Raw genomic sequence first — 224,928 nt, 5'->3', positions numbered from 1 at the left:
GTTCCGCTACATCGCTGCGGTGGCCGTGGCGGCCGATACCCCGGTGCCGGACGGTATGGTCGCGCTGGACGTGCCCGAGCAAGACTACGCCATCGTCGAACACCGTGGCCCGGTACGCGGCCTGCCGGACACCTTCCGCGCCGCCTACACCGAATGGCTGCCGGAAGCAGGCCTGGCCGCCGTGGCCGGCATCGAGTTCGAATACATGGACGCCCGCTTCCTGGGGCCGGAGCACGCCGACAGCGTGGTCGAGCTGTATATCCCGGTGAGTGCCGACGACAGCGACGAAGGCTAAGCCCGACAGCCCAAGTCATGAAAAAAGCCTGCAGCACATGCTGCAGGCTTTTTTCATGGTCAACCGGCGCGGCGCAACGTTGGTGCTACACCAGCTCCTCCACGCGCAACTCGGCCGGCATGCCCAGATGAAAACCCTGGTACAGCTCCAGCCCCAGGCCCTGCATCGCCGCCAGCTGCTCGGCGGTCTCGACCCCCTCGATCAGCATGCGGCTACCGATCTGCCAGCCCTGCTCCAACACCCGCTGCAGGCGCCCGCTATCGCCCTGCATGTAATCCAGCAACAGGCTGCGGTCGATCTTGATGATGTCAGGGCACAGCGCTTTCACCCGCCCCTGGCTGGACGACACCGCGCCGAAATCGTCCAGTGCCACGCCGAAACCGGCCGACTTGGCCTCGCGCAGGCTGCCGGCCAGTTGCAACGGGCTTTGCTCGATTTCGTATTCCAGTACTTCCAGAATCACCTGTGACGTTTCCAGCCCCAGCTCGCCACAACGGCGAGTCATCAGCTCGAAATTGTTGCCGTAGCCCTTGTCGTGCAGCAGCGTGTTGGGAATGAGGTTCAGGTTCAGACAGCCCGCTACCCGCGCCTGGGCAAAATTGCGGAAGTGCAACACCCGCGACAGCCGGTCGGCGTCGATCTGGTCGTCGGTATCCAGGCTATGGAAAAAAAGATCCGGTCGCAAGGCACGACCCTGCTGGTCGTAGACACGCAACAGCGCCTCGTAGCCAAAAATGCTGCCACTACGGTAAAACAAAGGCTGGAACACACTCTGCAGACGGTAATCGGCGAAACGGGCGCAATAGCGGCCGTCGGCATCGCGGAACAGCAAACGCTCGAAAGCTTGCTGGGTAGTAAGCTGAACCATCATCCATCCTGCAGGTACGGGTTTAGCAGCATAACAATGCTTGTCGGACAATCGTAAAAAATGCTGATCTTGATAAGCAAAACTTACACATGACCGCATTAATTTGCGTAATGGCACTATAGAATCTTGCGGAGCTTATGCCACAATCGGCTTATCGATGTCAGGAGCATGCCATGCCTTTCCAATTGGTGATTCCCGATGACTACCAGCACGCCAGCCATGCCTGCAGCGGCTTGTTCCGGCATCCGGGTATCCAGACCACGGTGCTGGGGGACCTGCAACGCGACCCGGCAGCACCGGCTGCACTGGCGAAGGCCGACGGCCTGCTGCTGATCCGCGAACGCACGCAGATCGACGCCGCCTTCCTCGCCCGCTACCCGCAACTGAAGCTGATCAGCCAAACCGGCAAGCTGGCGCGTAACGTGGACGTGGCCGCCTGCCGGCAAGCCGGTGTAGTGCTGATGGAAGGCAGCGGCAGCCCGATCGCGCCAGCCGAGCTGGCCTGGCTGCTGATGATGGCCGCGCGGCGGCAGCTGCTGCCATCGGTGCAGGGGCTGTACGCCGGGCAGTGGCAACGCACGATTGGCCGCGCCATGCACGGCGACACGCTGGGCATTCTGGGCTTTGGCAAGATCGGCCAGCGCGTGGCCGGCTTTGCGCGGGCCTTTGGCATGCAGGTGGTGGTGTGGGGTAGCGAGCGTGCCCGCCAGGAAGCGGTAGCCCTCGGCTACCAGGCCGCCGCCAGCCGCGCCGACTTCTTTGCCGGCTGCGACATCGTCAGCGTGCACCAGCGCCTGGTACCGACCACTGCGGCCAACATCAGCGCCGACGACCTGGCCCGGATGAAGCCGGACGCGCTGTTCGTCAACATCAGCCGTGCCGAACTGGTGGCAGATGGCGCCCTGCTGGCCGCACTGCAAGCCGGCCGGCCCGGTTTTGCCGCGCTGGACGTGTTCGAGCAAGAACCGGTATACGACCCCACCCACCCGCTGCTACAGCTGCCGAACGTGTTGTGCACGCCGCATCTGGGCTACGTCGAGCAGCGCAGCTACGCCCAGTACCTGGGCCAGGCTTTCGACAATGTGGTGCGCTACCTGGACGGCGAGCGCGGCCATTTGCTGGCCGCCAGCGCATGACACGCCCGCTGCTGCTACTGGCGCTGCTCAGCCTGCCGCTGCAGGCGGCCACGCTGCGCTTTGTCGGTACCGACTTCCCCGGCGTACTGCAAGCCGGCTCGCCACGCCCTTACGGCCTGGCGGTAGACGTGATCAACGCCGTGTGCCAGCGCGAACAGCTGGATTGCAGCATTGCGCTGCTGCCGTGGCCCCGCGCGCAATCGGCCGTGCAGTACGGCCAGGCCGACGTGCTGATCGGGCCGTACCGCAACCGCGAGCGCGCCCGCTTCCTGCAGTTTTCACGTTACCCGCTCTACGTCGATACGCTGTACTGGTACCGGCTGGATAGCCGTCCGCTCGCCTGGAATGGCGACTTTGCCAGCCTGGCCGACCTGCGTCTTGGCATTACCCGTGGCTGGACGCTGGGGCAAGGCTACGAAAGCGCCAAACAGCAGCTGGATGTCGACATCGCCGACACGCTGGAGCAAGGCATGGCCAAGCTGCAACGGCACCGGCTGGACCTGATCGCCAGCAATGAACGTACCGCACGCGCCGTGCTGGCCCGCCTGGGCCAGAACAATGTGGTGCCCTTGCTGCCGGCCATCAGCCAGCAAGGCGGCTTCTTCGGCTACGGTCTGCATACGCAGGGCCGGGACGAGCCGGCCCGTTTCGAACAGGCGCTGTCGCGGCTGGCGGAAAGCGGCGAGCTGGCCCGCCTGAGCCTGCGCCACGGCCTGGTCTACCCTGGCAAAAATACCAACTGGCCAGACTACCTGCGCCAGCTGCCGTAAACTGGCGGGCGTCTGCCGCGCTGCGGCCAACCCCTGTGGAGCCCGAGATGTCCGCCACCGCCCTGCTCGTCATCGATTTCCAGTACGGCCTGATCGACCTGCCACCGCAAGCCACCCGCGGCCCGCAAACGCTGGCCCGCCTCAACCAGCTGATCGCCCACGCCCGCCAACAAGGGCACGAAGTGATCTTCATCCAGCACTACGCCGACGACCTGCCGCGTGGCAGCGAAGCGTGGCAACTACACCCTGGCCTCGCGCGACGCGACAGCGATGTGATCATCGAAAAAACCGCCTGCGACAGCTTTCTGGACACCAGCCTGCGCCAGTACCTGGATAGCCGCGGCATCGAAAACCTGTGGGTAGGCGGCTACGCCAGCGACTTCTGCGTCGATACCACCGTGCGCCGCGCGGCGTCGATGGGCTACGCCGTCACCGTGGTGGCCGACGCCCACACCTGCAAGGACCGCCCGCACGTCAGCGGCGAAGCGCTGGTGGCGCACCTGAACTGGCTGTGGGGCAATATGGACGTGCCGGGCAACATGATCCGCGTGCTGCCGCTGGACGAGCTGGCCGCCGATGCGGGCTGACTGGCGCACGCTGCTGCCCGACCTGGCGGCCAACCTGTTGCTGCCGTGGTGGGTGTACGACGCCTGCCTGCCGGCCTGGGGCGAGCGCGGCGCGCTGTTGTGGTCCGGCCTGCCGCCGCTGCTGTGGAGCCTGTGGGAGCTGTACCGCTATCGCCGGCTGGACGCGCTGAGCATCGTGGTGCTGGCCGGCATCGGCCTGTCGCTGCTGGCGGCGTGGGGCGACAGCGACGCGCGCTGGTTGCTGGTGCGCGAGTCGATGGTAGGCGGCGCCACCGGGCTGGCGATGCTGGCCAGCGTGGTGTGGCGCAAGCCCTTGCTGGCCGTGCTGGTGGCGGCCGCGGCCAGACGGCAGCCGGACAGCCCGGCAGCAGCGCTGCTGGCTAGCCCCACGCCACGGCTGACGCGGCTATGGCGCGACCTCACCGTGCTGTGGGGCGGCGGCCTGATCGGTGAATGCGGGCTGCGCAGCTGGCTGGCCTTCCACTGGCCGGTGGCGCGCAATGTGGCGCTGGGCCCGTGGCTCAGCTACGGCCTGCTAGCCTTGCTGATGCTGGCCGGTCTGTTATGGGGGCGCCGCCTAGCGCGGCAACCGCTAGCGGCCTGAAACCGGCGCAAAAAAGCCTGCCGATGGTAACGGGCAGGCTGTGGTGGACGGCGCAGACGGTTCAGCCCGGCTGCTCCAGCTGCGGCTCGCCCATGATGGTGGAAGCGTCCACGATACGGCCGTGCTGCACGCGGTAGATCATGGTCATCGCCACCTTGCCGCGGCCGGCCGGGAAGTTTCGGGTCACCATTTCCTCGTCGATCACCACCTCGCCGATCACCACCCGGCGCAGCAACTGCGCGTACAGGTCCGGCTCGGCAAAGCGCAGCTTCATGCGCTGGCGGATCTCGTCATGACCCTGCGCCACCAGCGTGGCCGGGTACAGGTACATGCTGGCGTCGCTGGCGTAGCAGCCCAGCAGCGCGTCGAGGTCTTTGGCGTTGTAGGCATCCAGCTGTGCCTGAATCACGTGTTCGGGGCTCATCTTTCCTCCAGGTGCAAGGCCGCACGCGCGCGGATGTCGGCCAGGGTTTCGTCTACCAGCAAGCGGCCGTTTTCCCACACCACCCGCATTTGCAGGTCGATGTCGGACACGCGCTCCAGCGTGTTCACGCCCCAGGCGGCACGGCTGTCGCGCGCGGCCACCACGCGGCCGCCCAGCGAGCGTTTGCCGGGGTCGGTGACCGGGTCTTTGAACACGTCGCGCCACTCGCCGTTGATGCAGATGGCCGAGCACTTCAGCGCCATCTTGTGGGTATCGCGGTCCAGCTTCTGCAGCAGCTCGGCGCCCATGCCGAAGGCCACGTTGTCGGCGCTGTAGCCCAGCTTGGCCAGCCGCGACAGGATGGCGTCGATGCTGGCCAGGTTGACGCCGTCGCCCTGGATCACCCGTACGTGGTTCAGCACGCGGTACCCCTTGCTGTTGACGGTGGTACCAAACGCTGCGGCCAACCTTTCCACCACTTCGGCCACCACTTGTACCGGCTCGCCGGAATCGGGGCGGATCACCACGGTGGCACCGCTATCGATCACCTGCTGGCGGAGCTGTTCGCCCCACAGCTCGCTGACGGCGTGGAACACGTCGTAGCTGTCGCTCACCACCGCCAGCAGCGCGCCGGGCTTGGCAAAGCGCGCCAGCATGTTGGCAAAGGCCTCGCCCTCTTGCGGGCGGCCCCAGGCGGTGATGGTGGAGTGCTCGGCGGCCGGAATGGAAAACGCGGCGCACGGTTCGTGGTAATGGCGGCGGGCGGCCACCAGCGCGGCCAGCGTATCGCTGCCCTGGAAGTTCACCAAATGTGCCAGGCCGCCGATTTCCGAGCTTTCGTAGCTGGACACGCCGCGGGCGCCGAAATCGTGCAGCTTGAACGGCAGGCCGGACAGGTCGTCGGCGGTCTGCTGCAGGTAGCGGCGGATGATCTCCTTGGCGCGGAAGCTGCGGGTGGCCACGCTGATCGGGTACCACACGCGCAGCAGTGCCGTTTCCAGGAACGACACCACCCAGAACAGCTCGGGGTCGGTGGATTCGATGGTGATCATCGGAATGCCGGTCGGTACCAGCTCGCCTTCCGGCACCGCGCGGATGCGCACCGGCCAGTAGCCGTCGTGCAGGCGCACGATGCGCTCGAAACCGGCGCGGTTAAACGGCAGGCCATGCTGGGTCACCACGGCCTCGGCCTCGTCGATATGCGCCAGCGTCAGGCGCTGGCTCAGGTAATCCTTCAGCAGGGCCTGCAGGCCAAAAAACAACACATGCGACGCGGTGCCGCCACGGGCCGCCACGTAGGAATACATACCCTGGGTACCGGGCGGATATTGCGCCCAATGGCTGAGTTTGTACGAATCGCTATTGAGGATGGGATTGATGGTCATGATGTCGGCACAGCCAGGAAAACCTCCCTAGCATACGCCGCCGTCACGGAGCTGTCATAGCCGCTGGTTTGTAATGCAGCGGCTGCATGGCATACCATCGCCGCATTGTGCATTGCACTTGCGAAAGAGACGCCCCATGGCGCACCACCCCAACCAGTTCGACCTGTTCCGCACGCGGCGTTTCCTGCCGCTGTTCGTCACCCAGTTTTTCGGTGCCTTCAACGACAACTTGCTGAAGAACGCCGTGGTGGTGCTGATCAACTTCCACGGCATGCGCATGCTGGGCCTGGCGCCGGAGCTGATGATCCAGTTGGCCGCCGCACTGTTCATCCTGCCGTTCTTCCTGTTTTCCGCCACCGCCGGCCAGCTGTGCGAAAAGTACGACAAGGCCGTCATCGCCCGGCTGGTGAAGCAGATGGAGATCGCCATCATGCTGGTAGCGGCACTGGGCTTCTGGCTGCACAACGGCGTGATCCTGATGAGCACCATCCTGCTGATGGGCATCCACTCCACGCTGTTCGGGCCGCTGAAGTTCAGCGTGCTGCCGCAGTACCTGAAACCGCAGGAGCTGGTAGGCGGCAACGGCCTGATCGAGATGGGCACCTTTGTGTCCATCATTCTGGGCCAGGTGGCCGGCACCGTGCTGGTGGCCGCCGACGACAGCCGCATCACGCTGATCGCAGCACTGCTGGCCTGCGCGCTGGCCGGTTACGCGTCGGCCCGCGCCATGCCGCCGGCACCACCGGCGGCGGCCGACCTGCCGATCGACTGGCACTTCGGCCGCCAGACCTGGGCCATCATCCGCGAAGCCAAACAGAACCGCGCCGTGTGGCTGTCGCTGCTGGGCATTTCGTGGTTCTGGTTCCTGGGCGCCATTTACCTGTCCAAGCTGCCTACCTACGCCAGCGCGGTGCTGGGCGGCGACGCCAGCGTCTATACGCTGCTGATGACGCTGTTTTCGCTGGGCGTGGGCGTGGGCTCGATGCTGTGCGAGCGGCTGTCCGGCAGCAAGGTGGAGCTGGGCCTGGTGCCGTTCGGCTCGCTGGGCCTGTGCCTGTTCGGCATCGATTTGTACTTTGCTACCCCGGCCCTGCCAGCGCAGACGCTGGACTGGCTGGCCTTCGTGCACGACGCCAGCCACTGGCGCCTGATGCTGGACTTCACGCTGATCGGCATCTTCGGCGGCTTCTACATCGTGCCGCTGTACGCGCTGATCCAGAGCCGCGCCGCGCCGGCGTTCCGCTCGCGCGCCATTGCGGCCAACAACATCCTGAACTCGCTGTTCATGGTGGCCAGCGCCGTGTTCGCCGCCGTGCTGGCGGCACTCGAAGTGAGCATTCCCAAGGTGCTGCTGATCGCCGCCCTGCTCAACCTGGTGGTAGCAGCGTACATCTACAGCCTGCTGCCGGAATTCCTGATGCGCTTCCTGGTGTGGATCGCCACCAACACCCTGTACCGCATCCGCGAAGAAGACCTGCAACACATCCCCGAGGAAGGCCCGTGCGTGCTGGTCTGCAACCACGTCAGCTTCATGGACGCGCTGATCCTGGCCGGTGCCGTACGCCGCCCGGTGCGCTTCGTGATGGACCACAACATCTTCAAGGTACCGCTGCTGAACTTCGTGTTCCGCACCGCCCGCGCCATTCCGATTGCGCCGGCCAAGGAAGACCCGCACGCCAAAGCGCGCGCGTTTGACGCGGTGGCCGCCGCGCTGGCCGAGGGCGAGGTGGTGTGCATCTTCCCCGAAGGCAAGATCACCTATGATGGCAATATCAATGTGTTCAAGCCGGGCATCGAAGAGATCGTGACCCGCACCCCGGTGCCGGTGGTACCACTGGCGCTGTGCGGCATGTGGGGCAGTTTCTTCTCGCGCCGTTACGGCCCGGCCATGTTGAGCTGGCCGCGCCGCATCCGGTCGCGCATTGCGCTGAAGGCCGGCGCCCCCGTTTCGGCCGAGGCCGTAACAGCAGCCGGGCTGCAGGACGATGTGGCCCGTTTACGCGGTGACTGGCGCTGACAACAGTGCAGGCCAGCCCTTGCGGCCAACCTTGGGCTGTGCCACAGTGTCGAACATAATCAACGATTTGTATAAAGATATCAGTACAAAGGAGTAGCGCCGTGACTAGCGCCAATGAGATTGTTCTATTCCACCAGCAGGAGATCACCCCGGACACCTTCGCCGCACCGCAGGAACGTCGCCTCAGCGGTGACTGCGAGCAAAGCGTGGAAATGCACTACAGCGACCCCACCGGCCAGTTCCATGCCGGCCTGTGGTCCGGTGGTGTCGGTGCCTGGCGCGTGAAGTACACCGAATGCGAGTTCTGTACCCTGCTGGAAGGCCACGTACGCCTGCTGGGCGACGACGGCAGCGTGGCCGATATCCGCGCTGGCCAGCACTTCGTGATTCCGGCCGGCTTCGAAGGCGTGTGGGAGGTGCTGGAACCGGCCAAGAAAACCTTTGCCGTGTTCGAAGAAGACCGCCTGGCGCGCAAGGAAGACTGACGCCTGCCGGCGTGCCACCCAACGCAAAAGGCGCCCTACCGGGCGCCTTTTGCTTGCCGGGTCATCTGCCAGGCCGGGCTTACTTCGGTACCTCGCCCACCACGCCTTGTAGGTAGAAGTTCATCTTGCCGAGCTCCGCGTCGCTATAGCGTTTGCCGCTGGCCAGCACTTCCTTGCCGGCCTGGTCTTTCAGCGGGCCGCTAAACGGGTGCAGGCTGCCGGTTTTCAATGCGTCACGCCGTGCCAGTGCCAGCGTTTTCACGTCGGCCGGTACCTTGGGGCTGAACGACGTGATATCCACCGCGCCTTCCTTCACCCCCCACCATTTGCCGGCCGGCTTCCACTTGCCCGTTTGCAGCTCGTTCACCGTGGCCTTGTACAGCACGCCCCAGTTCAGTACCGACGCCGCCAGCTGCGCATCGCCACCGAACTTGCTCATGTCGGAATCCCAGCCGAAGGCCATGGCGCCTTTCTCCTTGGCGGCCTGCACCACCGCCGGCGAGTCGGTATTCTGCATCAGCACGTCGGCGCCCTGCGACAGCAGGCTCAGCGCCGCCTCGCGCTCCTTGCCCGGGTCGAACCAGCTGTTCACCCATACCACGCGGGTGCTAGCTGCCGGGTTCACGCTACGCGCGCCCAGCGTGAAGGCGTTGATGTTGCGGATGACTTCCGGGATGGGAATGGACCCCACCACGCCCAGCTTGCCGCTCTTGCTCATCTTGCCGGCCACCACGCCCAGCAGGTAGGCGCCTTCGTAAGTACGGGCATCGTAAATGCCCAGGTTGGCCGCCGTCTTGTAGCCGGTAGCGTGCATGAACACGGTGTTGGGGAAGGCGCGCGCCACCTTTTGCATCTGGTTCATGTAGCCGAACGAGGTACCGAAGATCACCTTGTAGCCCTTTTGCGCCAGGTCGCGGAACACGCGCTCGGCATCGGCGGTTTCCGGCACGTTCTCGACAAAGGTGGTCTGGATCTTGGCGTCGGCCTCCAGCGCCTTGCGGCCCTGATCGTGCGAATAGGTCCAGCCGTGGTCGCCGGTGGGGCCGATGTAGACAAAGGCCGCCTTCAGCGGGTCGGCAGCGTAGGCACCGGCAGACAGCGCCGACGCGATCAGACAAGACAGCAGAGTGCTACGGATGGCAGACATGGGGTTCTCCTGACAGCTGGCAAAGTGAGCAAAGGTGAAACCCAGTCTAGCAGTGCACTGCAGCATGACCCATCGCGCGGCAGTTATGTTGCTTATACGGTTTTTGATAGGGGGCAGAGCGCTGCCGGGGGCCAATAATGGGGCCTTCCGCCCCCTTGGAGACTGCCCCATGAGCACCCTGTCCGCCCACGACCAGCGCTACCTGCAACAAACCATCGCCCTGTCGCGCGAAGCACGGCGCCAGGGCCGCCACCCGTTTGCCGCGCTGGTGGTGGCTGCCGATGGCCGCATCCTGGCGCAAGCCATCAACGATTCGATGCCGCCGGGCAACCCCACCCGCCACGCCGAGCTGGTGGCCGCAGCCGAAGCCAGCCGTGTGGCCGACGCTGCCACGCTGGCCGGCGCCACGCTGTACAGCAGTGCCGAGCCGTGCGCGATGTGCGCCGGCGCCGTGTACTGGTGCGGTATCGGCCGCGTGGTGTACGCGCTGTCGGAAACGCGGCTGCTGGCGCTGACCGGCAACCACCCGGAAAACCCCACACTGGCGCTGCCCTGCCGCCGCGTGCTGGCTTGCGGCCAACGTGATACAGAAGTGCTGGGGCCGGTGCTGGAAGATGAAGCCGCCGACGCCCACCACGGCTTCTGGCAAGGCTGACGGCGGCGCCCTCCGTCACGTGTCAGCTCAGCCGCAATCGGCAGGAATCCACCACGGCTGCGCCAGCGTCGCCTCGTCGCAATTGGGGCCGGGGCCGGCGTAATCGATCACCAGAAAATCGCTGACCGCCTGCAAGGCCAGCAACGGGTGGTGCCACACGCCGCGCGCGTAGTTGACGCCCTGGTCGCCGCGCGCCACAAACAGCTGCAGCGCCTGCTCGTCCGGCACCGGGCCTGGCGGCGCCACCACCACCAGATAGGGCCGCCCGTGCAGCGGCACGAAAGCCTGACTGCCCAGCGGGTGCCGCTCCAGCATGGCAATGCGGAACGGCAGCACCCGGGGTTGGCCGCGAAACACGCTGACGATGGGGTGGCCACCGTCGGCCACGTCGATGCGCATCAGGTCGTGGTAGCGCGTGGTATTGCCACCATTGATGGCAAACTGGCGCACCTGCGGCCCAGCCTCCACCACGTCGCCAAACGGGGCGAAGGCGGCGGCAGTCAGCGGCTGCGGCTGCAGCAAGCGCGGCGCCATTACAGCGCCCTGCCCCACAAGCGCAAGCGCGACACGCCGCCGTCAGGGTGGATGTTCAGGCGCACGTGCGTTACCGGCCCCAGGGCGGCCAGGTTTTCAAAGACATGGATGCTGTCCATCGCCAGCGGCTGCTCCGGCAACAGCAGCGGCCAGAACATGCTTTGCGTGATGAGCGATTGGTCGGTGCCGCCTTCTACCCACGCCGCCTGCAGCGAGCAGCGGTCGGGGAAGTTGCCCTTGAAGTGGGCGGTATCCACCTCGATGCGCGTCAGGGTGCCGGGGTGACCCAGCGCGATCAGGCACCAGTCGTTGCCCGGCTCGCGGCGGCGGCGGGTTTCCCAGCCGTCGCCCATATTGATGCCGCGCCCCGGCAGCAGCAGGTTGGCCGGCACGCCGTAGTGGGCGTCGTTCCACGCCACCGCGCGGCCGCCGTTTTCCAGCGCCGCCAGGTCGTACAGCTCGCCGCTCACGCAGCTGCCCACCGGCTGGCCGTACACGCGCAGCCGCGCCACGCCGCCGTCGGGGTAGATGTGCAGGCGCAGGTGGGTCCACTCGCCATCCCGGCACGCCGGCAGCAGGTGGTGGCGGTTGCCGCCCAGACTGGTGGCCGGCAGCAGCTCGGTCCAGCTGGCGGCCTGCAGGGCGGCCACGTCGTCGCTGTCGCACACGGTGGCCTCAATCATCGCCGCCGGCGCGTAGTTGCCGGTGAAGTGGCTGGTATCGACGTCAAAGCCGGCAATGCGGCCGCGGCGGCCCAGGCGCACGATGGCCCAGTCGTGGCCGGTGGTGCGCTTGCGCCGTGTTTCCCAGCCGTCCATCCATTTGCCGTTGTCGTCGTACTTGCCGGGAATGAACTGCGCCGGCTGCGGGTCCAGCATGCGCGACAGCGGCGCAAAAAAGTCGTCGCTGCAAGCCAGGCCGGCGGCGCCCAGGCGCGGGTCGGCCAGGTTGATGCTGCGGGCGGCCCAGTCCGGCAGCTCGGCGGCCGGGGCGATGATAGGTACGTACATGGCAAATCTCCGGTAACAGGGCGGTATTCAAGCGGGTTGATACGGGTGGCGCTGGCGCCAGTGGCGGGCGATGTCGACGCGGCGGCACACCCATACCGCCGGGTGCTGCGCCACGTAATCCAGAAAGCGCTGCAGCGCGCGCAGGCGGCCGGGGCGGCCCAGCAGCCGGCAGTGCATGCCCACGCTCATCATGCGCGGCGTGTGCGCGCCTTCGGCGTACAGCACGTCGAAGCTGTCTTTCAGGTAGGTGTAGAAATCGTCGCCCTGCGCGTAGCCCTGCGGCAGCGCAAAGCGCATGTCGTTGACGTCCAGCGTGTACGGCACGATCAGCTGCGGCACGGTGTGGCCGGCGCTGGTTTGTACTGGCAGCCAGAACGGCAGGTCGTCGCCGTAGTGGTCGGCGTCGTACAGAAAGCCGCCGTCGTCGGCCACCAGCCGCCGCGTTTGCGGGCTGTCGCGCCCGATGTAGCAGCCCAGCGGCCGGCTGCCGGTCAGCTGGGTCAGCACCGCGACGGCCTGCTGCAAGTGGGCGCGCTCGGTGGCCTCGTCCACCTGCTGGTAGTGAATCCAGCGCCAGCCGTGGCAGGCAATCTCGTGGCCGGCTTCCACCAGCGCGGCGGCCAGCTCGGGGTGGCGTTGCAGCGCCATGCCGACGGCGAACACGGTCAGCGGCCAACCGCGCTGCTCGAACTCGCGCAGGATGCGCCACACGCCGACGCGTGCGCCGTATTCGTAAATGGTTTCCATGCTCTGGTGCCGCGCCGGGTAGCTGGCGGGGCTGAACAGCTCGGACAGGAACTGCTCGGAGCCGGCGTCGCCGTGCAGCACGCAGTTTTCGCCGCCCTCTTCGTAATTGAGCACGAACTGCAGCGCCAGGCGGGCGCCGCCCGGCCAGTCGGCCTGCGGCGGGTTGCGGCCGTAGCCGATCAGATCGCGCGGGTAATCAGGCGTCAGCATCGGTCAGCTCCAGGTGCGGGGTGGAAACCGGGCGGCCCGCCACGTAGGTGGCCGCCACATGGCGTTCGTCGGCCAGCGTGGACAGCGCAAACAGGCGCTCGGCCAGCGTGCCGCCGTGTTGCAGGCGGAAAGCCAGCTCCGGCGTGGCCGCCGGGTCCAGCACGATGCAGTCGGCCTCCTTGCCGGGCAGGAAGTTGCCCAGGCAGCCGTCCAGCCGCAGCGCCCGGGCGCCGCCCAGCGTGGCCAGGTACCAGCCGCGCAGCGGCGACAGCGGCGTTTTCAGCCACTGCGACACCTTGTAGGCCTCGCCCAGCGTGCGGATCAGGCTGTAGGAGGTGCCGCCGCCGATATCGGTAGCCAGCCCCACCGCTACACCGGCGTCCAGCATGGCGGCGTAGTCGAAGAAACCGCTGCCCAGAAACAGGTTGGAGGTAGGGCAAAACGCCACCGAGGCGCCGCCTGCGGCCAACCTGGCGCGCTGGCCGTCGTCCAGGTGGATGCCGTGGCCGTACACGCAGCGCGGGCCGACCAGCCCGTAGTGCTCGTACACGTGCAGGTAGTCGCGGTGGCCGGGAAACAGCTCGCCTACCCAGGCGATCTCGGCCAGGTTCTCGGCCAGGTGCGACTGCACGTACAGGCCCGGCTGGCTGGCGTACAGCTCGCCGGCCAGTTGCAGCTGCAAGGCGCTGCTGGTGGGGGCAAAGCGTGGCGTCACCGCGTAATGCAGGCGGCCACGGCCGTGCCAGCGCGCGGCCAGCGCGGCGCTGTCGGCTACGCCCTGCTCGGCGCTGTCGCGCAGATTGTCCGGCGCGTGGCGGTCCATCAGCACCTTGCCGCAGATCAGCCGCATATTGCGGTGCTCGGCCTCGGCCATCAGCGCGTCCACCGACACCGGGTGCACGGTGGCAAAGATGGCGGCGGTGGTGGTGCCGTGCGCCAGCAGGCGGTCCAGCACGAAGGCGGCGGTACGCCGCGCCAGTTGCGGGTCGCTGAACGCCGCTTCCGCCGGGAAGGTGTAGTCGCTCAGCCAGTCCAGCAGCTGGCGGCCAAACGAGCCGATCACCCCGGCCTGGGCGTAATGCAGGTGGCAGTCGATCAGGCCGGGCAAAATCAGCTTGCCGCGATGGTCGTGCACCGGCACGCCGGCCAGCGCCGCCGCGTCGCGGGCTGACCAGTCGCCGCAGGCAGCCACGCGGCCGTGCTGCAGGTAGAGGTAGCCGTCAGCCCAGTGCTGCCAGCTGGCGTCGTGGTCGGCGGCGCCGGGGTCATCCAGAAAGTGCAGCACTTCGCCGCGCAGGATCAGGGCGTCCATCGGGTCATCCTTGTAACAGCGTGCGCGCCAGCGCGTTGTGGCGGGCCAGCAGCGGCGGCAGCTCGAGGTCGGTGAAATGGCCGTCGGCGATGCGTACGCGGCCGTTAATGATGCTCCACGCCGCCGGGCCGGGCTGGCCGAACAGCAGCGCGGCCACCGGGTCGTGCACGGCGGCGCCGGCCAGGCCCAGGGTGTCGAGGCGGAAGGCCACGATGTCGGCGCTCATGCCCGGCGCCAGCGCGCCGATGTCGTCGCGGCCCAGCACGCGGGCGCCGCCCAGCGTGGCCAGGTCCAGCGCCTGACGGGCCGACATCGCCGCCGGGCCGTGGCCGACGCGCGCCAGCAGCATCGCCTGCCGCGTTTCGGCCAGCAGGTTGGCCGCATCGTTGGACGCGCTGCCATCCACCCCCAGCCCCACCGCCACGCCGGCCTCGCGCAGCGCCGGGGTGGGTGCAATGCCGGACGCCAGCCGCATATTGGAGCACGGGCAGTGCGCAATGCCGGTGCCGGTGGCGGCGAACAGGCCGATGGCGGCGCTGTCCAGCTTCACGCAGTGCGCGTGCCACACGTCGTCGCCCACCCAGCCCAGCTCGGCCACGTACTCGCCCGGCGTCATGCCGAAACGGGCGCGGCTGTAGGCCACGTCGTTGTCGTTTTCGGCCAGATGGGTATGCAGCCGCACGCCGTAGCTGCGCGCCAGCGCCGCCGACTCGCGCATCAGGTCGGTACTGACCGAAAACGGCGAGCACGGCGCCACGCCGACGCGCAACATGGCGTGGCGCGCCGGGTCGTGCCAGCGCTCGATCACGCGGCGGGTATCAGCCAGAATGGCGTCCTCGCGCTCTACCAGGCTGTCCGGCGGCAGGCCGCCGGCGCTCTCGCCCACGCTCATCGCGCCCCGGCACGGGTGAAAGCGCATGCCCACCCGCTGCGCCGCCTCGATGGTGTCGTCCAGCCGCGCGCCGTTGGGGTACAGGTAGAGGTGGTCGGACGACGTGGTACAGCCGGACTGCATCAGCTCCAGCATCGCCACCTCGGCCGACACGCGCACCATCTCCGGCGTCAGCCGCGCCCACACCGGGTACAGGCGGCGCAGCCAGCCGAACAGCTCGGCGTCCTGCGCACCCGGCACCGCCCGCGTCAGGCTCTGGTACATGTGGTGATGGGTGTTGATCAGGCCGGGCAAGGCCACGCAGCCGCGCAGGCTGATCACGCGGTCGGCGTCGGCCGGCAGCGCGTCGCTGCGGCCCACCTGCTCGATCACGCCATCACGGATGAACACCGCGCCGTCGGCGATCTCGCGCCGCGCCGCGTCCTGGGTCAGCAGCACGTCGGCGTGCTGTAGCAACAGGGTGGCCATGGCTCAACCCGGCAGGAACGGTTTGCCCAGCGAAGCGGGCAGGTTTTTCTGCAGCAGCTTGCGGTCGCGCGAGATCAGCACCAGCACCACGATGGTGGCCAGGTACGGCAGCGCCGCCAGCAGTTGCACCGGCACCTTCACGCCCAGAATCTGCGCGTTGAACTGCAGGATGGTGACAAAACCGAACAGCAGCGCGCCCAGCAGCAGGCGGCCCGGCTGCCAGGTGGCAAACACCACCAGTGCCACCGCAATCCAGCCGCGGCCGGCGGTCATGTTCTGCACCCACAGCGGCGTGTACACGGTGGACAGGTAGGCCCCGGCCAGGCCGGCCATGGCGCCGCCGAACAGCACCGCCGCATAGCGCACCGCCAGCACCGGGTAACCGATGGCGTGCGCCGCGTCCGGCGACTCGCCCACCGCACGCAGCACCAGCCCCCAGCGCGTACGCGCCAGCACCCACCAGGTGGCAGCAAACAGCAGCAAGGCCAGGTAGACCGCCGGCGTCTGGTGGAACAGCACCGGCCCCAGCAACGGCAGCTCGCCAAGCAAAGGCAGCGCCAGCGGTGCCATGCCCGGCAGGCTGTAGCTGACGTAAGCCTGCCCGATGAAGGCCGACAGGCCCACGCCCAGAATGGTGAGCGCCAGGCCGCAGGCCGCCTGGTTGGCCGCCAGCGACAGCGCCGGCACCGCAAACAGCAGCGACGACGCCATGCCGGCCACGCTGCCGGCCAGCAGGCCGCTCCACACGTCACCGTGCACCGCGCCGGCAAAACCGGCGATGGCGCCGATCAGCATCATGCCTTCCACGCCCAGGTTCAGTACCCCGGCGCGCTCGGCCACCAGCTCGCCCAGCCCCGCCAGCAACAACGGCGTGGCCGCGCCCAGCATGGCCGCCAGCACCGGTATCAGATGTTCCCACATGGTTTGCTTCCTCCATTGCTGCCCGCCGCCTGCCGGCAGCCGGCGCGGTTTCAGGCCGGCACCGCCACCCGGCGGCGCAGACGGTTATCGACAAAGGCATCGGCCCCCAGCAGGAACAGCAGCAACATGCCCTGGAACAGCCCGGTGATGGCCGCCGGCAGCTGCAGCGACACCTGCGCCGCCTCGCCGCCCAGGTACACCAGCGCCATCAACAGGCCGGACAGCACCATGCCCAGCGGCGACAGCCGGCCCAGGTAGGCCACGATGATGGCGGCGAAGCCATAGCCCGGCGAAATATTGAGATTGAGCTGCCCCACCGGCCCGGCCACTTCGGCCACGCCGGCCACGCCGGCGGTCATGCCCGACAGCAACAGGCTGAGCCACACCCCGCCACGGGCGGAAAACCCGGCAAAGCGCGCCGCCGCCGGCGCCTGGCCGGCCACCTCCAGCTGGTAGGCGAGGAAGCTGCGGCGGAAGTACAGCGCGAAGAACAGCACCACCACCAGCGTGATCAGCACCGCGGCGGTCACGCGGTAGCCATCGAACAGCGGCGCAAACAGCGCCGGGTCGGCAAACATCACCGACTGCGGAAAGTTCATGCCGTCCGGGTCGCGCCACGGGCCGTTGACCAGCCAGGCCAGCACAAAGCCGGCCACGTAGGTCAGCATCAGCGTGGTCAGCGTTTCTTCGGCGCGGAACTGCGTCTTCAGCCAGGCCGCCAGGCCGCCCCACAGCGCGCCACCCGCCGCGCCGGCCAGCAGCATGGCCGGCAGTATCCAGCCGCCTTGCAGGTCGTGGCAGGCGATGGCCACGCCGCCGCCGCAAATGGCGCCCATGATCAGCTGCCCTTCGGCGCCGATGTTGTAGATACGGGCGCGAAAGCCCACCGCCAGGCCCTGCGCGATCAGGATCAGCGGCGACGCCTTCACCAGCAGCTCGCTCCAGCCGTTGGCGCTGCTGAGCGGTTCTATGAAAAACACGTGGAACGACTGCCACGGTGATTTGCCCAGCGCCCAGAACAGCAGCGAGCCGGCCAGCAGGGTAAGGCCGACCGCAATCAGCGGCGCCAGCCAGCGCATGGTGCGCGACGGCTGCGGACGGGGTTCAAGCAGGTACATGGTGGGCTCCTTCTACCGGCGCCTGCGCGAGGCCGGCCATTTGCAAGCCGATGCGCTCGGCGTGGGTGTCGGCGGTGGGCACCGCCTCGGACAGCCGGCCCTGGGCCAGCACCGCGATGCGGTCGCACATCTCGAACAGCTCGTCCAGCTCCTCGGACACCACCAGCACCGCCACGCCGCGCCGCGACAGGTCGATCAGCGTCTGGCGCAGGAACGCCGCCGCGCCCACGTCCACGCCCCAGGTAGGCTGCGCCACGATCATCACCCGGGGCGCCAGCTCGATCTCGCGGCCAACGATGAACTTCTGCAGGTTGCCGCCGGACAGCGAGCGCGCCGCCGAGCCGGCGCCACGACAGCGCACGTCGTAGCGTTCGATGATGGTGTCGGCCAGCTGCCGCGCTGCGGCCAACCTCAGCAAACCGTAACGGCGCAGGCCCAGACGGTGGGCGGTGAGCACGGTGTTGTCGGCCAGGCTCATTGCCGGCACCGCGCTGCGCCCCAGCCGCTCTTCGGCCACAAACACCAGGCCACGGTCGCGGCGGGCGCCGGCGCCCAGCTGGCCGATGGCGGCGCCGTCCAGCAGCACGGCGCCGGGCCGGCTGCGGCTTTCGCCGGACAGCGCCGCCAGCAGCTCGGCCTGGCCGTTGCCGGAAATGCCGGCAATGCCGACGATCTCGCCGGCGTGCAGTGTCAGCGAGACATCGTGCAGCGCCACGCCGAAGGCGTCGTCGGCTGCTTGCGACAGCCCGGCCAGCTGCAGCACCGGCTGCCGCTCGCCGTGGTAGGCCGGCATGCTGCAGTGGGGCAGCTCGCGGCCTATCATCATGCGCGCCAGGCTGGCGTCGGTTTCCTCGGCCGGCAGTGCCGTGCCGGTGACGCGGCCGCCGCGCATCACGGTGGCGCGGTGGCACAGTGCGCGGATTTCGTGCAGCTTGTGGCTGATGTACAGGATGGACACCCCCTCTGCCGCCAGGCTGCGCAGCGTGTCGAACAGCGCCAGCACCGCCTGCGGTGTCAGCACCGAGGTGGGCTCGTCCAGGATCAGCAGCTGCGGGTTCTGCAGCAGGCAGCGCACGATTTCCACCCGCTGCCGCTCGCCCACCGACAGGCTGTACACCGGCCGCCACGGGTCCAGCGCCAGGCCGTAGCGCTGCGACACCTCGCTGACGCGCAGCGCCAGCGCGCGCAGGTCGAATTTTTCTTCCAGCACCAGCGCGATGTTTTCCACCACACTCAGCGTTTCGAACAGCGAAAAGTGCTGGAACACCATGCCGATGCCCAGCCGCCGCGCCTCGGACGGGCTGCCGATGCGCACCTGGCGCCCGTTCCAGCAGATTTCGCCGCTGTCGGCCTGCACCGCACCGTACACGATCTTCATCAGCGTGCTCTTGCCGGCACCGTTCTCGCCCAGCACGGCGTGGATTTCGCCGGGGGCCACGCTGAGGCTTACGTCCTGGTTGGCCACCACGCCGGGGTAGGCCTTGGTGATGTGGGTCAGCTCCAGTCTTGGCGGCGGGTTCATGGCGTCTCCTGCAAACAAAGAAGGGGGGATGGCGTGGGCTGCCAGGCTTCGCGCTGTTGCAGCAGCTGCGCCGCCACCGCGATGGCGATGGCCGCCGGCGCCTTGTCGCGGATGCCGTCCACGCCGATGGGGCAGGTCATGGCCGCCGCGTCCAGGCCACGCGCCGCCAGGCGCTGGCTGAAGGCGGCGCGCTTGCTGCGCGAGCCGATCATGCCGAAGAAGGCGGCGTCGCCACGGCGCAGGATGCGGCTGGCCAGCGTCAGGTCGAGGTCGTGGCGATGCGTCATCACCAGGTAAAAGGCGCCGGCCGGCGCGGTATCGACCTCGTCTTCCGGCGCGTCGCTGGCCACGCAATGCACCTGCGGCGCCCAGGCACGGGCAAAGCCGGGCGCGTTGTCGCGGCTGTCTACCCAGTGCAGCGGCCAGCAGGTGGGCTGCAACACTTGCACCAGCGCCTCGCCAACGTGGCCACCGCCAAACAGCCACAGCGGCGGCCAGTGGCTGGCCGGCTGCTCGCGGTAGTGCCAGCCGGCGCCGTCCGTGACCAGTTGCGGCGGCGCCGGGTTGGCCGCAGCGGGCAGCCAGCGGCTGCCGCCGGCGTCGCAATGGCGCAGCAGCGGCTGGCCTGCCAGCAACGCCGGCAAGGCGGCCAGCCAGGCGCTGTCGCCGGCGGTAATGCGCTCCAGCAGCAGCCACACCACGCCGCCGCAGCATTGCCCCAGCTGCGCCGCCAAGCTCAGGCGCAGCAAGCGGGTGCGGCCGCCGGACAGCAATAGCGCACGCGCCAGGTCGCAGGCTTCCCATTCCAGATGGCCGCCGCCGATGGTGCCGTGGGCGCCGCTACGGCCCAGCAGCATGCTGGTGCCGGCTGCGCGCGGGGCCGAGCCCTGCACCCGCGCCACGGTGATCAGCACCGCGTCGTCGCCGCAGCCCAGCGTGGCGGCCAAGCTTGGCCACAGCGCGCTCATAGCCGGCCCAGTGCGCGCAGCACTGCCTCCGGGGTAGCGGGTGCGCTCAGCGCCGGACGGCTGCCGGGCGGCAAGGCCGCGGCAATGGCGTCGCGCAGTGCAAAGAACACCGACATCGCCAGCATGAACGGCGGCTCGCCCACCGCCTTGGAACGGTGCACGGTGTCCTCGGCGTTGGCGTTATCGAACAGGCGCACCGAAAAATGCGCCGGAATGTCGTGCACCGCCGGAATCTTGTAGGTAGACGGCGCGTGGCTGAGCAGCTTGCCGGCGTGGGCGCCGTGCGGTTGCCACACCAGCTCCTCGCTGGTGAGCCAGCCCATGCCCTGCACGAAGCCGCCTTCGATCTGGCCGATATCGATGGCCGGGTTCAGCGAGCGGCCCACGTCGTGCAGGATGTCCACCGCCAGTACCCGGCTTTCACCGGTAAGGGTATCCACCGCCACCTCGCTGACCGCCGCGCCGTAGGCAAAGTAGTAAAACGGCCGCCCGACGCGCTGCGCGCCGTCCCACGACAGCTTGGGCGTGCGGTAGAAGCCGTCGCTCCACAGCTGGATGCGGGCAAAGTAGGCCTGGCGCACCGCCTCGTGAAAGGGAATGTCCAGCCCGGCACCGGCAATGCGGCCGTCGGCAAACACCAGCGCGGCGGCGTCCACGCCGTGCTGCGCGGCCAGCCAGTCGGCCAGCCGCCGGCGCACGGTCAACGCTGCGTCCTGCGCGGCCTTGCCGTTGAGGTCGGCACCGCTGGACGCGGCAGTGGCCGAGGTATTGGGTACGCGGCTGGTTTCGGTGGGCGCCAGCCGGATGCGCTCCGGCGCCAGGCCGAACACTTCAGCCACGATCTGGCGGATCTTGGTGTACAGGCCCTGCCCCATCTCGTTGCCGCCGTGGGTCACCAGCACGCTGCCGTCGGTGTACAAGTGCACCAGCGCGCCGGCCTGGTTGTAGTGCACGGCGTTGAACGAAATGCCGAACTTCACCGGCGTCAGCGCGATGCCCTTTTTCAGCACCGGGCTGGCGGCGTTGAAATCGGCAATCGCCTGCCGCCGCGCGTGGTAGCGACTGTCGGCGGCCAACTGCGCCACCAGCTGCGGCAGGATGTTGTCGCTGACCGGCATCTGGTAATGCGTGAGGCTGCGCGGGCCGCCCGGCGTGGTGCCGTAGAAATTGCGGCAACGCACCGCCAGCGGGTCTTGCCCCAGTTCGCGGGCGATGTCATCCAGCACCGACTCGATGGCCATCATGCCCTGCGGGCCGCCAAAGCCGCGAAAGGCGGTGTGCGACACGGTGTGGGTCTTGCAGCGCAGGCTGAGGATACTGACCGCGTCCAGGTAATAGGCGTTGTCCACGTGGCAGATGGCACGGTCGTTCACCGGGCCGGACAGGTCGGCGCTGAAGCCGCAGTCGGACGCCAGCTCGTACTTCACCCCCAGCAGCAGGCCGTCGTCGTCGAAACCGGCCTCCCAGCGGATGCGGAACGGGTGGCGTTTGCCGGTGAGCATCATGTCGTCGTCACGGTCCAGCCGCAGCTTTACCGGGCGGCCGGTGTGCACCGCCAGCAGGCCGGCCAGGCAGGCCCACTGCGCAGACTGCGATTCCTTGCCGCCGAAACCGCCGCCCATGCGGCGGCAGCTCACATTGATCTGGCTGGCTTCCCAACCCAGCACCTCGGCCAGCAGCGTCTGCATCTCGGTGGGGTGCTGGGTGGAGCACCACAACTGCAGCGTGCGGTTTTCGCCGGGCTGGGCGTAGCTGATCTGCCCTTCCAGATAGAAGTGTTCCTGTCCGCCCAGCACCGTCTCGCCGGCCAGGCGGCGCGGTGCGGCGGCCAGCGCGGCGTCGGCGTCGCCGCGTTGCAGCGTGGCCGGTGGCAGCACCCACGATTGCGCGGCGATGGCTTGCTCGATGCCCAATACCGGCGGCAGCGCGTCCACCTCGATGCGGGCCAGGCGGGCGGCGCGGCGGGCGGCGTCGTGGCTGCTGGCGGCCACCACGAACAGCGGCTGGCCGTGGAACTGGATCAGCTCGTCGGCCAGCAGCGGTTCGTCGTGCACGATGGGGCCGCAGTTGTTGGCGCCGGGGATATCGGCGGCGGTCAGCACCGCCACCACGCCGGGGGCGGCGCGTACCGCAGTCAGATCGAGCCGGCGCAGGCGGCCGTGCGCGCACGGCGCCATGCCGACCGCAGCGTGCAGGGTGCCGGCCAGCTCCGGCAGGTCGTCGATGTACAGCGCCTGGCCCAGCACGTGCAGGCGGGCGCTGTCGTGCGGCAGGCTGCGGCCAACCACGCGGGTGGCGGCGGCGTCGGTAAAGGCGTTCATGCGCTGGCCTCCAGTCGGGCAAGGTCGGTGGCGGCGTGGCCGGAAAACTGCAGCCAGGCGCGTTGCAGCAGGCCGGCGGCCACCTGCAGGCGGTAGGCGGCGCTGCCGCGCACGTCGGACAGCGGGCTGAAGTCCTGCGCCAGCGCGGCACCGGCGGCGGCAAAGCTGGCCGCGTCGAACGCCGCCCCTTGCAATGCTGCCTCGGCGTGCGGCGCCCGCGCCGGCGTGGCGTCCATGCCGCCAAACGCCAGCCGTACCGCCGCGATGCGGCCATCGGCCACCTGCAGTTGCACGGCGGCAAACACGGCCGAGATGTCCTGGTCGAAACGCTTGCTCACCTTGTACAGCGCCAGCTGGCTGCCCGCCGCCAGCGGCGGCACGCACAGGCCCAGCACGATCTCGTCGGCCGCCAGCGCGGTGCGCTGGTAGCCCAGGTAGAAGTCTTCCAACGCCAGCTCGCGCCGGCCGCGCAGCGACTGCAACACCACGCGCGCGCCGGTGGCGATCAACGCCGGCATGCTGTCGCCGATGGGTGAGCCATTGGCTACATTGCCGCCCAGGGTGCCGGCGTTGCGCACCGGGCGCGAAGCAAAGCGCAGCCGCAGCGCGTCCCAGGCCGGGTGGCTGGCAGCAAGCTGCTGCAGCGCGTCTTCCACGCTGACGGCGGCGCCGATCCACACGCCGTCAGCCTGCCGCTGCAGCTGGCGCAGCTCGGGCACGCGACCGACAAAGATCACGTCGCCCAGCGTGCGCAGCTGCTTGGTCACCCACAGGCCGACGTCGGTACTGCCGGCCACCAGCCGCGCCTGCGGCCAGTCGCGGCGCAGCGCAAGCAGCTCGGCCAGCGTGGCCGGCACCGCGTAACGGGCGCCGCCGGCTTCGCCTTGCAGCGACGGGCGCGCTGCCAGCTGCTGCAAGGCCGCCAGCACCGGCTCGCGCTGCAGCGGCATGGCCGGCAAGCTGGCCGCCTGTTGCGCCGCGTCCAGAATGGGGCGGTAGCCGGTGCAACGGCACAGGTTGCCGGACAGCGCATCCTGCAGCTGGCTGCGGCTGGGGCAGCCGGGCTGGCTTTCCTGCTGCGCCCACAGCGACATCACGATGCCCGGCGTACAGAAACCGCACTGCGAGCCGTGGCAGTCCACCAACGCCTGCTGCAGCGGGTGCAGCTGCTCGCCGCGAGCCAGGTCTTCCACCGTGAACAGCGCCTTGCCGTCCAGCGCCGGCAGAAACTGGATACAGGCGTTGACCGCCGACAGCTGCAGCGCGTCGCCGTGCATGTCGCCCACCACCACGGTGCAGGCGCCGCAATCGCCCTCGCCGCAGCCTTCCTTGCTGCCGCACGCGCCCTGCTGCCGGCGCAGGTAATGCAGCACGGTCTGGGTGGGGCTGTCCGGCAGCACGCTGTGCACGCTGCCGCGAAAGTAAAACTGGATCTGGTTTCGGCTCATGACTGGGGTCGCTTGTGAAGGTTGGCCGCACCGCATGCACAACATTGCGGCACGGTGGCAGCAGACGGTGCAGGCATCGGGCATATCGATGCGGCAGTGCACCATGACGGGTTGGCCGCAGGCCGTCGCTGACAGGCTAGTTGCAAATGCCATTCCCGCTGCCGGGTCTGCCAAGCAATCTAGCGCAGCCCCCCGGCAGCGACAGCCGGGCAGGCGTGATAAACATTATTCGTGCCGCATGGGTGGCATGCCGCTTGCTGCACTGCGGGATAACACCAAAGGGAGCACCGCCATGAAACTGTCCACCTCATGGGAGTCGATCGACGTCCACCTGCTGCAGATCCTGCGCGCGCTGCTGAGCGAGTGCAGCGTATCCAGCGCCGCGCGCAAGCTGAACCTGTCGCAGCCGGCGGTCAGCACCGCGCTGCGCCGCCTGCGCGACATCACCGGCGACCCGCTGCTGGTGCGCAGCCGTAACGGCATGACGCCCACCGAGCGCGGCATGGCCTTGCTGGAGCCGGTGAAGATTGCCTTGCAGCAGATCGAGACGCTGGCGGTGCAGCAGGTGCGCTTCAACCCGGCGCAGACGCGGCGGGTGTTCAATATCGCCACCCCCGATTACCTGAATGCCTCGCTGGTCAGCCAGCTGGTGGGGCAGCTGCGGCGTACGGCACCGCAGTCGCAGATTGCCATCCACTCGCTGGGGCCCAATTTCGATGTGGTCAGCGCGCTGGAACACGGCGACCTGGACGTGGTGATCGGCAACTGGCCGCAGCCGCCGGAGCAGCTGCGCATGCTGCCGCTATTCGATGATGACGTGGTGTGCCTGATGCGCGAAGGCCACCCGCTGGCGGCGCAAACGATGGACACCGCCACCTATCTGGCGGCCGAGCACCTGCTGCCCAGCCCCTACTCGGTGGGGCAGCGCGGGGTGATCGACCTGTACCTGGCACGCGAACGGCTGAAGCGCAACGTCAGCGCCTACGTGCCCTATTTCAACATGGTGCCCTACCTGCTGTTGCAGAGCGACATGGTGTTTTCCGGCCCGCGCCACTTTGCCGAGTACTTCTGCCGCCACCTGCCGCTGGTGGTGCGCGAGGTGCCGGTGGCCTTCCCGCCGATGAACTTCTACCTGCTGTGGCACGACCGCACCCACCACGCCGACGAGTGCCGCTGGCTGCGCGAGCAGATCGTGTCGGTATCACGCAGCGCCAGCTGGCAGCAGCTGCCGGCCGCCACGGTAGCCGCCGCCTGAGCCACGGCCGCCTGCGCTGCTAGCCGGCCACGCGGTCGGCCAGCCGCCAGCCGGCAATGCGCGCGATCTGCTGCAAGGCGGTGCGTTGTTCAGCAGCCGGCGTGGCCTGCAAACGGGTGGCCAGCTGTTCGATAATGGCCTGCCGGCTCAAGCCGCGCACCGCCACTACAAACGGAAAACCAAAGCGCTGGCGGTAGGCCGCGTTCAGCGCCTGTAGCCGGGCAAACTCTGCGGGAGAGCACTGCAACAGGCCGGCACCCTGCTGTTCGCTGCTGGACGCCGCGGTCAGCTCGCCGGCGATGGCGGCGCGGCCGGCCAGCTCCGGGTGGGCGCGGATCAGCGCCAGCTGCTGCGCCGGTTCGGCAGCCAGCATCACCGCCTCCAGCGCGGCGGCCAAGGCCGGCAACGAGGCAAACGGCCGTGCCGCCCAGGCGCCGGCGGCCACCCATGGCGAGTGTTCGTAGATGCCGTCCAGCGCAGCCACGAAGGCCGGCTGGTCCATGGCGGACAAATCGGCCAAGGTAAGGAGTGCGGTCATGGTGCCTCGCGAAGGGGAAGTGGCGGGAGTTGCAGCATAGAAAGCCGCCATCGCCGCCAGCAAGACGCGTTTGCTTATACCGCCCATTCGTCAAGCGCAAGGTTGGCCGCCGCCACGGGGCAGCAGGCCGCCGGGCATATATGGCGCCAGCTATAAGGCTTATCAGTACAAGCGCAGCGGCGCCTCCCTATACTTTTTTGCGTTGCCTTCACACCACGAGCACCGTCATGAGCCAGCTTTCCCTGCACGTTCTCGATACCGCCCACGGCTGCCCGGCTGCCGCGCTGGCCTTCCGCCTGTACCGTGACGGCCAGCTGCTATGCAGCGGCCACACCAACGCCGACGGCCGCGGCGACGGCCCGCTGCTGGCCGGTGCCGACTTCTGCCGCGGCGTGTACGAGCTGCATTTCGAGGTGGCCGCGTACTTTCGCCAGCGCGGCGTGCAACTGCCGGAGCCACCGTTTCTGGACGTGGTGACGCTGCGCTTCGGCGTGGCCGACCCGGCCAGCCGCTACCACGTGCCCTTGCTGGTCTCGCCGTGGAGTTACAGCACCTACCGCGGGAGCTGACATGGACAGTGCCTACCTGCTGGAATGCGCCAGCCTGCTATTGCGCTGGCTGCACCTGATCGTCGGCATCGCCTGGATCGGCGCCTCGTTCTACTTCATCTGGCTGGACAACAGCCTGAAGCCGCCAACCGACCCGGCGCTGCGCGCCAAAGGCGTGGGTGGCGAGCTGTGGGCGGTGCACGGCGGCGGCTTCTACAACCCGCAAAAATACCTGGGCGCGCCGCCGGCACTGCCGGACGAGCTGCACTGGTTCAAGTGGGAGGCGTACAGCACCTGGCTCACCGGCTTTCTGCTGCTGAGCACGCTGTACTACCTGCAAGCCGGCAGCTACATGCTGGACGCCGGAAAACTGCTGCAAAGCCCGCAGGCCGCGGTGCTGACCGGGCTGGCCACGCTGGGCGGCGGCTGGCTGGTTTACGACCTGCTGTGCCGCTGGCTGTTCGGCCGCAGCCAGCTGCTGTTTGCCGTGATCTACGGCGGCTTCGTGCTGGCGGTGGCGTGGGGGCTGGACCAACTGCTGGCCGGGCGGGCGATGTTCCTGCACATCGGCGCCATGCTGGGCACCACCATGGCGGCCAACGTGTTTTTCTGGATCATTCCCGGCCAGAAGCAGATGGTGGCAGCCATGCAGCGCGGTGAAGCGCCGGATCCCGTCCACGGCCTGCGCGGCAAGCAGCGCAGCGTGCACAACAACTACCTGACGCTGCCGGTGCTGTTTGCCATGATCAGCAACCACTACGCGTTTACCTACCACGCGCCGCACGCCTGGCTGGTGCTGGGCGGCATCCTGCTGGCCGCGGTGCTGATCCGCCACTTTTTCAACCTGCGCCACAAGGGCCAGCTGGCGTGGCGATACCCGCTGGCCGGCGGCGCACTGCTGCTGGCGGTGCTGTGGTGGATCGCCCCTGCGGCCCCGCAGACATCCGCCAACACCACGGTGCCCGTCGCAGTACAGGCACCGACACTGGCGCAGGTGCAGGCCGTGCTGCAAGCGCGCTGTACTGCCTGCCACAGCGCCGCGCCCACGCTGATGCCGTCGGCACCCGCCGGCCTGCTGCTGGACAACGACGCCGCCATCCGCGCCGCTGCACCACGCATCTACCAACAGGTGGTGCAATTGAAGGCGATGCCACTGGGCAACGTCACCCACATCAGCGACGCCGAGCGGGCGCTGATCGCGCAGTGGTACCAGGCCGGGGCGCGCTAGGTTTGTGACGTCGCGGCGCATGAAAAAACCCTGCCCGCGCGGCGGGCAGGGTTCTGCTTAAACGGGCACAGCCCGGCTTAGAACTTTTCGTTTTCCAGCAAGTAGCGCCACTGGCCTTGCGCCAGCTCGCCCAGCCGCACGCGGCCGATGCGGATGCGGTGCAGGCGTTCGATCTGCACGCCAACCGCTGCGCACATGCGCTGGATGTGGCGGCGCTGCTGCTGGCGCAGCACGAAGCACAGCTGGCGGTCGCTCTGGCGGCTGACGCGTACCGCAGACAGCGTTTCGTCGTCCACTTGCACGCCCTTGCCCAGCGCCGCCAGTTGCTCGGCGCTGGCCGGTGCGGCCAACCATACCAGGTATTCCTGCTCCACTTCGCCAGCCATCAGCTTGCGCGCGATGCGGCCATCCTGCGTCAACACCAGCAGGCCGGAGGCGTCCACGTCCAGGCGGCCAGCCGGTGCCAGCTTCTGCTGGTGCTTTTTCAGGAACACCACGCCGGAGCGGTCGCTGGCGCTGCGGGTGTCGGGCTTCACCAGCAGCCAGGCCGGCTGCTCGCCCGGGCGCTCGGCCGGGCCGCTGACAAAACCCAGCGGCTTGTGCAGCAGCAGCGTCACGCGCTCGGCCTGCTCGCGGGCAGCGGCGGCAGTGAGCTCGATCTGCTGCTCGGGGCGCACACGGCTGCCCAGCACATTGACCACCACGCCATCCACCTTCACCAGCCCCTGCTCGATGAACTCGTCAGCCTCGCGGCGCGAGCACAGGCCCAGTTCGGTCATGCGTTTGGACAGGCGCACGCTGTTGTCTTCGCTCATCGCGTTTTCCTTTTCTGTTTCAGGCACGGATTATCGCTGCTTTTGGCGCACGCCGTACGGCGGAATGCAACAGGCCCGCCGAAGCGGGCCGCCTTGCAAAGACTGCGCGGCTTAGAACGCTACCGACACGCCCGCGTACGGGCCATCGGCCAGCTTGATATCGCGGCGGCGGTCTTCGCGCTTCACCTGTACGGTACGGTAGCCCACTTCCACGCCCACCATTTTCAGCGGGCTCCAGCGTACGCCACCCATGGTGTCGCTGACGCGCTTGACGGTGCCGCTGGCGGCAGCAGAGCCGGCGTAAAAGCCGTGGACGAAGGCTTCGGCATTCAGCGGCAGGTCAACGGTCAGGCGGGCGCCCACCAGTGCAGCGGTGGCGGTACCTTCTGCCTCGACGTAAGCGGCCTTGGCACCGGCATCCAGACGCAGCAGCGTGGGTACCGGCAGGCCGAACATCACGCCCGCCGCGCTAAAGCTGGGCTTTTCGCCACGGCTGTCCTTGTCGTCGGCCTTTACGTGGTCCAGCGCCAGGCCAGGGCCGAGGCCGGTAGGCATACGGGTAATAAAATTGTAGGTATTACCGCGCGCCAGCGTGGTATCGCCGGCTTGGGCCAGCAGCGGCGCGGCCAGCAGCGCGGCCAACAGGGTGTAACGGATCATGTTGTTATCTTTCAGGGTCATCAGCGTGACCGCGATATTACGCCTCGCCGCGCCCCTGCTCCAGTGCTTCGACGCGCTGCAGCAATTGCGCCAGCTGTTGCTCCAGCTGGCTGACGCGTGCCTGCAGCTCGCTATCGACTGCCGGTTCTGCTGCAGTAGCAGCAACGGCCAGGTTCGCCGCCGGCGGGTGCAGCAGATGTACCCAGCGCGCCTCGCGCTCGCCCGGTTGGCGCGGCAGTTTTTCTACCAGCGGCGGGTATTTGTCGGCCAGCGCGGCCAGCGCGGTTTCCACTTCGTCCACGCTGCTGAAGCTGTAAACGCGGCCGGCGCGGGTGCGCAGCTCGGCGCTGGTCTGCGCGCCGCGCAGCAACAACAGGCCCAGTGCGGCCAACCTGGCGCCGTCGATGTTCCACGCGTAGTTCAGGCGATGCTCGTACTTGGCCACACGGCTGCCGGCCGGAATGCGCTCGGCCACCAGCTTTTGCGCCATCAGTTCGTCCAGGGCGCTGCTGATGTCGGCATCGCTCAGGCTCAGCACCGGCTCGCGGCTGGTGAGCTGGTTGCAGGCAGACTGCAGGGCGTTGAGGGTGAGCGGGTAGGTGTCGGGGGTCAGCGCCTGCTTTTCGATCAGGGCGCCGAGTACGCGTACGGCGTGCGGGTGCAGCGAGAGTGTGTCCATGCCGGTGTGCCTGGGTGGATAACAATAAGTGCACACATCATCGCACCGGCAGCGGCGGCGGCCAAGCCCGCCTTGACAGTACTGGCCCGATTGCGCACCCTTGCGCGGTTTTGACGGCAGCAACGGAGCCAGGCGCATGAAACGGGTGGATCTTCTTCTGGTGGAACAGGGGCTGGCAGCCTCGCGTACCGCGGCACAGCAATTGATCGAGGCTGGCCGCGTCAGCGTGCGCGACGGCAGCCAGACGCGACCGGTGGCCAAAGCCAGCCAGAAGCTGGCCGACGACACCGTGTTCGACGTGGTACCGGACGAGGCCGACCGCTACGTGTCGCGCGGCGGCCTGAAAATGGCCGGCGCACTGGCTGCTGCCGGGCTGGACGATATCCGTGGCTGGCGGGCGCTGGACGTGGGGCAATCCACCGGCGGTTTTACCGACTGCCTGCTGCAGGCTGGCGCAGCGCGCGTGGTGGGGGTGGACGTGGGTCACGGCCAGTTGGCCGCACGGCTGATGGCCGACCCGCGGGTACGCTTTTTTGAAGGCGTAAACGCGCGGGCGCTGGAGCACGACGCACTGCTGGCGGCCAACGAGCAGCACGCCTTCGACTTGATGGTGTGCGACGTGTCGTTCATTTCGGTCACGCTGATTTACCCGTCAGCGCTACCGCTGATCCGGCCAGGCGGCTACTTGCTGAGCCTGGTAAAACCGCAGTTCGAGGTGGGCCGTGAAGGGCTGGGCCACGGCGGCATCGTGCGCGACAGCAGCTTGTACGCCGGGGTGGAAGCCAAGGTCAGCCAGTGTGTGGCCGAGCTGGGCTTCGATAAGCTGGGCTGGTTCGATAGCCCGATCAAGGGCGGCGACGGCAACCACGAGTTCTTCATCCTGGCACGCCGCCGCTAGACGGCCATCCGGCCCGCGGCAACGACAAAAAAGCCCGGTCTGCGTCACAGACTGGGCTTTTGCATGACGCTGCCGGCGCGGGTTTAGCCCAGCGCGGCCGGCGCGCTGTCGTCGTCTACCGGGTTACGCACCACCAGCAGCGGCAGCGTGGTACGGCGCAGCACCGACTCGGCAAAGCTGCCCAGCAACAGGTGACGCCAGCCACGATGGCCGTGGGTGCCGATGACCAGCAGGTCGGCGGCGGCCTGGGTGGCGAAATCCACCAGCTGTGCGGTGGCCGCATCGCCACCTTGCGGGGCTTCCAGTAAATGCAGGGTGATATCTTTCACGCCCTGAGCACGCGCATAGGCCTGCGCTTCGTCCAGTACCGACTGGCCTTGCTTGCGCGCTTCGTCGTACAGGCCTTGGGTATCGAGCAGGCCAACGCTGTCGACGGCAAAATCATGCAGGCAGATGACGTGCACCAGCGACAGGTGACTGTTGGCCGCAGCCGCAATACGGACGGCTTCTACCAGGGCAGGTTGGGCATTGTGGCTGCCATCCAGCGCCACGGTAAGGTGCTTGTACATGAAACTCTCCTTGCAGCGGGGTGTCTGTTATGGAAGATTGTGCGTCGGTCGGCGTGACGGCTCCAGCATTACTGGCGCCTTGCTTGATCTGGTGCAAACCTATCGAATTAAGTAGTTCTACTACTCATCCATTCGGTATAAATCCATTACCATTGTTGTGAGGCCAATTTTGGAGATCGAAGTGTTGGGGACGTTCATTCTGGTGGTGTGCCTGCTGTGCGCCGGTTTGCTGTGGGTCTTTTTCCGCCCGCAGCACAAGCCGCGCAAGGACCCGCCAAGCCGGACGGTTTACGCAGCCCATACCCAACGCCGCGTGCTTACCCCGACCACCCACATGACCGGCGAAGCGTACGGCAAGCTGCTGCGGGCCGCGCAAGGCGACCGCCAGCAGGTAGAGCTGTGGATCGTGGAAGCGCAGTGCAATATGCCGGGCTATACCCGCACCGAAATCATCGAGCTGCTGGCCAAAGAACGCTGAACACGCTCCGTGCCAGACAATACGGCCCCGTTACCGGGGCCGTATGCATTTCAGGCCAGCACCCCCAGATAGCGGCGCTCCCAGGCGGTGATCTCGCCGTGGAAGCTGGCCAGCTCTACTTCTTTGACCGCCGCATAGGCACGGGTGAACTCGGCGCCAAACAAGTTGGCCGCTGCACTGCCCTGCTGCATGCGCGCCAGCGCGGCATCCAGCGTGCGCGGCAGGCTGTCGCCGCCGTCGTCTTCTTGCAGGAACACGTTGCCGGTGACGGCAGGTGCCGGCTGCAGGCCTTGCTCCATACCGAGCAGGCCGGCGCCCAGGCTGGCCGCCAGCGCCAGGTACGGGTTGGCATCGCAGCCCGGCAGGCGGTTTTCCACACGCCGCGCCTGCGGTACCGACAGTGGCACGCGCAGCCCGACCGAGCGGTTATCCACCCCCCAACTGAGGTTGACCGGCGCCGCCAGGTTCTTGACGAAGCGGCGGTAGGAGTTGGGGCTGGGGCAGTACAGCGGCATCAGCTCGGCCAGATACTGCTGCATGCCGGCGATAAAGCCGTGGAACAGCCGGCTTTCGCTGCCGTCGGGCTGGCTGAACACATTGCAGCCTTCGCTATCCACCACGCTCTGGTGCAGGTGCATGGAGCTGCCCGGCTCGCCAGCCAGCGGCTTGGCCATGCACACCACGTTCAGGCCGTGACGGTTGCCGGTTTCTTTCAGCAGGGTCTTGAACAGGAAGGTCTGGTCGGCCAGCGCCAGCGCGTCGCCGTGCTTGAGGTTGATCTCGAACTGGCTGGGGCCCATCTCGTGCACCCAGGTATCGGTGGCGATACCCAGCATGTCGCAGCCGCGGTACACATCGTCGAAAAAGGCTTCCAGGTCGTTGAGCGTGGTAAAGCTGAAGGCATCGAAACCACGCTCGCGGCGGCCGGTACGCAAGGCTGGCGGCTGGAACGGCGCGTCGCTGTCGGGGTTGGCCGCAAACAGGTAGAACTCCAGCTCCGGTGCCACCACCGGCGTCCAGCCATGCGCTGCGTAGCGTTGTAATACATTTTTCAACACTGTTCGCGGCGCCAGCGGCGACAGCTGACCGTCGTGATCGACACAATCACACAGTACCAGCGCACGCGGCGTAGTGGCCCACGGCAGCTGGCGCAGCGTGGCCATGTCGGGCAGCAGCGTCACGTCCGGGTCGTGCTCGCCATAAAACCGGTAGTCGGGAAACTCGCCGATGCAGCTCTGGATCGGCACGGCGCGGGCAATTCGCAGCTGCTGGCCACCAATGAAGGCCTCGCGCGGCAAGGTTTTGCCGCGGGCAAAACCGGTGACGTCGGCAAAGGCCAGCTCGACATCCCTGACGCCAAGCTGTTGCAGCCATTGCGCCTGGTCGGCATGGGGAACGGGGTGCGGCATACGGCATCTCTCCTGATGTGTGGCCTGCCAGCGGCGTTGGCCGGCAGGCTGATGAGGGGAGTATGCGCGCAATGATTCCGCAATCAAGCACATCATTCCGCAAGGCGGAACTGTTTAAAAAATTAAGCCATTCGGTCAGCTTGGCCGCAGCCTGCCCGCCACACTTTGCCGCTTACTGCTGCGCGGTGCACTGGTTACGGCCCATACGTTTGGACTTGTACATGGCCTGGTCGGCGCGGCGCAGCCAGTCGTGCAGGGTATCGCCCTGCCGCAGCTGGGTAATGCCGAACGAGGCGGTCACCGGCAGCTGCACCGGCTGCTGCAACAAGGGGGCGGCGGCCAACTGTTCACACAGGCGGCGGGCCAGCTGCGCGGCGTCGTCCAGCCGCATGCCAGGCAGCAGGATGATGAACTCTTCGCCACCAAAGCGCGCCAGCAGGTCGTAAGGGCGCAGTTGCTGCTGCAACCGCTGCGCCAGCGCCACCAACACCGCGTCGCCAACATCGTGGCCATGGCTGTCGTTGATGGTCTTGAAATGGTCGATATCCAGCATGATCAGGCTGCTGGGCTCTTGCCGGTTTTCCCAGATCAGCAGCCGCTCGTTCAGCGCCGCAATGGCGGCACGGCGGTTGGGCAGCTGGGTCAGTTCGTCCTGGTGCGCCATGCTGCGGATGGTTTGCAGCGCTTGCTGCAGGCGCCGATGCTCGTCCTGCAGGGCGTTCAGCGATAGCTCGGCCCGCACGTTGGCGTCCAGCAGCTCTTCAGTCAGCATCTGCGCCTGTTGCGCAGCACGCAGGCCGTTGACCAGCTGGCGATTGACCACGCCGCTGTAGATGATGAGCAGGCTGGCGTACAAGGCACCGGCAATCGCTACGTAGATGTCCAGTGGCTGCGGATACAACATGGCGTACAACAGCACCGGCAGGTAGATGCCGGACAGAAAAGCCACCACCGAAGTCCAGAACATCGAGTGCACCAGTACTACCATGGCGCAGATGCCGCTGAGTACGATGTACAGCATCATGCCGTATAGCGGGGTCGCCACCGGCATCAGGAACCACACGCTGCTACCCCAGGCCAGGCCGAACAACAGCTTGGTAGCCAGATAGATGCCGACCCAGCGTCGCTTGCTGGCAGGTGGCTCGCCGCGCAGGGCCTGCGGCAGAATGGTAACCAGGCTGATCAACACCACCAGGTTCACCAGCAAAAACCACTGGTACAGCGGCTGCGGCTGCCGCAGGTGTTCCGCATGGCCGATGTAGAGCAGCAGGGTGGCAGCAACCGGGGTGGACAGGCTGGCCACGAAACTGCGCCGCGCCACCAGGCGGATGCGTTCGGCCAATACCAGCTCGTCCAGATGACCGGCATCCATGCGCGCATCAGGCTGCATGTCTGTCCCCTTCCCTGCAAAAAAATGGGCTGGCAAAGCGCCAGCCCGTTTTGCTTGCGGCATCCCGCATGCAGCGGCCGGCTAGCTGCGTACCTGGCCGTCGCCCAGTACCACCCATTTCTGGCTGGTCAGCCCGTGCAGGCCGACCGGGCCACGGGCGTGGATCTTGTCGGTGGAAATGCCGATCTCGGCGCCCAGGCCATACTCGAAACCGTCGGCAAAGCGCGTACTGGCGTTGGCCATCACGCTGGACGAGTCCACCTCGCGCAAGAACTGGCGGCAACGGCCGTAATCGTCGCTGACGATGGCGTCGGTATGGTGGCTACCGTAGTGGTTGATGTGCTCGATGGCGTCGTCGATGCCTTTCACCACCTTGATGGCCAGTACCGGGGCCAGATATTCAGTATACCAATCGTCTTCGCTGGCGGCTACCACTTTATCGCCAAGAATGCCGCGCGTGCGCTCGCAACCGCGCAGCTCGACACCCTTTTCCCAAAAGGCCGCCGCCAGACGCGGCAGGATGAATTCGGCGTAGGCGGTATGCACCAGCAGGGTTTCCATGGTGTTGCAGGTGCCGTAACGGTGAGTCTTGGCGTTCAGCGCGATATTGAAAGCTTTTTCCGGGTTGGCGGTATCGTCGATGTAAACGTGGCAGTTGCCGTCCAGGTGCTTGATCACCGGCACCCGCGCCTCGCGGCTGATGCGCTCGATCAGGCCCTTGCCGCCACGCGGTACGATCACGTCGACAAATTCGGTGAGGGTGATCAGCTCGCCCACCGCCGCGCGGTCGGTGGTTTCCAGCACCTGCACCACGTGCGGCGGCAGGTCGGCCACGCGCAGGCCTTCGTGCACGCAGGCGGCAATGGCCTGATTGCTGTGGAAGGCTTCTGAACCGCCACGCAGGATCACCGCGTTGCCCGACTTCAGGCACAGGCCGGCAGCGTCGGCGGTGACGTTGGGGCGGGCTTCGTAAATGATGCCGACCACGCCCAGCGGCACGCGCATCTTGCCCAGCTGGATACCGGACGGGCGGTAGCTGAACTCGCCCATTTCGCCCACCGGGTCCGGCAGGCTGGCGATCTGGCGCAGGCCTTCTGCCATGCCGTGTACGGCTTTTTCCGACAACGTCAGGCGGTCGATCATCGCCTCGGCCAGGCCGTCCTTACGCGCGGCTTCCAGGTCCAGCATGTTGGCCGCCAGCAGGCGGTCGAGGTCGCGCTCGATGGCGTCGGCGATAGCGTGCAGCGCCTTGTTCTTCTGGTTGGTGTCGGCACGGGCAATGGCGCGGCTGGCCTTGCGGGCAGCCTGGCCCACCACGTTCATATAGTGTTTCACATCCATGGTCTTGTCCTGAAATGCTTGGTGGTCCCTACCTTTCAGAGTAATGCAAAGTACCGCGCTTCGGCCAGTGTTCATATCGAACCTGCTGCCGGTAGCGGGTGCCACCACGGCCGCCAAGTGGCGGTTTTATCGGTATTTCCGCAACGATGGCAGGGTCAAACCGCGCCGATGCTGCACTGCACGATTGACCGCACCCCCTGTCGCTCCTTACTTTGTCCGACAAGCAACCGCTTGACAGACTTGTACCCAGGAGACCGGCATGACCCCGTACCAGGCGTTTTACCAGCAGTCCATCGATGACCCCGACACGTTCTGGGGGCGGGAAGCCTCACGCATCCACTGGCACAAGCCGTTCGACAAGGTGCTGGCCTACGACCAGCCACCGTTCCGCGACTGGTTTGCGGGCGGCCTCACCAACCTCTGTTACAACGCGGTAGACCGCCACCTGGCCGAGCGCGCCGAGCAGACCGCGCTGGCCTACGTGTCTACCGAAACCGGCATCGAAACCGGCTACACCTTCCGCGAGCTGTACGAGGAAGTCGCCCGCTTTGCCGCCATCCTGCAGGCGCAAGGCGTGGCCAAGGGTGACCGTGTGCTGATCTACATGCCGATGATCCCCGAGGCCATTTTCGCCATGCTGGCCACCGTGCGGCTGGGCGCCATCCACTCCGTCGTGTTCGGCGGCTTCGCACCGGCCAGCCTGGCCACCCGCATCGAGGACGCCAGCCCCACAGTGATGATCACCGCCGACGCCGGCATGCGCGGCGGCAAGGTTATCCCCTACAAGCCGCTGGTGGACGAGGCGCTGGGCTACGCCGGCGCCAGCGCACCGGCCAAAGTGATCGTGGTGAACCGTGGCCTGGCCGAAGCGCCAATGATGAAACCGGGCCGCGACCTGGACTACGACACGCTGCGCGACGCGCACCTGCACGACCGCGCCGACGTGGAATGGGTTGAGTCCAGCCACCCCAGCTACATCCTGTACACCTCCGGTACCACCGGCAAGCCCAAAGGCGTGCAGCGCGACACCGGCGGCTACGCCGTGGCGCTGGCCGCCAGCATGGACTACATCTACGGCGGCAAGCCGGGCGAGTGCTACTTCTCTACCTCCGACATCGGCTGGGTGGTGGGCCATTCCTACATCGTGTACGGGCCGCTGATCAACGGCATGACCACGCTGGTTTACGAAGGCCTGCCGGTGCGCCCCGACGCCGGCATCTGGTGGCAGCTGGTGGAAAAATACCGCGTCAGCGTGATGTTCTCCGCCCCTACTGCCATCCGCGTGCTGAAAAAGCAGGACCCGGCCTGGCTACACAAATACGACCTGTCCAGCCTGCGCGCGCTGTTCCTAGCCGGCGAACCACTGGACGAACCTACCGCCACCTGGATTGCCGGCGAGCTGGGCATTCCGGTGCTGGACAACTACTGGCAAACCGAAACCGGCTGGCCGATGCTGACGCTGTGCAACGGTGTAGAGAAGAAAGCCGTGAAATTCGGCAGCCCCGGCCTGCCGGTATACGGCTTCAACGTGAAACTGTTCAACGAGAGCACAGGCCAGGAAGTCGGCCCCGGCGAGAAAGGCGTGATCGGCGTCATTCCGCCGCTGCCGCCAGGCTGTATGAGCACGGTGTGGGGCCAGGACCAGCGCTTTGTCGATACCTACTTCAGCCTGTTCAAGGACAAACTGGTGTACTCCAGCTTTGACTGGGGCATCAAGGACGACGACGGCTACTACACCATCCTTGGCCGTACCGACGACGTAATCAACGTCGCCGGCCACCGCCTGGGCACCCGCGAGATCGAAGAAGCCGTCAGCAGCCACAGCGCCATTGCCGAAGTGGCGGTGGTGGGCGTGGAAGACAGCCTGAAAGGCCAGGTTCCCAAGGCGTTTGCCGTGGTGAAGGACCCGTCGCTGCTGGACGACCCGACACAGCGTGCCGCGCTGGAAAAAGACGTCATCGCCCGCGTGGCGGCGCAGCTGGGCGCCATCGCCAACCCGGCACGGGTGTACTTTGTGAACCAGCTGCCCAAGACCCGCTCCGGCAAGGTGCTGCGCCGCTCCATCCAGGCGCTGGCCGAAGGCCGCGACCCGGGCGACCTCACCACCCTGGACGACCCGGCCGGTATCGAGCAGATTCGCCAGATCATCCAGCAGTAATAGCAAGCGCGGCTGCGGCCGCCGGCTCCCTTTGGCTCCCCCTGTGTCGAGGCAGGGGGAGCCTTTTTTGCGGCCAACGTGGCGCTGGCGACAGGCGTAAAAAAGCCCGTCACGAAGGACGGGCCGCGTTGTCTGCCGCGACAGCTTACTGCTTGAAGTGGGATACCGCCGCGCCAAGATCCTGCGCATGCGCACCCAGCTGGTCGGCAGCGGCGGCGGTCTGGTCCACCGCAGCCTGGTTGGACTCGGTCATGCTGGAAATCACCTCGGCGCGCTGGGCGATATCGCGCACGGCCTGCTGCTGCTCCCCCAGCGCCAGTGCTACCGATTCGATGTGCTGGCGGATGTTGGCCGCATTGTCGCGAATGCCCTGGATGGCCTCGCTGGCTTGCTGGCTCTGCACCACCCCGTGCTGGGTAGCGGTCACGCTGCTCTGCATGGTGTGCACTACGCCACGCATGCCGGTGCTGAGGTTATCGATCTGGCGGCTGATGTCCACGGTGGCCTGGCTGGTGCGCTCGGCCAGCTTGCGCACTTCGTCGGCCACCACGGCAAAACCACGGCCGCTTTCGCCGGCACGGGCGGCTTCGATGGCCGCGTTCAGCGCCAGCAGGTTGGTCTGGTCAGCAATATCGTGAATGGTTTGCGTGATGCTGGCGATGGTCTGCGTCTGCACGTTCAGGCTGTCCAGCGCGGTAGCGGCGCCGCCGATATGGTCGGCGATGCCGCGGATATCGTCGGCCGACTGGTTGATCAGGCCGGCACAGTGGTGCACGGCGCCGTCGGCGTCGCGCGCTTCCTGCTCGACGAATCGCAATTGCTGCGCCAGCTGGTCGATGCTCTGCAGCACTTCTTCCACCGCCACCGCAATGGCACGCGACGCTTCGCTCTGCGCATGCGAAGCCTGCTGTACGCCGTGGGCAGACGCGTTCAGCTGGGTGGCACTGCCTTGCACCTGGCCGGCCAGATCGCGGATACGGCCGGTGATGTCGCGCAGCTTGTCCTGCATGTCAGACAGCGCACCCATCAGGCTATTTTCGCGGCCGGCCGGTACCCGCAGCGTATGGCTGAGGTCCCCGGCGGCAATGGCACGAGTCTGGCGCATGGCCTCCACCGGCTCGCCGCCCAGGCTGCGGAATACACGACGGTACTGCAATACCCCGCCAGACAGCACCAGCACGATCATCAGGCCACCACTGAGCAACAGGCTGGTCTGCGCGCTGCCGATCTGGCCTTCGCTATCGCTGACCACCTGGGCCATGTTCTGCTCGACACGCTGCTGCAGGCCTTCCAGTTTCTTGGTCAAGGCCTCGGCGCGTTCGTCAAAACCGGTACCCGGCGCCTTCATCAAGGCGTTGCCGGCGTCACGGCCCTGGTTGATGTACGCATCGGCCATCTGTTGGCCTACCTGATAGAAAGTATCCAGCAACTGACGGGTAGCCTGCGCCTCGTCTGCGTAGGCGACATCCAGTTGTTTCAACTCGTCCAGCAGCTTCACCGCGGCCTGGTAGTGCTCTTTGGCGTCGCCAAAACCATCACGGTCGCCGGTTGCACTGGCATCGGTCAGGAACTGCTGGATCTGCACGACATGAAAGCGCAAGTCAGCCATGCGGTCTACCAGACCGTCGGCTACCTGGTGTTCGTAGCGGCTATTGGCCATGATCTTGTTCAGACCGATGGTCACGATGACAGTCTGGGCAATAGCCAGCAGGACGGTAATAGCCACAAAGCTGATCAGCAGCGGGCGCAACTTGCGGGAAGTAGAAAGGGACATCGGCAACTCTGGCGGGTGAATTAACCCCGCTATTTTGATGGTTTTGGCCGCAGGGCGCTTCATCTATCCGTTGCCTGTTTGATCTGCCCCGTATTTCTATAAATAAAACTAACCACAAGCACTATGCATTCACTATGTACGCAATCTGACAATGCCAAAAGCATTGGCAGCAATTGCCAAGCAGACGTCGCCACCAGGCAAAAGCTGCCACGCTTGGCGCTGGCAACGGCGGCGCTGCGCCGCCGCATGCCATTTCAATGCCACGAACCGCCTAGGCGTGGTGCAATGTCTGCTTTACGCGACGCATACCCAGCCACACCAGTAGCGCTACCAGCGGGATGGCCAGCCCGGTCAGCAGCTCCACCTCCAGATGCAGACCCGCCGCCTTGCCGGCCTTGAACAGGTAGCCCAGCAGACCCACGGCGTAATAGGTGAGGACAGCCACGGACAGGCCTTCTACGGTTTCCTGCAACCGTAGCTGCAAGCCGGCACGACGGTCCATGCTGGCCAGCAAGGCACGGTTCTGTTCCTCGTGCATGACCTCTACCCGGGTGCGCAGCAAGGCGGTGCTGCGCTGCAGTCGTGCCATCAGCCGCTCCTGGCGCTGCGCGGCGGTATCACAGGTCTCCATGGCCGGCGCCAGACGGCGTTCCATGAACTCGTGAAACGGCTGCAAGCCGGGCAAACGCCGCTCGCGCAGTTCGGCAATGCGGCGGCCAACCAGCTTGTAGTAGGCCCGCGCCGCAGCAAAGCGGTACTGGCTTTGCGCGATCAGCTGTTCACCCTGGGCGGCCAGGTCGGTCAGTTCCTCCAGCATGCTGGCATCGTGGGCGCTGTGCTCGGCCATGCGCAGGTTGACGCTGCGCAGGCGGGTGCCCAGCGCGTCCAGCTCGCGCATCTGGCGCTTGGCTTCCGGTAGCGCCAGCAAAGCCAGCAGACGGTAGGTTTCCATTTCGAACAGGCGCTGCATCATGCGGCCGGACTGCGATGGCCCCATGCTGCGGTCGATCACCACATAGCGGCTGAAGCCCTCGGCCAACCGCGGGTCGGGGTGCAGGCGCAGGTCGGTGTAAGCCACGCCGTTACCGTCGCCAATTTCGGCACCGATCAGCTCCTGGCCACCAAACCAGCGGCGGGCAATTTCGGGTGCCGGCGCTTCCTGCGACGCCGGCAGCAGCACCGCGTGCATGGCCACCATCACCGCGCCGGGCAAGGCGGCCAACCATTCGGCCGGCAAGCGGTCCAGCGCGGTGCGCTCGAACGGTTCGACAAAGTCGCCGCCCAGCACGAAGGTGTAGCGGGCAAATTCGGTATGCAGTGCCCAGCGGATGGTGAGGTCGCCGGCCACGCCGGTGTAGTGCATCTGGCCGGGGTCGGCCGGCGGCAGGCCGATGCGCTGTAATAGGTCTTGCAGCGCGGTGCGCTGGGCGCCGTCGTCCTCGTCGAAGAACAGCGTAAGGGTGGAAAGCCGTGCCGGCGACGGTATCGCGATCGGCGGGCGGGCGTGCGCCTCGTCATTGAGGCTGCGGCGTAGAGGATGCGTCTTGAGCGTAATCATTGGTTTATCCCTGATGGCGAAGCTCTGCGGCTTCTGCCCGGCAGCTTACCTGCCGCGCGGCAGGCGGGCTAGCTTGAGGCTTTGCGGTCAGGGATACCATGCAAGGATCACGCCAGCATGACAGTGCGGTGCGTCACCAGACCGCCAGACGGCGGCCGGCCACTACTCAGGACTTGGCGCGATGGTGACGCAGCAGCGAATTCAGCGCGTCCTTCACTACCGGGTTACGCACCGTGTCAGCAGCTTGGGCAAAGGCTTGCAGGCCGGCATCGGACAGCTGGAACGACTTGCTGCGGACGGGCTTGGGCGGCGTGGGCAGCACCTTCACCCGCAGGCTGCGCAGCGGGTAGCCTTGGCGGGTCAGCGGGGCGATAACGCTATTGCCCAGCAGCCGCAGGCGGGCAGCCACGGTACTGTTGTGCGCATACACCACCAGCTCGCCGTCGCGCACGCAGGCCACCTGGCAATGCTGGCCCAGCTGGCCCGGCAGCAGGCGCTTGAAGGCCTTGTCCAGCGTCAGGATGGCCTGGGCAGCAGTAGTAAGGTCGGCCAGGCGCGCATCGCGCTGGCTGAACTGACGTAGCGGTTGTGAGGACATGGCGGGCACCAAAAAACACAGGCAGCAGAGTGTAGCCGATCTGCTGCCTGTGCGGCGCTGCAAGCCATGCGGCCAAGCTGCCACGCAAGTTGGCCGCAGGCTTTCCGGTACTTATGCCAGCACCGTGACTGTCGGGCTGCCGGCGGCCACTTCCAGCCGCGTAATGCTGCGCGTGGCGGGCAAAGCCGGCGCTGCACCGGCGGCCAGCGGCTTCAGCGTATGGAAGCTGCAGCTGAGCTTGGCCGGCGTCAGGGTGACGATGGCGTAGCCCTGAGCGTCGGTATTGGCCACCTTCAGCCACGGGTTGAACGTCGTCAGCGTGCTGTTGAAAGTATTGGTCCGCACCCCGCCCTGCTCGGTGTAGATCAGTGGCTTGGTCTTGGCGAAGGCGGCGTTGCCGTCCACCACGCTTTCGAAGTAGCTGTAGAACGAGTTGCTGGAAATGCCGGCGGTGACCAGATCCACCATCACCGGCACCGGGCTGGCGGCGTCGAAGTCATCCATCACGCTGCCGGCGAAGAAGGCGTGGATGTCGCCGGTGAGCGCCACCACATTGCCGATGGCGTTGTCTTTCAGGTGCTGCAGCAGCGCCTTGCGCTCGGCGTTATAGCCGTCCCACTGGTCAGCATTCAGCAGGAAGGTGTCGAAGAACTGTGCCGGTGGCAGCGCGGCGTCCAGCTGCGGCTTGATGCCGGCGTCGAACACGGTGCCGCTGACGCCGGCCAGCGCCAGCACGGCTTTGGTCTGGGTGTAGGCCGGCGCCGGCGCCTGGGTGGCTTTGCTGGCGCTGGGTACGGCGGCTGCCGCGGTGGTGAGGTCGCTCACCAGTGCGGTGGTGAGCTGGCTTTGCAAAGCTGCCAGGCCCGCGTTGGCCGCGATCAGGCTTTGTACCATCATGCCGGCCACCGCCTGCGTGCCGTTCACCTGCATGCGCAACAGCGACACCTCGTTGCCCCACAGCTTCCAGGTGGTATTGGCCGCGCTCATGCGGTCTTTCCACCACTGGCGCTGGGTGCTGCCCAGAATGGACACCGGGTCCAGGCTGCCGCCGGCGGCGGTCATCTTCTGGCTTTCCACCGCGGCCAGCGTGGACTTGGGCACGAAGTAACGGCTACCCACTTCGCTGCCGGCACCAACTTCGGGAATGACGTGGTCGGCACGGAACAGGCGCTGGTCGGTCATCACCAGGGTGGCCAGATTGCCGAAACTGAAGGCACGGTAGATACGGATGTTCTGGAACGAAGGGTTGGCCGCGTCAAAGCTGACGTCGGCCGGCATGTACTCGAACCACGCCTGGTTGGCGTCACGGCGGCGGCTGGTGGCCTTGCTGGCGTCGTCGCCAGTGCTGTAGGTCTGGCGGTCTTGCCAGGCGTCGTCGCTGAATTCGTGATCGTCCCATACCGCAATCACCGGGAAGGCTGCGTGCAAGGCCTGCAGGCGGCTGTCGCTACGGTAGGTTTTGTACAGCGTACGGTAGTCGGCCAGCGTGGTGGCGTAGCTGGCACCATCGCTACGCTTGGTGCCGTTGGGCAGCGTGATCTGGCTGTGGCGGCTTTCTACCTTGCCGGTCTGGAACGCCGCACCGACGGTTTCGTAGATGTAATCGCCCAGGTGCACCACGAAGTCCAGGTCTTGCTGCAGCAGCTCGTCAAACGCGGCCCAGTGGTTGACGCTCCAGTCCTGGCACGACACGAAGGCGAACTTCAGCTGCGACAGCGGGGTGCCGGCGGCCGGCGCCGTCTTGCTGCGGCCAACCTGGCTGACGCTGCTGCCGGCGCGGAAGCGGTAGTAGTAAACGGTGCCCGGCTGCAGCGCGGTCACCTTGTGGCGCACGGTGTAATCCCATTGCGCCTGGGCGGTAACGGTAACGCTGTGCAGCACGCTGGCAAAGCCGGCGCTGGTAGACAGCTCCAGCGTGACGGCGGTGTCGGCGCTGGCGTCGCCCAGCCGCGTCCACAGCACCAGGCTGTCCGGTTGCGGGTCGCCGGAGGCCACCCCCTGCGGGAAGGTATAACTGCGCGGGCTATCGCCTCCGCCACCGCTACCAAAACAGCCGCTCAGGCCCAGCGTGGCGGCGGAAACGGTCAGAAAGCCCCCGCTTTTCAGGAATTGTCTGCGATCCATTGCTTCTCCTCGTGTCGTTGTTATCTGTCGTTACAGTCAGCACTGGCCAATAAGGCTAAGCTGCCTGCATGACAGGGCGTTTACGCTCATACGTTTGTTTAGAGCATGGCATGGCATTTCCATAAACAGACACTGGTCCATCGCACAGGCACTTGATACCGGTCAGCAATGCCCCCATTAAAAGAAGGTTTGCCTGTGCTACACTTTTAGCCATTTTTATCGGCCCGCTGGCCGCTGGATGTCCACACGATGATTTCGACGCTTCTCAAGAAAGTATTCGGCAGCCGCAACGAACGACTGCTCAAGCAATATCGCCAGGTCGCCAACCGCATCAACGGTATGGAAGACGCCATGAAGGCACTGTCGGACGAACAGCTGGCGGCCAAGACCACCGAATTCAAAGAGCGTCATGCCAAGGGTGAATCGCTGGATGCCCTGCTGCCGGAAGCGTTTGCCGTCTGCCGCGAAGCCTCGCGCCGCGTGCTGAACATGCGCCACTTCGACGTACAGCTGATCGGCGGCATGGTGCTGCACCACGGCAAGATCGCCGAAATGCGTACCGGCGAGGGCAAAACCCTGGTGGGCACGCTGCCGGTGTACCTGAACGCCATTGCCGGCAAGGGCGTGCACGTCATTACCGTCAACGACTACCTGGCCAGCCGCGACGCCGGCATCATGGGCAAGCTGTACAACTTCCTTGGCCTGTCGGTTGGCGTGAACCTGTCGCAAATGCCGCACGAGCACAAGAAAGTGGCGTACGCCTGCGATATCACCTACGGCACCAACAACGAGTTCGGCTTCGATTACCTGCGCGACAACATGGTGTTCAGCCTGGGCGAGAAAGTGCAGCGCGAGCTGAACTTCGCCGTGGTGGACGAAGTGGACTCCATCCTGATCGACGAAGCGCGTACCCCGCTGATCATCTCCGGCCCGGCCGAAGACAACGTGGAGATGTACCGCGCCATGAACGCGGTACCGCCGCTGCTGAAAAAGCAGGAAACCGAAGACGGCGAAGGCGATTACTGGGTGGATGAAAAAGCGCACAGCGTGCTGCTGTCCGAATCCGGCCACGAACACGCCGAAGCCATCCTCACCCAGATGGGCCTGCTGGCCGAAGGCGACAGCCTGTACTCGGCGGCCAACATCACGCTGATGCACCATCTGAATGCCGCGCTGAAAGCCCACGCCCTGTTCCATCTGGACCAGCACTACGTGGTGCAGGACGGCGAAGTGGTAATCGTGGACGAATTCACCGGCCGTCTGATGGCCGGCCGCCGCTGGTCCGATGGCCTGCACCAGGCCGTAGAAGCCAAGGAAGGCGTGCAGATCAACCGCGAAAACCAGACCCTGGCGTCGATCACCTTCCAGAACTACTTCCGCCTGTACAACAAGCTGGCCGGCATGACCGGTACCGCCGACACCGAGGCCTACGAGTTCCAGAACATCTACGCGCTGGAAACCGTGGTGATCCCGACCAACCGCCCGATGATCCGCAAGGACCACCAGGACAAGATCTACCGCTCGGCACGCGAGAAGTACAACGCCATCATCAGCGACATCAAAGACTGCGTCAGCCGCGGCCAACCTGTGCTGGTGGGTACCACCAGCATCGAAAACTCCGAGCTGATGTCGCAGCTGCTGAGCCAGGCCGGCATTGCCCACAACGTGCTGAACGCCAAGGAACACGCCCGCGAAGCGGACATCGTGATCCAGGCCGGCCGCCCGGGCATCGTGACCGTGGCCACCAATATGGCCGGTCGCGGTACCGACATCGTGCTGGGTGGCAACCCGGAACCGGAAATCAAGGCCGTGCAGGCCGATGACAGCCTGTCCGACGCCGACAAGGCCGCCCGCATCGACGCCATCCGTGCAGAATGGAAACAGCGCCACGACGCGGTACTGGCCGCCGGCGGCCTGTACATCATCGGTACCGAACGCCACGAGTCGCGCCGTATCGACAACCAGCTGCGCGGCCGTGCCGGCCGTCAGGGTGACGCTGGCGCCAGCCGCTTCTACCTGTCGCTGGAAGACCCGCTGCTGCGCATCTTCGCCGGCGACCGCGTGGCCATGATCATGGACAAGCTGAAGATGCCGGACGGCGAAGCCATCGAGCACCCGTGGGTATCGCGCTCCATCGAAAACGCGCAGCGCAAGGTGGAAGGCCGCAACTTCGACATCCGCAAACAGCTGCTGGAATACGACGATGTGGCCAACGACCAGCGCAAGGTGATTTACCAGCAGCGTAACGAAATCCTGGAAGACCAGGATGTAGCCGCCATCATCACCCACATGCGTGAAGGCGTGCTGGGCGACGTGGTCGACCTGCACATGCCGCCGGACTCGATGGAAGAGCAGTGGGACCTGGCCGGCCTGGAGCGCACGCTGGAAGCCGAATTCCAGCTACAGGCACCGGTGGCCGAGTGGATCAAGGCCGAACAGACACTGGACATCCCCGACATCAAGCAGCGCATCCTGGACATGGCTGCGGCCAGCTACCAGACCAAAGTCGACCTGGCAGGCGAAGAAGCCATGCGCCAGTTCGAGCACGGCCTGGTTCTGCAGATGCTGGACAACCACTGGCGCGAACACCTGGCGGCGATGGACCACCTGCGCCAAGGCATCCACCTGCGTGGCTACGCCCAGAAAAACCCGAAGCAGGAGTACAAGCGCGAAGCCTTCGAGCTGTTCTCCGACATGCTGGACCGTGTAAAACGCGGCGTGGTCAGCGTGCTGATGACCGTACAGGTACGCAGCGAGGAAGACGTGGAAGCGGTGGCCCCGCACGAAGTGGCCGGCATGGAAATGCACCATGACGCAGCACCGAGCGCGACTGAGGGCAACCCGTTCTCGCCGGAAGCCCTGGCCTCGCAAGGCCTGCGTGTTGGCCGCAACGACCCCTGCCCGTGCGGTAGCGGCCAACGTTACAAGCAGTGCCACGGCAAGCTGGCCTGATCGCCACCCTGCCCTGCAAAAACCGGCGCCCCGTGCGCCGGTTTTTTCATGCCAGGCGGCTGGCGCACCCAGAGGCTAGCGTGATAGCCGGGTGGTAAAACCGCGGCAAGCGCCCGGCCGGCCTGCTGCCAGCCCTTGTAGAGGCGCCGGTGTGAGCCTTGCACCGACGGCATGGCCGGCAAGTATAAGCAGCTGGCAACCTAGGCCTTGCCGGCGGACGCAAAGCCGACAAGCACGGCGGTGATCGCGCGCGGCAGAATAAGCAGGCCCGATGCGGCATGGCCATCCGCCGGACAAAAAAATACCACCCACTGAAATCAGTGGGTGGCATGGTCGTCGGTGCCCCAGCAGCTTGGCCGCATGCGGCCAACCCTGGCCTTAAGCCAGCAAGCAGGAGGTCTGCGTTTGCGGCGTTACCGGGTGCAGCTTGATCGCTTCCTTGCCGCAACGCTCCTGCGCGCTCGGGCAGCGGGTACGGAACACGCAGCCGGACGGCGGGTTGAGCGGGCTGGGCAGGTCGCCCTGCAGGATCTGGATGGTCTTGCTGCGCTCCAGCTTCGGGTCAGGGATCGGAATGGCAGACAGCAGCGCCTTGGTGTACGGGTGTACTGGCTTGTCGTACAGCGCGTGCTTCTCGGCCAGCTCCATCTCGCGGCCCAGGTACATCACCAGGATGCGGTCGGAGATGTGCTTCACTACCGCCAGATCGTGCGCAATGAAGATCAGCGCCAGGCCCATCTCGCGTTGCAGTTCTTTCAGCAGGTTGATGATCTGGGCCTGAATGGACACGTCCAGCGCCGACACCGGCTCGTCACAGATGATGAGCTTGGGTTCCAGAATCAGTGCGCGGGCAATACCGATACGCTGGCACTGGCCGCCGGAAAACTCGTGCGGGTAACGGTTGATCATCTGCTCGCGCAGACCCACTTTCACCATCATCGCGCGCACGCGCTTCATCACTTCATCGTTGGACAGCTCCGGGCGGTGTACACGCAGCGGTTCGCCGATGATCTGGGCGATGGTCATGCGCGGGTTCAGCGACGCCAGCGGATCCTGGAAGATCATCTGGATGTCCTTGCGCACGTTCAGCCAGTCTTTGGCGCTGCCCTTGCGCAGGTCTTTGCCCATCCACACGATTTCGCCATCGGTGGCCGGAATCAGGTTCAGGATGGCGCGGCTCAGCGTGGACTTGCCACAACCGGACTCGCCCACGACACCCAGCGTTTCGCCTGCGTACAGGTCGAAGCTGACGCCGTCCACGGCTTTCAGGGTTTTCTTCGGGGTCCACGGCCAGTCTTTGCCACCGGCGACCTTGAAGTGCACCTTGACGTTGCGTACCGACAGAATGGGTTGACGGTTATCAGCCATTGGCCACCTCCGCATTGCTATTGACGATCATCTCGGCGGCCGGCTTGTGGCAGGCACGCTGTACGCGGCTGTTCAGCGGCGAGGCTACCAGCTGCGGCAGGGTATCCACACACTGCTGGCTGGCGTGTTCGCAACGCTCGGCGAACGGACAGCCTTTGGGCATGTTGGCCATATTGGGCGGGTTGCCCGGGATGCTCATCAGTTCGGCGCCATCGTGGTCCAGACGCGGCAGCGCGCCCAGCAGGCCCACGGTGTACGGGTGGCTTGGCTGGTAGAAGATGTCGTTGGCGGTGCCGTATTCCATCACGCGGCCACCGTACATCACCATCACGTTGTCGCACAGGCCGGCCACCACGCCCAGGTCGTGGGTGATCATGATGATGGCGGTGCCAAAGTCACGCTGCAGGTCTTTCAGCAGGGTGAGGATCTGCGCCTGCACGGTTACGTCCAGCGCGGTGGTGGGTTCGTCGGCGATCAGCACTTCCGGCTCGCACAGCAGGGCCATGGCGATCATCACGCGCTGGCGCATGCCGCCGGAAAACTCGTGCGGGTACATGTCGACACGGCGGGCTGCCTCGGGAATGCGTACCGCTTCCAGCAGCTCGATGGCGCGCTTCTTGGCCTGCTTGCGGGTCATGCCCTTGTGCAGTTCCAGTACTTCGGTCATCTGGCGCTCTACCGTCAGGTAGGGGTTCAGCGAGGTCATCGGGTCCTGGAAGATCATCGACAGACGATCACCGCGGATGCCGTTGAGCTGGCTGGCGCTCATGGTCAGCAGGTTCTGGCCCTTGTACAGCGCCTCACCGCTGGGGCGGCCGTTCTTGGCCAGCAAGCCCATCATGGCCAGTACCGACTGGCTCTTGCCGGAGCCGGACTCGCCCACGATACCGAGGGTCTGGCCGCGATCCAGTTCGAAATTGACGCCGTTTACGGCATTCACTACACCATCGTGCGTGGCAAAGCTCACACCGAGGTTTTTTACTTGAAGCAAAGACATGTCGTCCTCCCCGGGTTAGCGATCTTTCGGGTCCAGCGCATCGCGCAGGCCGTCACCGACATAGTTGGCACAGTACAGGGTCACCGACAGGAAAATGCCCGGCACCAGCAGCATCCACGGCTGGCTTTCCATGACTTTCTGGCCTTCCTGTACCAGTACACCCCAGCTGGTATTGGGCTCTTGCACGCCCAGACCCAGGAACGACAGTACCGATTCGGTCATGATCACACCCGGAATGGTGATGGTGGCGTACACCACCACGATGCCCAGCAGGTTGGGCACGATGTGACGGAAAATGATGGAGAACTGCGACACACCGATGGCGTGCGCTGCCTCGACGAACTCCTTGGACTTCAGCGACAGGGTCTGGCCACGCACGATACGCGCCATGTCCAGCCAAGAGATCGCCCCCAATGCCACGAACATCAGGTACAGGTCACGGCCAAAGAAGGTCATCAGCAGGATGGCGAACAGCATGAACGGCAGCGCGTACAGTACATCGACGATACGCATCATCAGCGCGTCGACCTTGCCGCCGAAGAAGCCGGCGATAGCGCCCCAGGACACACCGATGATCACCGACACCAGGGTGCCGACAATACCCACCTGGAAGGTGATGCCACCGCCCTGCAGGGTACGCGCCAATAGGTCGCGACCCAGTTCGTCGGTACCCAGGTAGTGGCCGTTTTCCATGGTCGGCGCCAGGCTCAGCGCATTCCAGTCGGTAGCATCGTGCGTGTGCTGCAGCAGATGCGGGCCGATGATGATGGTCAGCGCGATCAGGATCAGGATAACCAGCGAGGCCACGGCGGCCTTGTTCTTCATGAAGCGGCGGCGCGCGTCAGCCCACGGGCTGCGGCCTTCCACCACTTCGCTGATATTGGACAGCGTGCTGACCAGCTGCTCGTTTTTGGTTTTGGTATTCATGTAAAGCTCCCGATCAGTAACGGATACGCGGGTCGAGCATCGCGTAGACGATATCGACAATCAGGTTGAACACCACGGTAAACACCGCTACCAGCACAACCAGACCCAGTACCAGCGTGTAGTCGCGGTTGACCGCGCCAGTGACCAGCAGACGGCCGAGGCCGGGGATGGAGAAGATGGACTCGGTTACCACCGCTTGCGCGATGGCAGATACCGCCATCGGGCCCAGCAAGGTCACCACCGGCAGCAGCGCGGGGCGCAACGCATGGCGCATCACAATGACGCGCATCGGCAGGCCTTTGGCCTTGGCAGTACGGATGAAGTTGGAATTCATCACTTCAATCAGGCTACCGCGCATCACACGACCCAGCGTCGCCACGTTGACGATGGTGAGCAGGGCCACCGGCAGGATGGCAAAGTGGAAGATGCTCCAGTTCGGGTCGTCGTACGACCAGCCACCGGCCGGCACCACTTTCATCCACAGCGCGAAGAACAGGATCAGGATCGGGCCGGTCACGAACGACGGCACAGCATGACCGAAGTTACCCAGGAACATCACGAAGTAGTCGGCGATGCTGTTCTGGCGCAGGGCAGCGATGACCCCCAGCGTGATACCCAGCACCACGGCGATCAGCAGTGCCGAACCGCCGATGGCGGCCGACTTCGGCAGCGCCTGGGCCACCAGCTGGTTGACCGACCAGTCTGCATAGCGGAAGGACGCGCCCAGGTCGCCATGCAGCAAGTTATTGATGTAATAGCCGAACTGCACGTGCAGCGGCTCATTCAGGTGATATTTGGCTTCCAGGTTGGCCAGCACCTCGGGGGCGATTTTCTTTTCGCCGTCAAAAGGGCCGCCGGGGGCGAGCTGGAGCATGATGAAACAGAGCGTCACCACGGCAAACACCGTCGGGATGGCGCCAAAAACACGCTTGATTACGTAAGACCACATCGGAAAAACTCCATGTACCTAGAACATGCGCATGCTCTATGACGAGGTAGGCGCTACATAAAGCAATCCGGGCAGTGGATAACTGCCCGGAGGCTGCCGTAGGCACGGTAAAGCGCCAAGTGCATAGTGAAAACCCGCCCGGCCACCGGAGTGGACCACGGCGGGCTGTCGACTAATTACTTCTTGATAATGTAGAAGTCGCTGGTACGGAAGCGGTCAAAGCTGTTGGTAGTGAAGTAGCCACCAACGTACGGCTTCACGGTACGAGCTTGCACGTACTGGTACAGCGGGATCAGCGGGTAGTCGTCCATGGCCAGCTTGGAAGCCTGGGTCATCAGGGCTTTGCGCTTGGCCTGGTCGGTTTGCTGGTTGCCCTGGGCAATCAGCTCGTCCACTTTCTTGTTGCAGTATTGCTGGTCATTCTGGTCGCTATCGCAACGCACCAGGTCCAGGAAGGTAGTGGCGTCGTTGTAATCGGCATTCCAGCCGTTACGTGCAACCTGGTACTGGCCAGAGTGACGGGTTTTCAGGAAGACTTTGAATTCCTGGTTTTCCATCGAGGTGTTCAGACCCAGTTTGGTCTTCCACTCGGAGGAAATGAACAGACCAACGCGTTTGTGCGACTCGGAGGTGTTGTACATCAGCTTCAGCTGGGTACCCGGAGCCACGCCTGCAGCAGCCAGCAGTTTCTTGGCTTCGGCAACGCGTTTGTCCATCGGCCACTTGGACCAGTCGTACGGGGTCACGTCGGCACCGGCAGTACCCGGTACCATCAGGCTGTAAGCCGGCACCTGGCCTTCGCCCAGGATTTTCTGGGTCAGGATGTCACGATCCACCACCATGGACAGCGCCTGACGTACGCGCTTGTCCTTCATCAGCGGATCTTTGTTGTTCAGACCGTAGTAGTACAGCGCGATGTTTTTCAGCGCGCTCAGTTCTTTCGGCATTTCAGCCTTCAGTGCCTGGAAAGTACCTGCCGGAATGCGCAGGGTCATGTCTACCTGACCGGCCTTGTACATCTTCAGGGCTGCGTCTTCGCTCTCGGTCGGGTCGAAGGTCACCTTGGTGATGACGGTGTTTTTGGCATCCCAGTACTTGGCGTTCTTTTCCAGTACGATGCGGCTGTTCGGGATCCAGTCTTTCAGCACGTAGGCGCCGTTGGACACCAGGTTACCCGGCTTGGTGAAATCTTTGCCGAACTTCTCGAAGGAAGCCTTGTGCAGCGGGGCCATGGTGGAGTTGGCCAGCATGTCGGGCAGGAACGCTACCGGGATCTCGGTTTTGATTTCCAGGGTGTTCTTGTCGATGGCCTTGATGCCCAGCTCGGACGGCTGTTTTTTGCCAGCCATGATGTCTTTGCCGTTGGCGATGAATTCGTGGAACAGACCGTACTTGGTAGCGGTCTTCGGATCCACGGTACGACGCCAGGAGTATACGAAATCGTCAGCGGTCACCGGGTCGCCGTTGGACCACTTGGCATCTTTGCGCAGGTTGAAGATCCAGGTAGTCGGATCTTTCTGCTTCCAGCTAACCGCCACGCCCGGCACGATCTTGCCGGTGTTTTCTACAGCGGTCAGGCCTTCGAACAGGTCACGGGCGATGTTGTTGGCGGTGGTGGTCTCGATCTGGGAGATGTCCAGGGACTCCGGCTCGGAACCGTTGCTGCGTACCAGCTCCTGTTTCGGGTCCAGTTTCACGCCAGCCGGTACTTTGGCGGCAAATGCGGCGCCGGAAGCACCAAAGGCGAAGGCAACGGAAGCTGCTACGACGCTGAAAGAAATCGATTTTTTCATATTCTCCTGCTCTCCTTGAACAGAGAAGGCCCGTCTTGATGCGGGCCTCCCGAGAAAAACAAACTGTGTGTATACAGTACGCAAAGGCGAGGCAATTATGCACAGCACACATGGCTACTACAAGCCCCGATTCCTCACTTCGCGGTTACATTGCTGAGCGAGCGTAGCATTTCCTGCACTTATTCCTTCCAGATAAGCAATTTTGGACTAGCCACATGAGCATTACTCATGGCACGCATCGCCATTGCACATACTCCTCCGCCCGCAGTGGGATCAGTTCGTCGTTACCGTAGGTCAGCGAGGCCGGTACCTGCCATGGCTCGCGTACCAAGCTTAGGGTATCGGTGTTGCGCGGCAGTTGATAAAAGTCAGGCCCGTTGAAACTGGCAAACGCTTCCAGCTTGTCCAGCGCACCAGCAGCGTCAAATGCCTCGGCGTACAACTCGATAGCGGCATTGGCGGTGTACATGCCGGCACAGCCGCAGGCGTTTTCCTTGGTATGGCGCGCATGCGGCGCACTGTCGGTGCCGAGGAAGAATTTCTTGCTACCGCTGGTAGCAGCGGCCAACAAGGCTTCGCGGTGGCTTTCACGCTTGAGCACCGGCAGGCAGTAATGGTGCGGGCGGATACCGCCGGTAAACAGAGCATTGCGGTTCATCAGCAGGTGATGGGCGGTGATGGTGGCGGCAATATTGTCACCGGCGCTGGCCACGTACTCGGCGGCCTGGCGGGTTGTGATGTGTTCGAACACCACGCGCAAGCCGGGCAAGCGTTTCAGCAGCGGCTCGAATACGGTATCGATGAACACCGCTTCGCGGTCGAATACATCCACGGCCGGGTCGGTGACTTCTCCATGCACCAGCAGCGGCATGCCCACCTCGGCCATGGCTTCAAGCGCCACCATGGCATTGTTCACATCACGCACACCAGCGTCGGAGTTGGTGGTAGCGCCGGCCGGGTACAACTTGATACCGTGCACGAAGCCGCTGGCCTTGGCCTTGCGTACTTCATCAGCAGTGGTGGCCTCGGTCAGGTACAGCGTCATCAGCGGCTCAAAGGTACTGCCCGCCGGGCGGGCGGCCAGAATGCGCTCGCGGTAGGCGGCCGCCATCTCTACGGTCGTGACCGGCGGTTTCAGGTTGGGCATGATGATGGCGCGGCCCATCTGGCGGCAGGTATCGGGCAGTACGGCAGCCAGCGCAGCGCCGTCGCGTACGTGCAAGTGCCAGTCGTCGGGGCGGGTAATGGTAAGTTTCATTGTTCGACCTTATGCAATCATCAAGATAAAGAAAAGGCGCCGTCAACGGCGCCTGCAGTTCATTTGCGACGGATCAGCAGCGCAAAGCGCCCATCGTCGCGCACGCTGGATTCCAGCAGTGCATTGCCGGTCTGGCGGCAGAAGGCTTCGAAATCTTTGGGCGCGCCCGGGTCAGTGGCCAGCACCGACAATACGGTGCCGCTTTCCATGGTAGCCAGGGCTTTCTTGGCGCGCAGGATAGGCAGGGGGCAATTCAAACCGGACAGATCCAGCGCGATATCTGGCTGCATACACTCATCCTCCAGGCGTAGAGCGGTTACAATCAAACCGTTATTTTAAGGGCCTTGGGCCAAATGCCCAAGAACAGCACATGTGCATCATCGCTTTTGCCTACAAGACGCCCGCGCTGGGTCCGCTGTGCCTGCTGGCCAACCGCGACGAATACTACGCCCGCCCTGCCCTGGCGCTAGACTTCTGGCCAGACTATCCGCAGGTGCTGGGCGGCCGCGACCTGCAAGCCGGCGGCAGCTGGCTGGCCATCGATACCCGTGGCCGCTTTGCCGCCATTACCCATATTCGCGAAGGCCGTGCCACCCCCGCAGCGCGCTCGCGCGGCGAGCTGGTACAGCGTTTTGTCAGCGGCGACGAAGACCCGCTGGCCTTCGCCGCCTGGCTGAAAGACAACGCGGCCAACTATGGCCCGTTCAACCTGATATTCGGACCGGTGGGTGACCTGCTGCACTTCAACAGCCGCACGCGGGCGTTAAACCGCATCGCACCGGGCATTCACGTGCTGTCCAACGCCGACATGGATACCCGCTGGTACAAAAGCGAGCAACTGCGCAGCAAGCTGGGCACCCTCAAACGCCCGCCCGTCGAAGCCGAAGTACTGCCCTGGCTGATGAACCCGGAACAGGCGCCACCGGAACAGCTGCCCAATACCGGCGTTGGCTCGGCGCTAGAGAAAATGCTGTCGCCGGTCTTCATTGTTGGCCGCGACTACGGCACTCGCTGCAGCAGCGTGGTGAACGTTTCCGCCCGTGGCGATGTCAGTTTTACCGAAGTGAGCTATGGCATTGGCGGCCGCGAGAGTGGCCGTCGCCGTCATCTGCTCCGTATTGGACAACTCAGGAATCCATCGTGAAAACCCGTTTCATACTTCTGGGGCTGCTGTGTGCGGCCAACCTGGCGCATGCCGATCTCTCTGGTAAAGGCCGAGAGCGCAAGCACAACTACATCGATGAAGGGCCATGGAAAGAACAAGAGCTGGCACTTCCGGCCTTTGGTGCGTGGGACTGGGTAGAGCTGGACAAGCCAGTGACCATAAAAGGTCAACTCTTCATCGACCGCCAGACCTTGCGCCTGGCCGATGACCGCACCGTGCGCTTCAGTCTGCTGCAACTCAGCAGCAGCGGTATCGAAAACATCAGCCATGAAGGTGTGCATTGCGCCGAGCGTACCCAGCGCAGCTATGCCTATGGCGACAGTGTCAACAAGCGCTGGATCGAGTCCAAGCGTACCGAGTGGCGCAAGCTGGACCGCAACCATCTGGCCATGAAAACCGTGGTACAGGCACTGTGCCCCGATAATACGCCGCCATTGACTGCCGAAGAGCTGCAAGCCAATCTGGCCAAGGCCAGCCGCGCAGCCCCGCCTGCCAAAATAGAGCCGATTCGCAAGTAAGCGGATGATAAAAAAAACGTGCATCCGCACGGTTTTAAGGCTGCTGACAACGTACCGACCAATATCTGGCCGGCCCCGGTAAAGTCGAGCCACACCACAGCAGTACTTGAATCCGCAGCCTTCCTGTTTGACAAAACAAACCCTGTTTGCATAGCAAATAGGGTTTATCTGCAATCTCAAAACCGTGCATCCGCACGGTTTTTTTCATGATTCGCGTCAGGCCAGCTCGGGTAAGCGATGAAAACTGCTGGGTGCATCCTCGGGGTTATCGAAGGTGACAAATTCCCAGCTGTCAGGGTTGTCCAGCATCACCCGCAACAGCTTGTTGTTCATCGCGTGGCCGGACTTATGACCGCTGAACGCGGCGATCAGCGGGTGGCCCACGATGTACAGATCGCCAATGGCATCCAGAATCTTGTGCCGCACGAACTCGTCCGGAAAACGCAGACCCTCCGGGTTCAGTACGTACTCGTCGTCGATCACGATGGCGTTGTTGAGGTTACCGCCGCGGCCCAGGCCGTGGCTGCGCATGTACTCCACTTCGTGCATGAAGCCGAAAGTACGCGCCCGGCTGATTTCCTCGATATAGGAATGACGGGCAAAGTCGACACTCACCGTCTGCGGGGCACGGTTGAACGCCGGGTGGTTGAATTCGATCGACAGCTGCACGCTAAAGCCTTCGTGCGGGTCCAGCCGTACCCACTTGTCGCCTTCGATCACTTCCACCGGCTGCTTGACCCGGATGAATTTCTTGGCAGCGGTCTGTTCCTCGATGCCCGCCGTCTGCAGCAGGAAGATGAACGGTGCCGACGAGCCATCCATGATGGGCATTTCGGCACCGGTCACATCCACAATCACGTTATCGATGCCCAGCCCTGCAAAAGCGGACATCAGGTGTTCGATCGTGCCGACACGCACACCGGTCTCGGTGACCAGTGTCGAGGAGAGGCGCGTGTCGTTCACGAGCGCAGGCCGTACCGCCACCTCGTCCTGCGCGGGCAGGTCGGTGCGGCGGAACACAATGCCGGTATCCGGTGCAGCCGGGTGCAGGGTCAGCTTGACCCGCTCACCTGAATGCAAACCGACACCGGTGGCGCTGATGGCCTGTTTCAGCGTGCGTTGCAAGATCATGATGCGCTTCCGGACAAATTGACTGTGCACAGTTTAGCATAGGCTCACCATGCAGCCGATTGATTAAGCAACCGCAGTCAATTGCCCTCCGCTATCAATCTGCCTGTTTACGCAGGAACGCCGGAATGTCGTACGACTCGCTTACTTCCGGATCCGAAAAATCGGTGGAAACCGGCGCACGACGGCCACGGTTACGCATCACGGCTGGCGTGTTCAGGTCGTTGAAGTCCACCTCCATACCGATGTTGTCGGTACCGGTTTTCACGATCTTGATGTAGTCCGGACGCTCGTCGCGGCTGCTGGTCGGCTTCTGGCCCAGGCCGGTAGCAATCAGCGTCACGCGGATGGTGTCTTCCGGAATGTCTTCCACCTCGGCAGTACCGAATTTCACCTGCGCATCTTCGTCCGCGTACTGACGGATGATGCTCATGATTTCGCGGTATTCGCTCATCTTCAGGCAGCCCGGCGCGGTGGAGATGTTCACCAGCACACCACGCGCACCTTCCAGCGTGATGTTGTCCAGCAGCGGGCTGGCCACGGCCTGCTCGGCGGCCACACGGGCACGGTCGATACCGGAGGCAAAAGCGGAACCCATCATCGCCAGGCCCATTTCGCTCATCACTGCGCGCACGTCGGCAAAGTCGACGTTGATCAGGCCAGGACAAGTGATCACTTCGGAAATACCGGCTACTGCGCCTTTCAGCACATCGTCGGCCGCACGGAAGGCTTCGCGCATGGTGACGTCTTCACCCAGCACCGCCATCAGCTTTTCGTTGGGGATCACGATCAACGAATCCACGTGCTTTTTCAGCAGCTCGATACCATCACCGGCCACACGCAGGCGCTTGCCTTCGTGTTCGAACGGACGGGTCACCACGCCCACGGTCAGGATGCCCAGTTCCTTGGCCACTTCAGCCACCACCGGGGCGGCACCGGTACCGGTACCGCCACCCATGCCGGCAGTCACGAACACCATGTTGGCGCCGCGCAGCATCTCGGCGATGCGTTCGCGGTCTTCCAGCGCGGCATTGCGACCGGTGTCCGGGTTGGCACCCGCGCCCAGGCCCTTGGTCAGGTTGGTACCCAGCTGCAGCTTTTGCGGCGCACGGTTGCGCTTCAGCGCCTGCGCGTCGGTATTGGCGCAGATGAATTCCACGCCTTGCACCTGGCTGCTGATCATGTTGTCGATGGCGTTGCAGCCGCCACCGCCGACACCGATCACCTTGATGACCGCCTCACTGGCGGTCTCCTGCATTACCTCAAATACCATGCCGCTCATTTTTCCTCTCCTGTAAAAAGATGAGCTGTTGTCGGAATATCCGCCCTTGCCTTAGAAATTACCGGCAAACCAAGCCTTCATACGTTGAAACATCTGACCTACGCCTGCGGTCTCGACCTTCTGGCCAACGCCAGGCGTCATCTGGTCTTTGCCGTACAGCAGCAGACCCACCCCGGTCGAGAACCGCGGATTCTTCACTACCTCTGCCAGGCCGCCGACGTACTTGGGTACGCCGATACGCACCGGCAGGTGGAACACTTCTTCAGCCAGCTCCACCATGCCCGGCATCAGGCTGGCACCACCGGTAATCACGATGCCAGTGGACATTTCTTCAAAACCGCTGCGGCGCAGCTCCTGCTGCACCAACTGGAACAGCTCTTCCACGCGCGGCTCGATCACCTCGGCCAGCGTGGCACGCGACATCTGGCGCGGGCCGCGCTCGCCTACGCCCGGCACCTCGATCATCTGCGCCGGGTCGGCCATGCCCACCAGCGCCACACCATGCTGAATCTTGATGTCTTCGGCTTCCTTGGTCGGGGTGCGCAGCGCCATGGCGATATCGTTGGTGATCTGGTCACCGGCAATCGGAATCACCGCCGTGTGGCGGATGGCGCCGTTGACGTACACCGCGATATCGGTGGTGCCACCACCGATATCGATCAGGCACACGCCCAGTTCTTTCTCATCCTCGGACAGCACTGCAGTGGCGCTGGCCATCGGCTGCAACACCAGGTCGGACACTTCCAGGCCGCAGCGACGTACACACTTGGCCACGTTCTGCGCGGCCGAAATGGCGCCGGTCACGATGTGCACCTTGGCTTCCAGCCGTACGCCACTCATGCCCAGCGGCTCGCGCACGCCCTCCTGACCGTCAATGCTGAATTCCTGGGTCAGGATGTGCAGTACCTGGTGATCAGGCGGGATCGACACCGCACGCGCCGTCTCGATCACGCGGTCGATATCGGCCTGGGTCACCTCACGGTCCTTGATCGCCACCATGCCGTGTGAATTCACGCCCTTGATGTGGCTGCCCGCGATGCCGGTGTACACCTCGTTGATCTTGCAGTCGGCCATCAGCTGCGCTTCTTCCAGCGCACGCTGGATGGCCTGCACGGTAGATTCGATATTCACCACCATGCCGCGCTTCAGACCACGCGAGGGCACCTGGCCCATACCGATGATGTTCAGGCGGCCTTCTTCCAGCACTTCGGCGACGATCGCGACGATCTTCGAGGTGCCGATATCCAGGCCCACCAGCATGTTTTTGCTTTCCTTAGGTTTGCTCACCTGTCGCTCCAACGCTTAAAGCTTGTTTGCTGCCGTAGGCGGTGCCTTGTAATCGGGCATCCGCACAGCGAATCCATTGGGGTAGCGCAAATCCACATACGTGATGCGGTATGGCAAGGTTGCCAGGCTGCGTGGCCAGTGTTCGACAAAGCGCGACAAGCGCTCGCCTACCGGGCCGCGACCCAACTCCAGCACTACCCCGTTATCCAGTTCCATCTTCCAGGCCCGCCGCTCGGTCAGCCACAGCCGTATCGGCTGCAATCTGGCGGGCTGCAGACGCTGCCGGAAGTCCTGCAGTGCCTGCGTCATCTCCTTCTCGCTTGCCGCCGGCCCGAACAGCACCGGCAGCGGCTGGTCGCTAGCGGCATCGAACCAACGCGCCCGGGTGCTGATCAGCCCCTGATCCCCCCAGCGTGCCAGCGCCACGTGTTCGCTGACCGTGATATCCAGCCGGTCCGGCCAGGCACGCCGCACCTGTACCTCATCCACCCACGGCAGCTTCTCGAAAGCCTGTCGCGTCTTGTTGATATCCAGCGTGAAGAACGTGCCGCTCAACTCGTTCTGCGCGATGTACTTCAACTGCACCGGCGTCACCTTGGCTACCTGGCCACTGAGGTGAATGCGCTTCACCGGAAACAGTGGCGAATGCGTCACCCAATACCCGCCGGCGTACAACAACATCAGCAGCGAGGCCGTCAGCAACAAGTTGGCGATGGCCCGCAATACAGCATGGTTATCCCACATGAGCGGCAGCCAGCACCTTCACGCACAGGTCCTCATAGCTCAAACCTTCTGCCCGTGCCGCCATCGGTACCAGGCTGTGGCTGGTCATGCCGGGGTTGGTATTGGCTTCCAGCAGGTAGATACCGCCCTGCTCGTCCATCAGGAAGTCGATACGTGCCCAGCCCTGGCAACCAAGTACCTTGAACGCCTGCAGCGCCAGGCTACGCGCGCGCGCTTCCAGCACATCGCTCAGGCCGGACGGGCAGCGGTAAACCGTGTCATCGCGGAAGTACTTGGCCTGATAGTCGTAGTACTCGGTTGCTGGCTCGATCTTGATGGTGGGGTAGGCCTGGCCGTCGATCACGGCACAGGTGTACTCGCCCCCTCCGATAAACTGCTCGGCGATCACGATGCTGTCGTATTGGCGCGCTTCTTCGTACGCGGCCTTCAGGCCACCGTGCGTTTTTACCTTGGTCACACCGATGCTGGAGCCTTCGGTGGACGGCTTCACGAAAATCGGCAGCCCAAGTTGTTGTTCGATGGCGTCGAAATCGCTGTCGTCGCTCAACAGCTCGAACGCCGGAATCGGCAGCCCGGCACCCTTCCACAGCAGCTTGGTACGCCATTTATCCATGCAGATGGCCGATGCCATCACGCCACAACCGGTGTACGGCATGCCCAGTGCTTCCAGCGCGCCTTGCAGCGTGCCGTCTTCACCGAACGGGCCATGCAGGATGTTGAACACACGGGCAAAGCCCTCGTCTTTCAGCGCGCCAAGCGGCTTTTCCGCCGGGTCGAACGGATGGGCGTCCACGCCCTTGCTGCGCAGTGCGGCCAACACGCCGTTACCGCTCATCAGCGACACTTCGCGCTCGGCGGAGCTGCCACCCATCATTACTGCTACTTTGCCAAACTGCTTCATGCTGTCCTCACTGCCGCCCCGGCGGGACGGCGACACGTTGTGTCAGGCCTTGGCGGCCGCTACCAGCTTGGCGGGAATACCACCAATCGAACCGGCACCCATGGTGATTACCACGTCGCCGTCCCTGGCCATATCGGTAATGGCTTGCTGCATGTCGGTAATCTGCTCGACAAACAGCGGTTCCACCTTGCCGCCTACGCGCACGGCGCGGGTCAGCGCGCGGCCGTCGGCCGCCACGATCGGCGCCTCGCCGGCGGCGTATACCTCGGCCAGCAGCAGCGCATCGACACGGCCCAGCACTTTGACGAAGTCTTCAAACAGGTCACGGGTACGGCTGTAGCGGTGCGGCTGGAACGCCAATACCAGGCGCTTGTCCGGGAAGGCGCCGCGCACGGCGGCCAACGTGGCCGCCATTTCTACCGGGTGGTGGCCGTAGTCGTCGATCAGTGTGTAGCTGCCGCCGTCCTTGGCCGGCAGCTCGCCGTAGCGCTGGAAGCGGCGGCCCACGCCGGCAAACTCGGCCAGGCCTTTCTGGATGGCGTTGATGTCGGCACCGCACTCCAGGCCGATGGCGGTGGCGGCCAGCGCATTCAGCACGTTGTGGCGGCCTGGCATGTTGAGGGTGACCGGGAAGCGCAGGCCGTCGGCCTTCACCACCACGTCGAAATGCATACGGCCGGCGTCGGCTACCACGTTGGCCGCATGTACATCGGCGCTATCGTCCAGACCGTAGGTAGTCACCGGCTTTTTCAGCTGCGGCACGATGCTGCGCACGTGCTCGTCGTCCACGCACAGCACGGCACGGCCGTAGAACGGCAGGTGGTGGATGAAGTCCACGAACGCCTGCTTCAGCTTGTCGAAGCTGTGGTCGTAGGTGTCCATGTGGTCGGCGTCGATATTGGTCACCACCGCCATCACCGGCTGCAGGTACAGGAAAGACGCGTCCGATTCGTCGGCCTCGGCCACCAGGTACTCGCCACTACCCAGACGGGCGTTGGTGCCGGCTGCGGTCAGCTTGCCGCCAATCACGAAGGTCGGGTCCAGGCCGGCCGCGCCCAGCACCGACGCCGTCAGGCTGGTGGTGGTGGTCTTGCCGTGGGTACCGGCAATGGCAATGCCCTGTTTGAAGCGCATCAGCTCGGCCAGCATCATCGCGCGCGGGATGACCGGGATGTGGTTCTGCTGGGCTTCGCGTACTTCCGGGTTGTCCGCCTTCACCGCGGTGGAGGTGACTACCACGTCGGCACCCTTGATATAGGTCGCGTCGTGGCCAAAGTAGATGTGCGCGCCCTGCTCGGCCAGGCGCTTGGTGGCCGCGTTGTCGGCCATATCGGAACCGGACACGGTGTAGCCCAGATTCAGCAGCACCTCGGCAATGCCGCACATGCCGACGCCGCCGATCCCGACAAAGTGAATGTGTTTGACTCTATGTTTCATCGTCTTTTCCTACCGGCTGCCCGTCACAGGCAGCGTCTCAGTCCTGGTCGGCCAGGCCCTGGCACAGGTCGGCAACTGCCGCTGCGGCACCGGGTTTGGCCAGTGTTCTTGCCGTGGTAGCCAACTGCTGCAGTTGGCCGCGGTCCAGCCCGGCCAGCAGCTTGGCCAGCTGCGTCGGGTTCATGTCTTGTTGCGGCAGGTGGATGGCGGCGCCAGCGGCGGCCATCCACGCTGCGTTGTCACGCTGGTGCGACGTGGTGGAAACCACCAGCGGTACCAGCACGCTGGCGACGCCGGCGGCGCACAGCTCGCTGACGGTGATGGCGCCGGCACGGCACACGATCACGTCGCAAGCCGCCAGACGCGCCGGCATGTCATCGATAAACGGCAGCAAGGTTACGTCGCGGCCAACCTCCAGGCCGGCGGCCTGATAAGCAGCCTGCACCGCAGCAAAATTCTTCTCGCCGGTCTGGTGTACCAGCTGCGGGCGTTGTTCGACCGGCAACAAAGCCAGCGCCGCCGGCAAGGTGTCGTTCAGTACCTTGGCGCCCAGGCTGCCACCCACTACCAGCACTTGCAGCGGCCCGCTGCGACCGGCAAAACGCGCTGCCGGTTCCGGCAAGGCCTCGATCTCGCGGCGTACCGGGTTGCCGGTCACCACCGACTGCTTCACGCTGCGCGCGGCTTCGCCATCGAAACCGCAAGCCAGATGATCGCAGAACGGCAGTAGCGCCTTGTTGCTCAGCAACAAACCGGCGTCAGCATTCACCATTACCAGCGGCTTCCACAGCAGCGCGGCGGCCAGGCCGGTAGGCAGGCAGACGTAGCCGCCCATACCCAGCACCACGTCCGGGCGGTACTGGAACATCAGCACCAGGCTGCGCAGGAAGGCGGTAAGCAGTTGGAACACGCCCTTGACCGAGCCCAGCGCGCCCTTGCCACGAATGCCGTGGAAGGCCAGACGGATCAGCTCGAAACCGGTCGGCGGGACCAGGCGGTTTTCCATGCCGCGCTGGGTACCCACCCACACTACCTGCCAGCCGCGGCTTTCCAGTTCACGTGCGACGGCAATGCCGGGGACGATGTGTCCACCCGTGCCTGCTGCCATCACCATGACCGTACGCTTTGCCATCACTTCACTTCTCTTGTTTAACGAGCACACTGCCCGTCTTGTCCGGTATTGCCTTGCGGCCAACCGCTGGCCACAACGCTACTTGTTCGTCTACACCTTGAACCCGCGCATCACGCGCCGGTTTTCGTAATCCACCCGCAACAGCACCGCCAGCGAGGCCAGATTGCACAGCATGGCCGAGCCCCCGAACGACATCAGCGGCAAAGTCAGGCCCTTGGTTGGCAACAGCCCCATGTTCACACCGATGTTGAAGAAGGTCTGGATGCCCAGCCAGATGCCGATGCCCTGCGCCACCAGCGCCTGGTAATAGCGTTCCAGCTGCTTGGACTCGGTGCCGATGTGAAAGGCCCGCCGTACAATCCAGGCGTACAAGCCCAGCACCGCACAGATGCCGACAAAGCCGAACTCCTCCGAAATCACCGCCATGATGAAGTCGGTATGCGCTTCCGGCAGATAGAACAGCTTCTCCACACTGCTGCCCAGGCCAACGCCGAACCACTCGCCGCGCCCGATGGCAATCAGCGAATGACTGAGCTGGTAACCCTTGCCGTACGGGTCATCCCATGGGTCCAGAAAGCCCAGTACCCGCTTCAGCCGGTATGGCGAAGCAACAATCAGCACCACAATGGCACATACGGCCATCACGGCCAGGCCTGCGAAGATGCGCAGATTGATGCCGCCCAGAAACACGATGCCCATGGTGATGCACATCACCACCATCAACGCGCCAAAGTCCGGCTCCAGCAGCAGCAACAAGCCCACCACCACGATGGCAATCAGGATCGGCAAAAAACCTTCGCGGAAGCTGTGCAACTTGGCGGCCTTGCGCACCGTATAGTCGGCGGCGTAGATCACGGCGGCCAGCTTCATCACTTCGGAAGGCTGCAGGTTGAGCACAAACAGGTTGATCCAGCGTCGCGAGCCGTTCACTACCTTGCCGATGCCGGGTATCAGCACCAGCACCAGCAGGAAACCGGCAAACAGGAAAAACTTGCCCGCATACTTCTGCCAGATGCTGGTGGGCACCTGGAAGGTAATCGCCGCACCGGCCAGGCCGATGGTCATGAAGATCATGTGGCGGAACAAATAGAAGTAGCGGTTGTTGGTGGCCGCATCGGCCTCGGCATAGGCAATCGACGCCGAATACACCATCACCAGGCTGATGGACAGCAAAAGCGCAATGGCCCACATCAGTGCTTCGTCCAGCACCGTGATGGGGGCAACATTATAACGCCGGCTGACGCTGCTCATCAGGCCTTGTCTCCGGTTTTGACCGCGGCCACGGTGTCGATGAACACCTGGGCGCGATGCGCATAGTTACGGAACATGTCCAGGCTGGCGCACGCCGGCGACAGCAGCACCACGTCGCCGGCCTGCGCGAGGCGGGCAGCCAGACGGGTGGCGTCCTCCAGCGTGGCGCAGTCGTGCAGCGGCACCGCGCTATCCGCCAGCGCGGCGCGGATGACCGGGGCGTCGCGACCGATCAGTACCACGGCACGGGCGATACGCTGGCAGGCTGGTGCCAACGGCGTAAAGTCCTGCCCTTTGCCGTCACCGCCGGCAATCAGTACTACCGGGCGGGTCATGCCGTTCAGCGCCGCTTCGGTGGCGCCGACGTTGGTGCCCTTGGAATCATCGATGAACATCACGCCGCCGAACTCGTCGACGAACTCGACACGGTGCGCCAGGCCACGGAAGCTGCGCAGCGCCGCCAGCAGCGCCGCGCGCGGCAGACCGATAGCTTCGGTCAGCGCCAGCGCCGCCAGCGCGTTGGCCGCATTGTGCAAGCCTTGCAGCTGCATGTCGGCGCTATCGAACACCGGCTGGCCGGCAATGGCCAGCAAGTAGCGGCCGTCTTGTTGCTGTAGCGCGTAATCGGTGGCCTCACGCAGTGAGAACCAGCGCAGCGGACGGCCGGCACGCACCATGGCGCGGCAGAACACGTCGTCGCGGTTCAGCACCTGCACGCCGTCACCAGCAAAAATGGCGGTCTTGCTGTGCGCGTAGTCCAGCAGATCGTGGTAGCGATCCAGATGGTCTTCGGAAATATTCAGTACCGTGGCGGCGTCGGCACGCAGGCTGCTGGTGGTTTCCAGCTGGAAGCTGGACAGCTCCACCACCCACACGTCGGGCTGTTTGCCGGCAGCTTCGCGCTCGGCCAGCGCGGTCAGTACCGGCAAGCCGATGTTGCCGCACACCATGGTATCCAGACCTGCAGCCTCGCACAGGTGGCCCACCAGGCTGGTGACCGTGCTTTTGCCGTTGGAACCGGTAATGGCGATGACCTTGGCGCCACTACCGGCGATGGCCCGCGCCCACAGTTCTACGTCGCCCACCACCTCGCCGCCACGGCGGGCGAAATCGGCGATGGCCGGGGTACGGATGCTGACGCCGGGGCTGACCATCAGCATGTCGGCGTCGGCAAAGGTGTTGGCGTCGAAAGCGCCCAGACGCAGCGCCACGCCCAGCTCGGCGGCCACGTTGGCCGCATTGGCGGGGTTGTCGCGGCTGTCGGCGATGGTGACGCGCGCGCCATACGCCAGCAGCCAGCGCGCGGCGGAAACGCCGGTGTCGCCTAGGCCGATGACGATGATGTGGCGATTGTCAAAACGCATCACGTGGTTTCCTTAACGCAGTTTCAGGGTGGCCAGACCGGCCAGCACCAGCATCATGGTGACGATCCAGAAGCGGACCACCACCTGGGTTTCTTTCCAGCCCTTCAGCTCGTAGTGATGGTGCAGCGGCGCCATGCGGAACACGCGCTTACCGGTGAGCTTGAACGAGGTCACCTGGATCATCACCGACAGCGCTTCCATCACGAACAGGCCGCCCATGATCAGCAGCACGATTTCCTGGCGTACGATCACCGCCACGGTACCCAGTGCCGCACCCAGCGCCAACGCGCCAACGTCACCCATGAACACCTGTGCCGGGTAGGCGTTGAACCACAGGAAGCCGAGGCAGGCGCCGCAGATGGCGGCGCAGAACACCACCACCTCGTGTGCGCCCGGCACAAACGGCATGCCCAGGTATTTGGAGAACACGGCATGGCCGGCCACGTAGGCAAAAATCGACAGGCCGGCGGCCACCAGCACTACCGGCAGCGCCGCCAGACCGTCCAGACCGTCGGTGAGGTTCACCGAGTTGGAGGTGCCGACGATCACGAAGTACGTCAGCACGCAGAAACCGATACCGCCCAGCGGGTACACGATGTTCTTGAAGAACGGCACGATGAACTCGGTAGACGCCGGCAGCTTGGCAGTGGTGATCAGGAAAATGCCGGCCGCGATGGCGATGGTGGATTGCCATACCATCTTGAAGCGGGCGGACACGCCTTTCGGGTCTTTGAACACCACCTTGCGCCAGTCGTCGTAAAAACCGAGCGCGCCGGTACCCAGCGTCACGGCCAGCAGCAGCCACACGTACTGGTTGGACAGGTCGGCCCACAGCAGCATGGTGACGGTCATCGCCAGCAGGATCAGCGTGCCGCCCATGGTGGGGGTGCCGGTTTTCACCAGGTGGGTTTGCGGGCCGTCCTTGCGTACGGCCTGGCCCACTTTCAGCTCGGTGAGCTTGCTGATCACCCACGGGCCCATCCATAGCGAGATGGCCAGCGACGTCAGCGCCGCCATCACCGCACGCAGGGTGACGTAGTTCAGTACATTGAAGGCGCGGATGTGTTCGCGCAGCAGATCAGCCAGTAACAGCAGCACCGGTCAGTCCTTTCCTTGTTCTTGTTGTTGAGGCGTTACCAGAGCGGCAACCACACGCTCCATCTGCATGAAGCGCGACCCTTTCACCAGCACGGTGCTGGCCGGCGTTACCCGTGCGGCAACGCGCGCCAGCAGCGCGGTGAAATCGTCGTCATACTCGCCACCGTCGCCAAAGGCGTCAGCAGCATGGCGTGCCAGCTCGCCGTGGCACAGCAGGTGCTCGATGCCACGGGCACGGGCGTGGGCACCCACTTCAGCGTGCAGCTGCGGCGCGGTATCGCCCAGCTCGCCGATCTGGCCCATCACGAACACGCGTGGCGCCGGGTAGGCGGCCAGCACGTCAATGCCGGCTTTCATCGAGTCCGGGTTGGCGTTGTAGGTATCGTCAATCACGGTGGCGCCGCAGGCGGCCTGCTTCAGCTGCAGGCGGCCTTTCACACCGGCAAAAGCGGCCAGGCCGGCGGCAATGGCGGCCAACGGTACGTCCAGCGCCAACGCCACCGCTGCAGCGGCCAGCGCATTGCGCACATTGTGTTCGCCGGCTGCCGGCAGCTGGATAGCCTGCTCGCCCTGCGGGCAAACCAGTACGAAGCGGCACTCGCCTACCCCCAGCTGGATGTCGCGGGCTGTCACGTTGGCCGCAGCCCCCAGGCCGAAGCGCAGCTGCGCGTGCCCTTGGGCGGCAGCGTCGAACACAGCCAGCTGCGCGTCGTCGGCGTTCAGTACCGCCACGCCGTCTGCGGCCAACCCTTCGAAAATTTCGCTTTTGGCACGGGCGATGTCGTCGGTACCGCTGAAGTGGCCGGCGTGGGCACGCAGGGCATTGTTGACCAGCGCCACCTGCGGCTTGGCCAGCCCGGTGAGGTAGCGGATCTCGCCGTGATGGTTCATGCCCATTTCGATCACCGCGTAGCGATGTGCGGCGGTGAGGCCCAGCAGCGTCAGCGGCAGGCCGATATCGTTGTTGAAGTTGCCCGCGGTGGCGTGCACGGCGGCGGCGCCGGCGTGGGCGCGCAGGATGGCCGCCACCATTTCCTTGACGGTGGTCTTGCCGTTGGAGCCGGTAATGCCGATGCGCTTCACGTCGAGGCGGGCGCACCAGTCGGCGGCCAACACACCCAGCGCCAGGCGGGTATCAGCGACACGGATCATGCTGCCCTGCCCTGCCACCTCGCGGCTGACCAGCGCGCACGCGCCTTTGGCCAGCACCTCGGGCACGAAGTCGTGGGCGTCGAATTTCTCGCCTACCAGCGCTACGAACAGGTCACCGGCTTGCACGGTGCGGCTATCGGTCACCACGCGCTGGAAACGGACATCACCGCCCAGCAGTTGGCCGCCAAGCACGCGGGCAGCGTCAGAGAGCATCAGCATGCGCGGCCCCCCACAACGTCAGCGCTTCTTCCGCCACGCGGAAGTCGGAGAACGGCTGCTTCACACCGCCGATGTCCTGGTATTCCTCGTGGCCTTTACCGGCGATCAGCACCACGTCGCCAACGCGGGCTTGCAGTACCGCCCAGTGGATGGCCGCTTCGCGGCTGATTTCCACATGGCCCGGTTGCTGCATGCCGGCCAGGATGTCGTCCAGAATGGCTTGCGGCGCTTCCAGGCGCGGGTTATCGCTGGTCACCACTGCCACGTCGGCGATCTTCTCGGCAATGCCGCCCATCAGCGGGCGCTTACCCTTGTCGCGGTTGCCACCGCAGCCGAACACGCAGAACAGCTTGCTGCCCTGCGGGCGGATCTCGGCCAGCGTGGCCAAGGCTTTTTCCAGCGCGTCCGGGGTGTGGGCGTAGTCCACCACCACCAGCGGCTCCAGGCCGTTACCGATGCGCTGCATGCGGCCGCGTGCCGGCTGGATTTTGCCCAGTACGCGCACGGCGTCGGCCAGCGAGACGCCACCGGCGCACATCACCGCCAGGCACGCCAGCATGTTGGCGGCGTTGAAACGGCCCAGCAGCGGGCTCTTGATGTCGGCGTCGCCCCACGGTGTGGTCACGCGCAATTGCAGGCCGTCCAGGTTGGCCGCAAGGCTTAGCGGGCGTACGTCGCCCTGCTCCAGGCCGTAGGTAATGACGCGGGTGCGGCTGGCGTCGATACCGGCAGCCAGCTGGCGGCCAAAAGCGTCGTCAGCATTGATGACCGCGTGCTTCAACCCATCCCAGTGGAACAGTTTGGCTTTGGATGCCCCGTACTCTTCCATGCTGCCGTGGTAATCCAGGTGGTCACGGGTGAGGTTGGTGAATACTGCAGTGGTGAACTCCACGCCGTTGACGCGGAACTGGTCCAGACCATGGCTGGATACTTCCATGCTCACCACGCTGGCGCCCTGGCGACGGTACTCGGCCAGCTTTTGCTGTACGGTGATCGGGTCGGGCGTGGTGTGGGTGGTTTCGGTCAGGTGACCGTAAAAGCCGTTGCCGACGGTACCGATCAGCGCCGCTTTTTCGCCCAGCAGCGCGTAGGCCTGCGCCAGCCAGTGCGAAATGGAGGTTTTGCCGTTGGTGCCGGTAATGCCGACCACCTGCATGTCGCGGCTGGGGTAATCGTACACGTGGGCCGCCACAATGCCGGCACGCTCGCGCAGGCGGGCGATGGGCAGGTTCGGCACCTGCCATTCCGGGCGCCACTGGAAAGCGTCGTCCTGGTCCCACAACACGGCAGCCGCGCCTTTTTCCAGCGCAGCCGCGATGAAGTCGCGACCATCGGTGTATTCGCCACGACATGCCAGAAACACGTCTCCGGGAAACACGCGGCGGCTATCGCTCTCCACGCGTGCGACGGAAACGCCAAGACCCGCCAAGGCGGCAGGGTCCCAATCCGGCAGATCGATCAAATTGGTCTTCATGTTTCTTCCCGCACATCCGAAATCTTCTGTTCCGGAATCAAAGTGTTATTGGAGGGAGCGTCTGGCTCTACCCCCATGATTCTCAAACTGCCGGCCATGATGTTGGAAAAGGCCGGGCCGGCCACGGTGCCGCCGTAGTAGAAGCCGGCACCCGGTTCATCAATCATCACCGCCACAATCAGGCGCGGTCGCGTGGCCGGGGCAAACCCGACAAACAGGCCGATGTGCTTGTCGGCTGCGTACCGCCCGCCAACCAGCTTGCGCGCGGTACCCGACTTGCCACCTACGTGGTAACCCAGCACCTGGGCCCGGGTAGCGGTACCGCCCTGCTCGGTGACGGTAATCATCATGTCGCGCATTTTTTTCGCCGTATCCGGGCGAATCACCGGCCGCCCCGGGTTAGGCGCGGCCAGCTTGGTAAACGACAGCGGCAGCAACGCGCCGTCGTGGGTAAAAATGGTGTAAGCCCGCGCCAACTGCAGCAGGCTCACGGTCACGCCGTAACCGAAAGACATGGTGGCCTGCTCGATCGGCCGCCAGGTCTGCCAGTCACGCAGCCGGCCCGGGCTTTCGCCAGGAAAGCCAGACTGCGGACTCTGGCCAAAGCCGGACTTGCGGTAGAACGTCCACATGTCTTCCGGCGGGAACATCGCCGCAATTTTCGACGAGCCCACGTTGGACGATTTCTGGATGATGCCGGTCACCGTCAGCGTCGGGTTCGGGTGCGTATCGCGCACCGTAGCCGGGCCAATCGTGTAGGGCCGAGTATCAAAAAGCGTATTCGGCGTGATCTTGCCTGCATCCAGCACCATCGATACCGGGAACGGTTTCATGGTCGAACCCGGTTCAAACATGTCTACTACGGCACGGTTGCGGCGCATTTCCGGTTCCAGCACCGCACGGTTGTTCGGGTTGTACGACGGTGTGTTGGCCAGGGCCAGCACTTCGCCGGTTTGCGCGTCCAGCACCACCACACCGCCGGCCTTGGCTTTGTTCGTCACCATGGCAGCGGTAAGCTCGCGATAGGCCAGGTACTGGATACGCTTGTCGATGGACAGCGTCAGTGTCTGGCCGTCACGCGGCGGCTCGATCACGGCCAGGTCTTCCACGATGTGGCCGCGGCGGTCTTTCAGTACCGTGCGGCTACCGTGCTTGCCGGCCAGCATTTTTTCACGCGTCAGTTCCAGGCCTTCCTGGCCCTTGCCATCAACACCGGTAAAACCGATCACATGCGACAGCATTTCACCCGCCGGGTAATAGCGGCGGTACTCCTGTTGCTTGGCAATGCCCGGAATTTCCAGCGCCATCACCTGCTGTGCCAGTTGCGGGCTGACTTGCCGCTTGAGATAGACAAACTCGCGCGTCTTGTCGGCAAACTTGGCATTCAGTTCTGCAACCGGCATGTCCAGCAACTTGCCCAGGGCTGCCAGCTTGTCGGCCGGCACCGGGCTCATGTCTTCCGGGCTGGCCCAGATCGACTGTACCGGCGTGCTGATCGCCAACGGCTCGCCGTTACGATCGGCAATCAGGCCACGGTTAGCCTCCAGTACCAGCGCGCGGCGGAAACGTGCCTCGCCTTGGTTCTGCAAGAAATCCTGCTGCACTACCTGCAGATAAATCGCCCGGCTCAACAGGGCGAGCAGCAGCAAACCCATCAACCCCAGCACCACCGTAACGCGGCCTGGCGCCAGGCGCATCGGCTGTTTCAGATGCTGTTTCATCGGCGGGGTATAGACGCGGCTCATCGCACCCCCTCCGGTGTAATCACATGCACCTGACGCTGTGTCGGCGTCAGCATGCCCAAACGGGCTACTGCCGATTTTTCAATCAGCGCGTGGGCACCCCATGTACTCTGCTCCAGCAACAACTGGCCGTATTCCACGCCCAGCTGGCGTTGCAGCTTTTGCTCTTTCTCCAGCTCGTTGTACAGGCGACGCGATACGTGCTGCGACGTCACCACCGACATCGCACAGCCGATCACTGCCAGCAACAACACGGCATTGAGCTTGTTAAGGCTCACGCTGCCCCCTGCCACTGGCCAGCCGTACGTTCCGCAATGCGCATGATGGCGCTACGCGAACGCGGGTTGGCCGCCACCTCTTCCTCGGAAGGCCGGACGGCCTTGCCTACCGGCTTGACCGCCGCTTCGGCGATATCACAGGCGCGCACCGGCACCCAGGACGGCAAGGTATCGGTGGTGCTGGCATCGCGGATGAAGTTCTTCACGATGCGGTCTTCCAGCGAATGGAAGCTGATCACCGCCATGCGGCCACCGATAGCCAGCCGGCCGATCACCTGCGGCAGCACAGCTTTCAGCTCGTCCAGCTCGCGGTTGATGAAAATCCTTATCGCCTGGAAGGTTCGCGTCGCGGGGTCCTGACCTTGTTCGCGAGTGCGGACGTTTTTCCCAACGAGCACGGCGAGCTCACGCGTCGTTTCGATGGCGTGTTCAGCCCTGTGCGCAACAATGGCTGCTGCAATCTTGCGAGCAAACCGCTCTTCACCATAAGTCTTGATAACCTCTGCTATGTCCGCCTCGTCTGCACTGGCCAGCCACTGTGCCGCGGTCTGACCGCGGGTGGTGTCCATGCGCATATCCAGCGGTGCGTCAAAACGGAAGCTGAAACCGCGGCGACCGTCATCAATCTGCGGGGACGAAATCCCCAGATCCATCAGTACACCGTCCACTTGGCTAACGCCCAAAGCTGCCAGCTCGGCTTCAAAATGGGCAAAACCGTTGTGCACGATGCAAAAACGCGGGTCTTCGGCGGCCAGCGCCGTGGCAACGGCAATGGCTTCCGGGTCTTTGTCGAACGCAATCAGCCGGCCCTGCGGGCCCAGCTGCTGCAGAATCAACCGGCTGTGGCCGCCGCGCCCGAAGGTGCAATCGACATACACGCCATCCGGACGAATGGCGAGGGCCTGCACGGCCTCGTCGAGTAACACCGTGCGGTGAACAAAAACTGCGTCGGTCAAAGCGTGAAATCTCCAAGGTGCTGAGCCAGCTCAGCAGGATCAATGTCCAGTGCGGACTGTGTCTGGGCGTCCCATTCGCGGGCGTCCCACAATTCAAAGCGGTTACCGATGCCAACCAGGGCTACGTCCTTGTCCAGCCCCACCAGCTCGCGCAAGCGGGCAGGCAGCAGGATGCGGCCAGCGCTATCCATGTCCAGGGTTTCGGCGTGGCCGAGCACCAGGCGCTGGTAGCGTTTCAAAGCGGGGTTACCGGTAGGCAGAGCCATCAGGCGCTGCTCAACGGGCTTCCAGTTGGGTTCGGGGTAGATCAGCAGGTGATCGGAGGAGTCGAGGGTTACCACCAGGCGTTGGCCAAACGCAGACAACAGTGTCTCCCGGTGCCTGGCCGGAATGGCCAGACGCCCTTTGGCATCGAGAGAAACGTGACTTACGCCGCCAAACATTTTGGATTTTTCACCGCGTCCGGTTAGGGGCCGTCGCCCCACAATTACCCACTTCACCCCACTTTTCGCCACTATAGGGAATCGGCTCTACCCGGTCAACATCACTTCGGCGCAATTCGCCTTTGCCGACAAAGACTTACCGGAATGCAACAGACGAGAAAGCAAGGGAAATCAGCGGCTTACAAAATGATCTGCAGAAAGGCTATGAAATGACCTTGTTACAAGGCTTTACACAACAGAAAAACGGCGGCACACCCTGCGGTGTGCCGCCGTTTAAAGTGAATGGCAATCAGGCCAGCTTCTGCTTCAGAATCTCCTGCACCTGCGCCGGATTGGCCTTGCCCTTGGACGCCTTCATCACTTGGCCAGCCAGTGCATTGAGCGCTTTTTCCTTGCCGGCACGGAATTCTTCCACTGCCTTGGGGTTGGCCGCGATGGCTTCTTCCACCATTTTTTCGATGGCACCCACGTCGGACACCTGCTTCAGGCCATCGCGCTCGATGACAGCATCGGCCGTCAGATCGGACTCCCACAGCGCATCGAACACCTGCTTGGCCAGCTTGTTGGACAGCGTACCGTCGGCAATGCGCACGATCAGGCTGGCCAGACGCTCGGCGCTGATCGGGCAGGCGGCGATGTCCAGACCGTCGCGGTTCAGGCGGGCGGCGATGTCGCCGTTGATCCAGTTGGCCGCCAGCTTGCCTTGTGCCGAGGCCTGCGCCACGGCTTCAAAGTAGCGCGCCTGCGCCAGGCTGCTGGTCAGCAGCGCCGCGTCGTAGGCGGACACGCCGAAGGCCTCGACGAAGCGGGCCTTCATCTGCCCCGGCAGCTCCGGCATGTCGGCGCGGGTAGCGTCGATCTGGGCCTGGCTGATGCGCACCGGCAGCAGGTCCGGATCGGGGAAGTAGCGATAATCGTGCGCGTCTTCCTTGCTGCGCATCATGCGGGTTTCGCCGCTATCGGGGTCGAACAGCACGGTAGCTTGCTGGATCTTGCCGCCATCTTCGATGGTGTCGATCTGCCACTGGATTTCGTACTTGATCGCCTGCTCCAGGAAGCGGAACGAGTTCAGGTTCTTGATCTCGCGGCGGGTGCCGAACTCGGCCTGCCCGAACGGGCGTACCGATACGTTGGCATCGACACGGAAGCTGCCTTCCTGCATGTTGCCGTCGCAGATACCCAGCCAGGTCACCAGCGTGTGCAGCGCTTTGGCGTAGGCCACGGCTTCTTCCGGCGAGCGCATGTCCGGCTCGGACACCACTTCCAGCAGCGGGGTGCCGGCGCGGTTCAGGTCGATACCCGACAGGCCGTGGAAGTCTTCGTGCAGCGATTTGCCGGCATCTTCTTCCATGTGCGCGCGGGTGACGCGAATCACTTTTTCTTCTTCACCCACCAGAATGGCCAGCTTGCCGTGCTCGACGATCGGCAGCTCCATCTGGCTGATCTGGTAGCCCTTGGGCAGATCGGGGTAGAAGTAGTTTTTGCGGGCAAACACGTTCTTCTGGTTGATGGTGGCGTCCAGCGCCAGACCCAGACGAATGGCCTTGTCCACGACCGCCTTGTTCATCACCGGCAGCACGCCCGGCAACGCCAGCTCTACCAGCGAAGCCTGGGTGTTGGGTTCAGCGCCGAAAGCGGTGCTGGCGCCAGAGAAAATCTTGGAGACGGTGTTGAGCTGCACGTGCACCTCAAGACCGATGACGACTTCCCATTTCATGGTCGGAAAATCCTTATGTTCTTAGCCACGAAATCCACTAACGGACACGAAAAGACCGAGGACAAGATCAAGCTGACTCAAGTCACACAGCATCATGCGACAAGCTGCTTTCGTGTTTTTTCGTGGATTTCGTGGCCAATTGATCGTTTTACAGCGCCGGCGCCTTGCTGTGCCAGTCGGTTACTTGCTGGAACTGATGCGCCACGTTCAGCATCTTGGCCTCGGCAAAGTAGTTGCCGATGATCTGCAGGCCCACCGGGCGGCCGTTGTCGGCAAAACCGGCCGGCACGCTCATCGCCGGCAGACCGGCCAGATTCACCGACAGTGTGTAGATGTCGGACAGGTACATCTGTACCGGGTCGCCCGACTTCTCGCCCAGATTGAACGCAGCCGTCGGCGCCACCGGCCCCAGGATCACGTCGCAGCCGGCAAAGGCGGCCTTGAAGTCCTCGGCGATCAGGCGGCGGATCTTCTGCGCCTTCAGGTAGTAGGCGTCGTAGTAGCCGTGGCTCAGTACGTAGGTACCCACCATGATGCGGCGCTTCACTTCGCTGCCAAAGCCTTCGGCGCGGGTGTTTTCGTACATTTCCACCAGGTCGCGGTACTCGCTGGCGCGATGGCCGTAACGTACGCCGTCAAAGCGCGACAGGTTGGCCGACGCTTCGGCCGGGGCAATCACGTAGTAAGCCGGAATCGACAGGCGGGTATTCGGCAGGCTCACCTCTACCACCTCGGCACCCAGCTTTTTCAGCTCGGCCACGGCGTTGTCGATGATGCGGCCAACGTCGGCCGCCAGGCCGTCGGCAAAGTACTCGCGCGGCAGGCCTACACGCAGGCCGGCCAGCGGCTGCGCCAGGTCGCGGGCGTAGTCTTCGCGGGCGCGCTCCAGGCTGGTGGAGTCGCGCTCGTCAAAGCCGGCCATCACGTTCAGCATCAGCGCGCAGTCTTCGGCGGTCTGCGCCATCACGCCACCCTGATCCAGCGAGCTGGCGTAGGCCACCATGCCGAAGCGCGATACCACGCCGTAAGTAGGCTTGATGCCGGTCACGCCGCAGTGGCTGGCCGGTTGGCGGATGGAGCCGCCGGTATCGGTAGCGGTGGCTACCGGCGCCAGGCGGGCAGCCACGGCAGCGGCCGAACCGCCGGACGAGCCGCCCGGAATGGCGTTCACGTCCCACGGGTTTTTCACGGCGCCGTAGAAGCTGTTCTCGTTAGACGAGCCCATGGCGAACTCGTCCATATTGGCGCGCCCCAGCGTTACCAAGCCGGCGGCCTGGCATTGCTCGATCACGTGCGCGTTGTACGGCGAGATGAAGTTATCCAGCATCTTCGAGCCGCAACTGGTCTTCCAGCCTTGCTGGCAGAAGATGTCCTTGTGCGCGATCGGCACACCGGTCAGCAGGCCGGCCTGGCCGGCAGCGCGGCGCGCGTCAGCGGCGGCGGCTTCGGCCAGCGTCTTGTCGCGGTCGACGGTAATGAAGGCATTCAGCGCCGGGTTCAGCGCGTCGATGCGGTCCAGATAGGCAGTCGCCAGCTCCACGGCCGATACCTGGCCGGTGGCGAGCTGCTGCGACAGTTGTTTGAGCGTGGCGTTAATCATCTTGTCTTGATGTCCGTCCAGAATGGCCACCCGTTGCGGGTAGCTGCGGCCAACGTTGGCCGCGTTATTCGATGACCTTGGGAACCAGGAACAGGCCTTTTTCCACTTGCGGGGCCACGGCCTGGCAGGCGTCGCGGCGGTTCGGCTCGGTGACGGCGTCTTCACGCAGACGCAGCGACACGTCCTGCGGATGCGCCATCGGTTCGATACCGTCCGTATTGACGGCCTGCATCTCTTCGATAAGGCCAAGAATATTGTTGAGCTGGCTGCCGACTGCCTCGATTTCGGCGTCGGTCACGGCGATGCGGGAGAGTCGCGCAATCCGCGCAACATCCTGATGGGTCAGCGACATGGCGTCCTCGTCAAAACCTTTAATAATTCAAGCGTTGTAGGGTATCATAACTGGTTTGTTTCCCCCAAGAATACAGGGGCATCGCGCAGCAAAAAGGGGCAGAATTTTTACGCAAAAAGCGTGAACCTTTCTCCGGCGCGCTGCCCTAAAACGCCACGATTGCAATGCGGTAAACTCATAGCACCGCACACAAACCCATTCTCAGGATCGCCACATGTTTCGCTCGCTCACCGGCTACTTTTCCAACGATCTGGCCATCGACCTTGGCACAGCCAACACCCTGATCTACATGCGCGGCAAAGGGATCGTGCTTGACGAACCTTCCGTAGTGGCCATTCACAGCGACGCCCCCACCAACAAGAAATCCATCCTGGCCGTGGGCCTGGAAGCCAAAAAAATGCTGGGCCGCACGCCGGGCAGCATTCAGGCCATCCGCCCGATGAAAGACGGTGTGATCGCCGACTTCACCGTCACCGAACAGATGCTGAAGCAGTTCATCAAGAAAGTGACCCCCAGCCGCTTTTTCTCCGCCAGCCCGCGCATCGTGATCTGCGTACCGTGCGGTTCCACCCAGGTGGAACGCCGCGCGATCAAGGATTCGGCACTGGCCGCCGGCGCCCGCCGCGTCGAGCTGATCGAAGAGCCGATGGCGGCTGCCATCGGTGCCGGCCTGCCGGTTGAGGAGCCGACCGGCTCGATGGTAGTGGATATCGGTGGCGGTACCACCGAAGTAGGCGTGATCTCGCTGGGCGGCGTGGTGTACTCCAACTCGGTACGTGTCGGTGGCGACAAGTTCGACGAAGCCATCATCAACTACATCCGCCGCAACTACGGCATGCTGATCGGCGAAACCACCGCCGAGGAAATCAAGAAAACCATCGGCTCTGCGTTCCCGGGTGCCGAAGTGCGCGAGATGGAAGTGAAAGGCCGCAACCTGGCAGAGGGCATTCCGCGTGCGTTCACCGTGTCCAGCAACGAGATCCTGGAAGCGCTGACCGAGCCGCTGAACCAGATCGTGTCTGCGGTGAAGATCGCGCTGGAACAAACCCCGCCGGAACTGGGCGCCGATATTGCCGACAAGGGCATGGTGCTGACCGGTGGCGGCGCGCTGCTGAAAGACATCGACCGCCTGTTGGCCGAAGAAACCGGCCTGCCGGTGTTCGTGGCCGAAGAGCCGCTGACCTGCGTGGTGCGCGGTTCCGGCAAGGCGCTGGACAAGATGGACAAGACCGGCACCATCTTCACCAACGTACCGTAATCTTCCGCTCCTTCTGATGGTGCTGCCCTGCACGGGGCAGCACATGGCTGCTGCATGAACTTCGCCAACACCCCCCGCTTTGCCAACCAGGGCCTGCGCCCTGGCTCCCAGCTGCTGCTGTGCGTGCTGGCATCGCTGACGCTGATCATCGGCGACAGCCAGTTCGGCCTGATGGACCGTACCCGCGACGCTTTGTCTGTGGTGTTGTACCCGCTGCAACGCGCGGTCAACATGCCGCTGTCGGCCGCTGCCCATGTTGGCGAGTTCTTCGTGACCCAGGCGCAGCTGAAGCAGGAAAACGCCGACTTGCGCAGCCGCGAGCTGGCCCAGTCGGCACGCTTGGCCCGGCTGAACACGCTGGAACAAGAGCTGCTGCAACTGAAAGCGCTGAACGGCTTGCGACTGGGCAACGCCCAGGGTGGCAAGCTGGGCGAGGTGCTGTACACCGCACGCGACCCGTTCTCGTACAAGATCATCATCGACAAAGGGCTGGACGCCAATATCAGCGCCGGTCTGCCAGTGGTGGACGAGCGCGGCCTGCTGGGCCAGGTTACCCGCGTGCAGCCGCTGACCGCCGAAGTCACCCTGATCATCGACAAGAACCAGATGGTGCCGGTACGCAACCAGCGTACCGGGCAGCGTTCGCTGCTGTACGGCTATGGCGGCGGCGTGGAAGTGCGCTACCTGCCTGCTGCGGCCGACATCCAGCCTGGCGACCTGCTGGTCACCTCCGGCATCGACAACCTGTACAGCGAAGGCATTCCGGTGGCGCGTGTCACCCGCGTCGACCGCCCGGCAGGTGCCTCGTTTGCCCGTGTGCTGTGCCAGAGCATTGCCGGCGTACAGTCCAGCCGCTACGTACTGATCTTGCCACCACGCGCCGCATTGCCGCCGCGGCCGGAACCGGCGCCGCAGCCGGCCAAGCCGAAAAAGAAAAAAGACACCGAGGATGAAGGCTGACCATGAGCTATGACCGCCCGCAAGAACTGCTACGGCCGGTAAAGCGCCGCTTCATCACGCTGACGTTTACCCTGGCCTTGATGATGGAGCTGCTGCCGCTACCGGTAGGCTCTACCCGCTGGCTGCCCGACTTTGTCGGCCTGCTGATCCTGTACTGGGCCATCAACCAGCCGCGCCGCATCGGTATCGGCATGGGTTTCCTGATCGGCCTGATCGTCGACGTCAGCACCAACAGCCTGTTCGGCCAGCACGCGCTGGCCTACTCGGTCACCACTTATCTGGTGATGCTGCGCCAGCGCCAGCTGGTGATGTTCAACCTGGGCCAGCAGGCGCTGGTAGTGATGACGCTGATGCTGGCCAACCAGTTGATCATGGCGCTGGTGCGGCTGGTACTGGGTTCGGCTTTTGTCGGCGCCAGCTACTTCCTGCCACCGCTGATGGGCGCTTTGCTGTGGCCGCTGCTGACCAAGCTGCTGCTGCTTCCCTACCGCCATCACACGATCTGACGCCCGATGCAGCGCCCCACCCGCCTGAAAGACCCGCAAGCCGAAGAAGGCCAGTTCCAGCTGCGCCTGGTCATTGCCTACGCCTTCATGGTGCTGATGCTGCTGGTGCTGGCCGCCCGCTTCATCTGGCTGCAGGTCATGCAGTACGAGCACTTTGCCACGCTGGCGCAAAACAACAGTATCTCGCTGGTACCGGTACAGCCTAACCGCGGTCTGATCATGGACCGCAACGGCGTGGTGCTGGCGCAGAACCATGCCGCCTATACGCTGGAGATTACCCCCGCCAAGATGGACGATATGGAAGCCACCATCAAGGCGCTGGGCAGCATGGTGGAGATCACGCCACGCGATGATCGCCGGTTTCGCAAGTTTCTCGCTGAAAGCAAGGAGTTCGAACCGGTTCCGCTGAAGCTGAAGCTCACCGAAGAAGAAGCCGCCCGCATTGCGGCCAACGCCTGGCGCTTTCCGGGGGTAGAAGTGAAGGCGCGCCTGTTCCGCGACTATCCATACAAAGAGCTCACCAGCCACGTGCTGGGCTATATCGGCCGCATCAACCAGCGCGACCAGCAAAAGCTGGAAGAAGAAGCACAGCTGGCCAACTACCGTGGCGCCACCCATATCGGCAAACTGGGCCTGGAGGCGGTATACGAAAACGAACTGCACGGCCGCAACGGCTTTGAAGAAGTGGAAACCGACGCCGGTGGCCGCGCCGTGCGCAGCCTGCGCCGCACGCCACCGGTGCACGGCAACAACCTGAAGCTGGCGCTGGACATCCGGGTACAGGAAGTGGCGGACAAGCTGTTCGGCCAGCGCCGTGGCGCGCTGGTGGCCATCGACCCGCAAACCGGCGGTGTGCTGGCTTTCGTGTCCAAGCCAGGCTTCGACCCCAACCTGTTTATCGACGGCATCGACAGCGCCACCTGGAAAAGCCTGAACGAAGACTGGCAAAAACCGCTGGTCAACCGTGCATTGCGCGGCCTGTACCCGCCGGGCTCCACTTTCAAGCCGTTCATGGCGATGGCCGCGCTGCAGGCGGGAGCCATCGGGCCCTACGACGTGCGCCCGGCGCCGGGCTACTTTACCTTGCCCGGCTCCAGCCACCAGTTCCGCGACTCCAACCCGCGGGGTAACGGCATGGTCAACATCGGCAAGGCCATCGCGGTGTCCAGTGACACCTTCTTCTACCGCCTGGCGTGGGACATGGGTATCGACCGCATCCATCCGCTGGTTGGCCAGTTCGGTCTGGGCGCCAAGACCGGCATCGACCTGGACGGCGAAGCCAGCGGCGTGCTGCCGTCCAAGGCCTGGAAAGAGAAGCGCTTTGCCCGCTACAAACCGGAAGTGCGGCGCTGGTACCCGGCAGACGTGGTCAGCGTCGGCATCGGCCAGGGCTTCAATGCCTATACCCCGCTGCAAATGGCCAACGCCACGGCCATTCTGGCGGCAGGCGGCAAAGTGTTTCACCCGCACCTGGTGCAGGAAATCACCGAGGCCGGTAGCGGCAAAGTGCGGCTGGTGGAGCCCAAACCGGTGCGCACGCTGGCCTTCCGTCCCGAGCTGTACACGCACGTGAAAGACGGCATGGTGGCGGTAATGCGCCCCGGCGGTACCGCCGCCAGGTTGGCCGCAGGGCTGACCTACACCATGGCCGGCAAAACCGGTACTGCCCAGGTGGTACAGATCAAACAGGGTGCCAAGTACAACGCCGCGGCACTGGCCGAGCAATACCGCGACCACTCGTGGTTCATCGCTTTTGCACCGGTGGAAGCGCCACGCATCGCTATTGCCGTCATCGTGGAAAACGCCGGCTTCGGTGCCGCCAGCGCCGCGCCGATTGCCCGCGCGGTCAGCGACTTCGCCCTCACCGGCAAGGTGCCGGCCGACCTGAAAGGCAAACTGATTACCATGCCGGAGCCGGCACAGGCAGGAGACAAGCAAGATGCAAGCGCCGCTCAGTAAGCGTATCTGGGACACCATCGCCGCGCCGTTCGACGGCTGGCTGATGCTGTTTCTGGCGGGCATCTTCGTAATGAGCATGCTGGTGCTGTTCTCGGCGTCCAACCAGAGCTGGCACAAGATCGACAACAAGCTGATCTACACGGTGATGGCACTGGCCATCATGTGGGTGATGGCCAATGCGCGGCCGCAAACGGTGATGAACTTTGCGCCGCCGCTGTACGCCGCCGGCGTGCTGATGCTGGTGGGGGTGGAACTGTTCGGCATCACCGTCAACGGTTCTACCCGTTGGCTGAACCTGGGCATCGTGCGCATCCAGCCGTCTGAAATCATGAAAACCGCACTGCCGATGATGGTGGCGTGGTACTTCCAGAAGTACGAAAGTACCCTCAACTGGCGCCACTACCTGTTTGCTGTGCTGCTGATCGTGATTCCCGGCGTACTGGTGCTGAAGCAGCCCGACCTGGGCACTGCCACCCTGATCATGGGTGCCGGTTTCTTCGTGCTGTTCTTTGCCGGGCTGTCGTGGAAGATCATCATCGGCGGCTTGGTCGCCTTCCTGGCCAGCCTGCCGGTGGTGTGGAACCTGATGCACGACTACCAGCGCCGCCGCGTGCTGACGCTGATCGACCCGATGCAGGACCCGCTGGGCGACGGCTACCACATCATCCAGTCGATGATCGCCATCGGCTCCGGCGGCCCGTGGGGCAAGGGCTGGCTGAACGGCAGCCAGACACACCTCGACTACATTCCGGAGCGCACCACCGACTTCATCTTTGCCGTGTACTCGGAGGAGTTCGGCCTGGCCGGTAACCTGCTGCTGCTGGCCCTGTACCTGGGGGTGATCAGCCGCGGCATGCTGATCACCGCCCGCGCCCAAACGCTGTATGGCCGCCTGCTGGCCGGTGCCATCACGCTGTCGTTCTTCGTCTACGTCTTCGTCAACATGGGCATGGTGGCCGGCATCCTGCCGGTGGTGGGCGTACCGTTGCCGTTCATGTCCTACGGCGGCACCGCCACGGTGTCGCTGGCGGTGGCGCTGGGCATGCTGATGAGCATCGGCAACACCAAGCGCTAGCGCGCCCCGCACTCAATAACGGCGTGGCTGGGTACCGGTAATCTCCTCGATACGCCAGCCCTCGCCTCGGCCCTCCACAAAGTGGATGATCGAGTCCACCGACACGGTACGGATACGGTTGCTGTAACGCAGCGCATCGGGGTGATCGTCAAACGCGATATTGGCCTTGAACATGCGCCCGCCCAGCCGCGTCAGTGGCCCCAGGTCCAGCTCGGTGGGCTGGTAGCCCTGCTGCTGCAACCAAGCCTGCGCTTGCTCACGGGTATACAACTGACGGCCATCCACCATGCTGGCGGCCAGGTTTTCCAGCACCCAGGTATTGGAATTCTGGTAACGGCTGGCAAACGGGTACGCCACCATGCTGTAGCGGCTGCTGAATAGCGTCCGCAGCAGCGGGCCATCCTGCAAGCGGGTCTGCAGCCGCGCCGCCACCGCCGGCGGCGGGATCAGCACCACCGAGTCGTAGGAAAACATGTCATCCAGAAAGAAGTTGCCCAGCCCCTCGTACCACAGGTCGGCCTCGGCCGAGCCGCACTGGTTGAGCAGGTGCGCCATGCGCCAGTGGCCATCCGGCTGGCGGTAGGCAAAACCGGCGTGGGTATAGCGCAAACCGTACTTGCCCAGGTCCTGCCCCATGCGCCCCAGCACCACCACCGGGCTATCCAGCTGCGCCAAGCGCTGCTGCACCTTGGCCGCCGTGCCCAGTGCCAGCCGGTAGGTATCCACCGTCAGCAACTTTTCGCTGCAGCCCTGCCCGGCCTGGGCTGCCAGCGGCAACAGGGCCAGAGCCAGCCACAGCCCGCGCTCAGGACGGTACACGGTTGTGCTCCAGCAGCGCCTTGCCCACGGTGTCGGGGATAAAGGCCAGTACCTTGCCGGACAGCACCAACAGATGGCCGCCGGTCACCGCGCTGACTTGCAGCGTCTGGCCCACGGCTGCGCCGGAGGCACGGAAGGCACCCGCGCTCATTTCCAGCGACCACTTGCCGGCCTTGCCGGCCGACTCCAACAGCACCTTGACGGTATCGGCGCTGCCCTCGGCCACGCCGGCAATGATCAGGCCAGACCCGACTAGCGGCGCCAGCATGAATTCGCCATTGCCCTCCGCGCTGCCGGCCACACTCAGCGCCGGCGACAGCACAATGGACAGCGTACCGACCACCACCTGGTCGGACGGGGTCAAGCGCGACTCGGCCAAGGCCGGCTGACTATTCAACAGGGCAAGGCCCAGTAGCAAGGCTGACAAGCGTTTCATGGTGCGCTCCAAGGGGAAATGCCATGCAGATTGCCAGTTTCGGCCGCCGTTGCCAAATACCGGCGCGATCCCCGGCCAAGCGGTCAGCCCGTTCGCCACATTTTTATACGTGGCGCTTTCGTCACAGCGCCACGGCTTGCTAGCCGCCGCATTCAAACGATCGTTGCAAATGCTGCCACGGCATCCGCAAGATAGAGCCCGGGCTCTAGCCAGAGTACCAGACGTCATTACACGGACCGCACCGCCACGACGGCGCGGCCAACATCACGAGGAGGCAATATGGATTTCAGCATCGAACTGTTACTGCTGGCGCTGGCGCCGCTGTTTGTCGGCTGTGTGGCCGCCGAAGCCTGGTACTGGCAGCGCAGCGGCCGCGCCGACATCTACAGCTGGAGCGACACGCTGTGCAACGCCGGCCTGGCCCTGCTGCACCAGGGCGCCGACAAGCTGGCCTGGCTGGCGGTGATACCGCTGTACCAATACGTGTACCAGCACTACCGGCTGTTCGACCTCGGCCACAGCTGGGGCCACTTTGTGCTGCTGTTTCTGGCACAAGACTTTTTGTACTACGGGTTCCACCGCGCCAGCCACCGCGTACGCTGGCTGTGGGCGGCGCACAGCGTGCACCACAGCTCCACCCGCATGAACCTGTCTACCGCATTCCGACAGAGCCTGATGTACCCGCTGGCCGGCATGTGGGCGTTCTGGCTGCCGCTGGCGTGGCTGGGCTTTGCCCCGCAGCTGGTAATCGGCGTGGTGCTGCTGAACCTGGCGTTCCAGTTCTTCGTGCACACCCAGGCCATCCCCAAGCTGGGCTGGCTGGAGTACGTGTTCAACACACCGTCCATCCACCGCAGCCACCACGCGCGCAACCCCTGCTACATCGACCGCAACTACGCCGGCGTGCTGGTGATCTGGGACCGCCTGTTCGGCAGCTACGTGGCAGAACGCGACGACACGCCGTGCGATTACGGCACCCTGAAGCCGGTCAACAGCCACAACCCGCTGTGGGTCAGTGTGGTGGAATGGCGCGACATGCTGCGCGAAACGTTGGCCGCACGCAGCTGGCGGCAGCGGCTGACACTATTGTTCGGCCCGCCCGAAGTGGCCGAGCGCGTGGCCGCGCAACTACCTGCTCAGAACAGCCAGCGCCACACGCCGTAGGCCACAAAGCCCAGCACGATGGCCGGCAGCGTCTGCCGGCTGAAAAACGCCACCGTCGCCGCCACCAGCGTGCCCGGCAGGTAAGCATTGGCCAGGCTCAGGTCGATGTCGCCCTGCGGCGCCAGCGCCATCGGCACGATCAGTGCGGTCAGCACTGCCGCCGGTACGTAGCGCAACGCCCGCTGCAAGGCCGGCGGAAACGCCAGCCGGTGGCCGAACACCAGAAAACTCAACCGGATGCCGTACGTCACCACCAGCATCCCCAGAATGGCCAACCACAGTGGCTGCGTCATACCTGTTCCTCCTGTATGCGGCCTGCGGCCAACCTTTCAGCCAGCATGCCGGCGCCCACGCCAGCCAGCGCCGCCAGCATCAGCCCCAGCTTGTACGGCAGATGGCGCGCCAATAGCGCCACCACACCCGCCGCGATGGCAGCCGCCAGCACCGGGTACTGCCGCAGCTGCGGCGCCACGATGGCAGCAAACGTGGCCACCATGGCAAAGTCCAGCCCCAGGCCTGCCAGGCCCGGCACGCTTTGCCCCAGCAGCACGCCGGCCAGCGTCCACAGCTGCCAGTTCAGGTACATCGCCAGCGACGAACCCAGCCAGTACCAGACACCGCCTTGCGCTGCCCCATGCTCGCGCAGATGGTGCTCCACCACGGCGTAGGTTTCGTCGGTCAGCCAGAACGCCAGCGGCCAGCGCCAGCGCGCCGGCAAGTCGCGCACGTAGGGCAGCAGGCTGGCGCTGTACAGGGCGTGGCGCAGGTTCACCACAAAGGTGGTGAGCCAGATCACCGGCAGCGCCGCGCCGCTACCGATCAGGCTGACGGCCACAAATTGCGACGAGCCGGCAAACACCAGCGCCGACAGCGCCAGTACCGCCCAGGCGGGGATGCCGCTGGCGATGGCCAGCGTGCCGAAGATCACGCCAAACGGCGCCGCACCGACCAGCATCGGCACCGTGTCGCGTACGCCCGCCAGCAAGGCGGTACGGTGAGGGTTCATGCCACACTCCACAAGTTCAGGGTTGGCCGCAAGCGGCGTCAGCACGCCAGGCCTGCAGCAAGGGTTCCCACGCCGGCGGGTTGCCGGGGTAGCACAACACACCGTCTGGCGGCTGCCAGCCGGCCTGCGCGCTGGCGGTCCAGATATGCGCCACCGGCCGCCAGGCCGGCGCGTCGTCCAGGGTGCCGGGTTTGATACTGAGCACGTCGCCGTTACCCGAGCTACGGTGGAACAGCCGCGTACCGCACTGCGGGCAGAAATCGCAATCCATTACCCGGCCGGAAGGGGTGTGACGCTGCCAGCGCTGCACCGCCCCCTGCAACAGCGTCAGCTGCGCTGCCCGCAGCCACAGCGCCATGCCGAAAGCACTGGCCGACTGGCGCTGGCATTCGCGGCAATGGCACGCAAACACAGTGAGCACTTCGCCGTGGACGCGGTAGCGCACGGCGCCGCACTGGCATTGGCCTTCCAGGGTCTGCATCACTTATCTCCGGGGCAAAAGGGCATTCTGGCACGCGCCACAAACGGCGCGATGGAACAAGCTGTTCAGTACCGACTATGCCGGCAGCCGGCACGATCTGGCTTGAACGATCTTGCGCAGCAAGCGGCTAACGGCCCCTGACAGTACGCTGGTAGGCGGCCGGGGTAATGCCCAATGCGGCGCGGAAGGCGCGCGTCAGCTGCGGCTGGTCGGCAAAGCCCAGTTGTGCCGCCACCTGCACCGGCGCCACGCCGTGTGCCAGCAGGCTACGGGCGCGCGCCACGCGCAGCTGGTTGCGCCACGCTACCGGCGGCAGACCGAATTGCTGGCGAAAGCGGCGGTTGAGGTGCCACGGCGACAACCCGGCCTCGTCGGCCAGTTGCTGCAGCGACAGGTTGTCGGCCAGCCGGTCGGCCAGCAGGTTGCGTACCCGCAGCAGCGCCGGCGCAGCGTCGGGCAGGGCTGCCTCGCGCACGCCCATGTGGCGGGTCAGTACGTCGGCAAAGATGCCCTGCTGCACGCTCTCGCGCAGCAGACGGTCGTGGCTATCGCGCAGCAAAGGCTGCAGTTGCCATAGCCGCTGCCACAGCTCGGGGTCGTAGACCACGGTGTCGCGGAAATAAGGCTGTACCGCGCGGCCGGCGATCTGGCTGGCTAGGCCTTGTATCAGCTGCGCCGACGGGTAGTAACCGTGGTAGCCCCAGCCGGCGTCGTGCGCCGAGCGGCCGGTGTGGACCTCGCCGGGGTTGATCAGGATCAGCGCCCCCGGCCCGGCCACGTGGGTACCGCCGCGCCAGTGATAAGACTGCGCGCCCCAGTGCAAGGTGTTCACCACGTACTCCTCGTGGAAGTGCGGGGCAAACACCTGGCGGGTATAGAAGGCGTCCAGCAGCTCCAGCGGCGCGATGTCGTCGGCGCGGAAGAAGCGGGCGTGTTCGGGGCGGGCGGCGGTCATGTGGCAGTAGCAGCAAGGGGATGCTGCATTCTGGCACAGCGCTAGCGCGCCGTTTTGAACGATCTTGTCAGGAACCGGCCATGAAGGTGCGGATGCCGGAGCCGATGAACTGCACGCCAACGCAGATCAGCAAAAAGCCCATCAACCTGCCCAGTACCTCGGTACCAGCGCGGCCGATGCGCTGCGCGATCCAGCCGGCAGAACGCAGCAGCAGGAAGATGCCGGCGCAGGTGGCAAAAATCGCCAGCGTGGTCATGCCCAGCGCCAGCAGGCGGGCGGTGTGGTTATCCAGCTCGGCGATTTCGGTGGCCATGCCGATCACCACCGCGATGGTACCCGGCCCGCTGATGCCCGGCATCGCCAGCGGAAAGAACGAGTAATCCTCGCGCCGCTTGGTGCTGGGCGCCATGCCCGGGTCTTGCGACAAAAACAGCATGCGGTAACCCAGCGTGGCCACCACAAAGCCGCCGGCAATACGCAGCGCACCGTAGCTGATGCCGAACGCGCCCAGAATGACGTTACCCGCCAGTAGCGACACCAGCATGATGGCCGCCGCGTACACGCAGGCCATGCGCGCCTGGTGCGCGCGGCGCAAGTCGCTCATGCCCTGCGTCAGGCTGACGAACAGCGGAATCTTGGACAAGGGGTTGGTAATGACCAGCAGGCTGACCAGCCCGCCAAAGAAAAACTGCAGATACAGCGCCTTGATCATGATGTACTTCACGGATGGGTTGGCCGCCATTGTAGCCAGCCTGCGCCGTGCTGCACGCCGCCACGGCCAAAGACAATAAAATTGCGGCGCTTGTCCGACATGGCGCACGCCATGCTGCCGGCTGCCCGCGCGGGCTGCGACATTTTGTCGCAGGGCAATGTGTCGCAACACAGACAGTGTTAGCCTTGCGGCCAACCTTGATGTCATTTACTTCTGCAAAGGAATTCTCATGCGCAAACTCGCCGTCCTGGCCCTGGCCTCCCTGCTGTCGCTGCCTGCCCTGGCGCACGAATACACTGCCGGTGCGCTGAAAATCGGTCACCCGTGGAGCCGTGCCATGCCGGCCACCAGCCCGACTGCCGGCGTATTCATGACCATCAACAACACCGGCAAAGACGCCGACAAGCTGCTTTCCGCCACCAGCCCGCAAGCTGGCAAGATCGAGATGCACACCCACGTCAACGACAACGGCGTGATGCGCATGCGCGAAGTACCGGGCGGCATCGCGGTACCGGCTGGCGACACCACCAAGCTGGCCCCGGGCGGCCTGCACGTGATGCTGTTCGACATCAAGCAACAAGCCAAGGTGGGCGACAAGTTCCCGCTGGTGCTGAAGTTCGAGAAAGCCGGCGAAGTGAAGGTAGACGTGAAAGTGGAAGACGGCGCACCAGCGGCCCACGCCCACTAAGCGACTACGCCCAATCAAAAAGGCTGCCGGGGGTTAATGCCAGTCAGTAAGGCAAATGTGCTTGGTTTCCAAGTAGCAGGACGTGAGTGAAGCGCCCCATCCCGTTGGCGCGAGCCGGGCAAAATGGTGCGCCACAGGTTTTAAGACGCCGATTTGTTTGAGCCCCGAGCCGTTAGCGAGGGGCGAGTTCGGCGGCGCCTGGGGCGTGCCATTTTGGACGGGGTTTCGAGCAGCCCCAGGTTGCGGGGGAATGAAAAGGGGGCGGCAATCCGCCCCCTTTCCCGTCTGCCGGGCGGAACCGGCATGTAAACATCGTCCGCATCGCGGACACAATCTTCAAACACAACAAACCCCTAGCCAAAAAAACGCCAGTCAGCGCTAACTGACTGGCATTATGCCCGTGGGCAGCCTTTTGGCTTTACTGGCTACGACGCTTACTTTTGCAGCAAGCGGCGCGCGGCCAGTGCGGTGTCGGTGTAGTCGGTGAACACGCCGTCCACGCCCAGTTCAAAGTAGGCGCGGTACTCTTCCAGCGGGCTGTCCTGGAAGTTGGCCGCCAGGTGCTTGGACTCGTTGCGGAAGGTGTACGGGTGCACCACCAGGCCCAGTTTGTGGGCGTTCTTCACCACGTCGCTCGGCTCGATCAGCGTCATGTCGCGCTGGTCAACCACCTTGTCGCCGTCCACGTCTGCAGCCTTGCCGGTTTTCGGGTCCACCATGGCCTGCCAGCTGATCAGGTACGGCTTCCACGGGCCGATGCCGTCGGCAAACGATTTGATCTCTTTCAGGCCGGCCGGCGTCAGCATGTCGGCGTAGGTGCGTTTGTCGCCAGCCACCACGTGGTCGTACGGCACGTTGGCATCGATGGTGCCATCCGGGCGCACGTCGTTGGCGTCCAGCAGGTACACCAGCTTGTTGGCGGTGAGCTTGCGCAGCTGCTTCAGGTTGGCCGCTTCGAACGACTGGATGAACACCGGCGCGTCCTTGCGGTTCAGTTTGTACTGTTTCAGTAGCGCCACCAGCGGCTGTTCCAGCGCCAGGCCCAGCTTCTGGTGATAGGTCGGGTGCTTGGTTTCCGGGTACACACCGATCTGGCGACCCACCTCTTTGGATTTGGCTTCACGCAGCGCTAGCACTTCTTCAAAAGTAGGCACCTGGAACTGGCCGTCGAAGGCCTTGCTGCGGTCGCCACGCGGCTGGATGGCACGCAGGGTCTTGATCTCGGCCAGGGTGAAATCGCTGGCAAACCAGCCTTCTTCCTCGTTGCCATCCACCATCATCTTGCGCTTGCGGCTGGCGAACTCCGGGCGCTTGGCCACGTCGGTGGTGTCTTTCAGATTGGGCTCGTGACGGGCGATCAGCACACCGTCCTTGGTGGCGACCAGATCCGGTTCGATGAAGTCGGCGCCCAGTTCGATGGCTTTGGCGTAGCCCTCCAGCGTGTGGTCCGGCATGTAGCCGGACGCGCCACGGTGGGCGATCACCAGCGGCGCCTTGCCATCCAGCGTCGGGAAAACGGTTTTCGGGCCGGCACTGGCCGGTACGGCCGCGGCGGTAGCCAGCGCCATGGCGATGATGGTCTTCTTGTTCATTGCAACCCCCTGAAGTGAAACGTGTCGATGAAAGCTGCGAGTCTGGCACAGCCATGTGATGGTTTTTTGACAAGCCATCTAGCGGCGCTGCAGCTGGGGGCGGCAAGCTGCTATGCTTGGTATCTGTCCCGACACCCTTCGCCTCATGAGCCTCTTCCTGATCAACAAGCCGTTCCGCCCTGCCCTGCTGCTGGTACTGATTTTCCTGTCCGGCGCGCTGGGTAGCTGGTGGCTGGCGGCCTCCGCCGCCCGGGACGTGGATGCGGAAACGCTGCGCGTAACCCAGCTGGCACTGAACCAGGAACTGGCACGTGAGCGGCGCCAGCTGGCCAGCAGCCTGCAGGACTACGCCAACTGGGACGAGATGGCCGACAAGATCAACCGTGCACAACCCGATCTGGCGTGGCTGAACGATAACCTGACCGCCTCGGTGTACCACAACCTCAACGTGCACCTGGCGCTGCTGGTGGACGCCAGCGACGGCGTACTGCTGGCGCGACGCAATGGTTTGCTCAGCCCGCAGCCCGCCACGGTACTGCCGCTGTCCAACCAGCAATGGCTGACACTGTTGCGCAGTACCGACCGCTATCATCAAGCCGGCCAGATCACCATGCCCAGCCAGCTGTTGCGCGTGGACAGCATCAACCCGCTGACCGGCTACCCGGAGCCGCGCATTCTGATGCTGTCTATCCAGCGCATCACTGCCGAGCAACAACCGGCAACAACCTCACCCTATTTGCGCTATCTGGTCTTTGCCCGTTACCTGGACCAAGCCGTGCTGCAACAGCTGGCCGACGGTTTCCTGCTACCGCAGGTACGGCTGTTTTTCACACCGGAAAGCCCGCCGGGGCTGTCGTCGCTACCGCTAACTGACAACAACGGCCAGACGCTGGCCTGGCTGGCCTGGCCGCCGCGGGCGCCCGGCAACAACATGCTGGAACGCATGCTGCCGCAGAGTGTTGCCTTGCTATTACTGATCCTGCTGCTGGGCGCGGCCATCGTGCGCATGGCAGAACGCTGGCAAAGGCAAAGCCAGCAACAGTCGGCGCGCTTGCAGCAGCAGGGCGCCGCGCTGCAAAACCTGGTCACCAGCCGCCGCGACGACCAGCAGGAGCTGCGCGAGTATCTGGAGGAAGTCATCCCGCTGCTCAGCCAGACCTTGCGCGTCAGCCGCATCAGCGTGTGGCAGTTCACACCGGACGGCAAGGAACTGCACTGCCTGGCCGGGCTGAACGTCAGCAGCGGGCAGTTTGGCAGCGGCGAAATCCTGGAGCAGGCCAACCATAGCGACTACTTCCAAGCCATGCGCCAGCAGCGCTACCTGGCAACCGACCATGCGCAGCAAGACGAACGGCTTAGCAGCCTGCGCAGCTACCTGGTGGCCCGTAGCGTGCATACCATGCTGGACGCCGCCATCATGGTCGGCGGCCTGCACCACGGCATTTTGTGCGTGGAATCGCAAACGGCCGGCCGGCAATGGCAGCAGGACGAGATCAACTTTGTCTGTTCCGCCGCCGACATCCTGGCGCTGGTACTGGAATCACGCGCCCGCCTGCACGCCGAAGGCGAGCTGTACCGTCAGTTCTACTACGACCGTTTCACCGGCCTGCCCAACCGCAGCCGCCTGCTGATGCAGCTGGACGAACAGATCCAGCAACGCGAAAGCCAGGGCAACCACGGCAGCGGCCCGCTGGGCTGCCTGATGCTGGCGGTGGAGGGGCTGACCAACATCAACGAACTGTACGGCCGCGACAACGGCGACCTGGTCATTCGCGAGCTGGGCAAACGGCTGGAAAGCATTACCGAAAACGGCGAGATGGTGGCCCGCAGCGCCGACAACCGTTTCTCGCTGCTGGTACTGGGGCGTGACGAAGAACGGCTGTGCAAACGGGTGGATCATGTCGCGCAGCAGTTGGGCAAGCCGCTGGATATCCAGGGCCAGCAATTGTACATCCGCCTCAGCATTGGCCTGGCGCTGTACCCGCAAGACACCAACGACGCCGAATCGCTACTGGAACACGCCGAAATGGCGCTGCAAATGTCGCGAGAAGGCCCGGGCGACTGGGTACGCTTCCACCCCGACATCAACAGCAACTGGCGCCGTCGCAACCGGCTGCAAACCGAACTGCGCCAGGCCATTGCCCGCAACGAGATGCTGCTGAACTATCAGCCGTATGTCTCGCTGAAAACCGGCAAGGTCGCCGGTGCCGAAGCCCTGGTGCGCTGGCAGCACCCGGAGCTGGGCCTGGTCTCGCCGGCCGACTTCATCCCGATGGCAGAAGAAACCGGCGCCATCCACAGCATTGGCGCCTGGGTACTGGAAGAAGGCATCCGCCATGCGGCCAACTGGCGTTTGCGCTTTCTGGAAAACTTCACCATCTCCATCAACGTCTCGCTGCTGCAGCTGGAAGACCCGCACTTTGCCGAAAGCGTCACCGCCCTGCTGGCCACCCACCACCTACCGGGAGAAGCCCTGGAGCTGGAAGTGACCGAAGGCCTGGCCCTGCGCAACACGCCGGAAATCGACAGCAACCTCGGCAAGCTGCGCGCGCAGGGCATTGCCATTGCCATTGACGACTTCGGCACCGGCTACGCCTCGTTCAGTTACCTGCGCCGTTTCCCGGTAGAAAAACTGAAGATCGACAAGCAGTTCCTCGACCGCGTGCCCGACAGCGAGGCCGGCAGTAATCTGGTGCGCATGATCGTCTCCATGGGTCATACGCTGGGTGCCTCGGTCACCGGCGAAGGCATTGAAAACATCGAGCAGGCACGCTTCCTGGCACGCCACGGCTGCGACTACGCCCAAGGCTACCTGATCAGCAAACCATTGGGAGCCAGCGCGCTGGAACGCTTCCTGGTGGATGCCGATGCGCTGCCCTTATGATTTCACCTTGCGCTTTGTCATAATTTAGACCTATAGAAAGGTATAAACAGGCCTAAACCGGCCAAACGTTGCCGGAATGTAACATGCTGCAGCGCAATATTGTCCGACAAGCAAGCACTGCGCTGGCCTGCCCCGCCGACTTGATGCACACTTGCCCCACGTTGCACCCTGCCTCCCAAGCATTGCGCCAGGTTTCCAAAGAAGACCGGGTGATGGAGGAGAGACGAGCTCCACAGGAGCCACAACACATACAACACAGAAAGTAGCGGATCAAGGCGGCGGTGCAACGTCCCCCACCCTGCAGTTTGCAAGCCCTCACACCAGCATTACCATGGCCCTCTTTACCCGTTGCGGCCAACCTCCATGACACCCCCTGACCTGCCCCGTATTGCCATTCGTTACTGCACCGGCTGCCGCTGGATGCTGCGCGCCGCCTGGATGGCGCAAGAGCTGCTCACCACCTTTGAAAAAGACCTGGGCGAAGTTGCGCTGCAACCCGGCAGCGGCGGCGTGTTCACCGTCCATGTCGACGACGTGCTGGTCTGGGACCGCGTGGCCGACGGCGGCTTTCCCGACATCAAGGTGCTGAAACAGCGTGTGCGCGACCGCATTGCCCCCGACCGCCACCTGGGCCACAGCGACCACACCGCCGCCGACAGCGGGCAGTAAGGCGGCGCCTTGAGCGTGCAACGCAAGATCATCCACATCGACTGCGACTGCTTTTTTGCCGCAGTGGAAATGCGCGACCACCCCGAATGGCGCGGCATGCCGCTGGCGGTGGGCGGCCAGCCCGGCCAGCGCGGCGTGATCGCCACCTGCAACTACGAAGCGCGGCGCTTCGGCGTACGCAGCGCCATGCCGTCGTCGCTGGCGCTACGGCAATGCCCGCAGCTGCTGATCGTGCCCCCCGACTTTGCCCGCTACCGCGCCGCCAGCCAGGCGGTGCACGCCATCTACCAGCGCTACACCACGCTGATCGAGCCGCTGTCACTGGACGAAGCCTACCTCGACGTTAGCGGCCAACCGCACTGCCAGGGCAGCGCCAGCCTGATGGCGCAGGCCATCCGCGACGCCATCCGCAGCGAAGTAGGCATTACCGCCTCGGCCGGCATCGCCCCCAACAAATTCCTGGCCAAGATCGCCAGCGACTGGCACAAGCCGGACGGCCAGTTTCTGGTGCGGCCGGATGAAGTGGCCGACTTCGTGCGCGTGCTGCCGGTAGACAAGATCTGGGGCGTGGGGGAAGTGACCGCGACCAAGCTGCGCCAGCAGGGTTTTTATACCTGCGGCGACCTGCAACAACTGCCGCTGGCCGACATGCTGCGCCGCTTCGGCAAGCTGGGCAAAACGCTGTACGAGCTGTCGCGCGGCCAGGACAACCGCGCGGTAGAACCGGAGCGCGAGCGCAAATCGGTGAGCGTGGAGGAAACCTACAGCCGCGACCTGCCCGACCTGGCCAGCTGCGAAGCCGAGTTGCCGGGCCTGCTGGCCACGCTGGCGCAGCGGCTGGAACGCACCGGCAGCCCGCGTTTTCGCGGGCTGACCGTCAAGATCAAGTTTGCCGACTTTACCCAGACCACGGTGGAGTGCGGCGGCCAGCAGCTGGATGCGGCCAGCTTCACCCAGCTGCTGCATACCGGCTACGCCCGCGGCGGCAAGGCCGTGCGCCTGCTGGGGGTGGGGGTACGGCTACAGGAAGCCGACCCCGCCATGCAGCAGCTGGAGCTGCCACTGCAGTACCGCCAGCCGCCGGGCTGACGGCAGGCGCTACGCTGCTGGCGGCGTAGTTGGCGTATCGGCCACCGCATCGGCCGCCATAGCGGAGGCAGCGGGCGCGTTGGGCCCCGGTGCTGACGGCGTGGCGTCGTCAGGCTTGCCCCGGCCGCCCAGGCTGTTCCAGTCGATGCCGCGGGTGAAGTACATGGTGAGCGCCAGCAGGCCGAACAGGCTGAGGCTACCCATCAGCAAGGCCATGTCTTCCGACTGCAAGATCATGAACATCAGGCCGTACAGCGCGGCCAACATGCCGGCAAACACGCCGCCACCCCGCCAGCTGCCCAGCACGCTGCTACCGTAACTGCCCAGCAAGAGCACCGACGCCAGTGCCGCCAGCCAATAGGCCGCGTGGAAGCCCAAATGCTCGGAGAGCGACAGCGTCAGCAGGAAGAACAGCGCCAGGCCCAGCATCAGCAAGGTGTACTGCACCGGGTGCACCGACACGCGGTGCATCACCTCCAGCAGGAACACGCCGCCCATCATCAGCAACACGAACAGCTCGGCGTACTTCATGGTGCGCTCGTTCAGCACGTAGCGGTCTACCGGGTCCAGCAGGCGCAGGCCGACGCGATTGGGTTCGCAGCCACTCTTGGCTTGCAGGCAGGCGTTGCCGCCGGTGGCCAGCTCGGTGGTCTGCCAGCGGGCACGAAAGCCCTGCGCGTCCACACTGCGGCTTTGCGGCGCGAAGTTGCCACTAAAGCTGGGGTGCGGCCAATTGCCGGCCAGGTTGACGGTGGTGCTATCGCCGGTGGGTTCCACCAGCAGCGCGCTGCTGCCGGCCAACTGCAGCCCGAGGCGGAAGCCCAGCGTCTGACCCTGGCTCAGTAGCGGCTCGGCCGCCGCCAGTGCCAGCGACGCGTGCACACCACGCGGGTTGTGCGCCAGCCGCGCCCCCGGCACGAAGGCCAGCGTCTGGCTGCCTACCTGGCCTTGCAGCTGCTGGATGCCGCGCACGTCGTCCACCCCCAGCGCCAGATACGGCGTGCCCCAGCGTGTGCTGCGTCGCTCGCTGTCGCTGCTGGCCTTCTCTTCGTAGCCGGCCAGCGCCGGAATGCGGAACTGCCCGGCTAGCTGCAGCTGGCTCCGGTACACCGGCGCCTCGAACAGGCCGCGTTTGAGCAGCTCCACCGCCAGTTTGCCGTCCACCGTCAGCTGCGCCGGGCTGAGCAACAGCTGCTTGTTCAGTTGGCTTTCCACCCAGCGCCCGCCCTTGCCGCTATCGGCCGGCTGCCATTTGCTCACAGTCACGGTGTAAGGCAGCACCAGATAGGGGCCGCCCAACGCCTGCTCGCCGGCGCTGAACTGGGCAATCTCGTGCTGTACCGCCTCGGCGCGCTGCTGGCGTTCGTCCAGCAGGCTGCGGACCAGGCCCAGTGCCAGCAGCATCAGCAAGGCGATGCCGGCCAGGGCCAGTGCTTTCCATCCCATTTTCATCATGCTCTCCCTCCGTGATTGGCAATGCCGGCAGCTTGCCGCCGCCACGTGGAGGGAAAATGGGCGCTATGTGGGGATTATGTGAAGACGGCCGCTCAGCCCAGCACCCGCGCCAAGGGGTTGGCCGCATCCATGGCAGGCAGCCGCAGCGTCACGCACACACCCGGCGGCTGGTTGGCCAGCGTGATGTCGCCGCCATGCAGCTGCACAATGGTGCGCGTCAGCGCCAGGCCCAGGCCGCTGCTCTTCGGCCCCTGCGGGCGCGGCAGCGAATAGAAACGGTCGAACAGCCGCGGTAGCGCGTAATCCGGCACCGGCGGGCCGTCGTTGGCAATCTGCAGCTGCCAGCCGTTGGCTACCGGCTGTAATTGCAGGCTGATGCTGCCCTGGTCGGCGGTAAAGTCGATGGCGTTCTGCAGGATATTGCGCAGCGCCTGGCGCAGCAGGAAAGCATCGCCCGCCACCATGGCCTGCGGCAGCGTGGCCACCGGCGTGACACGGCGCGCGCCCAGCTGCGGCGCCAGCGCCTGCAGTTCGCCCGCCAACAGCTCGGTAAGCGACAGCGCTTGCGGCTGCTTCAGGCGGCCGGCTGCTTCCAGCGACGCCAGCTGCAACAGGTGGTCCACGATCTGCTGCAGTCGAACACTCTCACTTTCGATATGGTTCAGAAAGCGGGCGCGCTCGGCCGGCGGCAGGTCGTCCTGCAACAGCTCGGCCGACGCACGCAGGCCGGCCAGCGGCGACTTCAGCTCGTGGGTGAGGTCATGCACGTAGTGTTCCACGTAGGCCTTGCCGTCCAGCTCGCTGCGCATGCGGCCCAACGCTTGCGCCAGTGTGTCCAGCTCGCGGTTGGCGGCAAAATGCGGCACCGGTGCGCTGCCCCCGGCGCTGACGCTGTCGGCAAAACGCGTCAGGCGGGTAATGCCACGGCTGAGCCACCACGAAAACAGCGCCCCCAGCAGCAGCGCGGCCAACAGCACCACGCCGATCAGCCGCCCCAGCTTGGCCTCGCTGCGTTCGATATGCGGCTGCATCGCCAGATTGGGTCGGCTGACGGTGAGCACGCCGATGATGCGCTGGCCGTCGCGCACCGGCGCCGCCACGTACATCACGGTAGATAAAGGGTTGGCCGCATCGGCCAGCGTGCTGCGCGCGCCGTACTGGCCGCGCAGCGTCAGCGCCACGTCGCGCCAGCGGCTGTAGTCCTGGCCCACCGCTTGGCCGGCGGAATCCAGCAACACCACGCCACGGGCGTCGGTGAGGTAGACGCGCAGCTGGGTGTGATCCTGGCGTACGCCCCACACCTCGGCCTGCGGCTGGCGGGCAGCAAAGCGCTGCAGCGTGGCCGCCAGGCGGCCGTCGTCCAGCCGGCCGGCCACCATGTCCGGCTGCACCATCTCGGCCAGCAGGTTGGCGGTGTCCAGCAGTACGGCTTCGGCCGAGCGCCGCATCGCCGGCTTGATCTCGTCGCGCACCACGCTCACCACGTAGGCGGCCAACAGCCCCAGCAGCAGGAAGTAGCCGGCAAAAATGCGCCAGGAAAAGCGCATCAGCCCTGCTCCAGCGCGTAGCCGAAGCCACGGTGGGTCACGATGGGGTCGAGGTCGGCACGCACCTGGCGCAGCTTGGCGCGCAGGGTCTTGATGTGGCTGTCGATGGTGCGCTCGAAACTGTCTTCGGCTGCCTCGCCCAGCGCGTCCAGCAGCTGGCTGCGGCTGAACACCTGCCCAGGCCGCGCCAGCAGCGTGGCCAGCAGGCGGTATTCGGACGGCGTCAGCGCCAGCGCCTGGCCGGCAAAGCGGATGCGCCGTGCCGCCGCCTCGTGACAGAACAGGCTGCCAGGGTTGGCCGCCGCCACCGCCGCAGGCTGGCTGCGCTTGAGGATGGCGCGCACCCGCGCCACCACCTCGCGCGGGCTGAACGGCTTCACCACGTAGTCGTCGGCGCCCAGCTCCAGCCCCAGTACGCGGTCCACCTCGTCGGCGCGGGCGGTCAGCAGCATCACCGGCAGCTCGCTGTGGCGGCGCAAACGGCCCAGCAGCGCCAGGCCGCTATCGTCCGGCAGGCCGATATCCAGGATCAGCAGCTGCGGCGGCTCGGCCGCCAGCGCGGCTTCGGCGTCGCGCGCCAGCGTGCAGTGCCGCACCTGCCAGCCCTCGCGTTGCAGGGCATACAGCAAGGTATCGGCAATGGCCGGCTCGTCCTCGGCCAGTAGAATGCGGTAAGCAGACATGGAAACGGCATGCAGCAAGGAAAACGGCAGCTTGCCCGAGCACGCTGCCGCCGTAAAGCCCACGCCTTAACCCTGCCGCTGCTGCCAGGCGGCGATGAAACAGTAGCCGGCCGTTGAATAAAACCGGCCCACCCAATTACGGCACGCCCATTGCGTCATAGTGGCAAGGCGGCACGGCAGCTGAGGGCGTTCAACTACCACAAGCCAAGCCAGCTACACAGCAGCTCATATTCGTACTGCTTACTGAGCACCAGCCAAGCCACCTCTCACTATGTCTTTGCGTCGCTCAGCTTATCAAGCGTATGAAGTTTGCAACACAATTCAATTTCAAAAAAAAATAAACCTAAAAATCTTTTATTGCTATTTGCATAACAAGGCAACCTCAAATCGTGTACTCACCCCTTGAAACATAAAAATGAGTGAGAAAATATTCAGAGAACTACACCCAGCAGAAAACATGGGGCATAGACTCTCTTTGTTACCTCTTAGCTGGATAATTATAAGCTATGCACTGACTGCGCTCGTACTACTCAGCGTTATTTTTTTGCTAAAAAGTGAGTACTCAAGACGTACAACTGTTAAAGGAAACATTCAGTCGAGCAGTGATGTAGTCAGACTGTATTCTCAACTACCAGGTCGTGTCGAGATCATCAACTTTCGCCACGGTGATCATGTTAAGAAAAATGCCATACTGGCCACCTTGATTAACCAGCATACGTTTTCCAATAAAAATGCCGAAACCTACATTGAAGACTTGATGCGAAAGAAAGAAGAAATAATCAGAGATGAAATTTCCAATTCCAAAAAAATGACAGCAATGGAAATTGAAAAAACTCACAATCAAATAAAAAATACCATCAACGAAATATCCATGCTTAGCGATGAGATAAAAATACAAGAAGAAAAAATAGAACTGCAGGAGAAAACAAAACAAAGACATCAGCAACTTGCATCAAATGGATTCATTTCAGCAGCAAGTCTGCAAGAAAAAGAAGAAGATTTAATGAACGAGAGAAGACTACTAAGCAATCTAAAGAGAACAAGAAAAGAAAAAGAAACATCTTTGCAAGACATGAAAGAAACAATGAAGAGCTTGCCAGCGAAAATGGAAGCCACCTCACTAACCAAAGAAAAAGAAATCAAGAATAACAGTAAAGAATTGATTGAACGAAAGATAAGTACAACAGCAGAAGTTACCGCCCCGCTAAATGGTACCATTCTCGATTATAACATTAACATAGGGCAATGGGTAGAAACTAATCACCCACTTGCCCTGATCTTGCCAGATACTGGAAAACTCGAAGCACAACTCTATGTGCCAAGCAAAGCAATAGGATTTATCAATGAAGGTGATAAAGTAAAAATACGCTACGAGGCATTTCCCTACCAGAAATTTGGACATGCATCTGGCTTTATCACACACATTGCAAAAGCACCCATATTTCCAGGTGAATTAAAAAATTCACCACAACAAAGTGAGCCTGTCTACAAAGTGAAGGTTAGCATTGAAAAAGACTGGATTTCTGCCTATGGGAAAAGAATAGCGCTATCCAATGGCATGTTGCTTGAGGCTGACATTCTGGGTGAAACACGCACGCTATTAGAATGGCTGCTTGAACCAATCTACGCAACGAACGGGAAAATTCATGAACACCAGTGACAACAACACCAATCTCTCAATAATAAAGCAGACATTCTCAGAGGCACTACAAACCTTTGGACTTATTATGCTAAGCATTTCCATCATAAAAAGTGAGAAAGAAGTAATTCTGTATTTTTTATTTCCACTTGCCACAGGACTCATTTACAGACTAATTAAGAAACAAGTCAGCGAAAAAAAGCGCAGTGCATAACATTAAAATCAGAAAGGAAGATTAATGAAGAAGGAAATTACCCTATCAGCACTGAGCAATCTGAAGCAAGCATTCAACACTAGCATTGACCATTTCGGATTTTTCATGCTGATCTATACAGCACTCAGCGAAGAGAAAGGGCCACTACTATATTTCGGAATTTTTCTCTTCGTGTCATTGGTAGCATCAATCACAAAAAACCACCAAGCTCTGCAGAATCACGCGAAAAGGTAGAAATAAAATTTAGCATAGCGTAAACCAAACCACCTTAGCAACACAATTGACATTCAACTTAACCTCGGAGGAAAAATGTCAAATGATAAATTTATGCACATATTAAAATCCTTTAAATTCTCAGCAAAGAATACTTGTATAGGAGCAGGTGCAGGATCCATCCCTTATCTCTACCTAAATAATGATATCACCACCCTCAGATCTATAGCCATTACATTTACCGCTTTATTCATCATTCATCTAGTAAAAAATCGAAAGGAATAATCATGAAGGAAATCACAGAAAACTTGATAGTAGTAGCTGGAGGAAGAAAAGAAAATGACTGCTACAGTTACAGCAACTCTAGCGATTATGATAGACTGGTGAAAAGTGGAGGTTATCCAGCTTCCACAGTTAATACAGGAAACTATATAGGCACTAACGATTTGAAATCAAGTATTTTTGCAACAGCTGGAGCAGTTATCTCTATCGCAGCAGCACCAGGCTCTGCCCTCGCATATATTGCTGCTGGCCTTTCTATCGGAAGCACTCTCAATGTCAAAAATTCGGCTGAAGAGCGACATAGAGAATTGCAGGATGCATACAAAGGCTTTGACAATCCCGACAACTATGGCTGAGTAGAATAAAGTGCTTTCATCACGCCATCTCGGGCAGCGTAAGCTGCCCGTTTTATTGCAAAGTGAAGCCGCTGAATGCGGGCTGGCTTGTCTGGCTATGGTTGCAAGTTTCCATGGCTATCGTAGTGACTTGCTTACACTACGCTGCCGTTTCTCCACCTCTCTTAAAGGAATGAGTCTAGTTGATATGGTCAGTATTGCCGATACACTAGGCTTGGCAGGCCGGGCATTCAGGTTAGAACCTGACGAAATGAGAGAATTGGTATTGCCTTGCGTGTTACATTGGAACATGAACCACTTTGTGGTATTGGCCAAAGTCCACCGCAAAGGCATCACTGTTCACGACCCGGCACATGGCTTCCGCCAAATCGAGTGGAGTGAAGTTGACAAAGCCTTTACTGGTATAGCGCTAGAACTAACACCGACACCGGCATTTCACAAAGCAGAGATAAAACAAAATATTCCACTCCGGGGGCTACTAAAAGACATACCAAGCTTATAGCATGTGGCGTGGCAAATATTTATATTGGCTCTCATTCTTGAAATTCTGTCTATCTTGAGTCCGATGCTGACACAATGGATGATAGATGGTGTTTTGGTCAGTGCTGACCGAGAACTACTGAAAGTTCTGGTCATCGGAAGCGTGGTTCTGGTTATCATCAACGTAGTTATTTCTAGCTTACGATCATGGGCCGTTTTACATTTATCTACCACGCTAGGGTTGAATTGGACAATGCGCGTTTTCTCGCACCTAATTCGACTACCTGTTTCCTACTTCGAAAAGCGTCATATCGGTGACATTTCTTCACGCTTTCATAGCGTCGGCAACATCCAGAATACGCTAACCAACTATTTCATCGAAACAGTACTAGATGGATTACTCGCCATCGGTACTTTCATTCTGATGCTAATCTACAGTCCGATATTGACAGTCATTGCTGTTAGCGGTCTATTTTTATACACACTGATGCGTTGGCTATGGTTTGATTACATAAAAGAAAAGACTGAACAGCAGCTGATTCTGGCAGCGAAGCGCGACAGTCACTTTTTAGAAACGTTACGAGGTATACAGGCAATCAAGCTATTTTCCAATGAAACCCAGCGCCGACAAAACTGGCTGAATTTACTGGTTGACGAAACGAACGCCAACGTGGAGGTAGCTAAGAACGGTATTAGCTACCGAGTCGCCAACACACTCTTCACTGGCTTGGAAAACGCGGCTGTACTGTGGTTTGGTGCCTCACTGGTACTTGACAATGTATTTTCAGTAGGCATGTACATGGCTTTCGCTTCGTACAATGCCCAGTTCTCTGGCAGGATGATTAGCCTGATAGACAAGGCTGTCTCTCTGCGCATGCTGCGTCTACAAACCGAACGGCTGGCTGATATTCTTCTGACCGAGCAAGAACCTCAACCATCACTGATTGCGCCTCAGCCTCGCAACGGAAGTGTTACTTTTCGGAATATATGGTTCCGCTACGCGGATAACGAACCCTGGGTGTGCCAGGGTTTGAGCTTCTCGGTAAAAGAAGGCGAGTCGATTGCCATTATTGGCCCGTCCGGCTGCGGCAAATCCACCGTACTAAAACTACTGCTAGGCATTTACCAGCCACAACAAGGGGATATTCTGCTGGGGGACATTCCACTAGCGCAGCTGGGCAGCAGCACGGGCCGTGAGCTGTGCGCGACAGTCATGCAAAACGACATACTTTTTGCTGGGTCATTGGCTGACAATATCGCTTTTTTTGATCAGTCGCCGGATAGAGAGCGCATCGTGCACTGCGCCAGACTCGCGGCCATCCATGATGACATCGTAGCCATGCCGATGGGCTTTGAAACCTTAGTAGGCGACATGGGCAGTGCACTCTCAGGCGGGCAAAAACAACGTGTACTACTGGCGCGTGCCCTATACCGTCAGCCACGCATTCTGCTGCTGGACGAAGCCACCAGCCACCTGGACACCCACCGTGAAGCCGAAGTCAATATGGCCATTGCACAACTGCAGCTGACTCGCATCATCGTTGCTCACCGGCCAGAAACCATCGCATCGGCAGATCGGGTCATCGATTTGACCCCCACCAAGCAAACAGCCTGACAGACTCAACGCTGCTGCCGCTGCTGCCAGGCGGCGATGATGCGGCGGATGGCGGGGATGCCCTGTTTGCCGACGCGCTCGCCTTCGCGGATGGCGCGGCGGCGCTGGTCGAAGTCGGCGGCGCCCAGGCCCAGCACCTGCGGGCGCAGGATCACGTCGGCGCCTTTCAGTTCGTTAGCCAGCGCGGCCTGGGTCATGATGGACAGGCTCTGGTCGAAGGTGCCCAGCACGCCGCTTTTGCGCTGCGCCGGCTTGGCGGTGATATCGACGGCGATGACGATGTCGGCGCCCAGCTCGCGCGCGGCGCTGACCGGCACCGGGCTGACCAGGCCACCGTCCACGTAGCGGCGGCCACGGATGGTGACCGGCTGGAACACATTGGGAATGGCGGCCGAGGCGCGCACGGCGGTGCCGGTGTCGCCGCTGCGGAAGACCACGCGGGCGCCGCTGTCAAAGTCGGTAGCCACCGCGGCGAAGGTGCGCGGCAGCTGTTCGATGCGCTTGCGGCCAACCTCGCGGTTCACCATCGCCGCCAGCTTATCGCCTTTCAGAAAACCGCCACCGGACAGGGTGAAGTCTTTCAGTTCGTCTTCGTTCAGCGCCAGCGCGCGGCGGCGCAGCTTGTCGGCGCTGATGCCGCTGGCGTAGATGGCGCCCACCACGCTGCCGGCGCTGGTGCCGGTGATGATGTCGGGCACGATGCCCTGCTGCTCCAGCACACGGATCACCCCCACGTGGGCAAAGCCCTTGGCGGCACCACCGCCCAGCGCCAGTGCAATACGCGGCTGGCGCCGCACTTTCGGCGCAGCGGGCTTGGCCGGTGCAGGGTTGGCCGCAGCAGGTTTGACAGGCGGTGTCTGCGGCACCGGCGCCTCGGCCATCGGCGCGCTGGCCGGGGTGGCCGGCAGCGTTACCGCAGGTGGCTGGGCTGGCGGCGTGACGCTGGTACACGCGGCCAACAGCAGCGGGGCGAGGGCGCGCAGGCTGCGCGGCAGCAGCTTAGGCGGCACGCTTGCGTTTTACCCAGTTATCGATGGCGGCTTTGACCTGCGGCAGCATGGCGCGGGCCACTTTCTCGCCTTCGGCAATGGCGCTGGCGCGTTCGTCAAAGTCGGCGGCACCGATGTGCAGTACCGCCGGGCGCAGCACCACGTCGGCCTGCTTCAGCTCCAGGTTCAGCGCGGTGAGGTTCATGATGTTCAGGCTGCGGTCCAGCAGGCTCAGAAAGCCGCTGCTGGCCTTGCCGGTGGGCTTGGCCGAGATGTCTACCGCAATGACGATGTCGGCGCCCATTTCGCGAGCGGCCATCACCGGCACCGGGCTCACCAGGCCACCGTCCACGTAGCGACGGCCGTTCAGGCTGACCGGCTGGAACACATTGGGGATGGCAGCCGAGGCGCGGGCAGCGGTGCCGGTGTCGCCGCTTTTCAGCACCACGCGGGCGCCGCTGTCGAGGTCGGTGACCACCGCGCCGAATTTGCGCGGCAGCTGTTCGATGCGCTTGCCGTCCACTTGTTGGTTGACCAGCGCGGCCAGCTTCTCGCCCTTCAGGAAACCACTGCTGGAGAAGGTGAAGTCTTTCAGGTCGTCTTCGTTGATGCGCATGGCGCGGTAGCGCAGCGCTTCGCCGTCCACGCCGCTGGCGTAGATGGCCCCCACGATGCTGCCGGCGCTGGTGCCGGTCACGATGTCGGCCTTGATGCCGTTTTGTTCCAGCACGCGGATGACGCCGACGTGGGCAAAGCCTTTGGCGGCACCGCCACCGAGGGCAAAGGCAATCTTGGGTTTGGGCAGCGGCGGCTGCACCACCGGGGCGGAAGACGGCGTGGTGCACGCGGCCAGGCCGGCCAGTACGCCGACGGCAGCAAGGCGACGAAGGAACGACATAAACTCTCTATCTCAGCGCTTGGGCGCGTTACGGGTAAATTCGATGACCTGCCTGCCGTCGGGCAGGATGGTCGGCTTTTTCTTCGGCTCGCCCTTCCAGGCGTGGCCGTACAGCACCTCGTAGCTGGCCGGCAGCTGGCCGTTGTGGCGGCGCTGCTCGTAGGCGTCCACCACGCGTTGCCAGGCGTGCTTGCCCATCAGGCCGCGGCCACGGCCGGCGGTGGCGTTGTGGGCGCCAATGGCTTTCAGGTCCTGCATCACGTCGCGGGCATGGTCGTAGGTGAGCACGATCTTTTCCATGTCCATCACCGGTTCGCTGAACTGCGCCGCCATCAGCGCGTCGCCCAGGTCGTGCATGTCGATGAACTGGTTGACGTGGGTAGCGCCGTCGGCGTGGCGGAAGGCGTCACGCAGCTCGAACAGCGTGTCCGGACCCAGCGTGGCAAACATCAGCATGCCACCCGGTTTCAGCACGCGCTGGAACTCGGCAAACACCTGGTCCGGCACGTTCACCCACTGGATGGTAAGGCTGGACCAGATCATGTCCACGCTGTTGTCGGCCAGCGGCAGGCGCTCGATATCGGCGCACAGCTGCCACGGCTGCTGCGGCTTGAACCACCGCGACAGCATGCCCTGCCCGGCGCGCTGTTTTTCGCGCGAGGCGGCCAGCATGGCGTGGGCCAGGTCCAGCTCCAGCACGCGGGCGTCGGGGTAACGCTGGCGCAGCGCGACGCTGCCGTAGCCGGTGCCGCTGCCGGCGTCCAGGATCACTTGCGGTTGCAGCTTGATGTAGTCCAGGCGCTCGGCCATGCGGTCACACACTTCGCGTTGCAGCACGGCGGCCGAGTCGTAACTGGCGGCGGCGCGCTCGAACGAGGCGCGAACGCGGGATTTGTCGGTGTAAAACGCTTCGCTCATGCGTGTTGTTCCAGGTGGTGGCGCAGCTGCGCGATGAATTCTGCCTCGTGCGACAAAAACGGCGCATGCGAGGCGTGGGCAAATTCGTACAAGGTGGCGTCCGGCAGCGCGTCGGCCAGCCAGCGGCCAGCCCCTATCGGGGTGATGGCGTCGCGGGCACCGAAGAACAGCCCGACTGGACAGTGAATGCTGGCCGCGAGTTCCCGCGCGTCGGCCGCCAGCAGGCACTCCAGCGCCGGCAGCAGCCCTTGCGGCCGGCCGTGCGAGAACAGCTGCGCCTTGAGGTCGGCCAGCGTCTGGCGTGCAGCGGGCGCACCCAGCATCTGCAAGGCCAGGAAGCGCTCCAACGTCAGCTCGAAGGCGGTATCCAGGCTGGCGCCCACGCTTTCGATGGCGCTGCGCTGCTGCGCGTGCGGCCAACTGTCGTCGCGCACAAAGCGCGGGCTGGTGGCGATCAACGCCAGGCTCTTCACCAGCGCCGGGTGGCGGGCCGCCCAGTGCTGCGCGATCAGGCCGCCCAGCGACCAGCCCACCACGTGCACCGGCAGCGGAAAGCGCACGGCCAACTCGGCGGCGATGGGGTCGGGGTGGAAAACGGCGGCGGCCGCACTGGCGCCGTGGCCGGGCAGGTCGACCCGATGCACGCAGAAATCGTTAGCCAGGTTGGCCGCCACGCGGTCGAACACGCCGCCGTGCAGGCCCCAGCCGTGCAGCAGCACCACGTCCGGGCCGCGCCCGTGGGTTTCAATGAAAAGGCTCATGGAACAGCCATATGGGGGCAAAGCGGCATTTTCGCAATAAAGGCGGCGGAAAGATACCGCCCTGCCCGGCAGGCAGCCAGACAGGGGGCGGGATCAGGCGCTGCGGGCCAGTTCGGCCGGCATGCCGGCCAGGCGCAGCCAGTCCAGCTCGGCGGCCGGCGCCGGGCGGGCAAAGTAGTAGCCCTGCAGGCGCGGGCAGCCCAGTTCGCGCAGCGCGCGCACCTGCACCTCGGTTTCCACACCCTCGGCCACCACCTCCATGCCCAGCGCCTCGGCCAGCGCCACGATGGCACGTACGATGGCGATGGACTCTTCCTGGCAGTGCACCTCGCGCACGAAGGCCTGGTCGATCTTCAGCACGTCGAAGTGGTAGCGGTGCAGGTAGGACAGCGCCGAGTAGCCGGTGCCGAAATCGTCCAGCGCCAGGCAGATACCGTGGGTCTTCAGCTGGCGCATCACTTCGATGGCTACGTCAGGCACGTCGATCAGCGCGCTTTCGGTCACCTCCAGGTGCAGGGTACCCGGCGGCAGGCGGTGCTCGCGCACCAGCCGCAGCATCCAGTCCACCAGCTTGGTGTCGTGGAAGTGGGCGCTGGACAGGTTGATGTGCAGGCACACTTCGTGGTTGATGGTGCCGTCGGCGTACCAGGCGGCCAGCTGGGCGCAGGCGCGCTCGATCATGTAACGGTCCAGCTTCAGCACCAGCCCGCTTTCTTCGGCCATCGGCAGGAACACGCCGGGCGGGATCAGGCCGCGCTCGGGGTGATGCCAGCGCACCAGCGTCTCGAAGCCGGCCAGGCGGCCGCTGTGGCTGTCGACGATGGCCTGGTAATACGGCACCAGCTCGCCTTCGTTGCTGAGCGCGTGGCGCAGCTCGGCTTCCAGCGCCAGCTGGTCGGCCTGATTGCAGCGCAGCTCGTGGTTGAACAGCGTGTAACCGTGACGGCCGTTCTGCTTGGTGCGGTACATGGCGTGGTCGGCATCGCGCAGCAGGTCTTCGGCGCGGCTGTAGTGTTCCTTGCTGGCCAGTACCACGCCCAGGCTGACGGTGGAAAACACTTCGCGCCCGGATAGCACGAACGGGCGCTCGAACGCGGCCACCAGCTCGCGCGCCAGCTGCTCGCACTCGTCCATCGATTCCACCGACGACAGCAGCACCGCATACTCGTCACCGCCCAGGCGCGCCATGAAGTCGCCAAAGCGCAGGCCCTGACGGATGCGCTGGCCGGCCTCCACCAGCAGCTGGTCGCCGATCAGGTGGCCCAGCGTGTCGTTGACCAGCTTGAAGCGGTCGAGGTCGATCAGGATCACGGCAAAGCGCTGCTCCGGCGCCAGCTGGAAGTGGTCCCAGCTGCGTTTGAGCACGCGGGTGAAATGGTTGCGGTTGGGCAGCTTGGTCACCGGGTCGTGCAGGCTGTCGTGCTGCAGTTGGGCGTTGGCCGCGTCCAGCGCGTCGCTGCGCTCGCGCACGCGCTGCTCCAGGTCCATGTAGGCACGTTGCAGGTCGTCCAGCGCCTGTACCCGCGCCAAGGCGCTGCCGATATGGTTGGCCACAAACTCCAGCAGCTCCTGGTCACGCCAGCTATAGCGGGTGTTGTCCTGATAGCTTTGTACCGACAGCACGCCACGCAGCAGGTTGCCGCTGTACAGCGGCACACCCAGCCAGCTGTGCGGCGGGGTGCCATTGTCGTTCTGCAAGCCGAACAGCGGGTGGCTATGCATGTCGGCCAGCAGCAGCGGCCGCCCGCTGTGCAGTACCTGCTCTACCGGGCCACGGCCGGGCGAGCGTGGCGACAGCTCGGATAGGCGCAGATCGGAACAATACGGAAAACTCAGCTCGTCGCGGCTCTGGTCGTACAGCGCCACCATGCAGTTGCTGGCGTCGATGAATTCGGACAGCAGCCGGTGCAGGCCGACAAAAAAGGCCTCCATCGACAGACTGGTATTGGACAACTCGGCAATACGGAACAGCATGTGCTGCAACTGTTCGCTGCGCTGGCGTTCAGCCACCTCGGCACGCAAGCGGGCGTTGATGCCTTCCAGCTCGCTGGTGCGCTGCCACACTTGTTGCTCCAGGTGGGCGCGGTACAGCAGCCGGTCCAGCGCGCAGGAAATATGGTGGCCTACGTACAGGAAGGTGGATTCGTCGGCCAGCATCGGGGTAAAGCTACTGTCGTACCCCTGCACCACCACGGCGCCCATCACCTTGCCGGCACCGCTGACCAGCGGCATGCCCATCCACCAGTGTGGCTGGGTGCCCATGAAACGAATGCGCTCGCGCTGGCACAGCGTGGCCAGCTCGTCGCCTTTCAGCATCAGGAAGTGGTTTTCGCGGATCAGCCACGCGGTCAGCGACGCACTGGGGCCGCGTACCGGGTAAGCACGGCCAAGTTGCGGCGGCTGGCTGTCGCGCTGGTCGACAAAGTACGGGAAGCGGATTTGCCCGGCTTCTTCATCGAACAGCGCGATATAGAAATTGTCGGCCGGCATCAGGCGGCACACGGCGCGGTGCATGCGCGGCAGGAAGTCGTCCACGCTGTCGGCGTGGTTGGCCAGACGGCTGATCTCGAGCAGGGTTTCGTGGGTGGTGCGGGCGATGGACAGCTCGTCGCGCATGGCGGTGCTGACCAGGTGGCCAGACAGCAGCAGCGCCAGGCGCTGAGTCAGTTCGTCGGCCTGGCGGCCGCCCTGCCACACCAACCAGCCCAGCGACTGGCCGGGGCTACCCAGCGCATGGCATTGCACCGGGGCCTGCCATGCCAGCTCGCCCGATAGCGCCGTCGGCACTGGCAAACCAGCGCAATTACCCCGGCTGGCAAGACATTGCCAGACAGGGCCCTTTTTCCCCCAGACTGTTGCACCCTCAGGAGCCTGCAAGCGGAACAGGAAATCCAGTGCCGCTTCGGCAGCTTCTTCTGGTGTAAACAGAAAATCAGCCGTACTGTTCATAACAGTGATTTGGTAACCCACTCGTCAACATCAGCGCGGTGGCTATTATTTTCGTGTGGTCACAACCTGACGAACAGCGGGCCGCCTTAGCCTATTGCCTGATCCAGTGCTGCCAACAGCGCCTTGATGTCGTCTTCGGTATGACCTGCCGTCAGGGACACGCGCAATCTAGCCGTGCCTGCCGGAACCGTTGGAGGGCGTATCGCCGGTATCCATACGCCTTGCTCGCGCAAAGCCATGGAATAGCTTACAGCTGCCTCATTACTGCCAATAATAATCGCTTGAATTGGCGAACGGGAAGAGCGCAAGTGCAAAGATTTATCCTGCATAAATGCCGCTAATGTAACAATATGCTGCTGTATCCGTTCCCGCCGCCAGGGCTCGTCACGCATCAGCTGCAGGCTGGCCATCACGGCAGCTGCCTGCGCCGGTGGATGCGCGGTGGTGAAAATATACGTCCGCGCACTATTCACCAGCCACTGCACCAAAGCACGGCTGCCCGCCACAAAGGCCCCCGCTACCCCGGCAGCCTTGCCCAGCGTGGCCATGTACACCACCCGCGGGTGATGCAAGGCATATTCCGCCAGCGCGCCGCGCCCTTCGCCCAGCAGCCCGAAACCGTGCGCATCGTCCAGATACAGCCAGGCATCGTAGCGTTCGGCCAGCGCCAGCAGCTCGCGCAACGGCGCCTCGTCGCCGTCCATGCTGTACACCGCATCGACGGCGATCAGCCGCGTACGGGCCGGGGTTTTTTGCAACAGTGTGGCCAGATGGTCGAGGTCGCTGTGGCGAAAGCGCTGGAAATCGGCACGCGACAGCACGCAGGCGTCGTTCAGCGACGCGTGGTTGAGCTTGTCGGCAAACACCGCATCGCCCCGCCCTACCAGGCTGGTAATCACCCCCAGGTTGGCCGCATAGCCGGAGCCGAACACCAGCGCCGCCTCACAGCCTACCCAGTCGGCCAGCGCCGCTTCGGCCTGCTGCTGGATGGCGAAGTGGCCGGCCACCAGTTCGGAGGCGCCGGCGCCGACGCCCCAGTCGGCGATAGCCTGCTGCATGGCGGTTTTCAGCGCCGGGTGATTGGCCAGGCCAAGGTAATCGTTGCTGGCAAATGCCAGGTAATCGCGGCCATCGATACGCACGCGCGGGCCTTGCGGGGTATGCAGCGCGTGGCGCTGGCGCAAGCGGTGATCATCGGCCAGGGCGGCCAGGGCGGCATCGAGCTGGTCTGGGCGCATGCGGCCAACCTTTCTGCAGAATCATGAAAAAGAGCACCGGCGTCGTGCACGGTGCTCTGCATTTAACCAGACGCTGAAACCGGCTTACAGTGGTTGCAGGCCCAGTTTGTCCATCAGCGCGCGGTCGGCGTCCACGTCCGGGTTGCCGGTGGTCAGCAGCTTGTCGCCGTAGAAGATGGAGTTGGCACCCGCCAGGAAGCACAGCGCCTGCATCGCTTCCGGCATCTCGCGGCGGCCGGCCGACAGGCGCACGTAGCTGTGCGGCATGGTCAGGCGGGCCACGGCGATGGTGCGCACGAACTCGGTCCAGTCCAGCGCGTCGGCGCCGTCCAGCGGCGTGCCGCTGACCTTGACCAGGTTATTGACCGGCACCGATTCCGGCTGCGGGTCCAGGTTGGCCAGCTGCAGGATCAGGCCGGCGCGCTGCTCGCGGGTTTCGTTGAGGCCGATAATGCCGCCACAGCACACCGACAGCCCGGCGCCACGCACCTTGCCCAGCGTGTCGAGGCGGTCTTCGTACTCGCGGGTCTGGATGATGTCGGCGTACTTGTCCGGCGCGGTATCCAGGTTGTGGTTGTAGAAGTCCAGGCCGGCGTCTTTCAGCTTTTCGGCCTGGCCGTCTTTCAGCAAGCCGAAGGTGGCACAGGTTTGCAGGCCCAAGGCCTTCACCTGCTGCACCATGTCCAGCGTTTTTTCGAGGTCGGCATCCTTCGGGCCGCGCCAGGCGGCGCCCATGCAGAAGCGGCCGGCACCGTTGGCCTTGGCCAGGCGGGCGGCTTCCACCACCTCGTCCACGGTCATCATCGGCTGGTTTTCTACCGGGGTGTCGTGGTGCACGGACTGCGGGCAGTAGCCGCAGTCCTCCGGACAGCCGCCGGTCTTGATCGATACCAGCGTGGACAGCTGCACGCGGCTGGGGTCGAAGTGCTGGCGATGCACTTCGGCAGCACGGAAGACCAGCTCCATGAAAGGCAGGTCGTACAGGGCCTCGACTTCTTCCTGGGTCCACAGGCCGGATTCGGCGTGCGGGGAGGCGGGGCGGTGGAATGCGATGGTGGCCTGGTTCATGCGGGGCTTCCGTTTGTCATCTGAGTAAAAACACCCACGCATCTTGCGGGAGGCGGTCGATGCTGTCAAACCTGATACTAGCCGCAATTGACAACTGCCCATTATTTGAGCAGCACTGCCGTTTATGCGGCCAACGCCCCGCCCGGCACGGCCTGTGCAGCGCCTGCTGCTGCACACTGCCATGGCGTGCCGGCCACCGTTGCCCACGCTGCCAGTGCCCGGCAGCCAGCGCGCAGGCAGACTGCCTGGATTGCCGCAAGCTCAGGCCGGCGTTCCGGCAGCTGTACAGCGCCTACGACTACGATTATCCGCTCGACGCGCTGATTACCCGCTGCAAATACCTGCCCGACGCCAGCCTGCAGGGCACGTTGGCCGCACTGATGCCGCAAGCCCGCCTGCGCGCGCCAGACGCTGCCGTGCCCGACCTGATCGTGCCGGTGCCGCTTGCGGCCGAACGCCTGCGAGAACGCGGCTTCAACCTGCCCGACGCCCTGGCCCGGTCGTTGGCTGCTACAATGCGCGTCCGTTTCGACAACACGCTGTGTTGGCGCAAACGCAACACGGGCCGCCAAACCCGGCGCAACCGGCGCGAAAGGCTGCGTAATGTCCGCGATGCCTTTGGCGTGAAACACCGCTGTGACGGGCTTCATATCGCCATTGTGGACGACGTGGCGAGTACCGGCGCTACCCTGCACGCACTGGCCAAAACCCTGTTAAAAGCAGGGGCCAGACAGGTCGATGCCTGGGTGCTGGCCAGGGCCATTTTTCGTCGCACTTGACCAACTTGTTGATTCATTGGAATATTCGCCCCGCAACGATGTTTACCGTTGTTCTCTACCAGCCGGAAATACCGCCTAATACAGGCAATATTATTCGACTCTGTGCCAACACCGGCTGTGAATTGCACTTGGTCAAACCGCTGGGTTTTCCGCTCGAAGACGCCAAACTGAAACGCGCCGGCCTCGATTATCACGAGTACGCACGCATGGTGGTCCACGAGAACTGGGAAGCCTGCCTTGCCCACCTGGGCACCGGTCGCCGCATCTTTGCGGCCACCACCAAAGGCGCAACGCGGCACGACCACATCGCCTTCCAAGCGGGCGATGTTTTGCTGTTCGGCCCCGAATCCCGCGGCTTGCCAGACGACGTACTGGCTACCCTGCCCACGGAACAGCGGGTACGGCTGCCCATGCAGCCCGAATCGCGCAGTTTGAATCTCTCCAACGCCGTCGCCGTGCTCGTGTTCGAAGCCTGGCGCCAGCACGGTTTTGCCGGAGGGATTTAGCAATTCACGGTTGGCACAACAGCATAAGGAGAGGTCATGAAACCTTTTTACCGATGGCTGTGGCTCGTGTGTGCCAGCATTTTTCTGGTAGCTTGTACCACTGTCAGGCCGGCAACTGCGACGCAGTCCGCCAAGGCCAACGTGAAGAAACCGGGCAGCAACTCTGGGGCTTACTTCCAGAATGACGGCCCGGCAGACCGGATTCCGGTCAACCTGGATCTGGTGCCGGATGCCATACCGCAAACCGAACCCCTGATCGCTTCCGCCAACAAGCCGTACTCGGCGCTGGGCATGAGTTTCCGCCCGGATGCCTCGGAGAAGCCTTATCGCCAGACCGGCAAGGCCTCCTGGTACGGCAAACAGTTCCACGGTCGCAAGACCTCGTCCGGTGAACGCTACGACATGTTCGCCATGAGTGCCGCCCACCCGACACTCCCGATCCCGAGCTACGCCAGGGTCACCAACGTGAAGAACGGCGAGTCGGTAATTGTCCGTATCAATGATCGCGGCCCGTTCCATAAAAGCCGCCTGATGGACCTGAGCTACGCCGCCGCCCATAAGCTGGGCATCGTGCGCAGCGGTTACGGCAATGTGGTGGTGGAACGCGTGTTCCCGGTGGAGGGCAGCGACCGTATCGCTACCAAGCCGGCCTCGATGCAAAAGCCGGCAGGCGGTGAGCCTTACTACCTGCAGCTGGGCGCCTACGACCGCCTGGCTACGGCAGAAGCCGAGTTGCGCGAGCTGCTCAGCAACGACGCCAGCAGCTACAACGACAAGCTGGCGATAGTGAACCAGCAGGGCTTGTACCGCGTGCGCATGGGCCCGTTCAGCCAGGACAGCGACGCCATCCAGGCCGCGCTGGCGCTGGATGTACCGCCGGTGATCACCCGCTGACACCGTGCAGCAAACAAAAAGCGAGGCTTCTGCCTCGCTTTTTTTTGCGCCTGCTACCCGCTTACTGCTCTTGCTTGGGCGCCACCTTGCAAGTGTTGATACCAAAGATGGCATACGGCGGGCACCAGCCCATCAGGCCAGTGGCCAACGGCACCAGGCCCAGTAGCGCCCACGGCGTTTGCGGGCCGACAAAGGCCAGCGCCGTGATAGCCAGGCCGGCCACGATGCGGATGACACGCTCGGTACTGCCGATATTGCGTTGGAACATGATGGCACCTGTACGGTTGAATTGACACCTTCAATATACATTTAAGTAAATTGAAAACCAAGCGCCAGCGGCCATTCCGATCGCCAGGCCACGCGGCTGTACCCGCCCTACCACACTGCGGCACACTGCAGGCAACAAAAAGCCCCTTCCTGCGGAAAGGGGCCTGGGCATCGTTGGCCGCAGGTGGCGGCTTATTCGGCCAGTTGCGCCAGCAACTCGGCCTGCTGCTCGGCGATCAGCGCGTTGGTCAGCTCTTCCAGGTCGCCGTCCATCGCGTAATCCAGCTTGTACAGCGTCAGGTTGATGCGATGGTCGGTAATGCGGCCTTGCGGGTAGTTGTAGGTGCGGATGCGCTCGGAGCGGTCGCCGGAGCCGATCAGGCTTTTACGTTCGGCGGCTTCCTTCTGCTGCTGCGCGCGCAGCTGGATGTCGTAGATGCGCGCCGCCAGCACGCGCATGGCGCTGGCCTTGTTGGCGTGCTGCGAACGACCGTCCTGGCACTCGGCCACGATGCCGGTGGGCAAGTGGGTAATGCGCACCGCGGAGTCGGTCTTGTTGATGTGCTGACCGCCGGCGCCGCTGGCGCGGTAGGTATCGATGCGCAGGTCGGCCGGGTTCAGCACCACCTCGGCAATCTCGTCCGCTTCCGGCATCACTGCCACGGTGCAGGCACTGGTGTGGATGCGGCCCTGGGTTTCGGTGGCCGGCACGCGCTGCACGCGGTGGCCGCCGGACTCGAACTTCAGGCGCGAGTAGGCACCGTCGCCGGCAATGCGCACGATCACTTCCTTGTAGCCGCCCAGGTCGGACTCGCTGGCGGACAGGATCTCGGTCTGCCAGCGGTTGCGCTCGGCGTAACGGGTGTACATGCGCAGCAGGTCGCCGGCAAACAGCGCCGCCTCGTCGCCGCCGGTACCGGCACGGATTTCCAGCAGGATGTTCTTGTCGTCGTTGGGGTCTTTCGGCAGCAGCAGTTTTTGCAGCTCGATGTCCAGCGCCTCGATCCGCTCGCGCGCCTCGGCGATTTCTTCCTGCGCAAACGCCTTCATGTCCGGGTCGTCCAGCAGCTCGCTGGCGGTGGCAATGTCGGCCTCGCACTGGCGGTAGGCGTTGAAGGTTTCCACCACCGGGGTCAGTTCGGCGTGCTCGCGCGTCAGCTTGCGGAAAGCATCCATATCGGCGGTGGCGTTTTCTGTTGCCAACAGGTGGGTAACCTCTTCCAGCCGTTCTACCAGCTGGGCGAGTTTGGCCGCGATCGACGGTTTCATTACTGCTCCGGGTGTAAGCGATACAAACGCGCGATCAGTTCGACCTGCGCGTCGTGCGCCGCGCCGCTGCCGCTAGACAGCGCCTGCGTCGGCGGGTGCATCAGTTTGTTGGTGAGCTGGACGGACAGCGCCTCCAGCACTTTTTCGGGGTCGTCGCCACGGGCCAGCTGCTTGTGCGCGGCTTCCAGTGCGTGGCGGCGGATACGTTCGCTCTCGTCGCGCAGCGCGCGGATCAGCGGTACCGACTCGCGGCGTTTCAGCCAGTCGGTAAATTCGGCCACGCGGTGGCTGATGATCAGCTCGGCTTCTTCCGCCGCCTGGTTGCGCGCCTGCTGGCCTACCTCGACGATGCCGGCGATGTCGTCCACCGTGTACAGGTAGACGTCGTCCATGCGGCCAACCTCGGCCTCGATATCGCGCGGCACGGCCAAGTCCAGCATGAACATCGGGCGATGGCGGCGTGCCTTGATGGCGCGCTCCACCATACCCTTGCCGATGATGGGCAGCTGGCTGGCGGTGGAGCTGACCACCACGTCGTAGTGTTGCAGCTGATCGGGCAGCTCGGACAGCGTGATAGCCTGGCCGCCAAACTCGGCCGCCAGGCGCTGGCCGCGCTCCAGCGTGCGGTTGGCCACGGTAATGCGCGCCGGCTGGCGGGCGGCAAAGTGGGTGGCCACCAGCTCGATCATCTCGCCGGCACCGATGAACAGCACGTTCAGGCCGCCGACGCTGGCAAAAATCTGCTCGGCCAGCTTCACCCCGGCGGCCGCCATCGACACCGAACTGGCACCGACGGCGGTCTGGCTGCGCACATCCTTGGCCACCGAGAAGGTTTTCTGGAACAGGCCGTTGAGCAGGCTGCCCAGCGTGCCGGCGCGTTCGGCGGTGCGCACCGCGTCCTTGATCTGGCCCAGGATCTGCGTTTCGCCCAGCACCATGGAGTCCAGCCCCGACGCCACGCGGAAGGCGTGGCGGGCCGCTTCCGGCGCGTCCAGCAGGTACAGGTAGGGGCGCACCTCGTCCAGCGTCAGGCCGTGGTAGGCCGCCAGCCAGCGCAGCGCTTCTTCCGGGTGCTGGGTGGCACAGTACAGCTCGGTGCGGTTACAGGTGGACACAATGGTGGCCTCGCGCGCCGCCCGCGACTCGACCAGCTGGCCCAGCGCGGCCGGCAGCGTTTCTGCCGGAAAGGCCAGCCGCTCACGAATGGTGAGGGGCGCGGTGTGGTGATTGAGTCCGATGGCAACCAGCTGCATGGTGGCGAGAGAAATCCGCTATGGGAAACGGGCTATTCTAGCCGAAAACCCGCCGCCGGAGAGGGGAAGGGGCGACGATGGCGTTTGATCGTCGCCAAAGCATGGCGTGCTATTGCATGGCTGCTTGCAGGTATTCCGCGTGGAAACGCAGCTGCGTCTCGATAAAGCTGGCCACAAAGTAATAGCTGTGGTCGTAGCCCGGGTGACGGTGCAATTGCAGCGGGTAGCCGCTGTTGGCCGCGGCCGCTTCCAGTGCCTGCGGCTGCAGCTGGCTATCGAGAAAGCTGTCAGCCAGCCCCACGTCCACCCGGCACGGCAAGGCGCTGGCGGGCGTGGCGGTCGCCATCAGCTCGCTGGCGTCCCATGCCAGCCAGGCGCTGGGGTCGTCGCCCAGGTAGGCGGCAAACGCCTTCTGCCCCCACGGCACGTTCACCGGGTTGGCAATCGGGCTGAACGCCGATACCGATACGTAATCCTGCGGCCGTTTCAGCGCACACAGCAGCGCGCCGTGGCCGCCCATGCTGTGGCCGGCAATCGCCGCGGGGCCAAAATCAAAGTGGGCTGCCAGCAAAGCCGGCAGCTCCTGGCTGACGTAGTCGTACATGCGGTAATGCGCCGCCCACGGTGCCTGGGTGGCATTCAGGTAAAAACCGGCGCCCTGCCCCAGGTCGTACGCCGGGTCGTCGGCCACGCCGTCGCCACGCGGGCTGGTATCCGGCGCCACGATGGCGATGCCCAGCTCGGCTGCCACACGCTGGGCGCCGGCTTTCTGCATGAAGTTTTCGTCGCTGCAGGTCAGGCCGGACAGCCAGTACAGCAGCGGCACGCGTGCACCGGCCAAGACCGCCGGCGGCAGGTAGACGGCAAAGCGCATGCTGCAGCCGAGCACGGCCGAGGCGTGGGTGTACTGGCGGTGCTCGCCGCCAAAACTGCGATTGCAGCTGATCTGTTGCAGGGTCATGGTGGTTTCCTGACTGCGGCCAACCCCAGGTTGGCCGCAAGGCGATGGGTTACTGGTAGTGCACCACGCTGCGGATGCTCTTGCCTTCGTGCATCAGGTCGAAAGCGGTGTTGATGTCGTCCAGCGCCATGGTGTGGGTGATGAAGTCGTCGAGGCGGAATTCGCCGTTCAGGTAGCGTTCCACGAAGTGCGGCAGCTCGGAGCGGCCACGCACGCCGCCAAAGGCGGAGCCGCGCCACACGCGGCCGGTCACCAGCTGGAACGGGCGGGTGCTGATTTCCTGGCCGGCGCCGGCCACGCCGATGATCACCGACTCGCCCCAGCCCTTGTGGCAGCACTCCAGCGCCGAGCGCATCACGTTCACGTTACCGATGCACTCGAACGAGAAGTCCACGCCGCCGTCGGTCATCTCCACGATCACGTCCTGGATCGGCTTGGCAAAGTGCTGCGGGTTGATCACGTCGGTCGCGCCCAGCTTCTGCGCCAGCGCGAACTTGCTCTCGTTGATGTCGATACCGATGATGCGGCTGGCACCGGCCATGCGCGCGCCGATGATGGCCGACAGGCCGATGCCGCCCAGGCCGAAGATGGCTACGGTGTCGCCGGCCTTCACCTTGGCGGTGTTCATCACCGCGCCCATGCCGGTGGTGACGCCGCAGCCCAGCAGGCACACTTCTTCCAGCGGTGCCGTCGGGTTCACCTTGGCCAGCGAGATTTCCGGCAGCACGGTGTATTCGGCAAAGGTGGAGGTGCCCATGTAGTGGTAGATCGGCTGGCCGTCTTTGGAAAAGCGCGTGGTGCCGTCCGGCATCAGGCCCTTGCCCTGGGTAGCGCGGATCTTCTGGCACAGATTGGTCTTGCCGGATTTGCAGAACTTGCACTCGCCGCATTCCGGCGTGTACAGCGGAATCACATGGTCGCCCACCGCCACGCTGGTGACGCCCTCGCCCACCGATTCCACAATGCCGGCGCCTTCGTGGCCCAGGATGCAGGGGAAGATGCCTTCCGGGTCGTCGCCGGACAGCGTAAAGGCGTCGGTATGGCACACGCCGGTAGCCACCAGCTTGACGCGCACTTCGCCAGCTTGCGGCGGCATCACCTGCACTTCTTCGATGGACAGCGGCTGGCCGGCAGCCCAGGCAACGGCGGCTTTACAGGTAATGGTGGTGGCAGTCATGGTGGTTTCCCGTCAGTAAAAAGGTTGGCCGCATTGTATTGGGCTTTGATTGCGGGATAATCCACGCTATCGGCAAATGATTTTTTACAGGGTGCAATAATGCTGGCATGGGAAGGGGTGTGCGAATTTGCCGCCGTAGCGGAACACGGCAGCTTTACCCGCGCCGCGCAGGTGCTGGGGCTGTCGGTATCGCAGGTGAGCCGCCAACTGACGCGGCTGGAAGCGCGGCTGGGCACCCAGCTGCTGTACCGCAGTACCCGCCACGTCACGCTCACCGACACCGGCCAGCTCTACCTGCAGCACTGCCGCCAGTTGCTGGACTCGCTGGGCGAGGCCGAGCGCGCGGTGTCGCAGCACCTGTCCACGCCGCAAGGCAGCCTGAAAGTGACCGCGCCGCTGGCCTACGGCGAAAGCCACATCGCGCCGCTGCTGCTGCAGTTCGGCCAGCGCTACCCGGCGCTGGACATCAAGCTGCAGCTGAGCAACGAGGTGCTGGACCTGGTACACGACGGCTACGACCTGGCCATCCGCATCGGCCAGCTGCCCGACTCCAGCCTGATCGCGCGCCGGCTGGCCGGCCGCCACCTGCACATTTGCGCCGCACCGGCCTACCTGGCTGCGCACGGCACGCCACACACCCTGGCCACGCTGGAGCAGCACAACTGCCTGCTGGGCAGCCACGAGCACTGGTTCATCGGCGAACACGGCAAGCGCCGCCCGCTGCGGGTACACGGCCGCCTGCGCTGCAACAGCGGCCACGCGCTCACCCAAGCGGCACTGGCCGGCCACGGCATCGTGCAGCTACCCGATTACTACGTGGCCGCGCACCTGGCCAGCGGCGCACTGCAAGCGCTGCTGACCGCCTGGCAGCCGCCGGAAGAAGGCATCTGGGCGCTGTACCCGCACAACCGCCAGCTATCGCCCAAGGTGCGCATGTTGGTGGATTTCCTGGCAAACAGTCTGGGCCAGCCGCCAGCCGCCGGCGTATGATGGCGGCCAACCCCGTGCGGCGCCGACGCCGCACCAGGCTGCAGCGCCAGGCACCGGCTAGCGCGTACTGGCCCCGGCAAAGCCGGGCCGCACCACCTTAGTCCTTGCGTCCGCAGCCTTGCTGCTTTCAAGACCCACCCGGTTTGCGCTGCCAAGCGGGTGGGTTATCGATCTCGGGCGGCGCCAACGCCGCCCTCATGCCTGTGGAGCCCGACCATGTCGCTGAACCTCGCCGATATCCGCCTCGAATACAGCAAGAAAGAACTGTCGCCCGACGATTGCCTGCCGGACGCGGTAGCCCAGTTTGAAGTGTGGCTGAACGAAGCCATCGCCTCGCAGGTGCACGAACCCACCGCCATGCACATCGCCACCGTAGACGACAGCGGCCGCCCGTCGGCGCGCATCGTGCTGCTCAAAGGCGTGGAAAACGGCCAACTGGTGTTCTACACCAACTACCTTAGCCGCAAAGGTCGCCAGCTGGCGGCCAACCCCTATGTGGCGGTGACCTTCTTCTGGCCGGAGCTGGAACGCCAGGTACGCATTGAAGGCCGCGTGGCGCAAGTGGCGCCCGAGGTATCCGACGCCTACTTCGCCAGCCGCCCGTACACCAGCCGCATCGGCGCTTGGGCCAGCGAACAGAGTACCGAGATCGACAGCAAGACCGTGCTGGTGACCCGTGCCGCCAGCTTTGGCCTGAAGCACCCGCTGTCGGTACCGCGCCCGCCGCACTGGGGAGGTTACGCCATCGTGCCGGACCGCATCGAATTCTGGCAGGGCCGCCCCAGCCGCCTGCACGACCGCGTGCTGTACACGCTGGCCGCCGACGCCAGCTGGGCACGCAGCCGCCTGGCGCCCTGAGTTTACCCTGCGCTAACCCACAAGCCGCCCACGGGCGGCTTGTTGCATTTTGAAGTCAAAAACAGAAAAGACGCTTTCATTTCAAACAGAATCTAAACGCGTAGATTATTCATTTTGGCTACACAGGCGCCTGAACGAAAGGACAGATAAATGCCAACAGCCATGACGTGCGCTTGAACACCCTGACTGGCAGGCGGATAACAGCTGCACCAAGCCATTGACCTGCAAGGGAAATACCTGTCCGCAGAGACAGGCTACCTGCAGGCAGTGGGGCGGCAACTCGCACAATCCAACACAGGAGTACGAAGTGAAAGCACGCAACCTTCCGCTGCACGCGCTGGCGCTGGCCACCGCACTGGCCTTCCCGGCTGCCGCCCAGGCCGCCACCGTCATCGATCTGTCCGCCCCGCAAGCCCGCAGCCTGGCCAGCGGCAGCGCCGCCTCGCTGCAAAGCCTGACCGGTGCCCAGGCCGGCGACCTCAAAGTACTGCGCAGCGCCACGCTGCCGAACGGTAAAACCGTCACCCGCTACCAGCAGTACTTCCAGGGCGTGCCGGTATGGGGCGAAGCCATCGTGGAAGAGGCCGACAGCAACGCCCGCAGCCTCGCCGGCGCCAGCAGCCGCAGCGGCCGCTTCATTGCCGACATCCAGCAAGATCTGGCCAGCGCCCGCCCGGCGCTGAGTGCGCAGCAGGTGCTGGCACAGGCCAAGAGCCTGAAAGCCGCCGGCCGAGCCACCCGCAATGACAAGGCCGAGCTGGTGGTCCAGCTGGGCAAGAACAACGTGGCGCAGCTGGTTTACCTGGTGTCGTTCTTTGTCGGCGGCCAGCAGCCCAGCCGCCCGCACTTCGTCATCGATGCCAATAACGGTACCGTGCTGCAACAGTGGGAAGGCCTGGCCCACGCCGACGCCACCGGCCCCGGCGGCAACCAGAAAACCGGCAAGTACGAATACGGCACCCAATATGGCCCGCTGAAAGTGACCAGCGATTGCAAGATGGACAGCGGTACGGTGGTGACCGTCGACCTGCAGCACAGCGACGACGAGAACAACCCCAAGACCACCCCGTTCCAGTTTGCTTGCCCGCGCAACACCTACAAGACCGTCAACGGCGCCTACTCGCCGATGAACGACGCGCACTTCTTCGGCGGCGTCATCTACAACATGTACCAGCAATGGCTGGGTGTGGCGCCGATCCGCGGCAAACTGCACATGCGCGTGCACTTCGGCACCGGCTATGAAAACGCGTTCTGGGACGGTGCCTACATGAACTTCGGCGACGGCGCGTCCACCTTCTACCCGCTGGTTTCGCTGGACGTGTCCTCGCACGAGGTCAGCCATGGCTTTACCGAGCAGAACTCGGGCCTGGTGTACCAGAACCAGTCCGGCGGCATGAACGAGGCCTACTCCGACATCGCCGGTGAGGCCGCCGAGTACTTCGCCCGCGGCAAGAACGATTGGCTGGTAGGCAGCGAGATCTTCAAGGCCAGCGGCGCGCTGCGCTACATGGCCACCCCCACCAAGGACGGCCGCTCCATCGACAATGCCCGTAACTACCGCGCCGGCATGGACCCGCACCTGTCCAGCGGCGTGTACAACAAGGCGTTCTACCTGCTGGCCACCAAAACCGGCTGGAACACCCGCAAGGCGTTTGAAGTGTTTGCCGACGCCAACCGCTTTTACTGGACGGCCAACGCCACCTACAACAGCGGCGCGTGCGGCGTAGTGAAAGCTGCGCAAAACCGTGGCTACGCCGCTGCCGACGTGACTGCCGCGTTCAAGAGCGTGGGCGTCGCGTGCAGCAAGCCGCTGTAAGCCCGTAGCCCGCACCGGTGCCGCCCTGTGCGGTACCGGTTTTTTTGCGCCCGGAAAAGGAATACGCCATGACACTCCGCCCCCTGCTACTGGCTACCCTGCTGGCCAGCCCTTTCTGCCATGCCGCGCCGGTGTGGCTGTCCATCGGTGACGATGGCTACCGCCTGCTGCAACAACTGTCACCGGCCAGCGCCAGCCGCGAACAGCACACCCTGCGCAACGACAGCGGCCGCCCGGCCAGCCAGCGCAGCCTGGCCCCCAGCCAGGAAACCGTGCACCTGGTGCAGGTAGACGACAGCCTGCTGCCGGCGCTGAGCGAAGCCATCCATCACCAGAAACGCCATTGTGGCGGCTATATGGTGCACACCAGCCTGAACCACGCGCGCCAGAGCGTGGCCGCCAGCGCGCGCAGCAGCCTGCTGGCCGCGACGGCCGCCCCCGACTACACGCTGCGCCAGCAAAAGCTGGTCAACCCGCTGTTGCCGCAACTGCAGGAAAGCAACCTGCTCACCACCATCGGCAGCCTGGCGGCCTACCAGAACCGCTTTTACACCACCAGCCACGGCGTCAATGCGGCCAACTGGCTGTACCGCCACTGGCAACAGCTGGCCAGCCGCCGCAGCGACATCAAGGTAGAGCAGGTCAGCCATACCGGCTACCCGCAAAAATCGGTCATGCTGACCGTACCGGGGCGCAGCAAGGCCAGCGAGGTGGTGGTACTGGGCGCGCACCTGGACTCCACCATCGGCAACACCACCGAAAACAGCCGCGCGCCGGGCGCCGACGATGACGCCAGCGGCGTTGCCACGCTCAGCGAGGTGATCCGCGTGCTGGCCGACGCCAACTACCGGCCGCAGCGCACGCTGAAGTTCATCGCCTACGCCGCCGAAGAGGTGGGCCTGCGCGGGTCCGGCGACATCGCCGCCCGCCATAAAAAGCAGAAAGCCAACGTGGTGGGCGTGCTGCAGCTGGACATGACCAACTGGCAAGGCAGCGCCGAGGACATCTACCTGTACACCGACTACACCAACGCTGCGCAAAATGCGTTTGTGGCCAATCTGATCCGCACCTACCAGCCTGCGCTGAAGGTGGGCTACGACAAATGCAACTACGGTTGCTCCGACCACGCCTCGTGGCACCAGCAAGGCTACGCGGCAACATTGCCGTTCGAATCGCGCTTTAGCGATTACAATCCCCATATTCACACCAGCGGCGACACGCTGGCCAATATGGGCAACCAGGCCGCGCACGCGCTGAAGTTTGCCCGCCTGGCCCTGTCCTACGCTGTCGAACTGGGGCAGGACGGCAACAGCGCCGCCCGCTGACGCCGCAAGGTTGGCCGCACGCCACCTGCGGCCAACCTTTTTGCGATACCACCATGCTCAACAACGACATCCTGCGCAGCGTGCGCTTCATCCTGAACATCAGCGACAAACGCATGCTGGCCATCCTGCAGCATGTGGAGCCGTACGCCGACGACGACTTTGCCGCCCTGCTGAAAAAAGACGACGAAGACGGCTTTGACAGCTGCAGCGACGAGCTGCTGTCCGCCTTCCTGGACGGCCTGATCATCGAACGCCGCGGCCGCCGCGACGACGCCCCGCTGCCGCCGCCAGCGCTGCGCCTGAACAACAACGACATCCTGAAAAAGCTGCGCGTGGCGTTCGAGCTGAAGCAGGAAGACATCGAAGCGCTGATCGCCCGTACCGGCTTCCAGGTGTCGTCGGCCGAAGTGGGCGCGCTGTTCCGCAAACCCGGCCACAAAAACTACCGCGTCTGCGGCGACCAGTTCCTGCGCTACCTGCTCAAGGGCCTGGCGATGAAGCACCGCCCGGACATGGCCCACAAGACGGGGGCATGATGCTGCCACTGCGTTGTCTGTTTGCCTTCTACGGCGCTGCCGGCAGCCTGCTGGAAATCAAGCGCCTGGACCAGCCGCCAGGCAGCCCGCCCGAGCAGGTGTACTAGGGCCTGTTAACGCTATTTTTGATGCGGCGGCGCTTGTCAGGCGGTGGCAATGCGCGAAAAACCGGGCGCAGCAGGGCGATCCCTGCCAGCACGGTTTGACAAAGCAGTGCCCCGCATGGCGCGCGCCCCGAAGGGCAGGCCCGATAAGCTTCCCACTGCGGCGTTGTCGGGCTTGCGCTGGGAACCACCCAGCGCATCGCCCTCCGCCTGGCATTGGAAAACTTCTCGAGCCTGCGCCGCAGCAAGAAATAGTGTTAACAGGCCCTAATGGTTGTGGCAGCCGGCCGCCAGCCATAGCTGGCAGCGGCTGGATTTCGCGGCCATGCAGACCGAACCGGCGCAGTACCGCCGCTTTACCCAGGGCGAGCTGTGGTTCGACGCCAGCCACGCACGCTTGCAACTGGCGGGTGCCGAACACACGCTGCCGGCCGGCGAGCCCGATGGCTGGCAGGCCAGCGTCAGTGCCTGGCTCACAGCCGCCTGACACCCGCCCGCAACGCGCAAGCGTTGGCCGCAGCCGCTCACGCCCCTCGCGGACAGCACCCCACTACGGCATGATGCGGCCAACCTGCCAGGAGCCCTCCATGTCCACCCTGCCGCTGTATATCTTTCGTAGCCTGCAACGCCAGCGCCTGGCGCGCGTGCCGGTGCTGTCCACGCTGCTGGTGGCCGTCGAGCACGGCGAGAAGCAGCTGCTCACCCGCCACGGTAGCTGGCATTGCCCGCCCGGCAGCTGGCTGGTGATTCCCGGCGGTCAGGAGGTGGACATCATCAACCAGCCCGACCGCCACGGTTACCGCGCCTGGACGCTGGTACAACCGCAACACTGGCTGCAACGGCTGCTGGCCCAGTACGGCAGCCAGCTACCGGCGCCGCCGTGGCAGGAAACTCCCCCCGTGTTCCGCCCGCACGCCGACGCCGTCGCCGCCTTGCAGCAATTGCAAACGCTGCTGCCGCAGGCCGAGGCCGGCACGCTGGGCGAGGCACGCGCCGAACACGCCTGGCAAGGCCTGATGCTGGCGCTGGCCGCCGCGCGCCAGGGTGCCGACCTGTTCCGCCAGCCACGGCAAGACGTGCGTGCGCAAATCCAGAGCCTGCTGGCCTTCGACCCGGCCCGCGACTGGCAAGCCACCGATATCGCCCGCCATCTGGCGATGAGCCCGGCTACGTTACGGCGCAGGTTGGCCGCCGAGCACACCTCGTTTTCCACCCTGCTGGGCGAGGTGCGCATGGAGCGGGCGCTGGGTCTGGTCAACAGCGGCAACCAGCCGCTGAGCGACGTGGCTGCCGCCTGCGGCTACCTGTCACCGTCGCGCTTTACCGCCGCCTTCCGCCAGCGCTTCGGCGTTACCCCCAGCCAGCTGCGCCAGCAACGCGACCATGCCGCCTGACGCGTGAGCGTTACGGCACAGTGGTTGCCGCTTCACGGCGCGCCACCGCCAGCGGAATAAGCGATGATGTCTTCATCATCCACCGCAACGGAGCGCACCATGTCCCGTCTTGTTCTGGCCAGCCTGCTGGCCGCCCTGGCCGTTCCGGCCACTGCCTTCGAACTGAGCAGCCCCGACCTGAAAGACGGCCAGCCGCTGGCCAAGGCGCAGGAGTTCAACAGCTTCGGCTGCCATGGCGGCAATGTATCGCCGGCCCTGAGCTGGACAAACGCCCCGGCCGGCACCAAGAGCTTTGCCGTCACCGTGTACGACCCGGATGCCCCCACCGGCAGCGGCTGGTGGCACTGGGTGCTGTTCGACCTGCCAGCCAGCAGCCAGGGTCTGCCCAGCGGCGCCGGTAACGCCAAAGGCAAACGCCCGGCCGGCAGCATCCAGAGCCTGACCGATTTCGGCGGCCCCGGCTTCGGCGGCGCCTGCCCGCCGCAAGGCGACCAACCGCACCGCTACATCTTCACCGTTCACGCGCTGAAAGTGGACAAGCTGGGGCTGGACAGCAAGGCCATGCCGGCGCTGGTGGGCTATATGCTCAATGCCAACAGTCTGGGCAAGGCCAGCCTGACGGCCACCTACCAGCGCTAAGCGCCCGGCAGCGGGCTAGTGGCGGCTTACAACGCAGCGACCACGGCCTTACCGGCACCGGCCAAGTCGGGCCGCGCCACATTCCCCCGAGCATCCGCAGCCCGCCCGCTTGCAAGACCCGGCTTGTTTGCGTTGCGAACAGGCCGGGTCATCCCGCGCCAGCCCGTCGGGGCAGGCTTGACAGTGGCCCTGCCGGCCACGCAGCATGCCGCCATGTTTGCGCCCGGAGCTGCCATGACCCGCCCCACCCTGCACCCCGATACGCTGGCCGTCCGCGCTGGCGAAGACCCGTTCCGCCCGCACGACGCACTGGCCGTACCGGTGGAGTTTGCCATCGCCCACGGTTACCCCGACGTGGCCAGCTGGGAGCAAGTGGCACGCGGCGACGCGCCCGGCCCGCTGTACAGCCGTAACACCGCACAGCCGGCCACGCTGGCGCTGGAAGCGAGGTTGGCCGCACTGGAAGGCGCCGAGGCAGCCGTGGCGTTCAGCAGCGGCATGGCCGCCATCAGCAGCACGCTCATGGCGCTGTTGCACCCCGGCGCCCGCGTGGTGGCCGGCAAGGACACCTACGGCGGCAGCCATTACCTGTTCCAGCACACGCTGCCGCACTGGGGCGTACAGGTGACGCTATGCGATACCACCGACGCCGACGCCTTTGCCGACGCCATGGCGCAGGGCTGCGACCTGTTGTACCTGGAATCGCCGACCAACCCGATGCTGAAAGTGCAGGACATCCGCCGTCTGGCCGCCGCCGGCCATGCCGCCGGGGCCGTGGTGGTGATCGACAACACCTTCGCCACCCCGGTGAACCAGCAGCCGCTGACACTGGGCGCCGACCTGGTGCTGCACAGCGCCACCAAGTTTCTGGGCGGCCACGCCGACGCCATGGGCGGTATCGCCTGCGGCAGCCGCGCGCTGACCGACAAGCTGCGCCACTACCGCGAGATCCACGGCGCCTGCCTGGACCCGATGAGCGCATTTCTGATCCTGCGCGGCATCAAGACGCTGGCACTGCGCATGCGCCAGCACAACGCCAACGCACTGGCGCTGGCGCAATGGCTGCAAAGCCACCCGGCCGTGGCACAGGTGAACTACCCCGGTCTGCCCGGCCACCCGCAGCACGCGCTGGCCGCCAGCCAGATGCAGGGCTTTGGCGGCGTGCTGAGCTTCGAGCTGGCCGGCGGCTTTGCCGCAGTGCAGGCCATGCTGCCGCGCTGCCAGTTGCTGATTCGCGCCGCCACGCTGGGCTCGGTGGATACGCTGCTGGGGATTCCCAGCACCACCAGCCATGTGGAATGCAGCGAGGCAGAACGGGTGGCACTGGGCATTCCGGGCGGTCTGATACGTTGCTCGGTGGGGATTGAAGACGTGCGCGACCTCATTGCCGACCTGGCACAGGCGCTGGCGTGAGTGACGGGCAGGCTGCGGCCAACCCCGGCCGCTTGTGGTATCTGTACGTGCTGCACTGCCGAGGCGGCAGCCTGTACACCGGCATCACCACCGATGTGGCCAAGCGCTACGCGGCGCACGCCGCCGGTAAGGGGGCGCGCTATACGCGCAGCTTTCCGCCGCTGAGCATTGCGCTGGTGCTGCAGTTTGACGGTAAAGGTGACGCGCTGGCCGCCGAGCACGCAGTGAAGGCGATGAGCGCCGCGCAGAAGCGAGCCTGGCTGGCAGCTCAGACGCAGGAAGCCGATTCGTCTGCCGGCAACGGCAGATAAGCCGGTAACAGCATGAAACTGTCCAGGTCGCGCGCCGCCGAAAACAGGTAACCCTGCGCCACGTCCACCCCCAGGCTGCGCACCTGCGCCAGCATGTCGGCGGTTTCGGTCCCTTCGGCCACCACCTGCGCGCCGCTGCGGTGCGCCGCTTCTACCGCCAGCGTCACCACATTGCAGGCTTTCTGGTTATCCAGATCGGCCACCAGCGACTGCTCCAGCTTCACCTCGGAAAAGGCGAACCGCGTCAGCAGCATCAGCGTGGAGTAACCGACGCCGAAGTCGTCCAGCGACAGGCTGAAGCCGTCCTCGGCCAGGCGTTGCATATTGCGCTCCACCTGCGGCAGTTGCAGCACATCGCACCATTCCACCACCTCCAGCCGCAGCGCGCTGCCGGGCAGCGCATAGCTGGCCATCAGCTGACACAGGCCGCTGGCAAAGTCGGGGCGGCACAGCGATTCGGTAGACACGTTCACCGCCACGCACAGCTCGGGAAAGCGTGCGCGCAAGCGCGGCAGCATCGCCACCACCGCTTGCAGCGACACCCATTCAAACTCGGCCAACCGGCCGCGCTGGCGCAGCAAGGTAATGACCCGCATCGCCGACACCGGTTGGCCGCTGGCGTGCTGCATGCGCAACAGCGCCTCGGCCCCCAGCAGGGCACCATCGCTGACGCGGACCTTGGGCTGCAGATGGATGGGCATGGTGTGCGGCGCCAGCCGCCAGCGGCTGAGGGCGGTCTCGATGTCGCGGTCGAGGCCGGTATCTTGGCGCAGCATGTCGTTGAAGTACGCCACGCCACCTTCGCGGGCAGTCAGCGCCAGCGTGATGTGGCGGTAGGCCGGCTCGTGGCCGGCGGCGCGGGCGTCGAGCTCCACCACGGCACAGCGAAAGCCCGGCACGAACTGCGGCCAGGCAGCGGTGAGGTATTCACCCAGCCGCAGCAGGAAATCATCCACCGCGCCCGACGTTTCCAGCGCCGGCAGGCGGGCATCGTGCAGCACGATGGCCAAGGAAAAATCGCCGTACTGGAACAACTGCCAGCGATAACCCTGCAGCGGCTGCCATAACGGTGCGTCGGCGGGCAACTGGCCCAGCCCCTGCCACAGCTTGCTGCCGGCTTGCGGGCCATACAACAGCAGGAAATCCCGCAGCCGGCACAGCTCCAGCACCAGCAGGCAACCCGCTGGTGCCGGCTGCATGGCCAGGCATTCGTCCAGCGCCAGCCGGTTGGGCAGCCCGCTCATCGCATCGGTGCGTACCAGCGCTTGCTCGCGGCGGCGCTGTGCATCGATCTGCGCGTCCATGTACACCATGCGCAACGACAGGTACAGGATGCAGAACGACAACGGCAGCACCAGCAGGCGCAGCATCAGCAATTGCGCCACCAAGCCGGCAGGCAAGGTGATGACGGTCAGCCCCAGCGCAAAACCGGCGTAGGTCGCCACCACGCGGACCAGCCATACCTTCAGCACCACCCGCAAGCTGAAGCGGCGGCGAATGGGCAACAGGCAACGCCGGTGCAACAGGCAACCCAGTAGCACCGGTACCGCCGTGTCCAGCATGCTGGCCAGCAGCCGGTCGGTCCCGGCGAACTGCCAGCGCGCCAGCGTGTTCAGCACATAACAGGCCAGCCCGCCCGGCCAGCCACCCAGTACCCCGCTGAGCAGCAGCAGGTCGGTGGTGAGATTCAGCTTCACCGGGCCCTTCATCGACGCCGATACGAACCAGGTGATCAGGTAGATGGTAAGCCCCATGCCCAGCCCCAGATGCAGGCCGCGCTGACGGATGGCCACCCCGCGATAACGGGTCAGCACCAGGACGGTACCGATCATGCCGATCGCTGCCGCAGCCTGTAACGCAAACAGCGGCAGGCTGGGCAGGGCGGAAAAGAACAGCTCGCTCAAGGCGGAAAGGATCATGGCGACAAGACCGCAACGTGGTACACAGCTGTCAGCATAGCGAGCAAGCTGCCTGCGCTATAAAAGCCAAGCTGTCACCAGCCCGCCGTTGCCTGCTGGCCGGCGGATCTGGCACCCACACCAGGTGTTAAGCAATGCTAAACAGCTGGCTCAGTATTGCTGGCTTGTCGCCCTGCCCGGCCGGCACGCACACTGCCATGCATTGCCCCCAGCGGAGAACACCATGACCAGCCCTACCCTCCCTCCCCAACTCGCCCGCGCCGAGCCCTTGCTGTGGCACAACCCGCAGCGGCTGCCGGCCGCGGCCGCGCTGGCGTCGCTGCCATACGGCCACGCCGACATCGACGCTGCCATCGCCCGCTGGCAGCGCTTTGCCCCGCTGCTGGCGCACTGTTTTCCGGACAGCGTGGCGGCCGATGGCCGTATCGACTCGCCCTTGCTTTGGCAGGATGGCGAGCTGCTGGTCAAGGCCGACCACGCGCTGCCGGTTACCGCCTGCATCAAGGCACGCGGTGGCGTCTACGAGGTGCTGTGCCAGGCCGAAGCACTGGCGCAAGCGGCCGGTTTGCTGGAGGGCGGCAACAGCTACGCCGTGCTGGCCGGCGACGCGGCCCGTGCGCTGTTTGCCCGCCACACCATTCTGGTGGGCAGCACCGGCAACCTGGGTTACAGCGTGGGCGTGATGGCACGCGCGCTGGGCCTGCAGGTGGAAGTCCACATGTCCAGCGACGCCAAGGCCTGGAAGAAGGACCGCCTGCGGGCACTGGGTGCCCGTGTGGTGGAGCACGCCGGCGACTACGCCACCGCCTTGGCCAGCGCCCGCACCTTGGCCGCCGCCGACCCGGCCAGCTATTTCATCGATGACGAGAGTTCGCTGTTGCTGTTCTTCGGCTACGCGGCAGCCGCCCGCGACCTGAAAGCCCAGCTGGACGCCACCGGCCAGCTGCCGACGCCGGCGCGGCCGCTGCGCGTCTACCTGCCCTGCGGCGTCGGCGGGGCGCCTGGCGGGGTGGCGTTCGGGCTGAAGTGCCTGTACGGCGACGCGGTGCAGATCGTGTTCGTGGAGCCGGTGGCGTCGCCGTGCTTTCTGCTGCGGCTGGCCAGCGGCGACGACCGGCTATCGGTTTACGATATCGGCCTCGATAACCGCACGCTGGCCGATGGCCTGGCCGTGCCACGCGCGTCGGCCACCGTAGCCGGCATCGTGCAACACCTGGTAGATGCCGTAGTCACCGTCAGCGACGACAGCTTGCTGAGCGAGGTGCGTCATCAATGGCAGCAATATGGCCTGCGGCTGGAGCCGTCGGCAGCTGCCGGCTTTGTGGCCCACCGCTTGGTCGCCAGCCAATGGGCGCAGGACGTGATACCGGTAGTGTGGACGACGGGCGGCAACGGTCTGCCGGATGAGGTGTTTCTGCCGCTGCTGGCGAGTTGAGTCAGCTACCGACGGCGTCGGCGGCCAACTCGTCGCCCAGCCAGCCGGCCAGCGTGGCCACCGCAGCGCTGCGCTCGCCACCGTACAGCGCATAGCAGCCCAGCAACAAGGGCGGCGTGGCGTCCAGCCGGCACAGGCTGCCAGCCTGCAAGGCGGGCGCCACCAGCCGCCAGCGCCCCAGCGCCACACCCTCGCCGGCCTCGGCACTGCGATACGCCAGCTGCGCCTGGTTGAAATGGCGCTCGGCCAGCCCGCAACCGGCCGGGCGACCGTGCACCGCCAGCCAGCGTGCCCACTCGCTACCCGGCGCCGACGACACGCTCCACGGGCTGTCGTCGTGCAGCAGCGGCCAACCGGTCGCAGGCGGCGCCGCCGTCGGCGAACGCACCGGCATGCCGTACTCGGGCCAGTGCGGCACGGCATCTTGCGGGGGGTGCGGCAGATAGCACAGGTACAAATGCGACGGGTCCGCCGGCCGTTGCGGCGCGACGGTGTCGGCCTGCAGGTCGACCACGATATCGGGGTACAAACCGGCAAACCGGCCCAGCCGCGGCAGCAGCCAGCCCAGCGCCAGCGAGGGTGGCGCCACCAGCCGGACGCTGGCGCCGTGGGTCTGCAAGGCGGCCAAGCCGTCGCCCAGCGCGGTAAAGCCCTGCTGCGCGGCAAGGTACAACTGCTGACCGGCCTGGGTCAGCACGAAACCGCGCGGGCCGCGCTGCATCAGCACCCGGCCCAGCCGTGCTTCCAGCCGCTGCATGCGCTGGCTGACGGCGCCCGGGCTAATGGCAAGCACCGCAGCCGCCCGGCGAAAACCACCGGCTTCGGCCACGGCGTGGAAAAACCACAGGTCGGCCAGCAGGCTGGCGTCAAGGCGGCGCGGCAACATGGCAGCGTGCTCAGTAAGCGAAACGTTCGCGCAGCGCTTCCAGATTCAGCTCGCGCAGGATGGCTTCCTGACGTTCGCGGGCGCTCTTCTTGCCGCCGCCCACCTTCTTGGCAATGATCAGCTCGTTTTTCATCGAGTGCTCCCAGCCCACCAGCTCGGTAACCGTCACCTGGTAACCGCGCGCCTCCAGCTGCAGGCAGCGCAGCACGTTGGTGAGCTGGCTGCCGAACTCGCGGGTGTGGATGGGGTGGCGCCACAGCTCGGACAGTGGCGTCTTGCCGAAAGTCTCGTTCTTTTTCTGGCGCAGTACGGCGGCCACTTCGGCCTGGCAGCACGGTACCAGCACGATGTAACGGGCGTCCTTGGCTAGCGCAAAGCGGATGGCGTCGTCGGTGGCGGTATTGCACGCGTGCAGCGCGGTGATGATGTCGACCTGGGCCGGCAAGGCGTCGGAGGTGATGGACTGCTCGACGGTCAGGTTCAGGAACTGCATGCCGGCAAAGCCCAGCCGGTTAGCCAGCTCGACCGACTTGTCCACCAGGTCCTGCCGCGTTTCCACGCCGTAAACGGTGGCGTCGGCTTTGTCCTTCAGGAACAGGTCGTACAGGATGAAACCGAGGTAAGACTTGCCGGCGCCGTGGTCGGCCAGGCTCAGGCTGCCTTTCTGCGCCAGCACGTCCGCCATCAGCGGCTCGATGAACTGGTACAGGTGGTACACCTGCTTCAGTTTGCGGCGGGTATCCTGGTTGATCTTGCCGTCGCGGGTAAGGATGTGCAGCTCTTTCAGCAGTTCGATCGACTGCTGCGGTTTGATTTCGGGGATCAGGCTCATGACGGCTTCCGCAAATAGGGGTTGCCGTTATTGTAGCAGTGCCGTCAATCCGCCCACTCGCTGCGATTGCGGCCCAATGCCTTGGCGCGGTACAAGGCGCGGTCGGTACGCTGCTGCAGCTGCTCCAGCGTTTCACCCAAACGCAGGCGTCCGACGCCCACGCTGGTGGTGAGCTGCAGTTCGGCGCGCACCTGCATGCCGGCTACCGCCAGGCGAACGGCCTCGGCCAAGTCGAGCAGACGACCCTCCGGCATGTCGGGCAGCAACACAGCGAACTCCTCGCCACCCAGGCGCGCGGCCACACCACCCGGCGGGCATTGCCGCGCCAGGATGCGGCCGAGTTCGCGCAGCACCTCGTCACCCACGCTATGGCCGTAGGTATCGTTGACCGCCTTGAAATGATCGAGGTCCAACAGCAGCAAGCCCATGCCGGCAGGCTGCATGCTGGCACCCAGGCGGTTGAACTGGCGGCGGTTGCACAGCCCGGTCAGCTCGTCGGTATTGGCCAGGCTTTGCAGCTGCTGGTGCACGCGGCGGGCATGCCGCATCAGGCTGAACACGCCGCCCGCTACCAGCGCCATGCCGAATACCCGCATCAGGTCTTCGCCGAAGGCCGACAACCAGCGCGGCTGCTCGACCACTTCATCCATGATGTCGGCCACCGCGCTGACCAGCCACAGGCTGAGGCCACAGGTCAGCCAGTTATAGGCGGCGTCAGGTAAGGGTTCACGCTGGACACCCCAGAACATCAGCACGATGATGGACAGCACCGTCAGCTCGGCCAGGCCGCCGACGCTGAACAGCCAGCTTTGCGACAACCACGGCAACCACAACAGATGAAACAGGATTTCAGCCAGTAACAGGATGCCCAGAACCAGCATGAAACGGCGCCGATACTGCAGCAGATACGGCTTTTTTTCGGAAAAATCGGGCATGATGAATACAGTAATGCGGTGATGGCTGCTTGTAGCATCGTTGTTTCCGCCGGTGGCGGCAAGCGGCAAAAGCACTTTTGCACCGACAGACAGGCTGTCAAAATTTCGCCCACCTTAAATCCACCAGGATTCTATAACCATGGCTTTACAACTAAAGGTCATTCCGGTCACACCCTTCCAGCAAAACTGTTCGGTGATCTGGTGCGATGCAACGCGCCAGGCGGCGGTGATCGATGCCGGTGGCGACATCGCCCGCATCCGCGCATTTATCGATGCCCAAGGGCTGACGGTAGAAAAGCTGCTGCTCACCCACGGCCATATCGACCACGCTGGCGCCGCACGCGAGCTGGCAGATGCGCTGGGCGTGGCCATTGAAGGACCGCATCCGGCCGAAAGCTTCTGGCTGGACCAGCTGCCCAGCCAGGGCACCATGTTCGGCTTTCCGCGGGCCGAGCCGTTGACGCCGGAACGCTGGCTGCACGAGGGCGACAGCGTCACCGTCGGCCAGCAACAACTGGAAGTCCTGCACTGCCCGGGCCATACCCCTGGCCATGTGGTGTTCGTTAGCCGTGCGGCCAACGTCTGTATCGTCGGCGACGTGCTGTTCCAGGGTAGTATCGGCCGCACCGACTTTCCGATGGGCAACCACGAGCAACTGATCGATGCCATCCGCAGCAAGCTGTTCGCGCTGCCGGATGACATGACGGTGGTGCCCGGCCACGGCCCGTTCACTACCATTGGCGACGAGCGCCGCAGCAACCCGTTCGTGGCCGACCGCCGCTACGGCTGATGGACGCCGCCTTCGAACGCGCGGTGCTGGCGCAGCTGCTGGCCATCCCGCCGGGGCGGGTCAGCAGCTACGGCGTGCTGGCAGCGCTAGCCGGCTACCCGCGCCACGCCCGCCACGTGGGCAAGCTGCTGGCCAGCGCGCCCGACGGCGCCGGCTGGCCGTGGTTTCGCGTGGTTAGCAGCAGTGGCCACATTGCCCGCCCCGGCACACCGCAAGCGGATTACCAGCGCCTGCTGCTGGAAGAAGACGGCGTCGAGGTTGGCCGCAACGGCCGTATCGATTTGCGCCGTTACGGCTGGCCGGTGGCCGGCGAGTAAGCCTCATGCAACACTCATGCGCCATCGTCATGTTATGACGGCGATCGTGCAGGAATCACACAGCATTTGTCCTAAACGGGTGTTTGACTGCGCATCACGCCCGCTTTCTGCTATGCTCCGCGTCCCCGTTTTGCCGCCAACCGGCTACCCGCCGGCATCCGCAGCAAAACGGTTTGCTTTTTTAACGACTTAGCAGCAGAACAACATGACAACTCGCACTACTCTGATCGCCCTGGCACTGGCTTCCTGTGCCGGCTTCGCACACGCCGATTACACCTTCAGCAACGTCAGCGCCAACTGGCTGGACTGGTCTTCCAACACCCAGGACCGCACCAACAAGGGCCCGTTCGGCGGCAAGGCCGACTTTGCCTACCTGGAAGCCGAAGGCGGCATGGGCGGCAACTGGGGCGATGTGTACGGTTTCCTCGACATCGAGAACCCGGATCAGAACACCCGCGAGCAAGGTGGCCAGAACCGTCGCTACGCTTCCAAAGTGGTAGCCCGCGTGAATGTGGCCCAGATCGGCAACCTGCCGGTACAGGCTTACGCCCACGTGTACGACTTCCGTGAAGGCAAGTTCTACGACCAGAACCGCGTACTGGGTCTGGGCACCAGCTTCTCCGCCGGCAACCTGTGGGTGAAGCCGTTCCTGGGCGCGCACCAGGAGTTCAAGCAAGGCGTGGGTGCACACCGCAACGGCATGATGGCCGGCTGGGTACTGGGCTTCCCGTTCAAGGCCGCCGGTCAGGACCTGATGGTAACCCAATGGCACGAAATCGAATTCGATCGTGAAAACCGCTACCTGGCCATGGGCAAGGACGGCAAAGTGGCCAACGGCCGCAAACTGGCTAACAACGGCGCCGTGTCGCTGTGGTGGAACGCTACCAAGAGCGTGACCGGTGGCCTGACCTACCGCTACGCCGACCAGAAGCTGGGCTCCGCCACTTACCAGCGCGCGCTGATCACTACCATCAAGTACAACTTCTGATTGTCTGCGGCCTGCGGCGACTGCGGCAGGCTGGCGGTGGGCCGCATGGCCACCGGCCGGCCGCAGCTGTAGCGCGCAGGGAAGGCAGCATCGACTCTGCAACCTGTCCGGCCACGCCGGGCAGGTTTTTTTACACCCGCAGCTTGGCTTGCCTTGTCAATGCCGCCGCAACAAGCACGCGACGTACTGGCGCTTTTTCACCGCAAGTATTCGTTTATGACAAGGCAAAGTTGCCGTATGCAGCAAAAATATGTTAAAGACTCGGGGTAATTTTCGATTCCGAACTTAGCCCCATGAGCCGATCACCTAGACACGACAAAATCCTGCAGTTGGTGCGCGAGAATGGCTTTATGCCCATCGAGGAGCTGGCGCGCATTCTGGACGTGACGCCGCAGACCATCCGCCGCGACATCAACCAGCTGTGCGAGGCCAACCTGCTACGCCGTTATCACGGCGGCGCGGCGCTGGGTAACAGCGTGGAGAACGAGGATTACTTCTCGCGCAAGGGCAAGCTGCAAAGCGAGAAAGCGCACATTGCCGACATGATCGCGGAAAACATTCCCGACCATGCCTCGCTGTTCATGAGCATCGGCACCACCATCGAAGCGGTGGCGCAGGCGCTGACCGCCAGCCACAAGGGCTTGCGCGTGATCACCAACAACATCCACGTGGCGTCGATCATGTCGGCCAACCCCGATTTCACGGTGATGATCACCTCGGGCGTGGTACGCGCCTCGGACGGCGGCATTACCGGCGTGGCCACGCTGGACTTCATCAACCAATTCAAGGTGGACTACGCCATCATCGGTGTGTCGGGCATAGAGACTGACGGTTCGCTGCTGGACTTCGACTACCGCGAAGTGCGCGTGGCGCAGGCGATGATGAACAACGCCCGCCACCGCTTCCTGGCCGCCGACCACAGCAAGTTCGGCCGCAATGCGCTGGTACGCATGGGCCATATCAGCGAGTTCAACGCCATCTTTACCGACGCCATGCCGCCGGAAAGCCTGAAGAAGCTGCTGGACGACCACAACGTACGCATGTACCTGGCCGACCCGGTATAAGGTTGGCCGCCGTAGCAAGCAACAAGGGCGCCGCAGGCGCCCTTGTTGCTGTGCGATACCCGCCTAACGCGGCAACGCGACGGGCAGCCGCTCGTGCTGCTCGCTACTCCACGCCACCACCAGGTTGCGGCCCAGCTCCTTGGCGCGGTACAGCATGGCGTCAGCACGCTGCACCACTGCCACCACGTCCGGCATGCCTTCGATGCCGCACACGCCAGCGCTAAACGTCTGGCGGAAGCGGCCACGCGGCGACTGCTGGTCCAGCAGCTCGAAATCGGCGCGAATCTCTTCCATCAGCCGGTAAGCCTGGTCCACCGTCATGCCCGGCAACACCAGCGCAAACTCCTCGCCGCCGTAGCGGCCGATCAGGTCGCTGCGGCGCAGGCGCTCGCGCAGGAAGCGCGCCAGGTTAACCAGCACCTCGTCGCCAGCCTGATGGCCGTAGTTGTCATTGATGCGCTTGAAGTGGTCTAGGTCCAGCATCACCATCGCCAGCGGCAACCGTTCGCGCTGAGCGCGGGCAAACTCGTACTCCAGCCGCGCAAACAGGTGGGTGTGGTTCAGCAGGCCGGTCAGGCTGTCGGTGCTGATGTAGGAACGCAGCTTGCGGTAGCGGCGGGCGCGGGTGGTGACGGTGACCACCAGCTCGTCGCTGGACACCGGCTTGGTGAGGTATCCGTCCACCCCCAGCGCCAGCGTGTCCAGCTGGATGTCCTGCCGTTTTTCCATCGACAGGAAAATGATCGGGATGCCGTCCATCAGGCCTTGCTGGCGAATGATGCGCGCCAGCTCCTTGCCGTCGCACTCCGGCATGTACATGTCCATCAGGATGAGGTCGGGGCGGAAGCGCTCGATCGCTTCCAGCGCCTGGCTAGGGCGTGTCACCTGCTCGGTCAGGATGCCGTGCTGGCTCAGTACCGCCGAATACAGCCCGGCGAGCGAACCCATGTCTTCGATCAGCAGCACGCGCAGCGGGTTGCGGCGGTCTTGCGGCTGCGGCACTGCCAGCGCGTCCAGCAACTCGCGTACGCCCAGCGGCCAGTTCAGGTAGCCCTGACCGCCGTTGCGTACGGCCTTCAGCCTGGCCTCGAAATCGCGGCGCGGGCTGGCGTACAGCAGCGGGCACGGTAGCGGCATGCCCGGCGGGAACAGCGTTTCGTCGCCGACGAAATCGCTGTACACCACCAACGCCCCCGGCGTGTGCTGGCGCAAGGCCTGCTGCAGCTGCAAGGCATCACGGAACACGTCCAGCCGGTAGCCGAAGCAGGCCAGCTGCTCGATCAGGTAATCATCCACTTCACGCTCGCCCGCCCACAGAAACAAGCGATGACTCTGCCGCAATGGCGCGCTGGCCACCGTGCTCTTCGGCGGGGCCGGCATGCTGGCCAGCTGCGTCACCAGCGACAGTTGCTGGCGCAGGCCCAGGATGTCGTCCTGAGCGCGGCGGCGCTTCAACCAGGCGCGCAGCTGGGCGGCCAGTTCGTCGTTGGCGCGCAACAACTCGTCGGCACCCGCCTGCTCGGCCACGCCCTGCAAACACTGGCTCAGCGCAGTAAAGCGGCGGGCCAGCTCCGGGTCCCAGCGATCCAGCAGCTGGCGACCAACGTGGTCCATTTCCTGGGACAGGCCCAGCAGGGTTTGCGGAAGTGTCTGAACAGACATGGCTAAGTTAAACGGACATTTATACAAAGATTGTCAGTATACCGACAGTAAAGCGGTATGACGCAGCCTGCTGTTATAATCTCCTGTTCCATTGACAGCACGGGGCAGCCCCGGTCCCGCCAGAGGCAGTATGAACGTCTTTTACGAAGAAAGCGGCAGCTTCAAGGTCGGCAGCGTGGTGTCCCGCGCTGACGCCAGTCTGCAAATCGACACCCAGCACGGCAAGCGCACCAAGCTGAAAGCGGCCAACGTGTTCCTGGAGTTCAGCAGCGCGCTGCAGGACTTTCTGCCGGCTGCCGAAGCGATTGCTGCCGATATCGACGTCGACTTCCTGTGGGAATGCTGCGGCGACGACGAATTCGGTTTCGACACCCTGGCCGCCGACTACTTCGGCCACGCCCCCAATGCGCTGGAAAACGCCGCCATCCTGCTGCGCCTGTACGCCGCGCCGATGTACTTCTACAAGAAGGCCAAGGGCCGCTTCAAGGCCGCACCGGAAGAAACGCTGAAAGCCGCGCTGGCCGGTATCGAGCGCAAAAAGCGCGAACAGGAACAGATCGACGCCTGGGCCGCCGAGCTGGCCGCCGGCACGCTGCCGGACGCCATCCGCAGCCACCTGATGGCCATCCTGTACCGCCCGGACAAGAACACGCTGGAATACAAGGCCTTCGACCAGGCCAGCCGCGCCACCAGCCTGCCGCCGCTGCGCCTGGCCGACAAAGTGGGTGGCATTCCGTCGGTACCGGCCTACCTGATGGCCGGCTTCCAGATGGAGCACTTCCCCAAAGGGCTGGGTTTTGGTAACTATGCCCCCGCCACGCTGCCGGAGGCGCTGCCGCTGGCCGAGGTACAGGCGTTCTCCATCGACGACGCCGCCACCACCGAAATCGACGATGCGCTGTCGGTACAGTGGCTGGACAACGGCAATATCCGTGTCGGCATCCACATTGCCGCGCCCACGCTGGGCATTGCGCCGGGTAGCGATCTGGAAAAGATCGTGCACCAGCGCCTGTCCACCGTGTACTTCCCCGGCGACAAGATCACCATGCTGCCCGACGACGTGGTGGCACAGTTCACGCTGCAGGAAGGCCAGGCTTGCCCGGCGCTGAGCCTGTACGTGGAAGTGAGCCCGGCCTTCGAGCTGGTGGATTTCGAAAACCGCGTCGAGCGCGTGCACATTGCGGCCAACCTGCGCCACGATCAGCTGGAGCAGGTGTTCAACGAAGACACGTTGGCCGCACCCGGCTTCGGCCCCGACTACGCGTTCAAGCGCGAGCTGGTCTGGCTGTGGCAGTTTGCCAACGCCCGCGAAGCCTTCCGCGGCAAGACGCCAGACCCGAACCGCCCGCCGCAGGTGGACTACAACTTTGCCGTGGAAGACGGCAAGGTGCGCATCACCATCCGCAAGCGCGGTTCGCCGATGGACAAGCTGGTTTCCGAGCTGATGATCCTGGCCAACAGCGAGTGGGGCCGCATGCTGGCCGAAGCCGACATCCCGGCCATGTACCGTGCGCAAAGCATGGGCAAGGTACGCATGACCACCCGCCCCGAGCCGCATATCGGCCTGGGCGTAGCACAGTACGCGTGGAGCACCTCGCCGCTGCGCCGTGCGTCCGACTTTGTGAACCAGCGCCAGCTGGTGGCGATGATCCGTGGCGAAGACCCGCAGTACGCGCAAGGCGACGCCATGCTGTTTGCGCTGCTGCGCGACTTCGACGCCGCCTACAGCGCCTACCTGGGCTTCCAGGACAAGATGGAGCACTTCTGGTGCCTGCGCTGGTTCAGCCAGGAGGGCGTGACCGAGCCGACCGCCACCTTCATCAAGGAAGACCTGGTGCGCATCGACGGCGTGCCGCTGCGCCTGCGCATTGCCGGCCTGCCGGAGCTGGAAAACGGCGACCGCATCCAGCTGCAGATCATCCGCATCGACGAGCTGATGCTGGAGCTGGAATGCCGCTTCGTGGCGGTGATTTCGCGCAAGACGCCGCCGGCGGACAGCGCCGAGCAACCGGCTTAAGAATGCACAAGGCCCCGCGATGCGGGGCCTTGTTTTTTCTGCCGGACAGCGCCTACAGCAGGCTGTCGATCTGGGTGCTCATTTCCTTCAGGTGGCCGATGGCGCCTTCCAGCTGCTCGGCGCTGATGTTCAACGCCGACACCACACGCTGCGGTACCGTTTCCAGCATGTCCTGCTCGCTCATGCCACGGTTGAAACCGGCCACGATGTACGACGCCAGGCCGATCAGCAGCGCGTACGGCGACGCATCGGCCGGTGGCACCAGATTGTGCTGGTTACGGATGGCGTCCTGGATGGCATCGGGGAAGTTCCAGCGCCGGGCCAGCTCGGCGCCCACTTCGGTCAGATCCATGCCCAGCACCATGCGCTCGGTAGCCAGGCGGTCGGCCCCGCCATCGACCACACGGTCGATCTGCACCGCTTTTTCCGGCTCGGCCACGTGCAACACCAGCTCGCCGATATTGGACATCAGGCCACAGGTATAGCCCAGCTGGGTTTCCAGGCCCGCCAGCTTGGCCAGCGCCTTGCTGGTATTGGCCATCTCGAAGCTGCGGCCCCAGAAGCTTTTCATGTCGAAACCGGGAATGTTGGCCGTGGCGCCGCTGACACCGGAGGCGATGACCAGCACGCGCAGGTTATCGAAGCCCAGCATCACCACCGCGTCTTCCAGCGAGCCGATCTTGCGGCTGCCGCCAAAGCGCGCGGTATTGGCCAGCCGCAGGACACGGGCGCTCAGTACCTGATCGTGGGCCACCTTGTCGGCCACGTCGTCCATGTTGATGTTTTTGTCATTGAAGCTGGCGATCAGCTCCTGTACTACCTTGGGCACCATCGGCAGCTTGCCGGATGCCTTGTCGAATAGCTCTGCCACTTGCATTTGGGGTCTCCTTGTCGTGGTGTGCCCGTACACAAGCCGCTAACAAAACCGCCGGGCTAACCCTGCCCGGCCGCGCAGTTTTCTTAGCGACTCTCAGTGAGCTTAGGCAAGGAATGGCAAAAAAACAGCCGGTATTTTCCGGTCACCACCACGCCAAGGGCATGACGATGCCGGCCTACCGGCCCAAGGTACATAACAACTCAACTCAGCACAGCTTGCTACTACGCTACTGCCACTGCACAGGCGTACGCGACGCCCGCACAGGTCCTACACAACCAGGTTGATGGCGCTGCCTACCGCTTGCTGGATCGCTTCGCCCGTGGCCGAAAACGCCTCCACAACGGTATCACCCGCCTCCTCGATGCCATCGACGATGCCACTGCCGATGTCCATGATGCCGCCGCCGATATCGGTGGCGCCATCTGCAATCTTGCTGATCCCGGTACCGATGCTGCCGTAACCGGCAGCAATGGTGGAGCCTGCGGAAGAAATGCCGGAAACGCTCATGGTGTGACCCTCCGTACTGGTCCGGCACGACAGGTGCGCCGGTAAGCAAAGCCTAGCGCAGCCGGCCCGACAAACCACTGTCAGTTTGTATCGGGGTTAGCACAATGCAGAAACAAAAGCGGCTTTGTGAAAAATTCATGTCGCATTCATATAACCATCACAATCCACAATGGCATAGCATGTTGGCATCGCCCCGGCCTGCTACCCGCAGCCGGTAAAACACAAGCGTGGCGACGCATGCAAAGGAGAAAACATGCCATTCCGTCGTAGCCTGCTGGCCCTGAGCCTGGCCACCCTACTGGGCGCCCAGCCCGCCCTGTCCGCCCCGTTGCTGGATGCCGTAGCCCCGGCCCGCACCGAAGCCGCCGCCCCCGCCGGCAATGCCTGGGTGGAAATCGACAAAGCCGCCTTCGAGCACAATATCCGTCAGCTGCAAACCCGCCTGGCCGGCAAATCGCAAATCTGCGCCGTGATGAAGGCCGACGCCTACGGCCACGGCATCGCGCTGCTGGTGCCGTCGGTCATCGCCAGCGGCGTGCCGTGCATTGCGGTGGCCAGCAACGAAGAAGCCCGCGTGGTGCGCGAGAAAGGCTTCAAGGGCCGCCTGATGCGCGTACGCACCGCCACGCTGGCCGAAATCCGCGGCGCACTGCGCTACAACATGGAAGAGCTGGTAGGCAACCTGGCGCACGCCCGCGCCGCCGGTCAGCTGGCGCAACAGCAAGGCCGGACGCTGCGCATCCACCTGGGCCTGAACTCGTCGGGCATGAGCCGCAACGGGCTGGAAATGGCCACCGAACAAGGCCGTCAGGACGCGTTGGCGCTGGTGAAACAGCCCGGCCTGAAGCTGGTGGGCATCATGACCCACTTTGCGGTGGAAGACGCCGACGACGTACGCAAAGGGTTGGCCGCATTCAAGCAGCAAAGCCAGTGGCTGATCGACAATGCCGGCCTCGACCGCAGCAAGCTGACGCTGCACGCGGCCAACTCCTTCGCCACGCTGGAAGTGCCGGAAAGCCACCTCGACATGGTGCGCCCCGGCGGCCTGCTATACGGTGACACCCTTCCCAGCTACACCGAATACCGCCGCGTGATGGCGTTCAAAACCCGCGTCGCCGCCGTCAACGCCTACCCGGCCGGCAATACCGTCGGTTACGACCGCACCTTCACCCTCAAGCGCGACAGCCTGCTGGCCAACCTGCCGCTGGGCTATTCCGACGGCTACCGCCGCGTGTTCACCAACAAGGGCTATGTGCTGGTCAACGGCCAGCGCGCGCCGGTGGTGGGCAAGGTGTCGATGAACACCACCATGGTGGACGTCACCGACATTCCCGGCGTGAAAGCGGGTGACGAAGTGGTACTGTTCGGCAAGCAGGGCAACGCCGAAATCACCCAGACCGAAATGGAAGACATCAACGGCGCGCTGCTGGCCGACCTGTACACGGTATGGGGCAACAGCAACCCGCGCCGGCTGAAGTAAACGCCCGCCCAAACGGCAGGCTACGGCAGGCGGCCACTGCGTTACACTGGCCGCCTGCCCCGACTGACTGCCCATCGCCATGACCCCACCCGCCCTGCTGCTACACCGTTTTCACAGCCCGCTGGGGCCGATGTTTGTCTGCGCCAGCGAACAGGGCGTCTGCCTGCTGGAGTTTGCCGTCAGCCAGCGTAACGAACGCGAGTTTGCCGACCTGCAACGGCTGCTGGGCTGCCGCATCGTGGCCGGCGAAAACGACCACACGCGCCAGACCGAGCGCGAAATCGGCGAGTATTTTGCCGGCAGCCGCCAGCGCTTCGACGTAGCGCTGCACCTGCCCGGCACGGCTTTCCAGCAGCAGGTGTGGCAAGCGCTGCAAACCATTCCCTACGGCGATACCATCAGCTACCAGCAGCAGGCCGACCGCCTGGGCAAACCGGCCGCCATCCGCGCCGTCGCCGGCGCCAACGGTGCCAACCGCGTCGCCATCATCGTGCCCTGCCACCGCGTCATCGGCAAAGACGGCAGCCTTACCGGCTATGGCGGCGGCCTGCAGCGCAAGGCCTGGCTGCTGGCGCACGAACAGCGCAGCCGCTTTGGTGACACCCAGCCGCAGCTGTTCTGAACCGGCGGCCAACATTGGCCGCAGACGACACTGATGTTCTGACTACCGGAGCAATGCACATGATCAAGCAAGTTGGCGACACCCAGATCCAGCCGGTGCATACCGCGCGCTGCCACTGCGGCGGCGTGGTGCTGGCGCTGACGCTGCCCAACGGCATTGAACGCCCGCGCCGCTGCGACTGCTCGATCTGCCGCCGCAAGGGCGCCATCGTGGCGTCGGTAAAGCTGGACGGCATCCGCATCGAGCAAGGCGCCGAGCTGCTGCGGCTGTACCAGTTCAACACCCATACCGCCAAACACTACTTCTGCTCGGTATGCGGCATCTACACCCACCACCAGCGCCGCTCGCACCCGGACGAGTACGGCTACAACGTCGGCTGCCTGGACGGAGTGAACCCCTATCTGCTGGGCGATATTCCGGTAAACGACGGCGTCAACCACCCGGCCGACCGCCAGGGCTAGGCCTGCGGCCAACGTTGGCCGCAGCCAAGCTGGTGACATGACAACGCCGCCCCGAAGGACGGCGTTTTACTGGCGGCAACTACCTAGCCCTGGCCGGGCAGCGCCAGGTCAAGCCGGTGGCAACAAACCGTCGACGCGGAACATGGCCTTGATGCCGCGGATGGCCTGGCGGATGCGGCTTTCGTTCTCGATCAGCGCAAAGCGCACGTACTCGTCGCCGTAGTCGCCAAATCCCACACCAGGCGACACCGACACCTTGGCCTTGTCCAGCAGCAGGTTGGCAAACGCCAGCGAGCCCAACTCACGATAGTGCTCGGGAATGCGCGCCCAGATGTACATCGACGCCTTGGGCAGGTCCACCTGCCAGCCCGCCTCCATCAGCCCCTTGTACAGCACGTCGCGGCGCTTCTGGTAGGTGGCGGCAATGTCGAGCACGCATTGCTGGTCGCCTTCCAGCGCGGCGATGGCGGCAATCTGCAGCGGGGTGAAGGTGCCGTAGTCGTGGTAGCTCTTGATGCGCGCCAGCGCGGCCACCAGGTCGGGGTTGCCCACCATGAAGCCGATACGCCAGCCGGCCATGTTGTAGCTCTTGGACAGGGTGAAGAACTCCACCGCGATGTCCTTGGCGCCCGGCACCTGCATGATGGACGGCGCCTTCCAGCCGTCGAACACGATGTCGGCGTAGGCCAGGTCGTGTACCACGAAGATGTCGTGCTTCTTGGCCAGCGCGATCACGCGCTCGAAGAAGTCCAGCTCCACGCACTGCGCGGTGGGGTTGGACGGGAAGCCGATGACGATCATCTTGGGCTTGGGGTAGCTGCCGCGAATGGTTTTTTCCAGCTCGGCAAAGAAGTCCACCCCCGGCACCATCGGCACGCTGCGGATGTCGGCGCCGGCGATCACTGCGCCGTAAATGTGGATGGGGTAGCTCGGGTCCGGCACCAGCACGGTGTCGCCACGGTCCAGCGTGGCCAGCATCAGGTGCGCCAGGCCTTCCTTGGAGCCGATGGTGACGATGGCCTCGCTGTCCGGGTCGATATCCACCGCGTAGCGCTGCTGGTACCAGCGCGCGATGGCACGGCGCAGGCGCGGTATGCCCTTGGACGCCGAGTAACCGTGGGTATCGGGCCGCTGCGCGGCTTCGGTGAGCTTGGCCACGATGTGCGGCGGCGTGGCCCCGTCCGGGTTGCCCATGCTCATGTCGACGATATCGTCGCCACGGCGGCGGGCAGCCATTTTGCGTTCGGCGGTAATGTTGAAAACGTAAGGGGGGAGACGATCGATGCGCGCAAAGCGGCGCTTGCCGGTAGACGACATGGGAAACCTTTCAACGTAAGCGCCCGGAACCGTCCGAGCGACGTTCCCCCGACACAGGGGAAGGGCCATCGTAAGCGGCTGGCATGGCGGCTGTCTAGCGCCATAAAAAAAAGCGGCCCACGCGGGGCCGCCTAACGCAACAACACAACGATACAACAGAACAATCAGGCCACCTCGCGGCCAAGTGCCACCTGCAACAGCGCAAACCACTGCTGGCGATCAAGCTCCAGCCGGCAGGCCGCCGCCGCCTCGTCCAGCGAAGCCAGACGGCGCGAGCCGATGATGGGCAGCGGCTTGCACGGGTGCTGCAGCAGCCAGGCCAACGCCACCGTGGCCACGCTGACGTCCAGCGCGCCGGCCACCTGCTGCAGGGTAGCGTGCAACACGGGGTTGGCCGCGGTATCCAGCAGGCGGCCACCGGCCAGCGGCGACCACAGCATCGGGCGCACCCGCAGCTGCTGGCACTGATCAAAGGTGCCGTCGAACAGCGGGTCCAGGTGCAGCAGCGAGGCTTCCACCTGGTTGGTCACCAGCGGGAAACGGCTGGCCAGCAGCGCATACTGCGACGGCGTGAAATTGGACACGCCGAAGTGGCGCACCTTGCCGGCCTCGAACAGGCGGCGGAAGGTGTCGGCAACGTCATCCGCCTCCAGTAGCGGGTCGGGGCGGTGGATCAGCAGCAGGTCGAGGTAGTCGGTGCCCAGGTGGCGCAGCGAGGCCTCGACACTGGCGGTGATGTGCGCCGCCGAGGTGTCGTAGTGCTTCACCTGCCAGCCGCGCTCGGCCATGGCCGGCTTGATGCCGCACTTGCTGACCAGTTGCAGCTGATCGCGGCGCGACGGGTGGGCCTTCAGCCAGCGACCGAACAGCGCTTCACAGGTGAAGCCGCCGTACAGGTCGGCGTGGTCGAAGGTGGTGATGCCCAGCGCCAGGGCGTGCTCCACCCAGGCGGCCAGCGCGGCGTCGTCAAATCCCCATTCGTCCAGACGCCAGACGCCGGCCGCCACCGGTGACAGCAGCGGCCCCGATGCGGCCAACCCTTGCTTGCCCAGCGCCGTCATTACACGATCCGAGCTTCGGTTTTCGGGTCGAACAGCACCGCCTTGGACACGTCGAACACCAGGTCCATGCTCTGCCCCGGGCGCTTGGCTTCGGTGGGGTGGGTACGGCAGCACACTTTGGTGTTGTTCAGCGACACGAATACCAGGGTGTCCGGGCCGGTAGGCTCGATCACGTCGATGTGGCAGCTCATCACCGGCAGGCCTTCGCGGTGCGCGGTGCGGGCGTCGGTGATCTGCTCCGGGCGGATGCCGAAGATCACTTCCTGGCCGACAAACTGCGCCAGCTTGGTCTTGTCGTGCGGCAGCGGCAGCACCACGCAGCCTTTGTCGTCGCAGATCTTCACGCCGATGCTGTCGCCGGTCTGGATGACGGTGGCCGGGATGAAGTTCATCGACGGCGAGCCGATGAAGCTGGCCACAAACAGGTTGGCCGGGTTGTCGTAGATGTCTTGCGGGCTACCGAACTGCTGCACAATGCCGTCCTTCATCACCGCGATCTTGTCGCCCAGCGTCATGGCCTCGATCTGGTCGTGGGTCACGTACACGATGGTGGACTTCAGGCGCTGGTGCATCAGCTTGATTTCGGTACGCATCTCCACGCGCAGCTTGGCGTCCAGGTTGGACAGCGGCTCGTCGAACAGGAAGATGGACGGGTTGCGGGCCAGTGCACGGCCCATGGCCACGCGCTGACGCTGGCCACCGGACATCTGGCCCGGCTTGCGGTCCAGCAGGTGGGTGATCTGCAGCATCTCGGCCACGCGGTTTACGGTGGCGTCGATCTCGGCCTGCGGCACCTTGCGGATTTCCAGGCCGAAGCTGATGTTCTGGCGCACGGTCATCGACGGGTACAGCGCGTAGCTCTGGAACACCATGGCGATGTCGCGATCTTTCGGCGACAGGTCGTTGACGCGTTTGCCGCCGATTTCGATATCACCGCTGGTGATGTCGTCGAGGCCGGCGATCATGTTCAGCAGCGTGGATTTGCCGCAGCCGGACGGGCCCACCAGAATCAGGAACTGGCCGTCTTCGATGGCGATATTGATGCCTTTCAGCACGTCGGTGCCGTTGGCGTAAGTCTTGCAGACGTTATTGATGGAAAGTGCAGCCATCGCATTAACCTTTCACGGCACCGGCTGTCAGGCCACGCACGAAGTAGCGGCCAGCAACCATGTAAACAAACAGAGTCGGCAGCGCAGCAATGATGGCTGCGGCCATGTCCACGTTGTATTCCTTCACCCCGGTAGAGGTGTTCACCAGATTGTTCAGCGCCACGGTAATGGGCTGCGATTCGCCGCTGGCGAATACCACGCCAAACAGGAAGTCGTTCCAGATCTGGGTGAATTGCCAGATCACGCACACCACGAAGATGGGGCCCGAGATCGGCAGCAGGATGCGCAGGAAGATGGTCCAGAAGCCGGCGCCGTCGATGCGCGCCGCCTTCACCAGCTCGTCCGGCACGGTGATGTAGAAGTTACGGAAGAACAGCGTGGTAAACGCGGTACCGTACACCACGTGCACCAGCACCAGGCCGGTAGTGGTGTTGGCGATGCCGAGGGTACCCAGCAGTTGCGCCATTGGCAGCAGCACCACCTGGAACGGGATGAAGCAGCCCACCAGAAGCATGGTGAACAGCGCATCAGACCCGCGAAAGCGCCACATCGACACCACGTAGCCGTTGACGGCACCGATCAGGGTGGAGATCAGCACTGCCGGCACGGTCATCTTCAGCGAGTTCCAGAAGAAGCCCTGCATGCCGTTGCACTCCACGCCGGTGCAGGCCGTGGCCCAGGCTTTGGCCCAGGCACCGCCTTCCCACGCTTGCGGCAGCGACAGCATGTTGCCGGCGCGGATGTCGTCCAGGCTCTTGAACGAGGTGGTCAGCATCACGTACAGCGGCAGCAGGTAGTAAATGGCCATCAGGAGCAGCGCGGCATACACCAGCGCGCGGCCAACGGTGAGGTTCTTAAACACGTTTGGCACTCCTTGTTTCCAGATACATCAGCGGGACCAATACTGCGACGATGGTGAACAGCATCATCATAGCCGAGGCGGCACCCTGGCCCAGCTGGCCACGGGTAAAGGCAAACTGGTACATGAAGATGGCCGGCACGTCGGACGAGGTACCCGGGCCACCACCGGTCAGCGCCATCACCAGGTCGAAGCTCTTGATGGCGATGTGCGACAGGATCAGCAGCACGCTGAAGAACACCGGGCGCAGGCTGGGGATCAGGATGCGGCGGTAGATGGTGGGCAGGCTGGCGCCATCCACCTGGGCGGCCTTGATGATCGAGTCGTCAATGCCGCGCAGGCCGGCCAGGAACAGCGCCATCACGAAGCCCGAGCTCTGCCACACACCGGCAATCACCACGGTGTAGATGGCCATGTCGGGGTTCACCAGCCAGTCGAAAGTGAAGTTGGCAAAACCCAGGTCGTTCATCACCTTTTGCAGGCCCATGTCCGGGTTCAGCATCCACTTCCAGGCGGTACCGGTCACCACGAAGGACAGCGCCATCGGGTACAGGTAGATGGTGCGCAGTGCGCCTTCGGCGCGGATTTTCTGGTCCAGCAAGATGGCCATCAACAGGCCTACCAGCAGGCAGATCAGGATGAACAGGCCGCCGAAGATGCCAAGGTTGGCCGCAGCGGTCCACCAGCGCTCGTTTTCGAACAGCGCTTGGTATTGCACCGGCCCGGCCCACTCGAAGCGGGGCATCAGGCGGGATTCGGTAAAGGATAGCCAGCCGGTAAAGGCGATAAAGCCGTAGACGAACACCAGGCTCGCCAGCAACGTGGGCGACAACACCAGCTTGGGCAGCCAGCGGTCGGCCAGTGCACTGAGACGGCCTTGCGATGCGGAGGCAGACATGTGTGATTCCTTGCTGTCTCGTTTAGGGAAAACACGCCCGCTTGCCCGGCAGCCGGCAACACACCGCCCTGCCGCAAGCATGCAGCATGACGGGACGGACGACGGACATGGGGGGCGGGTTACAGGCCGCCAGGCGGCCTGTCGTGACACGGTTCAGGCAACACCCTGCCGCACCGGCGGCAGGGTGGCGGCACTTAGCGTACCGCGCTGGCCTTGGCCAGACGCTCGGCAGCCTGGGCCGGGGTCATGCTGGAGTTCATGAACTGGGAGATCACGTCCACCATGGCACCTTCGGTAGCCGACGGCATGGCCATCTTGTGCGCGAAGCTGGGCACCAGCTTGTTGCTCTTGGCGGCTGCGTTCATGTCGAAGCTGGACTTCTTGGCGCAGTCGTCAAACTTGCCCATCGGGGTATCCAGGCGCGCCGGGATGGAACCCTTGTTCAGGTTGAACACTTCCTGGAAGGCCGGGCTCATGATGGTGGCAGCCAGGTCGGCCTGGGCTTTCACCGCAGCCGGAGACTTCTGCTGGAACATGGCCATGGAGTCGATGTTGAAGGTAAAGGCGTTCTGGGTGCCCGGGGCATCGGTACAGATGAAATCTTTGCCCGGTACCTTGCCAGCGGCGGTGAACTCGCCCTTGGCCCAGTCACCCATGAACTGCATGCCGGCCTTGCCGTTGATCACCATGGCGGTGGCCAGGTTCCAGTCGCGGCCAGCGGCGCCCTTGTCGATGTAGGTCTTGATCTTGGCCATGGTCTCGAACACCTTGACGGTGGTCGCGCCACCCACGGTGGCTTTGTCCAGTTTCACGAAGGCCTTGTTGTAGTAGTCGGCACCGCCTACACCCAGCGCCACCGATTCAAACAGGGTGGCGTCTTGCCACGGCTGGCCACCGTGAGCGATCGGCTGGATGCCGGCTTTTTGCAGCTTGTCGGCGGCAGCAAAGAATTCCGGCCAGGTTTTCGGTACGGTAGCGCCGGCTTTCTTGAACGCTTCCGGGTTCACCCACAGCCAGTTCACACGGTGTACGTTCACCGGGGCGGCCACGTACTTGCCTTTGTATTTCATCACGTTGCTGACCACGGTGGGCAGCTGTTTGTCCCAGTTGCCGGCTTTGGCCACGGCATCGATATCAGCCAGCACGCCTTCGGCACCCCATTCCTGGATGGCCGGGCCCTTGATCTGGGCGGCGGTCGGCGGGTTGCCGGACACAACACGGGTTTTCAGCGCGGTCATGGCGTTGTCACCACCACCACCGGCTACGGCGAAATCTTTCCAGGTGTGACCCTTGCCGGTCATCATCTTTTTCAGTTCGGCAGCGGATTTGGCCTCACCACCGGAAGTCCACCAGTGCAGGACTTCAACGTCACCGGCAAAGGCAGCGGCGGGCAGCAGGGAGGCGGCGAGAACGGCCGCGGTCAGGCGCTTCAGCTTCATGTTTATCTCCGTGTTTGTGTCGCATCTGTCCGCCGTGCTGTTGAGGGTTGCCGGCGGCTCTGTGTGGTCAACTACGGGCGCCACTCTCCTGGCGCCGCTGCAGTTGGCTGAACTATAGCCGCAAGCTGTAAGTGTTGTGTAAGTTTTAAGTGAAGAAGGCGTAAGTTTTGCACCACCCTGGCCCGCAGCACAACATGACATCCAGCTGAATCAAGCAGATACAAGGCATGCAAGCAATGTGGCAGCGCACCATTGCGGCGCGCTGTAATGTCGCAACTACACGACGATGCCCCGTTATGGGGGGCCTTAGTCCGGCAGCAAGGCCAGTTGCAGCACGGCGCTGAGGCCGCCGCCCGGGGTGTCGGTCAATTGCAGGCTGCTGCCGTGACGGCGGGCGATCTCCTGCACGATGGCCAAGCCCAGGCCGCAGCCCTTGCCCTTGCCTTCGGCGCTGCCACGGTAGAAGCGCTCGAACACGCGCTCGCGCTCGGTGGCGGGGATGCCGGGGCCGTTATCGCGTACGGTCAGCAGCAGGCTGTGGCCGCGGCGCTGCAGCAACACGGTTACCTCGCCCCCGGCTGGCGTGTACTGGATGGCATTGTCCAGCAGGTTGGCCAGCAGTTCGCGCAGCAGGCCGGCGTGGCCACTGACCACCATGGCGCCCGCTTCCGCCTCCAGCCCCAGGTCGATACGCGCGCTCAACGCACGCGGCACCGCTTCGGTGGTGACGTCACGTACCAGTTGGGCAAAGTCCAATGGCAGCAGGTTCAGGCCGGCTTCCGGCTCGGCACGGGCCAGCGCCAGCAGCTGGTTCACCAGCCGGATCGAGCGCGCGACGCTGGTTTCCACCTGCGCCAGCTGGCGGCTGACCCGTGGCAGATCAGGCTGCGCTTCGCGCAGTTCGGCGCGCACCAGCTCGGTTTGCGACTTCAGGCCGGCCAGCGGCGTGCGCAACTGGTGGGCGGCGTCGGCAATAAAGCGGCGCTGCTGCGCCACCTGGCCGTGTACCTCGCCCAGCAGCGCATTGATGGCCGCAGTCAGCGACCGTACTTCGTTGGGCGCGTTGTCTACTTCGATGGGGGCCAGATCACGGGCGCTGCGGTCTTCTACCCGCCGCCGCAGGCTGCGCAGCGGCGACAGGCCACGGCTGATACCGGCCCACACCAACACGCTGGTCAGCAGCATCATGCCCAGCAACGGCAGGCCCATGTCGACCAGGATCTTGCGCGCCAGCTCGGCGTTCAGCGCCCGGCTTTTGGCCACTTGCACCAGCATCAGCTGCGGCCGCTCGGCGGTGCCGGCCATCAGGTACTGGGCGGCGACGCGTACTTCCTTGCCTTTCATGCGCGCGTTGTAGAAAAAACTGTCACCAGCCTTGGCCGGGGTGCCGGCCGGCGGGCGCGGCATGGCCGGCTCGCCCAGCAGGAAGGCTTCCGGTGGCGAACTCACCATGTAGTAAACGCGATCGTCCGGGTCTTGTTGCAAGATGTCGCGGGCGGCGCTGGGGAAATCGACATAAAAACCGTTGCCGAACGGTTTGACCTGGCGTGCCAGCGCGCTGCTGGACTTGGCCAGCGTGCGATCGATGACCTCGTTGGTGTAGGCCAGCGCCATGTTGTAGGCCAGAAAGGCGGCGGCCAGCCACAACACCAGTTGCGGCAGCAGCAGCCACATCAGCAGCTGGCGGCGCAGCGACAGTTCACGGCGACGGGGCATGGGCATTCTCGCAAGCGTCAGGGTTGGCCGCCACGGCGGCAGGCGGCTTAGTGATCGTCGGTAGCGGCCAGCAAATAGCCGAGGCCGCGCACGGCACGGATGCCGACGCCGCTGCCGTCCAGCTTCTTGCGCAGGCGATGCACGTAGACTTCCACCGCGTTGACGCCCACTTCTTCGCCGTCTGCGGCCAACTCGCCGGCGATCTGCTCCTTGGTCACCACGCGTTCGCCGTTGCTCATCAGGATGTCCATCAGCTGCAGCTCGCGCGCCGACAGGTCCAGCGCCTGCTCGCCGGCCCACACGCGCTGGCCGGCACGGTCCAGGCGCAGGCCGGCAAAGTGCAGCTCATCCCGCACCGCCTCGGCCACGCGGTGGCGACGCAACAAGGCGCGGATGCGCGCTTCCAGCTCGGGAAATTCGAACGGTTTGACCAGGTAGTCGTCGGCGCCGGCATCCAGGCCGGCAACGCGGTCTTCCATGCTGTCCAGCGCGGTGAGGATCAGGATGGGCAGCGCCGGCTTGTGCACGCGCACGTTGCGCAGCACCTGCAAGCCGTCCAGGCCGGGCAGGCCGATATCGAGAATGACAGCGTCGAAGGCCTCCGCCAGCAGCAGTTGCTGCGCCTGCAGGCCATCCGGTGCGTGGGTGGTGGCAAAACCCAGCCGATCCAGCCGCGTCAGCAGCGCATCGGCCAGGACGGTGTCGTCTTCGGCTACAAGCAGCTTCATTGCATGTCCTTGCGTCAGGGGCAGGCCGACACCTTAACCGGAAACGCGCGGCGCGACGAGAGGCTAGTCGAACAGCTCGGCGGCGGCGAGCAGCGGCTGTTGCGCGTCTTTGGGCGACAACGTCAGCGTGCCGGCGTCCGGCCAGCTAATGCCGATGGCCGGGTCGTTCCACAACACGCCGCGGTCGTGGCTGGGCGCGTAGTACTGCGTGGTCTTGTACAGGAACTCGGCGTGTTCGCTGAGGGTGACAAAGCCGTGGGCGAAACCTGCCGGAATCCACAACTGACGCTTGTTGGCCGCAGACAGCACGTGCCCGCCCCACTGACCGAAAGTGGGTGAACTGCGGCGGATGTCCACGACAACGTCGAACACCTCGCCCACGGTACAGCGTACCAGCTTGCCCTGGGCAAACGGCGGCAGCTGGTAATGCAGGCCGCGCAGCACGCCGCGTACCGACCGACTGTGGTTGTCCTGGACGAAGGCCACGTGGTACCCAACCGCCTCGTCGAACAGGCGCTGGCTGAAGCTCTCGTAAAAAAAACCGCGCTCGTCACCAAATACGGTGGGCTCGATGATTTTGACGTCGGCAATAACTGTATCAATGATATGCATGGCGCGACCAAGAAATCCAACAGCAGCCTATACCGCTACCTGAGACAAACTATAAGCAACAACTACACTTAACGTTGCGCTTAATCACAGCATCGCCAGCAAGTACTTGCCATAAGCATTTTTCTTCAACGGTGTGGCCAGCTTCTCAAGCTGAATAGCATCAATCCACCCAGCGTTGAAGGCAATCTCTTCCGGACAAGCCACTTTCAGCCCCTGACGATTTTCCACGGTGGCGATGAACTGGCTGGCTTCCAACATCGACTCGTGAGTACCAGTATCCAGCCAAGCATAGCCGCGACCCATGGTCTGCACATTGAGCGTGCCTTGCGCCAGGTAGGTGGCGTTGACGTCGGTAATTTCCAGTTCACCACGGGGGGACGGTTTGATGGCCTTGGCGATATCGACGACCTGCTCATCGTAAAAGTACAGCCCGGTCACGGCATAGCTGGACTTCGGCTGTCCCGGTTTTTCCTCGATACTGATGGCACGCCCGGCGGCATCAAACTCAACAACACCGTAACGCTCAGGATCATGGACGTGATAAGCGAACACAGATGCCCCATCTACTCTTGTATTAGCGTCTTTCAGTAATCGCTGGAACTCACTGCCATAGAAAATGTTGTCACCCAACACCAAGGCCGATGGTGCGCCGTCGAGGAAGGCCTCGCCCAGGATAAAGGCCTGCGCCAGGCCATCCGGGCTGGGTTGCACCGTGTACTCGAGACGGATGCCCCACTGGCTGCCGTCGCCCAGCAACTGCTGGAAGCGCGGCGTGTCCTGCGGTGTGGAAATGATGAGAATCTCGCGTATACCGGCCAGCATCAGCGTGCTGAGCGGGTAGTAGATCATCGGCTTGTCGTAGATCGGCAGCAGTTGCTTACTGACCGCCAGCGTAGCCGGGTACAGCCGGGTACCGGAACCACCGGCCAGAATAATGCCCTTGCGTGCTTTTGTGCTCATTTGAGGTTATCCATCGTATCGAAGATCTGTTTCACCGCCTGCTGCCAGTGCGGCAATTGCAGGTCGAAAGTCTGCATCAGTTTGCTGCAATCCAGCTGCGAGTTGGCCGGGCGGCAGGCTTTCTGCGGGTAGGCACTGCTAGGGATGGCTTGCGGCGCGGCGGCCAACTGCAGCGGCCAGCCGGCTTCGCGCGCCAAGTCGATCACGTAACTGGCGTATTCGTGCCAGCTGGTGCACCCTTGCGCCGCCACGTGGTAGGTGCCGTAAGGCTGGTCTGCCAAGCTGCGGGTACGCTGCACCAGGTTGGCCGCCACGTCGGCCAGCAGGCTGGCTGGCGTCGGCGCACCGAACTGGTCGGCCACCACAGACAGACTGTCGCGGCTGGCCGCCAGCCGCAGCATGGTTTTCAGGAAGTTCTGACCGTAGACGCCGGCCACCCACGAGGTACGCAGGATGAAATGGCGGCAACCGCTGGCGCGGATGGCCTGCTCGCCCTGCCATTTGCTGCTGCCGTACACCGACTGCGGCTTGGCCGCATCGTCTTCGTGCCACGCACCTGGCTTGTTACCGTCAAACACGTAATCGGTGGAGTAATGCAGCAGCAGCGCGTCGTGTGCCGCTGCCCACTGCGCCATCACCGCCACCGCGTCGGCATTGATGGCCTGCGCCAGCGCCGGCTCGTCTTCGGCCTTGTCGACGGCGGTGTACGCCGCCGGGTTGACGATGATGTCAGGCTGCCAGGCATCCAGCGCGGCGGCGAGACTGGCCGGCTGCGACAGGTCGAACTCGGCTCGCAGCGGACAGATCAGCTCGCCGTGCAGCGCCAGCGAGCGCTTCAGTTCGAAACCGACTTGGCCACTGCTACCGGTAATCAGGATGCGCGTCGTCATGCTCAGGCACCGTACTGCTGCTGCAGCCAGTCACGGTAGCTGCCGCTGGTGACGCCGGCCACCCAGTCCTGATTGTCGAGGTACCACTGCACCGTCTTGCGAATGCCGCTATCGAAGGTTTCGGCCGGCTTCCAGCCCAGCTCGCGTTCCAGTTTGCGCGCGTCGATGGCGTAGCGGCGGTCGTGACCGGGGCGATCTTGCACGAAGGTGATCTGGCTGGCGTAAGACTGGCCGTCGGCGCGCGGGCGCAGCTCGTCCAGCAGCGTGCAGATGGTGTGCACCACGTCGAGGTTGGCTTTTTCGTTCCAGCCACCGACGTTGTAGGTCTCGCCCAACTGCCCGGCGTCCAGCACGCGGCGGATGGCGCTGCAGTGGTCCTTCACGTACAACCAGTCGCGCACCTGCTGGCCATCGCCGTAAATCGGCAGCGGCTTGCCGGCCAGCGCATTGAGGATGACCAGCGGAATCAGCTTCTCGGGGAAGTGGTAAGGCCCGTAGTTGTTGCTGCAATTGGTGGTGAGCACCGGCAGGCCGTAGGTATGGTGCCAGGCGCGCACCAGATGGTCACTGGCGGCCTTGCTGGCCGAGTACGGGCTGTTGGGCTCGTAACGGTTGTCTTCGGCAAACGGCGGGTCTTGCGGCGACAGCGTGCCGTACACTTCGTCGGTAGACACATGCAGGAAGCGGAACGCAGCCTTGGCCTCTGCCGGCAGCGCGTCCCAGTAGCCGCGCACGGCTTCCAGCAAATTGAAGGTGCCCAGCACGTTGGTATGAATGAAGTCCCCCGGGCCGTGAATGGAGCGGTCCACATGGCTTTCGGCGGCAAAGTTCAGCACCGCGCGCGGCTGGTACTGCGCCAGCAAGCCGGCTACCTGCTCACGGTCGCCGATGTCGCCGTGTACGAACACGTGGCGCGGGTCGTGCTGCAGGCTGGACAGCGTTTGCAGATTACCCGCGTAGGTCAGCTTGTCCAGGTTGACCACGGTTTCATCGTGTGCGGCCAACCAGTCCAGTACGAAGTTGCCACCAATGAAGCCGGCACCGCCGGTTACCAGAATCGTCATAAAATTGCCCCGTCGCCACCTAATGCCCTGCCATCGCCATGAATGCGCGGCAATTCAGACATCAGAAAATGAAGAATTAAACAAATGGCTGCAATTCTACCGTTACCAGTACATATTTTCACCGCATATATTCAGGATAAAAAAACGCTCTGCCGGGGAGAATCGGCAGAGCGCTACAAGAAAGCAACAAACTACAGCCCGCCGGTCGCGTCGCAACGACCGGCAGCGATCACGGGGTACCCCTCACCTTGCGGCCGCGTGTTCCCGCCCCGTTGCCGCCACAGGCCCGCGAGGGCACCGGCAACCGGATGGCACGGCCCTGGGGCCTTAGCGTACCGCCAGCGCACTGGCCGCGCGGGCCAGTGCGGTGATGCGGTCCCAGTCCTGCGCCGCGATGGCGTCGTCCGGGGTCAGCCAGCTACCGCCCACCGCCAGCACATTGGGCAGTGCCAGGTAGTTGGGGGCGCTGTTCACGTCGATGCCACCGGTGGGGCAGAAACGCAGCTCCGGCAGCGGGCCGGCCAGCGATTTCAGCAGCTTCACGCCGCCAACGGCTTCGGCCGGGAACAGTTTCAGGATGTTGAAGCCCTCGTCCTGCGCGTGCATGGCTTCGGACGGGGTGGCAATACCGGGGATGAACGGTACGCCCGAGGCGCGGGCGGCAGCGGCCAGCTCGGCGGTCAGGCCCGGGCTGATGCCGAACTGGGCGCCGGCGTCCAGCGCCGCCTCCAGATGGGCACGGGTACGTACGGTACCAGCACCTACCAGCGCGTCCGGCACCTCGTCACGGATGCGACGCATGGCGGCCAGCGCTGCCTTGGTACGCAGCGTGATTTCCAGCGTGCGGATGCCGCCGGCAACCAGCGCATGCGCCAGGTCTACCGCCACGGCGGCGTCGTTAACCACGATAACCGGTACTACCGGGCCTTGGCGAAGCAGAGACAGTGCGTCCATTGTGTGTCCTTTGCAGGGGTTGGCCGCGGCCAACCCGGTCAATGATCGATGCAGTTTTTATAGCCCACCGCCACACGGCAGCGGGCGCAGGCGCTTAGCGGCCCGCCCACAGCGGGTGGGCAAAGCTCATCGCGCCGTCTTCGGCGGCGGTGGCCAGTTGGCGGAAGCCGGCGAACAGGTCGCGGCCGACGCCGTGCTGGTTGGCGCTGAGGTCAATCTGTACGTGCTCGCGCGCTGCCCATTCGGCCGCGTCCACCAGGATGCTCAGCTCGCCGGTGTTGGCGTCCAGGCGTACCAGGTCGCCATTGCGTACTTTGCCGATGTCACCGCCCAGCAGCGCTTCCGGCGACACGTGGATGGCGGCCGGCACCTTGCCGGACGCGCCGGACATGCGGCCATCGGTCACCAGTGCCACCTTGAAGCCGCGCTCCTGCAGCACGCCCAGCGGCGGCGTCAGCTTGTGCAGTTCCGGCATGCCGTTGGCGCGCGGGCCCTGGAAGCGGATGACCGCCACAAAGTCTTTTTCCAGCTCGCCACGCTTGAACGCCGCCAGCAGTTCGTTCTGGTCGTGGAATACCACCGCCGGTGCTTCCACCACGCGGTGCTCGGTCTTCACTGCCGACACCTTGATCACGGCGCGGCCGATATTGCCGGTCAGCACCTTCAGGCCGCCGTCGGCGGAGAACGGGTTGGCTGCCGGGCGCAGCACGCCGTCGTCGCCGGACACCGCCGGCGCGTCGCGGAATGCGGCCTCGTCGTCTTGCAGCCAGGCTTCCTGGCTGTGCGCACGCAGGCCGTGGCCCATGATGGTGGTGACGTCGTCGTGCAGCAGGCCCGCATCCAGCAGTTCGCGAATCACAAAGCCCATGCCGCCAGCGGCATGGAAGTGGTTCACGTCGGCCTTGCCGTTGGGGTAGGCGCGCACAATCAGCGGCACCACGGCGGACAGCTCGTCGAAATCGTCCCAGTTCACATTGATGCCGGCCGCGCGGGCGATGGCATTGATATGCAGGGTGTGGTTGGTGGAGCCGCCGGTAGCCAGCAGGCCGACGATGCCGTTGACGATGGCTTTCTCGTCGATCACCTCGCAAATCGGGGTAAAGCGGCTGCCCTGGGCCGAGATCTCGGCAGCCACACGGGCGGCGCGGCGCGTCAGCGCGTCGCGCAGCGGGGTATTCGGGTTGACGAAGGCGGCGCCCGGCAGGTGCAGGCCCATCACTTCCATCAGCATCTGGTTACTGTTGGCGGTGCCGTAGAAGGTGCAGGTGCCCGGGCCGTGATAGGAGGCCATTTCGGACTCCAGCAGCGCGTCGCGGCCAACCTTGCCTTCGGCGTACAGCTGGCGCACCTTGGCTTTTTCGTCGTTGGCGATGCCGGTGGTCATCGGGCCGGCCGGTACAAACACCGCCGGCAGGTGGCCGAAAGCCAGCGCGCCGATCAACAGGCCGGGCACGATCTTGTCGCACACGCCCAGGTACAGCGCGGCGTCGAACATCTGGTGGCTCAGCGCGATGGCGGTGCTCATGGCAATCACGTCGCGCGAGAACAAACTGAGCTCCATGCCCTCGAAGCCCTGGGTCACGCCGTCGCACATCGCCGGCACGCCGCCGGCAAACTGGGCGGTAGCGCCCACTTTCAAGGCCTCGGCCTTGATGATGGCGGGGAAGGTTTCCAGCGGCTGGTGCGCCGACAACATGTCGTTGTAAGCGGACACGATGGCCAGGTTGGGGCGGGCCGCCTCTTTCAGGTGGATCTTGATCCCGTCCGGCATGGCGGCGAACGCGTGGGCCAGGTTGGTACAGGACAGCTGGGAACGCTCGACCTTGCCCTGGCGCATCGCAGCGCGGGCCGTCGCCAGGTAGGCCGCGCGGGTGTCGCGGCTGCGTTCGATGATGCGCTGGGTAACAGCGTGCAGTACGGGATGCAGACTCATTGGTATCGACCCTGATGGAGGTGATCGAATGGTAGTTTTACTACAGTCTGTTTGCAAGGCGCTACACCACAAAAAGCTGACGCCAATGGCAAAATTTGCCAAAAAAACATTACAAATCAATTATTTGAAGGTTTGTTGGCCGCCAACAACACGCCACCAGGCAACGGCATGGCCTGAATAATCGACATAGACAAGTGGGGCTTGTTTGGTAATATAACTACATCACAACCTTGTGCGAGAACAATCAGGATGGAGAACGCAAACCTGCACACCCCGGCCTTCGATATGGTGCTGTTCGGGGGCACCGGCGACTTGGTGATGCGCAAGCTGCTGCCGTCGCTTTACCAGGCCCACGCCGCCGGCCTGCTGCACGAAGAAGGCCGTATCCTGGCGCTGGGCCGCCGCGACATGAGCCGGGAAGACTACTTGGCCATGGTAGAAAAGAACGCGCGCGTACACGTGAAGGAGCACTTCTCCACCGAACACTGGAACAGCTTCCTGGCACGGGTGCAATACCTCAAGGTAGACGCTGCCACCCCGGAACACTACCCGGCGCTGGCCGAGGCGGTAAAAGCCGGCGGCGACCGCGTCACCGTCTGCTACCTGGCCACCGCGCCCGACCTGTTTGAAGGCATCTGCGACAACCTCGCCGCCGTCGGCCTGAACCACGACAAGGTGCGTGTGGTGCTGGAAAAACCGCTGGGCCACGACCTGGAATCGTCCAACGAGATCAACGAAGCCGTCGCCCGCCACTTCAAGGAAGAGCAGCTGTACCGTATCGACCACTACCTGGGTAAGGAGTCGGTACAGAACCTGCTGGCCATCCGCTTTGCCAACGCGCTGTTCGAGCCGCTGTGGCGCCGCGAGTGGATTCACGACGTGCAGATCACCATCTCGGAAGACCTGGGCGTCGGCACCCGTGGCGACTTTTACGACAGCACCGGCGCGCTGCGCGACATGGTGCAAAACCACCTGCTGCAGCTGCTCTGTATCGTGGCGATGGAGCCGCCGGCCAACCTGGGCGCCGACGCGGTCCGCGACGAAAAACTCAAGGTACTGAAAGCGCTGCGCCCGTTCGGCGAGCAGGACGTGGCCAACAAGACCGTGCGCGGCCAGTACAAGGCCGGCGCCGTAGCTGGCCAGCCGGTGATCGGCTACCTGCAGGAGCAGGGCATTCCGGCCGGCAGCCAGACCGAAACCTTCGTCGCCATCAAGGCCGAGATCGACAACTGGCGCTGGTCCGGCGTGCCGTTCTTCCTGCGCACCGGCAAGCGCATGCAGGAACGTCTGGCCGAGATCGTCATCAATTTCCGCGACGTGCCGCACCACCTGTACGCCAACCCCACCGGCCAGAACATCGCCAACCGCATGGTGATCCGCCTGCAACCGGAAGAAAGCATCCGCTTGTACTTCCTGTCCAAGGAGCCGGGCGACACCCAGCGCCTGCAGCCGGTACACCTGAACCTGGACTTCCACGAATCGTTCAAAGCCCGCCGTGCCGACGCTTACGAGCGCCTGCTGCTGGACGTGATCCGTGGCAAGCTGGCGCTGTTCATGCGCCGCGACGAGCTGGTGGAAGCCTGGCGCTGGGTAGAACCCATCATGGACAATTGGGCGCGCAGCACCATTCCACCCAAGCAGTACACCGCCGGTACCTGGGGCCCCGCCGCCTCCAGTGCGCTGCTCAGCCGTGACGGCATCAGCTGGCACGAAGAGTGTTAATCACGATATAAGGCTGGCCCGCCCCCGCGTTGCGGCCAACCTGGCACCCGGCAGCACCGGGTAGCAACGCGGCCACCACCCTGCCCCACCTTTGCGCAGGGCGGTGGCCGACAACACTGTCGAGCCCGGCCCACCGGGCCGATCAGGTCGCCGCAAGACGACCCCTGCATGGACGATACAGAGATGCATCTGAATGAATTTTCCCAGGCCGCCGACGCGAGCGCGGCCCTGGCCCAAGCGGTAGCTGCCGACCTGGCCGCCGCCATCGACAGCCGCGGCCGCGCCACGCTGGCCGTGTCCGGCGGCCGCTCGCCGGTACCGTTCTTCCAGGCGCTGGCGCAGACGGCGCTGGACTGGCAGCGCGTGACCATCACGCTGGTAGACGAGCGCGTGGTGCCGCCCGAGCACGCCGACAGCAACGCCGGCCTGGTACGCCAGTACCTGCTGCAAGGCCCGGCCGCCGCCGCCGCCTTCCTGCCGCTGGTGAACACCGCGGCCAACCCCGAGCAAGAGCTGGCCACGGCACAAACGCTGTGGCAAACGCCGGACGTGGTGGTGCTGGGCATGGGCGACGACGGCCACACTGCGTCGCTGTTCCCGGCTGCCGATAACCTGGCGGAAGGCCTGGATGCGGCCAACCCGCAGGCGCTGATCGGCATCGTGCCGCCGGCGGCACCGCACCGCCGCATCAGCATGACGCTGGCCGAACTGCAACGCAGCGGCAAGCTGTACCTGGCCATTGCCGGCGCCGGCAAACGCACCGTGCTCGACACCGCCGCGCAAGCCGTGGACGCCACCTACCCCATCAGCTACCTGCTGCAGCCTTCGGAGAAACCGCTTCATGTCTACTGGGCAGCCTAATCCCTTCCCGCGCCTGCTGGCCGACATCGGCGGCACCAACGCCCGTTTTGCCCTGGAAACCGCGCCGGGCGTCATCGAAGACATCGACGTGCTGCCGTGCAAGGACTACGCCACGCTGGCCGACGCCATGCGCAGCTACCTGGAAAACGCGCACACCCGCGCCGTGCACCACGCCGCCATTGGTATTGCCAACCCGGTTAACGGCGACCGCGTGCAGATGACCAACCACCACTGGTCGTTCTCGATCGAGGAAACGCGCCAGGCGCTGGGCTTCCACACCCTGCTGGTGCTGAACGACTTCACCGCGCTGGCGCTGTCGCTACCGCACCTGCCGGCCGACGAGCTGGTACAAGTGGGCGGCGGCGACGCCAAGCCGGGCGCCAAGGCGCTGATCGGTGCCGGCACCGGCCTGGGCGTGTCCGGCCTGCTGCCGGCAGGCGGCGACTGGGTGGCCATCGCCGGCGAAGGCGGCCACGTGGCGTTTTCGCCGCTGGACGACGACGAAGCCGCGCTACTGCGCTACGCGCAAACCCGCTTTGGCGAGCATGTCTCGGCCGAGCGTTTGCTGTCCGGCCCCGGCCTGGAGCTGATCCACGACGCACTGAGCGTGCAGGCTGGCGAAGCCGCAGGCCAGCTGTCGGCAGCGCAGATCAGCGAACGCGGCCTGTCCGGCCGCGATGCGCGCTGCGTGCGCGTGCTGGAACTGTTCTGCGCCATGCTGGGCACCGCGGCGGCCAACCTGGCGCTGACGCTGGGCGCTGTCGGTGGCGTGTACATCGGCGGCGGCGTGGTACCGCGCCTGGGCGACTTCTTTGCCCGCTCCGCCTTCCGCGCCCGCTTCGAAGCCACCGGCCGCTTTGCCGGCTACACCGGCGCCATGCCGGTATACGTGATTCACAGCCCCTACCCTGCGCTGGTTGGCGTGCGCGCCGCGCTGCGCAGCCATCTGGGAGAGCACGATGCTTGAGAAAATCCGCAGCGAGCTGGACAAGCTGTCCGGCGCCGAGCGCCGGGTGGCCGAGCAGGTACTGGCGCAACCGTATACCGTCATGCAATCGGCGGTGTCCGACATCGCCGCCAGCGCCGGCGTCAGCCAGCCGACGGTGATCCGCTTCTGCCGCAGCATGGGTTTTTCCGGCCTGTCCGACTTCAAGCTGAAGCTGGCCGGCACCCTGGTAGGCGGCGTACCCTACGTGCACTCCAGCGTGCGCCCGGAAGACCCGGTGTCGGAGATCACCGCCAAGGTGTTCGACAACACCGTCACCGCGCTGCTGAAGTGCCGTAACGACGTCAACCCGCAAGCGGTGGACGCCGCCGTCAACCTGCTGTCGCACGCCCGCCGCATCGAGTTTTACGGCCTGGGCAACTCCGGCATCATCGCCGCCGACGCTCAGCACAAGTTCTTCCGCTTCGGCATCCCCACCGTGGCGTATGCCGACAGCCACATCCAGATCATGGCCGCCACGCTGCTGACGCCGGACGACGTGCTGGTGGCCATTTCCAGCTCCGGCCGCTCGCGCGAGCTGATGGACGCCGTCAACGCCGCGCTGGAAAGCGGCGCCAAGGTGATTGCCATCACCGTGCCGGGCACGCCGCTGGCCGAACGCGCCACCGTGACGCTGGAAGTGGACTCACCGGAAGACAACGAAACCTACAGCCCGATGCTCAGCCGCATCCTGCACCTGGTGCTGATCGACATCCTCACCGTGGGCGTGGCGCTCAAACGCGGCCCTGGCCTCGCCACGCAACTGGAAAAAGCCAAACGCAGCCTGAGGCAAAAACGGCTGCGCAACGACAACGACGACGAATAAGCTGCGCCACGGGTTGGCAGCAGACACACAGAAGATGGAGAAAACATGAGCGCCCTCACCCAGCTCCCCGCCTGGCACGCCCTGTGGGACCATTTTGCCGAAGCCAAAAACGTGCACATGCGCGACCTGTTTGCCAGCGACCCGCAGCGCGCCGAGCGCTATTCGCTGGAAGTGGGCGGCCTGTTCCTGGACTACTCGAAAAACCGCATCACCGACGACACACTCGCCGGCCTGATGCAGCTGGCGCGCGAAGCCGGCCTGCCGGCCAAGCTGAAAGCCATGTTCAAGGGCGAGAAGATCAACCGCACCGAGAACCGCGCCGTGCTGCACGTGGCGCTGCGCAACCGCACCAACTCGCCCATTCTGGTGGACGGCGAAGACGTGATGCCCAAGGTGAACTCGGTGCTGGCGCGCATGGGCAAGTTCTGTCATGCGGTGCGTAGCGGCGAATGGCTGGGCTACACCCACCAGCCGATTACCGACATCGTCAACATCGGCATCGGCGGCAGCGACCTCGGCCCGCTGATGGTGTGCAGCGCGCTCAAGCCGTTTGGCCACCCGCGCATGAACATGCACTTCGTGTCCAACGTGGACGGCGCCCAGCTGAAGGAAACGCTGAAAAAGGTACACCCGGAAACCACCCTGTTCGTGGTGGAATCCAAAACCTTCACCACCCAGGAAACGCTGACCAACGCGCTGACCGCCCGCGAATGGTTCGTCGCGCGCGCGCGTGACGAAAAAGCGGTGGCCAAGCACTTCGTGGCGGTCTCCACCAACAAGAAAGCCGTGGCCGAGTTCGGCATCGACCCGGCCAATATGTTCGAATTCTGGGACTGGGTCGGCGGCCGCTATAGCCTGTGGTCGGCCATCGGCCTGCCCATCATGCTGTACCTGGGCGAAGAAAACTTCACCGAGCTGCTGAACGGCGCCCACATCATGGACCAGCACTTCGCCAACGCCTCGTTCGAACAGAACATGCCGGTGCTGCTGGCCATGATCGGCATCTGGTACATCAACTACTACGGCGGCGGCAGCCACGTCATCGCCCCGTACGACCAGTACCTGCACCGCCTGCCGGCTTTCATCCAGCAACTGGACATGGAATCCAACGGCAAGCAAACCTGCCTGGACGGCAGCCCGGTCGACTTTGAAACCGCGCCCATCATCTGGGGCGAAACCGGCATCAACGGCCAGCATGCTTTCTTCCAGCTGCTGCACCAGGGCACCCACATCTCGCCGATCGACCTGATCTGCTCGCTGAAAAACAGCTCCAGCCTGCCGGGCCACCACGAAATCCTGCTGGCCAACGTGTTTGCCCAGGCCGAAGCCTTCATGCGCGGCAAAACCGCCGACGAAGTGCGCGAGGAGCTGACCGCACAAGGCCTGAAAGGCGACGCGCTGGAAGCGCTGGTGCCGCACAAGGTGTTTGGCGGCAACCGCCCCACCAACGCACTGCTGATGGACCGCCTCGACCCGCGCAACCTGGGCAGCCTGATTGCGCTGTACGAACACAAAATCTTCGTGCAAGGCGTGATCTGGGGCATCAACAGCTTCGACCAATGGGGCGTGGAGCTGGGCAAACAGCTGGCCAAAACCATCCACGCCGAGCTGGCCGGCAAACTCAAGAGCGCGCCGCACGACAGCTCCACCACCGCGCTGATCGAACGCTACCGCCGCGCCAACGCCGGCCACTAAGCCTGCGGCCAACCTGGCCCTGCCACAGCAAAACGCCCCGTCGAGACGGGGCGTTTTTTGTTTGGGCGCTGACGCTGGCGCTTGGGCAACGGCGCACGAGGTGCACACCCGAGCCGTAGCCCGGATAAGCCACCAAACGGCTACGCCTCCGCCTCGCGCGCCAGCAGCCATAGCCGCATGTCGAATTCCAGCTGGTGATAGTGCGGCTCCATGTGGCAGCACAGCTGGTAAAACGCCTTGTCGTGGTCTTTCACCTTCAGGTGCGCCAGCTCGTGTACCACGATCATGCGCAGGAAGGCTTCCGGTGCGTCGCGGAACAGGCTGCCGATGCGGATTTCATTCTTGCTTTTGAGCTTGCCGCCCTGCACCCGCGATACAAAGGCGTTAGTGCCCAGGGTGCCGCGCATCGGGTGCAGGTTGTTGTCGTACACCACCTTGGCCAGCGCGCCGGCGTTTTTCATGTAGCGCTGCTTCAGCTCGGTGACGTAATCGTACAGCGCGCGGTCGGTCTGGATGTCGTGGCTGTCGGGGTAGCGGCTGGCCACCCAGGCGCCCAGCTTGCCGGCCTGCAGCAGGCCGGCCACTTGTTCGATGAGGTGCGGCGGGTAGCCCGCCAGGTATTTGATGTCTGCCATGCGGCATTGTAGCGCGGCGGTGGCTGTTGGCCGCAGCGCGGGGGCGCTAGAATCGGTCATCTCCTTTTATTGCGGCCAACCTGTATGCAGATCACCGTACTGTTTCCCACTGCCACCGAAGCCAGCCTGTTCCAGCGCGACGGCGTTACCACCCTGGTCAGCGGCGTGGGGCTGACCGCCACCGCCTACCAGACACTGAAAACGCTGCACGCCGGGCGGCCGGACTGGCTGATTCTGGCCGGGGTGGCCGGCTACTACCCGCACGCCGACCTCGCCATCGGCGACGTGGTGCTGGTGGAAAGCGAAGTGGAGGCCGATTTGGGCTTTCACACGCCGGACGGCTTTGTGCATCTGGCGCACTTGCCGCTGGACATGGATTTCGAGCGCCGCCACACGCTGGCCTGCCCGCACTTGCCGGCAGACGGCGGCTGGCGCACTGCGCGCAGCGCGTCGTTGAACGTGGCGATGGCGCCGTTTATCGATAGCAGCGCGGTGGACATCGAAAACATGGAGGGCGCGGCGTTCTTCCACGTCTGCCTGCAGGAGCAGCAGCGCTTCCTGCAGCTGCGCGCCATCTCCAACGTGGTGCAGCCGGGCGACGACAACTGGGACCTGCCCGGCTCGGTACGCGCGCTGACCGACGCGCTGCACCGGCTGATCGACCAGCTGCAGGCAACCTGAGCGGCCGTTGCGGCCAACCTTGTGCCGCCTGGCAAACAAAAAGCCGCTATCCATCGATAGCGGCATCAGGCTGCGAACAAGGCTCCGGCTACGGTTTTACCGGCCCCGGCAAAGCCGGGCCGCGTCACTTCCGTACGTGAATCGGCAGCCTTGCTGTTTACAAGACAAAGCCTGTTTGCCATGCAAACAGGCTTTGTCTTCAATCTCACGCCGCTATCCATCGATAGCGGCTTTTTGCGTGGCGGCTGCCCGGCTTATCTGGCGCTTTATTTGGCGGCCAGACGCTGCAGGATGTTGGAAAACTCTTCCATGAACGAGTCAAAGCGGCCCGCCAGGCGGTCGACATCGGCAGCAAAGCGGTTGTAGGCCACCACGGCGGGGATGGCGGCAAACAGGCCGATGGCGGTGGCGATCAGCGCTTCGGCAATGCCTGGCGCCACGGTAGCCAGCGTGGCCTGGCCGGCGTTACCCAGGCCGATGAAGGCGTGCATGATCCCCCACACGGTGCCGAACAGGCCGATGTAGGGGCTGACCGAACCGACGGTAGCCAGAAAGCTGTTGTGGTGGTCCAGCGCGTCCAGCTCGCGCTGGGCGGCGGCGCGCATGGCGCGGCGGGCGCCGTCCAGCTGGTCGGAGCTATCGACGCCCGGCTGGCGGCGCAGCTTCAGGAACTCGGCAAAACCGGCCTGGAACAGTTTCTCGGCGCCCTGGGCGTCGCTGTTGCCACGGGTTTTTTCGTACAGGCTGTTCAGGTCGGTGCCGCTCCAGAACTGCTGCTCGAAGTCCTGGGTGTGACGACGGGCACGCCCGATAACCGCTACCTTGTTGAAGATGATGCCCCACGACACCAGGGACAACAGCACCAGGCCGGCCATCACCAGTTGTACCGGCAGGCTGGCGTGCATGATCAGGCTGAGGATGGAAATTTCCTGCACTCGTGGCTCCTTGCAGCGTCAGCGCAGTACGCGCCCGCTGTCGAGATCGATAATGGTAGACGGTTTGCGGCGTTTGCCGATGCGGCCCTGCAGGGTCAGCACCTGCTGGCGGCTGAAGGCCTGGCGACAGCCGCGGGCGGTTTTCAGCGACTTCTGCCCGGCCCGGTTGGCCGAGGTGGACACCAGCGGCGACCCCAGCGCGCGGCACAGCGCGGCGGCTTCGCCGTGGGCGCTGATGCGAACGGCAATTTTATCATGCCGCCCGCGCAGCAGCGTGGGCACGCGGCGCGACGCCGGCAATAAAAAGGTGTACGGGCCGGGCCAGTAGCGTTGCACGGTGGCCAGCTGCGCCGGCGTGAGCGGGCGGATCAGCGGCCGCAGCTGCTGCAGGTTGGCCGCAATCACGATCAGGCCCTTGTGCGTGGGCCGGCCCTTGATGGCCAGGATGCGGCGGATGGCACGCACGTCGAACGGGTTGCAGCCCAGGCCGAAGCAGGACTCGGTGGCGTAGGCCAGCACGCCGCCGGCGCGCAAGCGGCCACGGGCGGCGTCTACCTGCGCCCGGGCGGGCAAACGGGGAAACGGTGTCTTCACGATAAGAGCGGCAATCTACAGGGCGTGGGCAACAGACCGGCCGCGCGCGGCGAGGTTCCGGTCAGTCCACATGGTAACGGCTGCTGATTCTAGCGACTGTGCCGTCCTTGCGCATCCTGGCCAGCAGATCGTTCAGCTTTGCCACGGTCTGGTCGCTCAGCGACGGGTTGCAGGCCAGGTACAGGAAGGTGGTGTTGAAGGTGAGCACCGGGCGCACGTTGCGCACGCCTTCGCGCTGCAGCAGGATGGCGCCGCTGTAGCGGCCGCTGGCCCAGTAGTCGATGCGGCCGGCCAGCAGCTTGCGCACGTTCTGCTCGTCGGTGCGCGCCAGGTCCACATCGAAATTGCGCGCAATCAGGTACTGCGCCAGCGCATCGCCACTGTAGCCGCCAATGCGGTAGGCACGTACGTCTTCCAGGCTGTTCACCGGGCGGGGGGTGTCGTGGCGGGCAAACAGCACCCAGGCGGTTTCACTGATCGGCCCTATCCACTTGAACTGGCTTTCGCGCTGCTCGGTGCGGGTGGTGGCATACACGCAGCTGTCGCGCTCCAGAATGGCACGGTTGTAGGCACGTACCCACGGCAACAGTTCGATATCGTGGCTGATGCCGGCGCGCTGCAGTACCTGCTGCACCACCTCGGTAGACATGCCCACGATGCGACCGCTGCCATCGACCATGTTGAACGGCGGGTATTCCTCGGTAAACAGCTTGAGGTGTGCCGGGTCGGCGCCCAGTGCCGGGCCTGTCAGCACGCTGCAACACACTGCCGCCAGTAAACGCCGCATGACCACCGCCTCTCAATCCTGATGGTACTTGGCACTGATGCGCGCCACACTGCCGTCGCGCCGCATGCGTTCCAGCGTCTCGTTGAGCAGGCTCACCATGCGGTCTTCCATGCGCGGGTTGCAGGCCAAGTACATCAGCGTGGTATTGAAGGTGAGCACCGGGCGGATGCTGGCGCTGGCTTTTTCGCGTTCGGCCAGCAGGGCGCCGCTGTATTTGCCGGTGGCCCAGAAATCGATACGGCCCGCCACCAGCTTGCGTACGTTCTGCACGTCGGCACTGGCCAGGTCCACCTCGAAGTTCTTGCCGATCAGGAACTGGGCGATGGCGTCACCGCTGTAGCCCCCCAGGCGGTAGGGGCGCACCGCTTCCAGTGCCGGTACCGGCGTTTTGTTATCGTTGCGGGCGTACAGCACCCACGGGTTTTCCACCACCGGGCCTATCCACTTGAACTGGTGCTCGCGCTGCTCGGTGCGGGTGGTGGAGTACACGCAGGTGTTCGGCTCCAGCACCGCGCGGTTGAAGGCGCGTACCCACGGCAGCAGCTCCACGTCGTAACTGATACCGGCGCGCTGCAGCAGCTGGCGCACGATATCGGTAGACAGGCCGATGACGCGGCCGCCGCTGTCGGCCATATTGAACGGCGGGTAGTCTTCGGTCAGCAGTTTCAGGTGTGCCGCATCGGCGGCCATGGCGCTGGCAGAACAACACAGCAGCGTCAGCATCAGCGTCTTCATTCCACGCCCTCCCCAAACCGGTGTCCTTTACCAGTGTAGGCGCTGTGGCCGCGCTGTCCGGTAAAGTTTTACCGCCGGCGTGGGGCTGGGCGTTTGCTGCTGCCAGGCGCAGCAGCGGTCGTAGCGCGGTGGCTGCCGCCACCAGTACGCCACCCGGCACCAACTGCGCCGTTCACGACGCCACCAACGGCACCAGCTGCGCCGGCAAGCCTGCCACCAGGATAAGCCCATCGTCTTGCTCCGTTTGTCGATCACGCCGTCAGCCTAGGCTGGCCGCTATCAACACGGGCCAAAAAAACAGGTCGCGGGTATCAGCAGGGTGTAAAACGCGCCGCCAGTGGCCGCCAAAGAAAACACCCTGCTTGCCAGGCAAACAGGGTGTCGATGGCGGGGCCGCCCGCATGGGCGGCAGCACACGGCTTACTTGTTGCGGTTCAGCGCCTTGCCGCCGATATCGCGGCGCAGCTGCTTGCCGGCAAACTGGATCTGGTCGGCCACGGCGTAGGCTTTCTGCTGCGCCATTTTCACGCTGTCGCCCAGGCCTACCACGCACAGCACGCGGCCACCGTTGGTTACCAGCTGCTTGTCGGCGTCAAAGGTGCTGCCGGCGTGGAAGGTCATGGTGTCGTCGGTATGTGCCGGAATGCCGCTGATCAGGTCGCCCTTGCGCGGCGCTTCCGGGTAGCCTTCGGCGGCCAGTACCACGCCCAGTGCCACGCGACGGTCCCAGTCGGCTTCCACCGTATCCAGCTTGCCGTTGACGCCGGCTTCCAGCAGCACGGTGAAGTCAGACTTCAAACGCGCCATGATGGGCTGGGTTTCCGGGTCGCCAAAGCGGCAGTTGAACTCGATGGTGAACGGGTTGCCGTCGGCGTCGATCATCAGGCCGGCGTACAGGAAGCCGGTGTAGGTGTGGCCGTCGGCTTTCATGCCGCGTACCGTCGGCAGGATGATCTCGCGCATCACGCGGGCGTGGATTTCCGGCGTCACCACCGGTGCCGGGCTGTACGCGCCCATGCCGCCGGTGTTGGGGCCCATGTCGCCGTCCAGCAGGCGCTTGTGGTCCTGGCTGGTGGCCATGGCCAGCACGTGCTCGCCGTCTACCATCACGATGAAGCTGGCTTCTTCGCCTTGCAGGAAGTCCTCGATAACCACGCGGGCACCGGCGTCGCCCATCTTGTTGCCCACCAGCATGTCGTCGATGGCAGCGTGCGCTTCGTCCAGCGTCATCGCCACCACCACGCCCTTGCCGGCGGCCAGGCCGTCGGCCTTGATCACGATCGGCGCGCCCTTGCGGCCAACGTAGTCGTGGGCGGCAGCGGCGTCGCTGAAGGTTTCGTAACCGGCGGTGGGAATGCCGTGGCGCTGCATGAAGGCCTTGGCAAAATCCTTGGAGCTTTCCAGCTGTGCGGCGTACTGGGTGGGGCCGAAAATTTTCAGGCCGGCGGCGCGGAAGGCGTCTACCACCCCGGCAGCCAGCGGCGCTTCCGGGCCGACCACGGTCAGTTCGATTTTCTCGTCGCGGGCAAAGGCCACCAGCTCGGGAATGGCGGTGATGGCCACGTTGGTCAGGTTCGGGTCCAGTTCGGTCCCGGCGTTACCCGGTGCCACAAACACTTTGGATACACGGCGCGACTGGGCAATGCGCCAGGCCAGGGCGTGCTCGCGGCCACCAGAGCCGATTACCAGGATTTTCATCTGCATTCCTCAAACAGGGTGTTCGTCGGGTAGGGGGCACCACCGGCCACGCCGGCGGCACTCAGTAAGCAATGCGGCCAAACAGGAACAGCACGTTGCCGTTGCCCTTCGGGCCCGGCATGAAGGAAGCCATCACCGCGCTCTTGCGGTACTGTAACGACGCCAGCGGCAGCACCACCGGTACCGGCACGCCCTTCAGCGTGTCGGAGCGGCTGGTCAGGAAGGCGGTAAAGCCCAGCCCGGCTTTCAGCTCGCCCGCCAGCGGCACCAGCTTCTGGTAGCCGTAACCGGCGGTAGGCTCCGGGTCCTTGTGCGAGTCGAGGAACACCATGGCGTACATGCCGTGCCAGTCACCGTCTTCGTCGTACAGGCTCTTGCCGATACCGCCGCCCCAGGCGCGTTCGTTGAACGACTTGATCTTTTCTTCACTGTACATGCTGCGCAGGTGGTAGGCGTAACCGGTAACGTAGACGTCGGTTTCACCCTGCTGCATTACCTGTTCGGCACGGCGACAGCCTTTGTCCAGCCAGCTGTCGCTGTTACCACAGGTGATGGCCTGCGCGCTGGAAGCCAGCAACAGACCGCTTACTATCAAACTGTTTTTTATCAAAACAACTGCCCTCAAAAGGTTGGCCGCAAGGAAGGCGGCCAACCCTGCGGCAAATTGCTTAGTGACGGAAGTGACGTACGCCGGTCAGTACCATGGCGATGCCGTGCTCGTCGGCAGCGGCAAACACTTCTTCGTCACGCATGGAGCCACCCGGCTGGATGATGGCCTTGATGCCTTGCTCGGCAATCACGTCGATACCGTCACGGAACGGGAAGAACGCGTCGCTGGAGGCCACAGCGCCTTGCAGGCTCAGGCCGGCGTCCTGCGCCTTGCGGGCAGCGATGCGGGTGGAATCCACACGGCTCATCTGGCCGGCGCCGATACCGGCGGTCTGGCCGTTCTTGCAGAACACGATGGCGTTGGATTTCACGTACTTGGCCACGCGCCAGGCGAACAGCAGGTCGGCCATTTCCTGTTCGGTCGGGGCACGCTTGGTCACCACGCGCAGCTCGTCCAGGCCCACGTTGCGGATGTCCGGGGTTTGCACCAGTACGCCGCCACCCACGCGCTTCAGCTCGAAGTGGTTGGCACCGGCCAGCAGCGGAATCTCCAGCACGCGCACGTTTTTCTTGGCGGCGATGATGGCCTTGGCTTCGTCGGTAAACGACGGCGCCAGCAGCACTTCCAGGAATTGACCGGTTACCGCTTCCACGGTTTCCGCGTCTACCGGGCGGTTGAAAGCGATGATGCCGCCGAAAGCGCTGGTGGTATCGGTAGCGAACGCCAGGCGGTAGGCGCTGAGGGTGTCAGCAGCCACGGCCACGCCACACGGGTTGGCGTGCTTGACGATGACGCAGGCCGGGGCGTCGAAGGTTTTGACGGCTTCCCAGGCGGCATCGGCGTCGGCGATGTTGTTGTACGACAGCTCTTTGCCCTGCAGCTGGCGGTAACCGGCGATGGAACCGGCAGCCGGGTGCAGGTCGCGGTAGAAGGCGGCGGCCTGGTGCGGGTTTTCGCCGTAGCGCATGTCCTGCACTTTGACGAACTGCATGTTCAGGCGGTTCGGGAACGCGGCACGGTCCGGCACGCCGGCGTCCACGCCTTCGGCCAGGCTGGTCAGGTAGTTGGAGATGGCGCCGTCGTAGGCCGCGGTGTGGGTGAACGCTTTCTTGGACAGGTTCAGGCGGGTCAGCTTGGATAGCTGGCCGGCGTTGGCCTGCATTTCACCTACCAGCGCGTCGTAGTCTTCGGCGTCGGTAACGATAGCCACGTGCTGCCAGTTCTTGGCTGCGGAGCGCACCATGGTCGGGCCGCCGATATCGATGTTCTCGATGGCGTCTTCCAGCGTGCAGTCTGCCTTGGCGATGGTGGCTTCGAACGGGTAGAGGTTGACGCACACCAGGTCGATGTTGCCGATGCCGTGTTCCTGCATGGTGGCCACGTGTTCCGGCAGGTCGCGACGGCCCAGAATGCCGCCGTGCACTTTCGGGTGCAGGGTTTTGACACGGCCGTCCAGCATTTCCGGGAAGCCGGTGTAATCGGATACGTCGATTACCGGCACACCGGCATCACGCAGCAATTTGGCCGTACCGCCAGTGGACAGGATTTCTACGCCGAAACCTGCCAGGGCCTGGGCAAATGCCAGTACACCGGTTTTGTCAGACACGCTGATCAGCGCACGTTCGATCTTGGTCATGGTTCTCTACCGCTCATCAAAACACTGGCAAGGCACGATGCTTTGCCAATTCAAAAAAACACGGGCAGGCTGCCAGGCAGCGCCACCGCTCTCAATGATCCCGTCCCCCGCCCCTGCCTTGCAGGGGAGTTCGCGGCAGCCGTGGCTGCCTGTGGTGTTGGTATAGGCCGCCTGGCAGGCGGCCAGTAAAACAAAAGCCACCCGTGGCACGGGTGGCTTGGCTGTCAGATCAGGTCGTAGGCCTTCATCTTCTTGCGCAGGGTATTGCGGTTAAGGCCGAGCAGTTCGGCCGCACGCGTCTGGTTACCCTGGGTATGGTTCAGCACGACTTCCAGCAGCGGCTTTTCGACACAGGCCAGAACCATATCGTAGATGGCTGCCGGCGCTTCGCCGTCCAGGTCGCGGAAGTATTGCTCCATGGCCAGGCGCACGCTGAGGGAAATGTCGTCGTTGTTTTGCATGATGTTATTGTTGTGTCGAGTGGCTTATGCCAGCGCGGCCGCGTCGGCGTCCGCACTGCCTTGTTCTGCGTCTTGTTCTACGTATTGCAGCCGGTCCGAATGCTGCGCCAGGCCGGCAAAGTAATCGGCCACCGCCACTTGCTGCGCGGCGGTGCTTTCCAGCTTGTACATGGCCTGGCGGAACTCGTTGCTGCCGCGCAGCCCCTTGGTGTACCAGGCGATGTGCTTGCGGGCGATGCGGCAGCCGCTGTATTCGCCGTAAAAGTCGTACAGCTCGGCCAGATGCGCCTGCATGATGGCGTCGATCTCAGCAATGCGCGGCGGCGGCAACAGCTCGCCGCTATCCAGGTAATGCTGGATTTCGCGGAAGATCCACGGCCGGCCCTGCGCGGCACGGCCGATCATGATGGCGTCGGCGCCGGTGTAATCCAGCACGTACTTGGCTTTTTGCGGGCTGTCGATGTCGCCGTTGGCCACCACCGGAATGCGCAGCGCCTGCTTTACCGCGGCGATGGTGTCGTACTCTGCCGCGCCGCGGTACATGTCCTCGCGGGTGCGGCCGTGCAGGGCCAGCGCGGCAATGCCGGCGTCTTCGGCCATGCGTGCCACCTGCAGCGCGGTTTTCACCTCGCTGCTCCAGCCGGTGCGGGTTTTCAGCGTCACCGGCACGTCCACTGCTTTCACTACCGCTTCCAGGATGCGGCCAACGTTGTCCAGGTCGCGCAGCAGCGCGCTACCGGCGGCCACATTGCACACCTTCTTGGCCGGGCAACCCATGTTGATATCGATGATCTGCGCGCCGTGCTCCACGTTCAGACGGGCGGCGTCGGCCAGCATCTGCGGGTCGCCGCCGGCGATCTGCACCACGATGGGCTCTACCTCGCCTTCATGGTTGGCGCGGCGCAGCGTCTTCGGCGTGGTCCACAGCGCCTTGTTGGCGGTGATCATTTCCGATACCGCCATCCCCGCGCCCAGCTTCTTGCACAGCATGCGGAACGGCCGGTCCGTGACGCCGGCCATGGGGGCGACGATCAGACGGTTCTTGAGGACGTAGGGGCCGATTTGCATCGCAAAAAGAAGGACATGGGGTGAAAAGGGTCGCCATTGTACTGCCTTTTACGCGGCGGGTAAAAAGCTTTTTGCCTATTTTTTAAGCGATATCGATAGCCGAAAGAAATGCCCCGTGGCGGGGCATTGTCAGATACCCGGCATGGGTATGCCGGGCAATAGAATGGGGGGGAAGTTGGCCGGTAAGCCGGGTTCTGTCGTTGGACAGCCATTCCTCTAGTCTTGCCGTTACCGACAAGCTCAAGCAACCTACCCGGGTACAGCGCGGGCCACGCCAATGTACCCCTATTTGGTCTTGCTCCGGATGGGGTTTAGCCTGCCGTCCGCATCACTGCGTCCGCGGTGCGCTCTTACCGCGCCGGGGTTCCCCCCGGCGGCTCCCGAAGGAGTCCACCTTTTCACCCTTGCCTGTGCCACCGGCTACCCTTGCGGGCGCCCCGGCCGGCCATCGGCGGTTCTGCTCTCTGTTCCACTTTCCGTCGCCTCGCGACGCCTGGCCGTTAGCCAGCATCCTGCCCTGTGGAGCCCGGACTTTCCTCCCCGTGCAAGCACGCGGCGGCTGTCTGTCCAACTTCCCGGCGCGGATTGTAACGCAAACGCTGTCATAACGCCCGCGCCACTGACAAATATCAAAGTCGCGACAGCAGGGATTCTTATAATCCACGCTCCCCCATCGTGTTTGCTACAGGTACCGCCGTGTCCCGCTTACCGGACCAGAACAGGCTCATCCGCATCCAGCGCGCCGGCATGCTGAGCCTGGTGATTACCGTCGTGGTGCTGCTGGCCAGCTACTTCTTCTACCAGCAATGGCAGGACTACCAGCAAAGCCGCGCCACGCTGCAGCAGCAGTCGCGCCAGCACGGCCTGACCTTCCTGCGCACCTGGAGCGAAGACGCCATCATCACGCTGGACACGCTGCACCGGCAGACGCAGGACATCCTGCGCCAGCGCATCCACGAACACGTGGACCAGGCGCACGCGCTGGCCACTGCGCTGTACCAGACCCATGCCGGCTCCGGGCAACCGGATGCCCGCGCCCGCCACGAGATCATCGAGGCACTGCGCCCGCTGCGCTACTTTGACGGCCGCGGCTATTTCTTTGTCGATACCCTGCAAGGCGACTGCGTGCTGCTGCCGACCCAGCCCAAGCTGGAAGGCAGCTCGCTGCTGAACAACCGCGACGATACCGGCGCCTACATCATGCGCAACCTGATCACCGCCACACAAAACCCGCTGGGCGCCGGCTTTACCAGCTACCGCTGGTACCGGCCGGGCGAGAAAAAGATGGCAGAAAAAGTGGCGTACGCACGCCGCTTCGAACCGTTCGGCTGGCTGATCGGCGGCGGCGAATACGTCAGCAACGTGGCGGCCGACCTGCAAAAGCAAGGCCTGGCCCTGCTGGCGCAGATGCGCAGCGACAAACGCGGCGGCTTTATCGTATTGGACGGCCAGGGCCGCGTGCTGCTGGGGCTGGACGGGCAGCAGCGCCCGCTCCCCGACGCGCTGCGGCAGCGGCTGTGGCACGCCCCGGCCGGTAGCGTGCTCGACTTCCAGCTGCCCGGCAGCCACGGCACGCGTGCCTACACCGCCTACGTTGGCCGCATGACCGCGTGGCAGTGGCAGGTGATTGCCGTGTCGCCCGCCAGCCTGCTGCAAACCGACGACGCCGCCCAGCAACAACTGCTGGGCGAGCAGACCGAGCAACGGGTGCTGGCCACGCTGGCCATATTTGTCACCGCGCTGATGCTGGCGGTGATGTTCTCGCTGCTGTTTGCGCGCTGGCTGCGGCAGTTGGCCGACGCCTACCAGCGCCAGATCGAGGAAAAACAAGCCGCGCTGGAACAGAACGCCCCCGAAATCGAGCTGACCCGCTACATGAGCGACAGCGCGGCCGACATCATCGTGCTGCGCGACGCACGCGGCAACATCGCCTACCGCAACCAGCGCGCCCGCGAATGCTTTGACGGCTGCAGTGACGGCAGCGAACAACAGCTGTTTGCGCTGCGCCTGGACGACGGCGAATGCAGCGAGCGGCAAATCCAGTGCTGCCACGGGCCGCGCACCCTGGAAATCCGCCACAGCAGCGTGCACTACCGTGGCGAGCACTACCTGTGCGCCACCGCGCGCGACATCAGCCAGCGCCTGGAACAAGAGCGTGCGCTGCGGCTGGCGTCCAAGGTGTTCGAAGCCAGCACAGAGGCCATCCTGATCACCGACGCCAACAGCCGCATCGTGGCGGCCAACCAGTCGTTTACCGCCATCACCGGCTACAGCGAGGCCGAAGCGCTGGGGCAGACCCCTGCCCTGCTCAGCTCCGGCAAACACGACGCTGCCTTCTTCCGCGACATGTGGCAACAGCTGCAGCTGCGCGGCCAGTGGTCCGGCGAGATCTGGAACCGGCGCAAAAGCGGCGAAATCTACCCCGAGTGGCTCAGCATCAACGCACTGCGCGACAGCCACGGCAAGCTCAGCAACTACATCGCGCTGTTCTCCGACATCAGCGAACGCAAGGAAGCCGAAGCGCGGGTGCAGCACCTGGCCGAGTACGATTACCTGACCGACCTGCCCAACCGCCTGCTGCTGATGGACCGCCTGCAGCAGGCGCTGCGCGTGGCCGAACGCAGCCGCCACAAGGTGGCGGTGCTGTTCCTCGACCTCGACCGCTTCAAGAACATCAACGACACCCTGGGCCACGCCACCGGCGACACCCTGCTGCAGGAAGTGGCGCGCCGCACCCGCCACGTGGTACGCGACATGGACACCGTTGGCCGCACCGGCGGCGACGAGTTCGTGATGATCCTGCCGGAGCTGGCCGACAACGCGCAGGCGGCGCTGATCGCCGAACGCGTGCTGGACGCGCTGCGCCAGCCGTTCCAGCTGGACGGCCACCAGCTGGTGATTACCGCCAGCATCGGCATCTCGGTCAGCCCCGACGATGGCCGCGACGCGCAGCTGCTGCTGAAAAACGCCGACATGGCGATGTACGAAGCCAAGGCCCAGGGCCGCAACAACTACCGCTTCTTCACCGAACGCATGACCGCCGAGGTCCGCCAGCGCCTGCTGCTGGAAAACCGCCTGCGCGGCGCGCTGGGGCGGCAGGAGCTGCACCTGATGCTGCAGCCCAAATTCTGGGTGGCAGACCGCCGCCTGTCGGGCTTCGAGGCGCTGCTACGCTGGACCGACGATCACGGCGTGTCGGTACCGCCGGCGCAGTTCATCCCGGTGGCCGAGGAGTCGGGGCTGATCATCGATATCGGCAGCTGGGTGCTGCGCGAAGCCTGCCGCCTGGCCGCCGCCTGGCCACAACACGGCGAGGACGCGCTGACCATGGCGGTGAACGTGTCACCACGCCAGCTGGCGCAGCCCGATTTTGCCGGGCTGGTGGCCGGCATCTTGCAGGAAACCGGTCTGGCACCGGCACAGCTGGAGATCGAGGTTACCGAAAGCGCGCTGCTGGAGCGCACCGGCCACGTCAAGGCGGCGCTGGACGGCCTGAAGGCGCTGGGGGTACGGCTGGCGGTAGACGACTTCGGTACCGGTTATTCCAGCCTGGCCTACCTGAAGGACTTTGCTCCGGACACCGTGAAGATCGACCGCTGCTTCGTCACCGACCTGCAGCACCGCGACGACAACGCCGCCATCGTGCTGGCCATCATCACGCTGGCCAAGAGCCTGAAAATGGAAGCGCTGGCCGAAGGGGTGGAAACCGAAGAAGAGCTGGCCGCGCTGGCGCGGCTGGGCTGCGAGGCGGTACAGGGTTACCTCACCGGCCGCCCGCTGACGCTGGGTGCCGCCGCCAAGCTGGTGGCGGCCAACACGGCGGTTATCCTGTAGCGGCGCCCGCCGCTTGCTGGCCAGCTGCGGCGAGGGGCTGTTAATACTATTTCTTGCTGCGGCGCAGGCTCGAGAAGTTTTGCCATGCCAGGCGCAGGGCGATGCGCTGGGTGGTGCCCAGCGCACGCCCGACAACGCCGCAGCGGGAAGCTTGTCGGACCTGCCCTAGTCAAAACGCAGCGTGTAACGCAATTCCGACGACGCCTCGCGCCCGGCGCGGCCTACCAGCGACAGCTTTTGCGACAACTGGTAATTGATGCGGATGGCCTGCTCGGCGCTGCGCAGGCCGTACTCGTAGCCCACGTACAGCTCGCGCGTCAGCTGTTTGCCCAGCATCACCACCTGCTCGGCCGGGTTCACCGTGCCGCTGGCGCTGGTGCTTTCGGCGCGCGACACCACCCCCACATCGTCGAACAGGCCGATCTTGTCGTTGACCATGCCGGCCAGCAAGCCTCCGGCCGACGCGCCGGCGATGTCGCTATCGCGCTCGTCGCTGGTGGCGGCGCGGTTCAGCACCAGCCACGACAGTTTGTCTTTTTCCGACATCGCCTCGTCGGCCACCAGCTTGATCGCCGGGTTCAGCACCGAGCCGCTGATTTCCACGCCGGCGCCCACTTGCGAGAAACGGCGCTTGGCGCGGATGTCCAGCACCGGGTTGTCCAACGGGCCGGTAAAGCTGACCACGCCACGGTTGATGTCCAGGTCCTGGCCGTAGGCCTTGAAGCGCCCCTTGTCGACACGGATCTGGCCGCGCGCCTGCAGTTGGCCGCCGGGTTCGGCCAGCAGGCGGACGCTGCCGCCCAGCCAGGCGTCCAGGCCGTTACCGGCAAAGCGCACGTCGTCGGACAGCGTGACGGTGATGTCCAGCCCCAGCGGCAGCGCCTTGCCGCCCTCGTCGTACACGCGCCCGGCCACGAACACGTCATCGGACAGTTTCGGGCCGCCCAAGCGCGGCAGGTCGAAGCGGCCATGATCCACGCTGAAGGCACCGCGCACCATGGCACGGCCCTGCTCCAGCGTGATGCGGCTGCTGCCGGACACCAGCAGGCGGCGCCCCGGGCGGTCCAGTACCGCAAAGCGTTTCAGCGTCAGCGTCACCGCCGCCAGCGGGATGTCGCCGTCCAGCGCCAGCTGGCCGTTGGCGCCGATTTCGCCATCTTTGCCGAACTGCAAGGTGTCGATCTGCAGGCTACGGCCCAGCAAGCGCGCGGCCAGCACGCCCTGCTCCAGCCGGATGCCGTTGCGGCGCTCGACAAAGCGCAGCTTCTGCCCGCTCAGTGTACCGCCCAGCTGCGGCGCCAGCAGCGGCCCGTTCAAGGTAAGGTTGGCCGCCAGGCTGCCGTCCAGCTCGGTACCGGCCGGCATGCGGCTTTGCAATACCGACAACGCCGGCACGCTGGCTTGCAGCCGGCCGCTGATGGTGGCGGTATCCAGCGGCGCCGCGGCGGGCAGGTTCAACGTGCCGTCGCCGCTGACGCGGCCGAAACGGGTATCGAGCTGCAGGCTGAACGGCGCGGCGTCGCCCAACCCCAGTTGCAGCTGGGCTCGGCTGAGGCCCACAGGCTCGGCCGGATGGGCGCCTTGCGCCGGCAGCATCAGGTCGCCACTGATGCGCTGCAGGCTGAGGCTGCCCTGCGGCAGGCCATGCTGCCCGGCCAGCGACCACTGCGCGGCCAACACCAGGTTTTGCTGTAACGGCGGCGTCCACCACGGCGCCAGCGCGTCCAGCGCCAGCGACCGTACCTGGCCCTGGCTGCGCCAGCCGCTGGCCTGCTGCCACACGGTGTCGCCCAGCTGCCAGCCGGTGCCCAGCGCCTGCCAGCGGCTGGGTGCCAGCTGCACGCTGTCTGCGGCCAGCTGCAACGCCACTGGTGCTTCCAGCCGTAACGGCAGCGCGCCGCCGGCTTGCAAGCTGGCCAGCGTGCCGCGCCAGCGCATCTGCTCGCTGTCCAGGCCGCCTTGCAGTGCCAGGTTCAGCGTTTGCGGCTTGGCCTGCAGTTCGCCACGCAAGGCCAGGTTGAGCTGGTGCGCCTGGCGCGTGCCGCTGGTAAGCAGGCTGATTTCGTCCAGACGTTGGCCGCCGGCCTGCAGGCCACGGCCTTGCAGGTTCAGGCGGAACGGGCTGTCCGGCGTGATGCCGCTGCGGCCGTCGGCGTTCAGGCTGGCCACCTGTACGCCGCCGGGCAGTGCCAGGCGATTGGCCTGCAGCTGGGCGCTGATGTCGGGCCGCGACGGGGTGCCGGCCAGCGCCAGCTGGGCGTTCAGCTCACCGGCAAACGCTGCGCCCAGCGGGCTGAGGTCGGGTGCGGCCAACTGCAGCTTCAGCACGTCGCCGGCCACGCCGTAGGCGCCCTGCGCCTGCAAGCGGTTACGGCCCAGCGTCAGGTTGGCGTTGACGGCACTGACGCGCTGCGGCTGCCAGGCCAGCGCCAGCTGGCCGCCCAGCGCTTCGCCACCGAGCTGGCTGGCGGCAAAACGCAGGCTGACGTCGCCTTGCGGCTTGGCGCCCAGGCTGGCCCGGGCTTGCAGCTGGCCGTTGACGTTGCCGCGCGGCAGGCGCGGGTCCAGCACCGCCGGGTCGAAGCGCTCGAAACGGCCATCAAAGCCCAGTTGCTGGCTATCCAGCCCGAACTGGCCCTTGCCCTGGAAGCGGCCGGCGCCGGTACGGAGCAGCAGATCGTCCAGCAGCAGGCGGCGGGGCGCGTCGCGCAGTGCCACCCGGCTGTCCAGCGCCAGTTGGCCACTGGCCAGTTTGACCAGCATGTCCGGCTGGCGCGGGCTACCGCCCAGCGCCACGCTGCCGGACACGCGATGCGCCGGCAGCGCCGGGTCCAGCGCCTGGCTAGCCAGGCGATCCAGCCCCAGTTGCAGGGCCAGCTTGTCGGCACTGGCCTGCCCCTTCAGGCTGAGCTGGCCGTCGGCCAGCAAAGCTTGCAGGCCGGGCAGGTACAGCGTATCGCGCTGGATGCGGAACTCGCCCCAGGCCAGCGACAGCGGTAGCCGTTTGGCCGCCAGCGTGCCGGGCTGGTTGTTGACCACGCTGATACCGCCCTGGATGGTGTCGGCGTTTTGCGGCGTCAGTTGCAGCGCCAGCGCCAGGCTGGCCTGCGGCCAGTGCGGCTGCAGCGCTTGCGGGTTGACGCCGCCCACGCGCAGGTCCAGCTGGCGCAGGCGGCGCAACGGTGTCACGTCGAATGGCGCCAGCTTGCCCTGCAGCGCCAGCAACAGGCCTTTGGCACTGACGTCGCCACGCAGCTGCGGAAACAGCAGGCTGCCGCTGTAAGCCAGTTGGCCGCGGGTGGCCAGGCCATCGATATCGCCCTGGAACCGGCTGCTGCCGTGCAAGGCAAACGGCGCAGCATCGCCCAGCGCGACCTCGCTCTGCAAACGGCCCCACGGCGTGTCCAGCTGCGTCAGCTGCAGCTGGTGGCGGCCGCTGTCGTAGCGATAGCTGGCCTGCAGCGACCCCAGCTGCAGCTGGCTGTCCGGTAGGCTGAGGCTGGCCACGCGCAGGGCATCGACACGTAGCGTCAGCGGCAGGCTGAGATCGGACGGTGCCTGCAGCGGCTTGGGCTGCGGGTCGGGCCGGCTACGCCAGCTCACCGGCCCCAGTTGCAAGCTGCGGATGTGCAGCTGGCGCTGCCACAGCGCCTGGGCGTCCCAGTCCAGCACCAGCTGGCTGAGTGCCAGCTGGCTGTCGGGCGTTTGCCAGTGCAGGCGCTGCAGCGTAAAGCCCTGCCACAGCGTGCCCTGCACGCGGCCAACCTTGAGTTGGCCGCCGCTGAGCTGGCCGGCCCATTGCCACAGGGTGGCAAAGCCGGTCGGCGTGGCGGTAAGCCACCAGCCGCTGCCGCCGAGCAACAACAGCGGCAGCAGGAACAGCAGCCAGAACACGCGGCCCAGCCGGCGGCGGCGCGGCAGCGCCGGCATGGTGTCTTCCGGCGTCGGGTCGGGGGTAGGCGGGGTCATCGGGGCGTGCGAGGTCAAAATGCCAATCCCAGGTTAAGGTTCCAGCGCCAGCGGTGATCGCGTTCACCGCGCGCAATGTCGAAAGCCAGCGGGGCGATGGGGCTGAGCCAGCGCACGCCGGCGCCCCAGCCCTTGGCCACGCGCAGGTCTTGCCAGCTGTTGGCCGCGTCGCCGGCGTCGTAGAACAGCGCGGCGCGCCAGTCACGCGTCACGGCGTACTGGTACTCCAGGCTGGCCGTGGCCAGCACACGGCCGCCGGTGACGGTGCCGTCGGTGTCGATCACCCCCAGGCTTTGGTAGTTGTAGCCGCGTACGCTGTTGACGCCACCGGCCTTGAACAGACGCGAGGCGGGCACTTCGGAGCTGTCCTGGGCCCACACCTGGCCGGCTTCCAGCCGCGACACCAGCGTGCTGCGGGTCATGAACGATGGTGTCCAGTAATTGGCCAAGCGCAGGTAACCGCGGCTGAAACGGGTATCGCTGGCGAGGTTGCCCACTGTGGTGGCGGCCTGGGCTTCGATCAGGTAGCCGCGGCCGGGGCGCAGCGCGTTGTCGATGGCGCGCTGGGTCCAGCCGTAAGACAGCACCACCGCCTTGTTATTGCGGGTGAGCTTTTGCGCCAGCGATTCGCGTTCGATCAGGTACTCCAGGCCGATGCGCGCCTCGATATTGCCGTCCTTGCGGATACGGAAGCCGCCCAGCTCGCTGGCGTCGGTGACGGTATTGTCTTCTTCGCTATGGCTGCGGCGCAAGTTGATGGCATGCGAGTAGCCGCTGGCGGTACGCGGAAAGCCCAGGCCGAGGTCCAGCTGCTGGCGCGACTTTTTCCAGTCGTAAACCACCGAGCCGGTATAGCCGCGCTTGAAAATGTTGTAGTGCTCGTAACCCAGGCGCACGCCGGGGCCGTCGCCGGTGCTGAAGTTGAAACCGGCATCCAGCTTTTGCCGCTTCACCTCGTTGACGATCACCTGGATCGGCACCTGTTCGCCGTCACGCGCTTCCCATTGCGGTGCCACCACCACGTTGCTGTAGTGGCTGTCGGCTTCCAGGCTGGATTGGTAGGCCAGCAGGTCGGCCTGCTTGTAGGGGCTGCCCTGGCGGAAGTTGGCCTGCCCCAGGATGACGGATTCGGGGTAACGCTGCGCCCCTTCGACACGGATGGGGCCAAAGCTGATGCGTGGGCCGCTGTCTACCGTGACGTTCAGTTCGGCGCGCCGCGCCACCGGGTCGATATCGGCTCGCGCCTCGGTAATGCGCGCCAGCGGAAAACGCTGCAACAGCAAGGGGCGCAGCACGCCCTTCTTGCTGCTGTCCCAGTCGTCCTGGCGGAACTGGCCGCCAATCGGCAGCAGCCACTCTTCCAGCGCGGTGCGGATGAACTGGCTGTAATCGGCCTCCTGCCGCACCGGGCCGGTGAAGGTGACGTTGACGTCGAACACCATCACCGGCTCGCCCGGCACCACGCTGACCCGTACCGTATTGCCGTCCTGCTGCACGCTCACTTGCGGCGAGAAATAACCCTCGGTTTCCAGCAGCTTTTTCACCTCGTCCGGCGTGCTGCCCACCATCGCTTGCAGGTCGCTGTCGCGCAGCGCCTCGTCCTCGCGCAGCTGGGTGAGGTCGAGGTTGGCCTCCAGCAAGGCTTTCAGGTTGTCCGGCGCCACGATGTCGACGCGGTAGTCGAGGGCAGCGTGGGCGGTCAACGGCAACAGGGCAATGAACAGCAGGCAACGGCGCATGATGAAAGGGCAAGGCGGGGTGGACGCTCCATGTTAGAGCAGAAGCCGGCAAAGCAAAACACCAGCGCAAGACAGTGTCAATTTCGATAAGTTTCTGCCATAAAATGACGCATGTTTGGCAAGCTTTGCCATCAGTTTGGCCCACTGCAGCCAAAGCGGTCATACTTGCCGGTTTGGGGAGAAAACCGATGCCAACACAGCTATCCCGCGTGGCCCTGGTGGTGCGCGACTACGACGAAGCCATTGCCTGGTACCGCGACAAGCTGGGCTTTCACCTGCTGGAAGACACCCCGCAAGGCCACAAGCGCTGGGTGGTGGTGGCCCCACCCGGCGGCAACGCCGCGCTGCTGCTGGCGCGCGCGGCCAACCCCGAGCAAGCCGCCTTCATCGGCAACCAAGCCGGCGGGCGCGTGTGGCTGTTTCTGGAAAGCGACGACTTCCAGGCCGACTACCAGCGCATGCTGGCCGCCGGCGTGAGCTTTTGCGAGCAGCCGCGCCACGAAGACTACGGCTGGGTGGTGGTGTTCGAAGACCTGTACGGCAACCGCTGGGACCTACTGCAGCGGCTGCCGCCGGCAACGTCAGGGCAGTAGCGGCAACAGCGCTTCCAGCCGGGTCAGACCGCTGCGTTGCAGGCTGCCGGCCATGGCCAGCAGGAAGCTGCGGTCGTGCTCGCAGGTGCGCTCCAGCGTCTGGATCACCAGCACCATGTCGTCGAGCGTCACGCCGCCGCGCTCGGCCGCCAGTGCCGCGCAGAAACCGCGCACCCACAGATACGCCACCACCAGCGACGCGTACGCTTGCGCTGGCGGCATGCCGTCATCCAGCGGAAAGGTGCGTACCTGCATCAGGTTCAGCAGGTAATTGCGCAGCACGTAATCCAGCTCCAGGTCTTCCAGCCGCATCTGCCACGCGGCCAATAGCGCCGGGTAGCTGCGGGCGTACTGTTCGGCGCTGTCGCCCATCACCCGCCGTACCCGTTGCATGACGCTGCCAAAGCGCGGCTGCGCGTCGGCCCTGGCCTGCGTACGCGGCATGGTGGCGAACAGGTGCAGCAGCCGGGCCTGGCCTGCGTAGTCCGGCCGCACGGCGGCCAAATCGGCCAACAACCCGTCCTCAGCGGCCAGCGAAGTCCGGATATCGTCCAGCAAAGCCAGCTGCTGGGCAGGATCGTGACCGGCCGGCAGGTCCTGCACGCACTGGCACAGTACACCGCACACCGCCAGTGCTTGCCACAGCGCCAACGCCGGCTCGGCCATCAGTTGCAGGCACAGGTAATGCAGCTCTTGCGCAGCCTGCTGCGCGGCATCCGGCTGCGCCGCCAGCGGTTGATGCAACACGTCGGGCCGCAACGGGCGCTGCAATTCGGTAAACGCCATCGCGTCCGGGCTGGCCAGTGCCAGACGGGCGGTTTCCGGACACGATAGCGACGCCACCTGATGCAGCACGCCGTTCAGCCGGTAGTGGTGGCGGGGGTAGGCAAAACAGGTGTGCGACAAGGCCGCCTCGCCCAGCCGCGACTGGATGCGGCACAGCCGGCTGCTGTCCAGCATCGGGCAATCGCCGCTGTGGCCCGCCGCGGCAATACGCCCATACGCCAACCTACGCTGGCCGGCCGGCAAACGCTGCAGATGCTGCCGGAACAAGGGCTGCAGCTCGCGATCGGTGCAGGCCTGGTAACGGGCGTAGGTAGGCTGGTCCAGTTCGATGGTCCAGCTGGTGGTACAGCAGGTATCGGGGCACACCGGCCCGTTACAGGCAAAGTCAGCCAGGTAGGCCGGTGCCAGAAAACTGGCCTGCTCGTCGATTGCCATGAAGGTCGCCCCTTGCCGTGCTGTGCATTATCGATAATGCATCATCGTAGCGCAGTCGCGACCTGGCGTCGCCCTCACGCTGGCTGCGCCGCCGTGCTGCGCGGGGCCTGCGTATCGAACCAGTCCAGCATCTCCTGCCACAACGGCTGCGCGTGGGCGCGGAAGTAGCCCATGTGCCCCAACTTGCCGTACTGCGCCGGGTCGAGGTTGCGACGCTGTTGCGGCGCCTGGCGGTAACCGTCAAAAAACGCGTCGCGCGAACGTGGCATCGCCCACAGATCGTCCAGCGCGGTGGCAGCGACCAGCGGGGTCCGCACGCTGGCAAAGGCGTCGTGTACCCAGGCACTGGCCGGGTCGTCAAAGAAATAGCGCGGAAAGCGGCACCAGTGCCGCCATTGCCAGAACACCCCTGCCGGCAGGTCTTCGCCTATCCCCAGCATCGCCCACGGCGAATAGCCTTTCCAGCGCGTCAGCCACGGCAGCACCGTGGCCCACATGAAGCGCACGCGCAAACTCTCGTACCACGGCATCCAGCCATGCCAGCCTGCGCCCACCCCCAGCGCGTACGCAGCGGTTACCCGCTGGTGATTGGGCAGCATGCCCAGCGCGTGGCCGCCGTACGAGTGCCCCACCCAGTACAGCGGCAGCGGCCCGTCCGCCATCGCGTCCACCGCGGCGGCCAGGTCCAGCTTGCCCCAATCGGTGTACTGCATGTCAAAGCCGCGCAGGCTGGCCGGCCGCGACTGGCCAATACCGCGATAGTCCAGCGTCAGCACGCTAAAGCCGGCCTGCTGCGCATGCTCGGCAAAACGGCGGTAGAAGCGCTGCGGTACACCGGTGGCAGCGGCCACAATGATGCGGCCGCGCGGCCTGCCGGCAGCCTGGAATAGCGTTGCGGCCAACGGGTAGCCATCGCGTGCCGGCAAGGTAAACGCGTGCACCGTACCGGGTGCCGTCTGGGGTAGGGTCATGGTGGGCCTCTCGTGCGTTGCCATACTTGCGCTATGACAGTCGTTATAGAGATTTCGATGCTAGACTATGACGACTGTTATAGCAAGATGACACCGATGAACGATTCCGCTGCCGATCCCCGTCAACGCCTGGTACTGGCCGCCGCCGACATGCTGCGCCATCGCGGCCTGAACGCCACCAGCGTGCGCGAAGTAGCCAAGCTGGCGCAGGCGCCGCTGGGCTCTACCTACCATTACTTTCCTGGCGGCAAGCCGCAGCTGATCAGCGAAGCGGTGCAGCTGAGCGGCGAACAGGTGGCCCGCTACCTGACGCGCACCTTCGCCGCCGGCCCGCGCGACGGGCTGCTGGCGTTTGTCGCGCTGTGGCGGCAGCTGTTGCAAGACAAAGCCTGCCGCGCCGGTTGCCCGGTCATGGCCGTGGCCGCCGATGACAGCGCGGCCGACGACGACGCGCCGATGTTGGCCGCGGTGGCGGCTGCCATCCGTGCCTGGCAGCAACCGCTGGTAGCCAGCCTGCAGCAGGCCGGCCTGCCGGCGGCGCGGGCCACCCGGCTGGCCACCTTGCTGATTGCCGCGGTGGAAGGCGCCATCCTGCTATGCCGGGCACAAGGCGACACCACGGCGCTGGACGAGGTGGCAGCAGAGCTGCTGCTATTGCTGGATAAGGCCTTGGCAGAGGCGGCGACACAGGACGCGCCATGAAGCGGATATTGTTCATCTGCAGCCAGAACCGGCTGCGCAGCCCCACCGCCGAGCAGGTATTTGCCGACTGGCCCGGCGTGGAAACCGCGTCCGCCGGCCTGCTCAACGAAGCCGAAAACCCGGTCACGCCCGAGCTGCTGGCCTGGGCCGAGCTGATTTTCGTGATGGAAAGGGCCCACCAGCGCAAGCTGTCGCGCCAGTTCCGCGCCCACCTGCGCCACGCGCGCATTGTCTGCCTCGACATCCCCGACGACTACCGCTACATGGACCCGGCCCTGGTCGAGCGGCTGCTGGCACGGGTGCCGAAATGGCTGCCGGCGCGGTGACACTATCAATCACTTGAAACGATTGGTCGGCACCACCATGTGCGCCGGGTACCTCAAGGAGAACGCCGATGACCACCCCTGACGCCCGCCATCTGGTGTGCCCGCACTGCGACGCCATCAACCGTGTGCCCGCCAGCCGCCTGCAAGACCAGCCCAATTGCGGCCAGTGCCACCAGCCGCTGCTGCATGGCAAGCCGGTGAACCTGACCGTGGACAACGCAGAACGCCACCTCAGCCGTAACGACATCCCGGTACTGGTGGACTTCTGGGCGCCATGGTGCGGCCCGTGCCAGATGATGGGCCCCGCCTTCGCCCAGGCCGCCGCCGCGCTGCCGCAACTACGCTTTGCCAAGATCGACACCCAAACCGAAACCACGCTGGGGCAGCGCTTCAACATTCGCAGCATTCCCACGCTGGTGCTGTTCGTGAACGGCCGCGAAGTGAAACGCCAGGCCGGCGCCATGGACACCGCCAGCATTCAGCGCTGGGTGATGGGTGCGCTACAGCAAGCGTGAGCGTGTTGTGAGATGAGACCGCCTGCCCATCACCCTGTGCGACATTGCCGGTGAACCCCACCTCGCAGCAGCAGACAATTGTTGCGGCCATGCCGCAGCAATAGGCCATCAACCGCCTCCCGCTACGGAAATTTCAATAAATAGCGGTTGGATATCAAGGCGGGATGACACGGCAGCCACCTCTCGCGGCCAACGTGTTGCACGGGAAATGCCATGCTTGAGCAGATACGGCAATCTTGGCTGCGTCGTCCACGATGCAAGGAGTACACCATGCTGCACGATTGGTTGATCGGCCTGACTCTGGCCGGCTTGCTGGGCATGCTGGGGCAGGGCTTACGGGTCATTGCCGGCCTGAAGAAGATGAACGACGATCTGGCAGCCAGCCAGAAAAGCGTACGCAGCGAACTGGAGCCCGGCCGGCTGCTTACCAGTTTGCTGATCGGCTTCATCGCCGGCTGCAGCGGCTTTCTGCTGATGGATATCAACCTGACACAACCGATAAGCCGAGATATGGTGTACAGCCTGATGGGTATCGGTTACGCCGGTACCGACGCCATCGAGGCCTTCATCCGCAAGACGCCCATCGTCAAGAGCTGAAAGCTACCCCGGCCGGCCACACCTCGGCGATATCGTGCACGCATTGCTCGAAGCGCGGCTGGCCAAACAGATAGCCCTGCACCAGGTGCACGCCCATGTCCTGCAGGCAGGCCAGCTCGGCGGCAGTTTCCACCCCTTCGGCAATCACCTTCACCCCCAGCTCGTCGCACAGGCGCGCCACGTTGGCCACGATGATGCGGCTGGCGCGCTTTTGCTCGATACCGCGCACCAGCGCCATATCCAGCTTGACGATGTCGGGCTGGAAGTCTGCCAGCAGCGTCAGGCCGGCGTAACCGGCGCCAAAATCGTCGATGGCAGTCATGAAGCCGATGCGGCGGTACTCGCGGAACACCTGCGACAGCCAGTGGCCGTCGTTTACCTGCTCGCTTTCCACCGTTTCGAAAATGATCTGTTCGATAGGAAAACCATGCTCACGCGCCGCCTGCAAGGTGGTACGGATGCACACCTCCGGCCGGTAGATGGCGTTGGGCAGAAAGTTGATCGACAGCCGGCTCTGCATACCCAGCCGCGCAGCGATCTCGATGGCCTTGACGCGGCAGGCCTGGTCGAAGCGGTAGCGGTTGCTGTTGTTGACCCGTGCCAACACGCTCATCGCGCCCTCGCCAGCCGGCCCGCGCACCAGCGCCTCATGCGCAAACACGGTACGCGAGCGCACGTCGATGATGGGGTGGTAGGCGTAACTGAAGGCGAAATCCAGCGCGCCACCGTCGCGGCAGTCGCCACACTGCAGCGGGCGGGTACCGTCCAGGGAAACCAGGTTGAGCTTGTTCATTGGCAGGCGGGCCTCGGCGGGCGGTTGGCTAGGACACTGCATTATAGCGAATACGGCAGCGCCGCCTTGCCGGCGCGCATCAATCCAGCGTGCGGCGGAACGTTTTCAGGCACACCGCCAGTACCAGCGCGATGAACAGCAACAGCGGCCAGATTGCCGGCCACAGCAGCGGCAGGCCGTTGCCCTTGAGCAGGATGCCGCGCACCAGGATCAGGAAGTGGGTCAGCGGCAGCAGCTCGCCGATGGCCTGCGCCCACGCCGGCATGCCGCGAAACGGGAACATGAAACCGGACAGCAGCATGGACGGCAGAAAGAAAAAGAACGTCAGCTGCATGGCCTGCAGCTGGTTGCGCGCCAGCGAGCTGAAGGTAATGCCCAGCGTCAGGTTGGCCACAATGAAGACCAGGATCACGCCGTACAGCAGCAGCAGGCTGCCCTGCATCGGTACCGCAAACAGCCAGCGCGCCGCGGCCAAGGTCAGCGTCACCTGCAGCAGGCCGATCATCACGTAGGGCACCATCTTGCCGCTGATGATCTCCAGCGGCGTGGCCGGCGTGGCCATCAGGTTTTCGAAGGTGCCGCGTTCGCGCTCGCGCGTCATCGCCAGCGCCGTCATCAGCACCATGGTCATGGTGAGGATCACCCCCAGCAGGCCGGGCACCACGTTGTAGGCGGTCAGCCCTTCCGGGTTGTAGCGGCGGTGCACGCGCAGGTCGAACGGCGGCGTACCCGCCACATAACCTGGCAGATCGGCCGCCAGCACCTCGGCGCCCAGGCGGTTCAGTACGTTGATGGCGCCGCCGGTGGCGCTGGGGTCTGTGGCGTCAGCTTCCACCAGCAGGCTGGCCGGCTCGCCGCGCAGTGCGCTGCGGTTGAAGCCGGGCGGAAAGGTCACCACAAACTGTACCTGGCCGCGCTGCAGCTGCTGCTCGGCCTCGTCGGCGCTCAGCGCCGGGCCGATGGCGAAGTAGTCGCTGTTGCGCATCGCCGCCACGTAGGCGCGGGCAAACGGCCCGCCGTCGGCCATCACCACGGCGGTAGGTAACTGGCGCGGGTCGCTGTTGATGGCGTAGCCGAACAGCAGCAGCTGCACGATGGGCAACACCACGATCATGCCGAAGGTAAGGCGGTCGCGGCGCAGCTGAGTCAGCTCTTTCAGCAGGATGCCCAGCCAGCGGCCGAAGGAAAATCCGTTCATGTCATGCCCCCGCAAACTGGTCCTGCACCCCTTGCATCAGGTGCATGAAGGCGTCTTCCAGCGTGGCCTCGCCCGCTTGCAGTTGCAGGCCGTGCTGCGCGGCAAACGCGCCCAAGCTGCGCTGCAGCGCTTCGCCATCGCGGCCGCTGATGTGCAGCGTCTGGCCAAAGCTGGCCACCTGCTCCACCCCGGGCAACTGCCGCAACTGCGCCAGTGTGGCGGCGGCATGGTTGCCGCTGAGCAGCCAGGTGTGCAGCTGCTGCGCGGCCACGATCTCGGCGGCGGTGCCGGTGGCCAGCAGCTTGCCGTAGGCGATGTAGGCCAGTTGGTGGCAGCGTTCGGCCTCGTCCATGTAATGGGTGGACACCAGCACCGTCATGCCCTGCGCCGACAGGCGGTGGATTTCCTCCCAGAAATCGCGCCGCGCCTGCGGGTCCACGCCGGCGGTCGGCTCGTCCAGCAGCAACAGCCGGGGCTGATGCAGCAGGCAGGCGGCCAAGGCCAGCCGCTGCTTCCAGCCGCCGGACAGCGTGCCGGCCAGTTGGCCGCGCCGGCCGCTCAGGCCCAGGTCGTGCAGCGCCTGCCGTACCCGCTCGCGCCGCTGCGGCAGCGAAAACATGCGCGCCACGAAGTCCAGGTTCTCCTCGATGGACAGGTCGTCCCACAGCGAGAACTTCTGCGTCATGTAGCCCACTTGCCGCTTGATGGCGGCGCTGTCGCGGCGTACGTCCAGCCCCAGGCAGTGCCCCTCGCCGCTGTCCGGCGTCAGCAGGCCGCACAGCAGGCGGATGGCCGTGGTCTTGCCGCTGCCATTGGGGCCGAGAAAGCCGAAAATCTGGCCGCGGCCAACCTGCAGCGTCAGGTCGCACACCACGTGCTTGTCGCCGAAGTGCTTGTTGAGGCCACGCACGTCGATGGCGAGGTCGGCGGTGTTCATGCGGCCCCCTTCGCCGGCAGGCGTACGCTTAGCGGCAGCCCTGGTGGCAAAGCCGGCTGGCCGGGCAACGGTAACGCCTCCACGCGGAACAGCAGCTTGTCGCGGCGGCCTTCGCTATAGATCACCGGCGGCGTGTATTCGGCCTGGTTGGCGATGAAATCGATGCGCCCGCGTACCGGCGCTGCACAACCATCGCACAGCGCCTCGATCTCGCTGCCAACGGCCAGTTGCGCCAGCACCGGCTGCGGCACGAAGAAGCGCAAGCGGCGCCCGTTGGCGGGTAACAGGCTGGCAACCGCTTTGCCCGCCGGTACCCACTCGCCGGGGCGGTAGTAGGTATCGCTGATCACGCCGCCCTGCGGTGCCTGCACCTGCTGCCGCGCCAGCAGCCATGCTTTTTGCGCCAGCTGCGCACCCGCCGCGCTGGCATCGGCCTGCGCCGCCTGGGCTTCGGCCTGGCGGCCGAGCGGTTGGCGCGCCAGTTGCAGCTGCGCGCGCAGGCTGTCGCGCTGCGCTAGCGCTTGCGACTGTGCGTTGCGGGCGTCGTCCACCCGCGCCGTGGACACAAAACCGCTGGCCGCCAGTTGCTGCTCGCGCGCCAATTGGCGTGTCGCCTGCACCAGTGCCGCCTCGGCCGCCGCCAGGCTGGCCTGCAAGCTGGCCACCTCCTCGCTGCGGCGGCCTTGCTGCAGGTTGCCGGCACGGGCGCTGGCCGCGCGTTGCCGTGCCGCCGCCTCGTCTACTGCGTAGCGGTCGCTTTGCGCTTCCACGGTAAACAGCGCCTGCCCGGCCTGCACCGTGCTGCCGCGCGGCGCGGCCAACGTCGTCAGATAACCGGCCTGCGGGGCCGACAGATAAACGTACTCGCCCTCCACGTAGCCGCCGTAAGTCTGCGACGGCGCCGGCTGGCACGCCGCCAGCCCCAGCGCCAGGCTCACCAGCAGGATCTGTTTCATGCTTGCCCCTCCCCGTTTGCTTGCGCCCGCGGCAGCAATGCCAGCATGGCTTGCAGGCCGGCGTCGATCTCGGCGGCGCTGTCGTCGTTCTGCCGCCCCAGGTTCAACAGACCCAGGCCGATCAGGCTGCCGTGCAGCGCCGCCAGTTGCGCGTCGCTGGGCGCGTAGCCGGCGGCGAGCAACCATTGCCGCAGCATGGCGCGGACCTGGCTGGCCAGTTGCACCAGGGTTGGCCGCAAGGCCGGGTCCTGATCGGCAGCCAGCACCAGCGATAGCAGCATGCGCACCCGCGGCAGAAAGCTGACCCCGGCCACCAGCCCCGCCTGCGGCGTAGCGTCGGCCTGACGTACCTGCGCCAGCGAGTGCTCGGCCAGCGCCAGCAACAGGTCGGCACGGGTAGGAAAGTAGTAAGTGAGATGGCTCTGGCTGACGCCGGCCGCCTTGGCGATGCGCGGCTGGCTGAGCGCCGGGTAGCCCTCGTCGTACAGCAGGGCCACACCGGCCTGCAGAATGCGTTGCTTCACGTCCATGTCTTGCCCCTGTCTGCGACATGGACACAGTATTGGTAGACATACCAAGAAATGCCAGCGCAACGATAAAAACAGCAGGGCGGTACGTCAATTTCGTTAACAAGGTAGCAACAGGCAACAGCCACAGCGGCTAGCACCTGGCGGCAAGCGAAGGCAATCAGACTGACATTTGAAATCAGAAATCATTCGGCATTTATTCATTGGCGATAAAATACTCTGCCAAATCCAGCCACGAGCACTTACCATGATCGCCCTCCCACGCGACCTGATGCTGGCCGCACTAGGCTGCCTGCTCTGCACAGCCAGCCTGGCCAAGGCCCCGCTTACCACACTGAGCGACCAGCAGATCGCCGAGCAACTGATCCAGCAGTCCATCCGCCGCTACCCGGGTAACTGCCCCTGCCCCTACAACAGCACAGCCAATGGCCGGGCGTGCGGCAAACGCAGCGCCTACAGCCGCCCGGGCGGCCAGGCCCCGCTGTGCTACGTCGAAGACGTTACTCCGGCCATGATCCAGCGCTACCGCCAGCACGGCTGATCGCTCGCGGCCGTCAGCACGCAAAAAGGGCAAGCCCGTGGGCTTGCCCTTGCTACCTTGCCGTGCGGCCAACGTTGGCCGCAGGCGCGGGGTTTACTTCTTGCGTTGCGGCGGCAGGTCGGTGCAGCTGCCGTGTGCCACTTCGGCGGCCATGCCGATGCTCTCGCCCAGGGTCGGGTGCGCATGGATGGTCTTGCCGATGTCGGTGGCGTCGCAGCCCATTTCGATCGCCAGGCAGATTTCGCCCAGCATGTCGCCGGCGTGGGTACCCACGATGGCACCGCCGATCACCTGATGGGTCTCGGCGTCGAAAATCAGCTTGGTGAAGCCTTCGTCACGACCGTTGGCGATCGCGCGGCCAGAGGCAGCCCACGGGAACACCGCTTTTTCGATCTTGATGCCGTCACGCTTGGCGATCTCTTCGGTCACGCCTACCCAGGCCACTTCCGGGTCGGTGTAGGCCACGCCCGGAATCACGCGGGCGTCGAAGTAGGATTTGCCGCCGGCGCAGTTTTCGGCTGCCACGTGCGCCTCGTGCACCGCCTTGTGTGCCAGCATCGGCTGGCCAACGATGTCGCCGATGGCGTAGATGTGCGGCACGTTGGTGCGCTGCTGTTTGTCCACTTCGATGAAGCCGCGGTCGGTCACGGCCACGCCGGCGTTTTCGGCGCCGATCAGCTTCCCGTTCGGTGCACGGCCGGCAGCCACCAGTACCAGGTCGTAACGCTGCGGCTCTTTCGGGGCCTTGGCGCCTTCAAAGGTCACGTAGATGCCGTCTTCCTTGGCTTCTACCGCCACGGTTTTGGTGCCGGTCATGATGTTGTCGAAGCGATGGGCGTTGTACTTTTCCCATACCTTCACCAGATCACGGTCCGGGCCTTGCATCAGGCCGTCCATCATTTCCACCACGTCCAGGCGCGCGCCCAGCGTGGAGTACACGGTGCCCATTTCCAGACCGATGATACCGCCACCGATCACCAGCATCTTGCCGGGGACGGTTTTCAGCTCCAGCGCGCCGGTGGAATCCACGATGCGCGGGTCTTGCGGAATGAACGGCAGATTCACCACGCGGCTACCGGCGGCGATGATGGCGTTCTTGAACTTGATCACCTGCTTGGCGCCGGTCTTGTCCTGACCGCTGCCTTCGGTGGTTTCCACCTGCAGGTGGTACGGGTCCAGGAACTGGCCAACACCACGCACCACTTGCACCTTGCGTGCCTTGGCCATGCCGGCCAGGCCACCGGTGAGTTTGCCGATGACTTTTTCCTTGTAGCCACGCAGCATGTCGATGTCGATTTCCGGCGCGGCAAACTTGATGCCGTTGGCGGCCAGGTGTTTCACCTCGTCGATCACCGCCGCGTTGTGCAGCAGCGCCTTGGACGGGATGCAGCCCACGTTCAGGCACACGCCGCCCAGGGTGGCGTAACGCTCGACCAGGACCACTTTCAGGCCCAGGTCGGCCGCGCGGAAGGCGGCGGAGTAACCGCCAGGGCCGGCGCCCAGTACCAGCACGTCGCATTCGATGTCGGCAGCACCGGCGTGGCTGGCCGCTTGCGGCGCAGCAACCGGGGCCGGGGCAGCTTTCGGTGCCTCGGCTGCCGGCGCAGCTGCCGGTGCCGGGCTGGCGGCCGCAGCGGCGCCAGCGGCTTCGATCACGGCAATGACGTCGCCTTCGGAAATCTTGCCGCCCACGGCGGTACGCAGCTCTTTCACCACGCCAGCGTGTTCGGCCGGCACTTCCATGGTGGCCTTGTCGGTTTCCAGCGTGATCAGGCTGTCGTCCTTGGCAACGGTGTCGCCCACTTTCACGAACACTTCGATCACGTCCACATTGCTGTGGCCGCCGATGTCCGGCACTTTCAGTTCAATCAGATTGCTCATGGTTTTCCATCCGCAATATAGGGCGGGCAAGGCATCGCCTGCCCGCCATTACTGTGTGGTGGGCACGGCCATGGGCCTTTGCCCACCCTACCGGTGATTACAGGATCAGGCGACGTACGTCGGACAGCAGCTTGCCCAGGTACACGGTGAAGCGGGCCGCAGCGGCGCCGTCGATCACGCGGTGGTCGAAGGACAAGCTCAGCGGGCACATCAGGCGCGGTGCAAACTCCTTGCCGTTCCATACCGGCTTGATCTGGCTCTTGCACACGCCGAGGATGGCCACTTCCGGCGCATTCACGATCGGGGTGAAGCTGGTGCCGCCAATGCCGCCCAAGGACGAGATGGTGAAGGTAGCGCCTTGCATATCGGTCGGCTTCAGCTTGCCGTCGCGCGCCAGCGCGGACAGCTCGGTCAGCTCCTTGGCGATCTGCTTGATGCCCTTCTGGTCCACGTTCTTGATCACCGGTACCACCAGGCCGTTCGGCGTGTCGGCAGCAAAGCCGATGTGGTAGTACTGCTTCAGCACCAGGTTGTCACCGTCCAGCGAGCTGTTGAAGGTGGGGAACGCCTTCAGCGCTTCGGCGGCAGCCTTGATGATGAAGGCCAGCGGGCTGATCTTCAGGCCGGACTTTTCCCATTCCTTGCCGATGGTCTTGCGGAAGTCTTCCAGCTCGGTAATGTCGCACTCGTCGTTGAACGTGACGTGCGGGATCATCACCCAGTTGCGGCTGAGGTTGGCGCCAGAAATCTTCTGGATGCGCGACAGCGGCTTGGTTTCGATCGGGCCGAACTTGGCGAAGTCCACCTTCGGCCACGGCAGCAGGTCCAGGCCCACGCCGCTGCCTGCCGGTGCGGCGGCAGCCGGTGCCAGGGCAGCCGGGTTCTGCATGATGGCTTTCACGAAGCCCTTCACGTCGTCTTCAACGATACGGCCTTTGCGACCGGAACCCTTCACCTTGGACAGGTCCACGCCCAGTTCGCGCGCCAGCTTGCGTACCGACGGGCCGGCGTGCGACTTGGCAAAACCGGCTTCGTTGAACGCGGCAGCCACGGCAGCGGCCACCGGGGCCACTACCGGGGCGGCGGCCGGCACGGCTACCGGGGCAGGGGCGGCGGCAGGGGCCGGCGCAGCGGCTACGGGGGCCGGCGCGGCAGTAGCCGGTGCAGCGGCGGCGCCGGCACCTTCTACCACCACGATCAGGTCGCCTTCGCTGGCCTTGTCGCCTACTTTCACCTTCACTTCCACCACGCGGCCGGCGGCGGTAGCCGGCACTTCCATGGTGGCCTTGTCGGTTTCCAGCGTGATCAGGCTGTCGTCCACCTTGATCTCGTCACCTACTTTGACCGATACCTCGATCACGTCCACACCGCTGTGGCCGCCGATGTCCGGAATGCGGATCTCGCTGCGGCCAACGTTGGCCGCAGCGGCCGGGGCAGCCGCAGGGGCCGGTGCCGGGGCGGCTACCGGAGCCGGTGCAGCAGCCACCGGGGCAGCCACGGCAGCAGCCGGCGCCGGCGCGGCCGCCGCAGCGCCCACTTCGATGATGGCGATGACGTCGCCTTCGGAGATCTTGCCGCCCAGTACCGCGCGCACTTCTTTCACCACACCAGCGGCTTCGGCCGGCACTTCCATGGTGGCCTTGTCGGTTTCCAGCGTGATCAGGCTGTCGTCAACGGCAACGGTCTGACCCGGCTGGATGAATACTTCGATGATGTCTACATTGCTGTGCCCACCGATGTCGGGCACTTTCAGTTCGATCAGATTGCTCATGGCTTTATCCACATCGTGGGGCAGCAGGCGCCACGGCGCCGGCTGCCTCTATTCGGCTAGTGCAGGGGCGCCGTGCGGCGCGCCCTGCCCCAAGGTTGGCCGCAGGCGGCTTATACCTTCCAGCTCGGCAGCTTGTTCACGTTGATGCCGTACTTGGTGATGGCTTCCTGTACGCGGGCGCCGTCTACCTTGCCCTCGCGTGCCAGTGCCGACAGGGCGGCAACCACCACGTAGTAACGGTTCACTTCGAAGAACTCGCGCAGCTTGGCGCGGCTGTCGGAGCGGCCGAAACCGTCGGTACCCAGCACCACGTAGCGACCCGGTACGTATTCGCGGATCTGGTCGGCGTAGTTGCGGATGTAGTCGGTTGCTGCCACCACCGGGCCACTGCGGCCGGCCAGCTGCTGTTCCACGTAGGACGCGCGTTGCTCGCCAACCGGGTTCAGCAGGTTGTGGCGGGCGGCTTCCATGCCGTCACGACGCAGCTGGTTGAAGGAGGTGACGCTCCAGATGTCGGACGCGATGCCGAAGTCGTTGCGCAACAGGTCGGCGGCGGCAATCACTTCGCGCAGGATGGTGCCGGAGCCCATCAGCTGTACTTTCACCTCGGCGTCGCCGCCGTCCTTGAACAGGTACATCCCTTTCAGGATGCCGTCTTCGGCGCCCTGCGGCATGGCCGGGTGGGTGTAGTTCTCGTTCATCAGGGTGATGTAGTAGAACACGTCCTCTTGTTCCACATACATGCGGCGCAGACCGTCCTGCAGGATTACGGCCAGCTCGTAGGCGAAGGTCGGATCGTAGCTGATGCAGTTCGGGATCAGGCCGGCCTGGATGTGGCTGTGGCCGTCTTCGTGCTGCAGGCCTTCACCGTTCAGGGTGGTACGGCCGGCAGTGCCGCCCAGCATGAAGCCGCGGGCACGCATGTCGCCCGCTGCCCAGGCCAGGTCGCCGATACGCTGGAAGCCGAACATCGAGTAGTAGATGTAGAACGGAATCATCGGGATGCCGTGGTTGGCGTAGCTGGTCGCTGCCGCAATCCACGAGGACATCGCGCCCGGCTCGTTGATGCCTTCCTGCAGCATCTGGCCGTCTTTGGATTCCTTGTAGAACATCAGCTGGTCGGCATCCTGCGGTACGTAGTTCTGACCTTGGGTGGACCAGATGCCGTACTGGCGGAACATGCCTTCCATACCGAAGGTACGCGATTCGTCCGGCACGATCGGCACGATCTGTTTGCCGATGTTCTTGTCTTTCAGCAGGATGCCCAGCTGACGCACGAAGGCCATGGTGGTGGAGAACTCGCGCTCGCCGGAATCGGTGAACTGGCTGTCGAACACGTGCAGGCCCGGTACCGCCAGCGGGGTTTTCACCGGCTTGCGGGCCGGCAGGTAGCCGCCCAGCGCAGCGCGGCGCTCGCGCATGTACTGCATTTCCGGGCTGTCTTCGGCCGGCTTGTAGTACGGTACTTTTTCCAGATCTTCATCGGAGATCGGGATGGCAAAACGGTCGCGGAACTTGCGCAGGTTTTCCAGCGCCATTTTCTTGGCCTGGTGCGCCACGTTCTGGGCTTCGCCGCTGGAACCCATGCCGTAACCCTTGATGGTCTTGGCCAGGATCACGGTCGGACGACCGTTGGCGTTGTGGGTGGCTTCGTAGTACGCCGCGTACACCTTGTGCGGGTCGTGGCCGCCGCGGTTGAGGTTGAAGATCTCCTCATCCGACATGTTGGCCACCATCTCGCGCAGCTCCGGGTACTTGCCGAAGAAGTGTTCGCGAACGTAGGCGCCGTCTTTGGATTTGAACGTCTGGTAATCGCCGTCCACGCACTCGTCCATGCGCTTCTTCAGCAGGCCTTTGGTGTCCATGGCCAGCAGCGGGTCCCAACGCGAGCCCCAGATCACTTTCAGCACGTTCCAGCCGGAACCGCGGAAGTCGCCTTCCAGTTCCTGGATGATCTTGCCGTTACCGCGAACCGGGCCGTCCAGACGCTGCAGGTTGCAGTTGATCACGAATACCAGGTTGTCCAGGCCTTCGCGCGCCGCCAGGGCGATGGCACCCAGCGATTCCGGTTCGTCCATCTCGCCGTCGCCGCAGAAGCACCACACCTTGCGACCCGGGGTCTTGGCCAGGCCACGGCTTTCCAGGTACTTCAGGAAACGGGCTTGGTAGATGGCCATCAACGGGCCCAGGCCCATCGATACGGTAGGGAACTGCCAGAAATCTTCCATCAGCCACGGGTGCGGGTAGGAAGACAGACCGTTGCCGTCCACTTCCTGGCGGAAGCTGTCCATCTGCTCTTCGGAGATGCGGCCTTCCAGGAAGGCACGAGCGTACACGCCCGGGGCAATGTGGCCCTGGAAGTACACCAGATCGCCTTCTTGCTCGTCGTTGTGGGCGCGCCAGAAGTGGTTGAAGCCGACGTCGTACAGGGTGGCGGACGACTGGAAGGAGGCAATGTGGCCACCCAGTTCCAGGTCTTTTTTGCCGGCGCGCAGCACCATGGCCATCGCGTTCCAGCGGTTGATGGAGCGGACGCGGTGTTCCAGCTCGTGGTTGCCCGGCGACTTCTGTTCTTTGCCTACCGGGATGGTGTTCTGGTAAGCCGTGGTGGCTTCGAATGGCAGGTGGGCGCCGCGACGACGGGTGCGCTCAACCATTTTTTCCAGCAGGAAATGGGCGCGTTCCGCACCGTCGTTGTCCAGTACGGACTCCAGCGCATCGGTCCATTCGTGGGTTTCAACCGGATCGATATCGTCAGGGTAGATTGCTGCCATCTCACATCCTCACATTCTTGTTTGGGGCACCTTGTCGCGACGCCCTGCATTTTGCTTCTGGCCCGGGGGTACGGGCCGCTTTGGTACAGCACGGATTATAAGCGAACATTTTCGCAAATAAAATTTGCGGAAACGAAAACTTTCTTACACGGTGCAGAGTGTAAATCGTGCCTGCAATCAGGCGGAATAGGCTATTGGGGTTTTCACTGAAAAGCAGCTTTAAAATCAGGGATATTGCGCCGCATCATGTTGTATTTTTGCGATTGCTACAGGCAGGTAACCTTGTTGTGACGCGACTACGCGCAAAGCGCGGCCAGACGGCGTCGGCGCGGAATCGCGCCTGGGCGGCCAACCGTTGCCGAGCCGCTGCCACCCTGCGGGGCGAAAGCAGCTCAGGGCGCGCTCTGGCGCTGGGCGTCCAGCTCGCGCAAACGGGCTTCGATGGCCGAGCGCAGGTAGAAGTCATCGCCCTTGGCGCGGCTGGCCAGCTGGTATTGCAAGCGTGCGGAATCGAACTTTTGTTCGAAAAAGAACGCGTTGCCCAGCGCAGCGTGGTAACGCAAGGGGTCGGCTTCGCCATAACTGCGGGCCGCCAGCCGCCACAGCAACGGGTCGTCGCCGTAACGCTGCAAGGCCTGGTCGATGGCCTGGCGCGCCTCGGCAGCACGGCCGGCCTGCAACAGGGTATCGATCAGGGCCAGCCGCAAGCCGCGTCGCGCCGGCCACGTTTGCATGGCCTGCTGGTAAGTCTGGACTGCCGCGGCCAACTGGCCGCTAGCGCGCTGGATGTCGCCGCCCAGTAACAGTACGGATGGATGCTGGCCCAGCGCCTGCAGCAGCGCCGGCATCGCCGCCGCAGCAGCCGCCACATCGCCCTGCGCCAGCCAGGTACGCGCCTGGCCGTACAAGGTGGCGCCTTTGTCCAGGTAACGGCCATCGCGCAGGGCCAGCTGGTAGTAGCTGGCCGCATCGGCATTCCCCAGCGTGACCACGCGCAGTTTTTCACGCATCAGCAGGAAATCGGTACTGTTGGGCCGCATCTTCAGCGGGAACGCCTGGGCGCGGCTCTGGCTTTCGCTGATGCGCTCCACCGTCAGCGGGTGGGTGCGCAGAAAACCGAAACTGTTGTTGTCGTTGTGGCGCTGGTCCTGCTGCAGGCGCTGGAAAAAAGCGGGCATGGCGCGCGGGTCGTAGCCGGCTGCCACCAGATACTGCATGCCCAGGCGGTCGGCCTCGCGCTCGAAATCGCGGCTATAGGCCAGTTGCTGGCTGGCGGACAAGCCGACGCCGGCATTGATGGCGGCAAAGGTCGCATCACTATTGCTGCTGCGGGCACCGGCCAGCGCGCCGGCCAGCACGGCGGCCAACAGCCAGAGCTGGCTGCGCCCCTGGTTTTCCTGCATGCGCGCCAGGTGGCGCTGGGTGACGTGGGCAATCTCGTGCGCCAGCACCGCGGCCACCTCGGCTTCGCTTTGCGCGCTCAACAACAGGCCGCTGTGGACGCCAATGACGCCGCCAGGCAAGGCAAACGCGTTGATGCTGCGATCGTTGACGGCGAAAAAGTTGAACTGCAGCTGCGGCGCCTGCGCGGTGGCCGCCAGCGTGCGGCCCAGATCGTTCAAGTAATCGCCCACTTCGGCATCGTCGATGACGTCGCCTTCGTCGCGCAGCGAGCGCAGGATGTCACGACCAATGCGGTTTTCGTCGGCTTGCGACAACGCCGACTCGGCGACGGTGCCCAGATTGGGCAGCTCGTGCGCGCTGCTGGCGGTGGCAGACCCAAGCAGGGACAAGGCGGTTGCCAGGGCAACCAGGCGGGAAGGTAGCGTCATGCCGGTATGATAGAGGGGGCTGCGGAAAAGTTGCAGCCCTGCCGGCTTGCACCAGCAGGGCTGTGGTCGGGCTGATCGTCACATTCCGCCACCCGGCACCGGCGCGGCGGAATGTGGCAGGCCGGGTCAGTCGCGCGGTTCCAGGTCGCAAACGGCGTCGGGCTGCTGACCGCAATACAGGCCGTACAGGGTCTCCAGAATGGACAGCGCTTCCTGGCTGGCCACGCGGTAGTAGATCCATTTGCCTTCGCGGCGGGTGCTGACCAGCGCTTCGTTGCGCAGCACGCCCAGTTGCTGCGACAGGGTAGGCTGGCGGATGCCGGTGAGCTTTTCCAGCTCCGACACGGTGCGCTCGCCAGCGACCAGCTGGCACAACAACAGCAACCGGTCGGGGTTGGCCAGACTCTTCAGCAGGCTGGCCGCGCGGTTGGCGTTATCGTGCAACACAGTCAAATCCATGTGATGACCCTCTATATCTGTCTCTGTCTTGGTCCACCGCAGGGTGTGGATATTATGCATTTATTGATAGTGTAAAAGCCAAGCCGATGCCAGCACTATGACATGCCACCCGGCCAAGCGGCCAGCCGGCTTAATCGCCGAGTGAAAGCTGCCACCAATGTAACAAAACCTGACAAATAGTAGCAGGATTGATTACGACTCTCACTGCTTGCGCCTGAGCACACGGCCAGTGGCGGTGTCGCAGCATGACAACACAATGACGTTGCCGTAGCGCATCTGGCCAGACAAGCTGCCGTCATCTGACACCCTAACGTGGCCAACATGCCGGCATCACCCGCCAACAGGCCATTGTGCGCTAGACTGCTGCCATGTCCACTGTTGCGGTACGCACCGCCCCTGCCATGGTTTCCAGTGTCCTTCCGCCGGCCCCTGCCAAGCTGGTGCACGAGCGCGGCATTCCGGCCTTCGGTACCTACCGCGGCCAGATAGACCACTTATCGTGGCAAGCGTTGCAGCTATCGCCGTGGCAACGCCTGCTGCGGCCGCTGCATCACAAGCGCTGGCAGTACGCGGCGCTGGCGCACGAGCACTATTTCATCGGCGTGGCCGTGGTGGATGTGGGCTGGATCAGCACCGCTTTTGCCTACCTGTTTGACCGCCGCCAGCGCTGCCTGCTGGCGGATTTCAGCGCCGATGGCCTGCCACTGCTTTCGGCCCAGCTGGAAAACCGCCCCTTCGGCGATGCCACCTTCCAGCGCGGCGGCCAGCGCATTGCCTTCCGTCGGGCCGAGCAGCGGCTGGAGCTCACTATCAATACCGACGGTTTCAAGCTGGCCGCGCATATCGCGCTGCCGGCAGCCGACCAGACGCTGGCGGTGATCGCACCCGCCAACTGGCAAGCGCACGCCACCCATAAAAGCAGCGCCCTGTCGGTGAGCGGCTTTGCCGAGGCAGGCGGGGAGCGCTTTGCGCTGGATGGCGCCAGCGCCAGCCTGGACGCTTCAAACGGCCTGCTGGCGCGCGAAACCCGCTGGCGCTGGGCCAGCGCCCACGCACCGGGGCTAGGCTTCAACCTGCAGGCCGGTTATATGGGGGACGCCGAAAACGCAGTGTGGCTGGACGGCCAGCTGCTGCCGGTGGCGGCAGCCCATTTCGAGTACGATGCGGCCAACCCGCTGGCACCGTGGCGCATCCACACCGAAGATGGCGCGGTCGACCTGCAATTCCACCCCGAAGGCGCCCGCGCCGAAAACAAGGACCTGTTCATCGCCGCCAGCCGCTATATCCAGCCCATAGGCCACTTCAGCGGCACCCTGATCCACCCCGAGACCGGCCGCGCCTATCCGGTGCAGCAACTGGCCGGCGTCACCGAAGACCACTACTCGCGATGGTAACGCTGCGCCCCGCCCGCCCCGACGACCTCGCCGCCCTGGCGCCGCTATGCGGCCAACTGGGCTACCCGGCCACGCCGGCACAGCTGGCGCCCAGGTTGGCCGCCCTGCTGGCCCGGCCGGACGTGCACCTGATCTTGGTGGCAGAAAGCGAGGGCCGCGTATGCGGCTGGCTGCACGGCTACGTGCGCCCGCTGTTGGAATCCGACCCGGCGCTGGAAATCGGCGGCCTGGTGGTGGCAGAAGCCGCCCGCGGCCAGGGTATCGGTAGCCAGCTACTCGATGCCGCCGAAAGCTGGGCACGGCAACAGGGGCTGACGCTGATCACCCTGCGCAGCCACGAACAACGCAGCGATGCCCACCGTTTCTACCAGCGCCAGGGCTACCACGTCGCCAAACGCCAGCTGTGCCTGCGCAAGCCGCTTGCGCCATGAATGGCAGCGGCGTGGTAGCATGGCGCCCGCTATCGATAGAGCAAACACACCAAATAGCCCGTAGCGGCGGCTACCACCCGTGGCCTGCCAACCGTGCCGCCCGGCCAGACCCGGCTGCGGCCACGCTACCCCTGCCGGTGGCCACCCAGCCCGGTGCCCCGCCGGCGGCGACAAGGAGAACCCGATGGGACTGCTGAATTCCCTGCTGGAACATAACCGCGCCTTCGTGGAAGCGCGCGAGTACGAACAATTCCAGACCGACAAGTTTCCGGACAAAAACCTGGCGGTACTGGCCTGCATGGACGCCCGCCTGGTCGAGCTGCTGCCCAAGGCCATGGGCCTGAAGAACGGCGACGCCAAGCTGATCAAGAACGCCGGCGCACTGGTGACCCACCAGTGGGGCTCGGTGATGCGCAGCCTGCTGGTGGCCGTGTACGAACTGCGCGCCGAAGAAGTGTGCGTCGTTGCCCACCACGACTGCGGCATGCGCGCCATCGACCCGGCTCGTATTCTGGCCAACGCACAAGAACGCGGCGTCAGCGCCGACACCATCAGCACGCTGCGCGGTGCCGGCATCGACCTGGACGGCTGGCTGAAAGGCTTCGATAACGTGCAAGACAGCGTACGCCACACCGTCAGTACCATCCGCAGCCACCCGCTGATGCCCAAAGACATCCCGGTACACGGCCTGGTCATCCACCCGGCTACCGGCCAGCTCGACCTGATTGTGGATGGCTACGCCGGCTAACCGCTTGCCGTGCGTCGGCGTGTTCGGCGGCACCTTCGACCCGGTGCACGCTGCCCACCTGCGCATGGCCGACGCCTTCTGGCAGCAATGCCGGCTGACACAGCTGCACCTGGTGCCGGCCGGCCAACCCTACCACCGCGCACAAGGGCCGCAGGCCAGTGCCGAACAGCGGCTGGCCATGCTGCAGCTGGCCATTGCCGGCCGCCCCGGCTGGCTGGCAGACGACCGCGAGGTACACCGCCCGCGCCACGCCTACACCATCGAAACACTGGAAGAAATCCGCGCCGAGCTGCCCGCCGGCAGCGCACTATGGTTTCTGGTAGGCGGCGACTCGCTGCAAAACCTGCACACCTGGCACCGTTGGCGCGAGTTGTTCGACGTGGCCAACCTGGCGGTGGCCGTGCGACCCGGCTTCGACCCCGCACACTTGCACCCCGACATCGCCCGCCGCTGGCAGGCGGCGCAAGTGGCTGATTTTTCAAACAGCGCGCCTTCCGGTACAATGCGCGCCCTGACCTTGCCACCCGTCCCCCTCTCCGCCACCCAGCTGCGTACGCAACTGGCCCAGGGCGAAGACTGCAGCGGGCAGATTGCCAAGCCGGTTCTGGCCTATATCCGCCAGCACCAGCTATACCGGTAGACAGTGGCAGGCAGCACCCGCACGCGCCGCTGTCCGCGGCCGTTCGTTCTTTACGGGACCTCTTTCGACACCGGACGCTGACGTGCCATTACGTCCCCGAAAAATGACTCAAGGAATACCATGGAAGTTCAAGACATCGCCAAACTGGCCATCGAAGCCCTCGAAGATGTAAAAGGCAAAGACATCGTCGAGATGGATACCACCCAGCTGACCTCGCTGTTTTCGCGCCTGATCGTCTGCACCGGCGACTCCAACCGCCAAGTGAAAGCCCTGGCCAACAACGTGGCCGTCTCGCTGAAAGAAAAAGGCATTGAACTGGTGGGTACCGAAGGCCACGAAAGCGGCGAATGGGTACTGGTCGACGCCGGTGACGTGGTAGTACACGTGATGCTGCCGGCCGTGCGCGACTACTACGATATCGAAGCCCTGTGGGGCGGCCAGAAGCCGTCCTTCGTGCCGGTGGGCGGTCGCCCCTGGAACGCGGCCGTTTAAGCCTGTTGTCACGGTCCGGCATGGGCGCGCCAGCGCCATGGCGACAACGCCGGGCGGGCCGTACACACACCAAGCCGTAGCCACACAAGGTTGGCCGCAATGCCGCAAGGCGTTGCGGCCAACCGCGTTTCAGGAGCAAGCATGAAGATCACCCTGCTGGCCGTGGGCAGCAAAATGCCGCGCTGGGTCGACGACGCCTTTGCCGACTACAGCAAGCGCTTCGGTCGCGACATCCAGTTCGAGCTGAAAGAAATCAAGCCGGAAAAACGCGGCGGCGGCGTCACCGCCGAAAAAGGCATTGCCGCCGAGCACGAGCGCATCGTGGCGGCCATCCCCCCGCGCAGCAAGCTCGTCATCCTGGACGAGCGCGGCAAGAACTGGACCTCGGTGCAACTGGCCGGCGCCATGAAAGACTGGATGGCCGGCGGTGACGACATCTGCATCGTTATCGGCGGTGCCGACGGCCTGTCACAAGCGCTGAAAGCGCGCGCCGACATCATGCTGCAGCTGTCGGCCATGACGCTGCCGCACGGCATGGTGCGCGTACTGCTGGCCGAACAGCTGTACCGCGCCTACTCCATCCTGAACAACCATCCCTACCACCGCGAGTAAGCGGCCACTGCGGCAATTTGCCGCATGGCCAGCGCGCCTGCAGCTGCCTAGACTCCCAACCCAAACCCATCCGTTTGGAGCTCATACCATGAAAACCCTGCTGCTTGGCGCCGTGGTGGCGCTGACCACCCTGCCCGCCCTGGCCCACGTCAGCCTGGAAACCCAGCAAGCCGTCGCCGGTAGCGGTTACAAGGCCGTGTTGCGCGTGCCGCACGGCTGCGACGGTAGTCCCACCACCAGCATTCGCGTGCTGCTGCCGGAGGGCTTCCGTCTGGCCAAACCGATGCCCAAGGCGGGCTGGCAGCTGAGTACCGTCAAACGCAGTGTGGTGCCGTTTGATAACCACGGCACCCAAGTCACCGAAGACGTCACCGAAATCGAGTGGCGCGGCGGCATGCTGCCGGACGACTTTTATGACGAGTTCGTGTTCCGCGGCACCCTGCCCGAGCGCGCAGGTGAAAGCGTATGGTTTAAAGTGGTGCAGCAATGCGTGCGCGGCGAAACGCGTTGGGAAGAGATCCCAGCCGGCAACAAAGCCCCGGCCAAGCCGGCCGCCGGCGTTAAACTGCTGCCGCCCGCAGCGGGGGCGCACAGCCACTGACGCCGGTTTTTCCTGGCAGCAAAAGGGCGCGACTGCGCCCTTTTGCCGTTTTTTTAGGCAAATTTTTTTCTGGCGGCCAACACCCCGCAAAGCCAGCTATAGCAGGCTTTAAGCCATGGGGATGCAGCAAAACCCCACCTGCCATCGCCACACATTCCGGCAAAAACTGGAAATTTCTCCGAAGAATCAGTACCATGCGCGTTCCGCCCGCAAGGGCATTGGTTCTTTACTCATGACGAAACGACCGATACTGGCCGGCCTGATCGCCGCTTTTGCCGTTTCTGCCGCTTGGGCAGACAGCTGGAGCGATATCCAAACCGATCATGCGCTGGGCCTTTACCGCGAGCTGGATGACGCCATTGCGCCGGGTCTGGGCAGCAAGCTTAGCCCCGAAGCAGTACCGCCTTTCCGTAAGCCCCCGGCCGTCGCAGCCATCAGGAAGCTCGATATCCCGGTAGTTACCGCGCCGTCCTACGACAAGCGCCAGGCTGCCACTTTCAACAAACTGATCGCAAAAGTTGCCCGCGAGCAAAAAGTCGATCCCCAACTGCTGCACTCCATCATCACGGTGGAGTCGGGTTACGACCCGGAAGCGCTGTCGCCCAAGGGTGCACAGGGCCTGATGCAGCTGATGCCGCAAACCGCTGCCCGCTTTGGCGCCAGCAACCCGGCAGACCCGCTGGAGAACCTGCGGGCAGGCGCGCGCTATCTGCGCTTCCTGCTCACCGAGTTCAAACATGACATGCCCCTGGTGATCGCCGCCTACAACGCCGGCGAAGGCAGTGTCAGCAAGTACCGCAACAGCATCCCGCCCTATCCGGAGACCCGGAAGTACGTGGCCAAGGTGCTGGCTTCCTACGAGAAGCGCACAGGTCAAAACCTGTTGCTGGCGGCACCGGCCACCCCGAATGGCCGGGTACGCGTGACCCTGTCTGCGGATACTCCGCTATAAGCCAGACGCCTGCGCACCGCGCAGCAAAAAGGCCGGATCGTACGATCCGGCCTTTTTTTCATGCTGCTGCCCTTAGCGTACCGCCAGGCTGGCGGCCAGCCGTTTCAGGCTGTGCCAGGCGTCGCCTTGCTCGACACCCTTGATCTGGCGGTCGATGCGCGCGCACTCGGCCAACGCCTCGGTCAGACGACGGGCACCGATGCGCTGCACTGCCGGTGCGGCCAACCTTTGCTTGTCGCCCCACAGCCGCAGCTCGCCGGCCATGTCGCGTACCTGGCGGCCATCCTTCAGGCCACGCCCCAGCTTGATCAGCATGCGCACGTCTTCGGTAAACGACCACAACACCAGCACAGGCGCCTCGCCTTCCGCTTCCAGCCCGTCCAGCATGCGCATGGCACGGGCGGTATCGCCGGCCAGCCAGCTTTCCGACAAATGGAATACGTCAAAGCGCGCCACGTTGGCCACCGCTTCGCGAATGGCGTCCAGCCCCAGCTCGCCCTTGGGGTACAACAGCGCCAGCTTGTCGATTTCCTGGCGGGCGGCCAGCAGGTTGCCTTCCACGCGGTCGGCAAAGAACGACGCCGCCTCGCTGCCGATCTGCTGGCCCTGCGCCTTCAGACGGCGGCTGATCCACGCCGGCAGCTCGTTGCGGCCCACCGGGCGCGCCTCGACCAGCACGGCGTGCTTTTCCAGCGCGGCAAACCACTTGGCCTTCTGCTGGGTTTTATCCAGCTTGGGCAGTTGCAGCAGCGTCACCGTGTCCTGCGGCGGGTTGGCCGCCAGCTGCTGCAGCGCCTCTCCGCCTTCCGTGCCGGGCTTGCCGCCGGGAATGCGGATCTCCAGCAGCTTCAGGCTGGCAAACAGCGACACGCTGCAGGTGGCGTCGTGCAGGCGCGACCAGTCGAAGTGGCCGCCCTCGACGGTGAGCACCTCGCGCTCGTCGTAACCGGCCGCCCGTGCCGCCGTACGGATGGCATCGGCGGCTTCCAGCGCCAGCAGTGCCTCGTCACCGAACACCACGTACAGCGGTGCCGGCGCCGCACCGCGCGCCAGCTGCTCTTTCAGCACCTCAGGGCTGAGATGCTGGCTTGGCATGGCCATCGGTACCAGGTTTGGGCAGGTAGGACAGGCGACGGATCAGCTGTTCAGCCGCGTCGCGGCGCATATCGGCCCACAGCATGGCCTCTTCGCGCTCCTTGCCCAGCACGTTTGCATCGCTATAGCTGAGTTCGCGGCGTACCACCACGCTCAGCGGCTGCGGGGCATCGTCCTGCCGGCGCTGTACCGTCGCGTCGACGCGGTACACCAGCAGGTACTCGTTGACCTTGCCGCCACGGTTGATGGTCAGGATGTCCTTGCGGCTTTCTTCGGCGGTCACACGGAACACCGCCTCGGCCGGGCTGCGCTGGCTCAGGCGGCCGTCGCGTTGCAGCGCCACTTTCAGCGCCTCGTCCAGCGAGCCGGTTTCCTGCAGGCTGATGCTGGTGAAGGACAACGGCGCCAGCGGTGCCGACATGCCGCGCAGGTGAAAGCCGCAACCGGCCAGCAGGCTAAGGCCCAATGCCAGAACGGCGCAATGCAGGGTTCGCTTCATAGGGGGTTTCCGATAGCAAACAGGCGCGGCCGGTGCCACGCCTGGTGGGTCAGCCCCGCTGCCTGGCAGCGGGGCAAGCAGGCGGCGGCCGCCTTACACCACGATGTTGACCAGACGGCCCGGCACCACGATGATTTTCTTGGCCGGCTTGCCTTCCATGAACTTGATCACGTTCTCGTGCGCCAGCGCGGCGGCTTCGATCACGTCCTTGCCGGCGTCGGCGGCGACGGTCACGCTGCCACGCAGCTTGCCGCATACCTGCACCATCAGTTCGATCTCGCTCTTCACCAGCGCAGCCTGGTCTACCTGCGGCCAGGCCTGGGCCAGCAGCTCGGTACCCGGCTTCAGGCCGCTCCACAGCGCGTCGGTCACGTGCGGCACGATCGGCGCCAGCAGCAGCACGGCGGCTTCCAGCACTTCCTGCGCCACGGCGCGGCCAACGTCACCGCTGGTATCGGCCTTGTCGTAGGTGTTCAGCAGCTCCATCACCGCCGCGATGGCGGTGTTGAACTGCAGGCGGCGGCCGTAGTCGTCGGTCACTTTCTGGATGGTGCTGTGCAGCTTGAAGCGCAGCTCTTTCTGGCTGGCGTTCAGTTCGCCGCCGCTGTACGGCGCTACCACGCCGGCTGCCACGTGTTCGCGGCCCAGCTTCCACAGCCGCTTCAGGAAGCGGTGTGCGCCTTCCACGCCAGCGTCGGACCATTCCAGGCTCTGTTCCGGCGGCGCGGCAAACATCATGAACAAGCGCGCGGTGTCGGCACCGAACTTCTCGATGAACTCTTGCGGGTCCACGCCGTTGTTCTTGGACTTGGACATCTTCTCGATGCCGCCGATGGTCACCGGCTGGCCGTCCACGCGATGGGTAGCGGCGATGATCTTGCCCTTGGCGTCGCGCTCCAGCACCACGTCTTGCGGCGCGATCCAGTCTTTGCTGCCGTTGGGCAGGTCGCGGTAGAAGGTTTCGCAGATCACCATACCCTGGGTCAGCAGGCTCTTGAACGGCTCGTCGCTGTCTACCAGGCCTTCGTCACGCATCAGCTTGTGGAAGAATCGCGCGTACAGCAGGTGCAGAATGGCGTGTTCGATGCCGCCGACGTACTGGTCTACCTGCAGCCAGTAGTTGGCCGCGTCCTTGTCCAGCATGGCGGTGTCGCATTTCGGGCTGGCGTAGCGGGCGTAGTACCAGCTGGATTCCACGAAGGTGTCCATGGTGTCGGTTTCGCGCTTGGCCGCACCGCCACACGTCGGGCACGTGGTTTCGTAGAATTCCGGCATCTTGGCCAGCGGGCTGCCGGCGCCGTCGGGGATGACGTTTTCCGGCAGTACCACCGGCAGGTCTTTTTCCGGTACCGGTACGTCGCCGCAGCTCGGGCAGTGGATGATGGGGATCGGGCAGCCCCAGTAGCGCTGGCGGCTGATACCCCAGTCGCGCAGGCGGTACTGGGTTTTCTTGGTGCCGGCGGCCTTGGCTTCCAGGTCGGCCACGATGGCGTCGAAGGCGGCGCTGAAGTCCAGGCCGTCGTACTTGCCGCTGTTGCGGGTGATCAGGCCTTCCTTGGCGCCGTACCAGTCTTGCCAGGTGCTGGCGTCGAAGTTGTCGTCGCCGGCGGCCGGGGCGTACACCTGGGTGATCGGCAGGCTGTATTTGTTGGCGAATTCGAAGTCGCGCTCGTCGTGCGCCGGCACCGCCATCACAGCGCCTTCACCGTAGCCCCACAGCACGTAGTTGGCCACCCATACCGGCAGCTTGGCGCCGGTGAGCGGGTGAACCACGAACAGGCCGGTGTCCATGCCTTTCTTTTCCATCTTGGCCACGTCGGCCTCGGCCACGGAGCCGGCCTTGCATTCGGCGATAAAGGCCTGCAGCGCCGGGTTGGCCGCCGCAGCCTGGGTGGCCAGCGGGTGCTCGGCCGCCACCGCCACGTAGGTGGCACCCATCAGCGTGTCCGGGCGGGTGGTGTACACCTTCAACTGGCCATCATGGCCGATGCTGTCCACGTCGTAGGCAAAGGCCACGTCGGAGCCGAAGCTCTTGCCGATCCAGTTGCGCTGCATGGTCTTCACTTGCTCCGGCCAGCCGTCCAGCTTGTCCAGATCGTTCAGCAGCTCGTCGGCGTAACGGGTGATGGCGAAGTAGTACATCGGGATCTCGCGCTTTTCCACCAGCGCGCCGGAGCGCCAGCCGCGGCCATCCACCACCTGCTCGTTGGCCAGCACGGTCTGGTCGACCGGGTCCCAGTTCACCACGCCGTTCTTCTTGTAGATGACGCCCTTCTGGAACAGGCGGGTGAACAGCCATTGTTCCCAGCGATAGTAGTCGGGCTTGCAGGTGGCCAGCTCGCGCTCCCAGTCCAGGGCAAAGCCCAGGCTATCCAGCTGCTTTTTCATGTATTCAATGTTGGCGTAAGTCCACGCCGCCGGCGCGCCGCCGTTTTTCATGGCAGCGTTTTCTGCCGGCAGGCCGAAGGCATCCCAGCCCATCGGCTGCAGTACGTTAAAGCCCTGAGCGCGCTTGAAGCGGGCCAGCACGTCGGTAATGGTGTAGTTACGCACGTGACCCATGTGCAGCTTGCCGGACGGGTACGGGAACATCGACAGCGCGTAGTACTTGGGACGGGTGGTATCTTCCACGGCCTTGAAGGCAGCGGTTTTTTGCCATTTCTGCTGGGCGGCGGCTTCAAGCTCGCGCGGGCTGTATTGTTCTTGCATGGGGATCTCTTGGCGCAAAAAAGCGTGAAAATTCAATCGGACCATTATAACGACGCAGGCTGCCAGTGCCTACACGGCGTCTGGCAGCCTGCCGAAAAAGACCGTGGCCGGCCTGCACTCAGGGGCAGGGCTTGCGCTGCCAGCCCTGCGCACCACGGTAGCAGCGCTGCTCTGCCAGCTGACGGGTGATGTACCAGCGGCCATCGCCGCCGCGGATCAGCTGCAGCGTCCAGCGCCGGGCGCGCACGCTGTCGTCCAGCAGGCCATCCTGCTGGATGCTGACGCTGACGCGGTCGAACGATTCCGGCTGGCTGCGCTGGCTGATGCGCAGGCGCGCGTACTCGAACTGGCCGTCGCGGCCCATATCGGGCGCCAGATAGGCCAGCGCCACCTGCACCGGCAGCTCGCCGGGCTGGCCGGTGTACAAAGGCCCGTTGTCGGCAGCATGAACAGCTGCGGCCAACCCTGCCAGCAGCCAGCCGGCGATAGTGCGCTTCATGGCAACTCCTTTTAGGCGTGCCGCAGCAGCGACCACAGCATCTCGCTGGCCATCACCGTCATCAGCACGGCAAAGGCCTTTTTCAGTTTCGGCACCGGCAGGCGGTGCGCGGCACGCGCGCCCAGCGGGGCGCACAGCACGGTCATCAGCATCAAGGCGCCCATGGCTGGCAGATAGATAAAGCCCAGGCTGCCCCACGGCAAACCGGCCACGCCCCAGCCGCTGGACAAGTAACCGGCAGCACCGGCTACCGCAATCGGCCAACCCAGCGCGGCGCTGGTAGCGATGGCGGTATGTACCGGCACATTGCACCAGCTCATGAACGGCACGCTCATCGAGCCACCACCGATGCCCACCCAGCTGGAGATCATGCCGATCACGCTGCCAGCGCCTGCCTGCCCGATGCGGCCTGGCAGGTTGCGACTGGCTGGCGGCTTGGCACCCAGAAACATCTGGGCGCCGATCACGTAGGCATACACCACGAAAAACCATTTCAAGCCATTGCTGGGGATGAAGCCGGCCAGCAGGCTGCCGGCAAAAGTGCCCAGCACCATCGCCGGGGCCATGCCGCGCACGATGGCCCAGTTGACCGCGCCTTTCTTGTGGTGCTCGCGCACGCTGGCAAAACTGGTAAACACCATCACCGCCAGCGAGGTGCCCACCGCCAGGTGCTGTACGTGGTTGCCCCCCAGGCCGGCGGCTTCGAGCACCCCCACCACCACCGGCACGATCACCAGACCACCACCTACCCCCAGCAGACCGGCCAGGAAACCGGCCAGTGCGCCAAAACCCAGCAATACGGCAAACATCGTCAGCGACAGCATCAGAGTACGTGCTCCTGCAGATAGGCCCACTCGTCGGGCGTGACCGGGGTAATGGACAGCCGGTTACCGCGCGCCAGCACGGTCATGCCCAGCAAGGCCGCATGCTGGCGCAATTCTGCCGGCGACACCAGCCGCGTCTTGCGCACGAAGCGTACGTCCACGCATTGCCAGCGCGGCTTGTCGGGGTGGGACTTGGGGTCGAAATAAGGGCTGGCCGGGTCGAACTGGCTGGGGTCGTCGTGCGCCGGTGCCACCACTTCGGCAATGCCGGCAATGCCCGGCTCGGGGCAGGAGGAATGCCAGAACAGCAGCAGGTCGCCCGGCTGCATCTGGTCGCGCATGAAGTTGCGCGCCTGGTAATTGCGCACGCCGGTCCACACGAAATGGCGCTGCGGCTCGGCTTGCAGGTGGTCGATACCGACGTCGTCGGGCTCGGATTTCATCAGCCAGTAGGCCATAACGCGTCCTTTGCTGGATGGGGCCGATCAGGCAAAGCGGTGCAGGCCGCTCTCGGTCAACAGGTAATCGAGACGCACGTCCCACGGTTCGCGCGGCACACGGGCCACGCGCTGGCAGTCGTAGGCCACACCCACCAGCAACGGTTTGCCGTAACGCGGGTGACGGCGACGAAAAGCCAGCGTGCTGTCGTAGAAACCGCCGCCCTGCCCCATGCGGTAGCCGTCGGCATCAATACCCAACAAAGGCACAAACAGCACGTCCAGCCGCTCGGCACGCAGCTGCGGGCCGGCGTACTCGGCAATGCCGTAGCGCGGGTGGGTATACCAAAGGTTGGCCGCACCCAGACGGGCGAACCACAGCCGGCGCCCGCGCTGCGGGATCACCGGCAGGTACAGCGCCGCACCACGGCCGCGCGCGGCGGCCATCAGCGGCGCCATATCCAGCTCGCTACCGGCGGCGATATAGGCACCCAGGTGCTTGCCACGGCGCAACAAGCGCGAGGCATGGCGGGCAATGGCGCGAGCAGCCTGCTGGCGATAGGCACGCGGCAAAGCCATACGCGCACGACGCAAGGTTTTGCGCAGCTGGGCCTTGTCGCGGAGCGGGTCGGCAGCGGTCATCGGGGTTCAGGGGAAAAGCAGGGGGAGGGAGTCCCCCGCGAGTGTCGATCGGGCAAAATTCGCTTGTACCCTGTTTCCAGGGTGGTCGCCCGCCCGTTGCTTCGGGCACATCCGGCTAAGGGACGCGGCACACCTGCAACCATGGCTAGCAACCGTAGCGAACGCATTGGTACAAAGGAATTTGGGAGCCTTCTCGAACACCGCAGGGGGTAGACGGATGTTCTGTACTAAGCGCTGAGGCCTGGCTGACCGGCGTTGAGCACCTGGTCAGCGGCTTCGCTCATACTGCGTATTTTACGCTGGATTATTGCCATCTCCAAGCCACCATCGCCTACTTTCACTTTCAACAGATCGTGAGCAATGTTCAGCGCCGCCATGATCGCCACTTTGTCGGTGTCCATCACGCGGCCAGAGGCTTGAATGGTATCGATTTTTTCGCCCAGCAAGCGCACTGCCTGCTCCAGCGTTTCGCGCTCTTCCACCGGGGTGGCGATGGAAAACTGGCGCCCCAGCAAGGTGATATCGAGTTGAACCACGTCACTCATGCTTCTTCCTCCTTGGGCAGGCGCTCTACCAGCAGCGCCACGCGGCGGCGCGTTTCTTCCAGGCCGAACTTCATTTCGGCGTTCTCGCGCATCGCTTCGGCCAGGGCGGCGGCGAAGCGGCTGTTTTGGGTTTCCAGCTCGTGAATGCGTGCGATCAGCGCAGCGACACGGCCTTCCAGATATTCGAGTTCGTGTTCCATGGCGGCGAGCATAGCCAAGCGCTACCGGGGCGTCAAACCCAGCTTTTGCCTGGCAAGATCCAGAGTGGTACAGAGTTGTTCGGCAGCGCCGGCCAGACGGGGGCCGGGCCGGCTAATCGTGTCCTGATCCACGGTAACTTGCAAGCCTTTTGCCACTGCCGGCAGTTGCGGCCAACGTTGCCACGCCGCGTGCAGCGCCGGGCTGAAGGCCAGCATCAGTTGCGGACGGGCCAGGATCACCGCTTCGGTGCTCACTTGCGGCGCCGGCAGCGCCAGGCCGGCAAACACGTTGCGGCCGCCGCACTGGGTTATCAGCGCCCCCAGAAAGCTCTGCCCGCTGACGGTAAAAATGGGCTGCTCGCCGATTTGCATGAACACCCGCACCGGGGCGCTGTGGCGATAACGCTGTTGCAGCCGGCTCATGCGCTGCTCGAACTGCGCGGCCTGGACCTCGGCGCCGGCCTGCTGGCCGCTCAGGGTACCCAGGGCGCGCATCTCGCGCGGGATATCGGCCGGCAGCACCGGCGCACTGTAGTAAACCGGTATGCCCATCTCGCGCAGCTTCTGCACCGTGCGCAGGTTGCCACCGTCGCGCCAAGCCACGATCAGGTCCGGCTGCTGTTGCAGGATGGCCTCCACGTTCAGGCCGCTATAGCCGCCCACGCGCGGCAACTGGCGCGCCGCAGGCGGGTAATCGCTGTAATCCACCGCCGCCACCAGCTGTTTGCCGGCGCCGATGGCGTAGAGCGTTTCCACCGCGTGCGGCACCAGTACCACGATGCGCTTGGCCGGTGCCGGCAGTACCACGCTATTGCCCATGCCGTCACGTACCGCCACGCCGGCTTGAGCAGTCGTAGCCAGCAGCAGGCAGGCTGCGGCCAACCCGCGCCGCATCATGGCTGGCCTTTCAGCAGCAACGGTTGGCCGCAGGCCACCAGGCTGACGCGCTGGCACACCGCCGCCACGTCCTGGTTGAGCCGGCCCAGCTCGTCGACAAAATGACGGGTTTCCGCCCCCAGGGGCACCACGCCCCAGCCCACCTCGTTGCTGACCAGCACGATGCTGGCCGCTGGCGCGGCCAATAAGGCCAGCAGCGCGCTGCGCTGTTGCTGCCAGGCGTCGGCGTCAAAGCGGCCATCGGCATCAAAAAAGCGCATCAGCCACATGCCCAGGCAATCCACCAGCTGTAAGCTGCCCGGGGCGGCCTGTTGCAGCACGCTGGCCAGCTCGCGGCCGGCCTCGGCCAGCCCCCAGTGCGCCGGCCGCCGCGCCTGATGGTGGGCGATGCGCTCGGCAAAGGCGGCGTCGGGGCGACGCTCGGCGGTGGCCACGTAGCACACTGCGCCGGCGTGCTGTAGCGCCAGGCTTTCGGCGTAACGGCTCTTGCCGCTGCGGGCGCCGCCGCTAATCAGGTGCGTGGTGGTCATGGTGGATTTCCTGTCAAAACCGGCTTGAGGCCGGCAAGGTAAGACAAACCCCGCGGCCAGGGCAAGCGGGGCGGGTTGGCCGCACGGTGGCGGCCGGTGGGCTGCAGCGCCCGGGGCAAGGCGCCGCGGCGGCCTGGCTTACTGCGCGTAGCGGACGCCGACGAACCAGCCACGGCGTGGCTGATTGTAGTCTTTTACCGTTTCGTAGCGCTTGTCGCCCACGTTGGTCAGCTTGGTGTTCAGCGTCCACTGCTTGTCCAGCTGGTAATCGGCGCCCAGGTTCACCACACCATAACCGCGCAGGTATTCGGCATTGTCGGCACTGGCCGGACGCTTGCCGGCAGCACGCAGCTCGGCACTCAGCGTGGTGCGGTCCAACGCCAGGCTGGCGGTAATACCACCGTGCAGCTTGCTGCGGTACTGCAGCGTCTTGCCGGTTTTCTCGTCGCGCGCACGCTGCGAGGTGATATTGGCAGACAGGTTGATACCGGCGATCACGGTGCTGCCTTCCAGCGTCTGGCCGATGATGCGGGCCTGATCGATGTTCACTACACCGCTAGACAATGCCTGGATCATGTTGTCCAGTTTGTTATCAAACGCGGTCAGCGTCACTTTGCTGCTACCGGCTTTCCATTGCGCCGCCAACTCGCGGTTATGCGCCTGCTCTGGCTTCAGATTCGGGTTGCCGGTATAGGTTGCAGCCGGCCAGTACAGGTCGTTGAAGGTCGGGGCACGGAATGCGGTACCGTAAGCCGCGCGCAACAGCCAGCCCGCGGCCGGCACGAACCCGTAACCGATCTGGCCGGTGCTGTGGCCGCCAAACTGCGAGTTGTCGTCCTGACGCAGGCTACCCTGCAGGCGATGGACGCCGAACTCGCCCTGATAACCAACATACGCTGCATCATTGGTACGACGCGTTTTGGCATAGACGTTTTTGCTCAGCACATGCTGCTCGGTGCTTTCCAGCCCCAGTGCCAGTTGGCCAGCGCTGGCCAGGTCCAGTTCGTTTTGCCATTGCCACTGGTTCTGACGGGTTTCAATATAACTGCTGGCGGTGTTGAAGTTGCCGTTGGTGTAGTTCAGCGACTTGTCGGTGCTGTAGTTGTACCCCAGCGTACTGTTCCAGTTTTGTGCCAGGCGATTGTGCAGTTTTATGCTCTGGCCGGACAGGCGGGACTTGGCCTCGTCCTGGGCTTTGGCCGAGCTGTCGTACTGGTTGATGCTTTCCGACTGGAAGGCGCTCAGGTCCAGGCTGTGGCCCTCGGCCAGCTGGTGCTGCACGCTGGCGTTGTAGGTGGTGTTCTCGAAGCCGTCGCGGTCGGGGTTGTACGTGGACAGGCGATTGCTGCGCGCAGAAATGCCATCCGTCTGGTTGTGGCTGAAGGCCAGGTTGAACGCGGTACGGTCGGCTTTGCCGGCGATGCCGGCGCCGATCACGCGTTTGCCTTCGGCGCCCACGCCCACGTTGGCGCTGAGCGACGGCTTGCCGCTACCACGCTTGGTAAAGATCTGCACCACGCCACCAATGGCGTCGGCACCGTACAGGCTGGACGCCGGGCCGCGCAGGATTTCGATACGCTCGATAGCGTCCAGGTTCAGGTATTCCAGCGAGGTGGTACCGGCCGTGGCGGACACGATACGCACGCCATCGATCAGCACCACGGTCTGCTTGGCGGTGGCACCGCGCAGCATCAAGCTGCTGCTCTTGCCCTCGCCGCCGTTGCTGTAGAACTCCACACCCGCTTCGCGGCTGAGCAGTTCGGCCACGGTGAGGCTGCCGGACTGGGCGATTTCTTCGCGGCCCAGCACGGTCACGTCGGACAACACTTTGGCTACCGGGGTGGTAGTACGGGTGGCGGTCACCACCACTTCATCGAGGGTAACGGGCTGCTTGGCCACGGCCGCCTGGGCACAGGCCAGGGCCACCAGGGTGGCCAGGGGTTTGTTGCTGAAAGACATGTAGACACACTCCGTAAGGACAAAAAGGGAGTGCGGAGAAATAAAGGACACGGCATACCGCCGGCAGGTGCCGGTAGCAGGCTGTCAGATCGCCTCCCCGCGATACTCCAGCTGAGCGCGATTCCGCCGCGCTCGTCGCAGGCCGGTCTCCGGGCTTGGCCATGCCAGCATCGCACCTTCCCGCCGTATGGGCAGTGGTTATCGCGATGCCTGAGGCGTATACGCCCAGGCCTTACCGTTGCGGGGGCAGCGCCGGTCTTGCACCGGCTTCCCGTTTCATCCGTCGCAGCCATGGCAGGACGGACACCTGCAAGCACACCTCATACCGGGCAGCATCCAGACTGGATGCCGCCCTGATACATTGGCGCACTAGGATCGAACATACACCCCCAAGACAGAATCGGTCTGCTCGGGGGCGCGGTACAAACTGGTCAATACTTGATCGTCACGGACGCCTGCATATTGCGGCCCGCTTCCGGGTACAGATTGTATTTACCGGTCGCGCCAGTAGAGCCCGAGCGGATACCGTAGGACGCATACTTTTTATCCAGCAGGTTATTGACGCTCAGCGACACCCCCACCGTCTTGCTGTAGTCGTGGCTGACTTTGGCATTGATCAGGCTGTAAGCCGCGAGCTTGTGGGCAAACTGGTTGGCCTGGTCGTTATCCAGCCGCTGCGAGCCGACGTATTGCCACTGCACGCCCACACGCGTTGCCTGGGACGGTGACCAGCCCAGCGACAGGCTAGCCATGTGCCGCGGCACCAGCGGCACGGTTTTGCCGGCCAGATTGACGCTGTTAGCCACGCCACTGCGGAACGTGGCTTGCTGCCATGTCACGGCGGCGCTCAGGTCAAGGTTGGCCGCAAGCGGTGTCTTGCCTTCCAGTTCCACGCCCTGGCGACGGGTGGGGTCGAGGTTGACGTTGGCAAATGTGAGCGGGTTGTAATGAATTTCACGGTTCAGGTCGTAACGGAACCAGGCCGCACGCACGGCACGCCCGGCTTGCTGCCAGGACAAGCCCAGTTCTTTATCGTGAGAGGTCTGCGGCACAAGCGGGGTAGTGACATAAGCCTGCTCGTCGGCATTGGCCAGACGGAAACTACGCCCCAGCTTGGCATAGCCATCGAGTTGCGGCAGCAGCGCCTGACGAATACCCAGCTGCCAGGCACGCAGCTCTTTATTACTGCGGTAGCTGTTTTCATAACCACTGCTGACCTTGGCACTGTCTTCAACGTGCTGCGAGCGGACACCAGCATTGATCGATGTGCCCTCTGCAGGCCGCAGCAACACATCCACAAAGCCACCGGCGTGGCGTTGCTTTACCTTTTTGCTGGCAGTGCCGTAAGTATCCACGCTATCGACGTCGGCATCGCCGGACATGGCGTCTACACCCAATACCAGGCGATGACGCGCGACATCCTGCTCATAACGCAAGCTGGCGGTCATTTCATCGGTTTTCTGCTGACGCTTGCTGCTGTAGCTGGCACTGATATCTTCGGCTTGCAGCTTCTTGGTCACGCTCGAAACATCCAGCAGCACCATGCCCTCGCCTGCAGCTTGCTTCGCCTGTACGCCCCAAGTGTCGGTCTGGGTGCTCATGTAATCGTTAGGCTTATTGGTACCGCGCGGGTTGCTGGCAAACTCGTCCACGCCATTAGCCGTGTCCACGCTACGCACACCGGGCAAGCGCGTATCCTGGTTGGCGGTGCGGGCGTAGAAGCGCAGCGTGCCATCCTCGTGGCGTAGCGTGGCGGTCAGGCCGCCGCTATCGTTGCGCTCGGCATTGTTCTGCCGGTAGTTGTCGGTGGTGAGCGACTTCACATAAGCATCCAGTGCCACATGCTGGCTACTGGCGTGGCCGGACAAGTCGATTTTTTTCAGGTTATAGCTACCGGCAGTCAACGTCGCCTGCACGCCATCAGCCGCCTTGAAACCGCTGCGGGTAATGATATTGATGACCCCGCCGGTCGCACCGCCACCATAGGCCACGGCGCCACTGCCGCGCACTACTTCAATCCGTTCAATCTGGCTCAGCGGCACCACGCCCAGGTTAGGCGCCGACAGGTCATTGGTGTTTTGTTTCACACCATCTACCAGAATCAGGGTATTGCTCAGGCCGGTGATACCAAAACCACGCAGGTCTACGGCTGCCGTATCGGCAGCACCGCTGCTGTTACGAATCTGGATACCCGCCAGCCCGGACAGCACATCCTGCACCGTACGCGCCGTGCTACTAGCAATATCTTTGGCGGTGATGACAGACACATTCACCGGCAGCTCACGCACTTTATCCTGGCCACGGGAGGCAGTGACCACCACTTCATCGAGGGTAACGGGCTGCTTGGCCACGGCCGCCTGGGCACAGGCCAGGGCCACCAGGGTGGCCAGGGGTTTGTTGCTGAAAGACATGTAGACACACTCCGTA

At 64.5% G+C, this 224,928-nt stretch carries 209 protein-coding genes, 2 other RNA genes and 1 riboswitch (1 of these 212 only partly in view); of the genes, 75 read left to right on the top strand and 136 right to left on the bottom strand.

The window, feature by feature from the left end; translation table 11 throughout:
• A protein-coding gene (locus tag FLQ03_RS12425; protein WP_038296680.1) for a GyrI-like domain-containing protein crosses the window boundary here: on the top strand, positions 1–295 show its 3' portion. It extends 176 nt beyond the left edge of the window; the window shows 295 of its 471 coding nt (coding positions 177–471); its start codon lies off the left edge, out of view; the stop codon is at positions 293–295.
• 85 nt (positions 296–380) lie between these two features.
• Here the strand turns inward: FLQ03_RS12425 and FLQ03_RS12420 are convergent, their stop codons facing one another.
• Positions 381–1,166, bottom strand: a complete 786-nt coding sequence (locus FLQ03_RS12420; RefSeq protein WP_144371051.1) for an EAL domain-containing protein — start codon at positions 1,164–1,166, stop codon at positions 381–383.
• 170 nt (positions 1,167–1,336) lie between these two features.
• Between FLQ03_RS12420 and FLQ03_RS12415 the strand changes: the two genes are divergently transcribed.
• The 4 genes from FLQ03_RS12415 to FLQ03_RS12400 are packed head-to-tail and all read left to right on the top strand — an operon-like array spanning position 1,337 to position 4,260.
• A complete protein-coding gene (locus FLQ03_RS12415) occupies positions 1,337–2,299 on the top strand; it encodes a D-2-hydroxyacid dehydrogenase family protein (RefSeq protein ID WP_144371050.1) in 963 nt (320 codons plus the stop codon).
• The gene (locus FLQ03_RS12410; protein ID WP_144371049.1) at positions 2,296–3,069 is read left to right on the top strand and encodes a substrate-binding periplasmic protein; all 774 of its coding nucleotides are present in this window, start codon (positions 2,296–2,298) and stop codon (positions 3,067–3,069) included. Before FLQ03_RS12415 ends, FLQ03_RS12410 begins: the two co-directional genes overlap by 4 nt.
• Before the next feature lie 47 nt (positions 3,070–3,116).
• On the top strand, positions 3,117–3,656 hold the full coding sequence (locus FLQ03_RS12405; RefSeq protein WP_144371048.1) for a cysteine hydrolase family protein: 540 nt from the start codon (positions 3,117–3,119) through the stop codon (positions 3,654–3,656).
• Positions 3,646–4,260, top strand: coding sequence for a VC0807 family protein (locus FLQ03_RS12400; protein WP_144371047.1), 615 nt, complete (start codon positions 3,646–3,648; stop codon positions 4,258–4,260). Before FLQ03_RS12405 ends, FLQ03_RS12400 begins: the two co-directional genes overlap by 11 nt.
• 61 nt (positions 4,261–4,321) lie before the next feature.
• Here the strand turns inward: FLQ03_RS12400 and FLQ03_RS12395 are convergent, their stop codons facing one another.
• Entirely contained in the window at positions 4,322–4,684 is a 363-nt protein-coding gene (locus FLQ03_RS12395; RefSeq protein ID WP_144371046.1) for a nuclear transport factor 2 family protein, read from the bottom strand.
• Complete coding sequence (locus FLQ03_RS12390; protein WP_144371045.1) at positions 4,681–6,069, bottom strand: nicotinate phosphoribosyltransferase; 1,389 nt, start codon at positions 6,067–6,069, stop codon at positions 4,681–4,683. Before FLQ03_RS12390 ends, FLQ03_RS12395 begins: the two co-directional genes overlap by 4 nt.
• Before the next feature lie 136 nt (positions 6,070–6,205).
• Between FLQ03_RS12390 and FLQ03_RS12385 the strand changes: the two genes are divergently transcribed.
• Together FLQ03_RS12385 and FLQ03_RS12380 are read left to right on the top strand one after the other, a co-directional pair.
• A complete protein-coding gene (locus tag FLQ03_RS12385) occupies positions 6,206–8,086 on the top strand; it encodes an MFS transporter (protein WP_144371044.1) in 1,881 nt (626 codons plus the stop codon).
• Between the two features lie 101 nt (positions 8,087–8,187).
• Positions 8,188–8,571, top strand: coding sequence for a cupin domain-containing protein (locus FLQ03_RS12380; protein WP_144371043.1), 384 nt, complete (start codon positions 8,188–8,190; stop codon positions 8,569–8,571).
• Between the two features lie 79 nt (positions 8,572–8,650).
• Here FLQ03_RS12380 and FLQ03_RS12375 read toward each other — a convergent pair whose 3' ends face one another.
• On the bottom strand, positions 8,651–9,718 hold the full coding sequence (locus FLQ03_RS12375) for a BMP family ABC transporter substrate-binding protein (RefSeq protein ID WP_144371042.1): 1,068 nt from the start codon (positions 9,716–9,718) through the stop codon (positions 8,651–8,653).
• A gap of 169 nt (positions 9,719–9,887) precedes the next feature.
• Here FLQ03_RS12375 and FLQ03_RS12370 point away from each other — a divergent pair, with 169 nt between their 5' ends.
• Positions 9,888–10,373, top strand: coding sequence for a nucleoside deaminase (locus FLQ03_RS12370; RefSeq protein ID WP_144371041.1), 486 nt, complete (start codon positions 9,888–9,890; stop codon positions 10,371–10,373).
• A gap of 27 nt (positions 10,374–10,400) precedes the next feature.
• On the opposite strand, the gene FLQ03_RS12365 is transcribed toward FLQ03_RS12370, so the two are convergent.
• Genes FLQ03_RS12365 through xdhA form a run of 11 tightly spaced genes read right to left on the bottom strand, consistent with a single transcriptional unit; the run spans position 10,401 to position 23,844 of the window.
• Positions 10,401–10,907, bottom strand: coding sequence for an ureidoglycolate lyase (locus FLQ03_RS12365; protein WP_144371040.1), 507 nt, complete (start codon positions 10,905–10,907; stop codon positions 10,401–10,403).
• Positions 10,907–11,917: an allantoicase gene (alc, locus tag FLQ03_RS12360; protein ID WP_144371039.1), complete on the bottom strand. Its 1,011-nt coding sequence runs from the start codon at positions 11,915–11,917 to the stop codon at positions 10,907–10,909. The genes FLQ03_RS12365 and alc overlap by 1 nt, the downstream gene beginning before the upstream one ends.
• A gap of 27 nt (positions 11,918–11,944) precedes the next feature.
• The gene (gene puuE, locus FLQ03_RS12355; RefSeq protein WP_144371038.1) at positions 11,945–12,874 is read right to left on the bottom strand and encodes an allantoinase PuuE; all 930 of its coding nucleotides are present in this window, start codon (positions 12,872–12,874) and stop codon (positions 11,945–11,947) included.
• Complete coding sequence (gene guaD, locus FLQ03_RS12350) at positions 12,861–14,186, bottom strand: guanine deaminase (protein WP_144371037.1); 1,326 nt, start codon at positions 14,184–14,186, stop codon at positions 12,861–12,863. The genes puuE and guaD overlap by 14 nt, the downstream gene beginning before the upstream one ends.
• A 4-nt stretch (positions 14,187–14,190) precedes the next feature.
• Positions 14,191–15,546 carry an 8-oxoguanine deaminase gene (locus FLQ03_RS12345; RefSeq protein WP_144371036.1) on the bottom strand — a complete coding sequence of 452 codons (1,356 nt, stop codon included), beginning with the start codon at positions 15,544–15,546 and terminating at the stop codon, positions 14,191–14,193.
• Between the two features lie 3 nt (positions 15,547–15,549).
• Complete coding sequence (locus tag FLQ03_RS12340) at positions 15,550–16,467, bottom strand: ABC transporter permease (protein WP_144371035.1); 918 nt, start codon at positions 16,465–16,467, stop codon at positions 15,550–15,552.
• Between the two features lie 50 nt (positions 16,468–16,517).
• A complete protein-coding gene (locus tag FLQ03_RS12335) occupies positions 16,518–17,585 on the bottom strand; it encodes an ABC transporter permease (RefSeq protein ID WP_144371034.1) in 1,068 nt (355 codons plus the stop codon).
• A complete protein-coding gene (locus FLQ03_RS12330; protein WP_144371033.1) occupies positions 17,572–19,107 on the bottom strand; it encodes an ABC transporter ATP-binding protein in 1,536 nt (511 codons plus the stop codon). The genes FLQ03_RS12335 and FLQ03_RS12330 overlap by 14 nt, the downstream gene beginning before the upstream one ends.
• Complete coding sequence (xdhC, locus tag FLQ03_RS12325) at positions 19,104–20,075, bottom strand: xanthine dehydrogenase accessory protein XdhC (RefSeq protein WP_144371032.1); 972 nt, start codon at positions 20,073–20,075, stop codon at positions 19,104–19,106. Before xdhC ends, FLQ03_RS12330 begins: the two co-directional genes overlap by 4 nt.
• Positions 20,072–22,396: a xanthine dehydrogenase molybdopterin binding subunit gene (xdhB, locus tag FLQ03_RS12320; protein ID WP_144371031.1), complete on the bottom strand. Its 2,325-nt coding sequence runs from the start codon at positions 22,394–22,396 to the stop codon at positions 20,072–20,074. Before xdhB ends, xdhC begins: the two co-directional genes overlap by 4 nt.
• Positions 22,393–23,844 (bottom strand): xanthine dehydrogenase small subunit, encoded by a 1,452-nt coding sequence (xdhA, locus tag FLQ03_RS12315; protein WP_144371030.1) that lies wholly within the window; start codon positions 23,842–23,844, stop codon positions 22,393–22,395. The genes xdhB and xdhA overlap by 4 nt, the downstream gene beginning before the upstream one ends.
• Positions 23,845–24,136: 292 nt before the next feature.
• Here xdhA and FLQ03_RS12310 point away from each other — a divergent pair, with 292 nt between their 5' ends.
• Entirely contained in the window at positions 24,137–25,099 is a 963-nt protein-coding gene (locus tag FLQ03_RS12310; protein WP_144371029.1) for a LysR substrate-binding domain-containing protein, read from the top strand.
• A 19-nt stretch (positions 25,100–25,118) separates the two neighbouring features.
• On the opposite strand, the gene uraD is transcribed toward FLQ03_RS12310, so the two are convergent.
• A complete protein-coding gene (gene uraD / locus FLQ03_RS12305; RefSeq protein ID WP_144371028.1) occupies positions 25,119–25,637 on the bottom strand; it encodes a 2-oxo-4-hydroxy-4-carboxy-5-ureidoimidazoline decarboxylase in 519 nt (172 codons plus the stop codon).
• A gap of 227 nt (positions 25,638–25,864) precedes the next feature.
• Between uraD and uraH the strand changes: the two genes are divergently transcribed.
• Positions 25,865–26,206, top strand: coding sequence for a hydroxyisourate hydrolase (gene uraH / locus FLQ03_RS12300; RefSeq protein WP_144371027.1), 342 nt, complete (start codon positions 25,865–25,867; stop codon positions 26,204–26,206).
• 1 nt (position 26,207) lies between these two features.
• Positions 26,208–27,413, top strand: coding sequence for a urate hydroxylase PuuD (locus tag FLQ03_RS12295; RefSeq protein ID WP_144371026.1), 1,206 nt, complete (start codon positions 26,208–26,210; stop codon positions 27,411–27,413).
• 77 nt (positions 27,414–27,490) lie between these two features.
• On the opposite strand, the gene FLQ03_RS12290 is transcribed toward FLQ03_RS12295, so the two are convergent.
• From FLQ03_RS12290 to FLQ03_RS12280, 3 genes are all read right to left on the bottom strand, one after another.
• Positions 27,491–28,228 carry a pseudouridine synthase gene (locus FLQ03_RS12290; RefSeq protein WP_144371025.1) on the bottom strand — a complete coding sequence of 246 codons (738 nt, stop codon included), beginning with the start codon at positions 28,226–28,228 and terminating at the stop codon, positions 27,491–27,493.
• 111 nt (positions 28,229–28,339) lie between these two features.
• Complete coding sequence (locus tag FLQ03_RS12285; protein WP_144371024.1) at positions 28,340–28,909, bottom strand: YfaZ family outer membrane protein; 570 nt, start codon at positions 28,907–28,909, stop codon at positions 28,340–28,342.
• A 16-nt stretch (positions 28,910–28,925) separates the two neighbouring features.
• Positions 28,926–29,567: a YceH family protein gene (locus tag FLQ03_RS12280; protein ID WP_144371023.1), complete on the bottom strand. Its 642-nt coding sequence runs from the start codon at positions 29,565–29,567 to the stop codon at positions 28,926–28,928.
• A 136-nt stretch (positions 29,568–29,703) separates the two neighbouring features.
• Here FLQ03_RS12280 and FLQ03_RS12275 point away from each other — a divergent pair, with 136 nt between their 5' ends.
• Positions 29,704–30,465 (top strand): TlyA family RNA methyltransferase, encoded by a 762-nt coding sequence (locus tag FLQ03_RS12275; protein WP_144371022.1) that lies wholly within the window; start codon positions 29,704–29,706, stop codon positions 30,463–30,465.
• Between the two features lie 83 nt (positions 30,466–30,548).
• Here FLQ03_RS12275 and FLQ03_RS12270 read toward each other — a convergent pair whose 3' ends face one another.
• On the bottom strand, positions 30,549–31,034 hold the full coding sequence (locus tag FLQ03_RS12270) for a universal stress protein (RefSeq protein WP_144371021.1): 486 nt from the start codon (positions 31,032–31,034) through the stop codon (positions 30,549–30,551).
• A gap of 181 nt (positions 31,035–31,215) precedes the next feature.
• Here FLQ03_RS12270 and FLQ03_RS12265 point away from each other — a divergent pair, with 181 nt between their 5' ends.
• Entirely contained in the window at positions 31,216–31,512 is a 297-nt protein-coding gene (locus tag FLQ03_RS12265) for a hypothetical protein (protein WP_144371020.1), read from the top strand.
• 50 nt (positions 31,513–31,562) lie between these two features.
• On the opposite strand, the gene FLQ03_RS12260 is transcribed toward FLQ03_RS12265, so the two are convergent.
• The 3 genes from FLQ03_RS12260 to FLQ03_RS12250 form a co-directional block, all read right to left on the bottom strand.
• A complete protein-coding gene (locus FLQ03_RS12260) occupies positions 31,563–32,921 on the bottom strand; it encodes a glutamine synthetase family protein (RefSeq protein ID WP_144371019.1) in 1,359 nt (452 codons plus the stop codon).
• 172 nt (positions 32,922–33,093) lie between these two features.
• Entirely contained in the window at positions 33,094–34,311 is a 1,218-nt protein-coding gene (locus FLQ03_RS12255; RefSeq protein ID WP_170252402.1) for a GGDEF domain-containing protein, read from the bottom strand.
• 81 nt (positions 34,312–34,392) lie between these two features.
• Positions 34,393–35,652, bottom strand: a complete 1,260-nt coding sequence (locus tag FLQ03_RS12250; protein WP_144371017.1) for a glutamate-5-semialdehyde dehydrogenase — start codon at positions 35,650–35,652, stop codon at positions 34,393–34,395.
• A gap of 259 nt (positions 35,653–35,911) precedes the next feature.
• Here FLQ03_RS12250 and FLQ03_RS12245 point away from each other — a divergent pair, with 259 nt between their 5' ends.
• A complete protein-coding gene (locus FLQ03_RS12245) occupies positions 35,912–37,810 on the top strand; it encodes a propionate--CoA ligase (protein ID WP_144371016.1) in 1,899 nt (632 codons plus the stop codon).
• A 145-nt stretch (positions 37,811–37,955) separates the two neighbouring features.
• Here FLQ03_RS12245 and FLQ03_RS12240 read toward each other — a convergent pair whose 3' ends face one another.
• The 4 genes from FLQ03_RS12240 to FLQ03_RS12225 form a co-directional block, all read right to left on the bottom strand.
• Positions 37,956–39,584 carry a methyl-accepting chemotaxis protein gene (locus tag FLQ03_RS12240; protein WP_206210959.1) on the bottom strand — a complete coding sequence of 543 codons (1,629 nt, stop codon included), beginning with the start codon at positions 39,582–39,584 and terminating at the stop codon, positions 37,956–37,958.
• 271 nt (positions 39,585–39,855) lie between these two features.
• On the bottom strand, positions 39,856–41,142 hold the full coding sequence (locus FLQ03_RS12235; protein ID WP_144371015.1) for a DUF3422 family protein: 1,287 nt from the start codon (positions 41,140–41,142) through the stop codon (positions 39,856–39,858).
• Between the two features lie 166 nt (positions 41,143–41,308).
• On the bottom strand, positions 41,309–41,740 hold the full coding sequence (locus tag FLQ03_RS12230) for a DciA family protein (protein ID WP_144371014.1): 432 nt from the start codon (positions 41,738–41,740) through the stop codon (positions 41,309–41,311).
• A gap of 111 nt (positions 41,741–41,851) precedes the next feature.
• A complete protein-coding gene (locus FLQ03_RS12225) occupies positions 41,852–43,864 on the bottom strand; it encodes an alkaline phosphatase D family protein (RefSeq protein ID WP_144371013.1) in 2,013 nt (670 codons plus the stop codon).
• A gap of 249 nt (positions 43,865–44,113) precedes the next feature.
• Between FLQ03_RS12225 and secA the strand changes: the two genes are divergently transcribed.
• Positions 44,114–46,816: a preprotein translocase subunit SecA gene (gene secA / locus FLQ03_RS12220; RefSeq protein ID WP_144371012.1), complete on the top strand. Its 2,703-nt coding sequence runs from the start codon at positions 44,114–44,116 to the stop codon at positions 46,814–46,816.
• A 378-nt stretch (positions 46,817–47,194) separates the two neighbouring features.
• Here secA and oppF read toward each other — a convergent pair whose 3' ends face one another.
• From oppF to FLQ03_RS12185, 7 genes are all read right to left on the bottom strand, one after another.
• A complete protein-coding gene (gene oppF / locus FLQ03_RS12215) occupies positions 47,195–48,184 on the bottom strand; it encodes a murein tripeptide/oligopeptide ABC transporter ATP binding protein OppF (RefSeq protein ID WP_144371011.1) in 990 nt (329 codons plus the stop codon).
• Positions 48,177–49,181 carry an oligopeptide/dipeptide ABC transporter ATP-binding protein gene (locus FLQ03_RS12210; protein WP_144371010.1) on the bottom strand — a complete coding sequence of 335 codons (1,005 nt, stop codon included), beginning with the start codon at positions 49,179–49,181 and terminating at the stop codon, positions 48,177–48,179. The genes oppF and FLQ03_RS12210 overlap by 8 nt, the downstream gene beginning before the upstream one ends.
• 15 nt (positions 49,182–49,196) lie before the next feature.
• Entirely contained in the window at positions 49,197–50,108 is a 912-nt protein-coding gene (locus FLQ03_RS12205; RefSeq protein WP_144371009.1) for an ABC transporter permease subunit, read from the bottom strand.
• A 13-nt stretch (positions 50,109–50,121) separates the two neighbouring features.
• The gene (gene oppB, locus FLQ03_RS12200) at positions 50,122–51,057 is read right to left on the bottom strand and encodes an oligopeptide ABC transporter permease OppB (RefSeq protein WP_144371008.1); all 936 of its coding nucleotides are present in this window, start codon (positions 51,055–51,057) and stop codon (positions 50,122–50,124) included.
• Positions 51,058–51,233: 176 nt separating this feature from the next.
• On the bottom strand, positions 51,234–52,850 hold the full coding sequence (locus tag FLQ03_RS12195; RefSeq protein WP_144371007.1) for a peptide ABC transporter substrate-binding protein: 1,617 nt from the start codon (positions 52,848–52,850) through the stop codon (positions 51,234–51,236).
• Positions 52,851–53,076: 226 nt separating this feature from the next.
• A complete protein-coding gene (pyrC, locus tag FLQ03_RS12190) occupies positions 53,077–54,108 on the bottom strand; it encodes a dihydroorotase (protein WP_144371006.1) in 1,032 nt (343 codons plus the stop codon).
• Positions 54,109–54,167: 59 nt separating this feature from the next.
• The gene (locus FLQ03_RS12185) at positions 54,168–54,398 is read right to left on the bottom strand and encodes a sulfurtransferase TusA family protein (RefSeq protein ID WP_144371005.1); all 231 of its coding nucleotides are present in this window, start codon (positions 54,396–54,398) and stop codon (positions 54,168–54,170) included.
• Between the two features lie 80 nt (positions 54,399–54,478).
• Here FLQ03_RS12185 and FLQ03_RS12180 point away from each other — a divergent pair, with 80 nt between their 5' ends.
• Positions 54,479–55,252 (top strand): NRDE family protein, encoded by a 774-nt coding sequence (locus FLQ03_RS12180; protein WP_144371004.1) that lies wholly within the window; start codon positions 54,479–54,481, stop codon positions 55,250–55,252.
• Entirely contained in the window at positions 55,249–55,791 is a 543-nt protein-coding gene (locus FLQ03_RS12175; protein ID WP_170252401.1) for a CNP1-like family protein, read from the top strand. Before FLQ03_RS12180 ends, FLQ03_RS12175 begins: the two co-directional genes overlap by 4 nt.
• A 216-nt stretch (positions 55,792–56,007) precedes the next feature.
• Here the strand turns inward: FLQ03_RS12175 and lpxC are convergent, their stop codons facing one another.
• The 19 genes from lpxC to gatC all read right to left on the bottom strand — a co-directional run bounded on the left by lpxC (position 56,008) and on the right by gatC (position 77,348).
• Positions 56,008–56,919, bottom strand: a complete 912-nt coding sequence (lpxC, locus tag FLQ03_RS12170; protein ID WP_170252407.1) for a UDP-3-O-acyl-N-acetylglucosamine deacetylase — start codon at positions 56,917–56,919, stop codon at positions 56,008–56,010.
• Between the two features lie 97 nt (positions 56,920–57,016).
• Positions 57,017–58,201 carry a cell division protein FtsZ gene (ftsZ, locus tag FLQ03_RS12165; protein ID WP_144371001.1) on the bottom strand — a complete coding sequence of 395 codons (1,185 nt, stop codon included), beginning with the start codon at positions 58,199–58,201 and terminating at the stop codon, positions 57,017–57,019.
• A 51-nt stretch (positions 58,202–58,252) separates the two neighbouring features.
• Positions 58,253–59,488, bottom strand: a complete 1,236-nt coding sequence (gene ftsA / locus FLQ03_RS12160) for a cell division protein FtsA (RefSeq protein ID WP_144371000.1) — start codon at positions 59,486–59,488, stop codon at positions 58,253–58,255.
• Positions 59,489–59,503: 15 nt separating this feature from the next.
• A complete protein-coding gene (locus tag FLQ03_RS12155; RefSeq protein ID WP_144370999.1) occupies positions 59,504–60,232 on the bottom strand; it encodes a cell division protein FtsQ/DivIB in 729 nt (242 codons plus the stop codon).
• Positions 60,222–61,133: a D-alanine--D-alanine ligase gene (locus FLQ03_RS12150; RefSeq protein ID WP_144370998.1), complete on the bottom strand. Its 912-nt coding sequence runs from the start codon at positions 61,131–61,133 to the stop codon at positions 60,222–60,224. Before FLQ03_RS12150 ends, FLQ03_RS12155 begins: the two co-directional genes overlap by 11 nt.
• Positions 61,134–61,175: 42 nt before the next feature.
• Positions 61,176–62,570, bottom strand: coding sequence for a UDP-N-acetylmuramate--L-alanine ligase (gene murC, locus FLQ03_RS12145; RefSeq protein ID WP_144370997.1), 1,395 nt, complete (start codon positions 62,568–62,570; stop codon positions 61,176–61,178).
• 37 nt (positions 62,571–62,607) lie between these two features.
• Positions 62,608–63,702 (bottom strand): undecaprenyldiphospho-muramoylpentapeptide beta-N-acetylglucosaminyltransferase, encoded by a 1,095-nt coding sequence (gene murG / locus FLQ03_RS12140; protein ID WP_144370996.1) that lies wholly within the window; start codon positions 63,700–63,702, stop codon positions 62,608–62,610.
• A gap of 90 nt (positions 63,703–63,792) precedes the next feature.
• The gene (ftsW, locus tag FLQ03_RS12135) at positions 63,793–64,953 is read right to left on the bottom strand and encodes a putative lipid II flippase FtsW (RefSeq protein ID WP_144370995.1); all 1,161 of its coding nucleotides are present in this window, start codon (positions 64,951–64,953) and stop codon (positions 63,793–63,795) included.
• Positions 64,953–66,317, bottom strand: coding sequence for a UDP-N-acetylmuramoyl-L-alanine--D-glutamate ligase (gene murD, locus FLQ03_RS12130; RefSeq protein WP_144370994.1), 1,365 nt, complete (start codon positions 66,315–66,317; stop codon positions 64,953–64,955). Before murD ends, ftsW begins: the two co-directional genes overlap by 1 nt.
• 12 nt (positions 66,318–66,329) lie before the next feature.
• On the bottom strand, positions 66,330–67,412 hold the full coding sequence (gene mraY / locus FLQ03_RS12125; RefSeq protein WP_420855661.1) for a phospho-N-acetylmuramoyl-pentapeptide-transferase: 1,083 nt from the start codon (positions 67,410–67,412) through the stop codon (positions 66,330–66,332).
• 6 nt (positions 67,413–67,418) lie between these two features.
• Entirely contained in the window at positions 67,419–68,786 is a 1,368-nt protein-coding gene (locus tag FLQ03_RS12120; protein ID WP_144370992.1) for a UDP-N-acetylmuramoyl-tripeptide--D-alanyl-D-alanine ligase, read from the bottom strand.
• Positions 68,770–70,260 (bottom strand): UDP-N-acetylmuramoyl-L-alanyl-D-glutamate--2,6-diaminopimelate ligase, encoded by a 1,491-nt coding sequence (locus FLQ03_RS12115; RefSeq protein WP_144370991.1) that lies wholly within the window; start codon positions 70,258–70,260, stop codon positions 68,770–68,772. Before FLQ03_RS12115 ends, FLQ03_RS12120 begins: the two co-directional genes overlap by 17 nt.
• Complete coding sequence (locus FLQ03_RS12110; protein WP_144370990.1) at positions 70,257–72,005, bottom strand: peptidoglycan D,D-transpeptidase FtsI family protein; 1,749 nt, start codon at positions 72,003–72,005, stop codon at positions 70,257–70,259. Before FLQ03_RS12110 ends, FLQ03_RS12115 begins: the two co-directional genes overlap by 4 nt.
• Complete coding sequence (gene ftsL, locus FLQ03_RS12105) at positions 72,002–72,280, bottom strand: cell division protein FtsL (protein WP_144370989.1); 279 nt, start codon at positions 72,278–72,280, stop codon at positions 72,002–72,004. The genes FLQ03_RS12110 and ftsL overlap by 4 nt, the downstream gene beginning before the upstream one ends.
• Positions 72,277–73,236, bottom strand: coding sequence for a 16S rRNA (cytosine(1402)-N(4))-methyltransferase RsmH (gene rsmH, locus FLQ03_RS12100; RefSeq protein WP_144370988.1), 960 nt, complete (start codon positions 73,234–73,236; stop codon positions 72,277–72,279). The genes ftsL and rsmH overlap by 4 nt, the downstream gene beginning before the upstream one ends.
• Entirely contained in the window at positions 73,233–73,679 is a 447-nt protein-coding gene (gene mraZ / locus FLQ03_RS12095) for a division/cell wall cluster transcriptional repressor MraZ (protein ID WP_144370987.1), read from the bottom strand. The genes rsmH and mraZ overlap by 4 nt, the downstream gene beginning before the upstream one ends.
• A gap of 289 nt (positions 73,680–73,968) precedes the next feature.
• Positions 73,969–75,396: an Asp-tRNA(Asn)/Glu-tRNA(Gln) amidotransferase subunit GatB gene (gene gatB, locus FLQ03_RS12090; protein WP_144370986.1), complete on the bottom strand. Its 1,428-nt coding sequence runs from the start codon at positions 75,394–75,396 to the stop codon at positions 73,969–73,971.
• A 148-nt stretch (positions 75,397–75,544) separates the two neighbouring features.
• Entirely contained in the window at positions 75,545–76,996 is a 1,452-nt protein-coding gene (gene gatA / locus FLQ03_RS12085; protein WP_144370985.1) for an Asp-tRNA(Asn)/Glu-tRNA(Gln) amidotransferase subunit GatA, read from the bottom strand.
• 64 nt (positions 76,997–77,060) lie between these two features.
• Positions 77,061–77,348, bottom strand: a complete 288-nt coding sequence (gatC, locus tag FLQ03_RS12080; protein WP_144370984.1) for an Asp-tRNA(Asn)/Glu-tRNA(Gln) amidotransferase subunit GatC — start codon at positions 77,346–77,348, stop codon at positions 77,061–77,063.
• Between the two features lie 214 nt (positions 77,349–77,562).
• Between gatC and FLQ03_RS12075 the strand changes: the two genes are divergently transcribed.
• Genes FLQ03_RS12075 through rodA form a run of 5 tightly spaced genes read left to right on the top strand, consistent with a single transcriptional unit; the run spans position 77,563 to position 83,106 of the window.
• Entirely contained in the window at positions 77,563–78,606 is a 1,044-nt protein-coding gene (locus tag FLQ03_RS12075) for a rod shape-determining protein (RefSeq protein WP_017507473.1), read from the top strand.
• Positions 78,607–78,660: 54 nt separating this feature from the next.
• Complete coding sequence (mreC, locus tag FLQ03_RS12070) at positions 78,661–79,566, top strand: rod shape-determining protein MreC (protein ID WP_144370983.1); 906 nt, start codon at positions 78,661–78,663, stop codon at positions 79,564–79,566.
• Positions 79,567–79,568: 2 nt separating this feature from the next.
• Entirely contained in the window at positions 79,569–80,072 is a 504-nt protein-coding gene (gene mreD, locus FLQ03_RS12065; protein ID WP_144370982.1) for a rod shape-determining protein MreD, read from the top strand.
• 6 nt (positions 80,073–80,078) lie between these two features.
• On the top strand, positions 80,079–82,031 hold the full coding sequence (mrdA, locus tag FLQ03_RS12060) for a penicillin-binding protein 2 (protein WP_144370981.1): 1,953 nt from the start codon (positions 80,079–80,081) through the stop codon (positions 82,029–82,031).
• A complete protein-coding gene (gene rodA, locus FLQ03_RS12055) occupies positions 82,012–83,106 on the top strand; it encodes a rod shape-determining protein RodA (RefSeq protein WP_144370980.1) in 1,095 nt (364 codons plus the stop codon). The genes mrdA and rodA overlap by 20 nt, the downstream gene beginning before the upstream one ends.
• A 12-nt stretch (positions 83,107–83,118) precedes the next feature.
• On the opposite strand, the gene FLQ03_RS12050 is transcribed toward rodA, so the two are convergent.
• Both FLQ03_RS12050 and FLQ03_RS12045 read right to left on the bottom strand, forming a co-directional pair.
• On the bottom strand, positions 83,119–83,925 hold the full coding sequence (locus FLQ03_RS12050) for a DUF2145 domain-containing protein (RefSeq protein ID WP_240802270.1): 807 nt from the start codon (positions 83,923–83,925) through the stop codon (positions 83,119–83,121).
• Positions 83,912–84,361, bottom strand: coding sequence for a hypothetical protein (locus FLQ03_RS12045; RefSeq protein ID WP_144370979.1), 450 nt, complete (start codon positions 84,359–84,361; stop codon positions 83,912–83,914). The genes FLQ03_RS12050 and FLQ03_RS12045 overlap by 14 nt, the downstream gene beginning before the upstream one ends.
• A 279-nt stretch (positions 84,362–84,640) precedes the next feature.
• On the opposite strand from FLQ03_RS12045, the gene FLQ03_RS12040 reads away from it, so the two are divergent.
• Complete coding sequence (locus tag FLQ03_RS12040) at positions 84,641–85,525, top strand: sterol desaturase family protein (RefSeq protein ID WP_144370978.1); 885 nt, start codon at positions 84,641–84,643, stop codon at positions 85,523–85,525.
• Here the strand turns inward: FLQ03_RS12040 and FLQ03_RS12035 are convergent.
• From FLQ03_RS12035 to FLQ03_RS12015, 5 genes are all read right to left on the bottom strand, one after another.
• Complete coding sequence (locus FLQ03_RS12035; RefSeq protein WP_144370977.1) at positions 85,498–85,818, bottom strand: AzlD domain-containing protein; 321 nt, start codon at positions 85,816–85,818, stop codon at positions 85,498–85,500. The two genes, FLQ03_RS12040 and FLQ03_RS12035, sit on opposite strands and share 28 nt — an antisense overlap.
• On the bottom strand, positions 85,815–86,531 hold the full coding sequence (locus FLQ03_RS12030; protein WP_144370976.1) for an AzlC family ABC transporter permease: 717 nt from the start codon (positions 86,529–86,531) through the stop codon (positions 85,815–85,817). Before FLQ03_RS12030 ends, FLQ03_RS12035 begins: the two co-directional genes overlap by 4 nt.
• A gap of 16 nt (positions 86,532–86,547) precedes the next feature.
• The gene (locus FLQ03_RS12025) at positions 86,548–87,012 is read right to left on the bottom strand and encodes a GFA family protein (RefSeq protein ID WP_144370975.1); all 465 of its coding nucleotides are present in this window, start codon (positions 87,010–87,012) and stop codon (positions 86,548–86,550) included.
• 127 nt (positions 87,013–87,139) lie between these two features.
• A complete protein-coding gene (locus FLQ03_RS12020; RefSeq protein WP_144370974.1) occupies positions 87,140–87,967 on the bottom strand; it encodes an AraC family transcriptional regulator in 828 nt (275 codons plus the stop codon).
• A gap of 67 nt (positions 87,968–88,034) precedes the next feature.
• On the bottom strand, positions 88,035–88,679 hold the full coding sequence (locus FLQ03_RS12015) for a MarC family NAAT transporter (RefSeq protein ID WP_144370973.1): 645 nt from the start codon (positions 88,677–88,679) through the stop codon (positions 88,035–88,037).
• Between the two features lie 229 nt (positions 88,680–88,908).
• Here FLQ03_RS12015 and FLQ03_RS12010 point away from each other — a divergent pair, with 229 nt between their 5' ends.
• Complete coding sequence (locus FLQ03_RS12010; RefSeq protein ID WP_144370972.1) at positions 88,909–89,367, top strand: copper chaperone PCu(A)C; 459 nt, start codon at positions 88,909–88,911, stop codon at positions 89,365–89,367.
• Positions 89,368–89,801: 434 nt separating this feature from the next.
• Here FLQ03_RS12010 and FLQ03_RS12005 read toward each other — a convergent pair whose 3' ends face one another.
• Positions 89,802–90,959: a glycerophosphodiester phosphodiesterase gene (locus FLQ03_RS12005; RefSeq protein WP_144370971.1), complete on the bottom strand. Its 1,158-nt coding sequence runs from the start codon at positions 90,957–90,959 to the stop codon at positions 89,802–89,804.
• A 145-nt stretch (positions 90,960–91,104) separates the two neighbouring features.
• On the opposite strand from FLQ03_RS12005, the gene FLQ03_RS12000 reads away from it, so the two are divergent.
• The 3 genes from FLQ03_RS12000 (at position 91,105) to dinB (ending at position 95,601) form a co-directional block, all read left to right on the top strand.
• Positions 91,105–93,843, top strand: coding sequence for an EAL domain-containing protein (locus FLQ03_RS12000; RefSeq protein WP_170252400.1), 2,739 nt, complete (start codon positions 91,105–91,107; stop codon positions 93,841–93,843).
• A 363-nt stretch (positions 93,844–94,206) separates the two neighbouring features.
• Complete coding sequence (locus tag FLQ03_RS11995) at positions 94,207–94,512, top strand: Rdx family protein (RefSeq protein WP_144370969.1); 306 nt, start codon at positions 94,207–94,209, stop codon at positions 94,510–94,512.
• Positions 94,513–94,527: 15 nt separating this feature from the next.
• The gene (gene dinB, locus FLQ03_RS11990) at positions 94,528–95,601 is read left to right on the top strand and encodes a DNA polymerase IV (protein WP_338116374.1); all 1,074 of its coding nucleotides are present in this window, start codon (positions 94,528–94,530) and stop codon (positions 95,599–95,601) included.
• 9 nt (positions 95,602–95,610) lie between these two features.
• On the opposite strand, the gene creD is transcribed toward dinB, so the two are convergent.
• The 3 genes from creD to creB form a co-directional block, all read right to left on the bottom strand.
• Complete coding sequence (gene creD, locus FLQ03_RS11985) at positions 95,611–97,056, bottom strand: cell envelope integrity protein CreD (RefSeq protein ID WP_144370967.1); 1,446 nt, start codon at positions 97,054–97,056, stop codon at positions 95,611–95,613.
• 92 nt (positions 97,057–97,148) lie between these two features.
• On the bottom strand, positions 97,149–98,603 hold the full coding sequence (gene creC, locus FLQ03_RS11980) for a two-component system sensor histidine kinase CreC (RefSeq protein WP_144370966.1): 1,455 nt from the start codon (positions 98,601–98,603) through the stop codon (positions 97,149–97,151).
• Entirely contained in the window at positions 98,603–99,286 is a 684-nt protein-coding gene (gene creB, locus FLQ03_RS11975; RefSeq protein WP_144370965.1) for a two-component system response regulator CreB, read from the bottom strand. The genes creC and creB overlap by 1 nt, the downstream gene beginning before the upstream one ends.
• 415 nt (positions 99,287–99,701) lie before the next feature.
• Here creB and FLQ03_RS11970 point away from each other — a divergent pair, with 415 nt between their 5' ends.
• The 5 genes from FLQ03_RS11970 to FLQ03_RS11955 all read left to right on the top strand — a co-directional run bounded on the left by FLQ03_RS11970 (position 99,702) and on the right by FLQ03_RS11955 (position 104,085).
• Complete coding sequence (locus FLQ03_RS11970) at positions 99,702–100,946, top strand: HlyD family secretion protein (RefSeq protein ID WP_144370964.1); 1,245 nt, start codon at positions 99,702–99,704, stop codon at positions 100,944–100,946.
• Positions 100,933–101,139 carry a hypothetical protein gene (locus tag FLQ03_RS11965; RefSeq protein WP_144370963.1) on the top strand — a complete coding sequence of 69 codons (207 nt, stop codon included), beginning with the start codon at positions 100,933–100,935 and terminating at the stop codon, positions 101,137–101,139. Before FLQ03_RS11970 ends, FLQ03_RS11965 begins: the two co-directional genes overlap by 14 nt.
• A 500-nt stretch (positions 101,140–101,639) precedes the next feature.
• Positions 101,640–101,990 (top strand): hypothetical protein, encoded by a 351-nt coding sequence (locus FLQ03_RS11960; RefSeq protein WP_144370962.1) that lies wholly within the window; start codon positions 101,640–101,642, stop codon positions 101,988–101,990.
• Between the two features lie 10 nt (positions 101,991–102,000).
• Positions 102,001–102,492 carry a cysteine peptidase family C39 domain-containing protein gene (locus tag FLQ03_RS19285; RefSeq protein ID WP_206210958.1) on the top strand — a complete coding sequence of 164 codons (492 nt, stop codon included), beginning with the start codon at positions 102,001–102,003 and terminating at the stop codon, positions 102,490–102,492.
• Between the two features lie 3 nt (positions 102,493–102,495).
• A complete protein-coding gene (locus FLQ03_RS11955) occupies positions 102,496–104,085 on the top strand; it encodes a peptidase domain-containing ABC transporter (protein ID WP_276607772.1) in 1,590 nt (529 codons plus the stop codon).
• Positions 104,086–104,090: 5 nt separating this feature from the next.
• On the opposite strand, the gene FLQ03_RS11950 is transcribed toward FLQ03_RS11955, so the two are convergent.
• From FLQ03_RS11950 to bioB, 7 genes are all read right to left on the bottom strand, one after another.
• Entirely contained in the window at positions 104,091–104,966 is an 876-nt protein-coding gene (locus FLQ03_RS11950; protein WP_206210966.1) for a patatin-like phospholipase family protein, read from the bottom strand.
• Positions 104,967–105,084: 118 nt separating this feature from the next.
• Positions 105,085–105,972 (bottom strand): patatin-like phospholipase family protein, encoded by an 888-nt coding sequence (locus tag FLQ03_RS11945; RefSeq protein ID WP_144370960.1) that lies wholly within the window; start codon positions 105,970–105,972, stop codon positions 105,085–105,087.
• Between the two features lie 12 nt (positions 105,973–105,984).
• A complete protein-coding gene (gene bioC, locus FLQ03_RS11940) occupies positions 105,985–106,890 on the bottom strand; it encodes a malonyl-ACP O-methyltransferase BioC (RefSeq protein WP_144370959.1) in 906 nt (301 codons plus the stop codon).
• Positions 106,887–107,651: a pimeloyl-ACP methyl ester esterase BioH gene (gene bioH, locus FLQ03_RS11935; RefSeq protein ID WP_144370958.1), complete on the bottom strand. Its 765-nt coding sequence runs from the start codon at positions 107,649–107,651 to the stop codon at positions 106,887–106,889. The genes bioC and bioH overlap by 4 nt, the downstream gene beginning before the upstream one ends.
• Positions 107,652–107,744: 93 nt before the next feature.
• Entirely contained in the window at positions 107,745–110,438 is a 2,694-nt protein-coding gene (locus FLQ03_RS11930; RefSeq protein WP_240802271.1) for a putative bifunctional diguanylate cyclase/phosphodiesterase, read from the bottom strand.
• Between the two features lie 248 nt (positions 110,439–110,686).
• Positions 110,687–111,838, bottom strand: coding sequence for an 8-amino-7-oxononanoate synthase (gene bioF / locus FLQ03_RS11925; protein ID WP_144370956.1), 1,152 nt, complete (start codon positions 111,836–111,838; stop codon positions 110,687–110,689).
• A gap of 84 nt (positions 111,839–111,922) precedes the next feature.
• Positions 111,923–112,906: a biotin synthase BioB gene (bioB, locus tag FLQ03_RS11920; RefSeq protein ID WP_144370955.1), complete on the bottom strand. Its 984-nt coding sequence runs from the start codon at positions 112,904–112,906 to the stop codon at positions 111,923–111,925.
• A 368-nt stretch (positions 112,907–113,274) separates the two neighbouring features.
• Between bioB and FLQ03_RS19450 the strand changes: the two genes are divergently transcribed.
• Genes FLQ03_RS19450 through FLQ03_RS11905 form a run of 3 tightly spaced genes read left to right on the top strand, consistent with a single transcriptional unit; the run spans position 113,275 to position 115,085 of the window.
• Complete coding sequence (locus FLQ03_RS19450; protein WP_240802268.1) at positions 113,275–113,685, top strand: ComF family protein; 411 nt, start codon at positions 113,275–113,277, stop codon at positions 113,683–113,685.
• 38 nt (positions 113,686–113,723) lie between these two features.
• Entirely contained in the window at positions 113,724–114,191 is a 468-nt protein-coding gene (trmL, locus tag FLQ03_RS11910) for a tRNA (uridine(34)/cytosine(34)/5-carboxymethylaminomethyluridine(34)-2'-O)-methyltransferase TrmL (protein WP_144370954.1), read from the top strand.
• Between the two features lie 36 nt (positions 114,192–114,227).
• The gene (locus FLQ03_RS11905; RefSeq protein ID WP_144370953.1) at positions 114,228–115,085 is read left to right on the top strand and encodes a septal ring lytic transglycosylase RlpA family protein; all 858 of its coding nucleotides are present in this window, start codon (positions 114,228–114,230) and stop codon (positions 115,083–115,085) included.
• 61 nt (positions 115,086–115,146) lie between these two features.
• Here FLQ03_RS11905 and FLQ03_RS11900 read toward each other — a convergent pair whose 3' ends face one another.
• The 5 genes from FLQ03_RS11900 to FLQ03_RS11880 form a co-directional block, all read right to left on the bottom strand.
• Complete coding sequence (locus FLQ03_RS11900) at positions 115,147–115,353, bottom strand: YgaP family membrane protein (protein WP_144370952.1); 207 nt, start codon at positions 115,351–115,353, stop codon at positions 115,147–115,149.
• Between the two features lie 191 nt (positions 115,354–115,544).
• A complete protein-coding gene (gene prfA / locus FLQ03_RS11895) occupies positions 115,545–116,621 on the bottom strand; it encodes a peptide chain release factor 1 (RefSeq protein ID WP_144370951.1) in 1,077 nt (358 codons plus the stop codon).
• On the bottom strand, positions 116,621–117,874 hold the full coding sequence (gene hemA / locus FLQ03_RS11890) for a glutamyl-tRNA reductase (protein ID WP_144370950.1): 1,254 nt from the start codon (positions 117,872–117,874) through the stop codon (positions 116,621–116,623). The genes prfA and hemA overlap by 1 nt, the downstream gene beginning before the upstream one ends.
• Positions 117,875–117,983: 109 nt before the next feature.
• A complete protein-coding gene (gene fghA / locus FLQ03_RS11885) occupies positions 117,984–118,829 on the bottom strand; it encodes an S-formylglutathione hydrolase (protein WP_206210965.1) in 846 nt (281 codons plus the stop codon).
• A 55-nt stretch (positions 118,830–118,884) separates the two neighbouring features.
• Positions 118,885–120,012 carry an S-(hydroxymethyl)glutathione dehydrogenase/class III alcohol dehydrogenase gene (locus FLQ03_RS11880; protein ID WP_144370948.1) on the bottom strand — a complete coding sequence of 376 codons (1,128 nt, stop codon included), beginning with the start codon at positions 120,010–120,012 and terminating at the stop codon, positions 118,885–118,887.
• Positions 120,013–120,111: 99 nt separating this feature from the next.
• Here FLQ03_RS11880 and FLQ03_RS11875 point away from each other — a divergent pair, with 99 nt between their 5' ends.
• The 10 genes from FLQ03_RS11875 (at position 120,112) to FLQ03_RS11835 (ending at position 129,398) form a co-directional block, all read left to right on the top strand.
• Positions 120,112–121,002: a LysR substrate-binding domain-containing protein gene (locus FLQ03_RS11875; protein WP_144370947.1), complete on the top strand. Its 891-nt coding sequence runs from the start codon at positions 120,112–120,114 to the stop codon at positions 121,000–121,002.
• Positions 121,003–121,218: 216 nt separating this feature from the next.
• Complete coding sequence (gene pdxH, locus FLQ03_RS11870; RefSeq protein ID WP_144370946.1) at positions 121,219–121,860, top strand: pyridoxamine 5'-phosphate oxidase; 642 nt, start codon at positions 121,219–121,221, stop codon at positions 121,858–121,860.
• A 307-nt stretch (positions 121,861–122,167) separates the two neighbouring features.
• Positions 122,168–123,676, top strand: coding sequence for a M4 family metallopeptidase (locus FLQ03_RS11865; protein ID WP_144370945.1), 1,509 nt, complete (start codon positions 122,168–122,170; stop codon positions 123,674–123,676).
• A gap of 68 nt (positions 123,677–123,744) precedes the next feature.
• Positions 123,745–125,001: a M20/M25/M40 family metallo-hydrolase gene (locus FLQ03_RS11860; protein ID WP_206210956.1), complete on the top strand. Its 1,257-nt coding sequence runs from the start codon at positions 123,745–123,747 to the stop codon at positions 124,999–125,001.
• 53 nt (positions 125,002–125,054) lie between these two features.
• A complete protein-coding gene (locus tag FLQ03_RS11855) occupies positions 125,055–125,537 on the top strand; it encodes a YehS family protein (RefSeq protein ID WP_144370943.1) in 483 nt (160 codons plus the stop codon).
• Between the two features lie 429 nt (positions 125,538–125,966).
• Positions 125,967–126,128, top strand: coding sequence for a hypothetical protein (locus tag FLQ03_RS19135; protein ID WP_170252399.1), 162 nt, complete (start codon positions 125,967–125,969; stop codon positions 126,126–126,128).
• A gap of 100 nt (positions 126,129–126,228) precedes the next feature.
• Positions 126,229–127,035, top strand: coding sequence for a helix-turn-helix transcriptional regulator (locus FLQ03_RS11850; RefSeq protein ID WP_170252398.1), 807 nt, complete (start codon positions 126,229–126,231; stop codon positions 127,033–127,035).
• A gap of 99 nt (positions 127,036–127,134) precedes the next feature.
• On the top strand, positions 127,135–127,674 hold the full coding sequence (locus FLQ03_RS11845) for a YbhB/YbcL family Raf kinase inhibitor-like protein (RefSeq protein ID WP_144370941.1): 540 nt from the start codon (positions 127,135–127,137) through the stop codon (positions 127,672–127,674).
• A 234-nt stretch (positions 127,675–127,908) separates the two neighbouring features.
• Positions 127,909–129,087, top strand: a complete 1,179-nt coding sequence (locus tag FLQ03_RS11840) for an aminotransferase class I/II-fold pyridoxal phosphate-dependent enzyme (protein WP_144370940.1) — start codon at positions 127,909–127,911, stop codon at positions 129,085–129,087.
• A complete protein-coding gene (locus FLQ03_RS11835) occupies positions 129,084–129,398 on the top strand; it encodes a GIY-YIG nuclease family protein (RefSeq protein ID WP_144370939.1) in 315 nt (104 codons plus the stop codon). Before FLQ03_RS11840 ends, FLQ03_RS11835 begins: the two co-directional genes overlap by 4 nt.
• On the opposite strand, the gene FLQ03_RS11830 is transcribed toward FLQ03_RS11835, so the two are convergent.
• Positions 129,356–131,317, bottom strand: a complete 1,962-nt coding sequence (locus FLQ03_RS11830) for an EAL domain-containing protein (RefSeq protein ID WP_144370938.1) — start codon at positions 131,315–131,317, stop codon at positions 129,356–129,358. The genes FLQ03_RS11835 and FLQ03_RS11830 overlap by 43 nt on opposite strands.
• A gap of 223 nt (positions 131,318–131,540) precedes the next feature.
• On the opposite strand from FLQ03_RS11830, the gene FLQ03_RS11825 reads away from it, so the two are divergent.
• The gene (locus FLQ03_RS11825) at positions 131,541–132,752 is read left to right on the top strand and encodes a D-serine ammonia-lyase (RefSeq protein WP_144370937.1); all 1,212 of its coding nucleotides are present in this window, start codon (positions 131,541–131,543) and stop codon (positions 132,750–132,752) included.
• Position 132,753: 1 nt separating this feature from the next.
• Here the strand turns inward: FLQ03_RS11825 and FLQ03_RS11820 are convergent, their stop codons facing one another.
• Genes FLQ03_RS11820 through FLQ03_RS11810 form a run of 3 tightly spaced genes read right to left on the bottom strand, consistent with a single transcriptional unit; the run spans position 132,754 to position 135,351 of the window.
• Positions 132,754–133,638 carry a LysR family transcriptional regulator gene (locus FLQ03_RS11820; RefSeq protein WP_144370936.1) on the bottom strand — a complete coding sequence of 295 codons (885 nt, stop codon included), beginning with the start codon at positions 133,636–133,638 and terminating at the stop codon, positions 132,754–132,756.
• Between the two features lie 10 nt (positions 133,639–133,648).
• On the bottom strand, positions 133,649–134,470 hold the full coding sequence (locus FLQ03_RS11815) for a class I SAM-dependent methyltransferase (RefSeq protein WP_144370935.1): 822 nt from the start codon (positions 134,468–134,470) through the stop codon (positions 133,649–133,651).
• Between the two features lie 44 nt (positions 134,471–134,514).
• Positions 134,515–135,351, bottom strand: coding sequence for a GGDEF domain-containing protein (locus tag FLQ03_RS11810; RefSeq protein ID WP_170252397.1), 837 nt, complete (start codon positions 135,349–135,351; stop codon positions 134,515–134,517).
• 193 nt (positions 135,352–135,544) lie between these two features.
• Between FLQ03_RS11810 and FLQ03_RS11805 the strand changes: the two genes are divergently transcribed.
• From FLQ03_RS11805 to FLQ03_RS11790, 4 genes are all read left to right on the top strand, one after another.
• Positions 135,545–136,195, top strand: a complete 651-nt coding sequence (locus FLQ03_RS11805) for an MBL fold metallo-hydrolase (protein WP_144370933.1) — start codon at positions 135,545–135,547, stop codon at positions 136,193–136,195.
• A complete protein-coding gene (locus tag FLQ03_RS11800; RefSeq protein ID WP_144370932.1) occupies positions 136,195–136,512 on the top strand; it encodes an MGMT family protein in 318 nt (105 codons plus the stop codon). The genes FLQ03_RS11805 and FLQ03_RS11800 overlap by 1 nt, the downstream gene beginning before the upstream one ends.
• 205 nt (positions 136,513–136,717) lie before the next feature.
• The gene (locus FLQ03_RS11795) at positions 136,718–137,500 is read left to right on the top strand and encodes an outer membrane protein OmpK (RefSeq protein ID WP_144370931.1); all 783 of its coding nucleotides are present in this window, start codon (positions 136,718–136,720) and stop codon (positions 137,498–137,500) included.
• Between the two features lie 293 nt (positions 137,501–137,793).
• The gene (locus FLQ03_RS11790; protein WP_144370930.1) at positions 137,794–138,564 is read left to right on the top strand and encodes a DeoR/GlpR family DNA-binding transcription regulator; all 771 of its coding nucleotides are present in this window, start codon (positions 137,794–137,796) and stop codon (positions 138,562–138,564) included.
• Between the two features lie 63 nt (positions 138,565–138,627).
• Here the strand turns inward: FLQ03_RS11790 and FLQ03_RS11785 are convergent, their stop codons facing one another.
• Positions 138,628–140,226 (bottom strand): GGDEF domain-containing protein, encoded by a 1,599-nt coding sequence (locus FLQ03_RS11785; RefSeq protein WP_240802267.1) that lies wholly within the window; start codon positions 140,224–140,226, stop codon positions 138,628–138,630.
• Positions 140,227–140,356: 130 nt separating this feature from the next.
• On the opposite strand from FLQ03_RS11785, the gene FLQ03_RS11780 reads away from it, so the two are divergent.
• Complete coding sequence (locus tag FLQ03_RS11780) at positions 140,357–142,243, top strand: ribonuclease catalytic domain-containing protein (RefSeq protein ID WP_144370929.1); 1,887 nt, start codon at positions 140,357–140,359, stop codon at positions 142,241–142,243.
• A 52-nt stretch (positions 142,244–142,295) separates the two neighbouring features.
• Here FLQ03_RS11780 and FLQ03_RS11775 read toward each other — a convergent pair whose 3' ends face one another.
• A complete protein-coding gene (locus tag FLQ03_RS11775; RefSeq protein WP_144370928.1) occupies positions 142,296–143,120 on the bottom strand; it encodes an HDOD domain-containing protein in 825 nt (274 codons plus the stop codon).
• A gap of 267 nt (positions 143,121–143,387) precedes the next feature.
• Positions 143,388–143,627: a hypothetical protein gene (locus FLQ03_RS11770; RefSeq protein WP_144370927.1), complete on the bottom strand. Its 240-nt coding sequence runs from the start codon at positions 143,625–143,627 to the stop codon at positions 143,388–143,390.
• Positions 143,628–143,880: 253 nt separating this feature from the next.
• Here FLQ03_RS11770 and alr point away from each other — a divergent pair, with 253 nt between their 5' ends.
• The 3 genes from alr (at position 143,881) to FLQ03_RS11755 (ending at position 146,190) form a co-directional block, all read left to right on the top strand.
• Positions 143,881–145,107, top strand: a complete 1,227-nt coding sequence (alr, locus tag FLQ03_RS11765) for an alanine racemase (RefSeq protein WP_144370926.1) — start codon at positions 143,881–143,883, stop codon at positions 145,105–145,107.
• A 79-nt stretch (positions 145,108–145,186) separates the two neighbouring features.
• Positions 145,187–145,729 carry a methylated-DNA--[protein]-cysteine S-methyltransferase gene (locus FLQ03_RS11760; protein ID WP_144370925.1) on the top strand — a complete coding sequence of 181 codons (543 nt, stop codon included), beginning with the start codon at positions 145,187–145,189 and terminating at the stop codon, positions 145,727–145,729.
• 59 nt (positions 145,730–145,788) lie between these two features.
• Positions 145,789–146,190 carry a GFA family protein gene (locus FLQ03_RS11755; RefSeq protein ID WP_144370924.1) on the top strand — a complete coding sequence of 134 codons (402 nt, stop codon included), beginning with the start codon at positions 145,789–145,791 and terminating at the stop codon, positions 146,188–146,190.
• A gap of 108 nt (positions 146,191–146,298) precedes the next feature.
• Here the strand turns inward: FLQ03_RS11755 and alaC are convergent, their stop codons facing one another.
• The 14 genes from alaC to edd form a co-directional block, all read right to left on the bottom strand.
• Positions 146,299–147,507 carry an alanine transaminase gene (gene alaC / locus FLQ03_RS11750; RefSeq protein ID WP_144370923.1) on the bottom strand — a complete coding sequence of 403 codons (1,209 nt, stop codon included), beginning with the start codon at positions 147,505–147,507 and terminating at the stop codon, positions 146,299–146,301.
• 164 nt (positions 147,508–147,671) lie between these two features.
• A complete protein-coding gene (locus FLQ03_RS11745) occupies positions 147,672–148,568 on the bottom strand; it encodes an aldo/keto reductase (protein ID WP_144370922.1) in 897 nt (298 codons plus the stop codon).
• Positions 148,568–149,677, bottom strand: a complete 1,110-nt coding sequence (locus FLQ03_RS11740; protein WP_144370921.1) for an ABC transporter ATP-binding protein — start codon at positions 149,675–149,677, stop codon at positions 148,568–148,570. The genes FLQ03_RS11745 and FLQ03_RS11740 overlap by 1 nt, the downstream gene beginning before the upstream one ends.
• Positions 149,678–149,681: 4 nt before the next feature.
• Positions 149,682–150,539 (bottom strand): carbohydrate ABC transporter permease, encoded by an 858-nt coding sequence (locus tag FLQ03_RS11735; RefSeq protein ID WP_144370920.1) that lies wholly within the window; start codon positions 150,537–150,539, stop codon positions 149,682–149,684.
• Positions 150,532–151,434, bottom strand: coding sequence for a carbohydrate ABC transporter permease (locus FLQ03_RS11730; protein ID WP_144370919.1), 903 nt, complete (start codon positions 151,432–151,434; stop codon positions 150,532–150,534). Before FLQ03_RS11730 ends, FLQ03_RS11735 begins: the two co-directional genes overlap by 8 nt.
• A gap of 194 nt (positions 151,435–151,628) precedes the next feature.
• Positions 151,629–152,873, bottom strand: a complete 1,245-nt coding sequence (locus FLQ03_RS11725; RefSeq protein WP_144370918.1) for an ABC transporter substrate-binding protein — start codon at positions 152,871–152,873, stop codon at positions 151,629–151,631.
• 306 nt (positions 152,874–153,179) lie between these two features.
• Positions 153,180–154,589 carry a sensor histidine kinase gene (locus tag FLQ03_RS11720; protein WP_144370917.1) on the bottom strand — a complete coding sequence of 470 codons (1,410 nt, stop codon included), beginning with the start codon at positions 154,587–154,589 and terminating at the stop codon, positions 153,180–153,182.
• 47 nt (positions 154,590–154,636) lie between these two features.
• Positions 154,637–155,317, bottom strand: coding sequence for a response regulator transcription factor (locus FLQ03_RS11715; protein ID WP_144370916.1), 681 nt, complete (start codon positions 155,315–155,317; stop codon positions 154,637–154,639).
• A gap of 63 nt (positions 155,318–155,380) precedes the next feature.
• On the bottom strand, positions 155,381–155,929 hold the full coding sequence (rfbC, locus tag FLQ03_RS11710) for a dTDP-4-dehydrorhamnose 3,5-epimerase (RefSeq protein WP_144370915.1): 549 nt from the start codon (positions 155,927–155,929) through the stop codon (positions 155,381–155,383).
• 84 nt (positions 155,930–156,013) lie between these two features.
• Positions 156,014–156,889, bottom strand: a complete 876-nt coding sequence (gene rfbA / locus FLQ03_RS11705) for a glucose-1-phosphate thymidylyltransferase RfbA (protein ID WP_144370914.1) — start codon at positions 156,887–156,889, stop codon at positions 156,014–156,016.
• A complete protein-coding gene (gene rfbD / locus FLQ03_RS11700) occupies positions 156,886–157,779 on the bottom strand; it encodes a dTDP-4-dehydrorhamnose reductase (protein WP_144370913.1) in 894 nt (297 codons plus the stop codon). Before rfbD ends, rfbA begins: the two co-directional genes overlap by 4 nt.
• Before the next feature lie 2 nt (positions 157,780–157,781).
• Complete coding sequence (gene rfbB / locus FLQ03_RS11695) at positions 157,782–158,843, bottom strand: dTDP-glucose 4,6-dehydratase (RefSeq protein WP_144370912.1); 1,062 nt, start codon at positions 158,841–158,843, stop codon at positions 157,782–157,784.
• Positions 158,844–159,170: 327 nt separating this feature from the next.
• Entirely contained in the window at positions 159,171–159,797 is a 627-nt protein-coding gene (eda, locus tag FLQ03_RS11690) for a bifunctional 4-hydroxy-2-oxoglutarate aldolase/2-dehydro-3-deoxy-phosphogluconate aldolase (RefSeq protein WP_144370911.1), read from the bottom strand.
• Between the two features lie 94 nt (positions 159,798–159,891).
• Positions 159,892–161,730, bottom strand: a complete 1,839-nt coding sequence (gene edd / locus FLQ03_RS11685) for a phosphogluconate dehydratase (protein ID WP_144370910.1) — start codon at positions 161,728–161,730, stop codon at positions 159,892–159,894.
• Between the two features lie 249 nt (positions 161,731–161,979).
• Here edd and zwf point away from each other — a divergent pair, with 249 nt between their 5' ends.
• From zwf to pgi, 5 genes are all read left to right on the top strand, one after another.
• On the top strand, positions 161,980–163,452 hold the full coding sequence (gene zwf, locus FLQ03_RS11680; protein WP_144370909.1) for a glucose-6-phosphate dehydrogenase: 1,473 nt from the start codon (positions 161,980–161,982) through the stop codon (positions 163,450–163,452).
• 183 nt (positions 163,453–163,635) lie between these two features.
• Entirely contained in the window at positions 163,636–164,313 is a 678-nt protein-coding gene (pgl, locus tag FLQ03_RS11675; protein ID WP_144370908.1) for a 6-phosphogluconolactonase, read from the top strand.
• Entirely contained in the window at positions 164,294–165,280 is a 987-nt protein-coding gene (locus tag FLQ03_RS11670) for a glucokinase (protein ID WP_144370907.1), read from the top strand. Before pgl ends, FLQ03_RS11670 begins: the two co-directional genes overlap by 20 nt.
• The gene (gene hexR, locus FLQ03_RS11665) at positions 165,273–166,124 is read left to right on the top strand and encodes a transcriptional regulator HexR (protein ID WP_144370906.1); all 852 of its coding nucleotides are present in this window, start codon (positions 165,273–165,275) and stop codon (positions 166,122–166,124) included. The genes FLQ03_RS11670 and hexR overlap by 8 nt, the downstream gene beginning before the upstream one ends.
• Before the next feature lie 45 nt (positions 166,125–166,169).
• Entirely contained in the window at positions 166,170–167,819 is a 1,650-nt protein-coding gene (gene pgi / locus FLQ03_RS11660; RefSeq protein WP_144370905.1) for a glucose-6-phosphate isomerase, read from the top strand.
• A 140-nt stretch (positions 167,820–167,959) separates the two neighbouring features.
• Here pgi and FLQ03_RS11655 read toward each other — a convergent pair whose 3' ends face one another.
• Positions 167,960–168,514 carry a YgjP-like metallopeptidase domain-containing protein gene (locus tag FLQ03_RS11655; protein ID WP_240802266.1) on the bottom strand — a complete coding sequence of 185 codons (555 nt, stop codon included), beginning with the start codon at positions 168,512–168,514 and terminating at the stop codon, positions 167,960–167,962.
• A gap of 24 nt (positions 168,515–168,538) precedes the next feature.
• Here FLQ03_RS11655 and FLQ03_RS11650 point away from each other — a divergent pair, with 24 nt between their 5' ends.
• Positions 168,539–169,135: a phosphorylase family protein gene (locus tag FLQ03_RS11650; RefSeq protein WP_144370904.1), complete on the top strand. Its 597-nt coding sequence runs from the start codon at positions 168,539–168,541 to the stop codon at positions 169,133–169,135.
• Between the two features lie 266 nt (positions 169,136–169,401).
• On the opposite strand, the gene tolQ is transcribed toward FLQ03_RS11650, so the two are convergent.
• From tolQ to rnpB, 10 genes are all read right to left on the bottom strand, one after another.
• Complete coding sequence (gene tolQ, locus FLQ03_RS11645) at positions 169,402–170,070, bottom strand: protein TolQ (protein ID WP_144370903.1); 669 nt, start codon at positions 170,068–170,070, stop codon at positions 169,402–169,404.
• An 18-nt stretch (positions 170,071–170,088) separates the two neighbouring features.
• On the bottom strand, positions 170,089–170,664 hold the full coding sequence (gene tsaC / locus FLQ03_RS11640; protein WP_240802265.1) for an L-threonylcarbamoyladenylate synthase type 1 TsaC: 576 nt from the start codon (positions 170,662–170,664) through the stop codon (positions 170,089–170,091).
• A gap of 61 nt (positions 170,665–170,725) precedes the next feature.
• Positions 170,726–171,451, bottom strand: a complete 726-nt coding sequence (locus FLQ03_RS11635; protein WP_144370902.1) for a substrate-binding periplasmic protein — start codon at positions 171,449–171,451, stop codon at positions 170,726–170,728.
• A 12-nt stretch (positions 171,452–171,463) separates the two neighbouring features.
• The gene (locus FLQ03_RS11630; RefSeq protein ID WP_144370901.1) at positions 171,464–172,186 is read right to left on the bottom strand and encodes a substrate-binding periplasmic protein; all 723 of its coding nucleotides are present in this window, start codon (positions 172,184–172,186) and stop codon (positions 171,464–171,466) included.
• Between the two features lie 420 nt (positions 172,187–172,606).
• Complete coding sequence (purD, locus tag FLQ03_RS11625) at positions 172,607–173,884, bottom strand: phosphoribosylamine--glycine ligase (RefSeq protein WP_144370900.1); 1,278 nt, start codon at positions 173,882–173,884, stop codon at positions 172,607–172,609.
• Positions 173,885–173,945: 61 nt separating this feature from the next.
• Complete coding sequence (gene pagP, locus FLQ03_RS11620; protein ID WP_240802264.1) at positions 173,946–174,461, bottom strand: lipid IV(A) palmitoyltransferase PagP; 516 nt, start codon at positions 174,459–174,461, stop codon at positions 173,946–173,948.
• 91 nt (positions 174,462–174,552) lie between these two features.
• A complete protein-coding gene (gene purH / locus FLQ03_RS11615; protein ID WP_144370899.1) occupies positions 174,553–176,130 on the bottom strand; it encodes a bifunctional phosphoribosylaminoimidazolecarboxamide formyltransferase/IMP cyclohydrolase in 1,578 nt (525 codons plus the stop codon).
• Positions 176,131–176,354: 224 nt separating this feature from the next.
• Positions 176,355–176,591 (bottom strand): helix-turn-helix domain-containing protein, encoded by a 237-nt coding sequence (locus FLQ03_RS11610; protein ID WP_017507566.1) that lies wholly within the window; start codon positions 176,589–176,591, stop codon positions 176,355–176,357.
• Between the two features lie 24 nt (positions 176,592–176,615).
• Positions 176,616–177,659, bottom strand: a complete 1,044-nt coding sequence (gene dusB / locus FLQ03_RS11605) for a tRNA dihydrouridine synthase DusB (protein WP_144370898.1) — start codon at positions 177,657–177,659, stop codon at positions 176,616–176,618.
• A 167-nt stretch (positions 177,660–177,826) separates the two neighbouring features.
• An RNA gene (rnpB, locus tag FLQ03_RS11600) (RNase P RNA component class A) lies at positions 177,827–178,234 on the bottom strand.
• Between the two features lie 121 nt (positions 178,235–178,355).
• Here rnpB and FLQ03_RS11595 point away from each other — a divergent pair.
• Positions 178,356–181,493, top strand: a complete 3,138-nt coding sequence (locus tag FLQ03_RS11595) for a bifunctional diguanylate cyclase/phosphodiesterase (protein WP_144370897.1) — start codon at positions 178,356–178,358, stop codon at positions 181,491–181,493.
• 165 nt (positions 181,494–181,658) lie between these two features.
• Here the strand turns inward: FLQ03_RS11595 and FLQ03_RS11590 are convergent, their stop codons facing one another.
• Together FLQ03_RS11590 and FLQ03_RS11585 are read right to left on the bottom strand one after the other, a co-directional pair.
• Entirely contained in the window at positions 181,659–185,462 is a 3,804-nt protein-coding gene (locus tag FLQ03_RS11590; RefSeq protein ID WP_144370896.1) for a translocation/assembly module TamB domain-containing protein, read from the bottom strand.
• A gap of 14 nt (positions 185,463–185,476) precedes the next feature.
• Positions 185,477–187,201, bottom strand: coding sequence for an autotransporter assembly complex protein TamA (locus FLQ03_RS11585; RefSeq protein ID WP_144370895.1), 1,725 nt, complete (start codon positions 187,199–187,201; stop codon positions 185,477–185,479).
• A 188-nt stretch (positions 187,202–187,389) separates the two neighbouring features.
• Between FLQ03_RS11585 and FLQ03_RS11580 the strand changes: the two genes are divergently transcribed.
• Entirely contained in the window at positions 187,390–187,794 is a 405-nt protein-coding gene (locus FLQ03_RS11580; RefSeq protein ID WP_144370894.1) for a VOC family protein, read from the top strand.
• Here the strand turns inward: FLQ03_RS11580 and fliB are convergent.
• Together fliB and FLQ03_RS11570 are read right to left on the bottom strand one after the other, a co-directional pair.
• Positions 187,783–189,015, bottom strand: coding sequence for a flagellin lysine-N-methylase (gene fliB / locus FLQ03_RS11575; protein WP_144370893.1), 1,233 nt, complete (start codon positions 189,013–189,015; stop codon positions 187,783–187,785). The genes FLQ03_RS11580 and fliB overlap by 12 nt on opposite strands.
• A 74-nt stretch (positions 189,016–189,089) precedes the next feature.
• Entirely contained in the window at positions 189,090–189,986 is an 897-nt protein-coding gene (locus tag FLQ03_RS11570; protein WP_144370892.1) for an alpha/beta hydrolase family protein, read from the bottom strand.
• Between the two features lie 96 nt (positions 189,987–190,082).
• On the opposite strand from FLQ03_RS11570, the gene FLQ03_RS11565 reads away from it, so the two are divergent.
• From FLQ03_RS11565 to FLQ03_RS11550, 4 genes are all read left to right on the top strand, one after another.
• Complete coding sequence (locus FLQ03_RS11565; protein ID WP_144370891.1) at positions 190,083–190,688, top strand: TetR/AcrR family transcriptional regulator; 606 nt, start codon at positions 190,083–190,085, stop codon at positions 190,686–190,688.
• Entirely contained in the window at positions 190,685–191,014 is a 330-nt protein-coding gene (locus FLQ03_RS11560) for a low molecular weight protein tyrosine phosphatase family protein (protein WP_144370890.1), read from the top strand. Before FLQ03_RS11565 ends, FLQ03_RS11560 begins: the two co-directional genes overlap by 4 nt.
• Positions 191,015–191,082: 68 nt before the next feature.
• The gene (trxC, locus tag FLQ03_RS11555) at positions 191,083–191,529 is read left to right on the top strand and encodes a thioredoxin TrxC (RefSeq protein ID WP_144370889.1); all 447 of its coding nucleotides are present in this window, start codon (positions 191,083–191,085) and stop codon (positions 191,527–191,529) included.
• 270 nt (positions 191,530–191,799) lie between these two features.
• On the top strand, positions 191,800–192,126 hold the full coding sequence (locus tag FLQ03_RS11550) for a hypothetical protein (protein ID WP_144370888.1): 327 nt from the start codon (positions 191,800–191,802) through the stop codon (positions 192,124–192,126).
• Here FLQ03_RS11550 and FLQ03_RS11545 read toward each other — a convergent pair.
• From FLQ03_RS11545 to FLQ03_RS11525, 5 genes are all read right to left on the bottom strand, one after another.
• Positions 192,116–192,919 (bottom strand): EAL domain-containing protein, encoded by an 804-nt coding sequence (locus FLQ03_RS11545; RefSeq protein ID WP_144370887.1) that lies wholly within the window; start codon positions 192,917–192,919, stop codon positions 192,116–192,118. The two genes, FLQ03_RS11550 and FLQ03_RS11545, sit on opposite strands and share 11 nt — an antisense overlap.
• Positions 192,920–192,998: 79 nt before the next feature.
• Positions 192,999–194,117 carry an ABC transporter permease gene (locus tag FLQ03_RS11540; protein WP_144370886.1) on the bottom strand — a complete coding sequence of 373 codons (1,119 nt, stop codon included), beginning with the start codon at positions 194,115–194,117 and terminating at the stop codon, positions 192,999–193,001.
• Between the two features lies 1 nt (position 194,118).
• Positions 194,119–195,054 (bottom strand): ABC transporter ATP-binding protein, encoded by a 936-nt coding sequence (locus FLQ03_RS11535; RefSeq protein ID WP_144370885.1) that lies wholly within the window; start codon positions 195,052–195,054, stop codon positions 194,119–194,121.
• Entirely contained in the window at positions 195,051–196,010 is a 960-nt protein-coding gene (locus tag FLQ03_RS11530) for an HlyD family secretion protein (protein WP_144370884.1), read from the bottom strand. Before FLQ03_RS11530 ends, FLQ03_RS11535 begins: the two co-directional genes overlap by 4 nt.
• Positions 196,007–196,540, bottom strand: coding sequence for a TetR/AcrR family transcriptional regulator (locus FLQ03_RS11525; protein ID WP_144370883.1), 534 nt, complete (start codon positions 196,538–196,540; stop codon positions 196,007–196,009). The genes FLQ03_RS11530 and FLQ03_RS11525 overlap by 4 nt, the downstream gene beginning before the upstream one ends.
• 244 nt (positions 196,541–196,784) lie before the next feature.
• Between FLQ03_RS11525 and FLQ03_RS11520 the strand changes: the two genes are divergently transcribed.
• Positions 196,785–197,078, top strand: coding sequence for a hypothetical protein (locus FLQ03_RS11520; RefSeq protein ID WP_240802263.1), 294 nt, complete (start codon positions 196,785–196,787; stop codon positions 197,076–197,078).
• A 93-nt stretch (positions 197,079–197,171) separates the two neighbouring features.
• On the opposite strand, the gene lpdA is transcribed toward FLQ03_RS11520, so the two are convergent.
• The 5 genes from lpdA to FLQ03_RS11495 all read right to left on the bottom strand — a co-directional run bounded on the left by lpdA (position 197,172) and on the right by FLQ03_RS11495 (position 205,795).
• A complete protein-coding gene (lpdA, locus tag FLQ03_RS11515; protein WP_144370882.1) occupies positions 197,172–198,959 on the bottom strand; it encodes a dihydrolipoyl dehydrogenase in 1,788 nt (595 codons plus the stop codon).
• Positions 198,960–199,056: 97 nt separating this feature from the next.
• Complete coding sequence (gene aceF, locus FLQ03_RS11510) at positions 199,057–200,730, bottom strand: dihydrolipoyllysine-residue acetyltransferase (protein ID WP_144370881.1); 1,674 nt, start codon at positions 200,728–200,730, stop codon at positions 199,057–199,059.
• Between the two features lie 110 nt (positions 200,731–200,840).
• Complete coding sequence (gene aceE, locus FLQ03_RS11505) at positions 200,841–203,504, bottom strand: pyruvate dehydrogenase (acetyl-transferring), homodimeric type (RefSeq protein WP_144370880.1); 2,664 nt, start codon at positions 203,502–203,504, stop codon at positions 200,841–200,843.
• 392 nt (positions 203,505–203,896) lie between these two features.
• Complete coding sequence (locus FLQ03_RS11500) at positions 203,897–205,336, bottom strand: beta-barrel assembly-enhancing protease (protein WP_144370879.1); 1,440 nt, start codon at positions 205,334–205,336, stop codon at positions 203,897–203,899.
• 126 nt (positions 205,337–205,462) lie between these two features.
• On the bottom strand, positions 205,463–205,795 hold the full coding sequence (locus FLQ03_RS11495) for an ArsR/SmtB family transcription factor (protein WP_144370878.1): 333 nt from the start codon (positions 205,793–205,795) through the stop codon (positions 205,463–205,465).
• Between the two features lie 368 nt (positions 205,796–206,163).
• Between FLQ03_RS11495 and FLQ03_RS11490 the strand changes: the two genes are divergently transcribed.
• The 8 genes from FLQ03_RS11490 to FLQ03_RS11455 all read left to right on the top strand — a co-directional run bounded on the left by FLQ03_RS11490 (position 206,164) and on the right by FLQ03_RS11455 (position 211,665).
• A complete protein-coding gene (locus tag FLQ03_RS11490; protein ID WP_240802262.1) occupies positions 206,164–207,189 on the top strand; it encodes a DUF2804 domain-containing protein in 1,026 nt (341 codons plus the stop codon).
• Positions 207,183–207,620 (top strand): GNAT family N-acetyltransferase, encoded by a 438-nt coding sequence (locus FLQ03_RS11485; RefSeq protein WP_144370877.1) that lies wholly within the window; start codon positions 207,183–207,185, stop codon positions 207,618–207,620. Before FLQ03_RS11490 ends, FLQ03_RS11485 begins: the two co-directional genes overlap by 7 nt.
• 184 nt (positions 207,621–207,804) lie before the next feature.
• Entirely contained in the window at positions 207,805–208,368 is a 564-nt protein-coding gene (locus FLQ03_RS11480) for a beta-class carbonic anhydrase (RefSeq protein ID WP_144370876.1), read from the top strand.
• Positions 208,352–209,008, top strand: a complete 657-nt coding sequence (gene nadD / locus FLQ03_RS11475) for a nicotinate-nucleotide adenylyltransferase (protein WP_144370875.1) — start codon at positions 208,352–208,354, stop codon at positions 209,006–209,008. Before FLQ03_RS11480 ends, nadD begins: the two co-directional genes overlap by 17 nt.
• A 120-nt stretch (positions 209,009–209,128) precedes the next feature.
• The gene (gene rsfS / locus FLQ03_RS11470; protein ID WP_144370874.1) at positions 209,129–209,500 is read left to right on the top strand and encodes a ribosome silencing factor; all 372 of its coding nucleotides are present in this window, start codon (positions 209,129–209,131) and stop codon (positions 209,498–209,500) included.
• A 141-nt stretch (positions 209,501–209,641) separates the two neighbouring features.
• The gene (gene rlmH, locus FLQ03_RS11465; RefSeq protein WP_144370873.1) at positions 209,642–210,112 is read left to right on the top strand and encodes a 23S rRNA (pseudouridine(1915)-N(3))-methyltransferase RlmH; all 471 of its coding nucleotides are present in this window, start codon (positions 209,642–209,644) and stop codon (positions 210,110–210,112) included.
• 88 nt (positions 210,113–210,200) lie between these two features.
• A complete protein-coding gene (locus FLQ03_RS11460) occupies positions 210,201–210,713 on the top strand; it encodes a YcnI family copper-binding membrane protein (RefSeq protein ID WP_144370872.1) in 513 nt (170 codons plus the stop codon).
• A 115-nt stretch (positions 210,714–210,828) separates the two neighbouring features.
• The gene (locus tag FLQ03_RS11455; protein ID WP_240802261.1) at positions 210,829–211,665 is read left to right on the top strand and encodes a lytic transglycosylase domain-containing protein; all 837 of its coding nucleotides are present in this window, start codon (positions 210,829–210,831) and stop codon (positions 211,663–211,665) included.
• Between the two features lie 72 nt (positions 211,666–211,737).
• On the opposite strand, the gene holA is transcribed toward FLQ03_RS11455, so the two are convergent.
• From holA to FLQ03_RS11385, 14 genes are all read right to left on the bottom strand, one after another.
• On the bottom strand, positions 211,738–212,760 hold the full coding sequence (gene holA, locus FLQ03_RS11450; RefSeq protein WP_144370871.1) for a DNA polymerase III subunit delta: 1,023 nt from the start codon (positions 212,758–212,760) through the stop codon (positions 211,738–211,740).
• Entirely contained in the window at positions 212,735–213,259 is a 525-nt protein-coding gene (locus FLQ03_RS11445; protein ID WP_144370870.1) for an LPS-assembly lipoprotein LptE, read from the bottom strand. Before FLQ03_RS11445 ends, holA begins: the two co-directional genes overlap by 26 nt.
• A gap of 93 nt (positions 213,260–213,352) precedes the next feature.
• Entirely contained in the window at positions 213,353–215,968 is a 2,616-nt protein-coding gene (gene leuS, locus FLQ03_RS11440) for a leucine--tRNA ligase (RefSeq protein WP_144370869.1), read from the bottom strand.
• Between the two features lie 118 nt (positions 215,969–216,086).
• The gene (locus FLQ03_RS11435) at positions 216,087–216,467 is read right to left on the bottom strand and encodes a hypothetical protein (protein WP_144370868.1); all 381 of its coding nucleotides are present in this window, start codon (positions 216,465–216,467) and stop codon (positions 216,087–216,089) included.
• 11 nt (positions 216,468–216,478) lie between these two features.
• Complete coding sequence (locus FLQ03_RS11430) at positions 216,479–217,291, bottom strand: sulfite exporter TauE/SafE family protein (RefSeq protein ID WP_144370867.1); 813 nt, start codon at positions 217,289–217,291, stop codon at positions 216,479–216,481.
• Positions 217,291–217,749: an EVE domain-containing protein gene (locus tag FLQ03_RS11425; protein WP_144370866.1), complete on the bottom strand. Its 459-nt coding sequence runs from the start codon at positions 217,747–217,749 to the stop codon at positions 217,291–217,293. The genes FLQ03_RS11430 and FLQ03_RS11425 overlap by 1 nt, the downstream gene beginning before the upstream one ends.
• Positions 217,750–217,776: 27 nt before the next feature.
• Positions 217,777–218,370, bottom strand: coding sequence for a 5-formyltetrahydrofolate cyclo-ligase (locus FLQ03_RS11420; protein ID WP_144370865.1), 594 nt, complete (start codon positions 218,368–218,370; stop codon positions 217,777–217,779).
• A gap of 28 nt (positions 218,371–218,398) precedes the next feature.
• Positions 218,399–218,582, bottom strand: a non-coding RNA gene (gene ssrS / locus FLQ03_RS11415) — 6S RNA.
• Positions 218,583–218,597: 15 nt separating this feature from the next.
• Positions 218,598–218,915, bottom strand: coding sequence for a cell division protein ZapA (locus FLQ03_RS11410; RefSeq protein WP_144370864.1), 318 nt, complete (start codon positions 218,913–218,915; stop codon positions 218,598–218,600).
• On the bottom strand, positions 218,912–219,115 hold the full coding sequence (locus tag FLQ03_RS11405) for a hypothetical protein (protein ID WP_144370863.1): 204 nt from the start codon (positions 219,113–219,115) through the stop codon (positions 218,912–218,914). Before FLQ03_RS11405 ends, FLQ03_RS11410 begins: the two co-directional genes overlap by 4 nt.
• A 21-nt stretch (positions 219,116–219,136) precedes the next feature.
• The gene (locus tag FLQ03_RS11400; protein WP_206210954.1) at positions 219,137–220,012 is read right to left on the bottom strand and encodes a cobalamin-binding protein; all 876 of its coding nucleotides are present in this window, start codon (positions 220,010–220,012) and stop codon (positions 219,137–219,139) included.
• Positions 220,009–220,542: a bifunctional adenosylcobinamide kinase/adenosylcobinamide-phosphate guanylyltransferase gene (gene cobU, locus FLQ03_RS11395; protein ID WP_144370862.1), complete on the bottom strand. Its 534-nt coding sequence runs from the start codon at positions 220,540–220,542 to the stop codon at positions 220,009–220,011. Before cobU ends, FLQ03_RS11400 begins: the two co-directional genes overlap by 4 nt.
• A gap of 138 nt (positions 220,543–220,680) precedes the next feature.
• Positions 220,681–222,501, bottom strand: a complete 1,821-nt coding sequence (locus FLQ03_RS11390) for a TonB-dependent receptor domain-containing protein (RefSeq protein WP_144370861.1) — start codon at positions 222,499–222,501, stop codon at positions 220,681–220,683.
• A 123-nt stretch (positions 222,502–222,624) separates the two neighbouring features.
• A riboswitch (cobalamin riboswitch) is annotated at positions 222,625–222,827 on the bottom strand.
• Positions 222,828–222,932: 105 nt separating this feature from the next.
• The gene (locus tag FLQ03_RS11385) at positions 222,933–224,912 is read right to left on the bottom strand and encodes a TonB-dependent receptor (protein WP_144370860.1); all 1,980 of its coding nucleotides are present in this window, start codon (positions 224,910–224,912) and stop codon (positions 222,933–222,935) included.
• Positions 224,913–224,928: the final 16 nt, after the last annotated feature.

Source organism: Vogesella urethralis, from assembly GCF_007644045.2.
GTDB classification, from domain to species: Bacteria; Pseudomonadota; Gammaproteobacteria; order Burkholderiales; family Chromobacteriaceae; genus Vogesella; species Vogesella urethralis.
This window is presented reverse-complemented; position numbering and strand designations above follow the sequence as displayed.

Excerpts from the sequence above, each read along its gene's own strand:
- gatB (WP_144370986.1), bottom strand. The coding sequence starts at position 75,396 with ATGAAATGGGAAGTCGTCATCGGTCTTGAGGTGCACGTGCAGCTCAAC.
- FLQ03_RS11780 (WP_144370929.1), top strand. The coding sequence starts at position 140,357 with ATGAACGTCTTTTACGAAGAAAGCGGCAGCTTCAAGGTCGGCAGCGTG.
- FLQ03_RS12410 (WP_144371049.1), top strand. The coding sequence starts at position 2,296 with ATGACACGCCCGCTGCTGCTACTGGCGCTGCTCAGCCTGCCGCTGCAG.
- ftsW (WP_144370995.1), bottom strand. The coding sequence starts at position 64,953 with ATGAGCAGCGTCAGCCGGCGTTATAATGTTGCCCCCATCACGGTGCTG.
- FLQ03_RS11760 (WP_144370925.1), top strand. The coding sequence starts at position 145,187 with ATGACCCCACCCGCCCTGCTGCTACACCGTTTTCACAGCCCGCTGGGG.
- FLQ03_RS12230 (WP_144371014.1), bottom strand. The coding sequence starts at position 41,740 with ATGTCCTCACAACCGCTACGTCAGTTCAGCCAGCGCGATGCGCGCCTG.
- murD (WP_144370994.1), bottom strand. The coding sequence starts at position 66,317 with ATGCGTTTTGACAATCGCCACATCATCGTCATCGGCCTAGGCGACACC.
- FLQ03_RS11500 (WP_144370879.1), bottom strand. The coding sequence starts at position 205,336 with ATGACGCTACCTTCCCGCCTGGTTGCCCTGGCAACCGCCTTGTCCCTG.
- FLQ03_RS12260 (WP_144371019.1), bottom strand. The coding sequence starts at position 32,921 with ATGCCGCACCCCGTTCCCCATGCCGACCAGGCGCAATGGCTGCAACAG.
- FLQ03_RS12120 (WP_144370992.1), bottom strand. The coding sequence starts at position 68,786 with ATGCTGATGCTCTCTGACGCTGCCCGCGTGCTTGGCGGCCAACTGCTG.
- FLQ03_RS11840 (WP_144370940.1), top strand. The coding sequence starts at position 127,909 with ATGACCCGCCCCACCCTGCACCCCGATACGCTGGCCGTCCGCGCTGGC.
- FLQ03_RS11730 (WP_144370919.1), bottom strand. The coding sequence starts at position 151,434 with ATGTCTGCCTCCGCATCGCAAGGCCGTCTCAGTGCACTGGCCGACCGC.
- FLQ03_RS11385 (WP_144370860.1), bottom strand. The coding sequence starts at position 224,912 with ATGTCTTTCAGCAACAAACCCCTGGCCACCCTGGTGGCCCTGGCCTGT.
- FLQ03_RS11655 (WP_240802266.1), bottom strand. The coding sequence starts at position 168,514 with ATGACCGATTCTAGCGCCCCCGCGCTGCGGCCAACAGCCACCGCCGCG.
- uraD (WP_144371028.1), bottom strand. The coding sequence starts at position 25,637 with ATGACCGCACTCCTTACCTTGGCCGATTTGTCCGCCATGGACCAGCCG.
- hexR (WP_144370906.1), top strand. The coding sequence starts at position 165,273 with ATGCTTGAGAAAATCCGCAGCGAGCTGGACAAGCTGTCCGGCGCCGAG.
- FLQ03_RS11795 (WP_144370931.1), top strand. The coding sequence starts at position 136,718 with ATGACAACTCGCACTACTCTGATCGCCCTGGCACTGGCTTCCTGTGCC.
- FLQ03_RS12395 (WP_144371046.1), bottom strand. The coding sequence starts at position 4,684 with ATGAGCCCCGAACACGTGATTCAGGCACAGCTGGATGCCTACAACGCC.
- FLQ03_RS11725 (WP_144370918.1), bottom strand. The coding sequence starts at position 152,873 with ATGAAGCTGAAGCGCCTGACCGCGGCCGTTCTCGCCGCCTCCCTGCTG.
- FLQ03_RS11820 (WP_144370936.1), bottom strand. The coding sequence starts at position 133,638 with ATGTTGCCGCGCCGCCTTGACGCCAGCCTGCTGGCCGACCTGTGGTTT.
- bioC (WP_144370959.1), bottom strand. The coding sequence starts at position 106,890 with ATGAGCGAAGCGTTTTACACCGACAAATCCCGCGTTCGCGCCTCGTTC.
- FLQ03_RS11770 (WP_144370927.1), bottom strand. The coding sequence starts at position 143,627 with ATGAGCGTTTCCGGCATTTCTTCCGCAGGCTCCACCATTGCTGCCGGT.
- FLQ03_RS12390 (WP_144371045.1), bottom strand. The coding sequence starts at position 6,069 with ATGACCATCAATCCCATCCTCAATAGCGATTCGTACAAACTCAGCCAT.
- FLQ03_RS11545 (WP_144370887.1), bottom strand. The coding sequence starts at position 192,919 with ATGAACAAGCTCAACCTGGTTTCCCTGGACGGTACCCGCCCGCTGCAG.
- bioF (WP_144370956.1), bottom strand. The coding sequence starts at position 111,838 with ATGCGCCCAGACCAGCTCGATGCCGCCCTGGCCGCCCTGGCCGATGAT.
- FLQ03_RS12005 (WP_144370971.1), bottom strand. The coding sequence starts at position 90,959 with ATGAACAAGAAGACCATCATCGCCATGGCGCTGGCTACCGCCGCGGCC.
- FLQ03_RS11525 (WP_144370883.1), bottom strand. The coding sequence starts at position 196,540 with ATGGACGTGAAGCAACGCATTCTGCAGGCCGGTGTGGCCCTGCTGTAC.
- FLQ03_RS11745 (WP_144370922.1), bottom strand. The coding sequence starts at position 148,568 with ATGACGGCGCTGGGCAAGCAAGGGTTGGCCGCATCGGGGCCGCTGCTG.
- FLQ03_RS11455 (WP_240802261.1), top strand. The coding sequence starts at position 210,829 with ATGGGGATGCAGCAAAACCCCACCTGCCATCGCCACACATTCCGGCAA.
- rsfS (WP_144370874.1), top strand. The coding sequence starts at position 209,129 with ATGGAAGTTCAAGACATCGCCAAACTGGCCATCGAAGCCCTCGAAGAT.
- FLQ03_RS11405 (WP_144370863.1), bottom strand. The coding sequence starts at position 219,115 with ATGGAACACGAACTCGAATATCTGGAAGGCCGTGTCGCTGCGCTGATC.
- rlmH (WP_144370873.1), top strand. The coding sequence starts at position 209,642 with ATGAAGATCACCCTGCTGGCCGTGGGCAGCAAAATGCCGCGCTGGGTC.
- pgl (WP_144370908.1), top strand. The coding sequence starts at position 163,636 with ATGCATCTGAATGAATTTTCCCAGGCCGCCGACGCGAGCGCGGCCCTG.
- FLQ03_RS11860 (WP_206210956.1), top strand. The coding sequence starts at position 123,745 with ATGACACTCCGCCCCCTGCTACTGGCTACCCTGCTGGCCAGCCCTTTC.
- FLQ03_RS12225 (WP_144371013.1), bottom strand. The coding sequence starts at position 43,864 with ATGGATCGCAGACAATTCCTGAAAAGCGGGGGCTTTCTGACCGTTTCC.
- alr (WP_144370926.1), top strand. The coding sequence starts at position 143,881 with ATGCCATTCCGTCGTAGCCTGCTGGCCCTGAGCCTGGCCACCCTACTG.
- FLQ03_RS11565 (WP_144370891.1), top strand. The coding sequence starts at position 190,083 with ATGAACGATTCCGCTGCCGATCCCCGTCAACGCCTGGTACTGGCCGCC.
- FLQ03_RS12310 (WP_144371029.1), top strand. The coding sequence starts at position 24,137 with ATGAAACTGTCCACCTCATGGGAGTCGATCGACGTCCACCTGCTGCAG.
- FLQ03_RS12035 (WP_144370977.1), bottom strand. The coding sequence starts at position 85,818 with ATGACGCAGCCACTGTGGTTGGCCATTCTGGGGATGCTGGTGGTGACG.
- FLQ03_RS11850 (WP_170252398.1), top strand. The coding sequence starts at position 126,229 with ATGTCCACCCTGCCGCTGTATATCTTTCGTAGCCTGCAACGCCAGCGC.
- mreD (WP_144370982.1), top strand. The coding sequence starts at position 79,569 with ATGAGCTATGACCGCCCGCAAGAACTGCTACGGCCGGTAAAGCGCCGC.
- FLQ03_RS12270 (WP_144371021.1), bottom strand. The coding sequence starts at position 31,034 with ATGTACAAGCACCTTACCGTGGCGCTGGATGGCAGCCACAATGCCCAA.
- FLQ03_RS11715 (WP_144370916.1), bottom strand. The coding sequence starts at position 155,317 with ATGAAGCTGCTTGTAGCCGAAGACGACACCGTCCTGGCCGATGCGCTG.
- FLQ03_RS11430 (WP_144370867.1), bottom strand. The coding sequence starts at position 217,291 with ATGCTGTCGCTGACGATGTTTGCCGTATTGCTGGGTTTTGGCGCACTG.
- murG (WP_144370996.1), bottom strand. The coding sequence starts at position 63,702 with ATGGCAAAGCGTACGGTCATGGTGATGGCAGCAGGCACGGGTGGACAC.
- FLQ03_RS11845 (WP_144370941.1), top strand. The coding sequence starts at position 127,135 with ATGTCCCGTCTTGTTCTGGCCAGCCTGCTGGCCGCCCTGGCCGTTCCG.
- oppF (WP_144371011.1), bottom strand. The coding sequence starts at position 48,184 with ATGGCTGATAACCGTCAACCCATTCTGTCGGTACGCAACGTCAAGGTG.
- FLQ03_RS12245 (WP_144371016.1), top strand. The coding sequence starts at position 35,912 with ATGACCCCGTACCAGGCGTTTTACCAGCAGTCCATCGATGACCCCGAC.
- zwf (WP_144370909.1), top strand. The coding sequence starts at position 161,980 with ATGGAGAACGCAAACCTGCACACCCCGGCCTTCGATATGGTGCTGTTC.
- FLQ03_RS12370 (WP_144371041.1), top strand. The coding sequence starts at position 9,888 with ATGAGCACCCTGTCCGCCCACGACCAGCGCTACCTGCAACAAACCATC.
- FLQ03_RS12210 (WP_144371010.1), bottom strand. The coding sequence starts at position 49,181 with ATGTCTTTGCTTCAAGTAAAAAACCTCGGTGTGAGCTTTGCCACGCAC.
- nadD (WP_144370875.1), top strand. The coding sequence starts at position 208,352 with ATGGCTACGCCGGCTAACCGCTTGCCGTGCGTCGGCGTGTTCGGCGGC.
- FLQ03_RS12235 (WP_144371015.1), bottom strand. The coding sequence starts at position 41,142 with ATGATTACGCTCAAGACGCATCCTCTACGCCGCAGCCTCAATGACGAG.
- rfbB (WP_144370912.1), bottom strand. The coding sequence starts at position 158,843 with ATGACGATTCTGGTAACCGGCGGTGCCGGCTTCATTGGTGGCAACTTC.
- FLQ03_RS11425 (WP_144370866.1), bottom strand. The coding sequence starts at position 217,749 with ATGGCCTACTGGCTGATGAAATCCGAGCCCGACGACGTCGGTATCGAC.
- FLQ03_RS11905 (WP_144370953.1), top strand. The coding sequence starts at position 114,228 with ATGAAACCTTTTTACCGATGGCTGTGGCTCGTGTGTGCCAGCATTTTT.
- FLQ03_RS11790 (WP_144370930.1), top strand. The coding sequence starts at position 137,794 with ATGAGCCGATCACCTAGACACGACAAAATCCTGCAGTTGGTGCGCGAG.
- bioB (WP_144370955.1), bottom strand. The coding sequence starts at position 112,906 with ATGAACCAGGCCACCATCGCATTCCACCGCCCCGCCTCCCCGCACGCC.
- dusB (WP_144370898.1), bottom strand. The coding sequence starts at position 177,659 with ATGCAAATCGGCCCCTACGTCCTCAAGAACCGTCTGATCGTCGCCCCC.
- guaD (WP_144371037.1), bottom strand. The coding sequence starts at position 14,186 with ATGGACGCCCTGATCCTGCGCGGCGAAGTGCTGCACTTTCTGGATGAC.
- FLQ03_RS11560 (WP_144370890.1), top strand. The coding sequence starts at position 190,685 with ATGAAGCGGATATTGTTCATCTGCAGCCAGAACCGGCTGCGCAGCCCC.
- FLQ03_RS11585 (WP_144370895.1), bottom strand. The coding sequence starts at position 187,201 with ATGCGCCGTTGCCTGCTGTTCATTGCCCTGTTGCCGTTGACCGCCCAC.
- purH (WP_144370899.1), bottom strand. The coding sequence starts at position 176,130 with ATGACCAAGATCGAACGTGCGCTGATCAGCGTGTCTGACAAAACCGGT.
- FLQ03_RS11480 (WP_144370876.1), top strand. The coding sequence starts at position 207,805 with ATGGGACTGCTGAATTCCCTGCTGGAACATAACCGCGCCTTCGTGGAA.
- FLQ03_RS11945 (WP_144370960.1), bottom strand. The coding sequence starts at position 105,972 with ATGTCGTTCCTTCGTCGCCTTGCTGCCGTCGGCGTACTGGCCGGCCTG.
- mreC (WP_144370983.1), top strand. The coding sequence starts at position 78,661 with ATGAACTTCGCCAACACCCCCCGCTTTGCCAACCAGGGCCTGCGCCCT.
- puuE (WP_144371038.1), bottom strand. The coding sequence starts at position 12,874 with ATGCTGACGCCTGATTACCCGCGCGATCTGATCGGCTACGGCCGCAAC.
- FLQ03_RS12150 (WP_144370998.1), bottom strand. The coding sequence starts at position 61,133 with ATGAAGCAGTTTGGCAAAGTAGCAGTAATGATGGGTGGCAGCTCCGCC.
- FLQ03_RS12280 (WP_144371023.1), bottom strand. The coding sequence starts at position 29,567 with ATGGACACACTCTCGCTGCACCCGCACGCCGTACGCGTACTCGGCGCC.
- FLQ03_RS11950 (WP_206210966.1), bottom strand. The coding sequence starts at position 104,966 with ATGGCCGAGGCGCCGGTGCCGCAGACACCGCCTGTCAAACCTGCTGCG.
- FLQ03_RS11530 (WP_144370884.1), bottom strand. The coding sequence starts at position 196,010 with ATGAAACAGATCCTGCTGGTGAGCCTGGCGCTGGGGCTGGCGGCGTGC.
- rfbA (WP_144370914.1), bottom strand. The coding sequence starts at position 156,889 with ATGAGCACAAAAGCACGCAAGGGCATTATTCTGGCCGGTGGTTCCGGT.
- FLQ03_RS11900 (WP_144370952.1), bottom strand. The coding sequence starts at position 115,353 with ATGTTCCAACGCAATATCGGCAGTACCGAGCGTGTCATCCGCATCGTG.
- FLQ03_RS11875 (WP_144370947.1), top strand. The coding sequence starts at position 120,112 with ATGCTGGCATGGGAAGGGGTGTGCGAATTTGCCGCCGTAGCGGAACAC.
- FLQ03_RS11635 (WP_144370902.1), bottom strand. The coding sequence starts at position 171,451 with ATGCGGCGTTTACTGGCGGCAGTGTGTTGCAGCGTGCTGACAGGCCCG.
- FLQ03_RS11550 (WP_144370888.1), top strand. The coding sequence starts at position 191,800 with ATGCTGCACGATTGGTTGATCGGCCTGACTCTGGCCGGCTTGCTGGGC.
- FLQ03_RS12185 (WP_144371005.1), bottom strand. The coding sequence starts at position 54,398 with ATGCAGCCAGATATCGCGCTGGATCTGTCCGGTTTGAATTGCCCCCTG.
- edd (WP_144370910.1), bottom strand. The coding sequence starts at position 161,730 with ATGAGTCTGCATCCCGTACTGCACGCTGTTACCCAGCGCATCATCGAA.
- FLQ03_RS11590 (WP_144370896.1), bottom strand. The coding sequence starts at position 185,462 with ATGACCCCGCCTACCCCCGACCCGACGCCGGAAGACACCATGCCGGCG.
- FLQ03_RS11775 (WP_144370928.1), bottom strand. The coding sequence starts at position 143,120 with ATGCAAGTGGCAGAGCTATTCGACAAGGCATCCGGCAAGCTGCCGATG.
- prfA (WP_144370951.1), bottom strand. The coding sequence starts at position 116,621 with ATGAAACCGTCGATCGCGGCCAAACTCGCCCAGCTGGTAGAACGGCTG.
- FLQ03_RS11965 (WP_144370963.1), top strand. The coding sequence starts at position 100,933 with ATGAACACCAGTGACAACAACACCAATCTCTCAATAATAAAGCAGACA.
- FLQ03_RS12025 (WP_144370975.1), bottom strand. The coding sequence starts at position 87,012 with ATGCAGACCCTGGAAGGCCAATGCCAGTGCGGCGCCGTGCGCTACCGC.
- FLQ03_RS12015 (WP_144370973.1), bottom strand. The coding sequence starts at position 88,679 with ATGATCAAGGCGCTGTATCTGCAGTTTTTCTTTGGCGGGCTGGTCAGC.
- FLQ03_RS11650 (WP_144370904.1), top strand. The coding sequence starts at position 168,539 with ATGCAGATCACCGTACTGTTTCCCACTGCCACCGAAGCCAGCCTGTTC.
- FLQ03_RS11825 (WP_144370937.1), top strand. The coding sequence starts at position 131,541 with ATGACCAGCCCTACCCTCCCTCCCCAACTCGCCCGCGCCGAGCCCTTG.
- FLQ03_RS12155 (WP_144370999.1), bottom strand. The coding sequence starts at position 60,232 with ATGTGGGATAACCATGCTGTATTGCGGGCCATCGCCAACTTGTTGCTG.
- FLQ03_RS11420 (WP_144370865.1), bottom strand. The coding sequence starts at position 218,370 with ATGACCGCTGCCGACCCGCTCCGCGACAAGGCCCAGCTGCGCAAAACC.
- lpdA (WP_144370882.1), bottom strand. The coding sequence starts at position 198,959 with ATGAGCAATCTGATTGAACTGAAAGTGCCGGACATCGGCGGCCACAGC.
- FLQ03_RS11540 (WP_144370886.1), bottom strand. The coding sequence starts at position 194,117 with ATGAACGGATTTTCCTTCGGCCGCTGGCTGGGCATCCTGCTGAAAGAG.
- xdhC (WP_144371032.1), bottom strand. The coding sequence starts at position 20,075 with ATGAGCGCGCTGTGGCCAAGCTTGGCCGCCACGCTGGGCTGCGGCGAC.
- trxC (WP_144370889.1), top strand. The coding sequence starts at position 191,083 with ATGACCACCCCTGACGCCCGCCATCTGGTGTGCCCGCACTGCGACGCC.
- rfbC (WP_144370915.1), bottom strand. The coding sequence starts at position 155,929 with ATGCATATCATTGATACAGTTATTGCCGACGTCAAAATCATCGAGCCC.
- pgi (WP_144370905.1), top strand. The coding sequence starts at position 166,170 with ATGAGCGCCCTCACCCAGCTCCCCGCCTGGCACGCCCTGTGGGACCAT.
- FLQ03_RS11830 (WP_144370938.1), bottom strand. The coding sequence starts at position 131,317 with ATGATCCTTTCCGCCTTGAGCGAGCTGTTCTTTTCCGCCCTGCCCAGC.
- gatC (WP_144370984.1), bottom strand. The coding sequence starts at position 77,348 with ATGTCGCTGACCCATCAGGATGTTGCGCGGATTGCGCGACTCTCCCGC.
- xdhB (WP_144371031.1), bottom strand. The coding sequence starts at position 22,396 with ATGAACGCCTTTACCGACGCCGCCGCCACCCGCGTGGTTGGCCGCAGC.
- FLQ03_RS11435 (WP_144370868.1), bottom strand. The coding sequence starts at position 216,467 with ATGAAGCGCACTATCGCCGGCTGGCTGCTGGCAGGGTTGGCCGCAGCT.
- alc (WP_144371039.1), bottom strand. The coding sequence starts at position 11,917 with ATGTACGTACCTATCATCGCCCCGGCCGCCGAGCTGCCGGACTGGGCC.
- creC (WP_144370966.1), bottom strand. The coding sequence starts at position 98,603 with ATGCGCTTTTCCTGGCGCATTTTTGCCGGCTACTTCCTGCTGCTGGGG.
- FLQ03_RS11815 (WP_144370935.1), bottom strand. The coding sequence starts at position 134,470 with ATGAGCCTGATCCCCGAAATCAAACCGCAGCAGTCGATCGAACTGCTG.
- FLQ03_RS12420 (WP_144371051.1), bottom strand. The coding sequence starts at position 1,166 with ATGATGGTTCAGCTTACTACCCAGCAAGCTTTCGAGCGTTTGCTGTTC.
- pyrC (WP_144371006.1), bottom strand. The coding sequence starts at position 54,108 with ATGAAACTTACCATTACCCGCCCCGACGACTGGCACTTGCACGTACGC.
- FLQ03_RS19135 (WP_170252399.1), top strand. The coding sequence starts at position 125,967 with ATGCAGACCGAACCGGCGCAGTACCGCCGCTTTACCCAGGGCGAGCTG.
- mrdA (WP_144370981.1), top strand. The coding sequence starts at position 80,079 with ATGCAGCGCCCCACCCGCCTGAAAGACCCGCAAGCCGAAGAAGGCCAG.
- FLQ03_RS12345 (WP_144371036.1), bottom strand. The coding sequence starts at position 15,546 with ATGGCCACCCTGTTGCTACAGCACGCCGACGTGCTGCTGACCCAGGAC.
- FLQ03_RS12405 (WP_144371048.1), top strand. The coding sequence starts at position 3,117 with ATGTCCGCCACCGCCCTGCTCGTCATCGATTTCCAGTACGGCCTGATC.
- xdhA (WP_144371030.1), bottom strand. The coding sequence starts at position 23,844 with ATGAGCCGAAACCAGATCCAGTTTTACTTTCGCGGCAGCGTGCACAGC.
- FLQ03_RS11855 (WP_144370943.1), top strand. The coding sequence starts at position 125,055 with ATGCTCAACAACGACATCCTGCGCAGCGTGCGCTTCATCCTGAACATC.
- holA (WP_144370871.1), bottom strand. The coding sequence starts at position 212,760 with ATGCCAAGCCAGCATCTCAGCCCTGAGGTGCTGAAAGAGCAGCTGGCG.
- FLQ03_RS11570 (WP_144370892.1), bottom strand. The coding sequence starts at position 189,986 with ATGACCCTACCCCAGACGGCACCCGGTACGGTGCACGCGTTTACCTTG.
- FLQ03_RS12180 (WP_144371004.1), top strand. The coding sequence starts at position 54,479 with ATGTGCATCATCGCTTTTGCCTACAAGACGCCCGCGCTGGGTCCGCTG.
- FLQ03_RS11495 (WP_144370878.1), bottom strand. The coding sequence starts at position 205,795 with ATGGATTTGACTGTGTTGCACGATAACGCCAACCGCGCGGCCAGCCTG.
- FLQ03_RS12045 (WP_144370979.1), bottom strand. The coding sequence starts at position 84,361 with ATGAAACGCTTGTCAGCCTTGCTACTGGGCCTTGCCCTGTTGAATAGT.
- uraH (WP_144371027.1), top strand. The coding sequence starts at position 25,865 with ATGAGCCAGCTTTCCCTGCACGTTCTCGATACCGCCCACGGCTGCCCG.
- creD (WP_144370967.1), bottom strand. The coding sequence starts at position 97,056 with ATGATGAAAATGGGATGGAAAGCACTGGCCCTGGCCGGCATCGCCTTG.
- hemA (WP_144370950.1), bottom strand. The coding sequence starts at position 117,874 with ATGCAGCTGGTTGCCATCGGACTCAATCACCACACCGCGCCCCTCACC.
- FLQ03_RS12340 (WP_144371035.1), bottom strand. The coding sequence starts at position 16,467 with ATGTGGGAACATCTGATACCGGTGCTGGCGGCCATGCTGGGCGCGGCC.
- murC (WP_144370997.1), bottom strand. The coding sequence starts at position 62,570 with ATGAAACATAGAGTCAAACACATTCACTTTGTCGGGATCGGCGGCGTC.
- FLQ03_RS11400 (WP_206210954.1), bottom strand. The coding sequence starts at position 220,012 with ATGATGCGGCGCGGGTTGGCCGCAGCCTGCCTGCTGCTGGCTACGACT.
- FLQ03_RS11460 (WP_144370872.1), top strand. The coding sequence starts at position 210,201 with ATGAAAACCCTGCTGCTTGGCGCCGTGGTGGCGCTGACCACCCTGCCC.
- FLQ03_RS12290 (WP_144371025.1), bottom strand. The coding sequence starts at position 28,228 with ATGAGCGAAGACAACAGCGTGCGCCTGTCCAAACGCATGACCGAACTG.
- FLQ03_RS11800 (WP_144370932.1), top strand. The coding sequence starts at position 136,195 with ATGGACGCCGCCTTCGAACGCGCGGTGCTGGCGCAGCTGCTGGCCATC.
- creB (WP_144370965.1), bottom strand. The coding sequence starts at position 99,286 with ATGTCTGCTTACCGCATTCTACTGGCCGAGGACGAGCCGGCCATTGCC.
- trmL (WP_144370954.1), top strand. The coding sequence starts at position 113,724 with ATGTTTACCGTTGTTCTCTACCAGCCGGAAATACCGCCTAATACAGGC.
- FLQ03_RS12275 (WP_144371022.1), top strand. The coding sequence starts at position 29,704 with ATGAAACGGGTGGATCTTCTTCTGGTGGAACAGGGGCTGGCAGCCTCG.
- FLQ03_RS12375 (WP_144371042.1), bottom strand. The coding sequence starts at position 9,718 with ATGTCTGCCATCCGTAGCACTCTGCTGTCTTGTCTGATCGCGTCGGCG.
- FLQ03_RS11755 (WP_144370924.1), top strand. The coding sequence starts at position 145,789 with ATGATCAAGCAAGTTGGCGACACCCAGATCCAGCCGGTGCATACCGCG.
- FLQ03_RS12250 (WP_144371017.1), bottom strand. The coding sequence starts at position 35,652 with ATGGATGTGAAACACTATATGAACGTGGTGGGCCAGGCTGCCCGCAAG.
- ftsZ (WP_144371001.1), bottom strand. The coding sequence starts at position 58,201 with ATGAGCGGCATGGTATTTGAGGTAATGCAGGAGACCGCCAGTGAGGCG.
- FLQ03_RS12020 (WP_144370974.1), bottom strand. The coding sequence starts at position 87,967 with ATGACCGCCGCCCGCCCCGAACACGCCCGCTTCTTCCGCGCCGACGAC.
- FLQ03_RS11535 (WP_144370885.1), bottom strand. The coding sequence starts at position 195,054 with ATGAACACCGCCGACCTCGCCATCGACGTGCGTGGCCTCAACAAGCAC.
- FLQ03_RS11880 (WP_144370948.1), bottom strand. The coding sequence starts at position 120,012 with ATGACTGCCACCACCATTACCTGTAAAGCCGCCGTTGCCTGGGCTGCC.
- FLQ03_RS12415 (WP_144371050.1), top strand. The coding sequence starts at position 1,337 with ATGCCTTTCCAATTGGTGATTCCCGATGACTACCAGCACGCCAGCCAT.
- fliB (WP_144370893.1), bottom strand. The coding sequence starts at position 189,015 with ATGGCAATCGACGAGCAGGCCAGTTTTCTGGCACCGGCCTACCTGGCT.
- FLQ03_RS11740 (WP_144370921.1), bottom strand. The coding sequence starts at position 149,677 with ATGGCTGCACTTTCCATCAATAACGTCTGCAAGACTTACGCCAACGGC.
- FLQ03_RS12385 (WP_144371044.1), top strand. The coding sequence starts at position 6,206 with ATGGCGCACCACCCCAACCAGTTCGACCTGTTCCGCACGCGGCGTTTC.
- aceF (WP_144370881.1), bottom strand. The coding sequence starts at position 200,730 with ATGAGCAATCTGATCGAACTGAAAGTGCCCGACATCGGTGGGCACAGC.
- rodA (WP_144370980.1), top strand. The coding sequence starts at position 82,012 with ATGCAAGCGCCGCTCAGTAAGCGTATCTGGGACACCATCGCCGCGCCG.
- FLQ03_RS11580 (WP_144370894.1), top strand. The coding sequence starts at position 187,390 with ATGCCAACACAGCTATCCCGCGTGGCCCTGGTGGTGCGCGACTACGAC.
- FLQ03_RS12330 (WP_144371033.1), bottom strand. The coding sequence starts at position 19,107 with ATGAACCCGCCGCCAAGACTGGAGCTGACCCACATCACCAAGGCCTAC.
- leuS (WP_144370869.1), bottom strand. The coding sequence starts at position 215,968 with ATGCAAGAACAATACAGCCCGCGCGAGCTTGAAGCCGCCGCCCAGCAG.
- FLQ03_RS11490 (WP_240802262.1), top strand. The coding sequence starts at position 206,164 with ATGTCCACTGTTGCGGTACGCACCGCCCCTGCCATGGTTTCCAGTGTC.
- FLQ03_RS12010 (WP_144370972.1), top strand. The coding sequence starts at position 88,909 with ATGCGCAAACTCGCCGTCCTGGCCCTGGCCTCCCTGCTGTCGCTGCCT.
- mraZ (WP_144370987.1), bottom strand. The coding sequence starts at position 73,679 with ATGTTTGGCGGCGTAAGTCACGTTTCTCTCGATGCCAAAGGGCGTCTG.
- FLQ03_RS12335 (WP_144371034.1), bottom strand. The coding sequence starts at position 17,585 with ATGTACCTGCTTGAACCCCGTCCGCAGCCGTCGCGCACCATGCGCTGG.
- FLQ03_RS11720 (WP_144370917.1), bottom strand. The coding sequence starts at position 154,589 with ATGCCCCGTCGCCGTGAACTGTCGCTGCGCCGCCAGCTGCTGATGTGG.
- FLQ03_RS11810 (WP_170252397.1), bottom strand. The coding sequence starts at position 135,351 with ATGCTGGTTCTGGGCATCCTGTTACTGGCTGAAATCCTGTTTCATCTG.
- FLQ03_RS12110 (WP_144370990.1), bottom strand. The coding sequence starts at position 72,005 with ATGAGCCGCGTCTATACCCCGCCGATGAAACAGCATCTGAAACAGCCG.
- bioH (WP_144370958.1), bottom strand. The coding sequence starts at position 107,651 with ATGAGCCTTTTCATTGAAACCCACGGGCGCGGCCCGGACGTGGTGCTG.
- oppB (WP_144371008.1), bottom strand. The coding sequence starts at position 51,057 with ATGTGGTCTTACGTAATCAAGCGTGTTTTTGGCGCCATCCCGACGGTG.
- FLQ03_RS11970 (WP_144370964.1), top strand. The coding sequence starts at position 99,702 with ATGAGTGAGAAAATATTCAGAGAACTACACCCAGCAGAAAACATGGGG.
- FLQ03_RS12365 (WP_144371040.1), bottom strand. The coding sequence starts at position 10,907 with ATGGCGCCGCGCTTGCTGCAGCCGCAGCCGCTGACTGCCGCCGCCTTC.
- FLQ03_RS12255 (WP_170252402.1), bottom strand. The coding sequence starts at position 34,311 with ATGCAGCCTGATGCGCGCATGGATGCCGGTCATCTGGACGAGCTGGTA.
- FLQ03_RS12040 (WP_144370978.1), top strand. The coding sequence starts at position 84,641 with ATGGATTTCAGCATCGAACTGTTACTGCTGGCGCTGGCGCCGCTGTTT.
- FLQ03_RS12205 (WP_144371009.1), bottom strand. The coding sequence starts at position 50,108 with ATGAATACCAAAACCAAAAACGAGCAGCTGGTCAGCACGCTGTCCAAT.
- secA (WP_144371012.1), top strand. The coding sequence starts at position 44,114 with ATGATTTCGACGCTTCTCAAGAAAGTATTCGGCAGCCGCAACGAACGA.
- FLQ03_RS11390 (WP_144370861.1), bottom strand. The coding sequence starts at position 222,501 with ATGTCTTTCAGCAACAAACCCCTGGCCACCCTGGTGGCCCTGGCCTGT.
- FLQ03_RS12030 (WP_144370976.1), bottom strand. The coding sequence starts at position 86,531 with ATGAACCCTCACCGTACCGCCTTGCTGGCGGGCGTACGCGACACGGTG.
- alaC (WP_144370923.1), bottom strand. The coding sequence starts at position 147,507 with ATGTCGTCTACCGGCAAGCGCCGCTTTGCGCGCATCGATCGTCTCCCC.
- FLQ03_RS11630 (WP_144370901.1), bottom strand. The coding sequence starts at position 172,186 with ATGAAGACGCTGATGCTGACGCTGCTGTGTTGTTCTGCCAGCGCCATG.
- FLQ03_RS12295 (WP_144371026.1), top strand. The coding sequence starts at position 26,208 with ATGGACAGTGCCTACCTGCTGGAATGCGCCAGCCTGCTATTGCGCTGG.
- FLQ03_RS12115 (WP_144370991.1), bottom strand. The coding sequence starts at position 70,260 with ATGAAGACCAATTTGATCGATCTGCCGGATTGGGACCCTGCCGCCTTG.
- FLQ03_RS12285 (WP_144371024.1), bottom strand. The coding sequence starts at position 28,909 with ATGACCCTGAAAGATAACAACATGATCCGTTACACCCTGTTGGCCGCG.
- FLQ03_RS11670 (WP_144370907.1), top strand. The coding sequence starts at position 164,294 with ATGTCTACTGGGCAGCCTAATCCCTTCCCGCGCCTGCTGGCCGACATC.
- cobU (WP_144370862.1), bottom strand. The coding sequence starts at position 220,542 with ATGACCACCACGCACCTGATTAGCGGCGGCGCCCGCAGCGGCAAGAGC.
- FLQ03_RS12400 (WP_144371047.1), top strand. The coding sequence starts at position 3,646 with ATGCGGGCTGACTGGCGCACGCTGCTGCCCGACCTGGCGGCCAACCTG.
- FLQ03_RS11960 (WP_144370962.1), top strand. The coding sequence starts at position 101,640 with ATGAAGGAAATCACAGAAAACTTGATAGTAGTAGCTGGAGGAAGAAAA.
- FLQ03_RS12075 (WP_017507473.1), top strand. The coding sequence starts at position 77,563 with ATGTTTCGCTCGCTCACCGGCTACTTTTCCAACGATCTGGCCATCGAC.
- pdxH (WP_144370946.1), top strand. The coding sequence starts at position 121,219 with ATGTCGCTGAACCTCGCCGATATCCGCCTCGAATACAGCAAGAAAGAA.
- rfbD (WP_144370913.1), bottom strand. The coding sequence starts at position 157,779 with ATGACGACGCGCATCCTGATTACCGGTAGCAGTGGCCAAGTCGGTTTC.
- FLQ03_RS11485 (WP_144370877.1), top strand. The coding sequence starts at position 207,183 with ATGGTAACGCTGCGCCCCGCCCGCCCCGACGACCTCGCCGCCCTGGCG.
- FLQ03_RS12240 (WP_206210959.1), bottom strand. The coding sequence starts at position 39,584 with ATGTCCCTTTCTACTTCCCGCAAGTTGCGCCCGCTGCTGATCAGCTTT.
- aceE (WP_144370880.1), bottom strand. The coding sequence starts at position 203,504 with ATGGCAGCAATCTACCCTGACGATATCGATCCGGTTGAAACCCACGAA.
- FLQ03_RS12195 (WP_144371007.1), bottom strand. The coding sequence starts at position 52,850 with ATGAAAAAATCGATTTCTTTCAGCGTCGTAGCAGCTTCCGTTGCCTTC.
- FLQ03_RS11610 (WP_017507566.1), bottom strand. The coding sequence starts at position 176,591 with ATGCAAAACAACGACGACATTTCCCTCAGCGTGCGCCTGGCCATGGAG.
- eda (WP_144370911.1), bottom strand. The coding sequence starts at position 159,797 with ATGGACGCACTGTCTCTGCTTCGCCAAGGCCCGGTAGTACCGGTTATC.
- FLQ03_RS11785 (WP_240802267.1), bottom strand. The coding sequence starts at position 140,226 with ATGTCTGTTCAGACACTTCCGCAAACCCTGCTGGGCCTGTCCCAGGAA.
- gatA (WP_144370985.1), bottom strand. The coding sequence starts at position 76,996 with ATGATTAACGCCACGCTCAAACAACTGTCGCAGCAGCTCGCCACCGGC.
- FLQ03_RS12000 (WP_170252400.1), top strand. The coding sequence starts at position 91,105 with ATGAGCCTCTTCCTGATCAACAAGCCGTTCCGCCCTGCCCTGCTGCTG.
- FLQ03_RS11445 (WP_144370870.1), bottom strand. The coding sequence starts at position 213,259 with ATGAAGCGAACCCTGCATTGCGCCGTTCTGGCATTGGGCCTTAGCCTG.
- purD (WP_144370900.1), bottom strand. The coding sequence starts at position 173,884 with ATGAAAATCCTGGTAATCGGCTCTGGTGGCCGCGAGCACGCCCTGGCC.
- FLQ03_RS11520 (WP_240802263.1), top strand. The coding sequence starts at position 196,785 with ATGATCGCCCTCCCACGCGACCTGATGCTGGCCGCACTAGGCTGCCTG.
- FLQ03_RS11410 (WP_144370864.1), bottom strand. The coding sequence starts at position 218,915 with ATGAGTGACGTGGTTCAACTCGATATCACCTTGCTGGGGCGCCAGTTT.
- FLQ03_RS11805 (WP_144370933.1), top strand. The coding sequence starts at position 135,545 with ATGGCTTTACAACTAAAGGTCATTCCGGTCACACCCTTCCAGCAAAAC.
- FLQ03_RS11995 (WP_144370969.1), top strand. The coding sequence starts at position 94,207 with ATGACACCCCCTGACCTGCCCCGTATTGCCATTCGTTACTGCACCGGC.